This is a genomic window from Sorangium sp. So ce367, from assembly GCF_051520455.1.
Lineage (GTDB): Bacteria > Myxococcota_A > Polyangia > Polyangiales > Polyangiaceae > Sorangium > Sorangium cellulosum_B.
In genome coordinates, this window is the sequence record NZ_CP150334.1 from 1,898,655 (window position 1) to 2,129,340 (window position 230,686).

The following is a 230,686-nucleotide window of genomic DNA, read 5'->3' on the forward strand; positions in this document are numbered from 1 at the left end:
CTTGCGCACGCGCAGGCCCACGTGCTGGAACGCCGCGCCGTAGTTGGTCTCGACGAGCTCGGGGTAGAGGTCATAGCCCGCGGAGAGCACGTGCTTGGCCGCGCCCGCGCCGCTCACCGGGGGCGCGTAGCTCTTGATGCCGTCGGCGAAGGCGAGCAGGCCCACGCGGTCGCCGCCGCGCGCGGCGACGTGCGAGAGCATCAAGCTCGCGTTGAGCGCGTGATCGAAGAGCGAGAGCCCCTGCGTCTGCGCGGTCATCAGGCGGCCCGCGTCGAGGAGGAAGAGGAGGTTCTGGTTGCTCTCGAGCTGGTACTCGCGGCTGATGATCTTCTTCTGCCGCGCGGTCGCCTTCCAGTCGATGGAGCGGAACTCGTCGCCGCGGCGGTACTCGCGCAGGCGCTCGAACTCGCTCTCGCCGCCGCGCTTGCGCGAGGCGCGCAGCGCCGACGGATCGCGATCCTGGCGCGCCATGAGCTCGAAGGCGCGCACGGCCTGCACGTCGGGGTACACCTTGACCGGCGTCTCGGCCGGCACCGTGACCTGCCGGATCCAGAGGCCGAACGGCGAGAGGTAGCGCACGTGGTGATCGCCGATCGTGTGCGCGCCGCGGCGGGTGGGGCGCACGTGGTAGCGGGCCGTCGCGCGCTCCCTGGGCGGGAGCTCGAGCTTCACGGGCAGGTCGTCGCTCTCGGCGTGATCGAAGAGATCGTCGGCGACCTCGATCGACAGCTTGCGGCGCGAGAGCGAGCGGATCTCGAGCGTGATCAGGTTCGGGCGCCCGATGGAGAGCACCGCGGGGGCGTGGCGCTTCACCGTCACGAGCGGCCTCCGCGCGAGGAGCGCGTCGATCGCGGCCCAGAGCGCGATGCCCGCGTCCGCGGCGAGCATGGGCAGGAGCAGCGTGCGATCGACGAGCGTCGCCACCGCGAGCCCGAGGGGCACGATCGCGAGCAGCACGAGGGCGCGCGAGGGGATCATCGCGCTCAGGCCGCCGTCTTCGGCACCTTGGCCTCGCGGAGGATGTCGTCGACGCAGTCGTCGGCGCTCACGCCCTCGATCTCGGCGTCGGGGTGCAGGATGAGCCGGTGGCGCAGGATCGCGGGCGCGAGCGCCTTCACGTCGTCGGGGATGACGTACTCGCGGCCCTCGCTCGCGGCCATGGCGCGCGCGACCGCGAGCAGGCCGATCGACGCGCGCGGCGAGGCGCCGAGGTAGACCGAGCGGTGCACGCGGCTCCGGCCGACGATGTCGGCGATGTACTCGATGATGCCGTCGTCCACGCGGATCTGCGCGAGCCCCTCGCGCATCTCCACGAGCTCTGCGGCGGTGGCGATGCGCTGGATCTCGAAGCGATCGAGGCGCGCCGCGTGGAAGCCGTTGACGTGGTTCTTGAGGATCAGCCGCTCGACCGCCTGCGAGGGGTGCTTGACGTTGACCTGGATCAAGAAGCGGTCGAGCTGCGCTTCGGGCAGCGGGTAGGTGCCCTGCGACTCGATGGGGTTCTGCGTGGCGATGACGAAGAACGGATCCGGCAGCGCGCGCGTGATGCCGTCGGAGGTGACCGCGAGATCTTGCATCGCCTCGAGCAGCGCGCTCTGCGTCTTGGCGGGCGCGCGGTTGATCTCGTCGGCGAGGAGGAGCTGCGTGAAGATCGGCCCCTCGTGGAAGACGAAGCGGTCCTCCTTCTGGTTGAAGACGTTGCCGCCGGTGACGTCGCTCGGCATCAGATCGGGCGTGAACTGGATGCGCTTGAACGTGGCGCCGAGCACGTGCCCGAGGGTGCGGACGAGCAGCGTCTTGCCGAGGCCGGGCACGCCCTCGATGAGCACGTGACCGCCGGCGAGGACGGCGACGAGCGTGTGCAGGATGAGATCGTCCTGGCCGAGGAGCACCTTGCCGGCCTCGCGGCGGAGGAGATCGAAGCGATCGCGGAATTCAATCGGGTTCATGTCGTCTTTCGATCGGAGGTTCGCTGACCGGTCGCGTCGAGGAAGCCCTGGAGCTCGCGCACGAGCTCGAGATCGGCGGCGGCGCCGTCGCGCGCGCGAGGCGAGGGCCGCGCGCCGCGCGCGCTCTGCGGCGCGCGGAGCGACGAGGCGGGCGCGGCGTCCTCGCGGGCGCCGGAGGCCTCGACCAGCACGCGCATCACCTCGGCCTCGGGGCGGCCGGTGCGCGCGGCGATCGCCTCGGCGAGCGGGATGAGGCCCCGCCGGCCGGACTTGTGCACGCGCTCGCGCAGGCGATCGAGCGCCCAGCTCGCGTAGAGGCCCGCGGCGTGGCGCGAGGCGCGCGCGCGCCGGTAGGCGAGGCCGAGCGCGCGCGCGTGATCGGCGAAGGCGCGGCGGCCCGCGGCGGGCGGATCGCGGAGGCGCGCGAAGGCGCTGCCCTTCCAGAGGTAGAGCAGCGCGAGGAGCAGGAAGAGCTGCGCGATCACGGGCCAGAGGTTCGCCTCGCGCACGGCCTCGAAGGGCGTCTCGGCGCCGACGCCGGTCCACTCGTCGACGATCTCGACCTCGGTCGCGTACGGCGCGAACCGGAGCAGATCAAGGAAGAGCTGCGCGTTGTCGGGGGCCGCGAGCGAGACGTTCGACACGAGGCGATCGTCCGCGACGACGACGACCTTGCCCTCGCCGATGCGGCGGACGACGCCCGCGGTCGAGGACGACTCGCCCCGGAGGATCATGTAGAGGTCCTCGGGCTCGTCGCCGTTCGCCTCGACGAGGCGCTTGCCGGGCGGGAGCGAGGCGCGGAGCCCGCGCGACCAGTCCGCGGCGAGCGCCGTCGACGTCTCGGCGTCCTGGGCCACGCGCAGGCCGAGCTCGACCTCGTCGGGAAGGCGCGGGAGCCCGGCGAGGAAGAGCGTGCCGCCCTTGTCGCTCACCCACGCGAACAGGTCCTTCCACGTCGCGTCGTCGATCGCCGCGCCCGGCAGCACCACCAGCGCGAGCGCGCGATCGGGCGCCGCGAGCGCCTCGCCGCGGCGCCGCGCCTTGAAGCCCTGCTCCTTGAGCACCTCGAGCACCGCCTGGGTGCCCGAGGGCGACCGATCGCCGCCGCCCTCGTCGCCGCCGCCGTGCGGCGTGCAGGAGAGCGCGGCGGAGAGGCCGAAGGCGGCGAGCGCGAGCGCGAGCGCGCGGCTCACGAGCGGGACGACGCGGTCCATCACCGCGCGGAAGATCGGCTCGGAGGGCGGCGTGACGCCGAACTGCACGCCCTCCACGTCGCGCACGATCGATCGCATCGCGCCCTTGAGATCGGGCCGCTCGCGCAGGCTTCGCACGTAGTCGCCGTTGGTGCGAGAGGGGTGGATCTCGATGAGACCATCCCCGTCGAGGCGGCGCAGGAGCGCGGCGTACGCGTCGTCGATCGCGCGCGCGTGGTCGCCGCGGGCCGCGTGGCTGCGCGCGCGCGCGAGCAGGCGCTGCACGTCGGTCTCGACCTCGCGCCGCGCCGTCTCCTCGGGCGTGGGGCCGCGCGCGGGCGCCCTCTCCCCCTTGGCCTCGTCGGCGGGCGCGCGATCGCGGAGCAGGTTCTTCAGCAGCGCGTGGATCACCCCCCCGAAGAAGACAACGAGCAGGCCGATGAAGAGCACCGACGCGAAGAAGCTCATCCCCGAGAGATCGACGCGCATCTCGGGCCAGGGGCGGCGGCGCTCGTCCTCGCTCGGGCCGCGATCGGTCGGCGCGCCGCCCGCGGGGTGTTTGCCGGACGCGTCCCGGCCGCCGCGGCCGCCGCGGCCGGACCCGGCCGATCGCGAGACCTCGACCGGGGGCAGCTTGCACGCGGCGGGGAGCTCCGGGCACACGTCGCTCGATCCGGCGATGATCGGGCACCACGCGTGCTCCTCGGGCGTGAGCGGGTAGTCGTCCTCGTGGCAGAAGCGGTAGCGATCGTCCTCGAGGACGTCGCGCACGCTCCAGTGAACATTCTCTTCCACGTCCTCCGCCCGGGCGTCCCGCGCGAGCGGCGCGCCGGCGGAGAGCGCGACGAGGGCGGCGAAGAGGCGCGCGCGGCGGCTCACGCGGCGGCCCTCTTCTCGCCTTCGCGCGCGGCGATCGCGAGGAAGCGGAGCTGGATGTCCCAGCCGTCGGCGCGCGTGCGCGCGTCGATGTAGTGGAGGAAGCGCGCGGTCGCGACGTACGGGATGCCCGCGAAGAAGCCCGCGAGCGCGAAGGGCGAGCCGCCGTCGTCGACGAGCGCGCCGAACGGCTTGCCGAGCTGGAGGATCCCGCCGACGAGCGACTGGCCGAGCAGCTCCGCCGTGAGCGCGACGCCGGCCTGCGCGAGGAGCAGCGCGATCAGCGCGCCCAGGACCGCGGCGACGCGGCCGGTGACGAAGCGGCTGCTGCGCTGGATGGCGTCGCCGGCGTCCGCGGCCTCGAGCAAGCTGGCCTCGTGCACGAAGACGAGGCGCGGCCAGGCGAGGGGGAGGCCGAGGAACATCGGGAGCGCGGCCGCTGCGAGCAGGAGGCGGCTCAAGAAGAGCATCCACAGGTACGACCAGAGGCGCGCCCTGAACAGGCGGAGCACCTGGCCCGCGCCGAGCTCCTCCGAGAAGAGCAGGCGCCCCACCGCGACCGTGAACACGCCCTGCGCGACGCCGCCGAGCGCGATCGCGACGCCCCACACCGCGAGCCACGACCAGCCCGCCGCATACCGCAGCGCGAGGCAGCCGGCAAGCATCGGGAGGAAGAGGATCGCCGAGAGCCGCGCGTAGAGGCCGAGCGCGAGCGACATGGAGAGGCGGCAGGCGAGATCGAGGATCTCGGAGAGCGGGCGCGGGCGCAGCACGATCGCGGAGGCGCCGAGGTTCATCGCGAGGCCTCCTTCGCGGGGCGACCCGCGAGCGCGAGGTAGAGGACGATGAGCAGCGAGAAGACGCCCGAGGCCGCCCACTTCACCGGCGGGGGGAGCCCCGAGGGGGACCAGAAGCCCTCGATCCCCGCGGCGATCAGCAGCATCGCCGCCGCGCCGAGGATCTGGCGCACGATCGACGGCGCCGCGCGGCGCAGCGAGCCGACGCGCGTGCGGCCGCGCGTCTCGACGAGCGCGTAGCCCATCTCGAGCCCCGCGCCGCCGGCGATCACGATCGCGGTGAGCTCGAAGGGCGCGTGGCTGCACATGAACGTCCAGATGTTGCCGCCGTGGCCCACGCTCATCACGTGGCCGACGACGGTGCCGGTGAAGAGGCCGTTGTAGATGAGGAAGAAGATGCTGCCCGCGCCGAAGAGCACGCCGGTGGCGAAGCAGCGGAAGGCGATGCCGACGTTGTTGAAGACGTAGAACCCCGCCATGCCCGTGTCGGTGCCCGCGTCGCGCCCATTGAGGCCCTCGCTGTACATCTGGGCCATGGCCTGGAGCACCGGGCTCGGGAGCACGTGGGTGGCGAACTCGTCGGAGGCGAGCGCGCCCGCGATGCCGACGAGCGAGGGGAGGAAGAAGAGCGCGCAGGCGATCGCGAAGAAGCGGCCGTTCGCGCGCAATGCGCGCGGGAAATCGCGGGTGAAGAAGGAGACGATGTCGGGGAGGCGGAAGGGCTCCGCGCCGTAGAGCGCCGCGTGCGCGCGCGCGGCGAGCGCGTCGAGGTACGCGGTGAGATCGGGCGTGTAGCGCGCCGCGCGCGCGCGCATCAGATCGGTGCAGAGCGAGCGGTAGAGCGCGGCGAGGCGCGAGATGGCGGCGCCGTCCTTCTTCGCGAGCGAACCGCTGTCGTGGAGCAGGAGGCCATCGAGCTCCTGCCAGTCCGGCCTGCGGGCCGCGACGAACTCGTCCTGGGAGCGGGCGCCGATCACGCGCTCACCTCCTTCTTGCGCTTGCGGCGGGGCTTGGGGGCGCTCGCGGCCTCCTCCTGGCCGCCGCGGTGCGCGTGCGCGCGGTGGTGGAGGACGCCGAGGAAGCGCGCGGCGTCCTTGTAGCGGACGCCCATGCGCCGCGCGAACACGGGCGCGGTCATCTCCGCGAGCTCGCTCGCGCGCGCGGGCGAGAGGCGATCGAGGCGGCGGAGGAAGAGCTCGATGGCGTCGAGCTCCTCGCCGGAGAGCGGGAGGCGCGCGGGCAGGCTCGAGAGCTCCGCGGGGCTCGGCGGCGGCCGGAGGACGAGCGGGCCGGCGACCGTGTGGCGCGCCTCGACGATCACGAGGGTGCCGCCCACGAGATCGCCGAGGCGGCGGAAGCGCGGATCACGGCCCATGACGGCGAGGCCGACCGCGTACGTGCCGAGGAACGAGAGCGGATCGATGAACGGGGGGAGGAGATCCGCGGCGCGCAGCAGGTTGCGCAGCAGGCTGTCCCCGAAGCGGAGCGGCTGGCCGCCGTCGGTGACGACGCGCAGCGAGAGGGCGCGCTTGCCGGGCGTGCAGCCGCCCCAGAGGGTCTCGAAGAAGACATAATACCCCCACTCGATCGCGAAGAGGACCAGCAGCACGAAGCCCGTCGACGCGCCGCGCAGCGCTGGCCCCACGGCGACGCCGCCGACCGCGGCGAGCATCCCGACCGCGAAGACGATGACGCCGCGCACCACCAGGTCGATGAGGTACGCGAGCGCGCGCCGCGCCGGGCCCGCGATCTGGTGGCGGAACCGCACGTGCTCCGGCGTCTCGATCTCGGCGCTCGTGTCGAGCGGCTCGCGGAGCGTCTCGCGGTGGATCATGCGGCGAGGAGGGCGATCAGGAGCCCGCCCTGGGCGGGGCGACGACGACCTTGGTGCCGGCGATGCGATCGTGCAGGCAGCGGCGGTCATCGCTGAAGATCATGAGGCCGTCGACCAGGTTGACGATCGAGCTGAGCGCCTGGCCGACGGCGGGGATGAGGCCGGGGAGCGCGAGGACCCAGTTGCGGACGATGACGCCGGACACGAAGTCGACGCGCGAGCCGTCCGACTTGATGATCTTGATCTTCGTCCACGTCTTCCCGAGCGTCTGCCCGCGCGTGACGATGAGGTACCACTGGTAGATGACGAGCGGGAGCGGGCCGAGGAGCGCGCCGACGCCGATCATCAGGTAGAGCTTTCCTTCGGGGTGGAGCGTCCCCTCGTCGGTCGCGATGCCCTCGATAGCGCCGGTGGCGACGAGGAGGATCACGGCGGGGATCATGGAGCCGATGAGCAGCAGGTTGTCGAGGATCCGCGCGCCGAGCCGCGTGCCGCGCTCGGCGAGGACGTGCTCGTCCGGCTCGTCCTCGCGATAGGAGCGCGCGTCGTCGGTCGTCGGTGCGGCGTACGGGTTGTACTCGTGCCTGGGATCGTCGAGCTGCATGCCCCCTCCTCCTCGTCGGAATTGCATCACCCGAGCGGCAGCGCGTCAATTGGCCGAGCCGCTCGGCCCCGCACGGCGCGCGCGGGATCGCGGAGCGCGCCCGGCCACGGCCTCCCTGAGAGACGAGCACCGTCGGGGAGCCGAGAGCCGTCGCCCCCGCCGGGCGCCGTGGACGACCTCCTGACGCCACCGCGTGTGGCCACGTGTCGAGATCGTCGACGAGTACAAAGGTCGTCGCTCGGCCCCGCCGGCTGGGGGGAAATCGACTGTTCATGCAACCACGGAGTCCTTCGCGTGGACTCCGTGCCATGGCATCAGCGGCCCACGCAGGTCGCAGCGCGTGATTGGCGCTCTGCGCCTGCTAGGGCGGATATCGGTCGGGCGCCCGGGGGAGCGAGAAGGTCCCGCGGATCCGCTCGGCCGGGCGGTTCAGGCGCGCGCTCATGGTCGCCTCGAAGGTGCCCTTCACCGGCGCTCCGACGCTCGTGAACTCGGTGACCCTGAGCTTCGCGGTGTCCGAGGTCCACTCCGACCCTGTCTTCGGATCCAGGAAGCGCACCCGGATCACCTCGAGCTCTCCCGGCAGCTTGAGGCCGGTGGCGACGATATCGAAGTACGTGCCCCCTGCGCCGCACGAATCGAGGATGAGCCGCGGCGCCTTCGCGTCGGGATCGAGGACCTCGGCGTAGGGCCCGGGCATGGGATCCGCCACCTCGTAGGTGGACTGGCACGGACCCTCGAGTCGGCGCACGCTCCCGCCCTGCTCGATCTCGATGCGGCCGTCGCCGCCGATGCGCGATCCGCGCCTCGGCGGAGCGGCGCCCGGCTCGGCGCTCGGGGCGGAAGTCGCTTCGACCTTCGGCAGCGCCGAGGCGAGGGGCTCGGGCGGCGCGGGGGGGCGCGCGGGCGAGGCGAGCGGCGCGGCCGCCGGGGCGGGCGGCGCCTGTTCTACGGTGATGCGATCCCGCTCGGGCGACGACGGACAGGCGAGGAGCTGCGATGCCACGAGGCCGGCCGCCCCGACCTGGCTTGCCACCCGCCTGCGCGCGCCGCTCAGGGCCGCCTCTCCTGTCCGCTCACCCCTTGTTCCGCCCACCCCGCGACCTCCGGTATTCGTCGAGCTCCTCGCGGCCCGCCTTCCCGTTCCGCTCGAGCGTCTTCAGCCAGCCGTCGCGGTATTCCCGCATCGTCTCCGCCACGGTCTCGGCGACGACGAGGTTGCGGTACCACTTCGCGTCGGCCGGCACGACGCACCAGGGCGCGTGCTTGGACGAGCAGCGCCGGAAGACCTCGTCGTAAGCCTCGGTGTACTCGTCCCAGTGCTCCCGCTCTTTCCAGTCGTTCACGTTGAGCTTCCACGCGGTCGACGGGTTCTCCTCGCGCTCCAAGAGCCGCTTCTCCTGCTCCTTCTTGCTGATGTGCAGGAAGAACTTGATCACGATGGTCCCGTGCTCGGCGAGCAGCTCCTCGAAGTCGTTGATGTGACCGTAGCGCTCCCCCCAAAGCGACTTGGGCTCGAGGTCGTGCACGCGTACGACGAGCACATCCTCGTAGTGAGAGCGGTTGAAGATGGCGAACTCCCCCGCGCGCGGCGCCTGCCGGTGGATACGCCACAAGAAGTCGTGCTCCCGCTCCTCCTTCGTGGGCACGCCGAACGAGCTCACCGTGACGCCGCGCGGGTTCAGCGCGCCGACGACGTTCTTGATCGCCCCGTCCTTGCCGGCCGCGTCGCGGCCCTGAAGGACGATGAGGATGCTGTGTGTCCTCGCTCCCCACATCAGCTCCTGCAGCTCGAGCAGCTCTTCGCCCAGCTCCTTGAGCCGCTCCGTTGCCTCCTGCTTCGTCGCGTCCCGAGGCGGATCGGTCGAGACGTCGTCGAGGCGAAACTTCGAATCAGGCTTCGTGAGTCGCGTGATGGGCATGCCCGCGAGCCTACACGATCCCGCAGCGTCCCCATCGCCGGAGTGACGCGCGACGTCAAGGCGCCGTTGCGGATGACGCGACGAGCGGACAGTCACATCGGCGGTGCCTAAGGAAAATCCTGTTGCAGAAATGAAATGAACTACGTACCGTCGAGGTCGGAAGGGCATCGCCATGCGCCTGTCCTCGTCCCTCGGGTGCTTCCGATGGTGCGCCTGGCGAAGCTTCTGCCGTGGAGGGGGGCGCGGATGACGCACGCTCTTGGATTCGACCATTCCTTGGCTCGGATACGGCCTGCCGCCCCGAGCGCGTGATGCTGGTCTCTGCCCCTGTCTCCCGGCCCCCGGCGGCTCACCGGCGCTCCGGTGTTCACCTCGGCATCGGCGTCAAGCTCGCCGCAGCGACTGTGGTGGTCCTCACCAGCGTCACCGTGCTGGTGGCCAATCAGGTGATCCAGAAGACACGAGATGACCTCGTGTCGGCGAAGGCGAACGCCGCATCGATGATGGCGGATCTGCTGTCGGGTTCCCTGACCGCGTCGCTAGATTTCGGCGATCGGGACACGGCGCAGGGCGACCTCGACCAGCTCCGGTCGAACCGCGCGCTCATCGCCGCGGTCGCGTGGGGCAGCGACGCCGAGCCCGTCGCCAAGATCGGTCAGCCGGAAGGCGGCCTGTCTGTGTTCACCGCGCGCGGCGCCGAGAACCAGGTCCTGGAGCGCGAGATACGCGTCGCCCGCCCGGTCGTGCGCGACGACGGGCGGCGCCTCGGGACGCTCGTCCTCGTCTTCTCCCTCGAGCCCGAGAACGCCGCGTTCGCCGCGGCCCGCCGCAACATCCTCGAGTTCGCGGGCATCGTCGGCGCGATGACGGCCTTCCTGCTCCTCGCGTTCGCAAGGTGGCAGATCGTGCGTCCGCTCTCGCGGCTCGTCGACGCCGCGCGGCGCGTCGGGGAAGGGGACCGCGCCGTCCGCGTGAACGTCCGCACGAACGACGAGCTCGGCCGGCTCGCCGACGTCTTCAACGCGATGAGCTCCGCCATCATCGAGCGCGAGGGCAAGCTCGAGATGGCCACCGAGAGCCTCCGCGAGCTCTTCGACAACATGCGCGAGGCCATCGTGGCCTTCGGCCCCGACGGCCGGCTGGGCAGCGAGGCCTCGAAAGAAGCCAGGCAGCTCTTCGGCGATCGCGCCGCGGAGGGCAACCACGTCGCGGAGCTCCTCTACCGCGGCGGGCCGCTCTGCGTCGAGAGCCAGGCGCTCCGGCAATGGGTCGACGCGGCGTTCGACGCCGAGGTCGACGCCTTCCAGGAGGTCGCCGAGCTCGCCCCGCGCGAGGTGTGGTTCGAGCGCGCGCCGGGCGACCGGAGGTTCTTGCGGATCGAGCTCTGCCCCATCGTCTCCGGCCAGAAGATCGCGCGCATCATGCTGCTCGCGACCGACCAGACCGAGCTCAGGCGCCTCACGGAGAGCGTCAAGACCAAGGACGAGGAGCACGCGCGCCAGATCGCCGCCATGCGCCGCCTCATCGCCGGCGGCGGCCAGGTCTTCGTCCGCTTCATCGAGATCTCGCGCGAGCGCGTGGCCCGGTGCAGCGAGATCCTGAGGCCCGGCGGGGAGCTCTGCCCCGCGGACATCGACGAGCTCTTGCAGCAGCTGCACACCATGAAGGGCGAGGCCCGGTCGTTCGACCTGGAGCGCCTCGCGGACGAGATCATGGCGCTCGAGGACGAGCTCTCCAGGGTCCAGGCGCGCGCGCGCTCGGAGGACAGGCCCTCGGTCGAGGGGCACGCGGCGTCGTGGCGCTCGCGGCTCACCCGCGTCGCGGACGAGCTCACGCGCGCGCAGGAGACGTTCGTCGACGCCTCGCCCGTGGGCAGCGCGATCCTCGACCAGATCACGGTCCGCCGCACGGACGTCACCCGGCTCGGCGAGCTCGTCGGCCCGCAGGGCGGCGAGGCCGCCGAGATCGTCCGCCGCCTCGCGGCCCGGCCGTTCGGCGAGGTGCTCGCGCCGCTCCTCGAGCGCGTCCCCCGCTGGGCCGAGCGGGAGGGCAAGCGCGCCCGCCTCGAGATCGACGGCCGCGAGGCCTCCATTCCTTCGGATCTCGCCCGCTTGCTCCCGGGCGTGTTCCTCCACCTCGTGCGGAACGCGATCGCCCATGGAATCGAATCCCCCGACGCGCGCGCCCGGGTGGGCAAGCCCGAGGTGGGCGTGATCCGCGCCAGCTGCGTCGAGGACAGGCCGCTGCCCACCCTCCTCGTCGAGGACGACGGTCAGGGCATCGACTTCGACGCCCTCGCGACGAGCGCCGGCGTCGATCCGAAGGATCTGGGCCGGACGCGCGAGCTCCTGTTCACCCCCGGCGTGAGCACGAAGGGCGACGTGAGCGACCTCGCGGGCCGCGGCATCGGCCTCTCCGCGGTCCGCGCCGATCTCCTCTCGGTCGGCTGGCTCATCGAGGTGGACGCGTCGCGCCAGACCGGCGCGGCGTTCGTGATCCGCCCCCAGGCTGTCCCTCTCAGCAACGGAGAATGACTCGATGTCACACGGCGGACGCATCCTGGTGATCGATGACAGCGAGATCGTGCTGATGCGGATCCGCGTCGAGCTGTCGAGCGCCGGCTACGAGGTGGTCACGACGACGCAGCTCGTGGGCACGGCCCGCCACCTGCGCGGCTGCGATCTCGTCATCGTCGACTTCTTCATGCCGGGCCTCGACGGCGCCGCCGTCCTCCGCTCGCTCAAGGCCGCGGTGCCCGAGGGCGAGAGGCCGCCGCTCTTCTACCTCTACACGACGGACGCCGAGGCCGGATCGCGGTACGCGGAGCTCGGCTTCGACGGGGTCTTCAGCAGGAAAGGCGATCTGCTCGCCCTCACCCCGCAGGTGCAAGCGGCGCTCCGCATACGCAAGCTCGCCGGCCTGTCGCGCGGCAAGGAACGCAAGACATGACGCCTCGCCGGCGCGCCCTCGTGCTCGGCCTCTTCGTCGCGGCCGCCCTCGCCCCATTCCATGTCATGGCGGAGCCGGCGACGGCGCCCTTCGCCGTGCAAGCGGAGATCGTCACGCGCATCCTGCCGTATGACAGGGGCTTTCCAGAGCGGGTGAAGGGACAGGTCTCTTTCCTTTTGCTCTCCCGGGCCGGCGACGCGGACTCGGCGAGCGCCGCGCTCCAGATGAGGAGGGCCTTGAACGACATCGGCAAGGTGCGTGACAAGCCGATCCGCGTGGAGAGCGCCGAGTACTCGAGCGCGTCCGAGCTCGCCGCGACGTGCCGCGCGCGCGACATCAACGTCGTGTACATCTCCTCGGGGCTCGGCAGGGAGGTCGCCGCGATACGCGGCGCGCTCACGGACACGGGCATCCTGAGCTTTGCGGCCGTGGAGCCCTATGTCTCGCAGGGGGCCGTGCTCGGCGTCGACGTCGCGGACGGCAAGCCGCGCATGAGCATCAACCTCGCGCAGGCCCGGGCCCAGCACATCGACTTCCCCGCTCCCATCCTCAAACTGGCAAGGATCTATTGACGTGAGCTCGACCCGTATCGCACTGCTCTGCGCCGCGTCGCTCGCGTTGTCGACCGCCGCCCCGCGCGAGGCGCGGGCCGAGGACGTCAGCTCGCTCCTCGAGATCCTCGAAGAGAACGTCGTGTCCGGCGCCTCGCGCTCCGCGGAGCGCGAGAGCGACGCGCCCGCCATGTCGTCGGTGATCACGGGCGCGCAGCTCAAGCTCTTCGGCATACGGCGCCTCGCCGACGCGCTCACCTTCCTCGCGAGCGGCGTCTTCGCGCACGACCGCATGTCGGTCCCGGAGGTCGGCGCGCGCGGGGTCGCCCTGACCCGGGACGCGAACAGCCACGTGCTGATCGTGCTCGACGGCATGGTCGTGAACGAGCAGGGCGGCGGCGCCGTCTTCCTGCACGATATCCCGATCGAGATCGTCGACCATATCGAGGTGGTCCTCGGCCCTGGGTCCGTGCTCTACGGCGCGCAGGCCATGCTGGGGGTCATCAACGTCGTCACGAAGAAGGCCGCCGATCACCAGGGCATCCGCGCCTCCCTGACGATCGGGGCGTCGCCGCCGCTCGACGAATCGGGCGACATCAGGGCGCCGGACCTCGAGGGCCTCGGGGGCGAGGGCACGGCGGCGATCGGCTTCGGGCGCCGCTTCACGCTGCTCGGGCAGCCCGCGGGCGTGGTGGCGGCGGTCGACATGCACCGCTTCGAGGGGCCCGAGGTGAGCTTCCCGAAGCAGCGGCTCCCGGTCCTGGCGGACGGCGTGTCCGTCATGGATCTCGGCTCGCACGTCGAGCCCGGCTTCTGGGGCGGCACGGTGGAAGAGCAGTGGTTTCGCCGCAAGGCAGGCGCCTTCGTGCGCCTCGACGTCGGCGACCTGAGCGCGGTCGCGCAGGCGACGCGCTCGTCGTGGGCCGCGCCCTTCATGGATCTCCACGAGAACCGCGTCGGGGCCTTTGACGACGCGCGCAACGACAACACGCAGTCGCTCGTCCTGACCAGCGTGCGTTATCGCGACCGCCTGAGCGAGCGGCTCGAGGGCGTGGCGCGCGGGTACTTCGGGTACAGCCGGATCGAGCGCTCGCGCTACGTGGTGGGCCACGATCCGCTCGTGCCGCACGTCCCGCTCGACGTGCTCGATCCGGAGCAGTGCCCGCGCGGCCCGTCCGGGCCTTGCCGGAAGGAGGCGCTGTTCCTCTCCCGCTGGTTCGGGCTGGAGCTCCAGGCGCGGTACGACTGGACAGGCGACGGCGCCTTCACGACCATGGCGGGCCTCGATGGGCGCCTCCGCACGTCGGCCTACGAGTTCGTCGCGTTCGACGAGCTCACGGGGAAGAGTTATGGCTCCGACCCGGCGCGCACGCGCTGGCATGGCGGCGGACACCGTCTCGAGGACGAGGGCGCGCTCGGGGCCTATGTGCAGCAGACGCTCCGCCTGTTCCGGCCCCTCTCGCTCAACGCCGGGATCCGGGTCGACCTCGACTCGCGTATCCCCCTCGAGTACGTGGCGAACGCGATCTCGCCGCGCGCCGCGCTGATCCTCACGCCGGACGAGCGCGTGTCGCTCAAGCTCATCTATTCGAGCGCGTTCCGCGCCCCCAGCTTCGTCGAGCTCTACACCGTGAGCGGCAGGCTGCTGCCGAACCCGGACGGCCTCAAGCCGGAGAAGGTCTCCTCCCTGGAGGCGGTCTCGTCGTTCCGGAGCGGCGCGTACTCCTTCACGGCCGGCGGCTTCTACTCGGAATGGCGGGACGTCATCGAGCTCCAGCTCCTCCGGGCGAAGGCGCCCAGCGTCTCGAGGTACAACAACGTGCCAGGCATCGAGAACTACGGCGCGAACCTCGGCTTCGAGACGAGCTTCCTCGAGCGGAAGCTGCGCGTCGGCGTCAACTCCACGTTCGCCGCGACGCGGCGCCGCATGTCCGCCGAGCAGATCCATCGGAACGCGCCGTTCGGCACCGGCGACGACGTCCCCATCACGGTCGCGCCGCAGGTGTACGGCAACGCCCGCGTATCGTACGAGGTCGGCTCTGGCGCCGTGTCCCTGGCGGCCGCCTACATGGGCCGGCGGATCGCCGACCAGGCCTACTATGGCGGTGATCCGTCGAACATCGCCCCTCGCCCCGAGGTGCCGCCGCAGGTCGAGCTCCGCGTGGCGGTGACGGGCGCGATACCCGGGGTGAAGGGCGCCGGGTACCTGCTCGGCGGGCAGTACGCGTTCTCGGCCCATGAGCCCTACGTCGTCGGCCCCAACCAGGGGCAGCCGCGCTACCTCGTCGAGAGCGGCCCCACCGCGGATTTCGCGTTTAAGAACCGCCTTACGCTCTTCGCCGGGATCGAGCTTCACCTCGATGACGACGCCGCCGCGGGCAGCCCGGCCGCGGCGGCCAGGCCCTCCTCCATCGCGACCGTCGGGCGCGCGAGCCACGGAGCTTCACCGTGAAGAGCACATGTTTTCCCGCGCTCCTCCTCCGCTTGTCGGCCACGACAGGCCTCCTGGCGGGGGGCTGCGTCGAGGTGGGCCACCCCATCGAGGTGGGCTGCTTCGTCGAGGACGACAACCCGAACTGCTTCGACACGGGCGTCTCCGCGAGCTCTTCTCAGGCGAGCGGGACGACCGGGGCCGGCGCGGCCGGCGGAGGCGGCGCGAGCGCCGAGGGCGGAGGCGGCGCGGGCGCGAGCGCCGATGACGGGGGCGGTGACGGCGGCTCAGGCGGCGCGGGCGGCGCGGGCGGCTCAGGCGGCGCCGGGCTGTGATCGCGCTGGCCATCTCCTCATTACGGTGGATTGCGTCAACCTATCGCCCATGAGGGGGCGAATCGTCCACCGTGGAGTCATCTCCGACGGCACCCTACTGTCGATTGGCATGCTCTCCGGCTGGAACTCGCATTGTCGGCATCATTGGGAACGAGGGAACGAGGACGTAAAAGGCGTTGACAGTCGATTCTGTTTCCCATAGTCGTAATGATGCAACTCGGCTGGACCGCCGTGTCCCTGTCGTGAAGGGGGAGCGTGCACGACCGAAATTTCTCTGGCGGTCTCCTCCTGGCGACGCGCGTCAGGGAGCCATCGACATGAAGGCGAGCGCCATCGTCATCGATGTACCACGAGGAACGAAGTGTGATCTCCTGCCCTGACCGGGCAGGGAGCTCTCGAGAGAAGTCCCCGCGATGCCCGCGATGAACGAGACCGAGGCCAGCCGGATGCAGGGCGCGACGATCTCGCGAGCCCAGCGGATACTCGACGCCTTGCCGGCGATCGTGTGTGTCCTGGACCTCGCGGGACCGCGGCTCACGGGGCACAACGCCGCGCTCGTCCGGGCGCTCGGCTGCACGGAAGAAGAGCTCCTTTCGCGGGGCGTCGAGGCGCTCTCGGCGCGCATTCACCCCGACGGTCTCGCCGGCCTCGCCGCGCGCGCGGCCGAGCTCGCCGCGGCGCGCGACGGCGGGGTCGTCGAAGGCGAGCTGCGGGCGCGGAGCGTCGAGGGAGGGCGGTACGAGCGCGTCTTCGCCGTGCGCGCGGAGGTCTTCACGCGGGGGGACGACGGCGCCGTGCGCGAGGTCGTCCTCTTCGCCGAGGACGTGACCGCGCGAAAGCGCCGCGAGCAGGGCGGCCGCAGGGGAGACGCGGTGCTCGCGGCGCTCTGCGACCGCGCCCCTGTCTTCATGTACGCGAAAGACCGTGACGGCGCCTTCCTCCTGGCGAGCCGCTCGACGGAGGAGCTCGTCGGGGCGACCCCGGGCAACATGCTCGGAAAGACCGACAGCGACTTCTGTCCGGCGGAAGTTGCGTCTATTTACAAAGACGTCGATGACCTGGTGCGTAGGACCGGCGCCCCGTTCGAGGCCGAGGAGATCGTCCCGCAGGCCCAGGGCGATCGGACCCTGTACACCATCAAGTTCCCCCTCCGCGGCGAGGGCGTCCCGGAGGGCGCGGTCGCCGGTATCTCTGTCGACATCACGCGGGTCAAGGTTGCAGAGCGCGAGCGGGAGGCGGCGCGGGACGAGCTGATCGCGGCGCAGCAGGACACGATACGTGAGCTGGTAACGCCGCTGCTGCCGATCGCCGAGGGGGTGCTCGTGATGCCGCTCATCGGCTTCTTCGACGGCGCGCGGGCGAGCCGTATCATCGAGACGCTGCTGCAGGGGGTGGAGAGGCACGCGGCCCGCATCGCGATCATCGATATCACCGGGGTCAAGGCGGTGGACGTCCAGGTGGCGGAGATGCTCGTGCACGCCGCGCGCGCGGTGGGGCTGCTCGGCGCGCAGGTGGTGCTCACCGGCATCCAGCCGGCGATCGCGCAGACGCTCATCGAGCTCGACGTCGACCTGCGGGGCCTTGTCACGGCGGGGACGCTGCGGGGTGGCATCGCGTATGCGGTTCCGGTCGGGCAAGCTCGCGGCGGACAGGAGCCGCGCCACTTGCGCCGTGAATGAGGGCGAGGCGCGCTGAGCGCGCGCCATCGCGGGGGTCCCGGATGTCGGCGCGCGCACAGCCGCGCTGAACCGTCAGGGGACCGTGAAACGGGTCGAGCAATATCGAGAAGAGGAGGGGATTCATGGTCGATCGCGCCATCATCGGGGGCATCCTTCTGGCGACCAGCGCGCTTGCCTGCAGCTCGAGCGAGAGCACGGCAGAAGCGCCGCTGACCATCGCTTACATCACCCACAACAAGTGCAATCGGTTCCACGATCTGGGTCGCGCGGGCGCCGCGCAGGCGCAGAGCGAGCTGTCGACGACGAGCGCGCGGCCGGTCAACGTGATGATCCTGGACCCTGAATGTCCGGAGCTCACGGACGACGGCAAGCCGCTGGACCCCGACGACGCCTGCTACCTCTCCCGGCCGCAGATGGAGGTGCTGCAGGAGGTCATCGACATGAAGGTGGACGCGATATCCATCGATGTCTTCAGCGGGGAATGCGAGAACGACCTCATCAACAAGGCGGTGGACGCCGGCATCAAGGTCGTCACGTACGGCGGCGACGCCCCGGCCAGCAAGCGCCACACCTACTACGGCATGGACAACAAGGCCGCCGCCGCCTTCCTCATGGATGCGCTCGCGACCATCAACGGGAAGACCGGCAAGATCGCCTTGCAGACGATGATGGATGACGACGGTAACGGGGTCTACACCCCCACCCCCGCGGGGACCTTCATCGACCGGCTCGCCGGCTTCTCCGAGACGCTGAAGAAGTACCCGGACATGACGAACGCCGTGAGCCTCCCTTGCGTGTGCTGCGACTACGCGAACCCCTTCTGCGCGCAGACCGCGGAGGAGGCTTTGAAGAGCGACCCGGAGATCATGGGCTTCTTCTTCTCCTACAGCAAGCTCCTCGGCGAGCCCGACCTCGAGGCGAACGCGCCGCTGCTCACCGCGAGAGCGAAGGAGAAGACCATTCACTCGGTGGCGTTCGATACGCTGCCGGAGTACATGGATCGCATGCGCGCGGGGTACGTGGACGTGCTCCTCGGTCAGAAGCTGTTCGGCTGGGGCTACGATACCGTCATGCTCGCGTACGATCTGGCCACCACCGATCGGCAAGTGAGCGCCTTCACCGACGCTGGCTGGTACGTCGTCTGTCCGAACAACCTGGAGGAGTTCGAGCGCAACACCCAGGCGATGGATTACCGGACGCCCCTGTCGAAGTGCAGCTTGCTCCCCTGAGCCCGCTGTTGCTCAGCACGGTAGGCTGCATTGCGTGACGCGCGCCGCCGCTGTCGCTTGCGCGGGTAGGCCAGGCTACTGCGCTGCGGTGCGCCAGCCGGCCATCCGCGACAGCGAGGCGGCGCAGCGTCTTCGGTTTCGCCGCGCGCGCGCCGTGGCTATCATGGGTCGAGCTCTGGTCCGCGCGTCCGCCGCCGGGCCTGGAAGGAGCCGCCATGAGGAGAGGCCTGCCGCGATGAACGAGACCAGGGCCAGGGAGCAGCAGGACGCGCTCAGCGCGCGAGCCCGGAGGATGCTCGACGCGGCGCCGACGATCCTGTGTGTCGTGGGCCTCGACCAGCGGCGGCTCGTCGCGCACAACGCCGCCCTCGCCCGCTCGCTCGGCTGTACGGGCGAAGAGCTCTCGACACGCGGCGTCGAGGCGCTCTCGGATCGGATCCACCCGGACGACATGGCCGGCCTCGCCGCGAGCGCGGAGCGGCTGAAGGGGGCGCGGGACGGCGAGGTGATCGAGGGCGAGCTCCGGGCGCGAGGCCGAGAGGGAGACGAGCGCATCTTCGCGGTGCGCGCGGAGGTCTTCGGGCGGAGCGAGGATGGCGCCGCGCGCGAGATCTTCCTGTCGGCCGAGGACGTGACGGAGCGAAAGCGCCGCGAGCAGCGCCTCCACAGGAGCGAGGCGCTGCTCGCGACGTTCTGTGATCACGCGCCGGTCCTCATGTATGCAAAGGACCGGGAAGGCGCCTTTCTCCTGGTGAGCCGCTCGGTGGAGGAGCTCGTCGGGGCGACCCCGGGCAGCATGCTTGGAAAGACCGATAGAGACTTCTTTCCATCGGAGGTTGCGTCTATTTACAATGACGTCGATGAGCTGGTGCGCAGGAACGGCGCCCCGTTCGAGGCCGAGGATCCCGTCCCTCACGCCCGAGGTGAGAAGACGTTCTACTCGATCAAGTTCCCTGTCTGGGGTGAGGGCATCCCGGAGGGCGCGGTCGCCGGTATCTCTGTCGACATCACGCGGGTCAAGGCGGCGGAGCGCGAGCGGGAGGCTGCGCGGGACGAGCTGATCGCGGCGCAGCAGGACACGATACGTGAGCTGGTAACGCCGCTGCTGCCGATCGCCGAGGGGGTGCTCGTGATGCCGCTCATCGGCTTCTTCGACGGCGCGCGGGCGAGCCGTATCATCGAGACGCTGCTGCAGGGGGTGGAGAGGCACGCGGCCCGCATCGCGATCATCGATATCACCGGGGTCAAGGCGGTGGACGTCCAGGTGGCGGAGATGCTCGTGCACGCCGCGCGCGCGGTGGGGCTGCTCGGCGCGCAGGTGGTGCTCACCGGCATCCAGCCGGCGATCGCGCGGACGCTCATCGAGCTCGACGTCGACCTGCGGGGCCTGGTCACGGCGGGGACGCTGCGGGGCGGCATCGCGTACGCGCTGAAGCGAACGTGACAGCACGGCGCCCCGCGCCTGGAGCGACAAACGGGTTGAAGCCGCACGCAAACAGCGAGAAGTTGAGACGCCAGAGGACGCCAGAAGACGCCAAGAGGCGCCAGAAGACGCCAAGATTTATTGTTTTCTTGGCGTCTTCTGGCGCTTTCTGGCGTCTTCTGGCGTCCTCTGGCGTCTCATTTCTCGGGTTTCCAAGCTGATCGGTCGGCGGGTCATTGCAGCGTGCAGATGAGCCGCTGGCCGCGCACGGAGTAGGCGCCGTCGCGCTGCTCGATCCAGGCGACGAGCAGCTTGACGCCGAGCTGCGCGACGGTCGAGCCGAGGATCTGCGCGCTGCTGCCGTCCGGGAGGGAGAAGATGAGCTGGTTGGGGAGCACGTTCTCACCTGTTCGCGTGAACCAGCCCAGGCTCACGCTCTTTCCAGGCGGCGGCACCAACGTCAGATACACGTTCTCGCCGTCGCTCGCGACGGGGCCCGGGGGGTTGTACTGGTTTACGTTCTGGAGCTTGAAGACAGGGGTGAAGCCGGGCGGGGGAACCTGTCCGAGCGACAGGAAGTCCCTTACGACGCCAACCTCCGCCGAGAGCGTGAGCCTCGGCGGAGGGACGAGGTGCACCATCAAGAGCGTGACGCCATCGCCGTCGGGCAGCGGGAACGCCCCGAAGAAGGACTCCACCTCGTCAGGAGATGGGCTGAACTGGATCTGGTGCGCCACGCCGAGATCGGCGCGAGAGGCGCCCGTTCTGAAGAACGCCTCTCCGGTCGCGCTGTCATCCAACAACAGGAGGTGCTGGCCGTTCGTGACGGTGTAGTAGCGAACGTTGAGCGAGGCATCGGTACGTGCGCCCTGGGCCACCAGGGTCGGCGCAGGCTCGGCCGATCCACCGACGACGAGCGCTCGCGTCGAGCCGCCCGGCGCCGCGCAGGTCGCGGCGTAAAGGGTGTTATCGCCCGACGGGACGAACGCCATCGACGTCGCCACGCTGGGGCTCGAGCACTCCGGTGCGAGCGCGGGAAACCGCTGGAACGTCCCCTCGGACGAGACGCCGTCGGCGGTCGTGGGGAAGACGAGCTGCCCGATCTCGTACCCCACCCTGCCCTGAAGGATCACCCGCCCTCCGGATTCGCGGCCGGTGACGAAAGCCGCGCCGTCGGTGAACGGGAACTCCGCCTTCGACCCGGCTGGCTCCCCGATCTCGTGCACCGTCCCGATCACGAGCCGGCTGGCAGTCTTGTCGATGATCGAGGCAAATACGCCATCGGGTCCGCTTGCCAGCACGAGCGAGGAGGTGTCGACCTCGTGGCCGCCGAGGTCTTCGGACGTGAGGATATCGAACGGCTCGAGGTCGAGCGCGCACTTCGCCTCGGCCGGCTTGCAGACGCCGTCCTGACAGACGCCGCTCGGGCACCCGGGAGAGACGCTGCACGCTCCGCCGCCTCCTTGGCTCAGCTCCGCGTCGGTGCGCACGCCCGCGATGATCTGGCAGCCGGCGACGAGCAATGCGCCCCCGACCACGACGAGCCCCCATGGTCGCATCTGGCGCATCTCAAAAGCTACCTCGCAACGACAGCCCCGCTGTTCCCAGCTCGGCCGGAGGCCCCAGGCGCACCTCCAGCGCCGTCGACGGCGCGGCCTCGCTCGACGGCGCGGTCAGGAACACGACAAGGCCTGTGATGAGCGCCGCGCCTCCCGCCGCGAACGCCACGTTGGAGATGTTGGCGGTCGTGTTGGCGTCCTGATGGAGCTTGACCCCCCCGGCGCCACAACGGGGAGGGTCGTCGTTGGTACACCCGTGCTGGTTGCGCGCTTCGCTCATCTTCGAGAGCGTCTCGACACCGAACACCGCGCCTACCGCGATCCCGGCCAGGCTCACCCCGCCCAGCACGAGCCCGACCGTCCGCTGCGCGCTCCACGAGCTCGCCGCGGGCGCGGCGCTCGTGGCCGCAGGCACGCGCGCTTCCCGCCGTGGCGCGGGCGCGTCTTCGAGCAGAGGGACGTGTACCGTTCTCTTCCCTGGCTTCGGCTCGACGACCACCTCCGTGCTCCATGCCTTCTTGCCAGGCGCCACCACCTCAATCGTATGCTCGCCCGGATCGACCGGGATCGCCGAGCCGAACATCGCCGCATCGAGCGGCTTCGCGTTGCGCCGCACCTCGAGCCCCTCGATCCGGGCCTCCGGCGCCACCTCGATGACGAGCCTCGAGAGCCGCGGCTCGAGGAGGCCCGCCCGCCGCCCCGCTTCCTTCGAGCGCGGCCGATCGCCCGCTCTGCGCGCCATTGCCTCGGCGTCGTTGAAGGTCGCCCAGGCGCTCGCCGTCTCCCCGTTGAGCTCGTAGCAATCCGCCAGGGCGAGCAGCGTTCCGGCCATTGGATCCAGCTTCTGGCTTGCGACGAGCTTCGAGCACCCCAGGGCGTGGCTGCCCTGCTTGACGAGCGCGCGTCCCTCGCGGAAGAGCACATCGGCGGCCGCCCGGTCCTCGGCGGTCGGGTCCGCGAGGGCGCGCGGCGCGAGCGATAACGATAGGATCAGCGCGCTCGCGGCGATTACACTGCGCCTGACACGCATCGGTCCTGGGCCACGCACCGATCCCACTATATCGACACCGGTCGCCGTTGTCCCAAAGTTAGCGCCGCTCGTCGTACGAGAACGTCGGCTCATGCCTCGGGGTGGGAGCGGTCTTGGCCGGGGGCTTCGCCCGCAGGGGGGGCTTTGTCGTCTTCGGCTTCAGCGTGGCGGTAGTTGCCGGCGCCGTCGCCGTCGCCGTCGCCGGCGACGGCGAGGTGGGCTCCGGCTGCGCTTTCGCGCTCGCGTCGTGAGAGGCGGGCGCGGAGGGGGGAGCCTGGGGTTCAATGGGCGCGGAGGGGGCCGCGTTCGGCGCGCCGAACGCGGCCGCCGGCGGCTCTGTCGGCGCCGGGGATCGCGCCCCGTCCTGCCCCCCCGAGGCGATCACCGCCAGCGCAGCGCCCGCGACGAACGCACCGCCGAGGAGAAGGGGAGCCCAATAGCGCGGCTTCGACAGCAGCGCCCCGAAGGGCGGTAGGGCGCCGCTGGGCCAGGACGTGGTGAGCGCTGTCTTCGCCACGGAATCCCGCGGGCGCGGTTCGAGCGACCGTTCCGCCCCGGCGCTGGGCGACGGCGGGGAGGCGTCCGCGCGGCGCGACCCCGGCGCGTCCGGGGCTCCCGACAGAGACGACCGCCGCATGTTGAGCACCCGAGAGACCCGCTCCGGATAACCCCGCGCTCGCAGGGGCGCGTGAGGCGCAAGGGCGCCGGCGAACGCTGCCACGTCGCTCCAGCGCTGCTCGCGATCGTGCATCAAACACCGCTGGATCACCGCGTCGAGCGCCGGCGGCACGCCGCTCCGGCGCTGGTGGAGCGGCGTGGGCTTCGCCGCGAGCATGCGCCCGTAGAACTCCGCCAAGGTCTCCGCGTGAAACGGCGTCTGCCCGGCGATGAGCTCATACAAGAGGACGCCGAGCGCCCAGAGGTCGCTGCGCGCGTCGACATCCTTCGGCGAGCTCATCTGCTCCGGCGACATGTAGTAGGGGGTGCCGAGCTGCTGGTCGTCTTCGGTGAGGGCGAGCTCCGCGCCGCTGATCTTCGAGATCCCGAAGTCGAGGACCTTGATGCACGCCGCGCCGCTGACGTCCTGGGTGACGAAGAGGTTCGCCGGCTTCAGATCGCGGTGAACGATCCCGACGGCGTGGGCCTCGCCGACCGCTTCACACGTCTGGAGAACGTACTCCACGGCGTCGTCGAGAGAGAGCGACCCGCTCTGCCTGAGCAACGCGGCGAGATCACGCCCCTCGAGGAATTCCATGACGATGTATGGCGCGCCGCTTTCGAGGGTGCCGACGTCGAACACGCGGGCGACGTGCTGGCTGCGCAGCCGCACCGCCGCGCGCGCCTCGCGCAAGAAGCGCGCGCGCACGTCGGCGGTGACGTGGTGGGCCGAGCGCATGAACTTCACGGCGACGCGCTGGTCGAGCTCGAGGTGGAGCGCCGCGACGACGATCCCCACGGCCCCCGTGCCGAGCAGACGCTCCACGCGGTACTTGCCCGCCAAGACGTCGCCGGGCCGGACCGGGGCGTTGATCATGGCTTCCCATGTGGTCTCAGCGGCTCCGGGAGGTCAAGCGTACCGATACGCCCGGCGCGCTCCCGTCCTGTCACGCGTCAGCGGATGCTGGTGCTGAACTCGACGCTCGGACCCGGCGCGGAGATGTCGTGGAGCTCCAGCCCCGACGGCGTCCCGTCCCACCAGACGCTTTTCGGGACGGTGTCGGGCCCGAATCGGGGCGCGGACGGACCGCCGAACAGGTCGCCAGCGTCGCCCAGGTGGAACTGGCGCCGCTCGAGATCGAAGCGACCGTCCGCCTGGACCAGCGCGCACTCGTAGTGGTTCCGGGGCGTCATCTGCTCATCGCTGTTGTCGCCCCTCTCGTCGATGCGCCAGATCGCCAGACCCGAGTCCGGCAGCGACCTGTCGCGCCGGGTCTGGAGCCGATTCTCGACGAGGTAGTACTCGGTCTGGCTCCGCGCGTGGATCAGGAACTCGTTGACGCCGGCCCGCAGGGCGCCGCGCATGTTCGGCTCGGCGACCATGACCCGATCGGCCCAGCCCGCGCGGTACTTGAGGTACGCGCCCATGTGCGGCGGGTTCTTCGGATCCGCGTTGGCGCCCAGGCCCATCATGCAATAGGCGCCCACGCCGCTCGACTCGTTGCCGTGGTCGTAGAGGTCCGGGAAATCGCAGAGCATGTGTCCATTCTCGTGGCAGTAGGTGCCGAGCGTGAGCTCGGGGCCCATGTTCGTGAACTGGTAGTCATAGGCGAAGACGCCCGGCGCGAGCTCGACCCGCGTCTGGAGGTGGTACGCGTGCGGCCAGAGGCCCATGCCGTGCCTGTTCACGATGTCGCCCGCGTAGAAGACGTTGAGCGCATAGACGCAGCGCTCGTCGTCGACGGTGAGCTGGCTGAAGTCGAAGCCCCTGGACCGGAGCGCGGCGAGCGCCTCCTTGATCAGCTCCCGCGCCCGGCTCGGCAGCGCGACCCGCTCGTTCGTGTAATAAGACCGCGGGTGCCGGGCCGTGTAGTACTCGGTGACGACGGTGTTGTACCGGAGCTTCCCGTGCGAGCTCTCATGGAAATAGTCGTACACCGAACCGTTGTTGTCGAACCCGCGGTACCCGGGGTCGTTGCAGAAGGCCTCGACCTCCTCGCGCGGGATGGTGTGCGGGACGTCGGGGAACTGAACGAGGAGGCAGAGGCCGACGAAGTCGCCCGTGGTCGCGCGCTGCGGCGGCGCCGTGAGGACGCCGCGGGCCAGCGGGGCCGATCGCTCGCGGAGGGCGCGCCGGCGGCGCTGCCGCCACCGCGTGTTGCCCACCGGGAGCCCCGGGATCGTGCGGGCCTTCGCCCGGGCGGCGTCGGGGGTGATGCGGAGCCCCGGCGCGACGCCGAGCGCGAGCGGCGCGATCCTGCCGGGCAGCACGCCCGTCGGGACGAGGTCCACGCCGTCGGCGGACAACGTCGCGTACTCATAGAAGCCGGACGCCGGATCCTCGACGAGGGTATACCCGTCGAGCGTCTCGAAGGTAGCAAAGTGCTGATCGCCGAAGCCGCGAACCCGCAACGTGGTCCCGTCGGGTTGGCTGAACGTGAACTCCTTGCCCTGGAAAGGAATGGCCATCTCCTGCCTTGCTCGTCGCCGGCGGGGCAAGAGCGAACGTTCGGCGTCGCCGTGCCCATCACGGCGCCCTCGCTGATCGTCCGCCCCCAGCCCGGGCCGGCGTTGCCGCGGCGCGCTTGCAGCGCCCGTGCCGCGCGGGAACCCGCGCCGAGAGCGCGATGACGCCCGTGGGCGGCGGCGAGGCGACCGCGCGGGCTTGCGTCAACGAGCAACGGTTTGCCTGACACCCCGGTGAGGCTCGATGAGAGCGGACGCGGGGAGGAAGAAAGAATGAATTTCTTTCTCTTGCCGTCTCTCGCTCCCCGCCTCCCCGTCTCCCTGTGAAATTCCTGCTTTTTCTCGTGGTTTCAACCCGTTTGTCCCTCTAGACAGCGCGCGCGTAGCGACCCGGGGGCTGGCCCACGTGACGGCTGAACGCGGTGCTGAAGGTGCTCGCCGAGCCGTAGCCGACGCGCTCGGCCACGTCGGCGATCCCGAGATCGTGGCGGCGGAGCAGATCCCTCGCGACGGCCATGCGCCAGGCGAGCAGGTATTCCATGGGCGGCAGGCCCACGGTGCGGGTGAACCGCTCGAAGAACGCCGAGCGGGAGAGGGCCGCGGTCCTGGCGAGCTGGGCGACCGTCCACGAGCGCGCGAGCTGGGCGTGCATCTGCCGTATCGCCGGCGCGAGCCGCGGATCGGCCAGCCCGCGCAGGAGCCCCGGTGGCGCGTCTCCAGCCGAGGTCGACCGCAGCGCTTCGATGAGCAGCACCTCAACGAGCCGCGTGAGCACGAGGTCGCGCCCCGATCGCTGCTCGTTGGATTCGTCGCCCACGAGCCGCACGAGCACCGAGAGGCGCTCGACGCCGCGCACGTGCAGCACCGCTGGCAGCAGCGACACGAGCAGCGCCGCGTCGGGCGAGTCGAAGAGGAAGTAGCCGCCGAGCAGCCGCACGTCCGGGCGTCCACCGCGCGTGCCGTGGCGGACCTCGCCCGTCGGCGCGGGCGTCACCTTCGGGTCGACGCGCTCTGGCCTCACCGGCTCGAAGCCCGACAGGGTGAACCCCGGCGTCGCCGGCAGGAGCACGAAGTCGCCCGCCTCGAGCGTCAGGGCGCGCTCGCCGTCGACGGCGAGACGACAGCTGCCCTCCAGCACGGCGCAGAAGCTCGGCTGGCCGAAGTCCGCGTAGCGGACCCCCCAGCGACCGGCGCCGCTGATCCGCTTCGAGAACACGGCGCGCGGCTGGAGCAGCGCGATGACCTCCGAGAGAGGGTCGTTCATGTCTGGACTCTAGCAAACGAAACGTGGACTACCAATGGTAGATAGTCCAGCGCGCCGTCGCTATCTTCCCTTCATGAACACTGTGCTCATCACCGGTTGCTCCTCGGGATATGGACTCGAAACCGCGCGCCGCTTCCACGCGCAGGGCTGGAACGTCGTCGCCACCATGCGAACGCCTCGAGAGGACGTGCTGCCTCGGTCGGACCGGATGCGCGTCATCGCGCTCGACGTGACGAAGCCCGAGAGCATCGCGGCTGCGCTCGAGGCGAGCGGGCCCATCGACGTTCTCGTCAACAACGCCGGCATCGGGCTCCTGGGCGCCTTCGAGGCCACGCCGATGACCACGGTGCGCGAGGTGTTCGAGACCAACACGTTTGGGGTGATGGCGATGACGCAGGCCGTGCTGCCCCAGCTCCGCGCGCGGCGATCGGGCGTGGTGGTGAACGTGACGTCGAGCGCGACGCTCGCGCCGATGCCGCTGGTCGCCGTGTACACCGCGAGCAAGATGGCCATCGAAGGGTTCACCGCGTCGCTCGCGCTCGAGCTCGAGGCCTTCGGCGTGCGCGTGAAGCTCGTCGAGCCGGGCTACGGCCCGACGACGCGCTTCACGAGCAACGGGGGACCCCGCATGGAAGGCCTGATCCCCGACGCCTACGCGCCTCTCGCGCAGCGCATCTTCGCCTCCTTCGGGCAGCCGGCGCTGGTGACGAGCGAGTCCGACGTGGCCGAAGGGGTGTGGCGCGCGGCGAACGACGCGTCGGGGCAGCTCCGTTTCCCTGCCGGTCCCGACGCGGTGGCGCTGGCTGCGGCCAGATGAGCGACGACGCGGTGTCGGGGGTGCGATCGATGAGAATGATGGAGATTCATTCCTCCGGGAACTCGCCGCAGCGGCCGCTCCCGCGGCAGACGCCGCTCGCGCAGCTCTCGTGTCGATGACACCGCCGGCCGGGCGCCAGCTTGCAAGCGCCCGCGCCATTGCAGACCTTGTCGTCCAGCACGCAGTCCGGATCGTCCTCGACTCCGGGGCCGAGGGGCGAGCACGCGCCGACCGACGGCTCGACGTTGCAGGCCATGCAGGTCTCGTCACAAGCGGTGTCGCAGCAGACGCCGTCGACGCATTTCCCGCTCGCGCAATCCCTCGGCCCGCCGCACGCCTGGCCGTTCGCGCCCCTGCACGCGCCCGCTGTGTCGCAGACGCGGCCCTGGCCGCACGGCGAGCCTGCAGCCACGACGTGCGTGGCGACCCCCCGCTTGCACCCGTCGCTCGTGCATGGGTCGCCGTCGTCTTCGGCGTCGGCGTCGTCCGGCGCAGGATACGGCTGCCCCGCAGCGCAGGTGAGGATCTGGCAGTCGCCCGCGATCTGCCCGGACGGCAGGGCCGGCACGCCGTCGAGCGGGACGTTGACGCACGCGCCCGCGGTGCACGCGTCCGCGGTGCATGGATTGTCATCGTCGCAGTCGGTCGCCTGCGTCTCGGCCGCGCACGCAGGAGCCTCTCCGTCCCAGCCGGCGCCGGGGTCACCGGCCCCGACCCCGTGATCCCCGCCGCTGCCGGCGCCTGCGCCGCCGGAGCCCTGGAAGCTGCGGGCCTTGGGCGAACAGCCCGCCAGCGCGACGACGAGGCACAGCGGCACCGATGTCGCCTGCACGCGGCCCGTGCGGCGGAGCGGACGTGCTGAGATGTGAAATGTCCACATGCGCCGAACTCTACTGTCGGTCCAGCTCACCCGCTAATCAGACTTCTTCTTTCGAGCGGCCATGGACGAACGGCGCGCGCGGTTTGCCGGCGGCGGAGCGCGCAGGTGGGCTCGCGCTCCGTTCGAGGCGCGTCACCGCCGTCCGGCGCGCCACCCCACCGCATCTGCCCGCCGTACACCCGTGCTCCGCGCGCGGCGCGCGCAACACCGCTTCTCCTGATCTTCTCTCCGACGTGCAAGAACGGAGAACTTGAGTACGGCCCTCAGAAGAGGCGCGGCGCCTCGCCGATCGAGCCGCCGCGCCTCGCCGCGAGCGCCGCGAGGAACGCTATCCACGCCGCGGGGCCATCGAGCGTCAGGTCGGGCTCGACCGCGGGGTCAGGCCGCTCGGACGAGGCGATGTAGACGCCCACGCCGCCGATCGCCCGGGCATGGGCGATCGCCGGCTCGTCGGTCGTGTCGTCGCCCGCATAGACCACCAGCGTCCCCGGCGGCAGCCGCGCCAGCAGGAACGCGAGGGCGCGGCCCTTGTCGTGCGCGGCGTCCCGGGCCTCGTGGATGCTGCGCCCCCGCATGACCACGAACCCCCGCCGCGCCGCCGCGTCCGCCCACGCCCCGAGCGCGTCGAACGCCGCCGGCCGGGCCTCCGCCGGGACGAGCCGCCAGTGGAGCGCGATCGAGCAGCGCTTGCGCTCGACCCACAGCGAAGGGATCCGCCGCACCGCCGCGTCCGCCTCGCGCTCCAGCGCGTCGAGCGCCTCGGTCGGCGACTCCGCCAGGTACACGAGCTCCCCGGCCGGCGTCGCGATCTCCGCCCCGTGCTCGCCCACGCGCCACGCCGCGCCGACCGCCGCGGTGCGCGCCGCGACGTCCTGGATCGTCCTCCCCGTGACGATCGCCACGGTCGTGCCCGGCGCCCGCGAGAGCGCCCCGAGCGCCCCGAGGGCGCCCGGCGCCGCCACCGCCCCGCCCGAGACCGCGGTGATCTCGGAGATGGTCCCGTCGAAGTCTGTCGCGAGCAGCAATGACGGCGCGGCCGCCGCACGTTCGACCAATTCAAGAACGTCCATGCTGCACCAGATCTACCACTGGGCAGGCCAGGAGCACGATGGCAAAGCCGGCGCGACCGGGAGCGACCGGTGGCTGGCTTTGCTGCTTCACGACGGACAGGTCGCCGCCGCGCGCGTCAGAACCGGATGATCACCTCGTGGACGCGGCGCCCCTCGGTCTTGCCCTCGGTGGCCTCCGCGGGCGCGGCGTCGCCCGCGGGCGCCCCCTCCGCGGCGGCCGCCGGCTCGTCCGGCTTGCACTCGTACTTCACGCGCCACTCGGTCTTCTGCACCGTGTGCGTGCTCTCCTGCTTCCGCTTCTTCGGCCCGAAGAAATCCTTCTCGCGGCGCTCGCTGGACTCCGCCACGGACTCTTCCCCGATCACGGTCTCGCCCTCTTCGACGATCTCGTAGCTCTCGGGTCCGCCGCAGGTCGTGGCCATCGTCTGGCTCGCCTTCTGCATGGCCACCTCGCGATCGCCCAGGATCGCGAGCTCGCCCCCGACCTTCGTCCGCCTCACGACGCGGACCTCGCCATACGGCTGCCACGAGCACGCGGCCGTGGAACAGAGCGTACACGCGGCGATCAATGCATGAATCGCAGAGAATTTCATGCCGTGCACCAGTACCACCCTCGAAATGACGAGGGCAACAACAAAGCGCGGGCGGCTCTGCGCAAAACCTGCTACCGGCGGCGCGCGCGCGCCTGGTCGGTTGGTCGTTTGCTTGCTCGCTTGCTCGCTCGGTCGATTGATCGCGTCGCGCCGCCGTGGCGGTCCAACGTTGCGCGGTCGCTCGAGCGCGCGCCTGCTCGCGCCGGGGCACCGGATCACCACCCGCTGCTGCCACGGCAGCAGCGAGGAGGCTCTCGGCCCCGCGTTCCGGCCCGCTCCGGCGCGGCATGGGGGTTGCTGACCGCGGGTGTTCGCCGGCGCGGATCAACAGGCTTGATCCGCGCCGTGCACCGAGGTCCAACTGCGCTCCTTCATCGACAAGAACCGCTTCCTGCTGGTGTTCGCGGCGCTGTCCTCGGTCATGGGCCTCAGCGTCGGCGTGGCCAAGGTGAGCACGACGCTGTATGCGCTGGAGCTCGGGGCGAACGAGGCGCTGCTCGGGCTGATCTCCGGATCGCAGAGCGTCGGCGTGCTCCTGATGAGCATCCCCATCGGGCTCCTCGTGGATCACCTCGGGCCCTCGCGGCTGTTCGTGCTGGGGAGCCTCGTGGCCGGGTCCCTCTACATGGCCTTGCCGGCGGTCCCGTCTCCGGTGTTCCTGCTGGCCTTCACGACGGCGATCAGCTTCTTCATGCCGATGCGCTTCGTCTCGCTGAGCACCGTGTTCATGCAGCAGCTCGAGACGGTGGGCGAGGGCAAGGCCGGCTGGTACCGCGGCACCCATATGGTCGGCATGTTCCTGCTCGGCCCCATGCTCGCGGCCAGCCTCACGAAGGCGCTCGGCTTCTCGGGCACGTACCGGCTCATCGGGCTCTCGTTCCTGATCACCGTGCTCATGTCGCCGATCGTCTTCGGCCCTTACACGGCGCGGTCCGCGCACCCTCGATCGCTCCGCCTCTCCGGCGTCCGCGCCGACCTCGCCCTGCTCGCGCAGGACGTCGAGCTGCGCAGCGTGTGCCTGATCGAGTTTGCGGCCCAGTCGATCAACTCGTTCTTCATGTTCTTCATCATCCCCATCGGCGTCACCGTCGCCCACCTGACGGCGGCCGAGGCGTCGGGGCTCCTGGCCTGGCAGGGCGTGACGTTCATCTTCGCGCTGTTCGCGCTGGGGGGCCTCGTGGGCCGGGTGGGGCACGAGCGGGTCTACCTCGCGAGCCTGGTCCTCGTCCCGTGCGCGCTCCTCCTGCTCGGCCTCTCGCGCGATCTCCTGCCGCTGCGGGCCGGCGGCCTGCTGCTCGGCCTCGGGCTCGGCATCCTCCAGATCGCGAACCTCACCCGCATCGCCCGGATCGGCGCGCGGGCGGGGCGGGGCAAGGTGGCCGGCTTGCAGGCGCTCGTGGGGCCGTCCGGCGGCCTGTTCGGCAGCGCCGTGGGCGGCCTCCTGGGCCGGAGCCTGGGGCTCCAGACGATGTTCCTGCTCCTGTCCGTGTTCTTCGGCGTGCTCCTCGCCGTGGCGCGCAGGACGTCCCTCGCGGCGGCGGCGAGCCCCGCGCCCGCCGAGCCCGCCGCCGCCGAGTAACGGCCGAGGAGAGACAGACACCATGCGAGAGCTCGACAAGCCATCTTCGAACGCCACGACGCGCCGCAGGCTCGCGGCGGCCCTCTGCGCCGCGCTCGCGCTCGCGGCCTGCTCGAAGGGAGACCACGGCAGCGGCGACGGCGCCGCCGGCGACTACGAGGTGCAGGAGCTGCGCTATCAGGGGTTCTCGGGCATGGTCTCGGTGCCCGAGCTGGCGGAGGATCTGGGGTACCTCGCCCCGCTCAAGCTGAGCTACGTCGGCAACACGATCAGCGGGCCGCAGGACATCCAGACCGTGGTCACCGGAGACACCAATCTCGGGCAGGCGTTCAACGGCGCGGTGATCAAGCTGATCGCCGCCGGCGCGCCGCTCCGGGCGGTGGTGGGCGGCTACGGGATCGACGCGAAGCGGTGGAGCGGCTTCTACGTGACCGAGGACAGCCCCATCACGTCGGCGCGGGACCTGATCGGCAAGAAGGTCGCGATGAACACGCTGGGCGCGCACCACGAGCTGATGCTGAAAGAGTACCTGTCGCGGCAGGGGCTCACGAGCGCCGAGATCGCGCAGGTCACGCTGGTGGTGCTGCCGCCGGTGAGCGCGGAGCAGGCGCTTCGACAGGGGCAGGTGGAGGTCGCCGTCCTCGGCGACATCCTGCGCGACAAGGCGCTGGAGCGCGGCGGCGTCCGTGCCTTGTTCTCGGATCACGAGCTGTTCGGCGAGCTCACCGCCGGCAGCTACGTGCTGAGCAAGCGATTCCTGAAGGAGAGCCCGAACAGCGCCCGCAAGTTCGTGGAGGCCGCGGCGCGCGCCATCGAGTGGGCCCGGAGCACGCCGCGCGAGGAGGTGGTGGCCCGCTTGCAGCGCATCATCGAGCGGCGGGGCCGCAACGAGGACGCGTCGCTCGTGAAGTACTGGACCAGCCTGGGCGTCGCCGGCAAAGGCGGGCTCCTGTCGGCCGGGGAATACCAGATCTGGATCGACTGGCTCGTGAAGGACGGCGAGCTCAAGGCGGGGCAGATCAAGGCCGAGGACCTGTTCACGAACGAGCTCAACCCGTTCGCGGCGACACAGGGGCAGTGACGGCGCCGGCCGCGGCGCGTCCCGCTCGCCGCCGCTTGCGGTAGAGGAGGAATTTGCCGTGGTTCACGGCCCGCGCGTCATGGCGCTGGCCTCTCCTACGATCGCCGCCGGAGGATGTGCTGGAGCAGCTGGCGCGAGACGTTCAGGAGCTTTGCTGCCTTCCGGCGGTTTCCCCCGGCGCGCGCGAGCGCCTCGTCGACCATGACGGTGCGCACCTGCTCCTCGACGTCCTGGATCGACGCCCGCCCCACCGCGGCGCGCACCTGAGGCCGGAGATCGGGCGGCCGGGCCAGCGCGTCGTCGATCGTGCGCTCCAGCTCCTCGAGGCGCAGCGGCTTCTCCAGGAACGAGCGCACCCCTATCTGGGCGAGCCGGAACGAGACGGCCGGGCTCGCCGAGCCGCTGATGGCCACGATCGTCGGCGCGACAGCGCAGGTCATCGCTCGCTCCACGACGTCGACGGCGTTCCCGTCCGGGAGCATCACGTCGGCGATGATCCCTTGAAATATCCCGTCTGCGAGCGCGCGGTGCGCCTCGGCCACCGACGCGCACGCGACGACCTCGGCGCCGCGCGCCTCGAGCGCCTCGTGCAGCGCGCGCCTGAGCCTCGCGTCATCCTCCACGACCAGCCAGCGTAACATCGTATGGTAGAATGCCCCCGGTTCATGGGGGCGCATAGTCTCAAGAGGGCGGAGCTGGCCAGCCTCCCGGCGGTGTCGGCCGTGTCGGCGCTGTCAGCCGTGTCGGCTGGCGCGCAGCTCGACGCCCTCATCACGCGCGAGGCGCTGCGGGGTGAGCGCACCGCCTCGATCGCGCGGAGCGTCTTCTGCGCGGCCCTCCTTGCGCGGTTCCTCGCCGTCGGCGGTTTGACGCCGTCAGGCTCTCACGCGCGCTCGCTCATCGAGGTTCCGCTGCTCCTCGGCGCGGTTGCCGCCTCGCTGTACGTGTGGTGGCGGAGCCGGAAGACCGATGCCCCTCCTCACCTGATCCTCGTCTCGGTCGGCCTCGACGCGCTCCTGTGTTTTCTGGCGCTGCTGCCGAACGTGCTCTGGCCCTGGGACGGCTACCCGGGAATCTTGCACCTGCCCGATATGGCCGCGCTCCTGATCACGGTCTCCGTGAGCGCGTTCCGGCTGGTCCGCCGGGCGGTGCTCCTCGCGACGGCGGCGAACGCGCTCTCCGCGCTCGTGCTCATCGCGCTCGACCGCGCGCTGAACGGCGGCCACCACGGCGACTTCTGGGCGCCGGCGTCGCTCTTCTTCCTCCTGCTCCTGACGGCGGCCAGCGCGGCGCTCCTCGCCACGATGCGCACGGTGCGCGTCGTCGAGCTCGGGGCGCGCTCCACGCTGCGCGCCGAGCGCGCGCAGCGGAACCTGAGCGTCATGCTGCACGAGCACCACGACGTGAAGACCTCGCTCTCGGCCGCCCTCATCGACACCGATCTCCTCCGGCGCGAGCTCCTTCGGGTCGAGTCCGCGAGCGCCGAGCGCATGTTGCGAAAGCTGGAGCAGCTCCGCGAGAGCATCGAGGATGTCGCCTCGACCATGGGGCATATCCGCGATCGGACGATGCGCGAGCTCGACGCGCTGCGCGCGACGGCCCCCGCCGAGATCGGCGAGGCGACCCGCGGCGCGCTCCGGGTCGTCCGGCGGCGCTACCAGGCGGTGAAGGTCGACGTCACGGATCGCGCGGAGCGCACCGCGGTCCTGTTCGCGGGGGGGCACGACGTGCTGGAGCGCGTGCTCCTCAACGTCCTCGTCAACGCGTGCGAGGGGACGGGCGAGCGCGGGGCGTCCAGCGTGACGCTGGACGCGCGCCCGCTGGGCGGCGGGCGGGTGGCCATCGAGGTGAAGGACGACGGCCCCGGGTTCCACGACACGCCGAGCCCGAAGCCGGGCGGGTCGGGACAGGGGCTCGGCTTCGTGGCCGGCATGGTGGAATCGAGCGGTGGGCTCGTCCTGCGCGCCAACCTCCCGGAAGGCGGCGCCAAGGTCACCATCGAGCTGCTCGAAGCGCCGGTGTGACGGCGGAGCGCACGGCGCGCGGACAGGGCGGCAAGAAGATTTGCCCTCATCGCGCCGCTGGCCGCGCGGTACGCCTCGGTGGCGAAGTGGGGACTCGCGTGGGCTCTCTCGCTCGCACACCTCGGAAGGATGACCCGGCATGAAGAAAACCAGCCCAATGACAGGTCCTGCGTTGGCTCCGACCTGGATTGCGATCGCCGCGGCCGCGGTGACGTTCGCGGCCTCCGGCCCCGTGAGCGCGCAGGCGCGGCGCTCGCCGATCTTCGATTCGGCGCTCAACGCTCCCGGCCGGCCGCTGCGCGGGTTCGTCGATCTCCACACCCACCCGATGGCGCACCTCGGCTTCGGCGGGCACGTGCTCCACGGCGCTCCCGACGTCGACGTGCTCATGGCGCCGGGGACCATCTACGACCCCAGCGGTCAAGGCGTGTCAGGCGCCACGTGCAATGCGTCGGCGCGGCGCGCCGCCAGCATCGCGGAGGCGCTGGGGACCAGCTACAGCACCCACCGGGGTCACGATTTTCTCACGAACAAGTGCGGCAATCACGTCCGCCAGCTCGTGCTCGGGGAAATGGCGAAATCCCACGGCATCCGCTCGTTCGAGGTCGAGCGCCCCGTGGGGTATCCGACGTTCGCGCACTTCCCGGCGCACAACGATATCTTGCACCAGCAGATGTGGGTCGACTGGATCCGCCGCGCGAAGGACGGTGGCCTCCGGGTGATGGTCGCGCTGGCCGTGAACAGCCGCACGCTCGCCCACGGCGTCGAGGCAAACCCGCCCATCGACGACAGGGCGTCGGGCAATCTCCAGATCGAAGAGCTCGTCCGCTTCGTCGGCAAGCACGATACGTGGATGGAGATCGCGCGTTCATCCGCCGATCTCCGGCGCATCGTGGAGAAGAACAAGCTCGCGGTGATCGTCGGTGTCGAGCTGGACGACATCGGCAACTTCGTGTGGAACAGAGCGTCGCCCACGGAGGCCCAGATGCGCGCCGAGATCAAGCGCCTCCACGTCCTCGGCGTGCGCTACGTGTTCCCGGTCCACCTCACGGACAACCTCTTCGGCGGCACCGCCGCTTACGAGGACGAGGTAGCGCGCGCCAACCGCTTCCAGACGGGGAAATGGTGGGACCTCGAGTGCTCCCGTGGAGAGGGCATCACGAAGCAGATCCAGTCGGGGAACGACCTCTTCAAGCTGATGAAGCTCGGCGACGCCGGCGGTCACATCCCGCTCCCGAGCTGCCAGCCGGGGGAAGGCCACAAGAACCGGCTGGGGCTCCTGCCCATGGGCCGCGTCGCCCTCAACGAGATGATGAGGCTCGGGATGGTCATCGACATCGATCACATGTCGCAGCGGATGGTGAGCGACGTGCTCGCATTCACCCGGACGACGCCCGGCGGCGCGTATCCGCTCGTCTCGGGGCACAACGGGCTCCGCGGCTCGAGCGGCAACGAGAACGGCCGGACCAGCGCCCAGTACACGGAGCTCGCCGCGCGCGGCGGGCTCGCGGGCGTCGGCTTCGGCGACTCCGACGCGCGGGCCTTCCTGCGGAGCGCGGCCGCCGTGGCGGCGATCACGTCAGGCGGCAAGGCGCTTCAGATCACCCTCGGCTCGGACATCAACGGGATGGTCGTCATGCCGCGCTCTCCCGAGTGCCAGGCGCCCCGGGATCAGGTGGTGACGGTGCCAGGCGACGCCTGGAACCACCCGCCCGCGCAGCTCCGGTGCACAGGGGCCGAGATCGCCGTGCGCTCCGCGCGCATCGGCTGCCTCGACATCCAGACCAGCGGAAACCTGACGGGCCTCGTCGGCCGTGCCTGCAATGACAGGACGTCCTGCTCTTACAAGGCGCCGACTCCCGACGAATACAGCCGCGCCGGCGTCCAGGCCGCGACGCGCGCGTTCTGTACGCAGGCCATGGAGATCGTGTACCGATGCGTCGATCCGGCGGCCACGGCGTGCGTCGATTACGGTAGCTTCCCCAGGGCCCGGACGGGGAGCCGCTCGTGGGATTACAACGAGGAGGGGGTCGTTCACATCGGGCTCTTCCCGGATTTCCTCAAGCACGTCGAGGCGCTTCCGGCCGGAGAGCAGCTCATCGACCGGCTCTACGGCGGAGCCGAAGGCTTCGCGCAGATGTGGGCGAAGGCCGAGACGGTCGGCCGCTCCGTCCCCTGATCCGTGAGCGTCCGTCCCGGGGTCGGGGGACCCGACCCGGGTTGGCCCTGCGCGGCAAAGCCGTGCCGCGCCGCCGGCCTGGGTCGGGTCCTCGGCCCGCGGCTACTGGCGCATCCACGCCACGAGGAACTTGGTCGTGTTCGCCCCCGGGTTGAACGCGTCGCCCTCGCGGATGCTCGCGGAGAACTCGATGGTCTTGGGCCCGGTCTGGGACGCGCTGAACCCGACAGCGCCGTTGTGGCCATCGACCTGCACGGTGATCGTGCCGGCGACGATGTTCGTCGCGCTCGTGATCTTCTTGAAGCAGCCCCGCGTACCAGGCCAGCCGCTGTTGCAGGTCACCGACGTGAGGCCGATCTGGAGCGCCTGCTCCGCCTCTTCCACGGTCTCCTCGCTCAGGTCCTCGTCGCTCAGGGCCTCATCGCCCTCCTGCGCGATGCAGCCCGCGAGCGCCATGGAAGCGAGGACCGCGATCATCCCGCTGAGCTTCGCGAGAAACCTCCGGCCCTTCCCGCCCGACCGAGCTCGCCGGTCATCTTCGGGTCGGGCCGCGGTGCAGTCGTCCTGGCCTTCGGGGAGTGTGCCTTGTGCGCTCTTGATGTCGTGTGTCATGTTCCGCCTCCATTCATGCTCTCGGTGTCCGTCGCTCCGGCGGGGTGGTTGCCTTGCGGAGCTCGTACGACGACCGTGACCTGATACGGAGGTGGTACCCCACGGTCAGAGACGCGATAAGGGCAAACGTTCTTGCCCCACCCGCGTCGTCTCCGCGGGCCGGGTCACCAGGTGAGGGACCCGTGGACCTTGGTCATGACCTCGTTGGCCCGGATGTCATTGAGCATCCAGTCGAAGTCCTCCCAGGAGATCTTGCCCGTGTCCGGGTCGATGGTGAAATGGTCGAACTTCGGCAGCCCGTGGTTCGTGAGCAGGATCGCGAACATCCCGCGGCTCGGCTCAGGATCGAGCACCATGAGCGTCCCTGCGGCGCCTGTCTTGCTGTAGGCGACGGTCGATACCGACTCCCCGCCGGGCCACATGCCTGCGTCCCACATCTCCCAGCCGTACCCCTTGCGCGAGTAGAGCAGGTTCTCGGAGTACGTCCAGGCCGACCTGTTGAGATGGAGCGAGCCCGTCTGGTTCGTGGTCATGTCGAGCACGGCCTGGGCGGGGAGCATGGTGTTTACGCAGATGTTGAGAGGCCAGTGGTTGCAGCTGTAGACGTGCTTGCCCCGGTTCAACATCATCTGGGCAAACTTCGCCAGATCGCTCGCCGTCGAGAACAGGCCGTCGCACCCGGTGAGGTGCTCGGCCGGATCCGGGCCGTCCCCTTCGAGGAAGTAGTCGGTCTCGTCCTGCACCTCGCCCCGGAGATAACGCTGGCGCGCCTCGGACCACGCCGTGCCGACGAAGCGGGCCTCCTTCTCCGGCATGTTGATCCACGGCTGATAGCTGGTGTCCGTCATGTTCAGCGGGGTGAAGATGTACGTCTGCATCAGGTTCTGGAGCGAGTCGCCGCCGACCGTCTCCAGCACGTGGCCCAGGATCCGAAAGCCGAGATCGCTGTAGACGACCTTCGTCCCCCGCGGGCGGGCGAGCGGCGCCTCGAGCATCGAGTGCCAGGGGTCGGCGTCGTCGAAGAGGCCGTTCGGGTTGCTTTCGTCGAAGTAGTCGACATCCTCCCCCGATACATAGCTCATCAGATCCCTGATCGTGACAGAGCTCTTGTTGTTGACCGAGGAGACGGCGAACTCCGAGAAATACGTCGCGACCGTGTTGTTGATGTTGAAGCCCGGGAAATTCCCGGACTCTTGCATCCTCATCGCGAGGAAGACGGTGAACGGCTTCGTCATGGACTGGAGATCGAAGATCCCATCGAGCGGCATCGGCACCGATGGCATGCCCGGATCGTCCTCGTTCAGCCCGTCTCTCGTCCCCACGGCGGTGTGGAGCACGATCCGGCCCCGGCGGGCGACCAGGAGGACCGCGCCGTTGATATCCCCGTCGTCGACCGCGTCCTCCAGCTCGTTGACCGCCTGGTCGATGAGGGCGCTGGACAGACCCGCCGATGCCGGTGTGCCCGGCTGGAGGGAGTAGATTACCCCCGACAGAGGGTACGTGTCCTGGGCGTGAGCCGACGGCGCCATGCCGACGAGGGCGGCGGCCGCGGCTCCACAGAAGATCAAGCTACTGGCTCTCATGTTCGCGATTCCTTCCTTGAATGGTGTTGCGGCCTCCGCGCGGCGCGGGGCGGGGCGGGGCGAAGGGCCGTCGGGATCATCGGCTGCGTCTCGGAGCGCCTCTTCGCCCGCGCCCCGTCAGGGGCTTATCCACCCTTCGTGCCAGCGGGCCGCACGGCGCTCCGGCGAGCGGCGCACGCCGCGCGGCGCGCGCGCCGTGGTCGCCGCGACGACGGCCGGGCGCCCCTCAGGGACGGCTGTGACGCCGCCTGGAGCCCGCGGAAGTGCATTGCATATCAGCCACTTGCGCGCTCATGACGCCCCCCGGTAGCGCCGCGCCGGGCGTCGCCTCCGCCTGGCGCCGCGCTGGTCGCGAGGAGGAGGGGAGAGGCTTGGCGCGCTGCTGCGCCGCACGAGGGCACGCTCGCGGAGGTGTGACATCGTGACATTGTCACAGCGTGACATCGTGACATCCGGCGGGAGACCGCTCCAGAGCTGCCCCGCTTCGCCCACGGCTGGGAAGTTCACAGGGAGGCGGGGAGGCGGGGAGCGAGAGACGGCAAGAGGGAGAAATTCATTTTCTTCTTCCTCCCCGCCTCCCCGCCTCCCTGTGAAAATTCTCCGGGTTTCAACGTGATCGGTGCTTTAGCTCGCGCCCATCGCCGCGGCGATGCCGGACTGCAAGGTGCTGTACGTGGTGATGCCCCGCAGGTCGACGCCGAGCTGCACCAGGACCTGAGCCATGGACGGCTGAATCCCGGTGACCAGGACGCGGGCCCCGAGGAGCCGCACTGCCCGAGCCGCCCGCACCACCGCGTCCGCGGCCTGCGTATCGATCGTCTCCACGCCGGTGACGTCCAGGATCACCATCGAGGCGCTCTCCTTCATGACCCCCTGGAGCAGCCCCTCCATGATCTGCTCGCAGCGCCGGGCGTCGAGCGGCCCGATCAGCGGCATCGCCAGCACCCCTTTCGCAAGAGGAAGGACCGGCGTGCCGAGGACCCGGATGGTCTCCTGCTGCGCCGCGATCAGCTCGGCGCTCTGCTGCAGCTCCTCGGCCCTGGCCTCTGCCGCCCGCCGCGCCTGCACCTGGTCGGTGATCTCGACGCCGTAGTGGCACACGCCGACGATCTCCCCCGCGCCGCCGCGGACGGGCGCGTACACGATGTTGAACCACCGCAGATCGTCGCCGCCTTTCTCCGCGTCGTGCAGCTTCACGGGCACCTCGCTGCCGAGGAACGGATCGCCGGTACGATAGACACCGTTCACGAGATCCCAGAACCCTCGCGCTGCCTCCTCACCGAGCACCTCGCGGAGCACATCGCGGAGCGACCTGCCCAGGAGCTGACGGCCGGGGAAGGAGGCGGCGTAGGCCGGGTTCACGAGCGAGTATACGAGGTCTTCGCCCCGCCACATGCAGATCGGCGTGCGCGCGTGCATGAGCATGTCGTGCAGGCTCTGATGCGTTGCGCGCAGCTCCGCCAGCGCCGCCTGCGACTCCGCCAGCGCTCTCTCCAGCGCGGCTATCCGCCGCTCCGCGCCCTCGGGTGTGGCGACGTCCGCAGGCGCCGTCTCTAGAGCCCTGTCTTCCCCCGTGACGCCGATGCGATCTCTCATCCCGCGATCCGTCGGTGCTCGCTTCTCGTTCGTGGAGCGTGAGCCAAGGTGAACTCCGGCCACGCCAGCGATGGTGCTGCGTTGTAGCGATGGTATGCGAGCGCTCGCCAGGTGTAAATTCTGGGGCGCAGCGTCCCGTGTGGGACATTCTGCTCCTCAACGGGGCCGGCAGCGCGACCGGTGCCGTCTCCTGCTCTCGTGATGACGCGACGCGACCCTCCGCGCTCGATCCGTGAGCCGCGCGAGAATGTCGCGGCGGGGCGAGCGTCGGGGCAAACGTCGAGGCAAACGCCGGGCAAGATGCTGTCGGTTTTCCGCTCGACGGGGAACTGCGGAGTTTGCTAGCCTGCTTCAGTTGGCCCGCGAGCGCCCAGAGCGCTCGCGAGCACGAGAGCCCTTGGGGACTGGACAGCGCGCGTGACGCCCTGGAACCGGCGCCGACGAGCGAACGCCATCTCCGCAGTCTTCTACCGAGAGGAGCTTGCAATGAGAGCCACCACCAGCCTATCGACCGTCCTCGCGAGCTGCATGGCCGCGCTGCTCTGGACAGGCCACGCGGCCGCAAAAGACCGCGCGCCGGGCGCCGCTGACAACGCGGCGCGCAAGGTCGTGTGCCACGACGACACAGAGAGTGTGTTCGTGCTCACAAGCGTCGGAGAGGACCAGTATCTGAGCTACCAGCGGGTGCTGATCGACGCTCCGATCGGCGAGGTCTGGCCGGTGCTCCGCGACGTGGAGTGGTTCGTCGAGGCCGTCCTCCCCGACGTGGCGCCGACGTTCATGTGGCTGGACGGCGGGGGCCCGGAGACGATCCCTTCGCGCTTCCAGTTCTCCGCGGCGGGCAACACGCTCCTCGAGGAGATCATCTACCGCTCCGAGGCGGAGCACCAGATCCTCGTGCGCCTCATCGAGCCGGTGCTCGGCATGCAGGAGTATTACGCGTTCGGGGACCTGACCCGGGCCTGCGGCAACAAGACCGTGCTGGAGTACACCCGGTATCTCGATCTGGAGCCCGGCACCGATATCGAATTCTTCAGAGCGCTGTTCACGCAGGAGTTCATCGACATCCCGGCGTACTTCGCCGAGTAGCGCCGCCGGGCAGGGCGATCCGGATCGAACGATCGCGAGGACGCCAGGGGAATCGAGGATCGTCTCCTTTCGTCCTCGCGGCGGACTCCCTTGCCGTCACGCCGCCCGCGGCGGGCGGCGCCGGCTCGTCACGGGACGACCTCGACCGCCATCCCCTCGCTCAGCTCCGCGTTCGCGAGCTTCACGACCCGCTCGCTCCCGTCGAGCCCGGTCGACACCTGGATCGTCGCGCCCGTGTCACGCTCGACGACGATCGGCGCGAAGCGGATCCTGCTCCCGGGGTCGATGACGGCCACGCGGAGCCCCCTGGCGTCGTTGTAGAGCGCCGTCGCCGGGATCTCGAGCACGCGGTGCGGCGTGGGCAAGGTCAGAGCGACCTCCGCGTACATGCCCGTGAGGAGGCGGCCGTCGGGGTTCGGCACCCGCACCTCCGTGTTCATCGTCCGGGTCGCCGCGTCGAGCGCGCCGGCCGTGCGCGCGATCGTGCCCTGGAACGGCTGCCCCGCGAACTCGCGCACCGTGACCTTCGCCGGCGCGTCGACCCGCACGCTGGGCGCCACGTCCTGCGGGACGCCCACGAAGACGCGCACGGGGTCGGTCGCCGCGATGGTGAAGAGCGGCGTCCCGTTGCCCGCCGTGACCAGCGCCCCGCGCTCGGTCGTGCGCGAGGTGACCGTCCCCGCGAACGGCGCGGCGACCTTCGCGAACTTCTTCTGATCCAGGATGCGCTGGACGTTCGCCTGCTGCGCGGTGATCGCCGCGCGCGCCACGGTGACGCTCGCCTCGGCCACGTGCGCCTGCCCCTGCCGTTGCTCGAGCTCCTCCTGCGGCGCGACGCCCGCGGGGACGAGCTGCTCGTAGCGCTTCACGCTCGACCTCGACAGGTCGCGGTTGGCCTCGGCCTGCACGAGGCCGGCGCTCGCCTGCACGAGCTGCGCGCGGGCCTGCGCGAGCTCCTGATCGAGCTCGGGCGTGTCGATCTCGGCGAGGATCTGCCCCTCCTCGACCTTGTCGCCGATGTCCGCCGTCCATCTCCGCACGTAGCCGCTCACGCGCGGGTAGACGACCGTCTCCGCGAGGGGCTGGATGCTGCCGGGCAGGACGAGCGCCCGGTCGCTCGACACCGGCTGCGGCGCGACGACCCCCACCCGCGGGGCCGCGCCCTCGGCGGCCCGGGCGCCCTGCTCGAGCGCGGCGCGGGCGCTGCGGCGGGGCAGGTAGGCCGCGGCGAACGCCGCCCCGAGCACGACGACGAGGCCCACGCCGAGGGCGAGGCCGCGGGTCCTCGTCAGCACGGCGGGCGGCGGCAGATCGAACCCGAGGTCGTCGGCGGGGCTGCCCTGAGGCGGGGGAGCGGTGGTCGGAGGGGCAGCGGAGCGGCGGGCGGGGGAGCTCATAGGTCCTCTGCGAGCAGGTCTCTGGCCGGGGCCTTGTTCCGGAGGAGGCTGTACATCACGGGCACGAAGAAGAGCGTGCTCAGCGTCGCGACGAGGAGACCGCCGATGACCGCGCGCCCCAGCGGGGCGTTCTGCTCGCCGCCCTCGCCCAGGCCGAGCGACATGGGCAGCATGCCGAAGATCATCGCGAGCGCCGTCATGAGCACCGGCCTGAGGCGCGTCATGCCCGCGGCGAGGGCCGCGGTGCCCGCGTCGCGGCCCAGCTTCCGCTGGTCGTTCGCGAACGTCACGACGAGGATGCTGTTCGCCGTGGCGACGCCGACGCACATGATCGAGCCCATGAGCGCGGGCACGCTCAGCGTCGTGTGCGTCACGAACAGCACCCACGCGATGCCCGCCACCGCGCCCGGGAGCGCCATCAGGATGATGAGCGGGTCGAGCCACGACTGGAAGTTCACGACCATCAGCAGGTAGACGAGCACGACAGCGAAGAGGAGCCCGTAGCCGAGCCCCGTGAACGAGGTGTCCATGCTCTCGGCCTGCCCCTTGAGGGTCACCTTCGTCCCGCGCGGCAGCTCGGGCCTGAGCTCGTCCACGACACGCGCGACGGCGCCCGCGACCGAGCCGAGGTCGGTGCCGTCGACGTTCGCCCGGACGTCGAACGTCCTCGCGACGTTGTAATGGGTGATGTTCGCCGGCCCGGTCGCGCGCGACATCGACGCGACGTTGGACAGGAGCTGGGGGCGGCCGTCGCCTGTCGACAGCGGCGTGGCGTTCACGTCGTCGATGGACCCCATCGCGTACTGGGGCGTCTGCACCGCGACGAGGTACTGCACGCCGCGCTTGTCCAGCCAGTAGGTCGGCGACGTCTGCCCGCTCGACGAGAGCGAGACGAGCACGTCGCTCGCCACGTCGCGCTGGCTGAGCCCCAGCTGGTCGGCCATGGTGCGGTCGACGTCGATGCGGAGCTGCGGCCTCGCCGGCACCTGCGCGAGGTGGACGTCGACGGCGCCGGGGATCTTCTCCATGCGATCGGCGATCTTCAGCGCGACGGCGTAGGTCTCGTCCTCCTTGCCGATCGGGCCGACCACCTGGACGTTGATGGGCGCCGCGAGGCCGAAGTTCAGCACCTGCGTCGAGATGTCGGGGGCGAGGAAGAAGAACGTCGTGTCGGGGTACGCCGCGTTGAGCCTCGCGCGCAGCGTCCGGACGTGGTCCGCGGTGGGCCGGTGGTGCTCCGCGAGCGCGATGAAGATCTGCCCGTCGGCCGACGAGATCTGCGCGCCCTCGCTGAGCGACAGGTTGATGCCGCTCGCCGGGATGCCGATGCTGTCGAGCATCGTGCGGATCTCGCCCGGCGGGAGCGCCCCGCGGATGGTCTCCTGGATGCGGGCGAAGCGCCGCTCGCTCTCCTCGAGGCGGGTGCCCGGCGGGCCGCGCACGTGGAGCTTGATGAGCCCCGCGTCGACGGTCGGGAAGAAGTCGCGGCCGAGGAGCGGGATCAGCGCGACCGAGGCGGCCACGAGCGCAAGGAACGCCCCGACGAACAGGGCGCGGTGCGCGAGCGCCCACGCGAGCCACCCGCCGTAAGCCGCCCGCAGCCGGTCGAAGGCGCGGTTGAACGCGGCGAAGACGCGCCCGAAGAGGCCCTTTGGAGCGGCGTGGCCGTGCGCGTGCTCCGCCGCCTCGCGCTCGAGCAGGAGGCGCACGAGCGTCGGGACGAGCGTCCGCGACAGGAAGTACGACGTGAGCATGGCGAAGACGACCGCCATGGCCATCGGCACGAAGAGCGACCGCGCGGCGCCGGTGATGAACGCGACCGGCACGAAGACGATGCAGATGCAGAGCGTGGAGACGAGCGCCGGGACGGCGATCTCCTGCGCCCCGTCGACGATGGCGCGGAGGAACGGCTTCCGCTGCCCGAGGTTCCTGTGGATGTTCTCGATGGCCACGGTCGCGTCGTCGACGAGGATGCCGACCGCGAGCGCCATCCCGCCGAGCGTCATCACGTTGAGCGTGTGGCCGAGGGCGTTCAGCGCGATGATCGAGACGAGGATCGAGAGCGGGATGCTGATGACGACGATGAGCGTGCTGCGCCAGCTCCCGAGGAACAGCACGATCATGAGCGCCGTGAGCCCCGCGGCGATCAGCGCCTCGTGCACGACCCCGGAGACCGCGGCGCGGACGAACACCGACTGATCGAAGAGCAGCGAGACCTTGAGCTCCTTCGGGAGCTTCTCCAGCGTGGCCGGCAGCATCGCGTGGATGCGCGAGGCGACGTCGAGCGTGCTCGCGCTCCCGTTCTTGAGGATGCTCAGGAGCACGCTGCGCTTGCCCTCCACGTGCACCATGTTCGTCTGCGGCGCGCTCCCGTCGCGCACGCTCGCGACGTCGCGGAGGGTGATGGTCCTGCCGTTCACCGTCCTGAGCGGCAGCTTCCCGAGCTCCTCGAAGGCCGCGGGGCTGCTGTTCATGATGACGGGGTACTCGTTCTCCCCCATCTTCGCCGTGCCGGAGGGCAGGGTGATGTTCTGCAGCCCGAGCGCCGCGTTCACGTCGCGCGGCGACAGCCCCCAGGCGAAGAGGCGCTGCGGGTCGATGTCGACCATGATCTGGCGCTGCTTGCCGCCGTAAGGGAACGGGATCTGCGTGCCCCGGATCGTGGCGATGTCGGCGCGGATGAAGTTGACCGCGTAGTCGAAGAGCTGCTGCTCGCTCAGCGACTCGCTCTCCAGCGCGGCCTGGAGGATCGGCACGTTCGAGGCGCTGTAACGGATGATGAGCGGCGGGCTGATCCCGGGCGGCATCTGGCGGATCGCGGTCTGCGAGATCGCCGTGACCTGCGCCGTCGCGGCCTCGATGCTGGCGCCGGGCTGAAGGAAGATCTTGATGATCGAGATGCCGGTGAGCGACTGGCTCTCGATATGATCGATGTCGTTGACGGTGGTTGTGAGGAAGCGCTCGTAGTTGTTGACGATGCGCTTCTCCATCTCCTCGGGTGGGAGGCCGCCGTAGTTGAAAATGACGGACAGGACCGGGATGTCGATGTCCGGGAAGATGTCCGTCGGCATCCGGGCGACGGTGAACACGCCCAGGATGACGATCAGCATCGACATCACGATGAACGTGTACGTGCGTTGAAGCGCGATCCGGACGAGCCACATGGGCCAATTCCCGTCCCCCTCCGGAGCGCCCCGGCCGGGGGTGGCGCCTGAGGGCAGGCTCCGCATTTAGGGTGCCCTAGACGTTCGTCCAATCTATTCTTTCGTATCACACGATACCTTCAAGGTATGGATCTACGCCACCTCCGGTACTTCACGGCCGTCGCCGAGGAGCGGCACTTCGGCCGCGCGGCGCAGCGGCTCGGCATCGCCCAGCCGCCGCTGAGCCGGCAGATCCAGGATCTCGAGTCCGAGCTCGGGTTCTCGCTCTTCGATCGCTCGCGGCGGCGCGTCGAGCTGACGCCCGCGGGCGCGGTGCTCCTCGCCCATGTCCGGCGGGTCTTCGACGCGCTCGAGCTCGCGGTGCACGAGGCCCGGCGCGCGAGCGTTGGCGAGACCGGGCGCCTCGTCGTCGGGTACCTCTCGTCGCTCGCTTACAGCGGCATCACCGAGCTGGTCCGCACCTTTCGCGGGGAGCTCCCCGCGGTGGAGCTCGCGCTCCGCGAGATGCCGCCGCAGGAGCAGATCGAGGCGCTGAAGGACGGGCGCATCGACGTCGGCTTCGTGAGGGCGCCGCTCGACGACGCCCGGCTCGCGTCCGAGTGCGTCCGGCGCGAGCCGCTCCTCGTCGCCCTGCCGGCCGATCACCCGCTCGCCGCGCGGAAGCGCATCCCGCTCGAGCTCCTGTCGCGCGAGCCGTTCGTCGTGTTCCCGCGCCAGCGCGGGTCGGCCTTCTTCGACCTGGTGATGGGGCTCTGCCGCGCGGCGGGCTTCTCCCCGCGCATCGCGCAGGAGGCGCTGCACCTGGACATCCTGAGCCTTGTGGCGGCGGGCTTCGGCGTCTCTATCTTGCCGGAATCCATCAAGAATGTCGGTCGCAAGGGGCTCGCGCTGCGGCCGATCGTGGGGGCGCCGTCGACCGACCTGCTCGTCGCGTGGCGCGCCGACGACGCCTCCCCCACGCTCCGGCAGTTCCTGTCGTTCGTGCGGCGGGTCGGCGTCAGCAAGGGCAAGCCGCGCGCGGCGCGCGGCGCGCCGGGGGAACCTGGGGTAGGCAAGCGCGGCCGCCGTCCCCGCGGCGCCGCCGCGGCGAGGCCAGACGCCGCGGAATAGCGGAGCCGAGGCGCGGCGCGCGCCGGGGGCTCAGGCCCGGGGGCCCGGCGGCGCGTCGAGCGGCTGCCGCCTGCGGCGCAGCGCCGAGAGCGCGCTGCCGAGGGTCTGGTGGAGCGTCATCCCCTGGAGGTCGATGCCGAGGCGGATGAACCCCTGTGCGACCTGCGGCCGCATCCCCACGACGATGACCTCGGCGCCGAGCAGGAGGGCGGCGCGGGTCGTCTTCATCAGCGACGCCGCGACCTGCATGTCGGCGAAGGGCACGCCGGTGATATCCATCAGCAGCACCTCGGCTTCCTTCTGGCTGAGCTCCGCGAGCACCACCTCGAGCACGTGGCGCGCGCGCTCCAGATCGATGGCGCCGACGAGCGGCACGAGCAGCACCCCCTGGTCGAGCGGGATGACCGGGCACCCGAGCCGGCGCACGTCCTCCGCGAGGGCGCGCTCGCGCTCGTAGGCGGCGCGCGCCTGCTGCTCCTGCTCGATCAGCGACTCGATCAGCGACGCGCGCTCGAACGCCGCGGTGAGCATCGCCACCCACATCTCCATGTCCCGGTGATCCAGCCCGAGCGGGCTGCTCACCGGGGCGCAGACGGCGAGGATGCCGCGATCCGCGCCCTCGCTGCGGAGCGGGATGAGCCGGAGGACGTGGTCGTCGCGCCGGGCGGCGGCAGGCAGCCAGTCGCCGCGCGGGAACGCCTCGGCCGCGACGCGCGCGCCCGCTTCCGGCGTGGCGGCCGCCGCTCCGGGGGAGCAGCTCTCGACGACCCGGAGCAGGGGACCCGTGTCCCCGGCCGCCTCCCACACGGCGAGGCAGCCCCAGCTCATCTGCACCGCGGAGAGCCAGCTCAGCTTGCTCCCGCCGCTGCCCCCGTCCGCCAGGAGCGTCTCCCGGATGACGAGGTTGATGTCGAGCAGGCCGTTCAGGTAGTCGGCGCGGGCCGCCTCGATCGCGACCCGGCCCTCCATCATGGCGCGCCGGGCCGCCCGGATGTACGCCGCGACGCGCCGCTCGGCGGCGGCGTCCCCCGCGCCGCGGAGCATTTTCTGGCCGGCCCGCTCCAGCCGGTCGATCATCTCGAGGAGCTGGTCGATGTCGGGCATCTGCTCCGCGGCCTCTCGCCAGGCCCTCTCCAGCGCGGCGGCAGCGGGGCCGGGCCTGCCCCAGACGGCCGCCTCGAGCCCGAGGACCACCTCCGTCGCCCCGGGCCAGGCCTCTTCCGGCGGCGAGCTCGGATCGAGGGCGGTCGAGGCGCTCGCGAGCGCGGCGAGCTCCCGCGCGAGCGCGCCGGCCGGCGCGGCGGCGCTGCGGGCCGACGCGGGCGCGCTGGCCGGCGCCGCCGCGCTGCGGGACGACGGGGGCGCGTCGCGCTGCGCCGGGGCGGGTGAGCAGCCGCAGGAGCGGCGCAGGACCAGGGTCGTCGGCGCGATGTGCCCCGCGCAGGGGAGCTCCCGTCCGGCGAGGAGGTCGAGGAGCAGCTCGGCGGCCGTCCCGCCGAGCCGGTCGAACCGCTGGCGGACCGTCGTCAGCGGCGGCGAGGCGTACCGGGCCGCCTCGATGTCGTCGAACCCGACGAGCGCGATGTCCTCGGGGACGCGGATGCCTGCCTCGGCGAACGCGTCGAGGACCCCGAGCGCCTCCTTGTCGGCCGACAGGAACATCGCGGTGCAGGTGACGCCCTCTTCCAGCAGGCGCCGCACGGCGAGCCGGCCGCTCGCCCGCTCGTTGTTCGGGAGATCGAAGACGAGGTCGGGGTCGAACGAGATGCCGCGCTCCTCGAGCGCGTCCCGGTAGGCCTGGAAGCGCTGCCGGATGTCCTCGTGCGCCATGTGGCCCGCGAAGACGATCCGCTCGTGGCCGTGGTCGAGCAGGTGGCGTACGGCCGAGAGGGCGCCACCGTGGTTGTCGGGCAGGACGTAGGGACAGCGCGCGTCCTCGTTGGCGCGCGCGCTGAGGGTCACGACGGGCCGGCCTTCGTCGAGGAAGGGCTCGAGTTCCGCCGCGTCGATGAGCGCGATCCACCCGTCGACCTGGTCTCGCGCGAGCCGCAGCCTGTGGACGTCTCGCGGGGACGCCCTGATGGCGATCACCCGGTATCCGGCGCGCGCGGCGGCCGACTGGATACCGCCGAGAAGCTCGCAAACATAGCTGCCCCAGATGTCGGGGCACATGATGCCGATGGCTCTATCGAGCGACATGGTGGCAGCATCCTCGGTGGTCCTCAGCGCCCGCGTTCCGTCGTGACGCGATCACAAACGGAGACTGGTAGCACGCGACACCCGTGTGGCCATGCGGCTCTGCGGCGCGCTCGCGGCGGGAGCGAGCGCTCGTCGTCTCGCGCTCCCGCGTCCCCGCGTCCTCACGTCCGGCTCCCGGTCGCCTGCTGATGGCCGTGCTGTGCGGCAAGCGGCGCGAGTATCGGATGGACGGCGATGCTTGTCAGCTCCGATTGTCGCGCGCCGAAGGGCGCCGCGGCGGGCGGCCTCATGGGGCCCGCGCCCGCCGGCCCATGTCATGGTCTGCCCTGCCCGGACTCCGAACCGCACGTGTCGTCCTCGGACGAGCACACCTTGCCTGTGCGCAGGTCCACGAAGTACCACGCGAGCGTCATCAGCATCGGGGAGGTGTTGCACGGCGGGGCGAGGTGCATCCGGACGTGCACGCTCGCCCTGTCGACGCTCTCGGGCCGGAAGGCGATGCAGGAGGCGCCGGCGGGCCCTCGTTGCTTCAGCGCCCAGGCCCTGGCCAGGAGGACGGCCCTTTGCCCCTTCTGCTCCAGGTCCTGAAGAAATCGCTCGATGGGGACGTAGGCCTTGCCGTCGTGCCACATCGCCGCGCCGCGCCGCATATCGACGCGGAATCGCTCCGTGGCGCAGATGCCGCTCGCCGGGGAGCACCTCTCGCCGGCCCGGGCGACGAGATCGAAGACGTGGCCGCGGGATGCCTCCAGCGCGAGCGAATCGACGCCGGACCACTTCCATTCGAGCAGCTGGCCGAGCGCGGTGACCGCCGGGTGATGGTCCCGGTACCAGCTCGCCTTGAACGCCCCGTAGCCGCGGAGCTCGCCGTTGTCGTCCCACGAGAGCTCGCGCGTACGCCTGTCGACGCGGAAGCGCGCGAGCCGTTTGCGGCCGTCGGACGAGAGCACGGACACGTGGAGGTGCGTTGCCGTCTCGTCCTCGACGTGCAGCGCGGTCGTGCCTCCCCAGGCGATGGCGTCGTCGATGAAGCGCTTCTCCAGCGCCGAGACGGCTGCTCTCAGGGACTCCTCGCGCGCGGCGAAGAACTCGCGCATCGGCCGGGGCGCCGCCTCGTCCCACCAGCGCACGGTGCCAGCGCGCCTGTCGACGGCGAACGTGGCGAACGGCGCGAGGCGCGCGCTGAACGGAGCGCACTGGACGGGGCCGCGCTCGCGCCGGTGCAGCGCGACGATCGCCAGCCCGGCTGCGTCCTGCTCCGGCCCGAGCTCCCAGCACTCCGCCGGCCGCTTCTCCACGCTCACCCGCGGCGCCAGCCACGTGTCTTGATCGTCGGCCGCGCCCGATCTCGGGGAGGCGAAGAACGGGGCGAGCGCCTCTCTCACGAGGTCCGCGGCGTCGTCCGTTGGGGCTGTTGGTGGGGCTGGTGAGAGGGCTAGTGAGAGGGCTGTGGCGGGGGCTGTAGGAGCGCCGTGCGTCACGGGCCGCGCTGCCGGCCGAGGTACCAGAGGTCCTCTCGCCTCGGGCGCGGGTGCCGCGCACGCCGTGAGCGCGAGCGACAGGCACGCCGCGCAAGAGAGGGCCAGTCCGCGCAGGCGCCGCCTCGCCGGCCGCGCGATCGCCGCCGCGAGCATGCTGCTTTCGACCGAGCCGCTGCCCGGACCTCTCATGGCTTCACCCTCGAGAACACGCGCTCGACGCAGCGGTCCGCGCCCTGCTTCGCCAGGAGGACGTGGGTGGTCGCGGTGGACCGGGCGAGGCCCGGGCGCGTCAGCCACAGCTCCACGTCCTCGCACTTCGTGGCATCCTCCCCGTCGGGGCCCCCGCACGCGCCGAGCTGCGGTGTCGACGCGAGCCCTGGCAGCGCCGCGCGCAGCTCCCGGTGCCAGCGCTCGCCCGCGGACGGCGACGCCGCTGGGCAGAGCCAGCGCTCGGCCTCTGCCCACTCGAGCCCGAGCCAGGCGTACACGAACGACTCGGCGTCAGGGGCGAGGGGCGGCGCTCGACGCACGCTGTCGCCTTCCACCGTGTAGCGCGCGGCGAGGGCGTCCCAGCGCGGGTACCATGGGAGGAAGGTCGGGTCGCCTGTCCAGCGCAGCGTGAAGCCCCCGGCGGACACCGCGAGGGTGTAGCCGGCCGGCATGTGGAATCGGAGGCTGTTCGCGAAGGCCGCGCGCGGGTGCAGCGGGTCAGTTCCCTCCAGCAGCACCCTCGTGGTCAGCGTCCTCCAGAGCGAGACACAGGACGACTCCGCGCTCGAGACGGCCAGCGCCCAGCGCCCCTTCGGTTGGCCCGTGAGCAAGCCATAAGACAGCCGGTTTCCCTCGGACGTCCACTCCGACAAATCGCTCTCGTGAGCGAGCGCGAGGCGAAAGCCCGCCGGGCCCCGCTCGAAGACGTAGAGAGACGCGTCCTCGCCGCACGGGACCGCGAGCGTGAGGAGCGCGACCCGGAGCTCGGGGTGCGCCGCGGGCTGCTCGATGCGGAGGTCGAGCAGGCTGCCCCACCGCCGTTCCTCGCCGGCGGGGTGGACGCCGAGCCGCCCGAGCTCCGCCATCGCGCGCGTGCGTGCGGCGGCCGGCGCGCCCTCGGCCGCGTCGAGCGCGCGCCCGACGACGCCTCGGAGCTCGGCCTTCAAGGCGCGGAGCAGCGCGGGAGCGCCCGCGGGGGGCGCGCTCAGCCCGATGCCGTCCGCGCTTGTGTCGAGCGCGGCGAGCGCCTTCATCGTGGCCACGATATCGGGGGGAAGCGGCGCTTCGCCCGGAGCTGGCCCTGGCGGCGGCGCCGGCGTCGTCTGGCGTTCGGCGGGCAGCGGGCGCGGTGGTGTCGAGTCTTCCTGCCGAGGCGGCGCCGGTGACCGGCGCGCTCCGGTCACGGGCAGAGTTCCCGGTGGAGCTCCTCCCGTGCAGGCGAGTTGCCAGAGCAGCGCGGCGGCCAGAACGCCGCCTCCGGCGCGCAAGCGAGGAGCTCGGGACGGGCTCGGGGACATCGGCGCAGCCTAACGCCGATCCCGGGTCTCCGATTCCTTCGGCAGCGCCTTGGTCGCGGCTCAGGTCCCGTGCGGCGAGTGTTGCTCGGAATCGCTCGAAAAGAGAAACGCCTGCTGCTCGAGGGCCACCCGCCCCTTGCGCTTTGGCCGGCGAGGCGGCGCCCCGGACTCCGCCGGCTCGCCCTCGGTCTGCTCGGCGCAGCGCGGGCAGACGGCGGGCGGCTCCGGCGCCGCGATCTCGAGTCGGGGCGGCGAGGGGGGCTCTGGCTCCGCCTCGGGCTGCGGTTCGACCGGATCCGCCCGCTCGATCTCGGCGCGACCGCGCGCGTGCTCGGCGGTGACCAGGGCGCGGAGGGCGCGGGCGGCGGCGCGGTGCTCGGCGGCGGCTCGGCGCAGGCGTGCGACGAGCTCGAGCGCTGCCCGCGGCGGCGCGTGGAAGCGGGCGCGCTCGCGGTGCGCGCAGCCGTCATGACCGCCGCCGCTGCTGCCGCAGTCGATGCAGATGAGAGCGAGCGCGAGCGGCTCCCGGACGGCGGAGCTCGGCTCGTCCGCCGCTGTGTCGTCGGGCGGGAATGCGTCGATGGGTTCCTCGGCGGGCGGCAGCTCTTCGACGACGGCGGCGGCGGCCTTGCGGGGGCGCATGCCGATCGGCTAGCAGATCATTGAACGGATGTACAGGTGTGCCTGGTGCTCGCGGCGTGGTGGGCCGTCCGGGCTGGCGGATGCCCGGGGAAGGCGGACCACGTCACGAACCGGACGAGGAGGCGCGCCATCTCCTCCGCTTCCTCCACCTGGCAGAGACGCTCGTGATGAGGCGGGGTGGAGGGCTCTATCTTGCGAGCGGAGAGAGATTCAACGCAAAGACGCAAAGGCGCAAAGACGCAAGAAGGCATGGAACTTGTTGTTTTCTTTGTTGCGCCTTTGCGCCTTTGCGTCTTTGCGTTGAAATTTCTCCTCGGAGCCCTGGCTGGACTCCTGATGGGTGCAACTACGCGCGCTTCGCCGGGCTCGAGCCCGATCTCTCCCCGACGAACTCTTACGCCTGCTATCAGGGCTACTTCAACACCAAGCGGTTCTATCCGGGGGCGGTTGAGACGTACGGCAGGCTCGGGAACCTGTACCGCGCAATCTCTCCGAGCGCGTGACTCCGACGCCGTCGCGGCGCTGCGTCCGGCGGGGAGCCGACGTGGTAGCCTGCCGGCATGATCCTCCCGCTCGCGCCGCTCGCACAGAGGAGCGCGCCACCCCCGCCAGCCCGCGGCGTCCGGTTCGCGCGCGGGGCCTTCCTGGCCGGGGCGGCCGCGGCCTGTCTCGCGCTCGGCTGCCAGGGCATCCTCGGCATTCACGAAGTCTCGCGCGACGGGGCCGGCGGTGACGGCGGCGCCGGCGCCGGTGGCGCCGCCGCGTCGGGCGGAGGCGGAGGCGGCGACCTGTCCGCGCATGGCAGCGGCGGCGGGGCGCCGCAGGCGGGCTTCTCGATCGCGCTCGACCCGGCGGCGTCGCGCGTGGTGCGCGGCGGCTCGACGTCGCTCCCCGTCGCCGTCACCCGCTCGGACGACTTCGTGGGCGACGTCGCGCTCTCGCTGTCGGGCCTGCCGAGCGGCGTCACGGCGAGCCCGGTCGTGGTCTTGGATGGCGAGGCCACCGGCGTGCTCACGCTGACCGCGGAGCCGCTCGCGGCGGTCGGCGGCGCCGCGCCCTCGCTCGTGGCCAGCGCGCCCGGGCTGGAGGATCGGGAACTGCCGGTCTCGCTGCTCGTCGCCGATCCGCCGGGGACGCTCGATGCATCGTTCGACGGCGAGGGTATCGCCACCAGCGGCACGCCCCACGAGGCGCGCGCCATCGTCGTCCAGGAGGACGACAGGATCCTCGTCGCCGGGGTCGATGGGGACACCTGGGGGCTCGCGCGCTTCCTGCCGAGCGGCGTGCTCGATCCGGAGTTCGGCACAGGGGGCCTCGTCGTCGGCCAGAAGGGGACGTTCGAGTCGCTGGCCCTGCAGCCGGACGGGCGCATCCTGGCGGTGGGGAAGCGCGATCATCAGCTCTCGATCGTCCGGTTCCACGCGAACGGCGGGATCGATCAGGCCTTCGGGGCGAGCGGGGTCGCGACGCTCGATCCGGCTTCGATCAGCGATTCGGGCGGCTTCGACGTCGCCGTCCAGAGCGATGGCGGGATCATCGCCGCCGGCGTCGGCCCCGGCAACAGGGGCATCGTCGTGCGGTTCTCCTCCGCGGGCGACCTCGATCGCGATTTCGGCGGTTCGGGCATCTTCTCGATGGATGAGCGGCCGCTGCACTCCGTCGCGATCGATGGAGACGACCACATCCTCGCCGGGGGGACCGAGCGGGACGCGGGCCCCTCCTTCCTTGCGGCGCGGCTCGATCGCGACGGGGTCCTCGATCCTGGCTTTGGAATGGGTGGCGTCGCCTATCTCTCGCAGACGCCCTACAACGATTCCGACCTCGCCCTCGGAAGCGACGGTAAGCCGGTCCTCGTGGGATATGCGCTCGACGGCGTGAATCACTATGCCTTCGCGCGCTTCAACGCGGACGGCTCGGCAGACACGACGTTTGGCGGGAGCGGCATGGTGAACGCGAGCGGCGCAGAGAAGCCCTATGTGCGGGGCTACGGTGTCGCCCTCCAGGCCGACGGCAAGATCCTCGGCGCGGTCGCGGGCGGCACCGTGAACTCGGGCATCACGGCCTCGATCCTCCGGCTCCTGCCGGACGGATCCAGGGACGCCGGGTTCGGCGCCTCGGGCGCCGTCGTGCTCGACGACCATCCGGACCAGAACTACCTCTACGCCGTCACCGTCCAGCGCGACGGTCGCATCGTGGCCGCGGGGAAGCGATCGAACCTCGGGCTCATGGTCGTGCGTATCTGGGATTAGCCCCCTCGCTCGGTGGGGAGCGGCTGGTCGCGGGCGCCCTGTTCACGCTGGCCTGACCCTCACTCCTTCCGCAAGAGCCCGTAGCGGGCGAGCTTCCGGTACAGCGTCATCCTCGGGATCCCGAGGCTCCTCGACACCTCGCTCACGTTCCAGCGGGAGAGCTCGAGCGCGGCGCGGATCCGCTCCTCCTCGGCGCCCTGGTGCTCGGCGCGCGACCGGCCCCGCGGCGCGGGCGCCGCCGCCGGCAGCTGGATGTCGGCGGCGCCGATCTCCGGGCCCGGCGAGAGCACGCACGCGCGCGAGAGCACGTTCTCCAGCTGCCTCACGTTGCCGGGCCAGCCGTACGACGAGAGCCGCCGGAGCGCGCCCCGGGACAGCCGGAACGCCGGGCGGCCCTGGCGCGCCGCGAGCTTCTCGACGATCGCCTGCGCGATCGCCGGGATGTCGTCCGGCCGGTCCCGCAGCGGCGGCAGGCGGATCTCGATGACGCTGACCCGGTAGTAGAGATCCTCGCGAAAGCGCCCCCGGGCGACCTCCTCCCGCAGATCCCGGTTCGTCGCGCAGACGACCCGCACGTCGGCCACCGAGACGCTCCGGTCCGACCCCACCGGGCGGATCGATCGCTCCTGGAGCGCGCGGAGCAGCTTCGCCTGCACGCCGAGCGGCACCTCCCCGAGCTCGTCGAGGAACAGCGTCCCGCCCCGCGCCGAGACGAACAGCCCGCCGTGATCGCGGACCGCGCCGGTGAACGCGCCCTTCACGTGGCCGAAGAGCTCCGACTCGAGCAGCGCCTCGGGCAGCGCGGCGCAGTTGACCGCCACGAACGGCCCGTCCCGCCGGGGCCCGCCCGCGTGGATCGCGCGCGCGACGAGCTCCTTGCCCGTGCCGCTCTCGCCGGTCACCGTCACGGTCACGTCGCTCTCCGCGACGCGCTCGCAGAGCGCGAGCACCGCGCGCATCGGCGCGCTCCTCCCGGCGATCTCCGGGAAGTCGCGGCGCGCGTCCGCCCGGGTCCGCTCGAGCTCGTGCGAGAGCCGCTCGATCTCGTCGGCCTGCGAGCGCATGAGCTCCGCGACGCGCCGCTGCTCCTCCTCCAGGGCCCGCGTGCGGTCCCGGAGCTCGGCCATCAGCCTGCCGTTGTGCAGCGCGACCGCGATCTGGTCCGCGAACGCGCCGAGCAGATCCGCGTCGCCCTCCGCGAACTTGCCGCGCTGGAACCGGTTGTCGAGGTAGACGGCGCCGATCACCGCGCCGTGCGCGCGGATCGGCACGCACACGATCGACCGGAGCCGCAGGCCGTGCACGGACGCGTTCCCGTGGAACCGCTCGTCGGCCAGCGCGTCGACCGTGAGCACCGCCTCCCCGCGCTCGACCACCCGCTTCGCGATCCCGTGGCTGAACTTGAGCTGGCTCTTGCCGACGCGCTCGCGGTCGAGGTTCCGCGCGACCGCGACCTCGAGCCTGCCCTTCGCGTGGCCTCCCGGTTCCGGCGACGGCGATGGCGACGCGAGGATCACGAAGCCCCGCTCCGCGCCGGTCAGCTCGATGGCCGCGTCCATGGCGAGGCGGAGCACCTCCTCCGCGTCGAGCGTCGAGCTCAGGCGCCGGTTCACCTCGAGCAGCTTCAGCACGAGCTCCATGCGGGCCCCCGGCGGAGCAGGCCCGCCGCGGAGCGCGGCCCGCCGGGGGTGCCGCCAGAAGACCTCGGCGAGCTCGGCGGGGAGCGTGCTCCCGATGCGTTCCCAGCACTCGATCGCGGCCGTGCGGTGCCGCTCCGCCAGCGCCGTCGCCGACCGGAGGCGGAGCACCGCGGCGGACACCTCCTCGTGCTTCGCGTGGAGCTCGAGCTGCGAGACCCTCGCCACGAGGCCCGCGCCCCGCTGCACCTCGGCGAGGGCCGCGCCCGTGTCGCCGCGGGCCAGCGCGAGCTCCGCGCCCGCGGTCGCGTGGCGCAGCGCGAGGTCCGCCGCGTCGGCCTCCCGGAGCAGCGCCGCGGCCTCGGCCAGCCGCGCGCCCGCCGCGGCCCTGTCCCGCGCCGCGAGCGCGACCTCCGCGGCGTGGATCACCGCCTCGCACGCCTCGCGCTTCGATCCGCGCGCCGCGTGGCCGGCGCGGGCCTCCTCGAGCAGCCGCGCCGCCTCGCCGAGCGCCCCGCGCGCGGCGGCGAGCTCCGCGGCGAGCCCGAGCGCCGCCACGGCGATCTCCTCGGGGGCCCTCGGGCCCTCGGGCGCTCGCATCCGCGCGACGGCGAGCTCGGCGCGATCGAGCAGGCCGACGTCCGCGTGGATCTTGGCGAGGTTGAAGCGCAGCGTCGCCTCGGTCCGCTCCTTGGCGAAGGCGATCGCCGCCCGGAGCCCGCGCTCGTAGCAGCGCAGCGCCGCGCCCCAGTCGCCGAGCTGGTGCCTCGCCGTCCCCAGGTTGAGCGCGGCCGTCGCGAGCAGGTCGCCGAGGCCCTCGGCCTCGGCCAGGTCGAGCGCCTCCTGGAACCCGCGCGCCGCCAGGGCCGCGTCGCCGGCGCGGTAGGCGTAAAGCGCGTGGTAGCTGAGCGTCCGGGCGCGGGCGCGGGGCGAGCCCGACGCCGGCCGCAGCGCGACGGCGCGCGCCAGGCTCTGGAGCGCCCCGGCCTGGTCGCTCAGGTACCCGAGCGCGAGGCCCAGCGTCTCGGCCAGCTCCGCGGCGGCCTCGCGCGCCTCGCCGCTCGCGGGCGCGCCGTCCGTCTCGCGCGCCTCGCCGTTCGCGGGCGCGCCGTCGACCTCGCGTGATCCGAGCGCCGCGAGCGCCCCCTCCGCCTCGCGCCGGGCCTCGTCGTAGCGGCCGAGGCGCAGCAGGCAGCGCGCCGAGAGGCTCGCGAGCCGCCCGCCCCAGGGCCCGGGCGAGAGGGCCCGCGCGCGCCCGAGCTGCCAGAGCGCCCGCTCGACCTTGCCGAGCTTCTCGTAGCAGCGCGCCGCCCGGTACGAGAGCTCCGCGCCGACGTCGGAGGGCGGCCGCGCGCGCCTCGCCCGCGCGAGCAGCGCGAGCGCGCGCCGCGGGTCGCCGGCCGCCTCGATCGCGGACGCCGCGGCCACGAGCGTCCGCGGCGCCGGCAGGACCTCGCAGGCGGCGTCCGCCGCGCGCACCCAGGCGCGCGGCGCCCACTCGAGCATCGGCCCGGACGCGGCGAGCGCCCGCCGCGCCGCCTCGTGGTCGCCCGCGAGCACGAGCGCCCTCGCCCGGTCCGCCGCGCGCTGGCTGCGGAGCGCCGGGGCGAGGGCCGCCTCGTCGGCGCCGGCGAGGTGGGCCGCCATCGCGGCCGCGATCTCGCGCGCGACGCCCGCGTCGAGCCAGGGCAGGATCGCCCTGGTTTGCCCGGGCTGACCGAGGCGGAACCCCTCGCCGTCGAGCCGCGCGAGCCCCGCGGCCTCGAGCGCGTCGAGCGCCGCGCGCCCCACGCCGAGCGCGGCGGCGGCCTCGGGCCCGAGCGGGTCCGCGACCGCGAGCGCCGCGAGGGCGCGCGCCTCGCCGCGGTCGAGCGCCGCCACGCGCCGTCGCCAGAGCTCCGGGGTGCCCGTCGTGTGGACGAACCTGTCGAGCTCCGCCTCGCTCAGGCGGCGCTGCGCCAGCGCGGCGCAGAGCTCCTTGAGCGCGCGCGGCCGGCCGCCGCTCGCGCGCAGGAGGTCCGACGTGCGCGCCGCCGTGGCGAGGGGCGCGGTCCAGACCCGGACCGCGTCCTCGCCGAGCGGGCCCAGCGGGAGCTCGACGACCGCGCCGCCGCCCACGTCGAGCGGCTCCGCGGAGGCGATCAGCCAGAGGACGGCGTCCGTCGGCCCGGTCGATCGCACGAGCGCCTCGAGCAGCGCCCGGTCGTGCGCGCCCAGCCTGTGGGCGTCGTCGAGCGCGAGCACGCGCGGCCGGTGCGGCGCGGGCGATCCGTACGGATCCCGCACATCGCGCGAATCCCGCAGATCGCGCGGATCCCGCGGGGCGCGCGCCGCCTCGCCCTCGCGCCCGCGCGCCCCCGCGAGCTCGCCGCGGGCCCCGAGCAGCGCGTCGACGCCGGCCGGGAGCGCCGCGCCGCCGAGCGCCCGGACCAGCAGCGCGCGCAGCGGATCGTCGCCGCGGGGCGCGCCCTCGACGACCTGCGCGCGGAGCTGCGCGCGCCACTTGAGCTCGCGGAAGAGCCGCGATTTGCCCGCGCCTTCCTCGCCCGTGACGATCACGGCGCGCGGCCCGCGCTCGCCGCGGAGCAGCGCCTCGAGCGCCGCGCCGAACGCCTCGACCTCGCGCTCCCGGCCGACGATCTCGCCCGGCTCGCTCACGACGGCGGGCGCGCGCCGCGGCAGGTCGCCGGCGGAGAGGGCCTCGAGGACCTCCTCGACCCCGGAGGGGCGGCTCGCCGGATCCTCGGCGGTGAGCCGCTCGGCGAGGCGGCGAACGGCGGCGCTCGGCGCCCCGGAGAGGAGCGGGAACAGGGCCTCGAGCGTCCGCCCCACCGCGAAGAGATCGGAGCGCGCGCTCGGCGGGGCCCCTCGGAGGAGCTCCGGCGCGAAGAACCGCGCCGTCCCCGAGAGGTCCCCCGCGTCCGCGCGCATCCTACGCGCCGCGCTGAGGTCGATGAGCACGCCCGCGCCGTCGTCCCGCACGAGGACGTTCTCGGGCTTGAAGTCGCCGTGGACGATGCCGGCGCCGTGGAGCCACCCGAGCGCGTCGAGCGCGTCGAGCAGGACGGGCAGGGCCGCGCGGAAGGCGCGCCCCCGCGCGTGCTCGGCCAGCGTCCGGCCGCGGATGAGCTCCGTCGTGGCGTACGTGAGCGGCTGGCTCGGCGCGCCGCCGCTCGTCGTCCGGGCGAAGTCGTACGCGCGCGGGAGGCGCGGGTGAGCGCAGGCCGAGAGCAGCGAGAACTCCCGCCGGAACGCCTCGAGCGCGCCCGCGGAGCCGAAGCTCAGCGACTTCATCGCGACGTCGCGATCGAAGAGCCGGTCGCGCGCCTCGTAGACCGAGGCGAGCCCGCCGCGCCCGAGCGCGCGCACCACCTCGTAACGGCCATCGACCACGGCCCCTGGCGCAATGCCGTGGCGTACCATCGGTACAATATGGTACAGAATGGTACAAAAGGGGCCCACGATCTCCGCGGAAAGCAGCGGATCGCACTGGCGCGACTCTTGAACAGAGGGGCGGCGTGATGCGCTGGCTTGCGGTCCTTCTCGTCGCTTGCGCCGCCGGGTGCGGGGTGAACCCCATCCCGGAGCCGCCCTTCGAGCGGCCGCCGGCGCTCGCCGGCGACGTCGTCGGCGCGGTGTGCGACGAGTGCGACGGCGCCCCGCTGGAGCTCACCGGCGCGCCCGGGAGCGTGACCGACGCCGACGTGGTCTGGGCGGTGAACCTCGATGGGACCGCGCCCCCGGTCGTCGCGCCGGTCGCTGGCGACGGCAGCTTCGCGCTCGACATCGACGGCCTCCGCGGGAACGAGCTGCGCCTCCAGGCGCGGCGCGGCGCGCTGCGCTCCGAGCCGGTGGACCTCATCGCCGGGGTCGGCGCCCTCGATCCGTCGCCTCGCCCGCTCGCGGACTGCTTCGAGGTCGAGCGGGAGCTCGCCCTGCCCGACGCGGCCTCCGGCGCGACGTCCAGCAGCGCCGTCGCGCTCGCGCACGCCTGCGGCGCGCCGCTCGCGATCGACACGATCGCGCTGCGCGCCCCGGCGCCCGAGTACAGCCTCGAGGGAACGGCGGCTCCCGTGGTCCTCGAGGCGGGGAGCGCCGGAGAGCTCCGCGTTGTGTACCGGCCGACCGGCGCCGCCGCGCGCGAGGAAGTGGCGCTGATCGAGGTGTCTTCACCGGAGGTCTTCCGGCGGGCGGTGACGCTCTTCGTGCCCGGCGATCCCTGAGTCGATTCCAGCTCTCCGCTCCTCCGGGAGGCTCGAGACGGGCCTCGAGGGGGAGCTCGCATCTCCCAACCCACACGAGAAAGATACGGAGATCACCATGCGAACCTGTGCCTTGTTGCTTCTTGCGGCCTCTTCGATCGTAGGGCTGTTCGGCTGTAAACCTCCCACGGGCGGCGGGGGCGGGGCGTGCCCGGATCCGAGCGATCCTGGCGTCCACTACGTCTCTCAAGATCCGGACGAGTGCGCGCTCATCGACTTCGTCTGCGCGGAGGGACAGACGCTGATGAACGCGCCGGGGTGCGGCTGCGGCTGCATCGACGAGGAGCCGCCCCCCGCGTGCCCGGATCCCAGCGATCCTGGCGTCCACTACGTCTCTCAAGATCCGGACGAATGCGCGCTCATCGACTTCGTCTGCGCGGAGGGACAGCGGTTGATGACCCAACCAGGGTGCGGCTGCGGCTGCATCGACGAGGCGTCTCCCCCCGCGTGCCCGGACCCGGGTGATCCTGGCGTCCGTTACGTCTCTCACGATCCGAACGAGTGCGCGCTCATCGACTTCGATTGCTCGCCGCCAGAGAAGCTCTTCGGCGGCGAGTGCGGCTGTGGCTGCGTCGGCCCCGCGCCGGAGGCCTGCCCTGACGCCGCGGATCCGGACGTCCGCTACGTCTCTCACGATCCGGAGTACTGCCACCTCGTCGACTTCATCTGCGCGCCGGGAGAGGAGCAATTCTCCGACGCGTGCGGCTGTGGCTGCGTCGGCCCGGCGCTCCCCGTCGGGCGCGCTCAAGGCAAGTGACCGCGCCCGCGGCTACTCGCCCTGCCGGACGCGCTCGCCCGGCCGGCCGGCGCGCTCCGCCGGGCGAGCCCGCCGCGCCCTGAAGCGCCCCCCATCTCCGCCCTCGCCTCTCGCCTCCTGCGTAGGGCTCCCCACAACATCGATTCACGGCTGGCCCGCTCGGCCCGCGCCGCGCGGAAGCTGCTGTAGAAGCGAGCGCTGCGGCGCGGCCGTGTAGAATTGATTACATGCGCGCACCCGAAGCGCGCTCCGGATCGATGTCCAGCCGGTCGCTCGGAAGTTCTCCAGTTGTTTCGTCGAGGACGGTGATAGGCTCGCCTGTGCGACGTGGGGGGAGGACGCGACCGGGATGAAGAGTGGGCCTGTCGAACAGCGCACGTCGAAGGTGATCGGCGTCGCGGCGGTCTTCCTGGACAACTCCTTCAACGCCGCGGCCTTCGCCGGCATGCACCGCGCCGCGCGCGCGCGCGGCTACGAGCTCCTCCTGATCCGCGCGACGCCTCGGGACGTCCTCGCGCGCGGGATGGCGCTTCACCACGTGGCCGGCTGGATAACGATGTACACCATCGACGGCCTGGAGGAGCTGCTCTCCGATGGGAAGCCTGGCGTGATCTTCTGCGCGCCCGCGCTCGGCTCGCGCTGCCCGGTCGTTCGGGCGGAGAACCACGGTACGATTCACCAGCTCGTCGACCACCTCGCCCGCCGCGGTCATCGTCGTATCGCCTACATCGGCAAGGCGACGTCGGACGACTTCATCGAGCGGGCCGGCGCGTTCGATGAGGCGCTGCGCGCGCGCGGCCTCGAGACCGGCCTCAACCTGCTCTCCGAGTTCCAGGAGTGCAACATCCTGTACACCGAGCAGCGCGTGCGGGCGCTCATCGAGCGCGACGGCAAGTTCTGCACCGCGCTCGTGGCAGGCAACGACGAGATGGCGATAGGCGCCATCAACGCGTTTCGGGCGCGTGGATACCGCGTGCCCGAGGACATCGCCGTGGTGGGGTTCGACGACATCAGCGCCGCCCAGCACTGCCAGCCGCCGCTCACCACGATACGGCAGGACCCGGTGCTCCTCGGGAGCACGGCTGTCGAGCGCCTCATCGATCTCCTCGACGGCCGCCCTCCTCCGCAGCTCGTGACCCGCGTCCCCGCCGAGCTCGTGGTGCGGCGCTCGTGCGGCAGCGCTGCGTGGGAGGCCGCGCCGCTCGCGCCGGAGCTCGACGCGCCGCTCTGCGACTGGGAGCGCGAGCTGCCCCGGCAGCTGAGCGGCTTGATCGAGGGGCCGACGTGCTCGCAGCCCGCCGAGGCGCCCCTCGCCTGGCCCGAGGCCGAGGTGATCGTGCGGGGTCTCGGCGCGGCGCTCACCGGGGCGGAGCTGCCGGACGTGGAGACGCTCGATCGCGCCTTCGGCGCGGCGGTCGCGCGCAACAGCAGGATCGACGTCCTCCTCGCGGTGGTGAGGCATATCGAGGCGACCGCCGCGCGGCAGCTCGCCGGCGCCTCGGATCCGGACGCCGCGCGCCGGCTGGAGAGGTTCCTCGACCGCGTGCGCCTCTCGCAGCAGCGGGCCCTCGTGGCGGCGGAGCGGTACAGCGTGAGGAGCCTCGAGCGGCTGGTTCGCGCCAACGTGAGCATGAGCAGGCTCCTTATCTCGAAGCAGGTATGGACCGACGAGCGCCTGGCGTGGCTGGCGCACACCACCGTGCGCGTCGCGTGCGTCGCGCGCTGGGCGGACGATCCGGGCGCGGACGGCCCGGAGGCCGTCATCGAGAGCGTGCATACCTGCGATCCGGACGTGGCCGCGCTCGTGGGGCGACGGTATCCGGCCGGCCTCTTTCCGCCGCCCGCCCTGCGCGCGGCCGCGTTGCCGGACGAGCCGAGCGGTTTTCTCGTGATTGTCCCGATCGTGAGCCAGCAGCGCGACTGGGGGACCCTGGTCATGGGAGGGCTGCACACGGAGAGCTTCGCGGACAACCTCCACCCGCTGTCCATGTGGGTGTCGCTCCTGATCGCCGCGTTCGAGCAGCACGAGATGGCGGTCGCGCTGCAGGCGGAGCGCGACATGCTGGCCGCCGCCTACGAGCGCGAGCGCGCGCTGGCGAGCACGGTGCGGGAGCTCGGCTGTCCCGTCATCCCGCTGCTGCCCGGGGTGCTGCTCATCTCGCTGATAGGCGCGATCGACGCCGCGAGGGCGCAGCAGATCATGGAGGCCGCGCTCTCGGGCGTCGCGCGGGAGGGGGCCCGCTGGGTGCTGCTCGACGTGACCGGCGTGCCGTTCGTCGACGAGGCGATCGCGGCGGCGCTGGTGCAGACGGCGCAGGCGACCCGGCTGCTCGGCGCGCGCGTGAGCCTCGTCGGCGTCGGGCCCACGATGGCGCAGGGCATGGTCGGCCTCGGGATCGAGCTGCACGGCATATCCATCTTCCAGTCGCTGGCGGCCGCCATCAGCGAGCTGACCAGGCCAGAAAAGAAGACGAAGGCGAGGCGAGCAGAGTAGCGCCGCCTCGCGCGATCCTCGGGCGCTCGTCCGCGCGCTGCGGCCTCGCCCGTTCGATTGCTTGGTTGCGCGATCGCTCGAATCACTTCATCAGGAGCTTCACCGCCGCGCGCCCGGCGGCCTCGGTCAGCCGCCGCATGTAGTCCCAGTTGAGCTGATCGACCCGGTCGCAGCGCTGGTGGTAACAGGGGTTGCCGTCGTCGCCGAAGAAGTCCTGCGATATGGCCACGGCCGGCGTCCCGTAGCGCCAGAACGCCGCGTGATCGCTGCGGTTCGTGCAGGCGTCCACCCGGGTCAGGCCGAGCTCGCCGTGCGACGCGGCCTCCTCGACCAGCGCGGCCAGATCGGACGACGTGTTCTCGTTGCAGTGGATGACGTGATAGTGCCCGTCGTCGTTGGAGTCGTAGCCTGTCATCTCCAGATCCAGGACGCCGACCACCTGATCCATCTGCCCGTTCCGGTAGAGCTTGCTCGCGTAGGCCCGTGAGCCGAGGAGGCCGTCCTCCTCTTGATCGAAGGCGACGACGCGGAGCCCGATGCTCAGCTTCGCGTCCTTCAGCGCGTGGGCGATGGCGAGCGACGACACGATGCCTGAGCCGTCGTCGTCGGCGCCCGCGTTGCTCATGGAGTCGTAGTGCGCCGAGAGGATGAGGACGCGCGACGGGTCGGCGCCGGGCCTGTCCGCCGTCAGGTTGACGCCCCGGCTCCAGCCGCTTTGATAAGCGTGCTCCTCGACGGTGAACCCGATCGCCTCGAATTGCTGGCGCATCCAGGCGCGGGCCAGCGCGCGCCCGTCCTCGGAGCCGCGCTCGCGGATGACCGCCGAGCGGCCGCCGACGGTCACGGGCGCGGCGCCGGAGAGCTCCTTGAGCCGCGTTTCGAGGAACGCGGCGTCGATGTGGAGCTCGGGGAACTCGGCGGCGTCGCCGTCGAGCCGCGCGCGGGTCCCGGCCGGAGCGCGGGTCCTCTGTGCTCCCGGAGCGCGCGACAGGACCACATCCTGCTCCCCCAGCGGCTCCGCGTGAAGGCGGTGCGAGCCGAGCCAGTCATGGGGATCGCGGCCTGTCGGGACGGCGACGGCGGCGATCCCGCCGACGCGCGCGCGCTCGCCCGGGAGCGCCGCGCTGGGCAGCGGCCCCTCCACGAGGTAGAGCGAGGCCCCGCGCTCTTCTCTCAGAGTGACGCTCTGCCAGGCGTCATCGACGCTGGCGCGGGTCACGACGACCTGGCCAGTCTCCGTCGCGAGCCGGTTCAGGAACGTGCTGACCGTATCCTTGCCCACGTGCGAAACGTGGATTTCCCCGGCCGCCGGCGCGCCCGGATCTCCGGACGCGCACGACGTCGAGACGAGCGCAAAGGCGGCACCCAGCGCGGCGACGGCGCTCGAACGATTGCGGCAGGTTGTCATGGCGTCTTCCCCTTTCGGCGACACCGTACGGATCTCAAACGAATTATCCAAGCACTATCTCGCGATGAGTCGAGCTCTGGATCGAATCGCGTCAAATGCAATGAGGGACACATGAGCGCTCCACCGGAGCTCTGGAGTCATGGTCCAGCTCGTCAGTCCGTGAGTGATGACGAGGCCGCTCGGCCTGTTCGCGCAGCCGCGCGGCCCGCCGTCCGGCGCCCCGGGTCGCCTGGACCAGGAGCGCGGGAGTGGTGGAGCGGTAGGCGTTAACCAACCTTCGCACCGCGTTCTCCCACATCCGAACGTTGACGTGGACGTGGACGTGAACGTGGTCGTAAACGTGGTCGTGGTCGTCAACGATAGGCCGTGAACGACCACGACCACGTTTACGTTGACGTGAACGTTGGTTCGGTCACGGTTCGGGCGGGGTTCCGTCTCGCAGCGCGAGCTGCCCTCGCCGGCAGGTATCGATGGCGGACGCGAGGATGCGCATCGCCTCCTGCGGCGCGTGGAAGCCGGACGAGTTCTCCGCCTCGGCGAAGTCGACGAAGAACTGACATTTCCGCTGCGCCGCGCGCGGCCCCGCGAGCGCCTCTTCGGCCATCCCGGCCTCCTTCGCCCGGCGGATGTCGCTGATGAGCGCGGTCACGGCGTCCATCGCCCGGTTGCGCGCCTCGAAATGGCGCGACTGGATCGTCTCCACGCGCTGCCGGAGCTCGTCCTCGGGCCACTTGTGGCACGTCTGGCACGCGCGGTTCACGTTGAGGAGCGGGCTCTGCACGTGGTGATCGCTGATCTTCGTCGCGCCGACCCGCTGGTAGGGCATGTGGCAGTCGGCGCAGGCCACGCCGGAGCGCGCGTGGATGCCCTGATTCCACATCTCGAACTCCGGGTGCTGCGCCTTCAGCACCTTCGCGCCCGACTCCGCGTGCGTCCAGTCCGAGTGGCCGCTCTCCTCGTAATAGGCGTAGATCTCGTCGATCTTGAGGCCCTTCGCCCACGGGTACACGAGCCGCTTCTCCGGGCCCTTGAAGTAATACTCCACGTGGCACTGCCCGCAGACGTACGAGCGCATCTCCTGGCGCGTGGCCATCGTGTTGACGTCGTAATTGGCCTCACCCGTCGACGCCTTGAGCGCGCGGATCCCCTCGATGAACCCGGGCCGGGTCACCCGGAGCTGCATCGACTCGGGGTCGTGGCAATCGATGCACGAGACCGGGTGCGTCACCAGCTTGCGCGCCTCGGGGAAGGGCATCTGGTTCATCGCCTCCCACCCGCGCATCAGGTCGCCGCCGCCGAGCTTCTTGTACGGCACGTACACGGACGCATGGCAGTGAATGCAGGTGCCCGGCTGCTTCGCCGCGACCTGCCGCTCGGTGTACACCTGATCCTCGAGCATGTGGGCGTGCCCGCGCTCTTCCCGGAAGTCGCGCGCGAAGGCGTAGCCGGCCCACATCGTCTTCAGCCGACCGTCCTCCTCGAGCTTCGATTGCGCGACCACGCTGCGCGGATCGGCGTCCGTCGGCGTGCGCGGCACCGCCTCGCTCCCGCCGAAGCGCGTGCGCTTCTGGTCGACCGTGCGCCGGTAGCCGTCGTACTGGAGGGGGAAGTTCTTCCCCCAGACGGCCGGGTCGTCCATCGTGTCGTCAAGCTCGACGACCCGATAGAACGGGCTCTTCGCCTCCTGCTTGTGCTCGAAGATGTTCACAAGCAGCGCGGCGATCCCGGCGGTCGCCGCCGCCGCGGCGAGCGCCGCGAGCGGCAGGTAGCGCCAGCGCGCCGGCGGCTTGCCGGTGCGCTCGCTCTTCTGCGTGGATCCTTCGTCCTTCGGCTCCGTCATCGATTCCATCCCTCGTGCAGCGGGCGCCCCTCAGTGCAGGTGGCCCACCGATTCATGGCAGCGCACGCACGAGAGCCCCGCGGCGCCGTGGTGCTCGCTGTCGATCGCATCCACGACGTCGCCGTGACACCCGCGACAGGTCTCCTCCGTGATGCGTAAATTGCTGGGCTTGATCCGGATCGGGTCCGGGAAGCGGCCCGAGGTGAAGGCGAAGGAGTGCCAGAACCCGTTCGACGCCTTCGTGGCATATTTCCCCAGGAACGTGTGCGGCGCGTGACAGTCGTTGCACCCTGCCACCGCCCGGTGGCTGGAGCGCTGCCACCCGGCGAACTGCTCGTTCATGATGTGGCAGTTGGCGCACGCCGACGGATCGCTCCCCAGGTACGAGGCGCCCTTCGCATAAACGAAGGTGTACCCGCCGAGCCCGGCGGCCACGCCGAGCGCGGCGCAGAGCGCGAGGAGCAAGGCTCCTTTGGAGCCACGCCCGCCGCGCGCTCGCTCGCGCGCCGGCGGCTCCGGCGGTTCATCTCGCCGTTGCTCTTCCGTCATGGGATCTTGCTCGTGCGTCATCTATCGCCGGACCGGTTCATCGATTCTCGATCCTCGACCCGCCGCTTTGCAAGGCAGGTGCCGCTGCGTCTCGGCCGGAGCGGCGATCGACGGCCCGGCGGCGGGACCAGCCGACTCGGCGCGAAGGGCGACCGCGGGACGCCGCGGCGGGCCGGCGCACGCGGCCGCAAGGCGTGCGCAGCGGCGCAGATTCCGCGCTGGCGGGCGCTCCCTGCGGCCGCTGTTCCCGCCGCCGCCCGTCTGCGCTAGGGAGCTGGCCAGGAGACGTCACGTGACCCTCGACGAGCACGGGTTCCACCAGAAGACGCCGTTCACGCCGTACCAGCGGCGGCTGTTCTGGTTCCTGAGCGTGGCCTCGTTCTTCGAGGGCTACGACTTCCTCGCGCTCACGCAGATATTGCCCAACTTCGGCGCGCAGATGGGCCTCTTGCCCCGCCACGAGGGGCTGCTCGTCGGGGTCATCAACTCGGGCACGATGATCGCGTATCTCCTCGTGCGCAAGGCCGACCAGTGGGGCCGGCGGCGGGTGCTCTCGGTCACCATCGCGGGGTATACGATCTTCTCCGTGCTGACGGCGTTCGCGCCGAACGTCTATGTCTTTGCCGTCTTGCAGCTCCTCGCGCGCATCTTCCTCCTCGGGGAGTGGGCGGTCAGCATGGTGTACGCGGCCGAGGAGTACCCGAGCGATCGGCGCGGGATGGTGATCGGCGTCATCCAGGCGTTCTCGAGCCTGGGATCCATCGTGTGCGCGGGCGTCGTTCCGCTGCTCCTCGCGACGCCGTACGGGTGGCGCAGCGTGTACCTCGTCGGCGGCATCCCGCTCGTGCTCATCGCGGTCGCGCGGCGCGGCCTGCGCGAGACGGCGCGGTTCGAGCAGGTGGCGGCCGAGCGAAAGGGGGAGGGGACGCCGCCGTTCACGCGCATCCTGCGCACGCCGTACCGCAAGCGGATGCTGCAGCTCGCCTTGATCTGGGGGCTCACGTACGTTTGCACCCAGAACGCGGTGACGTTCTGGAAGACGTTCGCGCTCCGGGAGCGCGGGCTCAGCGACGGCGAGGTGGGCGGCAGCATCACGTTCGCCGCGCTCGTCTCGATGCCGCTCATCTTCGCCTCGGGCAAGCTGCTCGACGTGGTGGGCCGCCGCAAGGGCGCGGTGATCATCTATGCGCTGGCGGCGGCCGGCGTGCTCGGCGCTTACTCGCTGGGCTCGCGGGGCGCGCTCACGGCCGCGCTGGTCTTCGCCATCTTCGGCGCGAGCGGGGTGCTCCCCGTGCTGAACGCCTACATGACCGAGCTCTTCCCCACGCACCTCCGGAGCGACGCGATCGCCTGGTCGAACAACCTGCTCGGCCGGATCGGCTACATGCTCTCTCCGATCGCCGTCGGCTTCGCCGCGGAGGAGATCGGCTGGGGACCGGCGGTGTCCGCGACGGCGCTCTTCCCGCTGGTCGCGCTCGCGCTCATCTTGTGGCTCCTCCCGGAGACGCGCGGCAAGGAGCTCGAGGAGACGGCGCGGGTATAGCCCAGCTTCGTGCGTCAGAAATCCGGCCAAGGTTCGCCGAGACGCCACAAGACGCCAAGAAGAACACAACAATCCTGGCGTCTCGTGGCGCCCTGGCGGTTCCGGCATTCTGGCAGGGCGGGGCAGGTACCACACCACCGGGCGGTCGGGGCAAACGGGCGGGCCGACTGAAACGTGCTTGCTGTCGCGGGCTCACAGACTGCGGGCCAGCCCGGCTGGTGAGCGTGTCATGACGGAGCCCGCCCGCGGGGCTCGAGCGGTCGCCGCGGCGCCCGAGCGGTTCCGCACCAAGCAGCAGTTTTGGAGTTCCTGCGGTCTGGAGTTCGTCCTCAGTTAATTTGGTGGGAGCGCTGGGCTGGTCTAGATCCGCCCCGTCCGAACGATCCCGATCGGCCTGTACGGAAGAGCCCCACCAACGCGTCGTCGCGCGTCTGTGTGCGAGCTGCCGAGGTGCGTCCGGAATACAGACCGCCAAGACATTCAGGTCGCCCGCGTCGCCCCTATCGACGTCGCGCGCGAGAAGTCAGCGAACATGCAACCTTTCACGCTGCCCGACTTCTACATGCCGCATCCGGCGCGCCTCAATCCGCACCTCGAAGGCGCGCGCGCGCATACCAAGGCCTGGTCCTACGAGATGGGTATCCTGGAGGAGAACCCGCAGGAGAAGCCCATCTGGACCGAGCGCGACCTCGACGCGCACGACTACGCGCTGCTCTGCGCGTACACCCACCCCGACGCGCCCGCGCCCGAGCTCAATCTGATCACGGATTGGTATGTCTGGGTGTTCTTCTTCGACGACCATTTCCTCGAGATTTACAAGCGCACCAAGGACATGCGCGGCGCCAAGGCGTACCTCGACCGCCTGCCGCTCTTCATGCCCGTCGTGCCCACGGGGACGCCGCCGGAGCCGACGAACGTGGTCGAGCGCGCGCTCGCGGACCTCTGGGCGCGGACCGTCCCGCTCACATCGGTGCACTGGCGCGAGCGCTTCCTCGAGGCGACGAAGAACCTGATGCTCGAATGCATGTGGGAGCTCGCCAATATCCAGGAGAACCGCGTCGCGAACCCGGTCGAATACATCGAGATGCGCCGCAAGGTCGGCGGCGCGCCCTGGTCCGCGGGCCTCGTCGAGATCGCCGTGGGCGCCGAGGTCCCGGCCGCCGTCGCCGCGACGCGCCCCCTCGAGGTCCTGCGCGACACGTTCTCCGACGGCGTCCACCTGCGCAACGACCTGTTCTCGTACCAGCGCGAGGTCGAGGTCGAAGGGGAAAACGCCAACTGCGTGCTCGTCCTCGAGCGTTTCCTCGGCGTCCCCACGCAAAAGGCGGCCGATCTCACGAACGAGATCCTGACGTCGCGGCTCCAGCAATTCGAGAACACGGCGCTCGTCGAGGTGCCGGCGCTCTGCGTCGAGCACGGGCTGACGCCGGCTCAAGCCCTCGACGTCGCCAGGTACGTGAAGGGGCTGCAGGATTGGCAGTCTGGCGGCCACGAATGGCACATGCGGTCGAGCCGCTACATGAACGAAAACGCGGACAGATCCGCGGGCGTCCCCGATTTCCCCGGGGCGCCGACGGGGCTCGGCACCTCGGCGTTCCGGATCAGGCTCACGCCCGCCGCCCTGGGTTTGCAGCGGATCAAGACCCTCACCCACGCCCCGTTCCAGCCCGTGGGCAGGACGCCGCTCCCCAAGATTCACATGCCGTTCAAGCTCCGCTTGAGCCCGCATCTGGCCGCAGCGCGCCGGAACACCCTCGAGTGGGCCCGCAAGTTCGCGATGCTCGACGTGGTGCCGGGCGTCTTCGGGTCCGGGATCTGGGACGAGCGCAGCTTCATCGGCTTCGATTTCCCCATCTGCGCCGCGGGCATTCACCCGGACGCGTCCCCGCACGAGCTCGACCTGAGCTCGGCTTGGCTGACGTGGGGGACGTACGGCGACGACTATTTCCCGCGCGTGTTCGGCGCGACGCGGGACATGGCGGGCGCGAAGCGGTTCAACGCCCGGCTCTCGATGTTCATGCCCCTCGACTGCGCGGGCGCCCCGGTGCCCGAGAACCCGGTGGAGAGCAGCCTGCTGGATCTCTGGATCCGCACGGCCTCCCCCATGTCGATGAATTCGCGGCAATCGCTCCGCCGCAGCGTCGAGACCATGACCGGGAGCTGGCTCTGGGAGCTCCTGAACCAGACCCAGAACCGGATCCCGGATCCGGTCGATTACGTCGAGATGCGCCGCAAGACGTTCGGCGCCGATCTCACGATGAGCCTGTCCAAGCTCACGCTGGGCGATGTGGTCCCGGCCGCGGTCTTCCGCACGCGGACGATGCGAGGGCTCGACAACACAACGGCCGACGTGGGCGGGTGGATCAACGATCTCTATTCGTACCGCAAGGAGATCGAGTTCGAGGGCGAGCTCAGCAATTTCGTGCTGGTCGCCGAGCGGTTCCTCGAATGCGACGCGCAGCGGGCCAAGGAGGTCGTCAATGACCTGCTCACGGCGCGGGTGCTGGAGTTCGAGCACATCGTCGCGACCGAGCTGCCCCGCATCCTCGACGAGTTCGACCTCGACAAGGCGGCCCGCGAGGCCGTGCTCGGATACGTCGAGAAGCAGCGATCGTACATGGCTGGCGTCCTCCACTGGCACGTCGTGACGAGCCGGTACGTGGACGCGGAGCTCGAGCGCCGCCCGATCGAACGGGCGATCGAGGGCGCGCGTGGGTTTGGCGCCTCTGCGGCGCGTATCAGCAGCTTCTTCGGCGCCGGAAGAGCCGGCGCCGCGGCTCCTGCTGCGAAGGCGGATCTTTCGATGGGTACGGCGCGGTCCGTGCCGGTGAAGCAGGGGCGGCCCTAGCCGTCCGGGAAAGAGGGACTCATGTCTATCACAGGTAATCTGGGTTCGATCGATCAGCACCAGACCAGCCTCGCGACGGCGGCCGCGAGGCAGCTCGCGACGACGACCAAGTCGGCGCCGCAGATGCAGGGCATCTCGTCGCGGTGGCTGGTCAAGCTCCTGCCGTGGGTGCACGTCAACGGCGTGTACCGCGTGAACCGCCGCCTGAGCTATGCGGTGGGCGACGGGCGGGTGACGTTCACGAACACCGGCGCGAAGATCCAGGTCATCCCGCAGGAGCTCTGCGAGCTGCCGCTCCTCCGCGGTTACGAGGACCTCGAGGTCCTCACCGCGCTGGCGAACCGCTTCGTGCAGCGTGAATACAAGCCCGGCGACGTCATCACCGAGCGCGGCAAGGAGGCCGATCACATCTGCCTCATCGCGCACGGCAAGGTCAACAAGATCGGCGCGGGCAAGTACGGCGATGAGACGGTGCTCGCGGTCCTCGCGGACGGCGACCATTACAGCTACCAGGCGCTCCTGGAGGCGCAGGATTACTGGACGTTCACGGCCAAGGCCGTCACGACGGTCACGGTGCTGACGCTCCAGCAGAACGCCTTCGAGGAGCTCGTCGCCCAGCACCCATCGCTGAAGAAGCACCTCGACAACTTCAAGGCGCTCGCCGCGAAGAAGCAGGACAACACGGGCGAGGCGGCGATCGAGATCGCGGCGGGCCACTCCGGCGAGCCCGTCCTTCCCGGCACGTTCGTCGATTACGAGACCTCGCCCCGCGAGTACGAGCTCAGCGTGGCGCAGACCGTGCTCCACATCCACACGCGCGTCGCGGATCTGTTCAACGAGCCGATGAACCAGACGGAGCAGCAGCTGCGCCTGACCATCGAGGCTTTGAAGGAGACCCAGGAGCACGAGCTCATCAACAACCGCGAGTTCGGCCTCCTGCACAACGCCGACCTGAAGCAGCGCATCCACACCCACAGCGGGCCCCCGACGCCGGACGACATGGACGAGCTCCTCGCCACGGTCTGGAGGGAGCCGTCGTTCTTCCTCGCGCCCCCGCGCGCCATCGCGGCGTTCGGCCAGGAGTGCAGCCGGGTCGGCGTCTATCCGCAGAGCATCGAGGTGAACGGCCACCGCGTCCCGGCGTGGCGCGGCGTACCGATCTTCCCGTGCAACAAGATCCCGGTCTCGGAGACGCGGACGACCTCGATCCTGCTCGTGCGCGCGGGCGAGAAGAACCAGGGCGTCATCGGCCTGCACCACGCCGGCATTCCGGACGAGGTCGAGCCGAGCCTCAACGTGCGCTTCATGGGGATCAACGACAAGGCCATCATGTCGTACCTCGTCAGCCTCTATTACTCGACGGCCGTGCTGGTCCCCGACGCGCTCGGCGTCCTGGAGAGCGTCGAGATCGGACGCGCCCACGAATGAGCCCCGAGCGGTAGGCGCTCCGCGTGTGCCCCGTGCAAACGCCGGGGATACGCGGAGCGCTCTGCTCTCCGAAGCCCGCAGAAGGAAAGGTACATCATGGCAAACGCCGAACACCCTGGGATCGGGAACGATGGTGAGCGTTCGAGCCTCGGGACGCTGGGGGCGCGAAGGCTCGCGACGACGACCAAGTCGCATCCGCAGATGCAGGGGATCACGTCCCGGTGGCTCCTGCGGGTCTTGCCCTGGATCGAGGTCACGGGCGGCACGTATCGCGTGAACCGCCGCCTGAGTTATGCCGTCGGCGACGGGCGGTTGAGCTTCGGCAACGTCGGGGCGAAGGTGCAGGTGATCCCGCAGGAGCTCTGCGAATTGCCGCTCTTGCAAGGCTTCTCGGACGACGCCGTGCTCGACACCCTGGCGAGCCGGTTCGTCCAGCGAGAGTACAAGCCCGGCGCGCTGATCGCCGAGCGCGGAAGGCCAGCGGAGACGATCTTCCTGCTCGCGCACGGAAAGGCCCAGAAGCTCGGCGCAGGCAAGTACGGCGCCGACACGATCCTCGACGTCCTCGCGGATGGGGACCATTTCGGGGATCAGTCCGTCATCGAATCGAACGACGTGTGGACCTATTCGGTCAGGGCCGTCACGCCGTGCATCGTGCTCGAGCTCCCGCAGCGCGCCTTCGAGGAGCTGATCTCGCGATCCCCTGCGCTGCACGCGCACGTCGAGTCGCTCAAGGAGCGGCTGAAGAAGCCGCAGGACAAGCTCGGACAGGCGGCGATCGCCCTCGCCGCCGGTCACAAGGGCGAGCGCGCGCTCCCGAGGACGTTCGTCGATTATGAGACCGCGCCGCGTGAATACGAGCTCAGCGTCGCGCAGACGGTCCTCCGGCTCCACACGCGCGTCTCGGATCTCTTCAATGATCCGATGGATCAGCTCCAGGAGCAGCTCCGCCTGACCGTCCAGGCCCTGCGCGAGCGGCAGGAGCACGAGCTCATCAACAACCGTGACTTCGGCCTCCTGCACAACGCCGACCTGAAGCAGCGCCTCCATCCCCGGAGCGGCCCCCCGACGCCCGACGACATGGACGAGATCCTCTGCCGGCGCCGCAAGTCGCAGTTTTTCCTGGCGCACCCACGCACGATCGCCGCCTTCCACCGGGAGTGCAGTCGCCGGGGCATCTACCCGACCACCGTCGAGCTCTCCGGCACGCAGGTCGCGGCGTGGCGCGGCGTCCCGATCCTGCCTTGCGACAAGATCCCGATCAACGAGGACAAAACGAGCTCCATTCTCGTCATGCGCACGGGGCAGGAGCATCAGGGCGTCATTGGCCTCCACCGCACGGGCCTCCCCGAGGAGATCGAGCCCGGCGTCTCGGCCCGCAGGATGGAGACCGACGGGAAGGCCATTACCTCGTACCTCGTGAGCACCTATTACTCCGCCGCGGTGCTGGTGCCGGACGCTCTCGGCGTCCTTGAGAACGTCCAGATCGGGCGGTAGCCTCGGCGGCCTCGATGACGCTGCATCTCGACCTGCTCCTCCACAACCTCGTCGCGCTGTGCATCGCGATCGTGGTGCTCCTGCTCCTCTCGGAGCTCGTGGTCAGGCTGATCCATCGGGGCTACGCCTTCGTCTTGCGCTCGCCGACGCTGGAGCACGTCACGGCCGACGAGCGTAAGTCGTTCCGGCGTCGCGTCCGTCGCCGCGCGCTCGTCTGGGTCGCGCTCGTCGGGGTCGTGCTCATGGGCGGCGCGGCGTTCGCCATGGTTCGCGGAATTCGCGCCCTCGACGTGGTGAAGAGCGCGCTCGTCGGGCTCGCCGGAGATGATCCCGCGATCGCCAGGATGCGGTTGCTCACCGCGCTCGGGATCGCCGTCGGCGCGCTCTTCGTCGACGCCCTCGCCCGGGGGCTCGCCGACGCGCTGGGAAAGGCGGTCGCGCGCTCGGACTGGCTGGAGAAGCGGCGCGTGCCGGTCGCAGAGGTCACGAACCGCCTGCGCAAGGCGCTCCGCGTGGTTGTCCTCGGCGCCGGCGCGGTCCTCCTCGCCGAGAAGCTCGCGCTCGCGCCGGGGACCCAGCGCGCCGTATTGCTCGCCAGCTACACGCTGGGCGCGTTTTACGTGAGCCGCCTCGCGACGGGGATCGGATACCTCCTCCTCGACGTCCTCTTCGACAACTCCACGAGGCTCGCCCGCCTCGAGAGCCCGCTCAGGTACCTCGGGAACCTGTCGCACCTGCTCGGGATCACGAAGCGCGTCGTCGATTATTGCGTGTACATCACGGCGGCGACGTGGGTCGCCGACGCGCTCACGCCCGACACGTGGCTCTCGCAGGCGGGGCGGGTCGGGCTCCGGATCATCGCGATCGTTTATGCGAGCAGGGTCCTCGTCGAGATCTGCGTGCTCCTCATCAACGACCTTTTCCTCGGGAAGGTGGCTGAGGAGAACCCCCAGACGCTCCAGCAACGAAAGACCCTGGTCCCTGTGGCCATGGGCTTCGTGCGGTACGCGATTTACTTCTCGGCTCTCGTGATGGGTCTGCGCGAGGCTTCCATCGATCCCACGCCGCTGCTTGCCGGCGCCGGCGTCATCGGCGTGGCCATCGGCTTCGGCGCGCAGACGTTCGTGGGAGACATCGTGGCCGGCTTCTTCATCCTCTTCGAGAACCTGCTCCTCGTCGGGGATCTCGTGGAGATCGGCGGCATCCAGGGGCGCGTGGAGGAGATCGGCGTTCGTATCACGAAGATCCGCGACGACATCGGCGTGCTCCATTCGATCCCGAATGGCGAGGTGCGCAAGGTCGCGAACCATTCGCGATCCTACGTGAACGCGGTGGTCGACGTGCACGTGCCTTACGAGGAGGACGTGCAGCGGGTGCGTGAGCTCCTCGCGAGGGTCGCCGAAAAGGAGGTCGAGCTGCAGACGGGCGCTCCGGGGCAGGTGGACGTCGGCGTGGAGGAGCTCAACGAGGGATCGATCGTCCTGCGGATCAGCGCGCGCGTGCCACCCGGCAAGAACAAGGAAGTGAACGATGCGCTGCGCGGCCGCGTCGTCGAGGAGCTTTGCAAAGCTCAGGTCAGCGCGCCGCGCCCGCGTCGAGCCGTCCTCATCGACAGCCAGCTCTCCGTCAAGAACCCGCCCAGGCGAGAGATCGAGGAATCCGCGCCCGTCATGCCTTTCTCGCCCACGAACGACGACTGACGAGCGGTTCGTCTCGCGGCCGTGCTCAGGCCCCGACAGCGCGGGGTGCGCCGCGCCCTCGATCTGCTCCCGCCGTGCGAGGAGCACGAAATCGGCGGGAACAGGAGCCAATCAACGGAGGTCGAGGGCGTCCCTTCGTCCATCGAGGAGCTCGAATGGACCTTGCCAGATCTCTTGTCCGCCCGGGAACGTGGCTCGTTGCCGCCTTCCTGGCGTCGTCCGTGGCCGCGTGCTCGGGCGCCGATCCCACCGCTCCAGGGCAATCGCCGCCCGACGACACGGAGCTTTCGCCCGAGCTTCCGTCCGAGCCCGAGCCGCCGCCAGGCGCGCCGATCGACGTCCAGCGCTACGAGGTGACGGGAGAGTTCGACTGGAGCCGAGGGCGGCTTGTCGCGACGGTCGCGATGACGCTCCTGCCAGGCGACGACGGCCTGCGCTCGCTGCGCCTCGACAGCGCGGTCGCCGAGGTCAAGGCGGTCCGGCTGGCCGGGGGCGCGGACCTGCCTTTTGCCGTAGACGCCGAGCTCCGGGCGCTCCGCGTCGACGTCTCGCGCGTGCCTGGCATGGCGGCGGACCAGGCGATCACGCTGGAGATCGACTACGAGGCCGCCGAGAGCGGCGCGCTCCACGCGATCCCCGCCCGCCGGGGGGACCCTGCCGCGTCGCGCGCTGTCTACACGCTCTCGGAGCCGCTCGACGCCGCGCTCTGGATGCCGTGCCACAACACGCCCGAGGACCGCGCCGTCTTCTCCATCGACCTCGGGATGGGCGCACAGGAGACGATGATCGCGAACGGCACGCTCGTCTCCGACGAGCAGGGCGCGTCCGGCCGCCGCATGAAGTACGCGACGGACTACACGGTGCCCATCTACCTCATGGCCTTCGCGATCGGCGACTTCGAGGTCGAGGGCACGATGAAGGGGAGCCTCCCCGTCTCCGTCTGGCACCGGCGCGGCGTCCCGGGCGATTACGACCGTCTGCTCGACGAGGTGGTCCGCTCGATCGGCCTCTTCGAGGAGCTGCTCGTGCCGTATCCCTTCGAGAAGTACGCGCTGGTGCTCGTACCGGAGTACGGCGGCGGCCTCGAGAACCTCGGCATCACCTTCCAGGGGGAGTCCCGGAGCACCGCTCCGACCAGCTCCGGCGACCTGAGGCTCACGATCCACGAGCTCGGCCACCAGTGGTTTGGAGATCTCGTGACCGTCAAGACCTGGGACGATCTGTGGATCAAGGAGGGCATGGCGACGTTGCTCGCAGAGGAGGGCGCGCGCCTCTACCTGGATGAGAGCGGCGAGGGGACGCTGAACGGCGACTCCTTCGCGGCCGTCGTGGACTCCCTCATCGTGGATCCGGACCGCGGTCCCGACGAGAAGTACACGAGCGGACCTTACGGCCGCGCCGCGTGGCTGCTCACCCAGATCCGGAGCCTCATCGGGGAGGAGCCTTTCTGGGGCACGCTGCGCGACGTCCTCAACGACCACCGCTTCGGCGCCATCGGCACGGACGAGTTCCTCGGCGCCTTCGCGCGGCACCTCGGCCCCGACGCGACCGCCCGCGCGCGGCGGGCGCTCCGGGCCAGCGCGCTCCCGTACCTCCATGTCGGGCGGTCGCCCACCGGCGGCATGCTCGTGACGCTGCGCGATCCGGACGGCGCGCTCGTCGCGCCGCTCGAGCTCCTCTGGATCGCGGACGACGGCGCGACGCGCTCGCAGGTGCTCGAGCTCGATCAGGCCGTGGACGTCGCCCCGCAGCGGGAGGGCGAGCTGCTGATCTTCGATCCGCTCGACCGCCACATCCCCTGGTTCTACCTTGTCGACTCCGACCTGGATCCGGAGGGCCACGCGGCGCGCTTCTCCTCGTTTCGCCTTCCCACGAGCCCCTCGCAGGTCGCGAACTTCCTCGAGGCCGGCGGCGTCCACCAGACGGCCGCGCTCCATGTCGGCTTGCCGGAGACCCTGGCCCCGGGCGCGTTCGCGGCCTTCCTCGACGGTCTCGACGCCGAGGACGCCAAGGGCACGGCGGTCGCGGCGGCGTGCGCCAGGGCCGCGGATCCGGCGCTGGATCCAGCGCTGCGCGCGGCGTGGTCGAGCGCGCTCGCGCCGCTGCTCGCGGGGCCGCCCTTCGCGCGCTGGATCGAGTTCACGCCGTGGCTGGAGTACGGGGCGTGCGGCGAGGTCGTCGACGCGCTGGCGCTCTACGCGGACGAGTGGTCGGCGCTCGCGGCGGGGCCACCGGCCGGCGACCTCTCCGACGCGCAGCTGCTGTTCCTGTACAACTTCGAGCTGCCGCTCGAGACGGTGGTATCGGCGTGGGGGAACGTCGCCCGGCAGTCCAGCTCGCTGCGCGCGCGCTCGCTCGCCATGACGAGGATCCGCCTCGACATCGATCGCGCTCGGCCGGAGCACGTCCCGGCCCTCCGCGCCTTCTTCGCCGAGGTCGTCGCGTCCACGGAGGTGGTTGATCCCCTGTTCCAGGCGCTCGACGGGCTGAGTCGCACGAAGGCGCCCACCGCGACGGAGAACGCGGAGGCCCTGGCCGCCCTGAGCCAGCAGCTGCGCGCGGCGTCGACGACGCCGCTCGACGGTTTTGCGGTGTGCGTCGCCCGCGAGCTGACCCAGGGCGACGCCGCGGCGTGGAGCGAGTTTGTCGGGGGCCTCGACGGCGTGGAGCTCTCCGCCGAGGCCGCCGCGATGCTCGCGGACCCGTCCAGCTGCTGAGGACGACGCCGCGCCTCGACCCATCCGACACGTCACCTGCAGGCGCCGGGGCCCGCCGGCGCCGCGCGGCCGTGCGTCCCGCGATGGCCGTGGCCACATGGCGCGGCTCCTCGGGGCCATGGACAATGAGCGCATGCCTCCCGGCGCTCCCGCGTCCGCCTCCCCGCGCCCCGGCGCGATCACCGACGTCGCCGGCATCGAGGTCGGCCATTTCACCGACAGCCGTCGCCCCACGGGCTGCACCGTGGTGCTCACGCGCGAGGGCGCCGTCGCCGGCGCGGACGTGCGCGGCGCCGCGCCGGGCACGCGCGAGACCGACGTGCTCTCGCCGTCCAACGTGGTCGAGCGCGTGCACGGCGTCTTGCTGGCCGGCGGCAGCGCCTGGGGCCTGGACGCGGCCGGCGGCGTGATGCGCTGGCTGGACGAGCGCGGCGTGGGCATGACCGTCGGCCCCGCCCGGGTGCCCATCGTGCCCGGCGCCGTGCTGTTCGACCTGGCGCTGGGCGACCAGCGTATCCGCCCCGACGCCGCCGCTGGCTACGCCGCCTGCGAGGCCGCGTCGAACACGCCGCCCGCCGAAGGCAACGTGGGGGCCGGGGCCGGCGCCGTGGTCGGCAAGATCTTCGGCTTCCACCGCGCGATGAAGGGCGGCATCGGCGGCGCCTCCGTCACCGTCGGCGGCGTGACCGTGGGCGCCATCGTCGCCTGCAACGCGCTGGGCGACGTCGTCGATCCGGAGACGGGCCAGGTGCTCGCCGGCGCGCGCACGGAGCGCGGCACGCGCCTGCTGGACACGCGGCGCGCGCTGCTGCGGGGCGACATGCCCAGGCCCATGCTCGCGGGCAGCAACACGACCATCGGCGTGATCGCCACCGACGCCGTGCTCACCAAGAGCCAGGCCTGCCGCCTCGCCACCGTGGGGCACGACGGCCTGGCGCGCGCGATCAACCCGCTGCACACGCTCTCCGACGGAGATGCCCTCTTCGCGCTGGGCACGGGTGCATCCGGCGCGACGCTCGGCATGATGACTCTGTGCGTCATGGCGGCCGAGGTCTGCACGCTGGCCGTGGTGCGCGCCATCCGCGCGGCGCAGGGCGTGACGCTCGGCGCTGCGTACCTGCCGGCGGCGGGGGACCTGGGATGACGCCTGTCGCCGTGGGCGATCCTCTCATCACCCGAGGCGACCGCGAGCTTCATCGCGAGCCACGCCTGACGATCAGCTGAAGCGCGCCCGGATCGGCGCCGGGCTCTCGCAGATCGGGCACGCGTCCGCGCGCTCGGCGATCTTGCCGCAGTCCTTGCAGTCGACGCGATAGCCGTGGAAGCCGGGGTCGTGCAGCTCGACGCTCGTCTGTGCCCTGTCCGCGCGCTTTCCCTCGTATTTCACGCGCATGGGCACGAACGCGATATAACGCACCTCGATGTGCTCGCACCGCGAGCACCGCTCCGGCACCGCGTACGCGTTGGTCGTCGTGAGCCCGCGCGCGAGGCCGCCTTCGGCGTGGCACCTCGGGCAGCGGTCGTCGGTGAACACGAGGTGCTGGCACGCGCCGCACGTGATCTCGTACAGCCCGTCGACGAACATCTCGCCCTTGTAGACCCACTTGACCGGCCCGACGGGCTCGCCCTCCATGAGCGGCACGAGCCCGTCGACATACGAGCGCAGGTTGAGCTTCTGTCCCCCGCACGCGGGACACCCCGCCTCGACCATCTCGGCAAACGCACGTTCGGAGAGCCTGCTCATGGTCGTCGCCTTCTACCACGCCTCGGCGGCGGGAGGACCGAAATGGCGGGGCCGCGCCGGGGCGGCGCCCTTATGGGCCCTGGCGCGTCGCGCTGGAGGGGACAGCCTCCACACCTGGAGGCCGCGGCCTCCAGGGCATGACATCCGAGCGGGGCCCGGACCCTTCCTGCAGGCACCCGGGATCACGCGAAGCCGGCGCTCGCTCCACACACAAGCGCTGCGAACTCGGGGGTATGCCGCCCAGCGTGTGGCCTCCGGCGGCGCCGCGCTGGGCCGCCCAGCCGCGCCTTCAGCGCGTGGCCTGACGATTGCAATCGCATTGAGCCGTCGGTCGCACGGTCGGTCAGGCGATTCCCACCATGACGTCGAGGGATGGGAAGAGCGCCTGCCCAGCATCGATATCGCGCTCGCGTGAGACGAGCGCGCAGGCCTGCCGGCGCGGAGGCGCGGAGGCCGCGCGCGCCGTCGAGGGGGCGAGGGCGCCCCGACACGAACCGAACCCGAGGTGAACCATGTCGTCGGTCTCCATCAAAACAACGATGATCTTCATTCTCATCGGCGCGGCCGCGGGCTGCGCCGTGCCCGCCGAGAAGGACGCGCCGGAGGAAACGGCTGTCGAGTCGCAGGCCATCGAGTGCAGCAAGGAGTGCATCCTGGCGATGGTGAACAGGCAGCTCTCGCTGATGGGCGAGTTCGGGAACGAGGAGGAGTTCACGCGGGCGCTCCGGGAGCTCGTGGCCATCGGCCCGGCGGCCGTCCCCGTGGTCGCCGAGGTCTACAAGGCGTGGTCGGTGTCGTTCCCGCCGGACAAGGCCGAATCGGCGAGGCCTGGCGAGATGCGCTGGCGGGCGGCTCACCTCCTTGGCCTGCTCGGCTCGCGCGACGGCATCAAGCCGCTGAACGAGATCGCCACGACGAAGCTCCCCGACCCCGAGGCCGACGAGCAGCTCTTCGCGGATGAATACCGCGTTCGCCTGCGCGCGATCGCCGGGCTCGAGGCGCTCGGCGCCGCGGAGGAGCTGAAGGCCATCTACTCCGCGGGCGATCTCCTGCGCAACCCGGCGGCGGCGAGCCTCTACGCCCTCGGGATCGACGTCGGTGGGATCCAGCTGATCGACGCGCGCAAGGCGCTCGCGGAGGACGTCGCCGACGTCAAGGATTACAACCCGAACAACGGTCGACCGGCGCAGCCGGAGAAGCCCGGATCGCGGGTATTCAAGGTGGCTCCTCGGACCGACACGCCTGTCATCACTCGTTGAGGGATCGAACATGAAAAGCACGATCAGCGCCGTTCTTGCGTCTTGTTTGCTCCTCGGCGTCGCCTCCGAGGCCCGCGCCGACACCTGCGACACCGTGCGGGGGACCGATCCCGGGGTCATGACGAGCTTCTGGTGCACGCAGCCGTGGATCGACTTCTACTGGGATGCGTACGACTTCGACAAGGGGGACTGGGACAACGGCTTCGGCTGGGAGGCCGCGTGCGACCGGAGGCGGCCGCTGGCGCGCACGTTCCAGGCGATCCAGCTGCTCAACTATGCGTCGCCGAACGAGGCGCTCAAGACGAACGACTTCAACGGCAACATCCTGCGCTGGGGCGGCAACTACACCATTCGTGAGTTCGACGAGCTCGACGCGCGGTGCGGGGACGGGTCGAAGCGGGCGTACACGACCTGGGGCGGGTTCGACGACTATACGGAGCTCTACATCCCGTTCTTCTACAACGAGAACGTCGTGGAGCGCGCCGGGACGCTGATCCACGAGGCGCGCCACGCGGACTGGTGCGGCCACAGCGGCAACGACGGCAGCAACAAGTGCCCTGCGAAGAGCGAGTCGTGCGACGAGAAGTACCTGGATGGGTGCTCCGGGATCGGGTCGCCCAGCGGGCGGGGCGCGGCCGGCTACCAGGTCCTGTGGCTGTGGTGGTACGCTTTCGAGGCCGACGCGCAGCACAGCTCGTCGACGATGAAGGCCTTCGCGAGGGACGAGGCGAACCGGATCCTGAACACGATGTTCGACGTCAACCCCTGCTTCAACATCACGAGCAATGGCAGCAAGATCATCACGTGTTAGGCGGCTTGTGCTCGGCAGCCTCCTGTGGGGCGCGCTGTGCCTCGCGGGGTGCGCGGGGCACCCCGGCTCGGACATCCCGCCGGCGCCCTGGGCGCAGCTCGAGGTGAACCGCGGCGCAGGCGAGGAGACCGTCGTCTGGATCGAGCTGAGCGGCACGTTCGAGGGGCACAAGGGGACGACGGCGCTCCGCGGAGAGCTCAGCGCCGAGCAGATCTCGGGTCTTCGAGGGCTGTTCCGGGACGAGCGGCTCGCGATCTACCGGAGCGACGCGCTGCCCGCCGACGGCAGCGTCGACCTCGCGGGCACCGCCGAGCGGCCGATCTTCCGCGTCGTGGTGCGTGAGGAGAGCGACGCGATCCGGGCGGGCTCGGAGAAGCTTTCGGCGTATTTCGCCGAGGGGGCGCAGCGCGCCGAGACGACCGAGATGCTGCGGGAGGTCAAGGCGATCATCGCCGCAGCGGCGCCGGTCCCCTAGCTCCACCCACCAGGCGTCCTGCCGGGGATCTGTCCCGCGAGCGAAGTGAGATTTGACGCAAAGACGCCAAGGGCGCAAAGGCGCAAAAACGAACGAAATATTTCTCTTTTGCGACTTTGCGACTTTGCGTCTTTGCGTTGAACTCTCTCTCCGGATCCCAGGCAGGATTGCCGGCACGCGGAGCTACAGCGTGCCGGGCCTGCGTCACTCCTCCCGGATCAGCGCCTCGATCGCCTCGAACACGCGCGGCACGACAGGCAGGCTCGGATCGGTGTACGCCTCGGTCTGCGACGCGTTCGACAGCGTCGCCTCCTTGAGCGTGTGGCTCATTCCCTCGACGATGACGAGCGTCGCGTCCGGCCGCGCGCCGGCGAGCCGCTCCGCGTCCTCGACCTTGGTCTGGAGATCGGTGGTCCCTTGCAGGAGGAGGATCGGCGCCGTCACGGCCGCGAGCTCCACCGCGGGGTCGTGCTTCATCCAGGAGATGACGAACGGCTGCACGCTCGGCCGAAACAGGCTCACGAACACCTGACTTTGCGGGATGTCCGTGACGAGCTCCCCGGCCTCGAGCTGGTCGAGGATCGCGTTTGCCCTCTCGCGATCCTCGTCCGGGAGGCCTTCGAGCTGATCGCGCAGGACATCGCCGATGGGCCGGCCCGCGCCGGCGATCGAGACGAACCCGTCGATCTCGGTCTCCCGGGCGACCAGCATACCGAGCAGCGAGCCCTCGCTGTGCCCCACCACCGTGATCGTCGCGAAGCGCCCGTCCGCCCGGAGCTTCTTCACCCACAGGCCGGCGTCGTCGGCGCCCATCTCGAAGAGCAGCTCCTGCTCCGTCCGGGGGGCCGCGGAGACGCTCGCGCCGATGCCGGCCTTGTCGTAGCGAACCGACGCGATGCCCCTGTCCCGGAGCCCTTCCGCGAGGAGCCTGTACGTGTCCGGCTCGATGCCCGCGGCGAACTGATTGCCGTCCCGGTCGGTCGGCCCCGAGCCGGGGATGATCACGACCGCAGGGAACGGCCCGCACCCGGCCGGCACCACCAGCGTGCCAACCAGCGTGCCTCGCGCGTTCTCGACCGTGGTCCTGGCGCTGACCGCCGCCGGACACCCCGGCGCGTCCGGCGTTGTCGGCGTCTCCGTGTCAGGCACGTCCGTGTCGTCAGGGAGCGCGCCGCTCCCGCCAGCGGACGACGCGCGCTCTCCGGCGCCGCAGCCCGCGCAGAGGGGCGACAACGCGAGCGCGGCGGCGCACGAGACGGCGAGCGCGGCGCGGCGCGCCGGGACCACGAGAACCGATCGCAATGACATGACGAGCCCTCCGAGGATGAGAGAGAGGTGCAGGGCCGCCCGGGGCGCACCGGTGCGCCCTCGCGGTCGCGCGAGCACCGCAGCGCGCGCCGCGCGAGCGGGGCGGCGCGCCGGGGAGATCGATGGCTCAGCCGAGGTGCGCGAGCGCGACCTTCGAGAGGATCTCCGACAGGAGCACGAGGCCGATGAACCCCGCGATCAGAGGCGCGCCCCGCAGGCCAGAGGCGTTCCTGAAGCCCCGAACGAGGAGCGTCAAGGACCACACGAGACACACCGTCCCGAGGACGGCGATGACGGCCAGCTCGATGGTGAACGCGGGCGCGCCCGCCGGCAGCCGCGGGGCGAGCAGGCCGAGCGCGACGGCGGCGAGCGCGAGCGGCGCGCGCGACAGCCCGATCACACCGAGAAAGTCGATGAGCCGCACACGGCGCCGCAGGAGCCGCGCATACGTCCAGAAGAGCAGGGCGGGCAAAGGCCACGCGACGACCTGCTCGAGGAGCGCCGTCCGGTACGGGATGACGGCAGGCGCCGCGTGCAGGTCGAGGAAGCCGTCGAAGCGAACGCCGAGCCTCGTGACGGCGACGCTCAGCGCGGCGACGGCGAGCCCCGCCGCGGCGGCGAGCCCCCCGCCGAAGCGCTCGAATGGATCCAGCGCGAGCCGCCATCCGCACAGGGGAGGCCGCGGCGACATCGTGGCGAGCAGCCGCTCGCCTTCCGCGGGCTTGATGACGTTGTCGCGCACGAGCGCGCGCACTCTCTCGTCGGGCGTGGTCATCATCATAATCCCACCTTGCGCAGAGCCTCCTCGGCCTCCTTCGCGGAGAGCCTCCCCTTCTCGAGCGCATCCAGGATCTCGTGCCGGCGCCGCGCGACGCCCTGCTCCAGCGCGTCGAGCCGGCCAATGATCTCGTCGAGGCGATTTCGCACCGTCGGATAGCTGATCTGAAGGACCTGAGCCATCGCCTTCAGGCTGCCTGAAGAGCGCACGAACGCGGTCACGAAGGCGAGATCGTCCGGCGACAGCTGGAGCAGCGCGGGGATCTCGAACTGACCGTCCAGGTGGGTTCCGCAGCTCTGGCAGCCGAGCCGCGTCGCGCGCAGCTCCCCATCACAGCTAGGGCATCGGACGACAAATCTTGCCACGGGATGAGTGGATTATCCTCACCGAGGTCAATATTGTCAATGTCGAGATGATGAAAATTGATCCGAAAATCAATTTTGTTTAAGAGCCGCCCTCGTCATGCGTTCGGCGCGGCTTCGGCCCGCCCGGGGCGCTGCGGCTCGCGCCGCTCGCGACGGCTCAGCGCCGCTCGCGACGCCGCGCGGACGCGAGTGCCGCGATGAGGCCGAGGCCGGCGAGGGCCATGGGCGCGGGGGCCGCGGGCGAGCCGGCGGCGCGGCAGCTGCAGCCGCCGTCGTCGCCCTCGGCCGCCTCCACCTCGTCCGTGCCGCCGGTCCCCGCGCCGGTGGAGCCGGCGCCGGAAGCGGCGGAGGAGGAGCTCGAGGCGCTGGGGCCGGGCGCCACGTCGCCGCCCGCGCCGTCGCTGCCGCCTGTGGCGTCGCCGCCGGCGGTCCCGGTGCCCCCGCTCCCGCCGGAGCCGTCCGCGCCGCCGGCGCCGCCTTCACCGCCGGAGCCGCCCGCGCCACCGGCGCCGCCTTCCCCGGAGGAGGGCAGCGCGGGGCGGACGTCCTCGAGGGTGTCCCCCTCCACGGCGTCATCGAGGACGATGACGGGGCTGTCCGTGAACTCGGACGGGTTGCGCAGCAGGCCGATCTGCGTGAAGTGCGCGTTGTTGTCGGCGAGCGTCTGCGCCTTCCCGCCGGTGACGACCTGCTTGCCGTCGAACCACACGTCGACGGAGCCCTGGTTCGGGTTCGTCGACCAGCGGATGTGCAGGGCGATGCGGTGCCACACGCCGGGCGTCACCGCGCCGTTCGCCTCCCAGTGCACCTTGTTGTCGGGCTTGCGGGTGGCGAAGCTGATGCGCTGTCCGACGACCTCGAACGACATCATCTGGTTATAGCTATTTTCGGACTCCCAGTATCCGATCTGCGTCGGCGGGTCGGCCGCGAGCGCCTCGGGGAGATAGAAGCTCCAGGCGAAGTAGGTCTGGGCGCCCTCGGCCGTGCGCCCGGCGGCCGGCTTGTGGTTCAGCTCGACGCGCTTGATGCCGTTCGACCACCTCGCGTCGTTGGTGAGCTGGACCTTCCCGGCCCTCGTGCCCTGGAGGACAGGCGACGTCACCACGGAGATGTGCTCGCCGTTCAGGGTCGTGTTCCACTGGTTCAGATTGCCCGTCTCGAAGTCTCCGGTCCAGACCGGCGCCGCGGAGGCGCCCGCGGTGAGCGTCGTCGCCAGCGCGGCCGCGGCCAGGGTGGAGAGCGCGCGGCCAGGTCGCCGCGCGAGGAGCGCTCGGGAGGGGGCGAGCAGGGATCGATGTGCGGTAAGGAGATCGGTAGAAGTCATGGCGGGATTCGACGCGTTTTCCGGCCGGCAGTCAACCGAGAAGCCGCGCGTCGCCGCCGACGCGGCGCGGCTCCTCGGTCTCTCCAGCGCGTCCTCCAGCGCGTCGCGCGCGCCCTCCAGCGCGTCGCGCGCGCGGCCGTCATCGCTTCAGGCGGAGAGCTCGATCCAGAGCGCCCGAGTCTCGCGCGACCGGAGGTGGATGAGGCGCTCTCCGGTGTTGAGGGCGTCGCCGGGGCAGGTCCAGGGCTCGAGGCAGACGAAGTCCTTGCCCTCCAAGGTCCACACGACCCAGTGGGTGAACTCGGGCGAGCCGCGGACGGCGATGCGCACCCCCGCGGCGCCCTCGATCGAGAGCGCGCTCTCGGTGGAGCCGTGGTCGAGCAGGTGGAGGTCGACCTCGGGCCGGGTCAGGTCGAAGCCGGAGAACGGCGCTTCCCGCTTCGTTGTGTTGTCGAACGCGCGCGTCGCCCGCGTCTCGATCGAGGCGCGGGCCTTGTCCGCCTGGGAGACGGCGAAGTAGGGGTGAAACCCGGCGCCGAACGGCATCGGCGGCGCGCCGTCGCCGGTCTCGTTGGTGATGCGCAGATCGATGCGGAGCGCCCTGCCGCGCAGCGTGTACGTGAACTCGGCGCGGAAATCCCAGGGGTACTGCGCGCGCGTCGCCTCGCTCGACCGGAGGACGAGGCGCGCGTACGCGCCGCCCGACTCGAGGGTGCCATGGTCGTCGAGCGACCACGGCAGGGTGCGGGCGAAGCCGTGCTGGCGCATCTGGCCCGCCGCGCCGGCGGCGGACCAGGCGTCGCCGGCGAGCTTGCCGGGCGAGGGGAAGAGCACCGGGTTTCCGCCGCGCACGTTGGCGGTGCGATCGTCGAACGTGCCGCGATCGAGGTAGAGCAGCGCGCGGCCGCCGACGGTCAGCTCGGTCAGGATGCCGCCGCGGGCCGGGGCCAGCACCGCGCGGCTCGCGGCGTCGCTGTCGGCGAGCTCGATGGTGGGAATCGCGCCTTCGACTTCCTTCACGCTGAACATGACTCCTCCGGTCTCTTCAGTTGCTTTGCAGCCACGCGAGCAGCCCGACGACCAGCGCGAGCGCCGCGATGGGCAGCGCGATCCACCCGAGGACGGTCGCCCAGCCGCGGCGGAGGGAGCGGCCGCCGCGATCCTCGCACGCGAGGCAGATCGCCCAGACGCGCGCGCCGCCCTCGGTGAGCACGCAGCAGTCGCCGCACACGGGCGCGCCGCAGCGCGCGCACGGCCCCGCCGCCTCGGCGCCGCAGCGCGTGCAGCGCGCGACGGCCCCGCCGCCGCCGTCGTGGAAGATCAGGCCGCCGGACATGGGGCCGCGCCCTCCGGCGGCGGAGACGAGCGCGTCGATGACCGCGGGCGCGCGCGAACGGGGGGCTCCTCGTGGACGGGCACGGACGTCTCCTCCGCCGCGATTCTGCAAGCTTTGTGGGCTCGAGACAACGCTCGCGGCCTGCGGCCTACCGGGAACCTGGTAAGATCGCGCCGAGGAAGCCCATGCCGTACGCCAGCGAGACCTCGCTCGTCCCGCTCCCGCCGCCCGGAGAGGACGAACTCCCCCACGACGACGGTGAGCCCATGGAGAGCGATCGCCACCGCAAACAAATGCTGCTGCTGATCGAGTCGCTGGACCTCTCCTGGAAGGATCGCGACGACGTTTACGTCAGCGGCAACATGGCGATCTATTTCAGCGAGCTCCAGACCAGGAAGAACGACTTCCGTGGGCCGGACGTCTTCGTGGTGCTCGACACGGTACGCCGAGACAGGAAGTCCTGGGTCGTATGGCAAGAGAACGGCAAGACGCCGGATGTGGTGATCGAGCTCCTCTCGGAGAGCACGGAGTCGATCGGCCGCGGCGAGAAGATGCGCATCTATGCGAAGGCGCTGCGCGTGCCGGAGTACTTTCTGTTCGATCCGATGAAGAACACCCTGGAAGGATATCTGCTCGACATCGCCTCTCGCGCGTACGAGCCGATGGCCTTGAACGCGGAGGGTGAGCTGGCAAGCCAGCAGCTCGGTCTGCGCCTCGGCGTGCGGGATGGCTTGTACCTGGGCAGCAAAGGGAGATGGCTCCGGTGGCTCGACGCCGAGGGACGCGTGCTTCCGACGGCGGAGGAGCAGGCCCGAGCGGCGGAGGAGCGGTCCCTGGCGCTCGCGGAGAAGCTTGCAGCTTACGAGAAGCGCTTCGGACCGCTCACGTGAGGTCCACTCACGCGACGTCGCTCCGATCGGGCGGCTTCGGCGATCACGCGGGGCCTCGCTGAGGGCAGCCCGCTGCCGCCCTCAGCGCAGGCCGGGGAGGGGCAGGCCCGGGAGCGAGTTGCCGATCGCCGTGACGAGCTGCTCGTGCGTGATCGTCCCCGCCAGGCGGAACGGCACATCCACGTTGAGCGTCTCTCCGCCGATCGCGACGGTGCCGCTCACCTGGTACGGGATACCGCGGCTCTGCGCCGCCAGCGCCGCGATGCTCGTGAGGTCCTGCCACTTCACCGAGATCGGCGCCTCGATCCGGGTCCACTTCTTCGCGGGCAGCTCGAGCGGCGTGAGCGCGGTGACCGTGCCGACGTCGTACTTGCCGTCGAGCAGCACGCTCGCCTTCATCGAGCGCGTCGAGAGATCGATGCTGTTCGGGTTGTACGCCTGGATCTGGACCCGCAGATCGATGCCCTGAACGGTGACGGCGGTCACCGTCGCGAGCTCGGGCTTGAGCGTCGGCGGCTCGGGGCGCGAGCACGCGACAAGGGCGACGGCGGCGGCGAGGAGAGGCGATCGCACGGCGGGAGATGTGGCGCGGATCTCCATGGAGCTCAACGGAAATCGGGCGCGCCGCCGGGCCTCGTCCGCGTCCCGCCGATCGCTCGACGGCCCCCGCGCGCGCCAGCGCTTCCGCCCCCGCAGGAACCCTTTCGATCTGCTATGCCCGGTACATGGGCATCCTCCCGCTCGCCGAACGCCTCGCCAAGAAGGCGCTGAACAGGTCCGGGGTGCAGAGCCGCTGGGTCGACACGTCGGTCTGCCGGCTGCACCTCTACGATGCTCCGGGCACGGGCCCGCTCCCGACGGTGGTCCTGCTCCACGGCATCGGCTCCTCGGCGCTCCCGTACGCGCCGGTGCTGCAGCGACTCCGGGGGCGCGCCCGCCGCGTCATCGCCGCGGAGTCGCCGGGGCACGGGTGGAGCGCGGCGCCGGCGTCGGCGTTCACGCCGGAGTGCCTCGCCACCGCCATGCACGAGCTGCTCGACCGCGAGCTCGACGAGCCGGCGATCGTCGTCGGAAACTCCCTCGGCGGCGCGGTCGCGGTGAGCTACGCGCTGAGCTCGCCGGACCGCGTGCGCGCGCTGGTGCTCGCGTCGCCGGCCGGCGCCGGCATGCAGCAGGCCGAGCTCGCCGAGCTGCTCGCCGTGTTCAACCTGCGGTCGCGGGCCGACGCCCATGCGTTCTTCGCGCGCCTCTACCACCGCGTCCCGTGGTTCACCCCGCTGATCGCCGGCGACGTCGTGCGGACGTTCTCGCGCGAGACCATCCTCTCCTTCAGGCGCTCGGCCCGGTGCGACCACGCGTTCACGCCCGAGCAGCTGGCCGCGCTCTCGATGCCGATCCTGCTGATCTGGGGCCGCTCGGACCGCCTGATGCCGAGCGCCAACCTCGAGTACTACCGGCGGCACCTCCCTCCGCACGCGGAGATCGAGGAGCCCGAGGGCATCGGGCACTGCCCGCAGGTCGACGACCCGCGCCGCTTCGCCGAGCGGATCGCCGCGTTCGCGTGGGCGGCGCGCTCGACGGCGTCGCCGGGCGCGGCGCCGTCGCCCTCGAGCGCGGCGCCGTCGCCCTCGAGCGCGGCGCCGGCGGCGTAGGGGGCGGCGCCGGCGGCGCCGGCGCCGGGAGAGGCGCCTGCGTCAGGCGTCTTCGGGGAGCGCGCCGTGCCGCTTCAGCAGGGCGCGGGTCAGGCTGCGGCGTAGCGGCATGATGCGCTCGCCGTCGCTGCCTGCGCCGAGGAGCACGGTCGCGAAGAAGTAGGTGTCTGCCCCGCGCTCGACGTAGCCGACCAGCCAGCCGGTGCTCGATCGCTCGTCCATCTCCATCCCCGTCTTGCCGCGCAGCGTGTAGGCCGGCGTCTGCTCCAGCACGAGGATCCGCTTCACGATGTCCACGCTCCGCGCGGAGCAGGGCAGCGCGCCGGCGTGGAGCCGCCGCAGGAAATCGATCTGCTCGTGCGGGGAGATGCGGAGCCCCCCGGTCAGCCAGAACTGGTCGATGCCCCCCGAGATGTCGCGGTTGCCGTAGCCGAGCGCGTCGAGGTGCGCCTGCATGCGCTCGGGCCCGATCCGGCGCGCGACCTCCTGGTAGAACCAGACGACCGAGTGCTTCATCGCCGACGCGAGATCGTGATCGCGGTTCCAGTCGGGCACGCGGCGCTGCACCCCGTCCCACCGCAGCGTGAAGCGCTCGTCCGGGATGACCCCGGTCTCCAGGCCGATGATCGTGTTCGGGATCTTGAAGGTCGAGGCGGGCACGTACCGCGACGCCGCGCGGTCGGGGTTCACGACGCGGGTGACGCCCCGCGCGGCGTCGAACAGGACGAACGCGCCGTCCACGCCCTCCGCGCGGAGGAGCGCCGCCCCGCCCTCGTCGATCTCGGTCCGCGCCGCGGCCGGCGCGCTCGCGGCCGGCGCGCTTGCGGCCGGCGGGGCCGCCCCGCCGCTCGCCGCCGGGGGAGCTGACGGCGGCGGCGGCGCCGTGGCGCAGGCGCTCGCTGTCGTGACGATCGCGAGGAGCGCGCCGGAGAGCAGGGGACGCGCCGAGGCGAGGGCGCGGCGCGAGAGGCACCCGGGGAGCGGAGAAAGCATGGCGCCGTCAACGCGGCCGGGGGCCGCGCGCATTCCCGCGCCGCCTCCGCGGTCGTCACCGCCGTCGCCGCCGCTCATTCCCGCGCCGCCTCCGCGGTCGTCACCGCCGTCGCCGCCGCTCATTCCCGCGCCGCCTCCGCGGTCGTTGCTGCCATCGCCGCCGCGGTCGCCGCCGGCGCCGTCCGCTCGCCCTCCGCGAAGTCGACGTCGATCCCGACGATCTTCATGAGCCGCAGCGCGTTCGCGCTCGTCACCACGCCGGGCTTCAGCTTGTAGTCGAAGGTCATCCTGTCCTCGACCACGAGCTCCTCGAAGTGCATGTTGCGCACCCGCCCCGCGGTCTCCTGCTCCAGCACGGCGAGCCCCATGTCGTGCGACGAGACCGCGCCGATGGCCCCCTGCGCGACGAGGTGCCGCACGACAGCCCTCGCCCCGATCTGGCGCTCCCGCGCGTTCGTGCCGTGGAGGATCTCGTCGAGCAGGAACAGCACCCGCTCGCCGCCGTTCGCGCCGTCGACGACGCGCTTCAGGCGGGTCAGCTCGGCGTAGAAGTGCGAGACGCCGTGCTCGAGCGAGTCCTTGATCCGCATGCTCGTCCGCACGCGGACCGGCGAGAGCGCCAGCGACGACGCGCAGACCGGCGCGCCCGCGAGGGCGAGGGCGGCGTTCACCCCGACGGCGCGCAGCAGCGTGCTCTTGCCCGACATGTTGGACCCCGTCACGAGCAGCGCGGCGCCCGCGCCCTCGAGCGAGACGTCGTTCGTCACCCGCCGGTCGCGCGGGAGGAGCGGGTGGCCGAGCCCCGACGCCGTGAAGCGCGGCTCGCCGTCCTTCACGTCGGGGTACGCGTAGTCGGGGTTCTCGTGCGCGAACGTCGCGAGGCTCGCGAGCGCCTCCATGTGCCCGAGCGTCCGCATCCACGCCTTCACGTGCCGGCCCGCGCGCAGCTTCCACCGCTCCAGCGCGAGCGCGCACCACACGTCCCAGAGCAGGAAGAGGTTGGCGACGATGTGGACGAGCCCGCTGTGGCGCAGGTCCGAGTAGCCGACCCGGCTCTCGAGCGCCGTCATCTCCCGCGAGGCGAGCACGCCCGAGGGCCCCGCGAGCTCGGCCTTGAGCTCGCCGAGCAGCGCCGACGAGAACGCCTGCTCCTCGACGCGGGCGAGGATCGGCCGGTACCGGGCGAACGGCGCCTCGCGCGACGAGGCCGCGGCGACGATCGGCTCGACCGCGGGCCGCAGCAGGACCAGCACGAGGATCTGGGCGGCCAGCGGCAGGAGGTAGGCGTGGCGGAGCAGCCCGAGCTGCTCCGCGGGGATGAACCGCGGCGCCGCGAGCAGCGCCAGCGTCAGCGGCACGAGCACCTTCGCCGCGGTCAGGAGCGCGCTCACCGGCAGGCCGCCCGCGCGGGCCTCCGGGCCGAGCAGCGCCGGCGGCGCCTCGGCCCACGCGATGAGCGGGCCGGCCTCGCGCCCGCGCGCCCCCGCCTGCATGCCCACCACCGCGAGATCCTCCCGGAACGCCCCGAGGCCGGCGAGCTCGCGCACCGCCTCCTGCCGCGCCGCCACGGCGGTCGCCGGGGCGGGCTCCGCGAGGAAGGCCGCGAGCGTGGCCTCGCCCTCGCCCGTCTGCGCCAGGTTGAGCAGCTGGAACAGCGACGCCTGCCCGAACACGTCGAGATCGCCCGCGTAATCGTGGTCCGGCGCGGCGAACCGATCGCCACGCTCCGGGAAATCGGCGAAATCGCCGGCGACCCGCCGCTTGCCGCGCACGTAGAGGCCGATGCGCTGCTCGAGCTCCGTCATCCGGGTGACGAGGCGCGCGTGCGCGACGAGCAGCCCGAGGAACACCGCGGTCACCGCCCCGGCGGCGTACGTGACCCACCGCGGCACGTCGCCGAAGAGCGCGTACCCCCCGGCCACGGCCGCCGCCAGGAACGAGACCCCGCGCAGCAGCGAGAAGGTCTTCGAGCGGCGATCGAGCGCGCCGGCCTCGGCGCGCAGGACCGAGAGGCGATCTTCGTAGGCGGACAGGACGCGCTGCGCGACGGCGTTGGGGGGCGGCTCCACGGGGCCCTCTCCATAGGCCACCGCCGGCCGTGCATCCAGCCGGAGGGGGGTCCTCCCACGAAGGACACGAAAGCTTTGAAGCGTCCTGGCTGGCTGCTCGTACAATGCCGCCCATGGACCAGAACCTGCTGGAGCGCCTCAAGGCGTACACCGTCGTCGTCGCGGACACCGGCGACATCAACTCGATCGAGAAATTCCGCCCCCAGGACGCGACGACGAACCCGTCGCTCATCACGGCGGCGGCCCAGATGCCCGAGTACGCCGACATCGTGAGCGGCGCGCTCGCCTGGGGCCAGAAGGAGGCGGGCCGGGGCAAGGGGCCGGACGACGTCGTGGGCCTCGCGTTCGAGCGGCTCGCCGTCGACTTCGGCCTGCGCATCCTGAAGATCATCCCCGGCCGCGTCTCGACCGAGGTCGACGCGCGCCTCTCCTTCGACACCCAGGCGACCATCGAGAAGGGCCGGAGCATCGTGCGCCTTTACGAGGAGGCCGGCGTCTCGCGCAAGCGCGTCCTCATCAAGATCGCCTCGACGTGGGAGGGCATCCGCGCGGCGGAGGTCCTCGAGAAGGAGGGCATCCACTGCAACCTCACGCTGCTCTTCGGGCTGCACCAGGCGATCGCGTGCGCCGAGGCGGGCGTGACGCTCATCTCGCCGTTCGTCGGGCGCATCCTCGACTGGTACCTGAAGGACACCGGCCGCACGAGCTACGCGCCGGCCGAGGACCCCGGCGTCGTCTCGGTCACGAAGATCTACAACTACTACAAGAAGCACGGCTACAAGACCGAGGTGATGGGCGCGAGCTTCCGCAACATCGACGAGATCAAGGAGCTCGCCGGCTGCGACCTCCTGACGATCTCGCCGAAGCTGCTCTCGGAGCTCGCCTCCGCGCGCGGCGACCTGCCGAGGAAGCTCGACCCCGACGCGGCGCGCGCCCTGCAGATCGCGAAGATCCCGATGGATGAGGCGGCGTTCGGCGCGATGCACGCCGCCGACCGGATGGCGAGCGACAAGCTGAGCGAGGGCATCGACGGCTTCGCGAAGGCGCTCGCCTCGCTCGAGGTCCTGCTCCGCGAGCGCCTCCAGCAGGGGGCCGCCTCCTAGCGCTGACGACGCGCGACGCGCGATCGCGGCGCGCGGCGGAGCTCCGGGGAGCGGGCCCGGGCGCCGCTGGGGCACCTACGCGGCGACCCCGCGCCGCGTAGGTGCCCCAGCGCGCGCCTGCGTGCGCCTGCGTTGAGGAACGGAGGCGCGGGAAGAAGGCGGAGGGCCGGCTTGCATGTGAGCCTCCCCGTCCTCTAGGATTCGTCAAAACTGGACGAATTTCGGACAGCATTCGATCGCCCGCGCCGCGCGTGGTCGACTGCGGTTCTCCGGGAGGCTCCTCATGAGCCGCCCTTTTCGCGATGGCATCGAGGAGGCGACGTTGAAGCTCACGTCACAGGAGTACTGGGAGAACCACTGGAAGGGCTACGTCGGCACCGACGATCTGGGTGGCGGCTGCGAGATCTACGACGACGTCGCTCCGTTCCTGCCGCGCGGGGAGGGGTTGTCGTTCTTCGAGATCGGCTGCGCACCAGGCCGTATCCTTGTCGACTTCTGTGGGCGCCTGGGGTTCACGGCGTATGGCCTGGATTACGCCTGCGACCCGGAGGTCGTCGAGCAGGAGATCCGGAAGCGCGGCATCAAGGTCGGCAAGATCGAGAAGGGGGATTTCTTCAGCTGGAAGCCCCAGCAGAAGTTCGATATCGTCGCTTCCTTCGGGTTCATCGAGCACTTCGATGACGCCGGGGCGGTGATGGATCGGCACTTCGAGCTGGTGAAGCCGGGGGGCACCGTGGTCGTGGGCATGCCGAACTTCGCCGGCGGGCAGAAGGCGCTCCACTGGCTGTTCGATCGCAAGAACCTGAAGGGCCACAACACCCGCATCATGAACCTGCCGTTCCTGGAGGCCGCCGCCCGCCGCAACGGCGCCGAGATCGTCCAGGCCCGCTACACGGGCGGCCATTTCGATTTCTGGCTGGACGACGAGGCGCCGCTCCTGGCGCGGCGTGTCGTCTGGAAGGTCGTCCCGCCCCTCAAGGCGATCGCGCGCCGGGTGGTCCCCGGCGAGACGAACCCCTGGTTCTCGCCCTTCCTGTTCGCCATCTACCGGGCGCCCCTGCTGCCCGCAGGGACAGCCGACGCTTGATCCTCTCCCCGATGAGCGAACCGAGCCAGAACGTCGCCACCCCGCCGGCTGTCCGCGACGCAGACGCCGATCACCGCTTCCGCGAGAGCGCGCGGCGCCACGGCTGGGATCCCGACGATCCGTGGGTCGGGGGGTATGCCATGTTGGAGTGGCGCCGCAGCCGCCACGCCTACGACGACCTCTTCACGTCGGTCCGCGGCAAGAAGGTGCTCGAGTTCGGCTGCCACTTCGGCGGGACGTCGATCGTGCTCGCGACCCTGGGCGCCGAGGTGACCGCGCTCGACGTCGACCCCATGTACGTCGAGCTGGCGCAGCTGAACGTCGAGCGCCACGGGCTGTCGGACCGGATCCGCATTCATCACGTCCCCGACACGACCGCGATGCCGTTCGCCGACGGGGAGTTCGAGCTCGTCTCCTGCAACAGCGTGCTCGAGTACGTCCCGCCTGAGCGCCTGCCGGCCGTCCAGCGCGAGATCGATCGGGTGCTCGGGCCGTGGGGGTTCATCGTCATCCTGGGCACGAGCAACCGCCTCTGGCCGGTCGAGTGCCACAGCCGCCGCCCCCTGATGAACTACGTGCCTCGGCTGCTGCGCCCGCTGTTCCCGGGCAGGTCGATCTACAGCGTATTTCCCTGGCAGCTCCGGCGCGGGTTCGGCGATTATGTCGACATATCGCAGCAGGATCGCGGCCGGCTGATCGTCGACCTGAAGGCCAAGATGGGGCTGTCCGGGCCGCGGCTCATGGCCCTGTCGGCGGCGAACCGGCTGCTCGGCCCGCTCGGGATGCACGTGGGCTGCGTGTCCCCGACGATCACGATGGTTCTTCAGAAGCGCGGTGAGGGAGGAGCTGGCGATGGCTGACGGGAGGACGCGGGTATACATCACCGTGGACGTGGAGTGCGCCGAGGAGCGCATCCTGGGCGATACCAAGTCTCCCGCGATGGGCTACGACCTCCGGATCTGGGGCCGCTTCGTCAACCAGCGCGAGCCCCTCGGCATCGAGCTCATCATGCGCGAGCTCGAGGCGTACGGCCAGCGCGGGACGTTCTTCGTCGAGGCCATCGGCTCGTACAGCTTCGGGATGGACGGGCTGACGAGCGTGTGCCAGGCGCTCCACAGCCGCGGCCACGACGTGCAGCTGCACGTGCACCCGGTGCAGCGGCGCGCGGACTGGCACACCCGGGGCGAGCCCCGCGTCTCCGACGACATCGCCGACTACCCGGTCGAGGAGCAGACGCGGCTCCTCCTCGAGGGGCGCGACCTGCTCGTGCGCGCGGGCGTCCCGGCGAGCGAGCTGCTCGGCTACCGCGCTGGCAACTTCGGCGCGAGCAACGACACATGGCGGGCGATGAAGCGGGCGGGGCTCGTGCTGAGCAGCAACTACAACCCCTGCTACTTCAGCAAGAACTGCAAGATGCAGTATCCGGGCGCGCGGCTCGGCCTCTTCGAGACGCCCGAGCCGGGGGTGTACGAGCTGCCGGTCACGAACTTCATCGAGCCCACGAAGCGCTTCAGGCACCTTCAGATCACGGCGGTGACCCTCGACGAGATCAAGCACTGTCTCCTCCGCTACCGCGCCCTCGGGGTGAAGGAGGTCACGCTGGTGACCCACTCGTTCGAGTTCTATTTCCTCGACTCGGCGGAGGCGCGCCGCGGCTTCCCGAACCGGCTCAACGTCGAGCGGCTCCGCGGGCTCTGCCGCTTCCTCGACGAGAACTCGAAGGACTTCGAGGTCGACACCGTGGGCGCCCTCGCGCGCCGGCTCTCGGACGCGACGTCTTCCACGCACGGTTCCACGCACGGGGCGCGCGGTGTCGATGAGGGCGCGCCGCCCTCGCTGCAGTTCCCCCACTCCAACGCGATCCACCACGCCCGCCGCGTCGTCGAGCAGGCGTACAAGCGCGTGGCGCAGCGGTTCACGTTCGGCTGACCGGGTCGGCCAGACTCCTGCGCGGTGCTAAGTAGCGCGTATGCGGCTCATCGGACAGATCCACGTTTCGCTCAAGGGCAGCATCATCCAGCGCAACCCCACCGTCTGGGAGAAGCTGAAGCGCAGCTTCGGCGCCACGGTGGATCTCGACACCGATCGCGTGCGCGTCGAGCTCGAGGCCACCGCCGTGGTCGATCAGGTGCGGGGGGCGCTCGTCCAGCTCGGGGTCACGAACGCCCTCTCGCTCGTGATCGACGACACGGTCATCTTCCAGGACACGGACGGGAAGCCGGACGATCTTCCCGACCTCGTGCTCGCGCTGTCCGAGCATTCCGCCGTGTTCGGGCGCGGGTTCAGCGAGCTCAGGTTCGCCGCCGAGCACGAGGAGGCGGGGCTGCACCTGGTCATCGAGACGCGGGCGCGCACCGAGCACGCCGACGACGAGCCGGCGGGGCTCGTCTCCATCGGCGGGCGCTTGCGGGATCTCGAGCCGCGAGCCGGCGAGTCCGCGGAGGACTACCGCCGCCGCGTCGAGCCCCTGGCGAAGGATCCGGCGCTGTTCGAGGCGGCGCGGCTGCAGTTCGAGTCCTTCGTCGGGCGGGTCGAGGGCGCCCTCAAGGCCACGATGCCGGAGGCGCGCGTGGAGCATCACCACGCCGACGCGCGCGTCGTGCACGCGCCAGCGGGCGACGGCGCGGGCGCCGAGCGGCCTCCCGTGGGCCCCACGCACCCCGGCTATGACCCGTTCGTCGTCTATTACCCACCCAGCCCGCTGGGGATGATGCTGGACGTGATGCTCATCTCCTCGTTCATGCACATGCTCACGCCGCCACACGTCCTCTTCGTGAACCCGGCGGGCACGATGCTCGGCACAGCGCAGGAGGCCGCCGAGAATCCTGACCTCTTGAGCGGCGCGGATCGCGGCGGCGACGACCTCTCCGCGGGCGACGAGGGGGACGGGGCGGATGACGGCGATCCGTGGGGTGATGACGGCGGCGGGGTCGATGACGGCGGCGGGGTCGATGACGGCGGCGGGTTCGACGGCGATTTCGGCGATTGAGCCGCTCGCGCCGGGCCGCGGCGAGGCGCCGCGGCAGGGCCTCGCGCGTCTGTCGCGCGCAGGTTCCGGCGCGCAGCACGCGAGCGCGCCCGCGACGCGCTGACCTCGCGGTCGAGCGGGCTCGTCCGGCCATGGACGACGACTGGCGATCATGGTACGCCGCGCTACGGCCGTGACCGGCGCTGGCATGAGCATCTATCGCGCCGGCGTGCTGATGGTCGCGCGCGCCGAACCCTGGACTGGAGAGCGCGATGAACAAGAGCGAGGCGGCGCTTCGGAAGCAGCCGCAGGTGGCGGGCGGTGGAGATCCGGAGATCGCCAGAGAGGTCCGTACCATCATTGCAGAGCGATGTGGGATGAGCGTCGACGCCGTGACTCCCGACCTGTCGCTCGAGAGCGGCCTCGGCGTGGATTCACTGGCGCTCATCGAGGTCAACGTCGCGCTCGAGGAGCGATTCCAGATCGTGGCGCCCGATTTCGCGGCGCCCGATCAGGCGCAGATCAGCACGGTCGGCGACGTGATCGCCTTCGTCGAGGCGCAGATCGCGGCGCGGGGCGGCCGGGGAGGGGCGCCTTGACCGCCCCGCGCACGCGCGCCGAGCGCGAGGCCGCCGTCCGGACGCCCGAGGAGCAGCGGGAGCACGAGCGGCGGGAGGTCGCCGCTCATTACCAGAACGACCCGGAGATATTCTCCATGGTCCTCGACAGCCGCCTGGCCTACGCGACGGGCATCTTCCTCGATCCCGCCGAGAGCCTCGAGACGGCGCAAGAGCGGAAGTACGACTGGGTCCGCCGCGAGCTCGACATCCACCCCGGAGAGCGCGTCCTCGACGTGGGGTGCGGCTGGGGCTCGAACCTCATCTATCTCGCCGAGCGCACCGGCGGGAGCTTTCAGGGCGTCACGCTGAGCGACAAGCAGCGGCAGGAGGCGCTCCGCCGCGCGGACCGGGCGGGCGTCGCCTCGCGGGTCCGCATCGACCTCGCTCATATCGAGGACATCGACCTCGCGCCCGAGTCGCTCGACGCCGTGCTCTTCGTGGGCAGCATCGTGCACATGCACAACCGCGAGCGGATCCACCAGAAGATCGCCGCCGCGCTGCGCCCGGGCGGCAGGCTGCTCATCTCCGACTGCTATTTCCCGGCGCGCGCCCGCGGGGACCGGGAGAGCTCTGCGACGCAGTACATCTTCGTCGAGGCGCTCGGCTATTGCCGCCTGATCTCGCTGGCCGAGGAGCTCGGGATGATCGAGCAGGCCGGCCTCGATGTCCGGCGCGTCGAGGATCTCACGAGCTCGTACGTGCACACGGTCGCCCGGTGGATCGACAACGTGCGCGCGAACCGCGCCCGGATCGACGCCCGCGCGCCCGGCTTCTCGCGGCTGCTCCAGACGTACATGACCGTGGGCCGGCTCTCCTTCGCGCGCCGCACCGCGCTCGAGTACATGATCGTGGCGACGAAGGGCGGCGGCCGCGAGCGCCTCGGCGTCGCGCCCTCGCCCGAGCCAGGGCGCGCGCCGTGAGCCGCGGGCTCTCTGCGCGGACGGTCGCGGGCCTGCTCAGGGCGCGGGCCGAGGCGACGCCGGATCGATTCGGGTTCTATCACAAGCAGCAGGGCGAGTTCGTCGGGTGGTCGTGGGCGGAGTACTGGCGCCGCGCGTGCGCGGCGGCGTCGGGCCTGCTCGCGGCGGGGGTGCGCCCGGGTGATCGCGTGCTCCTGCTCGTGACGGACGTGGAGGTGGCGGTGCCGTGCCTCTTCGGCGTCTGGGTGCTCGGCGCGGTGCCGATCCAGGTCGGGGTGCCCTACCGGCTCACCGACGTGGCGGCGTTCCTCGGCGAGCTCCGGCGGACGGCCGACCGCGTCGGCGCGCGCGCGCTCGTCGTCTCGTCCGCGCTGCTCGGCTTCGCGCAGGGTGAAGAGGGGGCGGACGGCCTCCTCCAGCTCGCCGCCGAGCCGCTGCTCGACGCGCCCCTCGCGGGTTCGCTGCCCGATCCGGAGCGCGCGCCCGGGCCCGCGCTCATCCAGCTCACGAGCGGCAGCACCGGGCACCCGCGCGGCGTGGTGATCCCGCACGAGCGGCTGATGCTGCACCTCGACGCGATGAGCCAGCGGCTCCCGGTGCGCGGCGAGGGCGCGGGGGGCGTCTCGTGGCTGCCGCTCCACCACGACATGGGCCTCGTCGGCGGGTTGCTCTTCCCGCTCTTCAACGATTTCCCCGTTCACATGCTCTCGCCGCTCGAGTTCCGGACGCGGCCGTTCTCGTGGCTCGCGGAGATGTCGAGCATCCGGGGCGTCATCTCGCTCGGGCCGCCGAGCGCCTATGCCATCTGCATCGGCCTCGCCCGCCGCGCCGCCGAGGCGGGCCTCGATCTCGGCGCGTGGCGGTGCGCGATGATCGGCGCCGAGCCGATCTCCCCCGCCTTGCTCCGCCGCTTCGCCGAGGCGTTCGCGCCCTGCGGCTTCCGCGTCGAGGCGTTCTTCCCCGTCTACGGGCTGGCCGAGGCGACGGTCGCCGTGACCTTCCCCGACCTCTACGCCGAGCCGCGCGCCCTCACGGTGGATCGCGGCCTCTTGGAGCGCGAGGGCCGCGTCGAGGAGGCCGCGCCTGGCCCCCTCTCGCTGGAGCTCACCGGCGTCGGCAGGCCGATCCCGCACACGGAGATCCGGATCGTGGACGCCCAGCGCATCCCCGTCCCGGAGCGCACGGTTGGGGAGATCGAGGTGCGCTCGGAGACGGTGATGGAGGGCTATTTCAACGAGCCCGAGGCGACCGCCGAGGCGCTCGTGGGCGGGTGGCTGCGCACGGGCGATCTCGGGTTCATCGACCGCGGGACGCTGTTCGTCACCGGCCGGAAGAAGGAGGTGATCATCAAGGGTGGTCACACGATGATCCCCGCCGTGATCGAGGAGATCGCCTCCCGGGTCGACGGGATCCGGGCCGGGTGCGTCGTCGCGGTCGGGCTGTTCGTCGAGGAGCGCCAGACCGAGTCGGTCTACGTGGTGGCCGAGACGCGCGCCGAGGCGTCCGAGCAAGCCGGCCTCGTGGAGCGCGTGCGGGAGGCGCTGCGGGCGAACGGCGTCACGGTGGACCAGGTTGTCCTGGTTCCGCCGGGCGAGCTGCCCAAGACGACGAGCGGCAAGCTGCGACGCCGGGAGGTCGCCGAGCGGCTGCGCGCGGGTGCGCTCCGCTGAAGAGCGCTCCGGCCCCTTCTCCCCATCATCCGTCACCAACGTGAGTATGAACGTGAACGTGAACGTTTACGTGGTCGTGGTCGTTCACGGCCTATCGTTGACGACCACGACCACGACCACGTAAACGTTCGGATGTAGGAGGACGCGGCGGGGAACGGCCGATTTCGCGGGCGCTGCAGGGCGGTGCGCGATAGATCCCGGAATCGCTCTCCGGAGCACAACCGAACGGGACCGTCCATGTTGAGCAGCCTGCGAGACCACGAGTCCACCTGTCCCTCCCCGCTTTCGCCCGAGGCGCGCGCGTGGGAGCTGGAGCAGCTCCGGGCGCTCGGCCTCGAGGATGACGACTGGTGCTCGGACGACCAATGCCCCTTCTGTGCGGGGCGGCCCCTGTCCGTGGAGAGCAAACGAGCGCACGGGTGAGCGGCGCCCTCGGTCGGGGCCGGGTCACCGGCGCGAGCGGCCGGTGACCCGCGCGGGGATCACTCTGCGATCTTCCCCTTCACCCACTTGCCCGACTCGGTGAGGTCGTTGTCGTTCCAGTTGCCCATCTGGTTTGCGTTGGGCCTGAGCGCGGAGCACGCCTCGGCCTTGTCGCCAAGCGACCAGTTGGCCCAGCTGATGTTGTGCGAGTCCAGGAAGTCGAGCCAGGTCTGCGACTCGCCGAGGTTGAGCTGACCGTTGCCGTCGGCGGAGCAGGTCCCCCACTCGGTCACGAAGAGCGCCAGCTTCTTGTTGATGGCCTTCTGGGCCTTGTCGCGCAGCGACGCCTTGTGCGTGTTGGCATAGAAGTGGAGGGTGTACGCCACGTTCTGATCGCTGAGGGGATTGTCCGCGGCGATGTCGACGTCCTGCGACCAGTTCGGCGAGCCGACGATGACCAGGTTGTTCGCGCCCTGGCCGCGGATCTCGGAGATCACCGCCTCGGCGTAGGACTTCACCGCGGGCCAGGTGTTCGTGTTGAGGGGCTCGTTGAACACCTCGAAGATGACGTTGGGCGTGTTCTTGTAGGCCTGCGCCACCTCGCGGAAGTAGTTCTTCGCCAGGTCCAGGTGCTGGTGCGCGTTGTGATCGTGCCAGTCGAGGATGACGTAGATGCCCTTCGCGATCGCCGCGTCGGCGATGGTCTTCGCCTTGGCCTTCTGGGCGCCCGCGTCCTGGAGGTACCCGTCTTCGCCCTCGATGCCCATGGCGGCGCGGACGACGGTCGACTCCCAGTTGTCCGCGAGCGAATTGACGACATTGCCGTTGTAGTAGTTGCTCCACTGGCTCCAGAACAGGCTCATGCCTTTGAGCTGGACCGGGGACCCGTGCTCGCCGACGATGTTGCCGTTCATGACCCGCAGCCGGCCATGACGCTCGACCGGCGTGCCGTCCGTGGGGATCCCCCCGGTGCTCGCGCTCGTCGTGGACGAGGCCGATGTCGTCGCGCTCGCGGAGGTCGTCGAGGCGCTCGAGGTCGTCGCGCTCGCGGAGGTCGTCGAGGCGCTCGAGGTCGTCGCGGAGGTCGTCGAGGCGCTCGAGGTCGTCGCGCTCGCGGAGGTCGCCCCGCCGCCGCCCGAGCCGCCCGCGCCGCCCGCGCCGTCCTCCGTCCCCGCGTCACCGCAGCCGATCAGCACGGTGGCTTGCAGCGCAACCACCGCAAGGCCGAATGACCACTTCGACCTGCCAAGCACACCGCGAAGCAAAACAGTTTTCATCATGTCCTCCAAGAGAAGTAGCCGGATGGCGCGGCATTAAAAGGGCAGTTCAGCGCCATGGCAAGCCCTCTGCGTGCCTCTGAATCAAGGGATAAAATCCACGCTGTTGTATGGCAAAATACAGTGTTGGTGCACGCAGGTGACAGCTGCGGCCGGTGGTCTCCAGCGAGACCGTGAGGCGAAGCCTTCACGGGCGCCGATCTGAGGGAGCTGTGGTGTGCAGGCAACAGAAATTTCGCAAAAAATATGCCAGTTGGCGGAGCCCGTGGAACGGACGCTGCTGCGCTGCGTCTCCGGTCTGGGCGCGAGGGCTGTCCCGCGCCGGTCCACGCAGGCTACAGTGCTCCCCTTGGTGGTCGGGTGACCACCCTGGGCAACCGCCTATCCATGCGCAGGGCGTCAATATCGCTCAGGAAATTGCGAGCGAGCGCCCCCGGGATGTCAAGCGTCGGGCGCCGCGCCCGGTTCGTCTCGCCGCGCCGTCGAGGCGCTCGTCACGTCGGCACCGGCACTGGCGGCGGCTGGTCGTCCGGCGCGATGCAGGCGGACAGGTCGAACAGCATGAAGAGCAGCGCCTTCTCCTGGGCGGTCAGCTCATGCATCGCCCCGTCGCGGTCTTCACAGCCGCTCGGGAACGGCGCCCCGGCGACGTCGCTCGCCGCAACGTGGATGTCCGTGTACACGAACCTGCCGCACTGCTCTTCTTCCGGCGCGCCGATGGGCGTGTTGAACGTGAAGTATTTGACCCCCGCGGGCGCGTCGAAATCGGTGTTGGCCTCGTTGTAGAGCCACCGCGTCGCGATCTCCTCGTTCACCGAGTCGACCCAGTGCTGCGGATCGTCGATCTCGATCTGCCCGGGCACGGTCGACGCGCCCACGTTGGCGAGCCAGTCCCGGAGCGCCAAGCCCTTCGGGAACGTGGTGTCGACGAGCACGGGGAGCCCATCGTCGGGATCGCTCTCCTCGTCCCATTGCGCCGTCTCCGGGAACCGCTCCGGCCCGAGCCGGATCCAGGTGTTGTGCCAGTGCGACGCGAACACGCGGCCTCCCGCGGAGGCGTAGTCGAACATCGCTCGCAGCGCGGCCTCCGGCTTGTCGTCCCTGAACTCGGAGCCTTCGCACGACAGGATCACCATGTCGTACCGACGCAGGTCGTCGAGAGAGCCCCAGAACTCCCGCGCGAGGGAGAAGGGGGCGCCGTCGTTCAGGCCGTCTCGATACCTGCTCGTCGCGCTGTCGCCCTCGATGGCGCGCCCGGCGAACAGGTTCACCCGCCCGTCGCCCGCCTCCGGCGTGAACTCCGACGCGTCGATTCCCATCTTGTACAGCAGGCACTCCAGCACGTCCGAGCCGCCGGTCGTCAGCGCGATCTTCGGGAGGTGGCCCTCTGCCCTGCTGCGCGGCAGGCGGACCGTCGTGTCCACGGTCGGGTTGTCGACGCACCCCTCGACCTTCGGCAGCGTGATCTGGCGCCGCCATTTGCCGAGCTGGACGACCAGCGGGATATCCACCCCGACGGGCACGTTCTCCAGCACGAATCGCCCGTTCGTGTCCGTCAGCGCGGTCGCGATCGGATCGCCGGAGAGCGTCACATTGCACCGATCGCAGCTCGCCCCGTCGGTGATGGGCTCAAGCTCCCTGTTCGGGACGTACACCGTGACGTTGTACAGCGGGAGCTTGCCCGCGGGCTCGTACGCGGTGCCGCTCACGGTGGTCGTGCCGCCGCCTGGACAGGCGATCTGCTGGCACTCGAGCCCTTCGCACCCGCCGCTCGTGACCCCCGACCCGCCGCTCCCCGCCAGGAAGGGGATTCCCCCGGAGCCGCCACCCCCCGCGCTCTGGTCGGCTCCGCCGCCGGACGTGGCGCCGATCGTCCCGCCGGAATCGCCGCAGGAGCATCCGCCAGCGACAGCCGGCGCCATGGCCGCCGCGGCCAGGAGCCATCGGGCGCTGCCGTGCACTATCCCCATTTGATCCTCCAGGCGCAGAGAGGCGAGTGTGCCCTGCTCCGCCCATTCCCAGAGTAATCGAACCGCGGGGATACGGGAAGGGACAACCCTGCAAGGATGCGAGCGAGAACACGCTCTTGCGTGTGTTGACGGAAGCTTTCCTCTCCGTCTGCGCCGCCGGGGGCGGCGCGGGGCAGTCGGTGTCATTCGCTCGGTTTCGCTCTGCCTCGCTAGGTTTCCGTGCGATCGAGCGGACCGTGAGGAGATAGGCGACAGCGGCACCAACCTTCGTTCCGCGTACCACCGCGCCCGAGACCGCGAGACCGCGAGACCGTGAGACCGCGAGACCGCGGCCGTGTTCCGTCATGGCGAGGTGCCCCTCGGCAGAGTAGGATGCGGCGCTTTGCAATCGGTCCTACCTGCACCCGCTCTCCCTCGCCCTCGTTTGCTGGAGATCACCTGGCCCATCTTCAGCGAGAACCTGCTGCACATGCTCGTCGGCGTGTTCGGCGTATGGCTGGTCAGCCGCCTGTCGGACGAGGCCGCCGCCGCGTACGGGCTGTCCAACCAGATCATGTTGACCTTCATGATCACCTTTCGCTTCGTCAGCGTCGGCGCGAGCGTGGTGGTCACCCAGTATCTCGGCGCGCGGGACCGCGCCGGGGCGGAGCATGTCGCGCGGGCGTCGCTCGCGGCCAATCTCTGGCTCGGCGTCTTCAGCTTCGTCGTCATCGCGATCGGCGCGAGGCCGCTGCTCGAGCTGATGCGCCTGCCGCCTTCCCTGTTCCCGATCGCGGAGCCTTATCTGATTGCCGTCGGCGTGATGCTGGCGTTCGACGCGGTGAATTTCTCGATGGGCTCGGTGCTGCGCGCGCACACCTACACCCGCGACACGCTGCGCCTCATCGTCGTCATGTACGTCGTGCAGCTCGCGCTCAGCCTGCCGCTCATGTTCGGTGTCGCCGGGGCTCCGGGGCTCGGCATGATGGGGCTCGCGGTCGCCGCGGTGGTCGGGCGCGCTCTCTCGTTCTGGATGCACCGGCAGCTGTGGATCTCGCGCCTCGGCATCCGCCCGACCTTCGAGGATTTCTGGCGCATTCGCCCCGATCGCCTCCGCGAGATGCTGCACATCGGCCTGCCGGGGGCGGGCGAGAACGTGGTCTATCGCATCAGCTTCATGATCATCCTCGCGATGGTCGCCAACATGGGGCAGACGGCGCTCACCACCCATACGTACACGATGCAGATCATGCACTTCCTGCTGCTGTTCGGCATGGCGATCGGCTTCGGGACCGAGATCGTTGTCGGGCACCACATCGGCGCCGGCGATCTGCAGGGCGCGGATCGCCTGGTGCGCAGCGGCCTGGCGATCGGGTTCTGCGTGTGCGTGAGCCTGGTGGTCGCCACCGCGCTGCTCGGCCCCCACCTGCTCGGCCTCTTCTCGCGCGATCCCGAGGTGATCGCCACCGGCTCCCGGCTGCTCTGGCTGACCCTCCTCGTCGAGCCGGGCCGCACGCTCAACCTGGTCGTCATCAACGGGCTCCGCGCCACCGGCGATGCCCGCTTCCCTGTCGGGTTCGGCGTCTTCTCGATGTTCGCCGTGGCCGTCGGGCTGTCCTGGCTGCTCGGCGTCCACCTCGGCTGGGGGCTCGCCGGCGTCTGGGTCGCCTACGCCGCCGACGAGTGGGTCCGTGGGCTGGTCATGGCCGCGCGCTGGCACTTCCAGGGCTGGGTGCCCCACGCGCGGCGCACCTTCCGCCGGGTGCGGCTGAGCAGCCGCCCCGCGTGAGCGCTCGCGCTTGCGCTCGCCGAACAACCGCCCCGAGCAAGGGTGAGGCGCCGCCCGGCGGAAGCCGGCCGGGGAGGCCGGGCGCCGCTCATCCCGCGGGCGCGCCCACCTTCTCGGTGACGGCCATGCACAGCGCGGCCACGCCGCGCCGCGGGACGGTCACGAGCTTCTCGCGGAAGCTGGCGCGCTGATCGGTGTAGAGCTTCGACACCTTGTGGGAGAGGATCGTCGAGCTCCAGACCGCGACCACGTCCGCCCAGCGGAGATCGGCGTCGGCCTTCGCCGCATTGCGGTGACCCTCTCCGTCCACGATGCGGATCTCGACCTCGCCCGCGAGCAGCTGCCGCAGGTCCTCGGACGTGCCTGGCCCGCCGCCGACCACGAGCAGCCTCCGCAGCCCGCGCGCGTGGAACGCGCCGATCATCGCGAGCGCTGCCCGCTTGTTCGCCGAGCTGCCGCACAGGTCGCAGACGGCGTCGGCGCCGACCTCCACCACGCGGAGCCCGGCCTTCGGCGGCAGCTTCGCGCACTCGGCGCAGCGGCGCTCGACCCGCTCCTCCGCCGGCGCCGACGGCGGGGAGCGACCGAGCGCCTGCTGCGCCCGGCCCGCGAGCTCCGCCGGGAGGAAGTCCGCGGGGTGGCGGAGCTCCGTCGCTGGCGCATGCTCCGCGAGCCAGAGGAGCAGATCGGTTTCTGAAATATTCAGAGATTTTGCGAGGTTGCGCACACGGACGGATCGCGCCATTGCGACGCGACTGTGACATGTGCAGCACCGCTGCGCCCTTTTCTATCGCAGGGTGGCGGCTTCGGGCTGGCCCCGATGTGACCCGGCATGCCCGGCTCGCTCAGTCGAGGGCGGCGGCGCGGCGCAGCCCGTGGCGCTGGAGGAGGCGGTGGAGGTACATCCGGTCGAGCCCTGCTTTGCGCGCGGCGCGGCTCACGTTGCCGTTCGACCACTCCAGCAGGGCGGCGAGGTAGCGCCGCTCGAACTGGTCGATGATCGCGTCCTTCGCCTCCTTGAAGGGCATCTCGATGTTCGCGGCGGGCTCCTCGGGCGCGGCGCCCGGCGGCGCGGCGCCCGGCGGCGCGGGGCTGCGCTCGGGCGGCGCCGCCCCCATGGCGGCGCCCTCGCCGAGCACGACGCGGCGCTCGACGTAGTTCCTCAGCTCTCGCACGTTGCCGGGCCAGTCGTAACGCTTCATGTCCTCGATGACCTCGGGGGAGAAGAGGTGCACCTTGTCGACGGCGCCGAGCTCGTTCAGGAAGCAGTGGACGAGGAGGCCGATGTCCTCCTTGCGCTCCCGCAGCGGCGGGACGCGCACGGTGAGCACCGAGAGGCGGTAATAGAGGTCCTCGCGGAACCTGCCGCTGTTCACCTCGCGCTCCAGGCGCCGGTTCGTGGCGGCGATCACCCGGATATCGACCTTGCGCACCCGGCTCTCGCCGAGCCTGCGCACCTCGCGCGAGGCGAGGGCGCGGAGGAGCTTCGGCTGCATCTCCAGCGGCAGCTCGCCGATCTCGTCGAGGAAGACGGTGCCGCCGTCGGCCTCCTCGAAGGCGCCGGCGCGGTCGCGCGTGGCGCCCGTGAAGGAGCCGCGCACGTGGCCGAACAGCTCGCTCTCGATGAGGCTCGGCGAGATAGCGCCGCAGTCGACGATGACGAGCGGCTTGTCGGCGCGGGCGCCGCGCTGGACGAGCTCGGTGGCGATGACCTCCTTGCCCGTGCCGTTCTCGCCCTCGATCAGCACGTCGGGCGCGCTCTTCGCCACGCGATCGAGGACGGCGAAGAGGCGCCGCATGGGGACCGACACGCCCTGGAGCGCTCCGAAGCTGACCGCGCGCGCGAGCTCGGTCTCGGCGACGGCGTCGGCGTCGCGGATGCGCACGACCGACTCGCCGAGCTCGATGCGGCACTCCGGCAGGATGGCGTCGGCGTCCCGCACGCGGACGCCGGCGATGGTCGTCCCGTTGAGCGAGCCGACGTCCGTCAGCCGGAACGTGGACTTCACGCGCTCGAGGATGCAGTGGAAGCGGGAGACGGCGCGGTCGGCGAGCACCAGGTCGTTGCTCTGGTGGGAGCCGATGCGGATGAAATCGCCGTCGAGCACCATGACCCGGCTCGCGGGCTTGCCCGCCTCGCGCTCGACGCACAGCTCGATCCGGGGCACCGCGAGCACCTCGCCCTTCGCCATGCGGGGCTCCGTGGAGGCCGCGAGGCTCGGCGGGCCGGGGTCGTCGGGCGTGGCGGGGGAGCGCGGCATGCGCGCCATCTTACGCGTGGGCCTGTGCTCGTCCAGAGGCGGCCCTGCCGGCGGCTCAGGGCGAGAGATCGCCGCCCGCCGGCTTGAGCCACACGACGGTGGCCCCCCACCCGCCGCGGGAGGCCGGGGCGTCGCGGAAGCCGTCCACGGCCGGGTGGCGCGAGAGGACGGCCCGGACGACGCGGCGCTGCACGCCCTTGCCGCGGCCGTGGATGATGCGCACCTCGCGGAACCCGCGCAGCTGCGCCTCGTGCAGGTACTCCTCGACCACGGAGGCGACGTCGCGCGGGGCGAACGTGTGCAGGTCGATCGCGTCCTCGATCGGCATGACCACGACGTCGTCGCCGCCGGGCGGCTCGGGCGCTCCGTCGGGGGGCCCGGCCCCGGGCGCGTCGAGCCCCGCGAGATCGGGGGGCGCGGGCGCGCGGGGCGAGAGCGCGCGGTCGAGCCATTCGCGGAGCCGGCGGAGCATCCGCGCGGTGTAGCCGAGCCGGCGGCGCCCGCCACCGCGGCCGGAGCGCCGCGCTCGCAGGCGCGAGGGGCGTTTGCGCCGCACCCGCAGCGGGATCACAGGTCGTCCCCGCGAGCGGGCGGTCCGCTCGCAGGCAAGCTCAGTCGGAACGTCGCGCCGCTCCCGGGAGGGGAGCTCACGGCCAACGTGGCCCCGTGGGCGGCGGCGATCCTGCTCGCCAGGTACAGCCCGAGGCCCATCCCGGACGCATATCCGTCCGTGACGAAGCGGTCGAAGATGCGGGGAAGGATCTCCGGCGGCACGCCGGATCCGCGGTCGACGACGTCGACGTGGGCGTGCTCCGTCCCCTTGATCAGCTCGCTGGTGAGCGTGATGAGGACCCCCTTTCCCGGGGGCGAGTGCTTGATCGCGTTGCTGACGAGGTTCTCCAGGGCCTGGCGGAGGCGATCCCTGTCCGCCACGACGACGAGCTCCCGCGGGCCCTCGACGCGGATCTCGACGCTGGGTGTCCCGAGCGCAACGGCGATGTCCCGCGCCAGCGAGACCAGGTCCATGGGCGCAGGCGCGATCTCGAAGAGACCCTGCTCGATGCGCCCCACGTCGAGCAGATCCGAGATGAGCTGGCCGAGCCGGGCGACCGACTCGGTCGCCCGGTCGGCGTCGCGCACGTCGTCGACCCGGCCGTCGAGCTCCGCGCGCCGGTGGAGCAGACCAAGGCGGCCCATGAGCGGGGTCAGGTAGTTTCGCAGATCGTGCGCCAGCACGGTGATGAGCTCCTCCGCGGCCTGGCGCCTGCCTTGCGCGAGCGCGGCGGAGGTGACCTGCTCGACGAGCTCCGCCCGGTGCGTCAGGGCGCCGATCCAGTGCGCGACCGCGCTGAGGAAGCGGAGATCCTCGTCGGAGAAGAAATCCGGCGCGGCGGAGTGAGCAGAGACGACGCCGCGCCGCTCGCCGTCGACGACGAGCCGGACCGCGATGTGCGACCGCACGCCGAGCTCGTGGACCAGGCCGGGCAGCTCGCCGGGCTCCTGCTCCGAGTGCCCGGTGATGTGGGGATCGCCGGTCGTGAAGACACGGGCGATCGATCCGCCGTTCGCGACCGGGTGGATGTCGAGCCCGAGCGATCGCTGCAGCCGGCCCATGGGCGTCTTGCTCGTCCCCAGGGCACGCAGCGTGCTCCTGCTGGGGTCGAAGAGGAAGATGTCGATCTTGTCGGCGCAGAGCGCGCCGGCGAGGAGGTCGCTCGCCTGGTTGAGCGACTGCCTCAGGTCGGCCGCCGGCAGCTCGAGCAAGCGCTGGAGTGTCGATATCAGCCTACCTTCCTTCGAGCAGGCTTCCTTTCCAGACATGCTGCTTTCTCGCTCCATGATCCGCTCGACGCCGTTCGCTCGGCGGCGGAAGCGCGAGCCGGCGGTAAACGGTGGATTGGGTCGTTATGACGACGCTGTCGCCCGATCGGTAGATGTGCGCGGCGCTGGCCGCCGCTCCGGCGCAAATCCACGCGAGCGACCGGCGACAGGGACGAGCTCGGGCGGACGCGCGCGGCATGTCGGATGGAACGACGCGCGCGGCCCGATGCGCGCACGCCGTGAGCTCGCCGGCGCCGTGGCACCCGCAGCTCTCACGGACACGGCGTGCCAGCGCGGAGGCGGGGCCCTGGCCGGCCACGATTGACTCGCATGTACGGGCCTGCGATCGTCCCGCGCGGGGACATCGCCATGCTCGCTCGCTTGTTTTCGCTGCCCCTCGCCGCGCTCGCCCTCGCGTGTGCCTCCCCGGAGCCTGCGCCCGCGGCCCTGCCGGCGGCGCCCGCCGCGCCTGCGCCGCCTCCGGAAAGCGCCGCTCTCCTGTCGAGCGGCGACCCGGGCTTCGACCACGATGTGTCGGGCGTCGTCGGGGCGCCGCCGCCTGCGTGGGACGTGGGACCTTGGTACAACTCGCCGCCGCTCACGCCGGCGGCCCTTCGAGGCAAGGTCGTGCTGGTCCGGTGGTTCATGTCGCCGAGCTGCCCGTTCTGCAGCGCCACCGCCCCGGCGCTCAGGGCGCTGGACGAGCGCTATCGGGAACGAGGGCTGGTCGTCGTCGGGATGTATCACCACAAGGATCCCGAGCCCCTCGATCCCGAGGCGGTCAAAGGCTACCTCGCGCACTTCGGGTACAGCTTCCCGGTCGCGATCGACCCGGACTGGCGCACGCTCAAGCGCTGGTGGATAGATGGCCATCCCAAGCGACAATACACGAGCGTCAGCTTCCTCCTCGATCGAGCGGGGCTCGTGCGGCACGTGCACCTCGGGGGCAAGCTGGAGCCCGCTACCCCCGAGTTCGCAGCGGTCGAGGGGCGCGTCCGCGCATTGCTCGACGAGCCTGCGCGCTGACAGGCCACGTCCAGCATCGTTTGGACCCCCCTTGCACCCGCCCGTGGTCCGCGCGTAGGCGGGCTGGCTCGCCATCCAGGTGACGACGTTCTCGTTCGCCGTCCCCGCGTCCGGGCCGCCGTTCGCGAACGAGAGATAGGCGAGCGTGGTGTCCCAGTCGACGTGAAGGAGGTCCCTTTGAATAAGTTGTTGAACTAGCGTCGCTCTTCCAGGCAGCGGCGCCGAGGCGGGTGAGGGGTGCCGAGCAGCTCAGCGCTCGCTCGCGTGCGCAATGGTCTCGATCATGCGCGGGATGGCGACGGAGATGAGGATCCCCAGGTTCGCCCGCTTGTTGTCCACCAGCATGCCCTGGAGCAGCTTCCCGTGGTTGACCACCACCACGGTGTGGTTGCCCGCCATGTCGAGCAGGTAATACCGCCCCAGCGGAGGGAAGTTCGAGTCGCGCAGCGAGCTGTCCAGCTCCTCGGTGATGCGCGTGAAGAGGGCCACCGCCACCGGTTGCTGGTTGAAGCCGGCGAGCGACAGGCCCGCCGAACGTTCCCAGATGTCGGTGGCCAGCAGCCCGTCGCGGAGGATGTTGCGGAGATCATGGACTGCGGCGTCGAGGACTTTGGTATCGATCATCGTGCTTCCGTCGCTCCTGGGCGCGCGCGCCCGCATTGAAAAACCGGATGTACTACAGCCCGCGCAAGGTCGTCTCGAGCGCCTCCTTCAGCTGCTCGAACGACCGCGTGGAGAGAGCCTCGTTGCCCACGGTGCCGAGGCAGAAGCCGCCGCGCGCCGTGCGCGCCTCGACCCAGGACATCATCTGCGCGCCCAGCCAGAGCGCGCCCGCCGTGGCGTCGACGCCGGGGATGGAGCGGACGCCGACCAGCGCCGAGAGCAGCGGGCCCACGAGGGACACGTGCGCCTCGGAGATGCCGTGCGCCGCCAGCGTGAGGCCGTTGTCGTCGGCCACGAAGGCGCCCACGCACGGGTGGTGATCGAGCGTCCAGGCGACGAGCACGTCGAGCCGATCGGCCGGGTTGTCGGAGGTCTGAACGAGGCGCGGCACCTCCTTCACCTCCTTCACCTCCTTGGGCGCGGCCTTCGCCGGCACGGGCGCGGCCTTCGCTGGCGCGCCGGCGCGCGCTGCCCCCATGGCGGTCACGAGCGTCGCGGGCTCCCGCGACCGCGTCGTGGTCACCCGCGCGAGGAGCGAGGTCACCCGCTGCGCGTCAGTCCACGAGACGGATCGGACCGTCATCCTCGCCTCCTGCATTGGAGCCCAGGCGCTCCTCGATCTCGGCCACCAGCTTGTCGAACACCGCGGAGACCGCCGGAGGGCGGCGGCTGAGCAGACCGAGCGGCACGCCCGCGCGGCTCGCCTGGAGGAACGTGCTGTCGCGCGGGACCGCGGTGTCGAAGACCTGATCGCGGTAGAGGGACCACAGCTCCTCCAGCGAGGCCAAGAGCACCGGATCGCGGAACGAGCTCATGGTGCCGACCACGCCGAGCAGGGAGCAGGCGGATCCGATGTCGCGGAGCCGCGCCAGGAGCTCGAGCAGCCGGGGCATGGCCCGCAGCGCGAGCGGCTCGCACTGCGCGACGGCGATGACGCTGTCCACCTCTTCCAGCGCGATGCGCGACATCCCGCCGAGCCCGGCCGGCGTGTCGAAGAGGACGAGGTCGAAGTCGCGCTGGCTGTGCTCCAGGATGCGCCCCACGATGTTGGCCTCGCGCGCGTTGATGGCGAAGCGATCCTCATCGAGCGCGTCGACGGGGCCCATGGGCAAGAGGCAGAGCTCCGGGAGCCGGGTCTTCACCAGACCCTCGAGCGGGGGGCCGCCTCGCGCGAGGTTCGCGGCGAGGCCGGGCCGGTCGCTGACGCCGTCGAGCGACATGCCGATGGCGCCCTGCAGATCCGTGTCGACGAGCAGGGTCCGCGCGCCTCGGCGCGCGAAGGCGAAGGCGCAGTTGAGCGCCACGGTGGTCTTTCCGACTCCGCCCTTGAGGCTGGCGAATGCGATGGATCGGGTCATCTTGGGTATCCGAGCTTGCGTAGCTGTTCCAGGTTAGCGCGCACGAGGCTGGATGCGGGGTCGAGCGTCGAGAGGTCGATGAGGACGCAGGCCGCCTCGCTGTAGCTGCGTTCCATCAAGAGGCGCCGCGCGTCGGCGTTGAGCTGCTTGATGCGGGCCGCGCGCTGCTCCGGCGAGATGAGCGCGATCTCGATCCGCCTCGACGAGATCGGCGGCGGCACCTCCACGCTGCCCTCGTCGATCCGGCGCAGCGAGTCGAGCACCAGCTCCGCCAGGTCCTTGAAGATGGTGCGCTCCTTCGTCGAGCCGACGGCCGGGGTGACGCGCACCCGCATCTCGGGGCGGATGAGCCGCGCGAACGCCTCCTCGCCCACGCCGAGACCGTCGAACGCTGTCCACACCTGGCCGCGCCGCACCTCGATCAGACCCACGTCGGCGCTGGCGTTGCTGACCACGAGGACGTGCGACTCGCCGGACATGCAGATCATCTGCAAGAAGTCGACGGGCACGAAGTTCATCCCGATCGGCGCCGACTGGGCGCCCGCGGCGTGCGCCATGAGGATGAGCGTCTCCTCGGCGATGGGCCACGTCACCCGCGTGGTGCTCGCCGCTCCCGGGACCTCCACGCCATCGTTGACGGCGAGCACCAGCCGCGCCGTGCGGCGGAGGAGCTGCGCGACGGCGTCCTCCGGCCCACCCGGGAGCGACGGCGCATAGATGATGAGCTCCGCGCTCTGCACGCCGTCGAGGGCTTGATCGAGCTCCTCCCAGGTCGCGGCGCCGAGGGCGCTCACCGGCGCCTGCCCGGCGATGACGCGGATGCACCGCATGCGCTCGCGCAGATCGGGAACAGCGACCACGACGATGGCCATCAGCCTCCGGTGTCGCGCCGCACTCGGCGCAGCATGACCGACGACGCCGTATCGCCCGGGCGCATGCGCGCGCACGCCTCGAACGCCTCGATGGCAGCGTCGTAGCGGCGCTGCACGAACGCGGCGGTGCCGCGGGCGAACGCCTCGCGGTAGAGCCGATCCTCCTCGGTTTCGTATACCCGTGGCGTGAACGGCGCGCTCGCGGGCGGAGCTGGCGCGCTCGCGGGGGGAGCGCCCGGCGGTCGCCGCTCCAGACCGCGCTCCGGCATGGTCGGCGGCCCCGGATCGGCGCCGGCCTCGGACGGCAGCGTGTCCAGCGGCGGCCGGAAGGAGATCGACGGCCGGTCGCTGAACGGCGACGCCATCTCCCTGCCCGTGTAGAGGCCGACCAGCACCTGCAGCGTGCGGAGCCGCCCGAGTGGGCACATCTGAATGATGTCGTCGAACGTCGAGGAGCCGTCGATGTACCGCGCCACCAGGAGCGCGTCGGGCGAGCGACCCGCCGACACCGGGATGGGCCCCGCCACCTGATCGAGGCCGCCGAGCCGCTTGGCGTAGGCGCCGGCGAGGAACTCTTTGATCCGCTCGATGCTCGCCTGCAGCTCGCGATCGCCGGGCGACTCCGCGCGTGCCCGGTACAGCACCGCCAGCGCCTCCTCGTAGCGCTTCTCACGGACCAGCCGCACGATCTCCGCCCGCATGGGCGCGCTCTTCGGGACCGCGCGGCTCTCGGGTTCCACCATCAGAGCTGAGTCGAGTTGGTCTTTCACGGCACAGCCAGCAAGTTACATGCCTCGGCCGCCGGCATTCAAGCTGTTTGGCTGCACCTTTGCGGCGGCCGTCCTCGGTCGGCGCCGTCGATACCGGCGCGCCATCGTTCAGGTACGCGCGTGTGGGACCAGCCAGCATCCCACCAGAACACGGGGAGCCGCGACATGCGCTCCATGTGAAGGCGGGGGAGACATGGGACGAGGCAATGACCGCGGCCCGCTTCCACATTCGGTCCATTGAGTCGCCACGTATTCTCGGGCGTCCCGCAGGATCAATCGTCAGCCAATCGCGAACGTCGCAAGCCGTATCGCACCCTAGCGCCGGTTCGCCCACCGGCCGCCGTTTCAAATTTGAATGGTGATCCCAAGATTGTGGGTGCAACTTACACCGGGCGTGCGCTACAGTGGATGCACCGGCTGGACGCACCCCACAGCGTTGCAGAAACGTCTGAGGTGGTTCGTGGAAAATTCCAGTGATCGCGCTCGGAATGCAGCGCGCGGGGGGCGCAGGATTTCAACCGAGGTGAGGTCCAGCAGCAACGTCCATGCTCGGTGCGCCGTGATCTTGTCTTGAGGCCTCAGGCACTCACGGCGCTTGGTTCACGCAAACAGAGGGATTGTTCAACCAACTGACACCCCACAGCCGAAAAGGAGATCGCTCATGCGGCAGGTCTTGCGGCACATCTTCGAGAAGAAGCAGGCATACGCTCGTCTACCCCTGTTCGAGCACATGCGTAACGAACTGCTCGATCCGAGCGAGCGGCTCGCGTTCTATCCATGCATGGCGTACTTCATCCTGAGCTTCGGTGATCTGAACAAATTCGTATTACGGGAGGAGCACGCCGCGGACAAATACCAAGAGATGGTCAACGCCCACACTCGCGAGGACGACCATCACTGGCCGTGGTACCTGGAGGATCTGTCCAAGCTCGGCTACGACGTCGAGGGCCGGAGCACGGACCTGCTGAACTTCCTCTGGGGTGAGGAGACGATACAGAATCGGATCCTCACCGCGCGGCTCACCGCGCTCATCAAGGGCACGACGGGCCTCGAGCGGCTCGTCATCATCGAAGCGATCGAAGAGACCGGCAACGTGCTCTTCGGGGCGATGCTTCCCCTGGCGGAGGCCCTGGAGAAGCGCCTCGACACGCAGCTGCGCTACTGCGGCTCGTTCCATTTCGAGCGCGAGTCGGGCCACGCGGTGAACGCCGACCACGCCGAGCTCGCGCGGATCCCGCTCGACGCCGAGACGCGCGCGCGGTACATCGCGCTCGCGGACGAGGTGTTCACGATATTCGAGCCGTGGACACACGAGCTCTTGCGCTACGCCCTCGCGCACCCCGTGAGCGCCCCCGTGGCCGACCCCGAGACGGACGGCGTGAGCCAGGTGATGACTCGGTCGTCGGTGCTCGCCGCGTGAAGCAGCGCGGCTGAAGCCTGTCGGGTCGCACCGCCCCCTCTACGGGACCCACCCCCGGGCGCTCGTCATGCGACGAGCTCTCTGCACAAGACGTTGACGCACATCTTGCCCCGACAGCGGTCGCCGACCGCTGTCCCGCGCAGCGCGCAGCTCGTCGCCCAGCTGGACCAGCAGCCCGACGCGCGGCGCGGCGTCCCGCTTGCCGCGCCGGCTCATCCACACCACATCCACCACCTGCATGGCTCCAGAACGCAAGACCCACCGCGCCCTCACCGTCGCCGGGCTGATCCTGGCCCTCGCCATGGCCGCCCTCGAATCGACCGTCGTCGCCACCGCCATGCCCACCGTGATCGGCGATCTCGGCGGGATTCACCAGTACGCCTGGGTCACCACCGCCTACCTGCTCACCTCGTCGGTGCTGGTGCCCATCTGCGGCAAGCTGTCGGACATCTATGGCCGCAAGCCGATCATGCTCTTCGGCATCGCCGTCTTCCTGCTCGGCTCGATCGCGAGCGGCGCGGCGCAAACGATGCCGCAGCTCATCGCCTTCCGCGCCCTCCAGGGGGCCGGCGCCGGGGCGATGCAGCCGATGGCGATGACCATCTCGGGCGACATCTTCGATCTCAAGGAGCGCGCGCGGATCCAGGGCGTCTTCGGGGCCGCCTGGGGGCTGTTCGGCATCATCGGCCCGATGGTGGGCGGGCTCATCGTGCACTACTTCTCGTGGCGCTGGGTCTTCTACATCAACATCCCGTTCGGCGTTGCGTCCGCCGCGCTCGTGGCCACGTCGTTCCACGAGCGCATCGAAAAGCGGCCTCACGAGCTCGATTTCCTCGGGGCGGCGCTCCTGTCCGCCGGCGTTGTCGCGCTGCTGCTCGCCACGGGGAGGCTCGGCGGGGAGACGACGCTGCTCGCGGCGGTCGCGTCGGCGGCGCTGTTCGCCGCGTTCTTCGCGGTCGAGCGCCGGGCCCCCGAGCCGATGATCCCGCTGCCGCTCTTCCGGCGCCCGGTGATGCTCATCTCCAACGTGGCCGGCGCGATCCTCGGCGGCGCGATGATGGGCACGATCACGTTCGTGCCGCTCTTCGTGCAGGGCGTGCTCCGCGGCACCCCGACGGACGCCGGCAGCGCCATCGCGCCGATGCTCATCGGCTGGCCGGTCGCGAGCGCCATCGGCGGGCGGCTCATCCCACGGGTCGGGTTCCGCCCGCTCATCTGGATCGGCCTCGGCGTCACGGCGACGGCGGGGCTCGCGCTCGCGCTCGGCGGGGCGCACGACACGCCGCTGATGCTCCGCGCGACGACGCTGGTCTTCGGCGTGGGCATGGGGCTGTCCAACGTCGCGCTGCTCATCGCGGTGCAGAGCAGCGTCGCGTGGGATCAGCGGGGGATCGCCACCGCGAGCACGATGTTCTCCCGGCTGCTCGGCGGCGTCGTGGCGGTGGGCATCATGGGCGGCGTCCTGACGGCCCAGCTCGCGAAGGACCCGTCGATCCCCGCGGACGCCGCGAGCCGGCTCCTGACGGCGGAGGGGGCGCGCGGCCTCGATCCGTCGATCCTCCAGCACCTCGGGGAGGCGCTCACGGCCGGCCTGGCCACGGTGTTCTGGATCATCGCGGCCATGGGCGTCACGGGCTTCATCGCGGCGCTGTGGTTCCCCCGCGTGCCGCTCCAGGCCGATGGGGGAGACGCGGCCGTCGCGCCGCCGAGCGGGGCCGGCGTCGGGTGAGGCGCCCCGCCCTCGTCGGCAGGGACGGGGGCTCGATCCAGCGTGTTCGACGAGGGCCGCCAGATCCTGCTCGGATCGAGCCGCGAGGGCGGAGGAGACGGGGCCGTCCTGTTCTTCGCATCGACGCGGAGCGGGGTGGCCGACGTCCACGAAGCTCGGCGCGTCGCACGATGATTCGTGGCATCGCCGTCGCGGTGTAAAATTTCTTCGAAGACGGTTTTTGGCGCTCCACGAGAAGCTCGAGCAACCCACGATGGATCGTGGGCGCTCCGGCCCACGTGGAAGAGCGGGACGACTCGTCCCGGAGGACATCGAGCCGACCTCATGGCCAGCACCTCGACGGATGATCCGCCCGTGGATCCTCAGGAGTTCAAGATGCGTCTCACGCTTTGCCGGTCGCGGCGACGACAGGTGTCCTCGCCCACGTTGAGCCTCCTGATCGGCGTCGTCGCGACGCTCGCGGGCTGCGGCACGGAGCCCTCGGCGCAGGGCTCCGGCTCAGGCGGCCAGGACAGCGGCGCCGCCGGCGCCGGCGGCGCGACTGCCGCTTCCGCCACCACGGCGAGCAGCGGCGCGGGAGGCCATCCGAGCGCGACGGCCGGGGTGGGTGGCGCCGGGGGCGCGGGCGGCAGCGGCGGCAGCGGCGGCGCGGGCGGCAGCGGCGGTGCGGGAGGGGCCGAGGACAGGTGCGCCGATGCGCTCTACGACCCGGCGAGCCCGCCAGAGGCGCTGCCCCTGTCCGGGAACCTGGGGACCCACGACCCGGCCGTCATCCAGGCCGGCGACCGTTACTACCTGTTCCAGACGGGGGACAGGCTCCCGATGAAGACCTCGTCGAACCTCACCGCGTGGCAGGCCGCCGGTCGGGTGTTCGACGCGAAGCCCGCCTGGCTGGCAGAGAAGATCCCGGGTGTGACCGACCTGTGGGCGCCCGATATCTCGCGCTTCGGGGACACCTACCATCTCTACTACTCCGCCTCCACGTTCGGCAGCAACCGGTCGTGCATCGGGCACGCGACGAAGGCATCGCTCGACTCGCCAGGTCCCTGGACGGACCGCGGCGCCGCCATCTGCTCCAACGACGGCGGGGCGCGGGACGACTGGAACGCGATCGATCCCAACGTCGCGATGGATGAGGAGGGGACGCCGTGGCTCGTGTTCGGGAGCTTCTGGGGCGGTATCAAGATGGTGAAGCTCGCCCCGTCGGGGGAGCGGGCCGACAAGGAGCTCCACGCCCTCGCCGCCCGCCCTGACGCCCGCGGCGCGCTCGAGGCGCCCTTCATCGTCCGGCGCTGCGGCTTCTATTACCTGTTCGTCTCGTTCGACGCCTGCTGCCGTGGGACGGACAGCACGTACAAGATCGCCGTCGGTCGTTCGACGAGCATCACAGGCCCGTACGTCGACGAGAAGGGGACTCCGATGATGTCCGGCGGCGGCAGCATCGTCGTGGAAGGAGGCTCCCGCTGGCGAGGGCCCGGGCACAACGCCGTGCTGTTCGCCGGCGATCGCTCTTACAACATCTACCACGCTTACGACGCGCAATCGAACGGCGCCCCCACGCTGCGGATCTCCGATCTGGCGTGGGACACCGACGGTTGGCCACGCTCCGGAGGTCCCTAGTCGCGCCACCGCCGCCGGGCTCCGCGCTGCGCGCCCTGATCGGGACTCATGGACTCCACCCTCGTCGCCAGAATGCGAAAGCCCGTGACTGACCTCCACGCGCCGCCGGAGGGAGCGCCTCCGCGGGCGGACGAGCTGCTCGGGCTCGCGCGCGCCGCCGCGGGGCGCGATCCGGCGGCGATCCGCACGCTCATCACCGAGCTCGGCGGCGCCATGTTGCGGAGCGTGCGGAAGGTGCTCGGCCCGCATCACCCCGACGTCGAGGACGTGACCCAGGAGGCCGTGCTCGCGCTGCTCCAGGCGCTGCCGTCCTTTCGCGCGGAGTGCACCGTGCTCCACTTCGCCAACCGGATCGCCGTGATGACCGCGCTCGGCGCGCGCCGGCGCCTCAGCGTGCGCGCGCGCTTCGACGAGCCGGGCGCGCCGATCGACGTGGCCCCGGACGAGAGCGGCGCGTCGCCGTTCGCCGAGGCGGTCTCGAGCCGGCGGCGTAAGATGGTGCTCGAGGTGCTCGACAGGATGCCCGAGGCGACGGCGGAGGCGCTGGCCCTCCATTTCGTGCTCGGCTACACGGTCGACGAGATCGCGGCGCTCGCCCGCGTCTCTCCGAACACGGTGTGGAGCCGGCTCCGGCTCGGCAAGGAGGCGCTGCGGCGCGCGCTCGCCAACAACGCGAAGCTGGCCGAGCTCTTCCGGGGGAGGGAGACATGACCGCCGGCTGTCGGAGCGAGCTCCTCACGCGGGTGCGCCGCGGCGTCGCGACCGCGCCGGACCGGCTCGCCCTCGACGCCCACCTCGGCGCCTGCGCGTCGTGCCGGATCAGCTGGGTGCTCGCGCTGGACTTCGACGCCGCGGGCGCGGCGGAGCCCGGGGACGCAGAGCTCCTCGCGCGCATCGCGAACGCCGCGATCGGCGGGGCCGTGATCGACCTGCCGTGCGAGGGAGCGCCGGCGCCGCGGCGGCGCGAAGGAGCGCCCGTGTGGCTCGCGAGCGCGCCCGTGCGGCCCGACAACGACGTCCGGCGCGGGCCCGAGGCCACGCTCTCCCTCGTGTCGCTGGGCGGCCTGCTCCTCCACAACGGCTCGCCTGCCGCGGCGCTCGCGCAGTTCGACCGGTACCTCGGCGTCGCCGGCCCGCGCCCGCTCGCGGTCGAGGCGCTCTACGGCCGCGGGCGCGCCCTGCGGGCGCTCGGGCGCGCCGGCGACGAGGCGCAGACCTGGCGGCGCCTGCTCCGGGAGCACCCGGGCTCGCCGTACGTCGAGCACGCCCGCCGCCGCCTCGCCGAGCTCGGAGGGTGATCCGCGGTGCTTTGTCATCGCGTCGCGCTCTCTTCACCCCCGCTGGCCACGTACGTCCCTCCGGGCACGCACCCGACGCGTGCTCGTCGTGCACTGTTTTCCTGCAGGAGCTCGTCATGCGAATTCGGCCTATCTTCATGACCATCGTGCTTCATTCTTTCGTCGCCGGTATCGGCCTCGCGTCTGGGGGTTGCAGCTCGGGAGACCCCGACGATCACCCCGCCGCGCAGACCACGGGCAGCGGCGGCGGCAGCAGCACCAGCGCCGGCGCAAGCACAAGCGCCAGCAGCGGTGCGGGCGGTGCGAGCAGCGCTTCCGGCTCCAGCGCCGCGGGGGTGGGCGGCGCGGGAGAGGGGGGCGGTGGCGGCGCGGCCGGAGGGACGACGAGCGCTGCAGGCGGCTCGGAAGGCGGCGGTGGGAGCGCCGAGCTGCCGGACGTCACGGTGTACATCGCCGGCGACTCGACCGTTCAGACCTACGTGAACAGCGCCCTTCACCAGGCGGGCTGGGGCCAGATGCTGGGGGAGTTCTTCGACGAGCGGGTGCGCGTCGACAACCGGGCCATCGGCGGCCGGACCGCGCGCCGGTACATCGACGAGGGCCGCCTCGACGACGTCCTCGAGGACATCCAGAGCGGAGACTACTTCCTCGTGCAGTTCGGCACGAACGACAGCAACAAGACCGCGACGTACGAGCTCGACGGCAAGACCATTCCCTATTACCTGGACCCCGCGACGGACTTCAAATCGTACCTCGAGCAGTACATCACGGGCGCGCAGGCGCGCGCCGCGACGCCGGTGCTGGTCACCCCGCCCCCGCGGCGATCGTGCTCCGGGGACAGCCACGAATTCGGCAACGGCCTGGCCGCCCATTCGCAGGCGATGCGCGAGCTCGGAGACGAGCTGGACGTGGCCGTCATCGATCTCAACGCGAAGACGCTCGCCCACCTGAACTCGATCGGGTGCGTGGCGGCGGGCGAGGACTTCTTCCTCGTCCGGGCGGACGGCTCGGTCGACGGCACCCATTTCAACGAGACCGGCGCCCGGGTCATGGCGGGCCTGGTGGCCGACGGCACCGAGGACGCCGGCCTGACGCTCGCGCAGTACCGGAAGTGACGGGACCGGCGCGCCTGTCGGGCTCGCGGCATCGACCTGAAGCATCCTCTCCAATCTCGGAAATATTCACGGGGAGGCGGGGAGAGGGGGAGTAAAATCCCATGAACCTCCCCGTCTCCCCGCCTCCCTGTTCAATCTCTTCTTTTGATAAAAATGGTGATCGTTCCGCGGGGGCCTGGTGCAGGCGGTATCCGCGAAACCTACCTTGCCAGCGAGGCTACAGGCATTCGGCGTTGCACGACTGCGCGCACTGGCTCGGCGTGAGTCGGCCGTCCTCGTGGCACAGATCCATGCACGAGTCGTAACACGCATCCGAGTTGTTCCGTACGAAGTTCACGGTCACGGTCTTCGCCGCCGACATCGTCACGAAGCAGCCGTTGCCCAGGACGCTGTCGCACCCGGTGAACACCACGTCGTGCCCCGTCGACGAGGCCAGGAGCATCACCTCGCTGCGCGTCGGGAACGCAGCAGAGCAGCTCGAGGTGCAATCGAGGTTCAGCGGCGTGCTCACCACGCGGCCCGCGCCGCTGCCCGCCGCGCGGACCACGCTGAGCGTCGATGTGCCCAGCTGCGGAGGGGTGACCTCCAGGAACGACACCGCGCTCGCCAGGCCGGCCCCGAGGTCGAACGTGGTGCGCGTGTGGCTCTGGCACGCGCCCGCGCCGGTGTTGCCGCTGCCGGCGTCGCTGCACACGCGCGCCGTGAGGGTCGGAGGCACGACGAGCGACACGATCCGGTTGTCGCCGATCGCGTTGAGCGCCGCGCCGGCCCAGCGGCCGGCCCCGAAGCTCGCGCGGGTGCCATAGAGATCCTTCTCCGTGAAGGCCGTCACCACGCGCACGACCTCCGCGTACGAGGTGCTCGCGAGCACGGTCGTGGGCGTCGGCTCATCGTAGAACCGACAGGTCCCGACGCCGTGCCCGCTCGTCCCGCCCTCGTCGGTGCACACGCGCACGCGCGCGCCCGGCGGGACGTAGATGGAGCGCGTCTGGTCGTTGCCGACCCCGGAAAAACTCCCGGTGTTGGCGCGGTGCTCCCCGTAGCCGAAGGCCGACACGCTGCCCCGGTAATCCTGCTGGCTGAAGAGCAGCACCATCGGCTCGATCTCGACGAACGAGATCGCGTTCCTGTAGGCGGCAGGCACGCTGTGCGCGGCCCCGTACTCGATGGTCGGGTTCTCGATCGTCGCGCAGCTCCCGCCTGTCCCGCTCACGCCCTCGTCGATGCAGTAGCGCATCCGGCTCGCGGGCGGCAGGCGCACGCGCGTGATGCTGTTGTCGCCCACGCCGCCGAGGTGACCGAAGCTCGCTCGATGGCGGCCGATCCCGAGCTCCTGGGCGCGGTCGTCCTCCGTGAAGACGATCGCCCGGCCGAGGATGCCGGCCGAAAGCATGCAGCGATTGGCCATGTGGGGGACGCTGTGGAGCCCTTGGTCGTACTCGCCTTCAGGATAACCGCAGCTGTCATGTCGATAGTCCTGCTGGTGCATCGCCTCGTGCCAGATGACGCCCGCGACGCCGGCGCGCTCGAAGTCGCTCATCCCGGCGGCGGCGACTCCGTCGAGGTAACCCCTGTCGATCTCCATCCGCTCATGGGAGTCGCCGTACCCGTCGTACTGCGCGTGGCCGAGGGCGTCGGTCAGGTCGGCGCACGTGGCGGTCACGTCGGCCATGTTGCCGCTGCGCATGACGTTGCGGACCTTGGTGTGCTGGGTGCTCCTCGGCTCGTTCGCGAACGGGTCGTCGCTGCCCTGGTAACAGGGCTTGTACCACTCCATCATCCGGTACCGCAGGCAGGCGTCGAACTCCTTGGTCATCGCGATCTGCCGGCCGGCCTGGTGGGCCTCCACGAGCACGTCGCGCTGCGCGAGCGTGCACGAGCTCGTGTTCAGGTCTCCGTACAGCGCCTCTTGCGCCTCGGCGATCTCCGGGCCCGCGGGCTCCTCGATCGCGTCGGCCCTGCACCCGGCCAGCACGGCGGCGATACAAAGAAAAAGCGACTTCGTCTCTACCCTGTTCATGGTCGTTCCCTCGAGTTGGCCCTGCCCGAGCCGTCCCCGGGGCGGGGCGTTCGGGCGAGCGTGCCGGGCTCATCGCAATCGATGTGCCCGGCCCCTCGGGGGGCGGTGCACCGGGGAAAAGGGCGGGAGATCGAGGCTCGCGCTGCGCGGCCTGCGGGCGTCCGCGGGCGCGTTGCGCGAGGGCTTGCTCAAGCTGGGCAGGGCTCGCTCAAGGGATCGGGCTCGGGTGCAGCCCCGCGGCGGCGAGCAGCGCGACGGCCCGGTTCATCGCCTCGATGAGGCGACCCATCTGGCCGCGGTCACGCCGCGAGCCGGTGCTCTATCTCGATCGGCGTGAGCCGCGGCGGCTGCTCGTCGATGACGAGCGTGCTCCCCGGGTGCCGGCGGACGAGGTCCTCTGTGGACTCGATCGCTTCCTGCACCGTGCCGTACGGGAGCGAGCGGGTGACGTAGCCCTCGGCCGCGACCACCCAGCCCCAGCCGTCGGGGTCCGGCATGACGTGGTAGGCGAGTCTCTGTGTCATGGCGTGTCCTCCCTCCGGCAGGGTGAGCCCGGCGCGCGCGAGCCGCAACCGATCGGCGCCCGCGGAGGCCCTACCGCTGGCGGCGCTGCACCTCCTTGAGCGCGAGCTTCGAGATCGCCCTCAGGGTATCGAACACGCCGCGCCCGCTCGCCGCGGCGGCCTCGAACTCGGGCGCTCCGCCCGGGTTGAGGAGCTCCCGGAGCTCCGCGACGTCGGCGATCCCCTCGAGATCCCGCTTGTTGTACTGGACGACGAACGGCAGCCGCCCGGGCGAGCGGCCCTCCTCGGCGAGGTTGTCCCACAGATCGGCCATCGACTCGACGTTCGCGTCGACCCGGGCGCGCTGAGAGTCCGCCACGAACACGACGCCATCCAGCCCCTTCAGGATGAGCTTCCGGCTCGCCCTGTAGAAGATCTGGCCCGGCACCGTGTAGAGCTGAAGGCGCGTCCGGAAGCCCGACAGGCCCCCGAGATCGAGCGGAAGGAAGTCGAAGAACAGCGTGCGATCGCTCTCGGTCTTGAGCGAGATGAGCCGCCCCTTGGCGGCCGGCACCGTCCGGTCGTACACGTATTGAAGGTTCGTCGTCTTGCCGCAGAGGCCTGGTCCGTAATAGACGATCTTGCAGTAGATCTCCCGGCTCGCATAGTTGATGAACGCCATCGGCGTGCTCCTCCAGAGTCGACGTTCGAGGGGGAGGCAAGGCCGGTCCCCGCATTGAAATTGAAATCGGCCGGAGGCCATCGCATTGGAAGCGATGGCTGCGGTCGTCCAGCGCAATGGAAACGAAGGCGGCCACCGGTGCCCGCGCTGGAAGCGGCGTCCGTGGTCGATCCCGCGCCGGGAGGCGAGGCGCTGGCCGCTCCCCCACGCGTCCCGGCGTCCTGCGCCGCGCGCCCAGCACGTCGCGCGGCGCCGCGCTGTCTGCTCCCCGGCGCTACGTCACGCGCGGCCGGCGGCGAGCGGACGCGCCGCCGCTGCCGCCGCGCGCGGCGCCGCGCCGGCGGCGGTCACGAAGACGCGTCGGCGATCGCGTGGAGGGCCGCCACGAAGCCCTCCAGGGAGGCGTCGCGCGCGTCGCTGTGCTTCACCAGCCGCTCGTTCACGGCGATGAGCTCCACCACGTCCGGGCTCGCGCCCGGGACCCGCCGGAGCTCGTGCACAGCGCGGCTCACCCGCGACGGCGGGTCGAGGCACGCGAGCGCCGACAGCGCCGCCGTCGCGCCCGCCTCGCGGCCCGCCGCGAGCGCCTCCCGCGCCATCCCGAGCAGCACCAGCGCGAAGGCGACCTGGATCGCCTCCAGGAAGCCGCGAGAGACCTCCTTGCCGCCGTGGCTGGCCTCGCTCCACGCGAGGGTCACGAGCTCGCCTATCTCGGAGAAGGCGCGCGCCGACATCAGCGTGGAGAGCGTCTCCAGGCCGTGTCTGTCCCACGCCGCCCGCGTCGTCAGCTGGCGCGCGAGCCAGGAGAGCACGGCATACGCGTCGTCCCCCGCCCGGATCGCGCCGAGCGCGATGTCCATCAGCGCGGCCCGCGCCACGCCGTGCGCCTCGAGCCAGCCGAGCAGGTTCGCCCGCTCCGCGCCCCGCGGCGTCCGGCGCGCCTTCTCGAGGATCGCGTCCCGGAGCGCCGGGGGAAAATGGAGGATATCGACGCTCCAGTCCTCGTCCGAGCCGCGCGCGCGCTCCATCGCCAGCGCGGCCAGCGCGTCGTCGTCGAGCGAGAGCGCCCCGGCCCGCCTCGCCGCGAGGATCTTCGGGACCGGCAGATCGCGCAGCGCGGGGCGCTCGCCGTTCAGGCCGTCGAGCTCGTCCCCGTCGAGCAGCGGCGGCAGCCCCTTGTGGACCTTGGGCGCGAGGATGTACTCCGAGGGCCACTGGACAGGCTCGCGCCGGCAACGCTCGAGCACGCGCTCGTAGATCCCCGCCGGGACCTTGCCGCGCACGAGATCCGAGAGCTCGATCCACTCCTCCTCGTCGAGCACGAGGCGCGGCACGCCCAGCACCTCGTGCTGGAAGTGCGCGGGATCCTGGATCGCGAGCCGCGCGAGCTGCCGGATCACCGGCCCGCTGAAGCCGCTCTCGCAGCGCGCCCGCCAGCGCAGGAGATCGGATGTCCCGAGCTCGTCGATGTGCTCGGACAGGAAGGCATGATCGTCTGGCTCCAGCGACGGCTGACGGAGCACATGAAAGAACGCGACGGGACGGGCACGGCCCCGGTGCGCGCGCACCAGGGCCTCAATCTCCGCCTTTCGCATGGCGCGACCTCATCACCCGAGACCCCATGTGGGATCAGGGACTCTCTCAGGTCCATCGTCGCCAGGCGCGAGCGCGGCCCGTCATGACTCGTCGGTCGGTGGAATGACGGATCCTGTTCCTGACCGGTATGCCCAGGGTAGCGCCGGCGCGCTCGCTGTCAACGCGCTCGTCGCTACTCCATCCGCTGCCGCCGCCGCCGCCGCGGCTCCCGGGCGCTCGCGGGCGGGTTGACGTCGCGCGAGAGCGGCAGCTCGACGGAGAAGGTAGAGCCCTCGCCGATCTCGCTCGCGACGCTCACCCGCCCTCCGTGCGCCTCGACGATGGTGCGTGTGATGTAGAGGCCCAGCCCGAGCCCGCCGTAATGGCGCGACGAGACGCCCCGGCGATACCGCTCGAAGACCTGCTCTCGGACGTCGGCGGGGATGCCGATGCCATGATCGGTGACCGAGAGCCGGGCGGTCTCTCCGTCCGACGCGATGGTGAGCTCTAGCGGCTTGCCCCCGCCGAACTTGATCGCGTTGCTCAGCAGGTTGGTCACGACCTGCTCGATGCGCTGCGCGTCCCAGCGGCCGACGACCGGCCCGGCGGCGCGCACGTCGAGCGCGCAGCCCGCCCGCGCGAGCTGGTCGTCCAGGTACGTCGTGACCTCTCCCACGATCGCGCGGAGATCGATCTCGATCGGGTCGAGCTCCAGGCGCCCCGCGTGGATGCGGGAGACGTCGAGGAGCATGTCGACGAGTGCGACGAGGCGCTTGATCTGCCGCAGCGAGAGATCGACCGACGCGCGCGCCCGCTCGATGCCCTCCGCGCCGCGCGAGAGCTTCTTCTCCATCGAGTGGACGGCGAGCTGCAGGCTGGTCAGCGGCGTCCGGAGCTCGTGCGAGGCGACGGAGAGGAACTCGTCCCGCGCGCGGACGGCCTCCTCAGCGCGGGCGCGCGCCCGCTGCTCGTCCGCGAGCAGGCGGTCCCGCTGCTGCTCGGCCTGCACGCGCGTTGTCACGTCGCGGAAGCTCCAGACCCGCCCGACGATGCGCCCGCTCACGCGCTGAGGCTGGGAGTAGCGCTCGAAGACCCTTCCGTCGTCGAACATCAGGGTGTCGACGCCGCTCGCCTCGCGGGGGTCGTCGACGCTCCTCGTCCTCCTCGCTTGCTGGAGGAGCTGCTCGGAGTCCGCGAGCTGATCGAGGCAGAGCGCCAGGCGGTCGTCCTGCGAGAGGAGCACCTGCTCGGGGATCCCCCACATCTCCCTGAACCTGCGGTTGTGCCGCACGGGGCGGCCCGCGTCGTCGACGACCAGGATGCCGTCCGCCGTCGAGTCGAGCGTGGCCTCGAGCAGCGCGTGCGAGTGGCGCAGCATCTCCTCGGCGCGCTTGCGCTCGGTGACGTCCGTCGCGATCCCGCACACCGCGTACGACGTCCCGTCCGGATGGCGCAGCGGGAACTTGAGCGAGAGGAACGTGTGGATGCCGTCGGGGGCCGCGACGTACTCGTCCCTCTCGATGGGGTGGTCCTCCCGCAGCGCGGCGAGATCGTTGGCGCGCACCGCGTCGGCGATCTCGGTCGGGAACAGCTCGTGGTCGGTCTTGCCGAGGATGTCCTCGCGGGTCACGTGCACGACGTCCTCGTAACGGCGGTTGATGAGCAGGTATCGCCCGTCCGGGGCCTTGACGAACACGACGGCGGGCGTGTTGTCGAGGATGCCCTGCAGGAGCGAGCTGCTGTCGTGCAGGGACGCCTCCGCGCGCCGGCGCTGCGCGTTCTCCTGCTGGAGCTCGCCGTAGAGGCGCGCGTTCTCGAGCGAGATGGCCGCCTGCGACGCGAGGACATCGAGGACGCCCAGCTCCGCCGTGGAGAAGGCGCCCGGGACCAGGTTGTTCTCCAGATAGAGCAGGCCCACCGCCTCGTCCTGGCGCACGATGGGCACGCCGAGGGCCGAGCGCCGGCGGCACGACGCCTCGCCGAAATAGGGATCCATGGCGAACCGGTGGGGCGCGGCCGCGTCGGCGATCGCGATGGGCTTGCGGCTGCGGACGACGGCCGTGCAGAGCGACAGGGGCACCTGCGACGGCGCCGCGAGGTGGCCGGTGGGGCCGAAGGCCCGCTCTCCGTCGCCGCTCGCCTCCGCCAGGACGAGGCCCTCCGGCGACGAGAGGAGCAGGCAGCCGCGCTGCGCGCCCGCGTGCTCCATGGCCACGAGCAGGAGCCGGGCGTGCAGCTGGGGCAGGACCAGCGCGCTCGAGATCTCCTGCGAGGCCTTCAGAATGCCGAGCATATCCAGGTATTTGACGTCGCCACCCCCGGACGCGGGCCGCCGCGCGAGCTCGGGGTGCTGCTGGAGCAGGGCGCAGACCTTCGCCCGCGCGCCCCAGGCCTCGTAGCTGTCGCGGGCGCGCGCGAGGTAGGCGCTCGCCGCCGTGTCGAGCCCGCGCTGCTCGTAGAAGCGCGCGCAGAGCTCGCTGGCGAGCCCCTCGACCTCGACGAACCCGCCCGCGCGGGCGCCCTTGAGGGCCTGCTCGTACGCGCGCTCCGCGGCGAGCTCATCGCCCGAGAGGCGCGCGAGCTCGGCCGAGACCAGGGCCGCCTGGTGTGCGAAGTTCTCCGGGGACGCGTCCGCCAGCGCCGCCAGGTGGGCGAGGTGCGCGCGCACGGCCTCGAGGCAGCCCGGCGGGGGCGCGCGAGCGTGGCCGGCGGAGCGCGCGAGCGCGGCGTAGAAGTGATGCTGGGCGGCCCCGAGGAAGCGGCGCGCGGCGCGCAGCAAGGCGCCCGCGCGCTCCGCCGCTCCGGCGGCCTCGCCCAGATCGCCGAGGAGCACGCGCGCCTGCAGGTCGAGGAGATGGCCATAGAAGGCCCTGATCGGCGCCCTCCGCGCGAGCTCCTCCGCGGAGCGCTCCGGAGGGCGGCCGCGCGCGGATGGGTCGCGCAGCCGCGCGAGCAGCCGCAGCTGATCGCGGAAGATGTCCTGGTCCACCGGCCCGCAGGTGCGCTCGGCGAGCGCGAGGCGCCGCGAAGCCTCCTCGGCGACGTCGTCGAGGGAGTCGCCGACGAACAGCTGAAACGCGATGATCTGGTGGCCGAAGTAGCACGAGAAGGGGTAGTTGCCGGCGGAGAGCGCCGCGTCCAGCTCGCGCCGCGCGAGCTCCAGACAGCGTCGGACAGGCATCTGCAGGTACCCGAGCAAGACGATGAACGTGAAGCTCGCCCTGGGCCTGTAGGGCGAGTGCTCCTCGCGCTGGGCGAGCCGATAGCCCGCCTCGCCGAAGGCGAACGCGTCCGCGGGGCGCCCGCGCCGCTCGGCGAGGACGAGCCCGAAGGTCGCGTAGGCGGCCGCGGAGCTGCTCGTGTTCCCGTGCGTCAGCGAGAGCTCCACCGCGGCGCTGGCGGCGGCCGCCATGACGTCCCAGCTCGCGTGGTAAGCGGGCTGGTACAGCGTGGCGGCGAGATCGCAGACGGCCCGGGCGCGCGGGTCGGTCATGGGCGGCAGGTCCGCGAGGGCGGCGATGGCGAGGGCGCCGCCCTCGAGGCGACCCAGGACCGCCGCGACGGCGGCGTCCACCGCGGCGGCCTCCGGGTGGCGCGGCAGGGGGAGCCCGCAGTTGCCGAAGCCCGCGACGCAGCTCTCGACGGCGGCGTCCATCGCGCCTTGCGCGACCTGGATCTCGGCGAGCAGGGCGTACACGGTCGCGGCCACGCACCGCCCGGGGGCGCGCTCGCACAGCGACGCGCAGAGGCGCTCCGCGGCCGCGAGCTCGCCGGTCGCGAACCGGCACTGGGCCAGCGCGAAGTCGAGCTCGAACGCGAGCCCGTCGCGCGCGGGGAGGCGGCGCGCGCCCGCGAGCAGCTCGGCGCCCAGCAGGAAGAACCCGATGGCCGCGGCGTGGTGGGTCGCGGCCTGGGCCTTCCGGCCCGCGCGCAGGTTGAGCTCGGCGGCCCGCGTCCGCTCCTCCGGGGACGTGATCCGCGGCGCGGCGCGGGTGATCTGGCGCACGATCTCGAAGAGCTGGGCCTCGAGGCGCTCGGGCGGGAGGCCGTCGAGCAGGGCGCGCGCGGCGGCGAGGTGCGCCTCGGGCCGCTGCTCGGCGGGGGTGAGCTCGTACGCGACCTGATGGATGCGGTCGTGCAGGAAGCGGATCTCGCGGTCGATCCGGACGATGAGCCGCAGCGCGAAGGCCGCCTGCAGGCGCTCGATGACGGCGTCTTCCGGGCAGCCGAGGAGGAGCGCCAGGGTCGTCAGATCCGCGGCGTCGCCGAACACGGCGAACCGCCGCAAAGCGTCCTGCGTGCCCGCGTCGAGGCTGCGGAGGTTCGCGGCGATGATCTCGGCGACATCGTCCGAGCACCGCTTCGCCCGGATCTTCTCGAGATCCCACCGGAACGCTCGGGCGGTGGTCGAGAAGCGGATCAGCCCTTCCTGGTGCAGCGTGCCCGCGAGCTGCGCGATGAACAGCGGATTTCCCCCTGTCTTCTCGTGGAGGCTCGCCGCGAGCGGGGCGACCTCCTCCCGGGGGGCGCGCAGCGAGTCGGCCACCCACGAGGTCACGGCGTCGGCGGACAGGGGCGCGATCGCGATCTCGGTCACGGCGACGCCCTGCTCGCGGAGCCGGCGGATCATCCGGCGCACCGCGTGGGCATCGGGGACCTCGTTGCTCCGGTACGCGCCGAGGATCAGCGTGTCGCGGACGCCGGGGTCGGTCGCCCAGCGCTCGACGACCTTCAGCGTCTCGGCGTCTGTCCACTGGAGGTCGTCGAGGAAGACGATGAGCGGCTTCCCCGGCCGCGCGAGCGCGCCGAGGAGCTGGCTGAGCGCCAGCTGGAACCGCGCCTCGGCCTCGGGGGGCGGGATCTCGGGCGGCGGGCTCCGCTGGCCGAGGATCCGGGCGAGCGCCGGGAGCATGCCGGCCAGCAGCGGCGCGTTCGCGCCCAGCGTCGCCGCGAGGCCGCGCTGCAGCTCCGCGTGCGACGCCTCGCCCTCTTCGAGGGCCTGGACGAGCGCGCCGTCCAGCGCCGCGAGGAGCGCCTCGCACGGGGCGTGGCGCGGGGCCGCCTCGCACCTGCTGCCGGTGAAGCGCGCCGCGGGCGCGCGGACGGACTCGCCCAGGTGATGGACCAGGCGCGTCTTGCCCACGCCCGGCGGGCCCGAGATCAGGACGAGCTCCGTCCGGCCATCGCGCCCGACGCGCGCCGCCGCGCTCTCCAGCCGCGCGACCTCGCCGGCGCGGCCGTAGAGCCCGGGGGCCAGCCGGAGAGGCGGCGGCACGTCGGCGAGGCCCGGCTGGAACGGCGCGATCCGCCCCTCTGTCCGGAGCGCCTCCCGGCACCGGACGAGATCGTGCTGGAGGCCGGCGGCGCTCTGGTACCTGTCCTCGGGGAGCTTCGCGAGCAGCTTCAGGACGAGCTCGCCGACGGTCGAGGGCAGCCCGGGCACGGACACGAGCGGCGACGGGGGGACGACCGCGGCGTGGCAGTAGAGCCATCCCAGCAGATCGTTCGCGGAGAACGGCAGCCGTCCGGTGAGGAGCTCGAACAGGATCACCCCGAGGGAGTAGAGGTCCGACCGGTGATCGATCGCCACGCCGAGGCGCCCGCCCTGCTCGAGCGACAGGTACGGCCAGGTGCAGGGGGACGGACGGGCCGATCGGGGGCTACACCGGCCCGGCGAGAGCGACCAGGGGCTGAACCCGGTCAGCTTGATGTCGTCGCCGGGCAGGAGCATCACGCGGTGCGGGGTGAGGCCGAGGTGGACGATCTGCCGCCCGTGGATCGTCGCCAGCGCCCCGGCGATGCCGATGGAGAGCCCCAGGAACCGGCCGAGATCCATGGGGGTGCCCATGAGGCGGGCGAGCGGCGTCGCTCCGTCGTCGTGGAGCACGAGCGCGGGCTGACCATGGAACGTGCAGATCCGCGCCGCCTCCATGGCCACGTCGCAGCCGACCAGCCGGGTCGCCTCCAGCTCGCGCCGCAGCGCCTCGTACTCGGCCGTCGAGGGGTGAGCGACCTTCAGGGCCTTGACGAGGACGCTCCGCCCCGCCGGCTCGCGCGCCCGGTAGAGCGCGAAATCTGGTCCTTCGTCCAGCACGGCCTCCGCGAGGTATTCGGTCGCTGTCTGCATGGCTCTGGCGTGCTGGGCGTTACACACCTCTCCGGGGCGCGGCTGCGCTCGAAAGCGCCTGCGCTGCGCTGTCGATCGACAGGCAGGATCGATACCAGCGGTGAGCGGTCGGTGTCGCAACGGTCCAGGCGTCCGATGATCGGCTCGACGCGCCGGCTGCAGCGTGACGGCCGATCAGGGCGAGCCGCGTCGACCGCAGCGCCGTCGGACGCTGTCCGCCGAGCTCGGCCTTGAGCGGGACCCTCACGGTATCGTCCGCTGGCGCGCGAGAGCGCGAGTGATGGGGGGAGAGACGACGGGAGAGGCAGCGGGGGAGACGTCAGGCCACGAGGGCCCGTGGCCCCTCGGGAACTCGGGAACTCGGGAACTCGGGAGCAGCGCGTTCATTCGTCCGCGGTCGTCCGCGGTCGTCCAGGATGTCATCTGCTTGCGTCATCCCGCAATCGATTGCGCTTCCATTCCAGTCGTGCCAACTCCATTGAAGGGGACGCGCCGGACCTCTCGGCTGAAACCAGCGGCCAGGTAGCAGCTCTTTTTGGCGGTGCAGCTCGAAGGGGAGACGGCAGGTCACGCTGGCGTACAAATTGCGAGCCTTCACGCCAGACGCCCACGCTGAATGCGCCTCCGGCCCTCCGGGGGGGCAAACGCCGTGGAAGGATTCGTTCTTGATGAAAGCAAGGTTGGGAAGAGCCATGATCGATCAACGACGAGCGGTCAACCGCAGGATGTTCTTGCAAGGGATGACCCAGATCGCCTCGGTGGCCGCCGCGGCGCCTGCGCTCGGTTCGGACCCATGGAGAGGCGCCTGCTCGACGACGCTCACGACGGGGCGGCCCGAGGACGTGAGCATGAGCTCGGAGCGGCTGGAGGACGTCTTCGCGCGGATCCAGCGCCGCGTGAACGACGCCCTGTTTCCCGGCGCCACGGCGCTGGTCGCGCGGCGCGGGGTCATCGTGGGTCACCGGGCCTTCGGCAGCAAGGTCGCCGGCGCCGACGAGCCGGTGACGCTCGACACGATCTTCGACGTCCAGTCGATGAGCAAGGTGCTCTCGACGGCGGCGGCGGCCCTCGCGCTCGTGCACGAGCGCGTGATTCGGCTGGACGCGCCGGTCGCCAGGTACCTGCCGGACTTCGCCGCCAACGGAAAGGGCGCCGTCACCGTCTACGACATGCTCCGTTACTCGTCCGGTCTGCCGCTGGACAACCAGTGCTTGGATGAGGACGTCGAGACGGCCTGGTGCATCATGGCCGAGACGCCGCTCGAATACGCGACGGGCAGATCGGCCCTGTACAGCGATCTCACCTACCGCCTCCTCGGCCGCATGATGGAGGCCGCCGCGGGGGAAGATCTCGACGCCATCGCGAGAGAGTGCGTCTGGCGTCCTCTCGGCATGAGCGACACGATGTACAACCCGCCCCCGGAGCTCGTCGAGCGCGTCGCGGCCACGGGGTACTCCGCCCGCCGGGGCTGCCTAGTGCGGGGGCAGGTGCAGGACGAGCAGGACTTCGCGCTGGGCGGCATCGCCGGCTGTGACGGCGTGTTCACCACCGCGCTCGATGTCGCCGTCTTCTGCCAGATGATCTTGAACGGCGGCGCCTACGGCGGCGCCGAGGTCCTGCGGCCCGATCTGGTCCGGCAGATGAAGAAGAACAACACGCCTTACGTGACGGAGGCGGAGACCGATACATCGCCCATCAACAACCTGCTCCTCGCCCCGAAGGGCCTCGGGTGGGAGATGCGGACGCGGCGCTTCTCGAACGGCGGCATGCGCCTGTCGCCGCGCGCCTTCGGCAAGGCGGGCGGCGCCGGCACGTTCATGTGGGTCGATCCGGATCTCGAGATCATCGGCGTCCTCCTGACCAACCACGGGCTGCCGCAGCCCTTCGACGAGCTCGGCTGGAACCGCATGCTCGACAACGTCGGTTGCACCGAGTTCTTCGACGGCATCATCAACGCCGTGCACCGCTGAGCGCCGTCGCGGGCGAGCGGCGCCGCGACAGGCGAGGATCTCGGGAGAACGCCGCTTCTCCAGGTCGTTCAGGCGGCTTCCACGGGGAGCGGCTCCTCCGGCTCGACGGCGGCGGCGGCGAGCGTCCGGCGCAGCAAGGGGCCGATGGTCAGGCCCTGCACCACGATGGAGACGACCACCACGACATAGGTGATGGTCAGCACCATCTCGCGCTCCGGAACGAGCGTGCCGTCCGCGAGCTTTCCGGGGATGGAGAGCGCGAGGGCCACCGAGACGCCGCCGCGCAGGCCGCCCCAGGTGAGGATGCGGATCGCCCCCGGGGTGAAGACCCTGCGCCTCTTCATGAGGCTCACCGGCAGCGCGACCGCGATGAACCGCGCGAGCAGCACGACCGGAAACGCGAGGAGCCCTGCGAGCAGCGACTGGGCGTCGAAGGCGACGATCAGGAGCTCGAGGCCGATCAAGACGAACAGCACAGCGTTCAGGATCTCGTCCATCAGCTCCCAGAAGTCGTCCAGGTGCTCGCGGGTCTTCTCGCTCATGGCGCCGGCGCGCGCCTCGTTCCCGATGAAGAGCCCGGCCACCACCATGGCGATGGGGCCGGAGACATGGATCGCGTACGCCAGGGCATAGCCGCCCGCCGCGGCCGCCAGCGAGAGCAAGACCTCTACCTTGTAGTCGTCGACCTGCCGGAGCATGGCGAGCGTCACGAAGCCGAGCGCGAGGCCGTACAGCACGCCGCCGATCGCCTCCTGGACGAACAGCAGCGAGAGCCGCTGCAGATCGAGGCCCGACGTCCCCGACGCGATCTCCAGGAGCCCGATGAACGCCACGACCGCCACGCCGTCGTTGAAGAGCGACTCTCCGGCTATCTTCATCTCGAGCTCCTTGGGCGCCCCCACGTGCTTGAGGACCCCGAGCACCGCGATGGGATCGGTGGGGGAGATGAGCGCGCCGAAGAGCAAGCAGTAGACAGGCCGGATGTGCACGCCCATCAGCGTCATCAGGGCGTAGGTCATGCCGCCCACCAGCACGGTGGACATGAGCACACCCCCGGTGGCCAGGACGCCGATGACGACCCGCTGCTTCTTCAGATCGGCCAGGTTGACGTGCAACGCGGCGGCAAACAGGAGAAAACCGAGCATCCCCTGCATCAACGTCTTGTTGAAGTCGATGCCATGGAGGTGCTCCTTCGCCTCGGCTTCCACCTCCGGAAACAGCTCTCCGATGGCCACCATGACGAGGGACGTCGCCATCGCGATCAGCATCAACCCGATCGTGGTCGGCAGCTTGAGGAGCCGATGGTTGAAGAAGCTGAAGATCGCAGCGAGCGAGAGCAGCGCTGCCGAGACTTGGAATAGATCCATGCTTCCAGGCTTACAGACGGACGCGCGCCGGCGCGGGCGAGGCGCGGCGACGTCCGGATAAAAAGTTGCACGTCAAAGTTTTCCCGAGGGAAGAAAATCCAAGCCGACTCAAAATGTCAAGCCTCGATTGCGGGGCCTGGGCCGTGCTGCTCCTTCGCGCGGCGATCCGGCTTGGTTTACCGACGCGCAGGGCGCTCACCACGTGTTCGTCCGTCGGTGACCGCGCCTCGTCCTTCCCGGACGTCTGACGACGTGTGTGGACCTCGCGTGGACGCTGTACACCGTCCTACCGAGCGGCGAGATGTGCGTGTGTCTGCGGCAGCTTCGCCTCCAGCCTGGTGATGCGACGTGCGCCTCGTCGGCGCCTGCGGCGCCCTTCGCGCTTCCGGTCGAATCTGTGGTCGGCGCCGCAACCGCGCGCGGTGAGCGCCGTAGATGGGGATGGGCCGTGGGCCGCGGGGCGACGGCGGCCCCTTCGCTATTGCCGGTATCCTGCTGTGCGATAGCTCGGTTCCTGTAAAGGAATCATCTAGACCTGAAGAATCGTGGTGTGCGTCTCGCGGGCAGTGCGACACTGGCTCACGACGCTCCCGTGGGGAGGAGAGCATGAGCGAATCAGCAAACGTCAATGACCCGGGCGCTGCCGCGCAACCAGGGGAGATCTCGCGCCGCTTCTTCTTGCGGGCGTTCGCCGGCGGTGTGGCGGCCCTGTCGGGCGCGTGCGATGGGATGACGCCGGTCGATGCGCCTACAGCGGAGGCGCGGTCGGAGCTCACGCGGGCGACGGGGGGGCAGCTCGCGGATCTCATCCGCCGGAAGCGGGTGTCGTCGCTCGAGGTCGTGGAGGCGCACCTGGCGCGCATCGCGAAGATCAATCCGCGCCTGAACGCTGCTCTTCAGCGTCCTGGCGGGGCCCGACTGGCGCGACGCGGCGCTGATCCCGGCGCCGCTCGGCGATCCGAAGCACGTGCAGCTCAGGGAGCTGCGGATCGCGATGCACACGGACAACGGGATCGCGGCGCCGGACGCGGCGGTGCGCCAGGCGGTGGTGGACGCGGCGGCGGCGCTGGAGGCGGGCGGCGCGCGGGTGGAGTCGAAGAAGCCCGACGCGCTGAGCGACGTGCTCACGATCGACGCGGATATCTTCCGGGCGGACGGCGGCGCCTGGTTAAGGCGGCTCCTGGACCTGGCCGGGACCACGGATCCCGGCGCCGAGGTGGCGGCCTCGCTCGTGAGCGAGCCGCTGTCGAGCGGTGAGCTGACCGCGGCGGTCGAGCGCCTGGACGCCTGGAGGGGGCGGATGCTCGGCTTCATGAAGGATGTCGACGCCATCGTCTGCCCGCCGTGTGTCCTCGAGGCGCTGCCCCACGATGCGTGGGTCGAGCACGGGGTCTACGCAGGGTTCAGCTACTCGTTCGCTTACAACATGACAGGGTGGCCGGCGGTCGTCGTGCGCGCGGGCACCTCGTCGCGAGGAACGCCGGTCGGCGTCCAGATCATCGGCCGCCCCTTCCGCGAGGATGTCGTCCTCGCCCTGGCCGGCCACATCGAGCGGGAGCTCGGCGGCTACAGAGCGCCGGCGATCTGACGGGAGCGCGGTCCACGCTGCCGTGGCGGGCCGGGGTGGCCTTCGCGGGCTCTGGCCCAACCCGTGTCGGGCTTCCGCAGGCTTGTCTGGACGACGCTCCGGACGAGGGGGACGCGGCTATCGGGGGACCAGCACCGACACGCTGTGGGCCGGCATCGCGTAGATGAAGGCGTTCGTGGCGCGCGGCGCGATCGGATCGGCACGCACGAGATCGGCCTTGGTGGACGTGAGTTGCCACGCGTCGATGGCCGTGTAGCTCTCGTGGGCGGCGAGGGTCACCGCGGCCGTGAGCGGGGCCGCGGTCTTGTTGATGGCGACGAGGACCATTCGGCTCGGATCGGCCTCGTCGATGCTCGCGTACACGGTGGCCTTGGCGACGTCGCTCGTCTCGGCGCGGACGGACGTATCGCCGAAGCGCGCGCCCTGCCCGTCGTAGCTCGTGAAGGCGCGCACGCCGGCCCGGAGCATCGAGACCTCTTCGCCGGGATCCCAGATCGTCGCGAGGAACACGCCCTCGCGGCCGAAGACGCCGAGGGCGTCGGCCTGCGCGATCGCGCCGGAGATGTGGTTGCCGCCGCCGTAATTGTACTCGGTGATGCCGAGGGCGGTGCCCGGGTAATGGGCGTCGATGAGGCCCTGGAGCCAGGGGATGAGCTTGATCGGTCCCTGCACGACGTCGTTCGCGATCCAGCTGTCCTCGACGAAGGTCGGGTCCCAGAGCGAGCGCGGCGCCTGGACGCGGGCCTCGACCGACGCGGGGGAGGCGTCTGAGCCCGTGAGGCGCTCGCCGTTCGCGTAGATCTCCGTGTACCAGTGCAGGTCGAGCACGTCGACCAGGCGGCGCCCCTCGCTCATCTCGGCGGCCTTCATGGCGTCGAGCCAGTGCTCGATGAAGTTGCCGTCCGCGTCGGGCGCGTCCTGGAGGCTGACATAGCCCGAATACCCGTAGGAGACGAAGCCGGTGACGAGCGCATTGGGCGCGACGTCCTTGATCGCGGAAGCGAACTCGATGTTCTTGTCGACGAGCTCGGCGTAGCGCACCGGCTCGGGGTGGATGCGCTCGTGGGTGTGATTCCAGAGGTCGGGCTCGTTGTCGAGCGAGAACAGCACGCTCGCGACGTCGCCTTCGAAGGCGTCGGGGAAGGCCTGCTTCATCCAGGCGACGAACTCGTCCTGGTACACGGCGTTGTCGTTGAGATCGGGCGACGAGGAGAAGGGAGAACCCTTGCGCGCGATCGTCGGGTGAAAGCGGGTCTCGAGGTAATTCCGGGTCTGATTGACGTCGCCGCCGCCGTCCTTGTCCGCCGCGACATACCCGCAGATGGGGATGGTCGCGATGAAGGCGGCGCCGTGCGCCAGCGCGCCCTCGGCGTGCATGCGCACCGCCGCCCCGGGGACATCGCCGTTCGGGCTGTTCCCGGCGAGGTACCCGTCGTTCTGGTACATGTAGTCCGAGCCGGCGTTGGAGGCGTTGTTCTCCCAGTTGTACGCCGTCATGCGGTTGCCGCCCATGCGCACGACGGTGGTGCCGCGCTGCTCGCCGTCCAGGTCTTCGGCCCAGTTGGCGCCGTAGATGAGCCGGCTGATGGGGCGCACATCCCGATCGGCGCGCACGGTGAAAGTGACATCACCCGGCCCGGGATCGCCGGGCTCGACGAGGTCCGCGGGAGGATGGCCGCCGGACCCGCCCTGACCGCTGCTGGCCGTGCCGGTGCCGCCGCCAGCAGCGCCGGCGCCGCTGCTGGCCGTGCTGGTGCCGCCTCCCGAAGCGCCGGCGCCGCCGCCCGAAGCGCCCGCGCCGCCGCTGCCAGCAGAGGAGGTGTCGGCGTCGTCGCCGCAGGCGAGGAAGGCGGCAGATGCGAGGAGGACCAGCGTGGCGTTCAACAAGGGAGCATGTCGAGAAAGCATGCGGTGCATGGTATTTCATCCCTCCGCGGGATCGCGGCGCGTGCTGGCGCGGTCAGACCTGGACGCCCGCGAGCGGCGACGTGACCCGCCCCGCGTCGATGCCGAACTCCGTCACGTTCAAGCCCATGATCTGGGCGACCGTCAGGAGCGCCTTGCTCAGGTTGTCGCCGGGGAAGTTGCGGTGCTCGTCGCCGCGCAGCCGCCCTCCGGCCTTCCCGGCGAAGAGCACCGGCCATTCCGTCCTCGTGTGCACCTTGCCCCACGCGGTGTCGGACGTGACGTACACGAGCGAGCTGTCGAGCAGGTTCGAGCTGCCGTGCGGCGTGTTCTTGAGCTTCGTCAAGAACTCGTTCAGGCAGCGCATCGTGTACATCACGCCCTTGTCGACGCGAGGCTGGCTCGATTGATCCCCGGCATCTCCGTGGCAGATGGTGTCGTGGAAGTCGTCGTTCATGTCCTGCGCGAGGTGCCGATAGTAGACGTGCGCGGCGGGCAGCGAGAACATGAACGAGAGCACGCGGGTCCTCTCGCAGGCGAGCGCGAGCGCCGAGAGCTCGACCATGGCGGAGTTCACCGCAGGGGGCGCCTCGCTCTGCGCATCCTTGCCGGCGGTGGGGGCCGTCGGGCTCTTGCACGCTGACGTCGTGCCGCCGCCGGACGGCATGGTATCGAGGCGCTGCTCGATGGCCCGGATCGACTCGAGGTGCTCCTCGATACGATGCCTGTCGGCCGCCCCGAGCCGCTGCTTCAGGCTCGCGCCGTCCTGCTGGACGGAGTCGAGCACGCTCTTCCGGACGTTCGCGAGCTTCGCGGCCCGATCCGCGCCGTCATCGCTGGGCTCGGGCAAGCCGCCCATGAACAATCGATTGAACACGGCCTTCGGATCGAACTCCGCATTGTTGCGCGAGTTTGGCCCCCTGTGGGAGACGGTGTGCAGCGAGTCCTGAGGGCCGTTCGGCGTCGCCGGCGTCACCCCCACCTCGAGGGAGCGGTACGGCGCCCCTTCCGAGATGGCGTTCGCGACGACCTGATCGATGGACGGGGCCCGCACGGCGTTCCCGCTGAGCGGCGCGCCCGTCGTGGCGCCCGCCGACCCGGTGGGGTGCTCGACGCCGGAGACCACGAGCTTGTTCTCGAGGCCGCTGATCACCGTGAGGTACGACTTGAGGTCCGCGAGGGGCTCCAGCTGGGGGCTGAGCTCCCAGGCCTGACCGGAGCCCGTGCGCGTCGGCTTCCAGCGACCGGGAAGACTGCCGTTGCCGAAGAACCACGTGACGTAGAGCGGCGACACCGGCGTCTTCGTCTGAGCGTGCGCCGTGCCGCTCTCGTTCAGCATGATCTCCAGCAAGGGGAGCGGGATGGTGACGGCGGCGCCCGTCGCCAGCATGCCCCGGAGAACAGTTCGTCGGCTCAAACCTTTGTTCGTCATGGGGGGTACCTGCGATCAGGGTTGGGGGGCGACGGACGAGAAAGCGTCGTTGGTCACGACGTCGAGGACCAGCTCGCGCAGCCTGTACCCCGCCCCTTCGAACGAGGCGGTCAGCGCGTTCAGCACGCGCTTGTCCACCTTTCTCTCCTCGTGACCCGCTGCATACGTGTAGTACTTGCGGACGAGGCACTCCGCGACCGAGGCGTCCGAGCTGAGGGTCACGCCGAGCGCGCGCGCGTCGGCGACCGGCACCCCGTCGAACTCGCCGCTCGGGTCGATCGGCAGGCCGTGGTCGGTCGTGCGGAAGCGGCCGATCGCGTCGAACGTCTCGAGCGGCAGGCCCAGCGGGTCCATGTACGAGTGGCAGCCGGCGCAGGCGGGCTCGGTCCGGTGGATCTCGAGCCGCTGACGCTTCGTGAGGGGCTTGTCCGCGGGCGGCTCCGGGAGCTCGAGGGCGACGTCGCCGGGGGGCGGCGGGATGGGCGTGCACATGAGGGCGTCACGCATGAACTTGCCGCGCAACGTGGGAGAGCCCTCCTTCTGGTTCGCGAACTGCGAGAGGAAGCCCGCCTTGCTGAGGATGCCGACGCGCGGGCCGTCCGCGGGCAACGAGCGGACCTCGAAGGCGCCCGAGCCGAGGCCGGCCGTGTCGATACCGTAGAGCTCGGCGAGCTCGCTGTTGACGACGACCTTCGTTGTCGAGAACAGGTCGAGCGCGCTCGCTCGATCGTCGAACGCGAGGACCTCCCAGGTGCCTCGCATGTCGCGGACCATCGCCTCCTGCAGCGCGGGGCTATACTCCGGAAAGAGCCCCGTGTCTTTTGCCTGCGTGCTGAGCCGATCGAGCCGCATGTACTCCTCGGCGAAGGCGCCGACCGCCTCGCGCCCGGCAGGCGCCTCGAGCAGCCGCGTCGCCGCGGCGCGGATCCCCTCCACGGTTCCGAGCGCCCCGCTCGCGGCCTGGTCGAGCAGCTCCTGGTCTGGCAGGCTGTTCCACACAAGGAACGCGAGCCGGGACGCCATCTCGTAGCCCGTCAAGCGGAGCGAGCCGTCGGCGCTCGGAGCGCCGAGCTCCGGGCGATACAGGAAGTTCGGAGACGTGAAGAGGGCCACCGTCGCCCAGCGGGCCCCCTCGACGGCGCTCTCGAGCTCGGTCGCGGCCTTCGTCGCGACGGCCGCGAGCCTGTCGACCTCGGCGGCCTCGAGCGGGCGGCGCCACGCACGACGCCCCAGCGCCTCGATGAAGCCGCGCACGCAAGCGTCGTTCTCCGCGCCGCTGGGCGTGCAGCCGATGAACTCGCCTCGCCTCGCGGGATCCGCGAACACCGCGTCGACGGCGCCCTCGATGGCCGCGTGGTACTGCTCGACGCCTCGCTCCGAGGTCACGACGGTCGCGGCGCCGATGACCGCAAAGTTCCCGTTCCAGCTGTCGGCGTCGAGGTCATTGAGATTGACCTCCACGCCGAAGACGTCGCGCACGGCATTGCGAAATTGCGTTCTCGTCAAACGGCGCAGCATCCCGGCCGCGGGCTGGAACTGCGGCGGGTCCGAGCCCGTCGGTGAGCCGCCGCCGCCGACACCCGAGTCCGTCGGTGTTCCGTCGCCGCCGACAGAGGATGACCCAGCGCCCTCCGTCGTGTTGTCACCCAGCGCGCCCGTGCACGCGGCCACGAAGGCGAGCGCGCAAACGGCGGCGACTTCTCTCGAGAAATGGAGCTCGTGCCAGGACGGCTTCTTCATCTTGCTCTCCGATGAGGCGACGGGGTGACCCGGCGGACCGTACCGAGGATTTATCGATCCCCGTCGAGCCGACGAGGTCTGTGGTGTCCTCCGGTGGTTCACCCTCGGTAAGAACACCAAGCACCATCGCTCGGCCATCGCTCTCGCGGCGGTCGGGCGAACGGAGCTCTGGAATCGACAAGAACTCGATTGGATGACGAAGGGGGCGGCGCACAGGGCGACCCGCTCATGCGCGAAGCAAAAGGATACCCCTTGAGCCAAATGTGAACGATCACATGGCCGAGGTCAACGCCAATCGACCGGTCCGCGCAACTCCGCGAGGCCGGGGGAGGGCAGGGCTGGCGAGCTCCTCCGGATCGCTGCGTCAAGAGCACGGGCGCCGGCCGCCGCGGTCGCCTCTGCGAGGGACGTGGCCGCCGGCTCGGAGATCTCCTGGGGCGTGTCCTCCCTCGGGCTGGTCGATCGGAGCTGACGCTGGATTTGTGATCGTTCACAAATTGGCGAAGCGGTATCTTTTTGCTGCGGCGAGAATGGGATGTGCACGTCGTTCAAGTCTGGGCGAGCGACATCCCCTCCGCTGGTGCGCTCGAAGGAGGGGGCATCGGCGTCAACCAAGCGCGTGCAGGGCCCCGAGCGCGACCGAACGAGCTCGGTTAACACCGATGGTGTGGGTACTTTGGCTGAAGGCGGGGCTTTTTTGAGCCGTCAAGACGTCATAAGACACCCACCGAAATCTCGGCGTTCTGAAACACCAATCATGTTGAAACCCGGAGAATTTTCACAGGGAGGCGGGGAGGCGGGGAGGAGAAAAAAAGAATCTCTCCTTCTTGCCGTCTCTCGCTCCCCGCCTCCTCGCCTCCCTGTGAAACTCCCGATTTTTCTCGGGGTTTCAACCGTTTGTCGCTGTAGGGCGCCTCGGCGGGGCCATCCTTCGGCAGGGCGGGGGAACTCACCACCACGCGTTGATCGGCGCGCGCGCGGGCGCGCTGTGCGCGCTTCAGTCCGGATCGAGCGCGTACACGGCCGTGGTCGTCTTTCGCCCCGTGAGGTTGCGCTCGCCCAGCGCGCGCAGCGGGAAGGCGTCGCCGGCGAGGTCCCTCGTCGCCGCGGAGACCAGCACCTGGTTCGGCGCCGCGATCGCCTCGAGCCGCGAGGCCACGTTCACCACGTCGCCTATCACCGTGTACTCCATCCGCTTGTCAGATCCGATGTTGCCGACGATGGCCTCTCCGGAGTTCACGCCCACGCCGAGGCGGACCTCGACGTCGTACCGCTCGCGCCACTCCTCGTTCGCCGTCTCGAGGAAGCGCATCATGTCCTCCGCGGCCGCGAGCGCGCGCCGCGCGTGATCCTCCTGCGCGATCGGGGCGCCCCAGACGGCCATGACGCAATCGCCGATGAACTTGTCGACCGTGCCCCCGTGCCGGAACACGATCTCGGTGAGCATCGAGAAGAGCTCGTTGAGGAGGGCGACCATCCGCTCGGCGTCGCGCGACTCGGCGAGCGGCGTGAAACCGACGACGTCGGCGAAGAGCACCGACACGGCCGCCCGCTTGCCGCCGAGGGCGAGCGGGTGCTCGCCCCGCACGATCGCGTCGACGACCGCCTTGTCCATGAACCGGCCGAGATCGCCGCGGAGCTTCGCCTCCCGGGCGATGTCCGCCTCGCCCTGCTCGAGGTCCTGGGCCATGCGGCCGAGGGAGGTCGTGAGCTCGCCGATCTCGTCGCGCCGCCCCCGGAGCGCGTCGCCGAGCGCGATCTCGCGCCAGCGCCGGGCGCCGATGAGCCGCGCCTGCGCGACGAGGTGGAGGATGGGGCGCGTCACGTGGCGGGCGGTGACGAGCGCGAGGGCGAGCGCGAGGACGAGCGCGCCCGCGGCGACGGCGACGCCGCGGCGCCGCATCTCGTCGAGCGCGGCGAAGGCCTCCGGCTCGGGGCGCCAGATCGCGACCGCCCAGCCGAGGTCGGGCACCGTCTCGATGGCGCCGATCATCCGCTGGCCGCCCTCGTCGTGCGGGGCGAGCACGCCGATCCTGTCGTTCAACCCCGCGCCCGAGGGGAGGTTGCGCCAGATCGGCAAGGACGAGACGTCGCTGCCCGGCGCGACGCCCGGCACCCCGAGCGCCGCGATCGCCTGGCGGTCGTGGCCCGCGATGAGCAGGCGCACCGCGCGGCTCCCGAGGCGGCGCCCGGCGATCACCTCGAGGTCGAGCCCGAGCATGTCGAGCGGCACCTCGGCGACCACGTAGCCGGCCGGGCCGCCCGGAGGAGGCGGCGCCGCGGCCCCGGCGCCCGCGTCGACGGCGGGCCGCACGCGGGCGACGAGGAGGCCGCGGGCCGGCCCGATCACGCCGAAGCCGACGCCGCGCTCGTCCGCGAGCTGGCGCAGCGCTGCCGGCGCGGCGGGGACGTCGGCGTCGGACGACGCCTTGCGGATCACGGTGCTGATCCCCGCGTCGGGCACCTCGAGCCGCACCGCGTCGACGAGCCCGCGCGTCGCGACGAGGGCGCGCACCGACGCGACCGCGTCCTCGTCCCGGATGGCGCCGCCCGCGGCGTGGCCGAAGATGGCCGCCGCCGCGACGGCATCGCTCTCGACGTCGCGGACGAGCTGGATCGAGGCCGAGGCCACCTCGGAGAGGATCGCCGTCTGCAGTCTCTCCTCGGAGGTCCGCACGGCGCGCCGGTTCACGTCGATGAGGAGCGTCACGGCGACAGCGACCGGGACGAGACCCATCGCCGTGAAGAGCGCGATCGCCTTCGTCTTGAGCGAGAATTCCCTCACGTGGAGGCCTCCGCGGGCGATGCGTCACTCAAGAGGGCCGTCCTTCCAGCCGGCCGCGCCCTCGTCGGTGCGCTTGCGGATCTGGAACTCCACCCTGCGGTTCCTGGCCCGGCCGTCCCGGGTGCGGTTCTCGGCGAGGGGGCGGCGCGCGCCGAAGCCGCGCGCTTCGAGGCGGCGGGCGTCGATGCCGTGCGCGGTCAGCCACGCGACGACGGCGAGCGCGCGGCGCTGCGAGAGGCTCAGGTTCGCCTGGGCGGCGCCCTGGTTGTCCGTGTGGCCGTCGACCGCGACCCGGGCGATCTCGGGGTGCTCCTCGAGGACGGCCGCGACCTCGGAGAGCAACTCGAAGCTCTCCGGCTCGATCTCGGCCCGGCCCGTCCGGAACTGGACCTGCTGGAGGATCACGATCTGCGAGCCCTCGATGCGCACAGCGAACGGGCAGCCGTGCGTCGCGCGATCCTCGCTCGGCTTGCCGCGCTCGTAGGGGCAGGCGTCCGCGGCGTTGGGGATGCCGTCGCCGTCCGTGTCCGCGGGGCACCCGTGCTTCGACGCAGGCTGGGACCCGGCGTTTGCGGCGGCCTCGGCCGTGACCCCGGACTCCGCGCCGCCCGGTCCCGCGTCGGCGGCCGCGCTGCTGACCCCCGGCACGTCCGGGCAGCGATCGTCGAGATCGTAGATCCCGTCGTCGTCCCGGTCCGGCGGGCAACCGCGGCGGAACGCCGGTCGGGCGCCCGCCGCCGCGGCGGGCGGGCGCGCCTCGCCGATGACCCGGGGGCAGGCGTCCTCCGCGTCGGGGACCGAATCCCCGTCGAAGTCGGCGGCCGGAGGCGCGGCCGGCGTCGCGCCGCGAGCGCCCTTCGTCCCGGCGGGCGCGCCGGCGACGGCCGAGGGGGCGGCGGCAGGGGGCGCCGACGGAACGACGTCCGCGGCGATGCCTATCCCCGCGAAGAAGCGCGCCTTCGGTGTGCCGGGCAGCCGCCCGAAGCCAGGGCCCGCGCCCGCGTCGAGCGTGAGGGGGCCGAGCGACCAGCGCGCGGTGAGCAGGAGCTCGCCGCCCGCGCGGCCCGGGACCTCGAGCGCAGACCCCTCGCCGGCGGCGGCCCAGACGGAGAGCTCCGACCCGAGCTGCAGCGGGCCTTTGCGGACGCCCGCGCCCGCCGTGAAGAGGACCTCGCTGCCCGTCAGGCTGTCCGCAGAGGCCCTCTGGAACCGGCCCCCCGCCGAGGCCGACCAGCGGAAGCCCGGGTGCTCGGCCCCGACGATCACCCGCGGCGCGTAGCGCACGGCGCCCGCGCCGGCGAACGCCGCCTCGTCTCCCGTCGGCAGCCAGACGGAGAGCCCGAGCGCCGCCGCCGGCCGGAGGCCCTCCTGGGGCAGGAGCGTCACCCTCCCGCCCGCCTGGAGATCGCCGAGCGTGGCGCCGCCGGCGGGCGCCGTGACGCGGAGGGTCCCGAGCGCGCCGGACGCGCCGCCCTGGTCCAGCACGAGCGGCGCGTCGAGATCGAGCTTGATCCGGCGCAGGAGCTCGACGCTCGCGAGCGCGTGGAGGATCGCCTGCCGGCCCACCCACGTTACCGACCCGGCAGGCGCAGTCCCGCGCAGGCTGAGGGGTTGATGAGAATAGGAGAACAGAAGTCCGACCGCGGGCCGGAGCTCCCCCGATACGCCGGCAGAAGGGACAGTGGATAGCCCGTCGCCCGCGGGCGCGGGAGCGAGCCTGTCGAGCGCTGTGGCCTCCTGCGCTGCGGCCGGCATGGAAGCCGTGGCCGCCGCGAAGAGCAGCGGGGAGGCCAGGAGGGGCGCGATGACGCGCGCCGACCAATACGCCATCGGTCTGCTCGTATCCTATTGCCTGGTCCCTTGCAACGCCGATCTCGATCCGGTAGCGTGCCGCTGCCGTGGCACCGTCAAATGGCCAGTCCGTCGCTATCTCGGTGCTCCTCGGCTGCGCCACCCACGCTGCGATCCACGCTGGATACGTCGGCTCGGCGAGCGCCGGAGAGCCGACGCCCGGATATCCGGAGGCGGTCATTCAATGGGGCGTGCAGGCGGGAGAGACCTGCGACGACATCGCGGCGGTCCTCTACGGCTCGTCCAGGCATGCAGCGCTGATCCAGCGGTACAACCGCGTCGCGTGCGGCCCGGGCACGACGCTCGCCGAGGGGCTCACGCTGGTCCTCCCGGCCGAGGTGACGTCGATCCCCGACGCGAAGCTCCGGTCGATGCACCCGGACGTGCGCGCGCGCCCGGCCGGCGGCGCCTGGTCGCCCGCGGCTCAGGGGATGCCCCTGCTCACGAACTCGAGCGTCAACACGCTGGATGAGGGGAGGGCAGATATCGAGTTTGTGGATCGGACTCGGGTGCTCCTCGCGCCGAATACGCTCGTCGTCATCTACGGCACGGCGAGCCGAGCGCGGGTATCGAAGACGCCGCCCGCGGCCGTCGAGCTCGCGGACGGCGAGGTGAAGGCGGCGCTCGCCGCGCTGCGGGGCCAGTCGGTCGAGGTCGCCGCGAGCGGGGGCGGCCGCGTGAGCGCGTCGTCGCGGGACACGGTGGTGCAGCGGCGCGGGGAGCGGACGACGGTCGCGGTGTTCGACGGCAAGGCGGGCGTCACGTCGGGCGGCCTCTCCGTCGTGGTCCCGAAGGACCACGGCACCCGGTTCGTGGGCAGAGCGCCGCCTGCGCGCCCGCGCCCGCTGCCGGCGCCGGTCGAATGGACGACCGCGGACGCCGCGCAGATCGCGCTCGCCCCGGAGGGGCTCGGCGTCCTGTCGGCGTCGTGGAAGCCGGCGCCGGCCGCGGCCGGCTACCGCGTCGAGATCGCGCGCGACCCGGAGTTCAACGATCTCATCGCCCGCGAGGAGGTGAAGCCGGACGTGCTGTCGTTCCGCGCGGAGAAGATGCCGGCGGGCGCCTATTTCCTCCGGGTCCGGGTCGTCGATCGCGAGGAGTACCTGGGGGTGGGCGCGGTGCGCAGGTTCCACCTCGTCGCCGCGCGGGCCGCCGGGGGCGTCGTCCCGGCGGCGCAGGAGATCACCGCGAACCCGTACGGGATCATCGAGCTCACGCCGTCTCCCGCGCTCGAGCTCTCGCTCGACGACGGCCCGTTCGGCCCCGTCCCCGAGCGCATCGATCTGCTCCAGCGCGCGCCGCGCGCGCTCCGGCTGCGCGAGCGCGGCAGCGCGGCTCCCGGCGCGGCGACGTCGCTCCCGGTCCGGTACACGAAGGTGGGCGCGGTGGTCTCGGCCGCGCGCGCGGTGACGCCGGCGCCGGGCGGGCCGGGCGGGCCTGCGCTCGAGGCCCGGGTCGAGCTCGAGGGGCTCGCCGGGGTCGACGTCGCGCGGCGGGTGGCGCCGCGGCTCTTCGCCCACCTGCCGGGGGGGGTGCGCTCCGTCGCGCTCGCCGGCGGCGATCGCGGCGGCGCCCTGACGGCGCGGATCCTGCTGCCCCGGGAGGCGCTGCGCCCCGGCGAGCCGCTGCGCGTGCGGCTCGACGTCGCCGACGGCCGCGGCGGCGTGATCGGGACGAGCGACGCCGAGCTGCCCGCCGCGCCCGAGGCGCCGCGCGCCGCGCCTCCGCCCGCGCCCCCGGCCGCGCCCGTGCTGGGCGCGTACCTCCCGCTCCTGCCGATGTCCGGGGTGGCCGACGGGCTCTGGCTCGCGCCGACGCCGCCCTCGGTCGCCGCCGTCGGTGCGGCCGCGGCGCGCTCGGGGGGCGGCTGGGTCGCCGCGGGGCAGGTGCGCGCGAGCGGCGCGATCGGCCCGCTGGGCCTCGACGTCGCGCTCCGCTCGAACCCGGCCGGCGAGGGCGATGGCGCGGGCGCGGGCAGCACCGGCTGGTTCGGCGCGCGCGCGCGCGTCCTGCGCCTCGGGCGCTCGGAGCTCGAGCTCGGCCCCACGCTCCGCCTGGGCGTGCCCATGGCCGACGGGAGCCCGCCGCTCCGCATCGAGCCCGGGATCGCGCTCGGCGGCGCCGCGGGCCGGTTCACGTGGGTGGCCGATGCCGGGGCCCGCATCCGCGCCTCGGGCGACGGCGCGGCCGTCGGCGCGGGCGGCGGCGCGGCGGGCGGCGAGGGCGGCGGCGCGGCGGGCGGCGAGGGCGCGGTGGCTGGCGGCGAGCCGGCCACGCCGGCCGTGCAGGGCTTCCTGCTGGCGGGGGCGACGGCGGATCCGGCGCCGTGGCTGCGGCTGCACGGCGCGCTGGATCTGCACCTCGTCGACCGGGAGGTCAGGGCGGACGACGTGCTCGGCGGGCTGTCGGCGGGCGTGGAGGCGGGCGGCGCGCTCTTCGGGGCGCTGTCGGTGCGGGTGAGCCCGTGGCGCGACGAGGGCGAGGGCCCGGTGACGGCGCAGATCGCGGTGGGCTTCCGCGAGGCGTCGCCGTGAGCGCGGGCGACGGCGAGCGCCCGCCGCCGGGCGGGGATCCCGACCGCACCGTGCTGAAGGGCCAGCGGGCGCCGGACGGGCGGGCGCCCGCGCCTCGACCGCCTGCCGACCGCTTCGCGGCCGCGGAGACGCTCCTCTCGGACGAGCCCGGCGCGGGCTCGCCGCAGCGGACGCGCGCCGGGCGGGTCCTCGGCGGGAAGTACAACCTCGTGCGGCTGCTCGGCGCGGGCGGGATGGGGGAGGTCTACGAGGCGGAGCACGTGCTCCTCGGCGTTCCGGTCGCGGTGAAGACGATGCACCCGCACGTCGCGATCCTCCCGGAGAGCCGGCGGAGGTTCTTCCGCGAGGCGCGCGCCGCGTCGCGGCTCGTGCACCGGAACGTGGTCAAGGTGCTCGACCTCGGGGGCGACGAGGACGGCGGCGACGGCTCGATCTACCTCGTGATGGAGCTGCTCAAGGGGCAGTCGCTCGGCGCGCTGCTCCGGGCGTCGCGCGAGCTGCTGCCGCTCGAGGAGGTCGCGGCCCTGTTCGCGGACATCCTCGAAGGCGTGGGCGCCGCGCACGCGAGCGGCATCGTCCACCGCGACCTCAAGCCGGAGAACGTGCTGCTCGCCGAGCAGGACGGCGAGCGCGTCGCCAAGGTCGTCGACTTCGGCCTGGCGCACCTCGACGACCCGCTCGACGCCGGGCCGACGCTCACCTCGAAGGACATGGTCGCGGGCACGCCGGAGTACATGAGCCCGGAGCAGTGCCGCTCGCTCGCGGTGGGCCCGAGCACCGATCTGTACGCGTGCGGCTGCATCCTGACGGCGCTGTTGCAGGGAACGCCGCCGTTCGTCGGCCTCCCCGCGGTGGAGCTCATGGCGATGCACATGTTCTCGATCCCGCCGCCGCTGCGCCGGCCGCCGGGGGCTCCGCCGGTCCCGCCGCTCCTGGAGCGGCTCCGGCTGGATCTCCTGGCGAAGCTGCCGGAGAAGCGGCCGGAGAGCGCCGCGGCCGCGCGGTCGCGGCTCGACGAGGCGATGTCGCGGGAGGCCGAGGCGCGGCGGCTGCCCGCGCGCAAGGCGGACGCGCCGAGCGGCGACCGGACGGAGCGGGCGCAGGCCTGGCCGGACGGCGAGACGGCGGAGCTCGCGCCCGTGCCGGAGCGCACCGTCGCGCTTCTCCGGCTCGCGCCGGCGGGGCAGGGGCTCAGCGAGGCGTGCGAGATCGGGCTCGACGCGCAGGGCATCCACCTCGCCGAGGTGCCGGACGCCGCAGCGCTGATCGAGGCGGGGCTGGGCGTGGCGGTGATCGACGCCGGCGCCGACGTGGAGGGCGCGTGCGCGCTGCTGGAGGCGCTCGGCCGCGCGGCGCCCGGCGTGCGCGCCGTCGTGTGCGCGTCCGGGCTCTCCTCGGACCGGATGAACGCGCTCGTGGCGGCGGGCGCCGCGGACGTGGCGCGTTATCCGGTCGCGCCGGACGCGCTGTCTCGCAAGATCGCGCGGGTGGTGCGCCGGGGGCGCTAGCACCGGCTCCGTTCCCTCCGGCTGTGACAAAGTGGTGATGGTCCGCTTGCTCTCGTGGCTGCGGTTACGTGGCACAGGCAAAGTTGACGTCACCAGTCGAAAAGACCGGCGAGGGTATGCCCGTTGCGCCAGCCCATGGCGCGCAGCCGCATCGATCCTGAGGGATCATGGGACAAATCGAAATCGTTGGTTGTCGCCGCCGTTGCATCCCCACTGCTGGATGGTTGCCCCGAAGCTCGTGCTGAAGCCCGGGACATCCAGGCACAGACCGCTGTGCGTGGCGACAATATTGTAATTGCCGCCGCCGGCGCGTACTCGCGAGAACCGCTGGTTGCGGCCGCCATTGCACCCCACTGCTGAAGAGTGGTACCAGGATTCGTGTTAAAACCCGGGACATCCAGTCACAGGCTGCTGCTCACGGAGATCGCCTGGGCTGGCCTGCGCGGCACAGATTGGGCCAGGCCGTGAGACGCGAACAAGAAGGCGATACTGGCAGCGGCTATGCCCACCGAGCGGTACACGAGGAACTGCATGGGACCCCCTCAGAGAGAGCTGGTGAACAGGTGCAGGCAGAGCTCTCTTCGCGGTCTCACAAAGCGGACTTCAGACTTCCGGAAGAGGCGCCACACGACTCATCTGCAGGTATGGCCGCGTAGCTGCAGTTGGATTGGTAGTGGCAGGCCGTGCTTTCTCGGCGCCAATAACCATAAGGATGGGAACTGGGGGACCCGCAGGAACCCCTCGCCTCTGTAAAATATTTCCAAGAACGACGCGCCGAAAACTCGACGAGGTAGCGTGCCCTCTCCTGCCAGGACAGCCTCACTCCGACACGAGCTGGCCCTGTCCAGGGCCTCGAGGACGGGCGAGCGCGCGACGCGGGCCGATGAGCGCGTCGAAGCCCGGCATCCACGCGTGCAGCGCGCTCCCGCCTGCGGGCACGAGGCGCGGATCCAGCTCGATGCGCTCCGCCGGGAAGCGCAGGAGCGTGCCGCCGCGCGCGAGGTGACGCGCGGCGACGCGGAGCGCGAGGCCGGCACGTATTGCAATGGTAGGGCGCTCATGGCTATCGTTGGAGGCATGATGCCGAAGCGTCGAACCCTCGCACTCTGGACCGCACTGACCATCGGTCTCATCGTCAACGCCTGTAGCTCGACCAACGGCGGAAGCAGCGCCGGCGGAGGGCAGGGGAACGGTGGCCCGGGTGGCGGAGGGGACCATGGCGGCTCGGGTGGAGGAGGGGAAAACGGCGGCTCGGGTGCCGGAGGGATGAACGACGATGCCGGTGTCCCCTTCGACGAAGGCACCAACCCTTGTTCATCGCAGGACAACCCGGCCGGCGAGGTGAAGGAGCTCGCCTGGCCGGCTGCATCGAACACCGGGCACATGATCGAGCCGGGTCAGACGCTGCGCTTCAAGTGGAGCGGCACGCACAGCGTCGTCCAGGTCGCCGGCTGGGACGGCACGCCGATAGATGCGAGCCTCGGTCGGAGGATCGACAGCGGCGCGCCGACGAACGACGGGACGTTCGACTGGAACGTCGGCGGATTCGCTTGTGGCTATCGCCCCGGCCTCTACTACTTCAAGGACGGCGCGGGTGGCGGTGGCGTCACGGCGGTGTCCCTCACCGAGCCCGAGTTTGGACAGAACCACTTCGATCCAAAGCCTTGCAGTACGCTCTCCGACGTCACTGCCTACGGTGGGCGGTACGCCTCGTACGCGGGCCGCGAGGACTGCACCATCCACGAGGTCAACAACTTCCAGACCGAGCCGCACTACGACTGGGTCGATCCGACCTTCGCGGCGCAGCAAGGCGATCTCGTCCTCTTCCGCTGGACCGGATACCACAGCGTCGTCCAGGTTCACGACGTCACTCAGGACACGCTCTTCGGTCCGGGCGGTATCACGAGCGGAGCGAAGCGCAATTGCACCGGAGGTCCGAACTATCTGTGCTCGAACGGCTCGTCGTCGCTCGGCGAGCACATGATCGACACGACCGACTGGCGCCCTGGCATGATCCACATTTCGGACGAGTGCGCGTACAACCATGCCGACTGCCCGAGCAAGACCGGAAACCCGAGCCCCACCGGGGTCAACATGCAGTACTTGCTCCGCACGCGAAGCTCTCCGATCGTCGGTGCGAAGGGGAGTTGCTGCGCGATCGACAAGAGCAAGGGCCAGGCATGCCGCGTCGTCGACTTCTACAACGACCGCGACGGCTTCCAGTACGAATACAACGTCGGGGTCAACCGAGGTGACATCGTTCGCCTTCGCTGGTCCGGCAAGGTGCGTATGGTCCAGGTGCAGGCGGCGCCCGGGAGCGACGAACCCAGCACGACGCCGCTTGCGGGCGGACTGTCGGCGCCCGAATACGACTGCGTACCTGGGCCGAAGGGCTCGTGCATCGGCGGCGACGCCAGCAGGGCGGAGCTGATCCTCGACGTCGACGCGGCCATCGAGAGCGGGAAAGTGCACAACGGAGGCGGTGAGACGTTTTTTCTCTTCCACGCCTTCGGAGAGAACATGGACGGCTATTCGTCGGCTGACGCCAACGTCAGCCTCTATCTCGCGCAGGAGACGCCCTACTCGGACAACGACGCGTGTCCTTGAGCGGCGCCGGGCCGGCGAGCAGCGACGCGCGAATAACGCCCGCGCCGTCGCGCTGCTCCGGCTCGCGCCGGCGGGGCAGGGGCTCAGCGAGGCGTGCGAGATCGGGCTCGACGCGCCTGTCGGAGACGCGGCGACCCAGGAACTCAGCTCGTTCACACGAACGAGCGCGAACCGCTCGAGCGCGGTGCGCGAAGGGCAGAGGCCAGGCCGCTCGTCAGTCTGCCCCTTTTTCTGTTCTCTTCTCGTCGGCCGCTTCGAAGAGACGAATCTGGTCGTCCTGGGCTTTCTTGAATGAGGGGCGATCTGTCACACGGGTTACGTAGGCCTCGGTCGCCGGCCGATCGCCGAAAGCGCGGACGTCCGGGACCCGTAGCACATCCGCCATCAGCAGGTCTGCGACGGTGAAGCGGCCGGCCGCGAGCCACTCTCGCTCGCTCAGCACCTTTTCGAGCTGGTCGAGGCGCTTGCCCATCCATCCGGCAAGCTGATTGTCCTCATCGCCGCACATTTTCAGGAACCACCACGGTACGGTGACCATCTCGATCGAGTTGAGCGCGGCGATCGTCCATTGCAATGTTTCCGCCTCTCCGGCCGGATCAGGCGGCAACAGCTTGTCGCTTTTCCGGGCCAGATGCAGCAGCCCCGCGCCGCTTTCGAATATCTCCAGCTCTCCGTCGCTCAGGAACGGAGCCTGGCCAAACGGCTGGCGCGCGAGATGATTGGTCTCGCGACCATCGAACGGGATCGTCTTGACCACGTAGATGAGGTCGGCTTCCTCACACGCCCATCTCAGCCTCAGATCACGCACAAAACCACGAGGGCCTTCAGGCACCCAATCGTACGTCCAGATGATCAGTTCGCTCATCGCAGCAAGCCTTTCCTGGTTCGGTCGGCGGAGAAGAATCCTTAGCGTGATGTGAGCAAGTTTACACGGCCGGCTGAGCTCGTTGGAGCTGTTGGTCTTTTTTGAAGGCGGATCCGTGGATCGTACTTTTTGTACGTCGTGTCAACTGCCGGTCGTCGGCGGAAGAAAGCGACCTCCTTCCCGGACGCGCCGAGGTCGCCGCTGATCTGAGCGGCGACGTACGCTGCTCCGCCGGAGCCGCTTGCCCGGCGGGCGTTCAGTTCACGAGATCCGATCTGGAGATGATCTCCGAAGCCCTCTCCATCTTGCCCTGCAGCTCGTTGACGGCTCCGTCACCGGGGGCCGCATGGGCGACGCGACTCTGTAGAGTCTCAATCTCCTGCAACGCCGCCGACGCGGCGGGGATGTTGCTGTCGGCCGGTCGGACCGCGGTCAGGGCGGCGAGGTAGGAGCGGAGATTGCTGCGGACCTCGGTGGCCTCACTCAATGTCTCGATGCGAGATCTCTCGAGCGCGGCGGCCTGGGCGGTGAGGGTTCGGGCCTGGTACTCGGCTATCACCCGGGACGCCTCAAGCCGGCAGGAGGAGCACCCGGTGTCGAGCTGCGTCTGCAGGGTTTTCATCCACGCGTCGGCGGCGCTGGACCGCCGACGCGACGATTTCAGCTGCTCGATCGGGCCGCCGAAGAAGCGCCCGTAGAGCACCTTCTCTATGCCTTCGCGGCGCACCGCCGCGCGCGCGAACAGCCCCGTGTTTGCGAGGAATTTCAGGTCCGGGTGGTCGGAGGCGCCGAGGAACGTCTTGAGCCGAGAGAGGAGCTCTTCGAGCGCCTGGCGCGAGTCGGCGTCGAGGTTGACCTGCTCCGAGACCAGCTTGGCGATGTTCCGCACCTGATCGTTGCCGGGGACCGACTCCAGCTTCGCCGTCGCACACCGGGTCATCGCGTCGGTGGCTGGCTTGAAGTACGACCTGTAGAGGGCGCTGTCGGACTCCGGCAGCGCGCTGTACTGGGCGAAGTGGTCCACCGCTTCCGCGTACGCTTTCTTGTTCACGGCGTCGGACAGGAGGCGGATCGACGCTGCGCGGTCGATCTGGTTGCGCTCTTCCTCGAGCTGGGCGGCGGAGAAGACGCCGGGCGTGGCGACGCGGCCGCGCGCGGCGGTGAGCGTCGCGTCGGTGAGCTCCGCGCAAGATGCGGAGATCCGCTTGGGTATCACCTGCGGGTCGTCGACGAACGCAGTCAGGCGGGTGTCGAGGACCAGATAGGGCAGCTTCGCGTAGTCGCCGCTGCCCTCGCGCAGCCGGACGTCGGACGCGGTCGCCTGGATGGTGGCCGCCGTCCTGGCACGCCTGACCTCGGCGTCGACGAACGGCAACGTCGACGCGGCGTCGTCGGTGGGCACGATGAAGTAGATCTGGGTCAGGCGAGCTCCCTCGAACGCCCTCGGGACGGCGAGCTGCGCCGCGAACTTGAACTCGTGCGACTCGAACCTGGAGAGCAGGCCAGCGGCGGAGTTCAGGGCGTTCAGCATCTGCTGGCCGCCCGAGGCGGCGCCCGCGGCCATGGCGATGACGCTCTGCGAGTTGCGCCAGATGTCCATCACGAGATCGAACTCGTTCGTCTGGAGCGCGCGGGTCTCGATCTTCAAGAAGCGGGCTCCCCGGGTGTCCGGCGAGAGAGGGAGCTTGCTGATGAGCTCCGCGCCTCGCGTGGTGTTGAGCGAGTTGGTCTGGAAATCGACGAGGTAGAGCGGTATCTGCGTCTCGCCGAGCGTGGGGTGGGTGAACGCGGCGTAGATGTAGAGGTGGCTGAGGCTGCTGTCCTTCTCCGCCCTGTAGGCCGGGGCGGTGAGCAGGTTCGTGTTCTGCAGGTACACGGTGGTCGTGATGTAGGCGAGGCCATCGACGGCGGCGTCCGAGATCGCCTGCGCGTCCGGGCTGTCGGCGATCTTGTAAAAGCCGCCGGAGCACGAGAGGCACGCGGCGACGAGCGACATGCAGAGGGTTCTCATGAGGTTCTTCGACATCGGTGTTCTCCGTGATGCGGGGCGGCCACCCACGATGGTCAGGCGATCGGCGCGCCGTGGCGTCGTGGGGTGGGCCGCCGTCAAGGAACGTGGAGGGGTTCTCGGCGCGCTGGCAGCTCGGGGCCGTGCCCGTCCCTTGCGGGGGTGGGCCAGCGCGCCGCGCGATCAGCCGTGGAACGAGCCGTACAGCGAGCTCATGCTCCGCGCATACGGGTCGGCGTGCGCGGTGTAGTAGCGCAGCCGGGAGAGCTCGAAGGCGGCGCCCGCGGGGTCGCCCGCGTCGAAGAGCGCGAGGGCCGGCTGGTAGCGGTCGCCCATGAGACGCCAATAGTCGACAGCGCCGTCGAGCGCTTCAGGGTGGGCGCGAAAGCGCATGTCGATGTCCTTCCACACGTCGGGGTTGCGCTGCACCCGCTCGGATACGCGGATCACGTAATACGACCCGGGCCACCGGCCGAACGCGGTGATGTTGCCCAGGTTGTGGTTCCACACCTTGCGTCCGCGCGCGTTCTCGATCGCGACGTGCGCCCAGGCGCAGGCGAGGCGCGCGCGGCTCGGGGTCTCCTGGAAGACGAGCTCGTGGCCATGCTCCAGCGCCGCCGCGAGCTCGGCCTCGGAGAGCGGCGTGGTCACCCGAGGCACCTCGCGCGCGGGCGAGCGCTCGCCGCTGCTCGCCTGGACGGCGCCCCAGGTGAGGGGACCGACGATGCCGTCCGGCCCGAGGCCGTGCCGCTTCTGCCATTCGCGCGTGATCCGCTCGGTCTCGCGGCCGAAGATCCCGTCCGGCTCGACGCCGACGACGCGCTGCCAGGCCGCGACGTCCTCGCCCCGCGAACCGAACCGCAGGATCTGGCGCACGACCGGCACCGCGTCCGGCTGTCCGCTCGCCGCGGCGTGCTCGGCCTGCTCGAGCGCGTCGGCGCCGACGGGCGGCTCGGCCGGCCTCGCCTGGGCCGCCCCGGCGCCTGCCAGCCAGGGGCGGACGTGCTGGTTGAGCACCCAAGGAAACACCCTGCGCTGCTGGGCGATGTGCGCCTCCGCGTCGATGGGCTTGCTGGCGTACGAGTAGATGAAGAGCTGCCCGTCACGGCGCACCACCGGCGCGTCGATCGGCCCCGCGGCGTCGAGGGGCCACTCGGTCGCTTGCCGGAGCACCGTCGCGGTGGAGAGGAAAGGCGTCTCCGGCGGCTCGAGGCGCTCGACGTAGCTCTGCTGCGTGTGGGTGGCCACGACGAGCAGCTCGCCCCGGCGGGCCCGCGCGAACGCGTCGCGCCACACGTCGATCTGCCACGCAACCGGCGGCTTGCTCGCGTGGGTCCCGTCGACGAGCACCAGCGCGGCGATGGCGCTGGTCGCCTGCGCCTGCTCGAGCAAGCGGGCCCGCACGCCGCTGCAGCCGAGCGAGTAGCCGGCGAGGACGACCCGGCCGATCCGGGAGATGTGGAGTCGGTCGCGCGCCGCGGCGATCACCGCGTCGAGGCCCTCGGCGGGCTTGCCGGTGCCATAGGCGATCACGCACGGGGCGGGGCCGAGGGCCTCGCGCACCGCGGCGTCCACGTGGGGGCCGACGAGGTAGCAGACGACGAGATCGCGGGGCTCGCCCGAGCCAATCTGAACGATGCGCATGATGGATTCCTTTCCTCGATGAGGTGTCGGCTCAGGGCGCGAGCTCCGGGGGGCGCAGGCGCAACCAGGCCCGATGGAATCGCCAGCGCTGGCGACCCTGGGCGCGGGGTGTCGATGCGGTACCCGGCAAGGAAAGCTCGTGCTCTGAACGGCTCGATTCGGGTGTATCGAGCAGAGTGCAACCGGCACGCCAGCGTGGCGGACCGCCACGGGGAGCGGCCACGCCGGGGCTTGCTCGCCTCTCGCTGGCGTCGAGGGGGGGAGTAGAGGGGAGGCGGATCGGCCGCGGACAGCCGATGACGTCCGGCAGCGCAGACTCGGTCCGCTGGAGCGGACCCGGTCCGCTGCCGCGAAGTCCGGCGGAGCGGACGCCGGGCTCACGCGAGGGGCGATCGCGCCTGCTCGAATGCGCGCACTCGATCGGGCGTGCGTCGATGACCGCGCTGGCACTCCGGTTGCTCTTCGGCACCGGCCAGCGCGGCGCGGCGCACCCGTCAGCCCCCCTCTTTTCCGGAAGGCGCGGACGAGGAGCGACGAAGCGCCCTGAGGCGCTCCCTGCCGGCACAGGTCCTGATCCTGCGCGCCCGATGCGCCTCGTCACGAGAGCGGCAGGGGGCAGCGAGGCGCACGACCGTCATGAGGAGATGCCATGAACACACCTTTTTTATGCTCCACGAACGCCTTCGATCGGCTGCACCTCCCCTGGCCTTCTCGACGGCACTCCGGGGCGGAGCGCTACCGGCGCGCGTCCCGCGACGCGCTGATCGGCGTCGGACTGCTCGGCGGAGAGGCCAAGGAGCGCGCGATGAAGCGCTTCGAGGGCATCATCGTCCTCGATCCCTACGTTTACCCTTACGCCATCGGCCACCGGCGCCTCCTCGCGGCCGGCACCTTCAGCCAGTGGCTCTTCTTTCTGGATGACCAGTACGACGACGACCCACGGGTGGGGCGGGACGTCTGCGCGGTGCGGACGATCATGGAGCGGTACCTGGGTATCCTGAGGACCGGGGACCTCCCCGCGAGGCCCTCTCCGTTCGCGCGTTTCACCGTGCACTTGCGTGAGTGCCTCGAGGCCCTTGCCCCTGAGGGGTGGATGCGCCGCTTCCTCGCGCACGTCGAGCAGTACCTCTTCGAGGGCTCGCTTCGCGCGACCAGCGCATGGGCGCGAGGCCAGGTGCCGCTCTTGGACGACTACCTGCACCTCCGGATGCACGACTCAGCGGTGTTTCCGGCGATCGACATCATCGAGATAGCGGCCGGGCTCGAGCTGCCGCACGCGACGCGCGAGCACCCCGCCGTGGCCGAGATGGCGCGGTTGACCGTGCGACATACGGCGTATGTGAACGACCTGTTCTCGTATCAGAAGGAAGTGTTATGGAACGACACGCCTTGCAACCTGGTGCGCGTCATGATGGCCAACAAGGACATCGGCTTCGAGGAGGCCGTGCACGCCGTCGTGTCGATGGTCAACCGTGACGTCGATCGGTTCCTCGAGGTCGAGCGGGCCATCCCTTCGTGGGGACCATCGCTCGACCGCCAGGTCGAGGCCTACATCGGCGGCATGAAGGCCTGGATGGTGGGTAACGTCGATTTTTCGCTCTCGAGCTCTCGTTACCGTTCCGAGGATTCGCCGTTCCTGGAGCTGCGCAGCGCGCCCAGCCTCGCCGGAGGGGTGGCCGTCTCGAGCGGTTGATGAGGGCTCACGACGCCTCGGCCTCACCCCACAGCTGGCGCGCCAGCGCCAGCGCGCGCGCGTTCGCGGGCACCCGGCGCAGGAACTGCTCCCGGACGACCCCCTCCGGAATGGCCCCGGCGCGCGCGCGCACGCACTGGAGCGCGCGGCGCACGGCTTGCTCGCCGGAGGCCGTGTCGCCCTTGGCGAAGCACGCGTCCGCCAGGACCACGAGCAGCCCCACCTTGGCGATGCCGCCCTCGCCCACCGCAGCGAGCTCGCGCAGCGCGAGCTCCGCCGCCGCGCGGGCCTCGGCTGCGCGCCCCTGCGCCAGCAGCAGGGCCCCCACCGTCTCGCGCGCCTCGGACAGGAAGGGCGCGAATGGCGCCATCACCTCGCAGGCCTTGCGCGCCTGTGATTCGGCCTCTGCGAGCGCTCCGCTGGCCGCCGCGACCTGCGCCAGGATCAGGCTCGCGTAGCCTAGGTGCTCCCGGTTGCCGGTCCGGGCGTCCACCCACTCGCGCGCCATGAGCTGCGCCTCCTGTCGATCGGCCGGCTCGGGGCTCACCGCGAGGATCCTGGCCAGGTTCCGCTGGGCGAAGGTGACCCCGAAGCGCGGCGACACCCGCAGCGCCAGCGCCACCCCGTGGCGCACCCGCTCCAGCGCTCCCCCCGGATCGCCGAGCGCCAGCAGCGCCTGGGCCTCCCACGCGATCGCCGCCACCTCGCCGCGCTCGGCCCCCACCTCGCGGAACGCCTGCACGGCCTGCCTCGCCCAGGTGAGCGCCTGCCACGGCCCTTCCGTCAGGTAAAGAGACCGGAAGGCCAGCACGATACCCCGCCAGCCGCGCACGACGCCATTCCGGGCAATCACGTCCTGTCCGGTGCGCTCCAGCCGTTCCAGGCACGCTCCCGTCGCTGCCATGGCGCCCAGGTACTCGTTCATGAGGGCCATGAAGCAGAGGGACAGGTAATAAGCATCCCGCGCCTCCGGCTCTGGCTCCGTGTCGAGCAGCAGGCGCCATAACCTCTCCAGGTACTCGGTCTGCGCGCTCAACCCGCATCCCAGGGACAGGCCGTCGATCAGCTTGCACCACCGGGCGCCGCCGGCCTTCATCTGCGGCTGCACGGCGCTGCCCACCTCGTACATCGTCGCGAAATCATCCCTCCAGAAGGCCGTGGCCGCCTGGAGCGCGCGGAGCGCTACCAGGGCGTCTCCTCGCGGGCCGAGGGCCAGCGCCGCCTGGATGCACCGCTCCGCCCCCTGCATGTCGTCGTGATCGAACAGCCGCTCGGCGGCCCGGGTGTAAAAGTGGATCGCGCGCTCCGGCTGCTCGCCGCGTCGGCAGTGCTCGGCGAGCACCTGCGGGTCGCCCTCGCCCTGCCGCTCCAGCCAGTCGGCCACCCGGCGGTGGCCGGCGGCCTTGAGCTGCTCCGGTACGAGCGCGTAGGCCGCGTCCCGCACGAGCGCGTGGTGGAAGCGGTACTCGTCCTCGGCGGGGAAGCGGCTCGTGCGCTGCGGCTCGATCCACTCCAGCGCCACCAGCTGCTCTAGCCAGCGCCGCAGCTCCGGGCCGCTGATCTCCTCGCCGAGGAGCGCCGACACCCCGCCGGACCAGAACGCGCTGCCGATGAAGCTGGCGGCCAGCAGCACGCGCCGAGCCTCGGGCGTGAGCCGCCCGATCCGCGCGTGGAGCATGGCGAGCACCGTCTCCGGCGCCGAGTCGCCCCGGCCCTCCGCGGTCGCGCGGATGAGCTCCTCCAGGAACAGCGCATTGCCGGCGGCGTGCGCCACGAGCCGCTCGACGACGGGGCGGGGGACCTCGGGGCCCAGCACCTCGCGGACGATGCGCTCGCTCGCCTTGCGGCTCAGCCCGCGCAGGGGCACCTGCTGCATGCGCTGCGACCACGAGGTGGGCAGCAGCGCCTCGACCTCGGGCCTGGCCAGGGCGAGAATCATGAACGGCTGCTCGGCGAGCGCCCGGCGCGCATCGCCGAGGAGCTTGATGCTCAGCGGATCCCCCCAGTGCAGATCCTCCAGCACGAGGAGCACCGGGCAGCGCGCGCACTCGGCGCGCAGGAACGCCGCCAGCGCTCGCTCCACCTGGGTGCCCATGAGCCGCGGATCGCCGCGCGCGGCGCGCAGCGGCGGGCTGTGCTCCTCGGAGAAGGGGACACCGCAGAGCTCGCCGAGGAACTCCACGACCCCCTGCGCCTGCGCCGGCGGCAGATGCAGGGAGAGGCGCCGGGAGAGCCGCGCCGTGCGCTCCTCGGGCGGCTCGCCGGCCGAGAGCCCGCACAGCCGGCGCAGGGCCTGACCCAGGAGGCCGTCCGCCGAGCCCGCGCTCATCGGGTCCCCGCGCCCGAGCAGGACCAGGGCGGCTTGCGGGTGGCGCTCCAGGCGGCGGAGGAACTCGTGTCGAAGCCGGGACTTGCCGGTCCCCGCCGGGGCCGTCACCAGCACCGCTTGGGCGGCGGGCTCCTCGACGCAGGTCGTGAAGACCATGTCGAGCAAGGCCAGCTCGTGCTCGCGGCCCACGCAGGGCGTCGGCTTGCCGAGCAGCGGGCGGGACTCGTCCGCGCCGAGGTGCTCGCCGCGCAGCAGGCAAAAGCCGCTCGGATCGAGCCGGGTGAGCTGGAAGCCGGGGCCGAGCAGCCCCGCCGTCACCTCGTCGAGCAGCACGGCGGCCGACGCTTCGGTCGCGGGGAGGCGCTCCACCTCGATCAGCATCTGGCCGGCGCGGTCCATGGCCTCGCCCGCGGGCAGGTGCGCGTCGAGCGTGCCGCGGCCGGTGGCGAGCACCACCGCGGCCTCGGGCCAGCGCTCCAGGACGGCGAGGGCGCAGCGCGCCGCGAGGACGGCCGGGTCGGTGGCGGAGCCGGAAGAGGCCACCAGCGTGGCGACCAGGGTCCCGTCGGCCACGAGCTCCACCCCGGCGCCCTGGGACGCCAGCAGGGCGCGGAGCGTGTCGCGCAGCGCGAGGCGCGCGTCGGGCGGCGTGGACGTGCTATCCGCCGCCCAGGCGCGAGGCGCGGCCAGCAGCACGGTGACGAGCTGCTGGCCGGTCAGGCGGAGGAGAGGGGCGTCGTCGGGCTCCGGCGGGCGATGCGCGGGCGCGGCGCGGGCGTCGAGCGCCGCCAGCGCGTCGAGGAGGTCCTGCGCGTGCGGGAGCCGGCGCGAAGGCTCCTTGGCCAGCATGCGCTTCACGAGCTGCTCGAAGGCGTCGGGCAGATCCGGGCGAAGCTTTCGCAGGGGCGTCGGCTCGGTGAAGAGGATCTTGGCGAGGGCGGCCACGAGGTGGGGCGCGCGGAACGGAGGCTCTCCGGTGAGGCACTCGTAGAAGACGCAGCCCAGAGAGAAGATATCGGCGCCGGGGGTGAGCTGCAGCTCCCGAGAGACTTGCTCGGGCGCCATATAGCCGGGCGTGCCGAGCATCGTCTGGCTGCCCGTCATCACCACGGAGGGCGCCGCGAGGCGGGCCAGGCCGAAGTCGAGGACCACCACGCCGTCGGAGCGGCCATGGCGGAGGAAGAGGTTCGAGGGCTTGAGGTCGCGGTGGACGACGCCGCGGGCGTGGGCGACGGAGAGCGCCTCGGCGGCGCGGCGCAAGAGGCAGAGTGTCTCGTCCAGATCGAGGCGCTGGCGCGCGAGGCGCCGGGCGAGATCCTCACCCTCCAGCCACTCCATGGCCAGGAATGGCAGCCCGTGCTCCGAGTGACCATGAGCGACATACGAGACGATGCCGGGGTGGTGAAGGGTCGAGAGCAGCTCGGCCTCGCGGGCGAAGCGACGAGGAGAGTCGGCGTCGGTGGAAGGGCGCATCAGCTTGAGGGCGACCCGCTGCCCGCCGAGGGCGTCCATCGCGCGATACACGGTGCCCATGCCGCCGCGGCCCGCGACGGCTTCCACGGTGAAGCGGCCGGCAACGACGGTCCCTGCCGGCACCGAGGGATCCAGCCACGGAGACGGATCCGTCGGTGCCCGACCGAGGAGGTGGCTGCTCATGGAGCGAAGTATAGGGCAGGCTCTCCCGCGCGAGGGGTCGGCTCGAGAGGCCCCGAGCCATTGCTCCTTCGGAGCTTCACGCCGCGCTGCGTTCCTGTATAGCCAAGAACCATGCCTCCTTCTCGGGATGACGAAGCCCTCCCGGCCCCACCCGCTCATCCTGCGGACGCCGCGCTTCGCGTAGAGCAGGAGCGCGACTTCTATCGCAAGCTCCTCGAGCTGGGGCAGACAGAAGAGATCGAGCCGTTCCTCGCCGAGGCGCTCGCCCTGATCGTCCGGATCACCGGCGCCCGCAGGGGTTATGTCGAGATCGTCTCCGACCCGGACGCGCGCGGCGAGCCGCCCTTCTGGGTCGCCCACGGCTGCCAGGACAAGGACGTCGCCGAGATCCGCGCCGCCTTCTCGCGCGGCGTCATCGCCGAGGCGCTGGCCACCGGCCGCACCATCATCACCGTCTCCGCCCTCCGGGACCCGCGCTTCCGCGCCAACGAGAGCGTCGAGCGCAACCGCATCGAGGCCGTGATCTGCGCCCCGATCAGCGTCCGTTCCCCCGCCGACGCTCCCCCGCTCGGCGTCGTTTACCTGCAGAACCGCATCGAGGAGGACCGCTTCACCGAAGAGGATCGCCGCCGCGTCGAGGCCTTCGCCCGCCACCTCGCCCCCTTCGCCGATCGCCTCATGATGCGCTTCCGCCGCCGCGACGAGGCCGATCCGACGCGACCTTTCCGGCACGTCCTGCGCGCCGACGCGATCGTCGGCAAGAGCCCCGCGCTCGCGCTCGTCCTCTCCCAAGCCGCCGTCGCCGCGCCGCTCGACGTCACCGTCCTGTTGACAGGCCCCTCGGGCACCGGCAAGACCCAGCTCGCTCGAGTCCTGCACGAGAGCGGCCCGCGCGCGCGCGGCCCCTTCGTCGAGCTCAACTGCGCGGCGCTCCCCGAGGCGCTGCTCGAGAGCGAGCTGTTCGGGGCGCTGCCCGGCGCGCACTCCGCCGCCAACCGCAAGATGGAGGGCAAGGTCGCCGCCGCCGACAAGGGCACCCTCTTTCTCGACGAGATCGGCGAGCTCAAGCCCTCGGCGCAGGCGAAGCTGCTGCAGCTGCTGCAATCGAGGGAGTACTACCCCCTCGGCGCGACCCGCCCCGTCCGCGCCGACGTGCGCGTCATCGCCGCGACCAACGTGGACCTCAAGGCCGCCGCGCAGCGCAAGGAGTTCCGTGAGGATCTCTTCTACCGCCTCCAGGTGCTCCCGATCCGCCTCCCCGCGCTCGCGGAGCGCCGCGAGGACATCGCCCTCCTGGCCGAGTATTTTTGCGCGGCGGCCTGCAAGACCCACGGGCTGCCCGGCGTACACCTCAGCGTCGACGCGCGCTGCGCCGTCGAGGCGGCGGAGTGGAGCGGCAACGCGCGCGAGCTCGCTCACGCCATCGAGGCGGCCGCCATCCGCGCCGCGGCGCAGGGGGTCTCCCAGGTCGAGCGGCGCCACCTCTTCCCCGGCGACGTCGCCGCGCCCGAGGGCGCCGCCGCGGCCCCCGCCGTCTCGATCGTGTCCTACAAGGATCTGACCTTCCAGGAGGCCACCCGCCGCTTCCAGGCGGAGCTGCTCCGCGCAGCGCTCGAGGAGAACGGCTGGAACGTGGGCGAGGCGGCGGCGAAGCTCGACCTCGCCCGCTCCCATGCCTACAAGCTCGTCCGTGCCTTCGGCCTGACGCGGCGCCGCGGAAGCCCCGACGAGGCCCGGCCGGGCTCGAAGCCTCCGTGAACGACGAGGAACGACGCCTGCTGCCTCGGCGACGCGGAATGGACCCCGCCACGCAGGCAGACGTCGGCACCGCCCGCACCGGACGAGGCGTCCCGGTTCATCGAGCACCGGGCGCGCGCGGTGCCGGCTGGGCGGCCAGGTTCCTGCTCTGGCTGTAGCCGCCGCGGAGCGCCCGGCTGTTCAAGGCTCCGCTCATCCGGAAGCGAGTCGAATGACGCGACGCTGATCCACGCTGACCTTGCCCGGGAGCTTCCGGAGCGCGGTGAGGCCCACGGACGTCTTTCCGCCATCCGTCGTGAAGTCGCCGGACGTGTTCTCGTTCATGGTCGTCGCGGCGCTCGCCGTCACATCGATGAACGCGTCCTGCGGGTCGCCACCCGTGAAGACGCCATGCCCGCCGTTTCTCGAGACGTCGTGCTGCCCGAGCAGCAGGAGCGACGCGCCGTATCCGTGCAAGCTGATCCCGTGAGAGCCGTTGCTCCGGACGGCCCCTCCGTCGTCGAGCACGCCGCGCGCTCGCTCCTGGAGCACGACGCCGCGGCCGGCACACTCGCGGATCTCGCCGCGCAGCGTGAACGTGGCGCCGGCGCTCGCCACGACGCCGGCGCGGCAGTGGCGTATCACGCCGCCCATGAAGGAGACGCTGGACTCGCCGGCGCTGCAGCCGTGGCCGAGAGTTGCCTTGGAGAAGCCCTGCACGACACAATCCGTGAGGGCGCCCGTGCCATGTTCCACACCGACACCGATCCTGCTCGACGCGCCGTTGCCGTCGAAGAGGCACCGGGTCGCGGAGAGATCGGCTCCGGCCGCCTGCGCCCCCTGAAAGTCAGTCCTGGCATTGGCGAAGACAACGCAATCCGTCAGCTCGCACCGCGCGGGACCGCCTCCATTGTCCACCCTGATGCCGGTGAAGTCGGAGCTGGTGCCGTTGCCGGAGATCTTCACGTTGTCGAGGTAGACGTCGACGCCGCCCGCCGCCCATACGCCGTTCTTCTGCTGTCCGAGGACGTCGATGCTCAGGTTGACGAGCGACACGCTCGAGAGCCCCTTGCCTGACCCGCGCCCGACGCCGGCGATGGATGCGACCGGAGCCTCTGCGTCCTCGAAGGCACCGGTGATCATCGCGGCGGGGGTCACCAGCTCGAACTGCGCGCCGCTCAGCGGATTGGCCGCCGTGCACAGCTCGATTGTGTCCGCCGTGTTGGACACGATGACGAGGCACTTCCCCGCGTGTCCGCCGGTCAGGATCCTGACGAAGCGCCCCTTCAGCTCGTCCGCTGCCCATGTCGCCCCCTCCACCGTCGCGTGGCGACCGGCGGTCGAGGCGAACCTCCCCGCGGGCGGCCCCGTGCGCGGCGTGACCTGCGTCCAGTCGGTGCCCTCGATTTTGATCGCGCGCTGGCGCCCGAAGAGAACCATGATGCTGAAGCTCTCCGGGTACACCCCCGGCCTCACCTTGACGTGGACATCGTGATCGATGACGAGCGGGATGCGCGAGACCGCTCCCGAGACGGTCCTGAGCGGCGCGGACTCCGTGCCGTCGTTCTCATCGTCGCCGCTCGCGGCGTCCACCCAGAGTGTCACATCCTGAACCGTCACATCGGCCCTGACTGTAGCCATAAAATCGCTCCGTTCCGCTTGGATACCACTGGACTCCGGTGTTCACTCCTAGACGCGCTTGAGCTCGAATCCAGTCACTCTCTTGTAGGTGATCTTCGTGGTCAACTTCTGGTTGGCGCCGATGCTGCCCCGGACCTCGACGCGGGGGTTCAGCACCACCTCCCCGCTCGCCCCCACCTTCGCCACCAGTTCGTTGAGCTCCGCCTGCACACCGGCCTTGATCTGAGCCTCGTACGCGGCCGCGACCTGGCCATCGGCCGTCAGCTGGAACTCGTTGTCCACCTGATCGTCCAAGATCGTGGGCGTGCACCGGAGGTTCAGGAAGCTGTCCGTGGGTTTGACCTCGTATTCTCCGATGAGGGTGAACGGCATCGGTCGCGGTAGGAGCGTCCCCCCGAGCTGCACCTTCAAGGAGCCGAGCACCGGTACGGACACCGGCACCTCGCTCGGGGCGAACATGGCGGGCAGCGCGGTGATCTTAGCTTGCATGGTCACCATCCACAGGCCGCTCGGGAGCGTGACCACCTTGCTCCTCGGCTGTCTGTCCTTGAACGGGATCTCAAAGCCGAATTGCTCCCTGAGCTTGGCATTGCCCTCTTGCCCGGCCATGACCAGATCGCAGGTGTAGGTGCCGTCGACCGCCACGTTCGAGCCGGGCCAGACGGGGCTCACGATGATTTGACGCTTCTTCGCGCCGGTCGGCTTCGGGCGTGGGGCCGGGGGCTGCGGTGGCGTGGGGGGACACGTGCCTAGCACCTGGTCCACGCGGGTCGGCGCCGGCGCCGCCGGCGTCTCCGCGGCCGGGGCGGCCCCGCCCGCGTCGCCAGCTGCCGGGAGCGCGGGCCTGGGCGAGCGACCGTCCATCTCGCTCGCGGCGTTCAACGCGGCGCCGAGGTTGGAGACGTTCGAGCTCGTGGGGCTGTTCTTCCTGTCCGCCTGCGCCTGCGCCTGCGCGAGCGCCGGCGCCATCGCCTCGACGAATCTGAACGCCGAGTCCATGTTGGTACCTGCCTGTTCGGCCGCGTCGCTCGCGCCCTGGCTCGAGGCGGCCACCGCCGCCTGCGCCAGCGTCATGAGGGAGGCGAGGCCGCTCATGTCGCGGAACATGTTGCCGTTCGCGACGGCCGAGAGGGCCGCGCCGAGCCCCTGGGGATTGGGCAGCGGCGTGGGGTTGACGATGTTGACGAGCGGCTGGCTGAGCTGACCGGGCTTGTCGGTGTCGGGCTGGGCCCGCGACGCGATCTGGACGGGCGCGATCTCGGGAGCCTGGACCGGGATCGGCGAGTCCTGCCAGTTCCAGAACCGGGTGATGTCGAGCTTCTCCGCGCAGTTGAACCGCCCGAGCACGGCCTCGGCGAACACGCCCCCGCTGGGCAGCGGCACGATGTCCTCGGTCACCTTCAGCGTGTCGATCCCGTGGTCTTCGAGCCACTGCTTCCATTGGCCGTCGGTCGCCTTGTCGGCGTGCATCCGGAACACGAGGAAGTTCCCTGTCGCCGCCACGGGCGTCGAGTCCACGAGCTGGAGGATCGGCTTGCCTTCGTAGGTGTACGGCGCGAGCAGGACCGTGATCGCGGCCGTGTCGAGCGAGCGCCAGATCTGCTGGCTGTAGTAGACGGCGTTGTCCTGCAGGTGCTTCTGCACGTCGGCGCGTGACGCGGTCCGGGCGATATCAAAGACGGCCACCTCGTGCACGCCGGCAGGGATACGTACGGTCGCCGAGATGGCGCCGACGGCAGAGAGATCCGTGGACGGGAGCACGAACCACAAAGTCACGACGACCGTCACCTCACGCGCGTCGTGCTCCGACTTCTTTCTCACCCGGACGGTCCGGACGTCATGCATGTCCAGGTTGATCTCCGCTCCATAGCCGCCGCCGCGAGTGAAAATCACCTCCTCGATAGGATGGGCGACCGTCTCGCCGGTAGCTTTCTCCACGACAATGGCGTCGATGGGGGGGGCGCCGTCCGCAGGATTGCGGACGGTGACGTAGCTCAGCGGCAATGAGACACTGTTGCCCTCCACCGTCACGTGACGAGGAAAAGTCAGGAAGCGCTGCGAGGCGTCCATGATCGTCAGGTTGAGGGCGCGCTCCGTGCTCTGGATCGTGGACAGGGTCCACTGCGACCCGGAGGCCCCCGCCGGGAACGAGATCATGATCTTGTCCGGAGCGGCGTACTGCAGCGTGGTGATTTCGGGGATCAGCGCGGCCGCGGCGATGGTGTACCGAAACCGCTCGATGAGCTGCGGGTCCGAGAAGTCTATCAGCTTCAGGGGCACGAACAGGCACTTCTGCACCTCCCTCAGCTGCACCGCCACGCGGTAGATCTGCACTACCTCGTAGTAGTTGATCGACAGCGCGTGCATGTGATTGTAATTCGTGACGGTCCTGGTCGTGGCCTTCTCGCTCTCCGTCTGCGTGACCTCGCGCACGAGCGACGCGCGGCGGTTGCGCGCAGAGCTCGCGGCCTGATGGGTCGTGTCCACGATGTGCTGCGCCATCGACGCGCTGAGCTCCCGGCGTCCCTGGGAGCTGGAGAAGCTCGTCGCGCTCGTCGTATTGCTCGCCCTGCCTTGCGAGTACCCCCCGCCGATGCCGCCGATGATCCCCTGGGCGGCCCCCGCGACGGCGCCTCCCGCGCTCCAGCCGCTCTGCTCCGATGTGCTGTTGGCGTTCAGCTTCGAGAACCCTGACTGGGACTCGCTCGCGACGGCGCTGGTGACCTCGCCGATCGCCCGGTTGTGCGTCATGGTGTTCGCCAGGGCCTCCGATTCGGAGATCGACTCGGTGACGCCCGATCGCGTCTGGCGGGTCCAGTCGAGGATGGTGATCTTCGTGCTCTCCCCCGGCGCGAGCGCCACGCTGTGCAGGAGATGTCCGAGCGCGACCCCCTTCGTGTACCAGGATTGCGCGTAGGTCAGGAGCGCGCCCAAGGCCGGCTTCGTGAAGCCGGCGCTCCCCGTGACGGCGGACAGGATGTCGAGCTGCCCCTGCTCCTCCAGCGACTTGAGGCCCCGGTCTTCCCCGACGGTGTCGATGACTATCGTGGTATAGAAGACGCGATCCGTCGGGTACTCGCCCGTCTTCGGGATGAGATCGTCTGGCGCGGAGGGATCGAAGCCGGGCACGCCCTCGGGGTTGTAAACGGCGTCGAAGATCGCCCGCGCCGCCCGGTACGGCGGCCAGAGCGAGAGATCCCGGACGGTCACGACATCCAGCGCCTGGGAGAGCGTCGGGCCGTTCTCTTCGTCGATACCGGACAGGACCTGGATCGGCGCGGCCTCGAGGGAATCCCAGTCGGTGAGGTCGACGTTCCGGTCCACGACGTCCGCGGGCACGCGGTCGTACTGCCCGAACACGCTCGTCCCTGTCTCGCTGGCCCGGACAAGCTTGCACGCGTTGGAGAAGACGCTGGAGAGCGCGAGGTCGAAGACAGCGTGGATGCCCAGGGACTCCAGCGCTGTCGCTGCTCCGGCGCTGGCGCCGAGGAGCGCCTCGACGGGCAGCGAGAGGATCTCCTTCGGCTCGCGGTTCGCGTACGTGCTCTTTACATGCTCCTTGACGCCGTTCATCTGTGTTCCTCTCTGCAAGAATGGTTGTCGCACCCAAGCGATGCTTCGTGAGCGGCACATGAGCATGCGTTGTGCCACCGGCCCGGCAGGGCTGTTCTTCAGCCGAGCGCGGGGGATGGACTGCGCCGGCTGGTGCGGGCGCCGCTGATGGCCCGGCGCTGGGCAGGACTGGCTGACCTAGCGCAGCGCGCTGGCGCGGAAGGGGTGGCCGATGCACGAGCAACACGCGAGGCGCAGGGAAACCGTCACGCCGTGCGCCGGCTCATCTCCTGCGGCGCGCGATCGGCTGAGAAGGCCATGCCCCCGCAGTTGCGGCCCGCGCCGCGGCGCTGCGTCCACGCGCCGCTGGGCTGTCCGCTGCAGCGGACACAGTCCGCCGCGCCGGATTCTCGTTCAGCGGACCTGCCGAGGTCCGTGGCTCCCCCCGAGATTCTTGGCAGAAGCGACGAGCCCTCGCGTGCGCTGCCCCCTCTCGGACCTGGTCCGCCTGTTGCTCTTGAGACGTCGCGACCCACGCCGATATGGGTCGCGTTCGCCTTCGCTCCGTGATCTCGGGGCTGCCCGATCGTCGAGCGACGCGGCGCTCTAGGTCTCGACCCACCGTCCCGCGAGCGCCAGCGTCCGGCGGTTCTCGGGCACGTTCTCGAGGAAGCTCGCCCGGTCTCCCGCGTTCGTGATCTTGTCTGCGTTCGCGAGGACACATCGCCTCGCCTCCGCGATGGCCGCGCGCGCTGCGTCTCGCTCGCCCGCGGCGTCCAGGCACTCGGCGTGGACGAGGCGCAGGAAGGCGGCCCGGAAGAAGAGGCTGCAGCCGCCCATGGCCCGGTATTTCGCGAGCCCCTCCTCGGCGGCGGCCGCGCCCTCGCCCGCCCGTCCCTGCGCGAGGCGCACCGCCGCGAGCGTTGCCAGGACGCCGGGCACCTCGAGCGGGCACGCCATGCTCAGCATCGAGAGCGCGGCCTGGGCCTCGGCGTCGGCCGCGGCGAGCTCCCCCGCGCGGCGGAGGACCTCGGCCAGCGCCCAGCGACCCCGGCCCTCGTCCTGCGGGAGGCGCTTTGCTTGACCCGACGCGACGAGGCCTGCCGCCCAGGCGCGCGCCTCGCCGAGCGCGCCGCGATCCGCGAGGAGCCACGCGAGGACGAACGGACGCATTGACGAGATGCTGCCCAGCTCCTCATCGCGCAGGCCCAGGAGGTCGCGCTCGGCGCGCTCCGTGGCCCCGATGAGCCACCGGTTCATGGCCGCGATCGCGCTGAACACCGTGTAGTATTTCCCGTGGCCGATCGCCTTGGCGATCGCCATCGCCTCCTTCGTGTGAACGAGCGCGGCCGCCGGGTCCTCCCGCGCGCAGGCCCACCGCAGGGCGCGGATGGCGTGCCAGCTGCAGACGACCACGGGCTCGCGATCACCGAGCGCGTCCCGGAACGTCGTCAGCCGCTCGAGCAGGACGTCGGCCTCCTTGAGCAGGCCGAGGAGATCGAGCGTATGCACCCCGATGCTGATGGCGAGCATGAACGGGTCCGCGGCCTCGGGCGAGGGCTCGATATCGTGGAGGAGGCCGATCATGCTCATGAACTCGTCGAGCCGACCCTCCAGGAGCGCGCCGTAGATCACGAGGTTCAGGCCGTGGACCCACGGCACGCTCCCTGGGGGCGCCATCCGCATGAGCTCTCTCGCCACGGGCAGCGTGGCGGTCACGGAGGCCATCTGCCATACGATCGACTGACAAAGCGCTCCCATGAGACGGACCCGCAGGTCGTCCGGCACATGCGCCGCGAGCCCTCGCCGCGCGTACGCGACCGCGGCCGCCGACTCGGCCGCGTAATGGGCCACGAGCGCTGCGCGATGGTAATGGCGCGCGGCCCGCTCCTCGTCGCCCCCCTTCTCGAAATGCTCCGCCAGGAGCGGCGCGTCCTGCTCTCCGTGGGCTTCCAGCCACTCTCCCGCGAGCCTGTGGCCGAGCGACCGGTCCGCGTCCGTCAGCATCGCATAGGCCCCCTCGCGCACGAGCGCGTGGCGGAACGTGTACTCGTGCTCGTCGGAGAAGCGGCTGTCCGTGCGCCTCACGATGATCTCCTGCTCCGCGAGCGCCTCGAGCCGGCCGTCGACGCACGAGGTCCCCGGCGCGCCGCCGCAGAGCGCCCCGACGGCCCCCGACCAGAACGTCTCGCCGAAGACGCTCGCGGCCCGCAGGGCGCGCCGGTCCTCGTCACCCAGCGCGCCGAGGCGCGACTGCACCATGGCGACCACCGTCTCGGGCAGGCCCTCACCGATTCCCTCGGCCGTCGCGCGGATGAGCTCCTCCAGGTAGAACGCGTTGCCCTCCGAGAGCCGTACGATCCGCTCGATCGTCGGCGGCCCCGCGCGGCCGCCGAGCACGTGCGTCGCGAGGCGCTCGGCGGCCTTCGCCGGCAGCTCCCGCAGGCGGATCTCCTGGAACCGTCGGCCCGACCAGAGCTCCGGGAGCCGGTCGTTGACCTCGGGGCGGGCCAGGGCGAGCACGAAGAGCGGCCTGTCTCTCATCTCGCGCAGGGCCACGTCGAGGATCCGCGCCGTGGCGCTGTCGCCCCAGTGCAGGTCCTCGAGCAAGATCAAGAGCGGGCGCGCCGCGCACTCGGCCGAGATGAAATCGAGGAACGCCGCGCGCACCTGCTCGCTCATGACCTGGGCGTCCCGGCGCGCGGTCCTGAGCGGCGGGCTGCGGTCGTCCGGGAAGGGCGCATCGATGAGCTCGCCCAGGAACTCCGTCACACGCGCGCGGTCGCCCTCGCTGAGACGCGCGGCCACGTGCGCCGCGAGCCTGTCCTGCCGCGTCGAGAGCGGCTCTCCGCCGCGGATGCCGCACGCGCTCTGGATGAGCCCCGCGAGCATGCCGAACGCCGACCCGGCCCGAAGCGGCTCGCCCCGCGCGATCCATACGGACGTGGGCTCGCCGCGCGCGCGTACGCTCTCGAGGCATTCCCGCCCGAGCCGCGACTTGCCCACGCCGGGCGGCGCCGTGACCAGCACGGCCCGCGCCTCGCCGCCCTCGACAGAGTCGCGGAAGAGCGCCTCGATGATGCGGAGCTCCCGCTCTCTGCCCACGAACGGCGTCGGGCCCCCGAGCAGCGTCCGCGCATCGGTCACGTCGCGCTCGCCGATGAGCGTGAGCACGCCGCCCTCGTCGCGAACGTCGAAGCGCGCGTCGAGCAGCCCGACGGTGGCCCCGTCCAGCGCGATCCACGCCCGTGGCCGCTCCTCCGCGGCCGACCTCGCCTGGCCGAGGAGCCGCGCGGCCCTGTCGATCGCGGGCCCCACGGGCGAGCGCGTGGAGCCCTGCCCCTGGCCAATCGCGAGCGCGATGCGCCGGCCCGGCGCGCGCACGCCCAGGCTGAGCGCGCAGCGCGCCGCCTGCGCGGCCAGATCCGTCGCCACCAGCGCGGTCGACAGGAGCACAGCCGCCGTCCCGTCGAGCAGCCGCTCGAGCGTGCCGCCGTGCGCCGCCGCCTCCCCCTCGATCACCGCGTCCGCGATCTGAGCCATCCCCCTGGCCTCGAAGGGGGAGCCGATCAGGATCACCGCCACGGCCCGCTGCTCGCTGTCCGTGAGCGCGGGCAGCGGGGGCAACGCGGGCGCTCGCGCGGCCACCATCGTCGCCGCGAGCGGGTCCGGCGCCTCCTCCGTGTTCCGGGGCCCGGCGTCCGGATCCCGCGCCTCGGCGCCGCGGAGCCCGGCGTCCGGTGCCTTCACAGCGCCGAGCGCCCGCAGCATGCCGGCGGCCGAGAGCCCGTCTCGCGGCCGCTCGCCCGGGTGCTTCGCGAGCATGCGGGAGAGCAGCGCGTCGAGCGGCGGCGGCGCGCCGGGCATTCGGTCGCAGAGGCGCGGCGTATCCTCGAACAGGATCTTCGTGAGGACGGCCTCCACGGAGGCCGCCCCGAACGGGGGATGGCCCGTCAAGCACTCGAAGAGCACGCAGCCGAGCGCGAACACGTCAGCGCGCGCGTCCACCTCCCTGGCACCCCGGGCCTGCTCGGGCGCCATGTACGCGACCGTCCCGAGCAGCGTCCCCGTGGCGGTGATGGGCGTCATCGCCTTGACGCGGACGAGCCCGAAATCGACGATTTTGACGCGATCGATGCGGCCCCCGACGAGGAAAATGTTGCTCGGCTTGAGATCGCGGTGGACGACGCCATTGGCGTGCAGCGCGCCGAGCGCTTCGGCGACGGACGCGGCGAGCGCCACGCCGTCCTCCGCGCTGAGCCGGCCTCGCGCGAGCCTCGACGCGAGGTCCTCGCCCTCGATCCATTCCACGACGAGGTAGGGCTCGCCCGAAGGCAGGACCCCTTCGGCCACGTGGCGCACGACGAGCGGGTGGTCGAGCCTCGCGAGGACCCGCGCCTCGCGGGTGAACCGTGCGACACCGCTGTCCCGGTGCTCCTGCAGGACCTTGATCGCGACGGGTTGCCCCGTGCTCCGGTCCAGGCCGCGGTAGACCTCGCCCATTCCTCCGCGGCCGGCGAGCTGCTCGACGACAAAGCGATCCTCGAGGCAAGAGCCGAGATGCATGACGAAGGCGCCCTCTGGCGATGCGGAAGCAGGACCTTGCTGCCGAGCAGACAGCGGCGGCGGTTCGCTGTCAAGGAGCAGGCCCTCCGGGGCGAGCGACGCAGGCATTGCCGCTCGCGGACGCCGGCGTTGCCGCTTGCCTGGACGACCTTGCTGCACCTCACGGGACGCTCGGCCGCCATTGCTGCTACCAGCGGCGCGGCCGGGCGACCCGCTCCGCAACTCGGTCTGCGCCGCTGCCACGGCTCCTGTGGATCAAGCGGCACTCCGCGATGCTGAGAAGGACGTCGTTCGGCATGACTCCTCAGCCTCTCACCACAGATTTCAGGGGAGCCCGTCTCACGGACATTGGCGCAGAGGGCCTGCGCTTCTGAAAGAGAGGGTATCGCAAGGACGTCGCCGGCGCGACCCCGCCGGTGCGCTGATCCTGAGCCGCTGCTCAGGGCAGATTGGCGGAAGAGACCTTCCAGGTCCTGTCGGTGCAGAAGCGGCAGCTCGCGCCGACGAGCATGCCCTTGCCGGTGGCCGATTCGTCGCCCTTGAGCCACCAGTTGAGCCACGCCAGGTTGACCTGAGTGAACTCGCCGCCGTTGCGAGCCCACAGACCTTCCCATCATTGTCGCCTGCGCGGTCACGCCCGCGAATCGGCCCGAAGAAGAGGGAGCCTCGCCGATCGCCAAGGACATTCAGCGTCAGCGGCTGCGCATCGTCGAACTCCACATCGATCGCGCCTACGTGAACAGTCCCGTCGTTGATGACGTGCTCCGCGCGAAGGGTCGGGTGTTCTCGAAGCCTTGGGGGCAGCGGGCTCGCAGCCCCGACTTGTTCAGCAAGCGCGACTTCAAGATTGACCTGCGTACCAAGACGATTACGTGTCCGGCAGGGCAGGTCGAAGTGTTCGAACCGGGCGACACGGTCGAGTTCGATCCTGAGGAGTGCGGCGCGTGCCCTCTCCGAGCCAAATGCACTCAAGCCGCGTCGGGACGAGGCCGAACCGTGTCCATCGCCGAGGACGAGGCGCTGCAGCGCAAGTTCCGGAAGCTGCAGCAGACCGGGCCAGGACGCGCCGTGCTCCGGCAGCGCACGGCTGTGGAGCATGCGCTCGCCCATATCGCGGCGCGGAAAGGACACAGCGCGCGCTACATCGGCGCCAGGAGAAACCTATTCGACCTCCGGCGCGCAGCCGCCATCCAGAATCTCGAGGCCGCCCAGCGGCTCATCCAGGAGGCGGCATAACCTATCGAAACTAGACGATCTTCAACATGTTTGTCGTCCTAGGTTGCGACATCCTCGAAGAACAGGGCGCGCCAGACGCAGCCAGCCGGGCTCATGTCACGAGCCCGTCCTGAAACGTGATGCTGCCGAGCACGAAGGTCTGCTCGGTGTACCGCCTGTCACTCGTTCCAGTTCTTCCACTCGTTCCAATTCTTGGACTGAGTCTGCCACACGCCCTTGTTGTTGTAGTCGCCACCGTCTTTGAGGAACGCGTCCTTGCGGGAGTTCTCCCCGCCGAGGTGCCAACGCATCCAAGCAACGTTCGCTCCGGCGCCGTCCCAAGGCCCCGAGCCGTGACCACCGCCCTTCATCTTGCCGAGCCAGACTGGCCCCTTGTTGCCGGCGTTGTTGAAGTCACCCTCGGCGTTGGGCGCCTCTTGACCCGTTTCACCGTAGATGATGCCGACAGGGATCTTGAGATTGACGAGGGCGTTGTGCTCGAAGGAGCCGCTGTTGTTGAGCAACGCGGTGGAGACGCGCTTATCGGTTTGAGCAGCCGCTTCCGACGACAGCCCGCCCATCGAGTGCCCGAACACACCAACGCGGTCGAGGATCAAGCGGCCGTACATGGGGCTGTTCTGATCGGCGTCCTGAGCCTCCAGCCAATCGATCGCCGCCGACATGAGCACGGCGTTGCCCGTCGACTCTCGAATACCGACGAGGACGAAGCCGTGCGAGGCCATGCGCGTCAGCAGCTGTAGGTAGTCGCGAGGAGGGGTACCTCCGCCCGGACCCCAAATGGCCACCGGGTGCTTCTTGTTGGGCTCGGTGGTGAGCGTCGTCGGCCTGACGAGAATGTGGCCACCGCCGCTGAACGAGAGGTCCTGAACCGTCGTCTCGAGCGGTCCGTTAGCGTTCACATTGTCACCCGCCAGCACCACTTCGGGCCGATTGACCTGGCCGCCGCCGCCGCCGTCGCCGCCCGAGCCTCCGTTCCCGCCAGACGTCTCCCCGCCGCCGCCGGCAGGCGCTCCTCCGCTCGTGGCCGAGCCGGAGGCGTCAGACCCTCCGGCCGTGCTCTGCGAGCTACTCGAGCCCGAAGGCAGAGGCCCTCCGGTGGTGCTCGCCTGCGCGCCGCCCGAGCCGCTCACGCTCCCTCCAGCGCCCGCAGGGGCTCCGCCGCTCCCCCCAACGTCGCCGTCGTCATTCGAGCCGCCGCAAGCGCCGACGATCATGCCCAGCGCGGCCAAGGTGAAAGCCAAACTCGATCTATTTTTCATAACAACACCGTATTCCCTCGAGCGATCGAAGAAATGGACTCCATTCGCGTCTCTCCGCGGTTCGAGTCGCTGGTAGCCTGGTGTGCCCCCGAGGCGTCGCCCTCGACTCGACCCACGCTATAAATCTTTATCGCAGCCCGGATGCGGCAGCGCCCGGCCCGGCGCCGGCCCGGCGCCGGCCCGGCGCCGGCCCGGCGCCGGCCGGGCGAGGTTGCGAGATGCAATCACGACGCGGGGCGAGCGCAGGGCTGCCTGAGCCGACGGCAGAATACCCAGCTTGAAGTCGAAATGGTCCAGGTTGAACAGCCGATGGGACCGGTTCCCCGCGAACCGCAGGCAAAGGTCGTGCACGCCATCGGCCGGTGTCATGGAACAATTCGATGTTTATCTGACCTTGCGATCCTCCCGCGGTGCTGACGGGGCACGTGTACACGGGTCTTCAGGCGCCCACGGACCCAGGCGGCACGCCGTCGATCGTCGAAGCAAAAGGATGCCCCTCAAGGAGGAAAGTGAACGTTCACATTCCCGATGTCAATTCCAATCGACCGGCCGCGGCTGTGCTCGATGCCGAGGGAGGACGAGGCGGGCGGGCCTCCCTCGAGGCGCCGCGCCGGGTCAGGGCTCGTTCGGAGCGCCGCGTTCGGAGGGCGTGCGGCGCAGCTGGCGCGCGGGGACATCTCGACGGTAGCTCACGGTGGTGATTTCGCTCACAGCAAGTCAGCTGACATGTTAATTTTATTGGATTATTACACGGGCGAGATTCACAGGGCAGATCATGTCCACTCGACTGACCCGGAGGCGGGAGAGGCTAAAATTTCTTGACATCCGCAAAGGCGCTTGGAGTTCCTGCCCGCCGGAGGTCTCGAGGTCGACCGCGCCCGGCCAACGAGGCGACGCGACGAGGCGGAGGCTCTGCTGCCCGCTGCGCGCGGAGCCACGAAGGAGACGCACGTTGCTCGTGCGGGCCTCGATGATCAGCGAAGGGTCGAGGTGCGCTGCCCGCCGATGATCAACATCCCAGGTTCACCATGTGACGCGGTAGGTACAGGAGTCGGCGCCGCGCTTCCGCGACGGGCGGGACTCGTCGAGCACGACATCGACGCGCGGCCTGACCCCGCGCGACGCCGCTCGCCGCGCCGTGCCGAGCAGGACCCCACGATCGAGCTCCGAGGGATAAGGCGTATCGCAGACCACGATGATCTGGTGCTTCTCCGGATGACAGCGATAGTGGCCGATCCCCTCCCGCATGACGCCGGTCGCCGGATCGAACATCACCTCTCCGTCGAGCCTGTGATTCATGTGGTATGCCACGTCGATCATCTGGAGGGCGTCCACCATGGTCGGCGGCATGGCCGGCCACACGGCGTGATCCACGAGCGCCTTCCCGATGGCGAGCAGCGTATGGTCCCCGGTCGCCCGGGCCACGCCCTTCAGCAGGTCGAGGAGCATCTGGAGAGGGTACCACTCGCCCGCGACCAGCTCAGCCGCTCCCAGCGTCGAGAGCACCTTCTTCCCGATGTCTCCGTGCGCCCCGAGAGCTGCGGCGACCGACGCGAAGGCGCTCCCGGAGCCCTCGAGCCCGGGATGTGGAGAAAGGTATTGAGCCATATCCGATGGTGGTTGAGGCGCTCCTTTCGCCGACGACCGACGATATCGAACCTCGCGCGACACCGCAAGACGCCCTGCTCCCGAGAGCCGGAGCCCTGGCTGCCTCGACGGCGAGCCACGCGATGTTCGTGAGCCACAGGCTGGGACTCGTCAGGCCGTCAGTTTCCCAGGTCGTTCGCCCGCTTGTCCGCACGCGCGTTCGCGCTCCTGTCGTCGGCGTGGACGTGGAGGTCGATGTAGGAGGACGACCTCATGCGACCAGGGGCCGGGAGATCTCGCCGGCCTGCTTCGCCTGGACGATGGCCTGAGCGAACCAGAGGTACTCGTCGAGGAACCTGTCGGCCGCCTTCGCGACCTGCTCGCTCCTGAGCTGGAGCGACTCGTCGAAGACGCTCTGGACCTCCGGGACGAGCAGCTTGAGGGGCAGGGGGAATGCTCCGAGGCTCAGGATCACGTGCTGGAGCTGCGTCGAGGCGTTGATGCCCCCGAGCTTCCCCGCGGAGACCGCGACCACGCCGATCGGCTTCTTGTTGAACTCCTCCCAGAAATAATCGAGGGCGTTCTTCAGCACGCCCGAGAAGCTCCCGTGGTATTCCGGCGTCACGAACACGAGCGCGTCCGCCCCGCGGAGGCGCGCGCTCAGCCCCTGAACCGTCGCCTGGAGCTGCGGGGGACGACCCGACCGGTCCTCCAGGATCGGCAACGGCGTCTCCGCCAGATCGATCCGATCGGCCTCGGCGCCCCGCTCCCGGAGCTTCCGCTCCAGGTGATGGGCGATCTTGTGCGACTGTCTCCCGCTCCTCACGCTGCCGGTCAAGATGGCTACCTTCATTGTGGCGCTCCCCAGGAGGACGTTCTCCCGATGCGACGAGGGTAAGCCCGGGATGTCCGCCTGCTGGAGGCGGCGCCAATCCATTGGACAATGGTCAATCCGTCGTCAGGGGCGCGCCCCCGCGGGCGCTCGCGCCCCGGGCCGCGCCGGCTCGATGCAGCGTGTGCATGAGGTCCATGGCGCATATGAATTGGTGCGCGCCTCGCGAGGAAGTAGATCCCCCTCGCTGAGAACGGGAAGAGCGTGCCACTCGGGGGTCCTTGCCTGTCGGGCGTCAGATCCTTGCTCGACGCCGGCCAGGCATCGACACGTCGTCATCGGGCCCGCGCGGTGATCCTCGCTCTGCCTCGAACACTTGGGAGCTTGTCATGAGAGCGAACCACTTCATCATTGCTGCTGGCTTGTTGTCCGTGGGGGCCGCCGCGGGGTGCGCGGCGCCCGCGCCCGCCGGGGAGGAGGCCGCCGGCGAGGCCCGCTCCGAGGTCATCTATGGCCAGGATGACCGCGAGGAGCCCTTCACGTACGCGGATCCCGTCTGGGCCGCGCGGGCGCTCGACTTCACCGTGGCGCTCGTCCCCGCGTCGGCCGTCGACGACTCGGACCCGAACGACATCCAGATCGCCGGGCCCACGTGGGCGGGGCGCGACGGCGTGTGCCTCGACGAGCGCTTCGCGTCCCAGCCGGCGCTCGCCGACTGCAGCGGGACGCTGATCGACGACGACCTGGTGCTCACGGCCGCGCACTGCATCAACAACTGCAATAGCAGCCGCTTCGTCTTCGATTACGCGATGACGCCGTCCGGCCAGCTCGGCCAGATCACGAGCGATGACGTCTACAGCTGCGTGAATTTCGTCAGCTATTACCAGGACCGGCGGGGCGCGGACTACACGGTCGTGCGGCTCGATCGGCCGGTCGTGGGGCGGACGCCCGCCGCGGTGCGCGTGTCGAGCGATCCCCTGGCGATCGGCACGCCGCTCGTCGTGCACGGCTTCCCCCGCGGGTTGCCGCTCAAGCTGGCCGACGGGGCGGCGATCCGGAGCAACGCGCCGAGCCTCGACTTCTTCGTCGGCAACCTGGACACGTTCGTGGGCAACTCCGGGTCCGGGGTGTTCGATCTGAATACGAAGGAGCTCGTGGGCATCCTGGTGCGCGGCGAGCGCGACTTCGTGCAGGACGGCGACTGCGTGCGTCCGTTCACCTGCGCCGACGACGCGTGCCGCGGCGAGGACGTGACCTATGCCTTCCGGGCCATCCAGGCCATGTGCGAGCGCACGGCCTCGGACCTGTGCTCCTGCGGCGACGGCGCCTGCGGCCCGCTCGAGAGCCCGGCGTCGTGCGCGAGCGACTGCTCCTGCGGCGACGGCATCTGCAGCAGCGGCGAGAGCACCACGTCGTGCCCGGCGGACTGCCAGCTGGAGGTGCTGTACGACTCCCACGCGCCGCAGCCGAGCTGGGTGACGCCCGGGATCCAGGTGCGCAACACGGGGAGCGAGAGCGTGTACCTCGCGGGCTCGACCGTGCGGTACTACTTCAGCCAGGAGCCGCCCGGCTCGCTCGAGGCGACGTGCTGGGGTTGCTCGAGCGAGCTCGAGATGAGCTTCCACGAGGTGCCCGGGGGCGGCTGCGCGGGCGCGACGCATTACCTCGACGTGCGCTTGCCGTTCCTCTCGGTCGATCCCTCGTCCACCACCGACCGGTTCAACATCGCGTTCCACGCGTCGAACTGGCAGGCGTTCAACCAGTCGAACGATTACTCCCACGCCGGGGGCAGCTGGAACTGGGCGCCGAACCCGAAGATCACGATGTACCGGCTCGGCTCCAGGGTCTTCGGGGACGAGCCCTGCCCGGGCCTCTTCATCCCGCCCGCCAACTGACCGCCTCGGCCAAGGTTCGCGGCGTTCGAGCTCTGCGAGCGCGAGGTCCTGGCCGAGGGACTCCGGCGCCAGCGGCGGACGCGCGGGGGACCGGGCGGCGAGGATGGGCAGCCGGCCGAGGTGCGGAGGAGGGAACAGGAACACGTCCTCGCCGGTGGCCGCGGCGCTTGACGACGGGGGGCCGGTCTCGATGTTGCGCGCATGGGGCGACCATCCACCGGGCGACGTCCGCAGTTCCCTTCCACCGTGCCGCGACCGGTCCGGGCGCGCGCCGGGCGCACACCGACGGAGCGGACGCCGTTGGCGGTGCGGACCTTCGGCGTCGGCGTCGACGAGGCGACGAGGGCGCACGTGCGCCAGACCCTCGGGGCGAAGCTCGGGCGGTTCGCGCCCGACATCGAGCGGCTCACGGTGCGCTTCACGGATGTGAACGGGCCGCGCGGCGGCGTCGACGTCGCGTGTGACGTGAAGGTCGTCCTGAGCGGGCACCCGAGCGTCGTCTACCAGATGCGAGGTCACGAGCCGCGCGAGACGATCGACAGAGCCGTCCCGGGGATCGTGCGGGCCGTGCAGAGCGCCCTCGAGCGCGCGCCGCGCGCCGCATCACGCGCGGCGGCGCGCAGCCCGAAGCCCACGGCGCGAGCGGCGAAGCGCAGCGCGGCGGCTCCGGCGCGGCCCGGTCATCCATCGCCCGAGGGCAGCTTCATCGGGCGGCGCGTGGGGCGCGGCAAGGAGAACCTCGAGCGCGCGCTGGAGCGGCCCGAGAAGTCGCGGCGTGACGTTCCCGTCGACACGGCCGCTCCGGGGCGGAGCGCGACCGACCGGAAGGCGGGCGGCGGCTCGACGGCGCGGCGCAACACGATGCGGAGGACACGGAAGGCCACGGCGACGCTCGAAGACTCGGCGAAGGACCGCCCGTCTCGCAAGTCGACGCGCAAGAGCGCCAATCGCGCAAAGCAGGGCTCGAAGCTCCAGCGGCGCGCGGTCCGGCAGGCGGCCAGTCCGAGCACCAGGGCCGCGAAGGCCGCCGCCCGCTGATCAGGCGGTGTGCTTTGGGCCGTCCTCGGCCGCGACGCCTCCGGCGAGCGCCAGGCACAATGTTCCCGCCGGCGTACTGGCACGGACGATGCTCGAAGCCGACGCGGTCCCGGCCACCTCGCCCTCGCGCGGCGGGTGACCGACGGGACACGCGTGCTCCACGAATTAGAGAGGTCTCCCATGGTTGCTCCGCTCGGAGAGTCCCCGAGGTCGCTTCGCTTTGCGCAGGTCGACTTTCACACCGTGCGGGAGAACCGCGGTTGGTTCCTCGCGCTCGGCGTGGCCTCGATGGTGCTCGGGGTGCTCGCGTTCGTGATGCCCTTCGTCGCCTCCCGGGTCACCGCCATCGCCCTCGGCTGGTTGATCGTGCTCGCCGGCGTGGCCGAGGGCTGTCACGCCATCCAGAGCCGCGGCTGGGCCGGCTCCGGCTGGGAGCTCGTGAGCGCCCTGGTGCAGGTGGCGTTCGGGCTCCTCCTTGTGGTCGCCCCGATGACCGGCAAGGTCGCGCTGATGGTGATCGCCGCGGCGTACTTCGTCTCCGAGGGCGCGCTCAAGCTCATCCGCGCCTATCAGCACCGCGGGCTGCGGGGCTCGGGATGGCTCGTGTTCGACGGCATCCTGGCGTTTGGGCTCGGGATGCTGATCCTCACGGGCGGCGTCACAACGGCCGTGAGGGTGCTCGGCTTGCTCGTCGGAATCAGCCTCCTGACCGGCGGTATGTCGATGGTCCTGATCGCGCTGGGCGGCGCTCGCGTGCTCCACACGCGACCGTGAAGAGGCGATCTCCGCGCCGTGCAGAAGGGCACACGCCTTGCTCGGGGTCAAGAGCGCGGCGAGCGCGAAGGCCAGGTTGGCAAACCGGACACACTTCATGTCGCAAGCAAGAAAGCTCATCCAGGATCTCGCGGCAGGACGCTACGACGCCCGGCTGCGAGGAACACGGAAGGTGTGCGCCGTGCAGCTCAGCGACGACGAGCGCGTCGTCGTGGAGATCGCCGACGGGTCCTTCGGAATCGCGCCCGAAGGCGCGAGCGAGGACTGCCAGCTCTCGTGCTCGCTCGACGATTTCATGCGGATCTTTCGCGGTGAACAGAACCTGATCACGGCGATCATGCAGGGCCGCGTCGGCGTGCGAGGAGACCTGGGCGTCGCCCAGATGTTTCAGAGCGTCTTCTCCCCGGGAGATCAACAGGCTCCGGAAGCGACGCGCTGAGCCACCGTATTCGGAGGGGGCCCATGGAACGGCAAGTGAGCATTCTGGACGGCGGCACGTTCGTCGTCAGCGATCTGCGCGGCAACATCGAGCACTCCGTCAGCCGGCCGCTCGGCCTCTTTCACCTCGATACGCGCTTTCTCTCCGAGTGGATCCTGACGATCGACGGCGTCGTTCCGGCCGCGCTGTCCACCGACGACGTGCAGTACTTCCAGGCCCAGTTCTTCCTCGTCCCGAGGCCCGCCGCGATGTACGTCGAATCGACGCTCTCGATCGTCCGGAGCCGGTTCGCGGGCGACGGCTTCCACGAGGATCTCCTGCTCATGAACCACGGCAAGCTCCCCGTCGAGCTCGAGGTCCGCATCCAGGCCGGCGCCGATTTCGCCGACCTGTTCGAGGTCAAGGACATGCTCCCGAAGAAAGGGGAGCGCTATCACCGCATCGAGGACAATCGGCTCGTCCTCGGCTATCGACGCGAGCGCTTCGTGCGCGAGACGTGGATCTCCGCCTCGCAGCCCGCGCAGATCGATCCGAGCGGCTTGACCTTCCGGGCGAGCATCGCGCCGCACGGCCGCTGGAGCACGTGCCTCGACGTCGTGGCGGCGATCGACGGCCTCGAGGAGCGGCACACCCGGGTGAAGTACGCCCACGGCGAGAGCCACGCGCGCCCGAACATCGGCATCAGCCTCGAGAGCTGGATCGACCACGCGCCGCGGCTCCTCACCGCGAACGAGACGCTCGCCCGGACGTACGAGCGGAGCCTCATCGACCTGGCCGCGCTGCGCTTCTTCTCCAAGCTGATGCCGGACGCCGCCATTCCGGCCGCCGGCCTGCCGTGGTTCATGGCGGCCTTCGGCCGGGACAGCATCATCACGAGCCTGCAAGCGTTGCCGTTCGTCCCCGAGCTCTCGCGCTCCACGCTCCGCTACCTCGCGCGCCGCCAGGGCAGCCGCCGGGACGACTTCCGCGACGAGGAGCCGGGAAAGATCCTCCACGAGGTTCGCTGGGGCGAGCTGACCGCCTTCGAGGAGCGGCCGCACTCTCCCTACTTCGGCTCTGCCGACGCGACGCCGCTCTTCCTGATCCTGCTGGACGAGTACGAGCGCTGGACCGGCGACGCGGAGCTCGTCCTGTCGATGGAGCACACAGCGCGCGCCGCGCTTCGATGGATCGATGAGTGGGGCGACCGCGACGGGGACGGGTATGTCGAGTACGACACGCGCAACCCCGAGACCGGCCTGGAGAACCAGTGCTGGAAAGACTCGTGGGACTCCATCGTCTTTCATGACGGATCGCTCGCGCGGCGGCCCCTCGCGTGCTGCGAGATCCAGGGCTACGTCTACGACGCGAAGGTGCGCGGCGCCCGGCTCGCGCGCGAGTTCTGGCGGGACCCCGAGCTGGCGGCGCGCCTGGAGCGAGACGCGGCCGAGCTGAAACGTCGGTTCAATCAGGACTTCTGGCTCGACGATCGCGGGTTCTTCGCGCTCGCGCTGGATGGCCAGAAGCGCCGGGTCGACTCGTTGACCTCGAACATCGGCCACCTGCTCTGGAGCGGTATCGTCGAGACCTCCAAGGCCGAACGCGTGGTGGAGCACCTCCTCGGGCCGCATCTGTTCAGCGGCTGGGGGGTGCGCACCATGGCCGACGACGAGGGCGGGTACAACCCCATCGGGTATCACGTGGGCACGGTCTGGCCGCACGAGAACTCGCTGATCGCGCTCGGGCTCCGGCGGTACGGCTTCAGCGTGGAGGCAGGGCGCGTCGCGACGGGCAACCTGGCCGCGGCGCCCTTCTTCCACTACCGCTTGCCGGAGGCGTTCGCCGGGTATCCACGAGAGCTCACCAGTTTCCCTGTCGAGTATCCGACCGCGTGCAGCCCCCAGGCCTGGGCCACCGCGGCTCCCTTGCTCTTCCTGCGCGTGGTGCTCGGGCTGGAGCCGATGGGCAATCGCCTGTTCGTCGATCCGGCGGTCCCCGCCGAGCTCGGGGAGATCCGGCTGCTCGACATCCCGGGGCGCTGGGGCAGGTGCGACGCCTTCGGTCGAGCGCGCCCGGAGTCGGGGCTCAGGGCGGCGTGAGTCGCCATGGCGACGGCCAGCTCGTGGCCGCCGGCGCTGGCGAGGCGGCGGGCTCAAGCGGCCATGAGGTTCACGGGCGACATCGGCTCCTGTCCGGACAGGACGCGAACGACCTCGCTCGCCGCGAATCGTCGGACGAACTCGATCGACTCTTCCGAGTAATAGGCAGCGTGGGGCGAGATGACGACATTCTCGAGCGAGAAGAGCGGGCTCGTCGGCCTCCAGTCCCGGCGCTTCGCCGGCTCCTCGGCGAGGTCGTCGAGCCCGGCCCCCGCGATCCATCCCTCCTCGAGCGCCCGGTACAGAGCGTCGTCGTCGATGATCGGGCCACGGGCGGTGTTGACGAGGATCGCTGTCGGCTTCATGCGCCGGAGCTCGCGTTCCCCGAAGAGACCATGGGTCCCCTGGGTCAACGGCGCCTGGATGACGAGGTAGTCGGAGCGCTCCAGGAGCTCGTCGAAGGACACGGGGTCAGCGCCGGCGGCGCGGATCTCGTCCGCGTCGAGAAAGGGGTCGTGCGCCGTGACGCGCACACCGAAGCTCGCCATCCTCGCGGCGACGTTTCGGGCGATCGCGCCGAACGACAGGAGCCCCAGGGTCGCGCCCCGCATCCGGTGGATCGGCCGGCCATCCTGCCAGGACCAGGATCCGCCGCGCGTGGCACGATCGTATGCGGGCAGCTTGCGGGCGAGCGTGAGCAAGAGCGCCACGGCGTGGTCGGCGACCTCGTCGGCGCACCAGTCGTTTGGCGCGTTGGTGACGCGGATGCCACGGCCAGTCGCTGCCGCGACGTCGACGGTGTCGACCCCGGTGCCGTACCGAGCGATCACCCGGCAGCGCCGGAGCCCCGAGATGGCTCGCCCCTTGACCTCGGCGTACTGCGTGAGCACGCCGACGGCGTCGCGCGCGACGGCCACGACGTCCTCTTCGGTCTTGCACTGCGCGGCGACCAGCTCGAAGCCGGCCGGCTCCACGAGAGAGCGCTCGATGTCGACGTCGCCGAAATCGTAGTCCAGCACGACGACCTTCCCCGTCCGTTCCATGCTCATGGTCCTTACCTCCGTTCCCGTGCCGTTCAGTGTGAGTGGCGAGGCAGCCCGCGAAGCTGAACGAGGTGCTGGTACCGAACGGCCGGCTCGAAGCACGCGCCCGTGGACAGGGGACCGACCGCGTTCCGGTAGATCTCCTGCCATGGCGTCTGGTTCTCGAGCTCCGGCAGCTTCAGGGACCTGCGGCGCTGCTCGATCTCGTCGTCGGAGAGCAACACGTCCACGCGACGCCGGCGCAGATCGACCTGGATGCGATCCCCCGTCCGGATCAGCGCGAGGCCGCCGCCCACCGCGGACTCGGGCGACGCGTTCAGGATCGAGGGGCTGTCCGAGGTGCCGCTCTGGCGGCCATCGCCGAGCGTCGGCAGGGATATCCCCTCTCGAACCAGCGCGTCGGGCGGATCCATGTTCACGACCTCCGCGGAGCCCGGATAGGCGATGGGCCCCGCGTTGCGCATGACGAGGATGCAGCGCTCGTCGATCCCGAGCGACGGATCGTTGATGCGAGCGTGGTAGTCCTCCGGCCCCTCGAAGACGATGGCCCGCGCCACGAAGACATCGGGATTCGCGGGGTCCGACAGGTAGCGGTTGCGGAAGATCTCTCCGATGACGCTGCTCTTCATGACGGCCGAGTCGAAGAGGTTCCCGCTCATGACGAGCAGGCCGGCGGCGCGGAGCAGAGGATCTTCGTACGACCGGATCACGTCGCGGTCGGCGACGGCGGCGCTCGCCACGTTCTCACCCAGGGTTCGTCCGGACACCGTGAGCGCATCCCCGTGGAGGCGGCCTGCGCGGAGCAGCTCGTTCATGACGGCGGGCGCTCCCCCCGCGCGGTAGAAGTCCTCTCCCAGGAAGCGCCCGGCGGGCTGGCAGTCGACGAGCAAGTGGACGTCTTGCCCGACCCGCTGCCAATCGTCGTTCGTCAAGTCGACCCCGACGTGGCGCGCGATGGCGTTCATGTGGATGGGGCAGTTGGTCGACGCGCCGATCGCTGAAGCGACGGCGATCGCGTTCTCGAACGCGGCCTTGGTCATGATCGCGCTCGGCGTCAGGTCCTCGTGCACCATCTCCACGATCCGGCGCCCGGTCGCGTAGGCCATCTGCGCCCGCTCCCGGTAGGGCGCCGGGATCGCCGCGCATCCGGGCAGCGACATCCCGACGGCCTCGGCGAGGACGTTCATCGACAGGGCCGTCCCCATCGTGTTGCAGTGTCCGACGCTGGGCGCCGCCGCGGCGACCATGTCCATGAACTCCGCGTAGTCGATGCTGCCGGCAGCAAGGAGCCGGCGCGCCTCCCAGATGACGAGCCCCGAGCCGGCGAGCCTCCCGCGGTAATATCCGTTCAACATCGGCCCGCCCGAGAGCACGATCGCGGGCAGGTCGACAGTCGCCGCCGCCATCAGGCAGGACGGCGTTGTCTTGTCGCAGCCCGTCGTGAGGACGACGCCGTCGAGCGGGTATCCGTGGAGCACCTCGACCAACCCGAGGTACGCGAGGTTCCGGTCGAGGGCTGCAGTGGGCCTCTTGCCTGTCTCCTGGAGGGGGTGCGCCGGGAATTCCAGCGGGATCCCGCCGGCGTCACGCACGCCCTCCTTGACCCGGACGGCGAGGCTCAGATGATGGCGATTGCATGGCACGAGGTCGCTCCCCGTCTGGGCGATCCCGATGACGGGGCGGCCGGACTGGAGTTCTTCACGGGTCAGCCCGAAGTTCAGGTAGCGCTCGAGGTACAGCGCCGTCATCTCCGGATTGGTCGCGTCGTCCCACCACGCCTGGCTCCTCAGCTTTCGCTTCTGGTTCATCGCTCTCCTTCCCGGTTCCTGGACGAGGGGGCGCCACGGCCTACCCAGCGGCCCGAAGCCCTTCATCGCGCGTCGCCATTCCGGCCTCTGCGATGTGGATCACCGTCTTCGCTCCACCACCCCCTGCGCGCAGCAAGGCCGGCGCCTCGTCGAGCGAGATCCGCCGCGCGATCACCCGGCGCGCGGCGTCGGGAAACAGGATCAGGAACTGCTCGAGCATCCGGACGGCTGCCTCGTAGGACTTGCGGCCGGCGTTCACGGTCCCGAACATCAGCTGGTTCTGGAGGACGAGATCGCGCATCAGGCCGGATGCGTCGAAGTCGATCGCGGGCCCCGGCGCAGGGATGCCGGTGAGGATGAACGCGCCGTTCGCCGCCAGCGCGGGGAGGGTCTTGAACGCGAACGCCGGCACGCCGACCGCTTCGACGATCACGTCGAACCGCCCGTGGCGCCTCACCAGCCCCGCGACGTCGGTGGACTCGCTCGATACGTAGTCGGCGCCGATGCTGCGCACGAAGCGCGCCTGATCGCCGTCCGTCGGCTCCCTCGAATACACGACCGTCCGATAACCGTTCGCGACCAGCCCCATCGCCGTGAGCACGCCGATCGGTCCGGCGCCGAGGACCAGGCCCCGGGGTGTGTCGTTCTCCCAGGGCAGGCGCGTCAGGGCGGCGTCGAGCTGGGCGAACGCTTTGGCCACGACGCTCAGCGGCTCGACGAGGACGCCGAGCTCGCCTACCCCCGGAGGGACGGGGACGAGGTAGCGCTCCTCCTCGACGAAGAGCTCGGTCATGAAGCCGCCCGCCCCGGAGATACCGCGCTCGATGAACTCGCCCGTCGCGCAGAAGTCCTGGTGCCCGACGCGGCAGGCCGGGCACTCGATTCTGGCACAGGGCCGACGCACGGTCGGCACCACGAGATCTCCGGGACGAAGGCGAACCATGCCCTCACCCGTCTGCATGACCTCGGCGAGCGCCTCGTGTCCCAGCACGAGCCGGTCCGTCCCTGCCGGGGCGGACCCGTACGTGAACGAGGCAATCTCTCGGTCGGTCCCGCACAGTCCGACCGCGAGGGTGCGGAGCAGCGCGTGCCCGTTCGCCAGCCGCCGAGCCTCCGGTAGGTCTTCCTCCTCGACGAGACACACCACCCTCTCGGCCATCAAGGCAGCGACCGACTTCACGCGTCCCCTCTTCCTGCGAGCACCTGCTCGCTCGTCGTCGTGCGTGCCAGGCAGGGCACGCCGGCGCCAGGTCCCATGGGTCGTTCGTCCGGATGCGGCAAGCCCGTGGCGAGCACTCGCCGGTGACCCACCGCTCTGGAGAGGGCGGCCGCGTCCCGGCGGGCGCGGGGGCGGTGAGCTATCCCGTGTGATCGCGTTTGACCGGATTGGACCTGACTCGACTGGCCGCTTGCTGCCGGCTCTCCACGAGATGCGTCAGTGGACGGGCAGCAACGGGGCCACGCCCCGGTTCTTCACGAGCACGACCAGGAACTTCGCGGGCTTCTTGGTGCTCGCGTTCCGGCCGACGGTATGGATGTCGTTGGGCCCCTCGTAGAAGGTCTGGCCAGGGGTGAGCGTCACCTCCTTGCCGCCTTTCACGCCCATCACGATCGAGCCCTCGAGGACATAGATGAAGCCGTGGGCGTCGTGACGGTGCACCGGATCGGCGCCGCCGGGGGGGTAGTCGACGAGGAGCATCATCACCTCCTTTCCGGGGATGTTCGCGAGCTCCTTCGTCAGGAGCGTCGTGACGACCGGCTCGGGCGCGGCGACAGCGGGGCGGGCGAGCAGGCTCACCGCGACGATCGCCAAGGTGGCGGCGCTCTTCACGAACCGCGAAGTGCGAGAGGCGCAACGGAGATTCTGGAGCATGGGATCCTCGTGGTCGGTCAGGGAGACGCGTCGAGCGCGAGCGCCTTCTGCGCGGCCCGGTCGGCGCGCATGCGTTCGCTGAAGCGGAGAAGCTTGAGGGCAGCGAGGAACCGACGCGGCGTGAAGATCGGCTTGAAGGCCCTGTGCATACCGGCGTTGAGGAACGCTGCCCAGCGCATCACCTCGGGGCGAGCACGCGGCGTGCCGTCGCCGAGGAGCCACGTGTCGGGGAACGATCAGCGCGTGAGCACGCGCCGCGCATGTGAAAGAGCTTCACCTGCACTGCCAGGCACCGGAGAACGATGCCGTCGATTCATGACGGGCTCGTCGCGCGCCCGAGCCATGAATGCGCCGCGGGGGCCCGGTGCTCCGGCGCTGCGGGCTCATGGCACATTTACGTCAATGGCGGCGCAACCTTCGGCGCGCGTGACGGTGTGGACTCGATCCGCGCGGCTTCGCCGGGCGCCACCCCTCACCCCAGGGCATCGCCTGAGCATATACTGGGTGGCGGAGGTTCGGTCATGCCGGTGCGAAGCAGGTGGGTTTGGTGCTGGGCGCCGATCGCGGCGGCAGGGCTCGTCGCAGCAGGAGGCCCATTGGCTTGCGGTAGGGTGCTCCTTGACGATCCAGGCGCCGCGGGCGACAGGGAAGGGGGAAGCTCCTCCGAGGTCGACGGCTCCGGGGAGGCCGGGAACACGGCTTCAGGAGGAGGTGTTGGAGGAAGTGGCGCGGGCGGAGCCACGGGCAACGGCTCCGGCACGGGTGGCCTCTTCGGATCGGCTGGGTCGAGCGATGGCGGCGCGTCCGCGAGCTCGGGCAGCATGGGCGCGGGCAGCACGAGCGGCGGGGTTCCTGATGGAACCGGCGGGAGCGCGGGGGCACCCGCGGAGCTGGACTGCGCCACGGCGCGGCCCATCTCGAGCTCGCTCGACGTGAAGCACCAGGTCGATATCGACGATTTGCCGCTCATCTCGGAGGTCCAGGGAGACCTGACGCTCAGCGAAGGGGTGAACCGGCTGCACCGCCTTGGCTGTCTGCGGCACGTCACGGGCACGATCACCATCCGGTACACGCGTAACCTGCCCACGCTCGAGGGGCTCGAGCGGCTCGAGTCCATCGCGGCGGGGTTGACGATCGTGAACAACGATACGCTCGCGAGCATGACGGGGCTTCATGGCCTGAAGGTCGTGGAGGGCTCATTGAACATCCATTCGAACCTCCGCCTCGCTGACCTGGGCGGACTCGAGAGTCTGACGACGGTGCGCCATGGCATCCAGATCGAGAACAACCCTGTCCTGGCGAGCCTCGCCGGGCTGCGCAACCTGACCGGCACGGGCGCGGTGGCGCTCAAGTCCAACGCGGCTCTCAGGAACTTGCAGGGCCTCGACGGCGTGAGTCAGCTCGCCAACCTGCTCGTCATCGGCAACGCGAAGCTCGAGAGCCTCGGGGGGCTCTCGGCGCTCGAGACTGTCTACCAAGATCTCACCATCGCGAGCAACGACGTGCTCACTTCCATCGATGGACTCTCTGCGCTCCGGGCGATCGAGCAAAACCTCACCATTTCAAACAACCCGGAGCTCACCAGCATCGATGGACTCTCTTCGCTCGAGCGGATCCACTACGGTCTCGAGATCACGACGAACCCGAAGCTCCCCACCTGTGAAGCGGAAGAGCTCCGTGAGCGGACAGGCGTTCCAGAAGCGTATGTGAGCAACAACGACGACTCGGCGACGTGCCCCTGACGACGGGGCGTGGCGCGCCGTTGCGCGCGGGGCTGCGCAACGGCGCGGGCGTTCGCTCGACGCGCCTGGTGAGCGAAGGGCACCGCCGCGCCGTCTACCTGCGCAGGAGGCGTCCCTGCCGGGTCTTGCTCGTCAGCGCGCCGTCCTGCGCCACCACCGTGTCGCCCGAGCTGGCTGACCGGCATCGCTTTAAGATCTGTTCAAGGAGCGCCCCCGCCGCCCGCTCCCATAGTTCCTCCGTACGGCGAAAGCGCCCGCCGAACGGAGGACCTCATGCCCCGCTCCATTGTCGCTCCTTTCCTCTATGTCGTTGCTCTCCCCGCCGCCCTTGCCGCCTGCGGCTACGTCGAGATCGCCCCGCACGGCACCTCGGGGGGCAGCGGCGGCGGTGCTGCCGTCACGGGGACCGGCGGCGGTGCTGCCGTCGCGGGGAGCGGCGGCGGTGCTGCCGTCGCGGCGCCTCGCCTCGGAGCAGCGCCCGGCGTACCTGGTCGCGGCCGTCATCGCTCGCCGGCACCCTGAGCCGCGCCGTGTTGAGGGGCACGATGGTTCGCGCCACGCTCGAGCCCAGGCGAGGTCTGAGGTAGGCTTCCCCGCCCATGAGCCTGCTGCTCTCGATGACCTCTTGCCCCAACTGCGGCGCGCCGCTCTCCGTCGAGCCGGGGCTGCGCAACGTCATCTGCATCTTCTGCAACACGAGTCTCTTCGTCGAGCGGCCCGCCACCGGCGCCGCCGTCGCGCAAATCAGGGCGCAGAGCGTCTCGAAGGACGACATCGAGCGCGTCAAGCAGCTGCTCGTCGACGGCAAGCGCGACGAGGCCATTGCCCACTATGCGCGGGCAGCGTCCGTGTCCAGAGACGAAGCCGAGCGGGCCGTGGAGAGCGTGTTACTCTCGGCCTACTGGACGCTCGTCCGTCACTTGCCGATCAACGGCTTCGGCTTCTTCCTCCACGCGGTCTTCGTCTTCGGGGGCGCCGGGATCGCCGCCTGGGCCGCAACACAGGCCGTCGAGTCGCCGGCGTACCTGGCGCTCGTCGCGGCGGGGGGCCTCTTCGCGATTCTACAGCTCGCGCGGTTCCTGCGGCACCTCGCCTCCACCCTGGTCGCATCGTTCGGCTCCCTCGGCCGCGGGCGCGTCCTCCGTTGCTCGGTGCTGCGGGAGTTCGTGAAGCAAAATGGCTTCCTCGTCGTGGTCGTCTTCGAGGTCGTCCCCGACGACGGCAGTCCGGCCTTCGTCGACCAGGAGACCCTCCTCGCCGGCGAGGAGTCTCTCCGGAAGCTCTCGCCGGGCAACGTCGTCCGCGTGCGCTTCGATGGCGCTCGCAAGCGCGTCTTCCCGACCACCCCCGTCACCGTGCTGGCGACGGGGGTCTGACGCGGGGCGGGGGGTCTGCGGCTCGGCGTCCGGAGGGCTCACGGCATCGCCGATGCGGCTCGGGACGCGCACGTGCCACGTGTCCCCCACGGGCAACGGCGCTAGCGAGGAGCCGCTTGAGATGAGCTCGCTCTCCGCATCACCTTTCCGCCGGGAGCCGATGCGAGCTCGCATTTTCGCCGTGCGCGCGGCTCGCGACCCCGCACGTGCTCGCAGCTTGCCGCGCCGCCCCCCCGCTGATAGCTCGCTGGACGCAATCAGGAAGCGAGGGGACGTATGAGCGAATACCGAACAATCGCGGCGGCGCCGGTGCTGGTGGCGGCGTTCCAGGATCAGATCTTCGGCGTCGACCCGGCCACCGGGCGCGTGCTCTGGGAGTACAAGCAGGCCGGGGTCGGTTTCTCTTCCACAGCGCTCCTGATCACGCCTGCGGCGATCTACGCGGCGAGCTTCAGCAGCGTCGCCTGTCTGCATTACCCGACGGGCGAGCTGCTCTGGGAGGTGAAGGCCGCCACGCAGGGCCGCGCCACGCTCCTCCTGGAGGGAGACCGGCTCTTCGTCGCCAAGCAGGGCGAGGTGGAGTGTTTCTCGCTCACCGGCAAGAGCCTCTGGCACAACCAGTTCAAGAGCAAGGGGATGGGCCCGGTCGCCCTGGGCGTGCCGGACAATGTGGCGCAGCCGGACGACAAGGACTGACGCCCTCCCGGCGCTACGCCGCCCGCGCCTCCCAGTCGATCCGGTACGCGTGCACGCGCGCCTGCACCGCCGCGCCGAGCCGCAGGAACAGCGGCAGCGCCCGGTCGCGGGACCACTCGGCCACCGGACCGGCGACCGCCTTGCGGCTGCCGTGCCGCCGCGCCTGGCGGACGATCGCCTCGACGCTGGGCCGCCGCAGACGCTCGAAGGCCGCGAACGCCTGCTCCGGCTCGGCCGCGTCCCGGAGGCACCGCGCGAGGAGCCGTCGTCCCGAGAAGACGACGCTCCACGAGATCGTGCGCGACAACGTGGAGACGCTGTACGGGGCGATCGACGACGGCGCCATCGCCGTCCGGACACCCGAGCACGCGAAGAAGGAGCTCGAAGCCTACCTCGACGGCGGGCTGCTCTGCCTCGGGTTCGCGCGGCTCCGGTGCGACCGCTGCGAAGACAGTCGGCTGGTCGAGGTTACTTCACGGCTATTTCAGGGAGCGTCAGCGCCCCTGGACCTCGAAGTTGGCCACGCCCCAGCCCTCATCGAAGAGGCCGGTCAGCCCAGCCGCGGACAGGTCGAGCGCGAGGTCGGGCGCGGAGTGCGGGAAGACCAGCTTCATGCGGTACACGGAGTCGCCGTACGGATAGGCGAGGGTGTTCACCTCGCGCGCTCCCGACCCGGCCAGGCTCCCGTCCAGCGGATAGCTCTGGGAGCTCAGGGTGTTGGAGAAGGTCCCGCTGAGCAGCTCGACGCCCTCCGCGGAGGCGGTCCAGACGCTGGGGCCAAGGGGGCCATCGCCGTCCCAAGCGTTGGCGAGGTAGAGGTCGAAGCTGACGGTCAGCTCGGTGTGGGGGGCGAGATCGTTGAGCGTCAGGTTCACCGTCTCGTTGCCGAACTGCCCCAGGAAGGTGCGGTCTCCGAGCGGGGTGACGCTGGTGACGATGGACTCCCACTCCGGGCCGATGGATCCGGTGAAGTTGTTGAAGTAGACGCTGCGGGGGCTGTTGATGACCAGCCCGCCCTGCCCGTGGTTCGCGAGATCCGTGGCGGCGTCCTGGGCCGAGTCCGCGAAGCTCGGGTCGCCGGTGAGGCCCACGTCGAGGATGCACGTCTGCTTGACGGCCTCGTCGGTGATGCCGGCGCAGGCCAGCTCGCCCGCGGCCCTCTGCGCAGGGGTCAGGTTGTTGAGCCACGCCGGCTGCCCGGGACCGGCCGGACCGCCGCACGGCGTGCCCTGCTGGATGAGCGCGACGTCGCCCGGGGCAGCGCCCACCCGCCAGACGTCCGCGTAGCTGTTCGTGTCCTGGTACATCTCGAAGAACGTCAGCGCGCTGCTCAGCGCGCTGCCGTCCCGGGCCATCATGAACTCGTTGGTGGGGTCGTTATCGGCGTTCCCGAAGAGGCCGAGCATCTTGCCCACGCTGGCCTGCGGGACGAGGAAGAGCATGTCCAAGTACAAGCCGAGGACATAGCTCCTTGGATGCAGCGCCAGCCGCTCTCCCGTCGGCCAGGCCAGCACGGTCCTGCCGCTCGCGGACTGGTAGACGCTCCCGCCCCCGGCGAGCGCGAGCGCGCCGCTCGACGGCACCGTCGTCTGTTGCCCGTTCAAGTAGAGCGCGCCGTTCACGTGGAACTCCACGAGATCACCCGCGATGCGCGCGCCCACGGCCCGGCCGGTCGAGACGCCCGGCGACACGGGGCACTGCCGGATCTGGATCTCCAGATCGGGAGTGGCCGCGCTGGTCGCCATCACGAAGTCGCCCTCCCCCTGGAAGTCGAAGGCGACATTATCGAAGCTGACGTAATGGGGGTCTCCCCAGCACACGGCGGGCTTGCAGGACTGATCCGGGGTGTCCACGCGGCACCCCTTCATGACCTTGACGAGGAGGGCGTCGCTACCACCGCCGCCGAAGGAGTGACCGCAGAACGGCGCGTCCGTCCTGCCCGTCAGGAAGACGTTGCCCCTCGGATCGACGGCGAGCCCTTGTCCCGTCTCCGTCGCGTTCGTGCCGATGTACTCGGTCCGCAGGTGTGCCCCCGCCGTGCTGTACTCGCGCAGGTACATGTCCTCGCTCCCGAGGGGCGCGTCGGAGTCGAGGTCGCGCGAGGTCTGGCCGGTCAACACGACAGATCCACCGACGACGGCCACCGACGTAGCGGAGACGTTCTCGCTCGCCGCTGTCTGCCGGATCCATTGCGTCGTGAGGCTCGCGTCCAGCTTGGCGAGGAAGGCGTCATACTTCGTCGAAGAGGCATAAGAGGGAAAGTTCCCGTTCGTCGTGCCGGAGACGTAGACGACGGTCTGACCCGACTCCACCGAAGTGGTCAGGCTGAACGCCTGGTCCTGGAGGTTCGTGCCGAGGAGAGCCAGCCCGCCCAGAGCACCGCTGTCGCTGTAGCGGGCGACAAAGGCATCAGCGCTGCCGCCCGCGTACGGTTGGCCTGCCAGCGCGCTGGTGGTGTAACCGGCGACGTAGACCTGCCCATCGGCTCCGACGGACACGCCTCGCGCGATGGTCGTCTTGTTGTTCACTCCGAGCTGCCTGGTCCAGACATGATCGCCGCTCGCCGAATACTTCGCCACGAACAGCGACGTGGTACCGTTCGTCGGCGGCGGGTTCACCCCGGCGAGATTCCCGGCTGTGGAGCCCACCACGTAGACGCTGCCATCAGGTGCGTGGGCCACAGACCACGCTTGATCCACCCCAGCCGTACCGAACTGGCGCCGCCACGCCTCGGTCCCGTTTGCGTTCAGCTTGACGAGGAAGACGTCCGAAGATCCCTTGTTCTGGCCGGCTACGATCGCGCCGCTCGTGTGGCCGACCACGTACAGCGACTCGTTGCCGCTCGTGGGGCACTGGGCGGAGGAGACGGCGACGCTCGTCGCCTGGTCGATCGCCGATGTGCCGATCTGCGCGCCCCACAATAGGTTCCCGTCATGCCCGACCTTGCGGATGAAAGCGTCACTCGCGCCGCTGTTCACCTCGCCCAAGATGGCCCCGGTGGTGGACCCGACCTGGTAGACGGCGTCGCAGGACGCGGCGACCGCATTCCCGAGGTCCGCGCCGGTCGTGGGAGTCTCGTCATGCCACGTGAACCCCTCGAAGCTGGGGCAGGTCACGTTCTGCAAGGGGAGCGGGAGGCCCTTCGGGCGATCCCCCCCCGTGGGGTCGAACGGGAGCGTGGACAGGGGGGAGTCGTCCTCCTTGGGCCTCAGCTCCTCCTCGGTCGCGCTGGTATCTTCGTTCAGCTCTCCGGCGGGCGCGAGATCATCCCCCTCCGCTCCGGAGCCGTCGTCCCCGGAGGAGATCGGCGCAGCCTGGTCGGGCTGGGCGCCTCTCGTCGAGCCCACCGGCAGAGGATCGCCGGTCGAGCCGCTGCAAGCGGCGACGCCTGCTGCTAGGATGCACACGGAGAGCGTCTCACAATGAAATCGTTTCATGCTTGAACCTCGCAGTAAATGATGTCAATTCGACATGGCCCTGAGGCTGGGAAAAACCGATGCTTCATTCTCTTTGTTGGTTGCCCCGTACACTCCAGCCTGTGTGAGGCCGCGAGTCCGGCGTTGACTCCGCCTGCCCTCGACGAGCGCGCGTTCCTCGCCGCCGAAAGCTCAGAGCTTCCGGATAGCCCCTCATCGCGCTCCGATTCTCGCGGGGGTCGCTGGCGCCATGGGCAACGAGCGTGCCTGACCTTTCAGGCTTCAGATCTGCACCACCTGGCCGCAGGCTAGCTCCTCGGCTGAGCCCGTACCGCGCGCAGGTGAGCGCCGCTCCAGGGACGGGATTGTTCCGCCTCCGTGCAGGGGGCACATGCGGCAGCGTGCTCGTCACCCAGGGACGCAGCGCTTCATCCAGGGACGCGGGCTCTATCGCCCCCAGTCCGGCCCGCGCCCGCCGGACTTCTTGCGAGGACCCGGTAGTGTCTTGTGCGGCGCCGCTGGGTACGGAGATTGCTGAAGTGGCTTCGTACGAGCCCGATCGAGGGTACGATTTCACTCAAGGGAGAAGGAAGTGACGCAGGCACAGATGAAGTGGGGCAAGGTCATCGTCATCGCGGACGCGAAGAGCACGAGCGCGCAGGCCTACGAGCGGACGACCTCCATGACCGAGACCTTCGTGACCAATGTCTTGACCTGGTTCAAAGGGGGCAGGGCGGCTCGTTCGTCAACATCGACGAAGACAACACGTTCCTGCCGGCCGCCTTCGCGGACACGGTGGCGAAGAATGGCGGCACGCTCGAGTGGGTGGCGTCTGTCCCGGGAGACCTGCCGGACTTTCTCGCGAAGTACGACGCCGTCTTCCTGTCGCGGACGCCGGTGGACAACGCCGCGCTGCTCGATTACGTCAATGGAGGAGGCTGCGTCTACATCGGGGCGGGAGCGAGCGCGGGCGAGCCCTCGATCTGGAACACCTTCCTGAGTCACTTCGGCATCGTCTTGAACGACGGGAGCTCGCAAACCACGGATATCTTGAAGCTCGAGCCGAGCGTTCATCCGCTCATGCAAGGGGTCGCCGCCCTCTACTTCGACAAGCCCTCGAACATCGGCCTGACCAAGGGCGCCGACCCGTCCCGGATCGTCGGCGCGTGGACGCCCAGCGACCAGCCGATGATCATCGCCGCGGACGCGGGCATGAAGACCCAGACGTGGACGGACGGCGTGATCGAGGTCACCCACCATTACAGGAATGCAATCCAGAAGAACTACATCATCAGCGGCGAGTCTGTCACGATCAAGAATGTCACGACGACGCTCGATCTCACCGACGTGAAGCTCTCGCTGGACGTCGTCATCGCGAACGACGACTCGGATTGGGCCGCGTGGACGTGCGACGCAGGCGGCAACGGCAAGAGGTACAGGAACATCCTCCTCTCGAACACGCTCGCGCCCGGGCAATCCGTCTCCGAAGCGTACTTCTACACCACGACGCCGACGGGCGATTACGTGGCCGGACCGCTGAGCGTGGACATCCATGTCATGCCCGAATACATGATCAAGTACGACAAGGATAAGTCCGTGGGAGCGATCCCGGTCCAGGCCAGCGCGACCGCCGCGTCGGACGACAAACCCCAGATCTATGGCGAGCCCATCGTGGACGTGGACAAGACCGTCCAGATCACCGACTTCTCGTACGTCCCCACGCTGGCCGAGACGAGCGACACGCGCATGATCAGCGGATCCTTCACGGTCACTGCGCTCTTCGGGGCCAAGCAGATGTCCATCAGCGTGGGCGTGGAACCTACGGCGGACGATGCCTACTGGGACGCGAGCAGCTGCGACCCGTCAGGGAATGACGCGCACCCGCCCCCCTGGTACCCGCCCTCGTCGAACCTCACCATGACGGAGAAATCGACGACGTTCCCGTATCAATACAACCTGGAGGCCAACATCGATCCCCTCGTCAAGGAGGGCTTCACCATCAACCTCCACATCCTCCCCAAGATCGTCGTCAATTACCTCGGGGAGTACGCGTTCACGAGCTCGGTTCAGGCGAACGATTGATTTGGCGCGCTGGGAGAGCATGAGATGAGTTCTTTGATCATTGCTTCAGGGCAGCACGCGCCGTACGGTATCGCGGTAGACGCGTCGAACGTCTATTGGACGAACACCGACATGTCCGCCGGCTGCATCATGAAGATGGGGCTCGACGGCGGCAAGCCCGTTCCGATCGCTTCGAATCAGGTAACCCCGCAAGGCATTGCTGTGGACGCGACGAACGTCTACTGGGGGTGCAACTACCAACCGGCAGCGATCATGAAGATGGGGCTCGACGGCGGCACCCCCACCCCGCTTCCCTTCGGGGCGGTCGGGGGGCTCGAGGAGTTCGCGGCGTGGGGCATCGTGGTGGTCGGGACGACCATGTACTGGGCGGCCGGCAATCGAGTATGGATGGCGGAACTCGATAGCAAGACGCACAGCCAAGTCGGCAATGGCTGGGTGGCCGTCGGGTACTCCTGCGGTCCTGCAGTGGACGCGACGAGCATCTACTTCGGGGACAACTTTCGCGGGATTTGGAAGGCGCCGCTTGGCGGCGGCGATCCCGTCCAGATCGGCCCCGAAGGTATGGGTCCGTCTGCTATCGCGGTGGACGCGACGAACATCTACTGGATCGATGGCGCGTACGTGATCATGAAGATGGGGCTCGACGGCAGCAATCTCATCTTCGTTGCCGTCGGGCTAGGTCTCCTGAAAGGCATCGCGGTGGACGCGACGAGCATCTATTGGACGTGCTACGAGAGCGGCACGATTATGAGGCTGAAGAAGGAGCTCTGTCTCGTTGCCTGCAACCAGCACCAGCCGGCCAATGTCGTGGTGGACGCGAAGAACACCTACTGGACGAACACCGACGACGGCACGGTGATGTTTGCGCCGCGCGAAGGCGGCTACGGTCCCTCCCCCCTCGCCTCCGGGCAGGATCAACCGTTCGGCATCGCGATCGACGCGACGAACGTCTACTGGACGAACCGAGCGGGAGGCACGGTGATGAAGGCGCCGATCGCGGGAGGCACGCCCGTCACGCTCGCCTCCGGGCAGGAATATCCGAACGACATTGTGGTCGATGCCATTGGCGTCTACTGGACGAATAAGGACGGCGGCACGGTGATGACCGTGGGGCTCGACGGAGGCATGCCCGTCCCGCTGATCTCCGGCCAGCTTCAGCCGTACGGCATTGCCATCGACGAGACCAGCATCTACTGGACCAACCGCGGCGACAACACGGTCTGGAAGATGGGGCGCGACGGCAGTAACCCCATCCCGCTCGCCACCGGGAGCGATCCGCAGGGCATCGTGGTGGACGAGACGAACGTCTACTGGACGAACACAAAAGGCGGCACGGTGATGAAGGTGGGTAAATCGGGCGGTACGCCCGTCCCGCTCGCCTCCGACCAGAACTCTCCCATGTGCCTCGCGGTGGACGCGACGAATGTTTACTGGACCGACTGGTACGACGGCGGCAAGGTGCTGAAGGTTGGCAAGGGCGGCGGCACGCCCACCACACTCACCACCGACTCCGGCCGGTGCGCTCCCTTCGGTATCGCGGTGGATGCGTCGAGCGTCTACTGGTCGAACATCGACGACGGCACGGTGCTGAAGGTCGCGAAGTGACCGTCGGCACACCGTGAACCCGGTGAGTGCAGCAACGCCGGGGGCCCCCGAGCGGGACACGGCACGCGGCGAAGCATGTGGGGGGCTGGGGGCGCCGGGGGGGCTGTTGACGCTCACGCTGGCTGATGGTCCGTCGAGCAGGCCGGTTGATGGCCATTGCGGGCGCGCGCGGTAGCGGTCAAGGCGCGCGATGGCCATCGCTGGGTGTTGACGCTCACGATGGTTGATGCTCGATCGCGCAGGCTGTTCGATGGCCATCGCGGGGGTGAGCGCTCCCGGTCACGGCCGTGATGGTCGGTCTCCGCAGGGAGCAAGCGGAGCCGGAACTGCCGCCCGAGATAAAGGACCGGCTCTCAGCTCACGAACTCTCGCGCGCTGCTGGCGGGGGGCGGGAGCTGCTAAAGAAATCTACGCAGCGTCCGTCGACCTCAAGAGCTGTCCGTAACGAAGCGAGCGGTGGGAAACGAACCTCGTCCAAGCGCAGCGGAATTTTCGAACGTCTCGCGTCCGCCTGCTTTTACTTGAACGGTTAGTCGCAGCAGCTCCACACTTGCAGGTATGCGTATCGCTTCCTTCAGCGTGCTCGCGTTCGCGTTCGCCTGCTCCAGCTCGCCAGACGAGCCCGGCGGCTCGGGAGGCGCAGGGGGCGCCCCGGGCACGAGCGGCACTGGCGGCGTCACCCAACCAAACGGAGGCGCGACGAGCGCCGGCGGCAATGCGACGAATGGCGGCGCAACGACAGGAGGAGCCGCGATGGGCGGAGCGTCGACGGGCGGCGAGTCAGCCGGCGGCTCCTCGGGAAGCGCGGGCACGGCGAGCGGCGGAGCGTCGGCAGGAGCTGGCGGAGCGAATGGCGGAGCCGGCGGGGCGAGCGACGGAGCCGGCGGAGCGAGCGGCGGAACCGGCGGCGGCGGGGCCTGCGTCAAAAACCTCGCCTGCGAGCTGGACCCACCGCCGAGCACCGGCGACCTCGCGCAAGACTGCGTCGATCGCATCAACCAGTTCCTCACGCAGTGCGCTTGCCTGCCGGCGCTCAAGCGCCGCAAAGACGGCGAAGCCTGCGCCAACGAGATGGCGAAATACGACGCCGATCACGACATGGCTCACGCCGGCATCCGAGCAAAAATCTGTGAGCCCGGCGGCACGCAAAACTCCTGCCCTGGCTACTCCTCCAACAAGAAAGTCATCGGCCTGTGCATGCAACAGATGTGGGACGAAGGCCCGCCACCCACCGCAAACTGCACCGGCGACTGCTACGAGATGCACGGCCACTTCCTCAACATGACCGACGACTCCGTCACCCAAGTCGCCTGCGGCTTCTACACGACGAGCAGCGGCAAAGTCTGGGCCGTCCAAAACTTCACGCGCTGAGAGCGCGGGTGGGCCCCGCGCTCGAGATCGAGGGCGGCGTCCTGCCCCGCGAGGGGTTGGTGGCGATCGGCGCCTTCTCCAGGGGCCTGTACTTCATGAGCCGCGCCGTCTCCCTCGGAGACGAGGTGGCGGCCCGGGTCATTCACGAGGCGATGGGTCGGCTGCTCGGCCCGCCGCCAGCACCGCCGGTGTTCGATGGATCTACGCTATGGCGCTGGACAGCATTTGGGCCTTGCGGCGCAGAGCCGATTCGTGAGATTCTCCGTGGGGGAGGTCACAAAAGGCGACGAGCTAGACAGACCTGGTCCGGCGGCTTCGGTTGACCAATCGACTGATAGTTAGCCAGATGAAAGAAGACTGAGCGAGCAGAGGAGCGCGACCGCCTCGATCCCATTGAGGCTTTCGAAGGATGCGGGAGGGGTAAACTGTGGGCCGGCGCGACCACGAACGAACCGACCAGGAGCCTACGAGCGCAGCGGACAAGAGGGCCGGGTTGCTTGCTCGGTTGTATCGCGCACCTGATCGCTGGGCGAGAATGAACCCGCAGGAGCTCCGGCATCTTTGAAAATGGAGCGCGACGTGGCTGACAACCCGTCGCAGCGGACGATGGGGTCGCTGCGCGCCGCCCTCGCCGCTGAACGCGGCGTTGGGCCAGCGGAGGTCGAGCGTCGAGCCAGGGCTTGGGGGACCACCTCGCCCAGCAGCTGTCACTCCGAACTTGCCGTCATGTACCCGGGGTCCTGTGAAGATCATCCCTGAAGAGTGAACCCGATGCACATCCCTGATCTTTCAGAGTGGACTTACAACACGCACGGCAACGACGGGTACCAGTACCGCTCGGTGGGCTGGCTCGGCGGCGCGGTCACGCACCCGGGGGACACCGACCCCACCATCGTCGCCACGCTTCGGTTCTTGTGGAACGTCAATCAACTCCCCGATGACTACCGGGGGTTGCATACCTGTGAGATCTGCGGCGAGAACCATGATAAGGGCGAGTTCTTCGTCGAAGACCAAGCCGTACGCTTCGTCCTGCCGAACATGGTGCTCCACTACATCGAAGCGCATCATTACAGGCTCCCGGATGTCGTCGAGGCCGCGGTCCGGCGCCGCTCCCAGGAACGGCACGGATCGCCACACGACTCACCACCACCTGATAGCCACGGTGGCAATTTGTGGAGACGTTTGGTGCGTCTTATGCGAAGCAGGTGACCGCGGGCGATGCGGCGGCGGAGGGCGCCCCGTTGGGCCACACCGAAGCCGCCCTCGGCGGCGAAACAGGCGGAAACTATGTCCGGTGCCGCGGACGAGAACGCCGCTCACGGCGTCGTCCTGCGCGAGCCGCTCGAAGACGTCGGTCATCTCACGGAGCAACGCCTGGTTCATGGCGTTGACCTTGGGTCGGTTCAGCGTGATCTCGGCCATGCGGTCACGGGTGAGCACCTCGACGCATTGCATCGCGAGATGCATCGCGCAGCGCCGCTCATGGCGCAAGATAGCGTGTCAGGCGGCCCCGCGGAGGCGGCCGGACGTGCTAGACACTCGTCTCATGGTACGGAAACACACAAACACGCTCGTTCGTGCACGCAGCATGCTCTCGGTGATGGCGTTGGCGCTGGCCCTCGGCGCGTCCGCGTGCGGCTCCGACCCGCCGCAGACGCCCGGCGAAACCCCCGACGCCTCCTCCGGCGGCGGCCCCCCCGGCGACGGCGGCGGCCCCTCCGGCGGCGGCCCGCCCGGCGACGGCGGCGGCCCCGACACACCCGATCCCGACCCGAGCGACGCCATGTTCGATCCCGACCACGTCATCGAGGTGGGAATCACCCTGGCGCCCGAGGACTGGGAGACGCTCCGCCGCCAGTCCCGCGACGTCTCGGAGGTGATCGGCGAGGGCTGCATGGAGGGCCCCAAGAGGAGCCCTTACACCCAGTTCCCCGCGACCGTCACCGTCGACGGCACCACGCTCGAGATGTCGTCCGTCCGCAAGAAGGGCTTCCTCGGTTCCGCCAGCCTGTCGAAGCCGTCGCTCAAGGTGAGCTTCGACGAATACGTGGACGGGCGCGAGTACGCCGGCCTCGAAGGGATGACCCTCAACAACGCCCGTCAGGATCCCTCGCTGATCAAGACGTGCCTCGCGTTCAAGGTCTTCCGCGACGCCGGCCTGCCCGCCTCGCGCTGCAACTTCGCCCACGTGACCGTCAACGGGCAGGACCTCGGCATCTACGCGCACGTGGAGCCGGTCGGGAAGCGCGTCCTCGAGCGCCATTTCACGGACGCGAGCGGCGACCTCTACGAGGGCCAGCTCAGCGACTTCCGCGACGGATGGACCGCCACGTACGAAAAGAAGACCAACGAGGACGACCCCGACCTGAGCGAGCTCGACGCGGTCTCCGCCGCGCTCCTGGCCAGCGACGCCGAGCTCGACGCGACGCTCGGCGCGGTCCTGGATATCGAGACCTTCCGGCGGTACTGGGCCACCGAGTCGCTGCTCGGCGCGTGGGACGGCTACGCGGGCAACACGAACAACCACTTCGTGTATTTCGACCCGGCGTCCGGGAAGATGTCCTTCTTGCCGTGGGGCCCCGACATGTCATTCGACGCGGACGACCCGCTCGGCCCGCCAGGGCGGCCGCAGTCGGTCTCGGCAAAGGGCGCCATCGCGAACCGGCTCTACCAGACCCCGGAGCTCCGCGCTGCCTATGCCGAGGCGATGATGGACCTCCTCGAGACGGCCTGGAATGAGGACGCGCTGCTCCTCGAGATCGACCGGATGGAGGAGCTCCTCGCGCCGTACGTGCGCGCGGACGCGGCGGCCGTGAGGGTGGCGACCGACGCGGTACGGAGCTTCGTGAGCGGGCGCCGCGCCACGATCACCGCCGAGATCGCGCCGACGCCCCCCGCGTGGACGTTCCCGCAGCCCGCCATCGCGTGCCTGACGACGGTCGGGACCGTGAAGGGCACGTTCTCGACGACGTGGGGGTCGCTCACCGAGCCGGATCCCTTCGCCGCGGGGACGGGGACGTTCGACGCCGCGTTCCCTGCGGATGACCCGCAATCGGCCGGGACCGTCGGCTCCGCGGCGGGCTATGAAGGCTCCGAGCCAGGGGTCGAGTCCATCACGAGCGGCCGCGCCCAGGTGACGGTCGTCGGGAGCTTCCCCGACGGGACGGTGCGCGCCCTCGTGTTTGTCGTGGACCCGGAGATCTTCGCCGCCGGAAAAGAGGGCCCGTACGACTGGCAATCGGTCCTGGCGTTCGCGCTTGATTTCACGCAGTCGGAGCCGGCGCTCACGGGCTTTTTCGGCGACGGCAAGATCCACTTCGACGAGGCCTCGACGGAGCCGGGAGCGCCGGTCACGGGCTCCTTCGAGGCGACCGTCCTCGGAGGCGGTCTATTCTGACGTGATGCCGATCCTGCTCCGCCCGGCAGGACGGCGCTGGTCGTCGCGCTCGGCCTCGGGGTCGTGATGCTCGGCGGGAGCCTGTTCGCGCTGTGGCCGCGGGGGTGGTGGTCTCGCGTCGCGGGAGCGCGAGGGGCCCGGTGGACGAGGCGCTGGCCGCGCGTGGCCTCACCCGCACCGTGATCGCGGTGCTGCGCCGCCAGGCCAGTCGCCGACTTCGATCGGTGATGCGGCGGGCCCTTCACCGCAGGCGACGCGACGGAGGAGGGCGCCCCGTTGGGCCACACCGGAGCCGCCCTCTGCGCGCAACAGGCGAAAACGATGAAATATCTACTGTTTCCGGTGGTCGCTCGTCATCGCCCGGCTTCTCTGGCGGGACGATTCCGTGGGGGCGAACCGTCGCGATCCGTCGCTTCCCCGGGGATTTCCGGAGGGCGTGACGACGGATCGCACCCGTTCGGAGGGCGTGGACCCAACCCGGGCCCAGCGGCCAAGCCCCGGGCTTGGGGAGCTCGCCGTGACCGATCCGTCGCGTCGGGCTGCGGTGGTCGCCTCGCTCGCCAGCACCCTATGCCGCGCCGTCGCCCTCGGGGATGAGGTGGCGGCCCGGGTCGTTCACGAGGCGATCGGACGGCTGCTCGGGCTGCCGGTGGCGCCGCGCGCCGAGGCGCGTGCGGCGCGGTCAAGAGCGGCGCGGTGACCGTCGTGCAACGCACGTCCGGCGCCATGCGGCTCAATCCGCATCTGCACGTGGTCTTCCTCGACGGGGCTTATCACGAAGACGGCACCGAGCTCGTGTGGAACGAACTCGGTCATCTTCCAACTCGCGCGGTCGGTCAGGTCCTAGAGCACGCCGTCGGGCGGATGCTCCATTACCTCCGGCGGCACGGGCATCTCGAGATCGAGCACGACGTCGAGGAGGACGACGAGCCCGAGGCAGCGCTCTGTGCCTCCGCCGTCTCGGGACGAGAGCCGCGCCACACGTCGTCGCCCCGCGCAAGTCCATGGCGCAAGCGCATCGGACCGCGCCCTGCGAAGCCACAAGAGCCTACGAAGGCGGACGATGACGCCGCTCCGAAACGCAAGCGTGGCGGCTATCGAGCGGTCGACAAACCGCGCCGAGATCTTGCGCCGCACATTTGCGATCGATGTCCTCGAGTGCCCAGCTTGCAAGGGGCGGATGAAGCTCGTCGCCATGGTGACCGAGCCAAGGAACGGTTACCTGTCGCCATCGCGAAGGAGGAAGCGATGGCGACGAGGGTGGAGTGGGCCGAGCGGGTGGAGCGATGGGAGCGGAGCAGGCTGAGCGCCGAGAAGTTCGCGCGGCGCGAGGGGTACAAGCCGGAGCAGCAGTCCTCTTGGCGCTGGAAACTGCGGGCTGACGGGCCCTCGCAGCCCTCGCCGTCGTCGTTGGCCGAGCCGCCGCGGTTCCTGCCGGTGCACGTGGTGGCCGACGCATCGCCGGTCGTGACGGAGCCGATCGAGATCGCGCTGCCTAACGGCCGGGTGGTCCGCGTTCGGCCGGGCTTCGACCCGGCCACGCTCGAGCGCGTGCTGGCGCTCGCCGCCGAGGAGACGTCGTGCTGACGCTGCCGCCGTCGGTGCGCGTCCACGTGCGACTGCTCCCCTGCCGCCAACCACGCAGCAAACGGGATTGTACCGCGAACCTCGGGCTCACGCATGGTAATCGCGCCGGCTCGCAGGGCGCGCCCGATCTCTCCGGGGCTGGTTCGGTTTCATCGAGCGCAAAGCGGGCGTGCCTGGCTCCGTGCACGGCGTCGCGGAGGCCATGCTCGCCCAAGAGCCGCGCTCTCAGGGCATCGTGCAGGTATAGCTCGCAGCGTCGCTCGCGTCGCCGCTGCCGTTGTACCGCGGATACTCCGGGTATTTGCAGAGCGGCCGCTCGAATTGCACCGCGCCCGTCGTGTCGACCTTCGAGCTGACGAGGTTCTGGGTCGACGGCGGCCTCCCTTCCTCGACCCAGGTCTCGAGGGCGCTCAGCAGATCGACCGTATCCGCGCCGACGCCGCCGAAGCAGTGCTGCACGCCCGGCTGGAGGAAGAACTCCATGTTCTCGTCCCGCGCGGCCTCGCCGCCCACGGCGTCGGCGACGCCATTCCAGTACTCGATCGACCCCTTGTAGCTGATCGCCCAGTCGTACGTCCCGTGCACGAGGATGACCTTCCCCTCGCGGGCGAAGAACTCCGTCAGGTCGAAGGGCGCGTCGACGACCTCGGCCGCCTCCTGGATCTCGGGGAGGTGAGCTTCCGGCTCGAACTGCAGCGTGTCGTAGGCCGGGTCCTTCATGATCCAGTTCCGGATGAACGACTCGGCGAAGAACATGTGCAGTGGCACTGGGAAGTCCGCCGTGTTGCCGATGAGCCAGGCCGGGAAGCCTTCGTCCTCGCCGCCGGGGCCCCAGCCGGGATAGATCGAGGTGCCGTCCTGCAGCGTGAACTCTCCATAGATCGCCTGCGCGGTCTCGAGCTGCCCCTGCGTCAAGCAGGTGTCCGCATCGCCGGCCGTGCAGAGCAAGCTCGCCGGATCGAAGGCGCACGCCTCGACGTGGCTGACCACCCCGTCGTCGACCCCGTCGAGCGCGTCGCACTCCGCGAGCACGGCGCTGGACATCGTGGCCGCCTTGGCCGTGGTGATTTGCCCCCCCGGTGTGCCCAGCTGGTCCTTCATGATGTTGTTGAAGGCCAGGGTGAGCTCGGTGAAGCTGTAGGCAGGCGCCCGCGCCACGACGCCGTCGAAATCCTCGGGCCACCGGGTCGCCTGGATCAGCGCCTCGCGCCCGCCGTTCGAGCAGCCCTCGAAGTACTTTCGCGCGGGCTGCTCGCCATAGCGCTCCTGTACCGTCGCGAGGACGGCGCCGAGGACCTTGTGGATCTGCAGGTAACCGAAATCCTGCTGCACCTCCGGGTTATTGAGGAACACCCCGCCCGTCGGATCGTCGTGCCCGCCGTTGGAGGCCACCATCACGTACTCCCCCGAGGCGTCCCGGGGCGGGCGAAAGAAGATGGGCGAGATGGCTCCGTCCCAGCCGCCTCCGCCGACATACAGGAGCTTCTTGTTCCATTCGGTTGGCAACTCCACCTCGAACCGGAGGCTCGTGCCGATGAGGCCAGCCACCTTGCAGTGCTCGCCGACCCCGTTGGCTGCCGCGACCAGCGTGGCGCTGCTGAGCGTGGCGTCGCCGAGGGTGACGCCGGAGAGCGCGTCGCAAGCCTCCTGGGGAGTCTTCGCCGGTGGCTCGGTGCCGGGCGGAGGTTGCCCGTCACCTTCGTCACCCCCGCAGGCGAGGAGCGACATCGCGAGGGCGCCGAGGAGCGCGTGGTACCCAGCGCGATGCCTGCCCTTCTTCGTGGCTGCCAGCGCAGCGCGGTGAACAGTCCTCATGGATCCTCCTGGGTGGCTCCGAGGGTGCTGAGCCAGGTGGGCGAAGGGATGGCATCTCTTGCCCACGCGAGCAAGCTGGCCCATGCCGAGATCACGGCGTCTCCACCTGGACCACCTGCGCGCGAGTCTCCGGGAGAACCCTCTGACCTACGGCGGGGTCATGCGTGAAGAATGCGTCAAGAACCGAGCCGAGCGAGCGACGCTTGACGCGCACGCCTTGGGTCGCAGTAGTACTGCGTACCCTGAATCAGGGGCCTATCGGCCCCTGCGCTCCCGATGGTCGCTACCCCTGGCTTCTTCGCACAGCGTCGCGCCAACGGCCCGGGACGAACTCGGGGGACGATGTAGTCATGCTAGCGACCGTCTCCCAGGACAGCAGCGTGCCCGCGAAGAGCCGTGTTTGCTCCAGACGCGGAGGCTGCTGACCCGCATCTTCGTCGAGAGCGTGGAGCGGTTCTACGAAGAGCGCGCCGCGCGCCGAGGCGCGTGCGGCGCGGTCAAGAGCGGCGCGGTGACCGTCGTGCAACGCACGTCCGGCGACATGCGGCTCAATCCGCATCTGCACGTGGTCTTCCTCGACGGGGCTTATCACGAAGACGGCACCGAGCTCGTGTGGAACGAACTCGGTCACCTGCGAACGGGCGAGGTCGGTCAAGTCCTAGAGCACGCCGTCGGGCGGATGCTCCGTTACCTCCGGCGGCACGGGCATCTCGAGATCGAGCACGACGTCGAGGAGGACGACGAGCCCGAGGCCGCGCTCTGTGCTTCCGCCGTCTCGGGACGAGAGCCGCGCCACACGTCGTCGCCCCGCAATGGCGCCGCGGGCTCTCGTCGTATTGTCCGAGCGCGCTCGCGTACGACAAGCCGCTGTGCGCTGCGCTCGATGGCTTCACCTTGCACGCAGCGACGCGCGCCGGTGCGCACCATGCCGCGGCGAGGGAGGCGCTGCTGCGTTACGTGCTGCGACCCCCGATCGCAAACGAGCGCGTCGAGCCGCAGCAGGACGGCCTGGTGCGGCTGTCGCTCAAGCGCGCCTTCGCTGACGGGACTGTCGCGGTGGATATGGATCCGCTCTCGCTCCTGTGCCGCCTCGCGGCCAGCGTCCCGCCGCCGCGCTTTCACACCGTCAAGTACGCTGGCGTGCTCGCCTCGGCAAGTCGCCCACGTTGGCGCGCAATCGCATCGGACCGCGCCCTGCGAAGCCAGAAGAGCCTACCACTACTGTGTCAGCGCGGCGCGGACACGAACCAATGCGCGCTGCGGCGTAACGGCGGGCGGTGGCACGCAGGGCAACGAGGCAGCCACGCGATCAAGGCGCGAGCGATCGCGCGGAGAACGGTCGCGAGCGAGTCGGCGAAGTGACGCTCAGGCCGCGAAGCGGAGCGGGTGGGCGTGACCTTCGGCGTCTGCCGAGGGAAAAAAAGACCGATCACGCTCGGCCACGATGAAGGCGTAACAGCACAGGACGACGGAAACATGGTGGTGCCAGCCTCGGAATCGCCGCCCTTCGAAGTGATCGATCCCCAGCTCGCCCTTCATCTCTTCGTAGGCCTGCTCAGTTCGGTAGCGCTCCTTGTACTGGCGTACGATCTGCTTCTTGGACATCTTGGTCCCCAGCGTCGTGACCGCGAACTTCGAGGGATCGCTTTCGCCGAACGGCCACTCGATGAGCAGCCACAGCGGTTCGTGCTCCTCGACCGGGATGCCATCGTCAATCGTCATTGGCGAGCCGAACGCGGCGCAAGGCGAACCGCGACGCGAGCTTCTTGCCCGTACCTTCGCGCCATGTGATCCGACGAAACGCCTTTTTGCCAAGCTTGCGCGCGAGCTCGTCGGCTGTCATGGGCGTCTTGTTCCAGCGCCCGCCAGGACCGAGGGCGACGACCATCGTCGTCACAGCCGGGTCGTGCTGATCACGACCGCGGTGCTGCTCGCGGTCGGGGCCGCGGGCTTCCTGGCGCTCGAGTGGTGTCGGTCGATGGACAGCCTGTCGTGGCCGGTCAAAGTGCTGGCGAGCCTCTCCCAGTCGGCGATGACGCGGACGGAGGGCTTCAACGAGGAGCGCGTGGGTATCTCGACAGCCCCTCTCGGCGACCTCTGAAGATCGGCGATGTTCGATTCATGAAACCCGTACGATCGGCAATCGGGACATCGTCGATCACCACCTGATTACGAGTGCTCCCGACGCCTCGTTCGCGGCGGGCTCCGTCGCGGTGTGCGAGCCCGGCGCGGTCGTCGCGGGCCACGCGGGCGCGGAACAGGACTGCCGGCCGGGAGCGATCGCCTCATGACGCAGCGCCGCGACCACATGCCCCTCCACGCCGAAAAAAGCCGTACGTCCCGCTTGACCTTCATTCCGCGGTTGTGTGTAATCGGCTGCGCTGCGAATAGCCTTGAATTGTGGACCGTCACCCTGCCACGGCGTCGATGGACTCGCCCATCGAAGCGTGAGTACCAGCGTGATGCAGCATGGTATCCGTGCCGACCGCGCCCCTGAAACGTCGGGGGCGCGCCCGTGTCACCGGCTGCCGCCCTGGAGCTCACTCCGGTGCTCCTGGGACGGTTCTGAACGAGATGCGTGACGCCCTCGCGTCGCTGCTCGGGCTCGCACACGGCGGCTGATGTTCTGCCCCTGAAGAGACTCCTACCACCACACACGACATGAGCTATCACGACTTCAGCTCCGAGGACGCCAGCATTCACCGCTCGTTCGAGCTCCAGGCCGGGCGCACGCCCGGCGTCGTGGCCGCATCCTTCGGCCCTGACCGGCTCACCTATCAGGAGCTGAATCGCCGCGCGAACCAGCTCGCGCATCACCTGAGGAGCCTGGGCGTCGGCCGCGACGTCCTCGTCGCGCTCTGCGCCGAACGCTCCCTGGAGGCGCTCGTCGGGCTGCTCGCGGTGCTCAAGGCCGGCGGCGCCTATGTCCCCGTCGACCCCTCGTACCCGCGGGAGAGGGTCGCCTTCATGCTCGAGGACGCCAAGGCGCCCGTCCTGCTCACCCAGGCGCGGCTGCTCCCGTCGCTGCCGCGCCACGCGGCGCGCGTGGTCCTCCTCGACGGCGATCGCGGCGTGACCGCGGGCTTCAGCGACGAGGACCCGCCGGACACCACGGGTCCCGACGACCTCGCCTACGTCATCTACACGTCGGGCTCGACGGGCAGGCCCAAGGGCGCCCAGCTCGTCCACCGGGGCCTCACCAACCTCGCCCGCGCGCTGGCCGAGCGATTCGACGTGGCGCCGGGCTGCCGCGTGCTCCAGTTCGCGTCCCTCAGCTTCGATGCGTCGGTCTGGGAGATCGCGATGACGCTCGCCCGGGGAGGCACCCTGGTGATGGGGACGAAGTTCGAGATGATCCCCGGGCGCGCGCTCCTCGATCGGATGCGCGCGGAGGAGGTGGCGATCGCGACCTTCCCCCCCTCCGCGCTCGCCGCCTTCCCCGAAGGCGCCGAGCGCTCGCTGCCCGCGCTCCGGACCCTCATCGTCGCCGGCGAATCCTGCCCGGCCGACCTCGCCGCGCGCTGGGCAGAGGGGCGCACGTTCATCAACGCCTACGGTCCCACCGAGTCCACCGTATGCGCCACGATGGCCGACGGGCTCGACCCGGATCGGGACCCCGGCGAGCCGCTCTCCATCGGCCGACCGATCAGGAACACGCGCTGCTTCGTGCTCGACGCCGCCATGCGTCCGGTCCCGGACGGCGAGTCCGGCGAGCTCTACCTCGGCGGGCCCGGCCTGGCCCGGGGTTACCTGGGTCAGCCCGAGCTCACGGCGGCCCGGTTCGTCCCCGATCCGTTCAGCGCCCTCCCGGAGGCCCGGCTCTACCGGACGGGCGACGTGGTGCGCCGCCTGCCCGGCGGCGATCTCGCCTTCCTCGGGCGCGTCGACCAGCAGGTGAAGATCCGCGGCCACCGCGTCGAGCTCGGCGAGGTCGAGGCCGCGCTTGGGCGCCACCCCGCCGTCCGCGCGGCGGTGGCCGTCGCCAGCGAGGGCCGCCTCGTCGCCTACGTCGTCGCGCGCCCGGACGCGCCGGACGCGCCCCCGGCCGCCCCCCGGGCCGTCGTGCCCGCGCTGCGCAGCTTCCTCCGCGAGAGCCTCCCCGAGGTCATGATCCCGTCGACGTTCGTGCTGCTCGACGCGCTGCCGCTCGGCCCCAGCGGGAAGGTGGACCGCGCGGCCCTGCCGCCGCCGGACGCCGCCCGGCCCGATCGCGGCGACGGCGAGCCCCTCGCGCCGCGCAACCAGATCGAGGCGGCGATCGCCGCGGCGTGGGCCGATGCGCTCGGGATCGAGCGCATCGGCGTCCACGACGACGTCTTCGACCTCGGGGCGCACTCGCTGCTCGCCGCGCGGGTGCTGTCCCGCCTGCGCCGCGCGCTCGGCGTCGATCTCTCCCTGCAGAGCCTGTGCGACGCCCCCACGGTCGCCGCGCTGGCCGACCTCGTGGCGTCGCTCCCCCGGCCGAAGCAGCGCCCGGCCGCCGCGGCCATCCCGCCTGCGCCGCGGGACCGGCCCATCCCCCTCTCGCACGGGCAGCGGCAGATCTGGCTCCATGCCGCGCTCCACCCGGGCGCGCTGTTCTACAACGAGCCGTTCTCCCTGCGCCTCCGCGGGCCCCTCGACGTCCCGGCCCTGGGGCGCGCGCTCGACGAGCTCCTCAGGCGCCACGAGATGCTCCGGAGCGTCGTCGCCGTCGTCCGCGGCGAGCCCGTGCAGCAGATCCAGCCCCCGGCGCCGCTCGACCTGCCCGTCGTCGACCTGACGGCGCTGCCGGCGCTGTCGGCCGAAACGCGGTGGGAGCGCGCCGTCGCGCTCGCCACCGACGAGGCCCGGCGCCCGTTCGATCTCGCCCGCGGCCCGCTGCTCCGGGCCACGCTGGTCCGGCTCGACGAGGCCGAACACGTGCTGTTCGTCGTGGTGCACCACATCCTGATGGATGGAGTCTCCATCTTCGATGTGCTCCCGAGGGAGCTCCACGCGCTCTACCAGGCGTTCGCCGCGGGCAGGCCGTCGCCGCTGCCCGAGCGCGCGATCCACTACGCCGATTACGCGGTCTGGCAGCGGGAACAGCAGCTGAGCGGCGCCCACCAGCCGCAGCTCGACTACTGGAGACGGCAGCTCGCCGACCTCCCCACCCTGGAGCTGCCGACCGACAGGCCACGTCCGGCCGCCCCGAACCTCGCGGGGGCGCGCCACTGCGTCGCCCTGTCCAGGGAGCTCACCCTCCGGCTGAAGGCGCTGGCCCGGGAGCAGGGCGTCACGCTCTTCGTGGTCCTGCTCTCGGCCTTCAAGGCGATGCTCTGCCGGTACGCGCGGCAGGACGAGATCGTCGTGGGCACGTCCGCGTCGTGCCGCCATCCGCCGGAGACCGAGGACCTCCTCGGCTTCTTCCTGAACACGCTCGTGCTGCGCACCGACCTGCGCGGAGACCCCACGTTCCGGCAGCTGCTCGGGCGCGTGCGGGCGGTGAGCCAGGCCGCGCTCTCGCACCAGGACGTGCCGTTCGCCAGCGTCGTGCAGGCGCTCCAGTCGAAGCGGGTCCCCGGCCAGAACCCGCTGTTCCAGGTCGCCTTCATCCTGGAGCCGCCCGTGCCGGCGATCGATCCGGGCTGGACCCTGGGTCAGCTCGACGTGGACACGGGCGCGTCCAAGTTCGATCTCACGCTGGAGCTCGACGAGCGCGAGGACGGCATCATCGGGCGCATCGAGTACAGCGCCGCGCTGTTCGACGCGCGCACCATCGAGCGGATGGCGGGCCACTACGAGACCCTGCTCGAGGGCGCGTCGCGCGACGTCGACCTGCCCCTCTCGGCGCTCCCGCTCCTCACGCCCGAGGAGCGGAGCGCGCTCCGCGCGTGGGGCACCGCCCCGGCCGGCCCCGGGTCGGACGTGTGCATTCACCGCCTCTTCGAGGCCCAGGTCGAGCGTTCTCCCGAGGCCGTCGCGGTCGTCTTCGACGACGGCGCGGGGAACGTCACGTCGCTCACCTACCGCGAGCTGAACCGGCGGGCCAACCAGCTCGCGCACACCCTGCTCGGCCTCCGCGTCCGCGAGGCGCCGGGGTCCGGGGCCGCGCCCTGCCCCGACGAGGGGGCCCTCGCGCCCGAAGCCCTCGCGCCCGAAGCCCTCGCGCCCGAAGACCGCGTGGCCGTGTGCATGTACCGGTCGATCGAGATGCTCGTCGCGCTCCTCGGCGTGCTGAAGGCGGGCCTCGCCTTCGTGCCCCTGGATCCGACCTACCCCACCGATCGCCTCGCGTTCATGATGGAGCAGGCTCGCGCCCGCGTGATGCTGACCCAGGCCCGCGTCGGCGAGGCGCTGCCGGGGTGCCGCGCGCGCGTCCTCTGCCTGGACGCGGACCGCGAGGAGATCGGCCGGGCGCGCGACGACAACCCGTCGGCGCCGGCGACGCCGGACCAGCTCGCCTACGTCATGTACACGTCGGGCTCCACCGGCCGGCCCAAGGGCGTGGCCGTGCCCCACCGGGGCGTGGCCCGGCTCGTCAAGGGCACGACCTACGCGAGCTTCGCGCCGGACGAGGTCTTCCTGCAGCTCGCGTCGATCTCGTTCGACACATCGCAGTTCGAGATCTGGGGCGCGCTCCTCAACGGAGGACGGCTGGTCGTCATGCCCCCCGTGCCCGCGTCGCTCGACGACCTGGATCGCGTTATCCGCCAGCACGGGGTGACCACGGTGTGGCTCACCGCCGGCGTCTTCCACCTCCTCGTGGACGAGCGGATCACGGCGCTGCGCGGCCTGCGCCAGATCGTCGCCGGGGGGGATGTCCTGTCCCCGCAGCACGTCAATCGGGTCCTCGCCGAGCTCCCGGGGTGCCGGATGATCAGCGGCTACGGACCCACGGAGGCCGCGACGTTCGCCTGCTGCGCCACGGTGGAACGCCCGGTCGGCCACGCGGTGCCCATCGGGCGCCCGATCTCCGGGACGAGGGTGCACGTGCTCGACCAGGAGCTCAACGAGGTCCCGGCCGGCGTCCCCGGGGAGCTGTGCATCGGCGGAGAGGGCCTCGCGCGCGGCTACCTCGATCTGCCGGAGCTGACCGCGGAGCGGTTCATCCCCGATCCCATCGGCGGCGGGCCGGAAGGGCGGCTGTACCGTACCGGCGATCGCGTCCGCCTGATGCCAGATGGGCAGCTCGAGTTCCTCGGCCGCATGGATCAGCAGGTCAAGGTCCGCGGTTACCAGATCGAGCTCGGCGAGATCGAGGTGGTCCTCGGGGAGCACCCGGGCGTGCGCGAGGCGGTCGTGGTGGCGCAGCCGGCGCGCTCGGGCGACCGGCGCCTCGTGGCGTACGTCGTCCCTCACGGCAGCAGGGCCGCGGCGCCGCCCAGGCAAGCCGGGGCCCGCGCGCGCCCATTCACGGCGGATCCGACGGGCGGGCTCGAGCGCACGATCCGCGATCACGCGCAGCGGCGGCTGCCCGATTACATGCACCCTTCGGCCATCGTGCTGCTCGACGCGCTGCCCCTCGCGGGCAACGGCGAGGTGGACCGCCGCGCCCTGCCGGCCCCCGGCGAGCTCCGCCCCGAGAGCGCGCCGATGGTGGCGCCGCGGAGCTCGCTCGAGGAGCGGCTCATCGCGATATGGCAGGACGTCCTCGGCATCGAGCGCGTGAGCGTGCACGATAACTTCTTCGATCTGGGCGGCCACTCGTTGCTCCTGGTACGCCTCCACGAGCGCGTCCGGGAGTCGTTCGGGAGCGATCTCTCCCTCGTCGACATCTTCGCGCGCCCGACGGTCACCGACCTCGCCGCGTTCCTCGCGAGCAGCAGCGGCCGTGGGAGCGAGCTCTCGGCGGCCGACGCGCGGGCGCTGAAGCAGCGAGAGATCCTGAAACGAAAGAAGCAAGCAGCCAAGAGCAGACAGAATGGATCCGCTTGATCAACCCGTCCCCGAGGACCAGATCGCGATCATCGGGATGGCGGGCCGCTTCCCGGGCGCGAGGAGCGTCGACGCCTTCTGGCAGAACCTGCGCGATGGAGTCGAGTCGATCGTCGCGCTCTCGGATCAGGACCTCGCCGCGGCGGGCGTGCCCCCGGAGGTGGCCTCGGACCCGAGCTACGTCCGCGCGCGGGCCGTGCTCGAAGACGTGGAGTGGTTCGACGCCGCCTTCTTCGGGATGACCCCGAGAGAGGCCGAGATCCTGGACCCCCAGCACCGCTTCTTCCTGGAGTGCGTCTGGGAGGCGCTGGAGCACGCCGGCTACAACCCCGAGGCGTTCAAAGGCACCATCGGCGTCTACGCGGGCGCGAGCGGCCACGACACGTATTTCCTGAGCAACCTTTACCCGAATCACGAGCTCAGGAAGGCGATGGACTACCAGATGTACATCGCCAACGACAAGGACTTCCTGGCCACGCGGACGTCCTACAAGCTGAACCTCCGGGGGCCGAGCGTCGCGGTGCAGAGCGCCTGTTCGACCTCGCTCGTCGCCGTCCACATGGCCTGTCAGGCGCTGCTCACGTACCAGTGCGACATCGCGCTGGCCGGCGGCGTGGCGATCAACGTCCCCACGCGGTCGGGTTACCTCTACCGGCACGGCATGATCCTCTCGCCCGACGGGCGCTGCCGCACATTCGACGCCGAGGCGCAGGGGACGGTCGCCGGGAACGGCGCGGGCGTTGTCGTGCTGCGCAGGCTCGAGGACGCCCTCGACAGCGGCGATCACATCGAGGCGGTGATCCGGGGCTCGGCCGTCAACAACGACGGATCGGCCAAGATCGGGTTCACCGCGCCGGGCGTGGAGGGGCAGGTGCAGGCCATCGCGCAGGCGCTGGCGATGGCGAACACGGATCCGGAGACGATCTCGTACGTGGAGGCCCACGGCACGGGCACGCGCCTCGGGGATCCCATCGAGGTCGCGGCCCTGACCAGGGCGTTCCACGCCCGCTCCCGCAGCCAGCGCAAGGGCTGGTGCGCGCTCGGCTCGGCCAAGCCGAACGTCGGACACCTCGACGTCGCGTCCGGCATCACCGGCCTGCTCAAGGTCGTCCAGGCGCTCCGCCACCGGCAGCTCCCGCCCACCTTGCACTTCAACACGCCGAACCCCGAGATCGACTTCGCGAACAGCCCCTTCTACGTCAACGCGGCGCTCGCGGACTGGGATCCCGGCGACGGGCCCCGCCGCGCCGGCGTGAGCTCGTTCGGCATCGGCGGCACCAACGCCCACGCCATCCTCGAGGAGGCGCCCCACGCGGCGGCGGCGCCCGGCGGGCGGTCCTGGCAGCTCCTCCTGCTCTCCGCCCGCACGAGGACCGCGCTCGACACGATCACCGAGAACCTCGTCGGGTATCTCAAGGCGCACCCGGACGTCAGCCTGCCCGACGTCACGTTCACGCTCCAGGTCGGCCGCAAGACGTTCCCGCACCGGCGCATGCTCGTCTGCAACGACGCGGAGGAGGCGGTGAGCCTCCTGTCGACGCTCGGGGAGCGGCGGGTCCTCGCGCACGTCGAGGAGGCCGTCGACCGCCCGGTCGTCTTCATGTTCCCGGGGCAGGGCACGCAGTACACCGGCATGGCGCGCGAGCTGTACGAGCTGGAGCCCACGTTCTGCGCCGGCGTCGATCTCTGCGCGGCCATGCTCCAGCCGGAGCTCGGGCTCGATCTCCGCGAGGTGATCTACCCGCCCCCGGGCCGGGAGGCGGCGGCGGCGGAGATGCTCAAGCAGACGCGCTTCGCCCAGCCCGCGCTTTTCGTGATCGAGTACGCGCTGGCCACGCTCTGGATGGAGTGGGGCATCCGGCCCGCGGCGATGATCGGCCACAGCCTCGGCGAGTACGTCGCGGCCTGCCTCGCGGGCGTCTTCTCGCTGGAGGACGCGCTCCGGATCGTCGCCCGGCGGGGCAAGCTGATGCAGGAGATGCCGCCGGGCGCGATGCTCGCGGTCCCGCTGCCCGAGGCCGAGGTGCAGCAGCTGCTCGACGAGGGCGGCGGCGCGCTCTCGCTCGCGGCCGTCAACGGGCCGTCCGCCTGCGTCGTGGCCGGGCCCGAGGACGCGATCGAGGCGCTCTCCGACCGGCTCTTCGCCGAGCGCGAGCTGGAGTGCACCCGACTCCAGACCTCGCACGCGTTCCACTCCCGGATGATGGAGCCGATGCTCGCCGCGTTCACCGCGATCGTGGCCCGCGCGCGCCCGAGCGCCCCGAAGATCCCGATCGCGTCGAACGTCACCGGCACCTGGCTGTCCGCGGCCGACGCGCAGGACCCCGCGTACTGGGCGAGGCACGTGCGCGAGCCGGTGCGCTTCATGGCGGGGCTCGGCGAGGTGCTCGCCGATCCGACCCGCGCCCTGCTCGAGGTCGGCCCGGGCCGGGTGCTCGCGACTCTGGCCAAACATCACCCCGCGCGGGGCGCCCGCCGGGTGATGCTCTCGTCGATCCGGCACGTCCACCACCGCCAGTCCGACATCGGGTTCCTGCTGGAGACGCTGGGCCAGCTCTGGCTCTCCGGCGTCCGCCTCGACTGGTCGGGCTTCTACACCCACGAGCCCCGCCGGCGCGTGTCCCTGCCGACCTACCCGTTCGAGCGGAAGCGGTACTGGATCGACCCGCCCGCGCCCGCCGCCACGACCGCCGCGCGCCGGCCGGCGCGCAGCGCGCCGGAGCCGGCCGGCCTGATCCACCTCCAGGCCTGGAAGCGCTCGGTGCTGTCGGGGTCGATGAAGGCGTCGGCCCGGCCGCCGAGGGCCCAGTGCTGCGTCGTCTTCGCCGACAGCTACGGGCTGGGCGCCCGGATGGAGATGCGGCTCCGCCGGGACGGCTACAAGGTCATCACCGTGCGGCCGGGCGAGGGCTTCGCCGAGACGGGCGAGGGCGAGTTCACCGTCGCCCCCGCAAGCCGCGAGGACCACGCGTCCCTCTTCCGCGCGCTCCGCGCCGCGGGCGTCTCCCCCTCGCGCATCATGTTCCTGTGGGGCGTGACGAAGCCCGCGCGCGCGCCGCTCGACGCCGCCCGCCTCGCGGACGCCCAGCGGCTCGGGTTCGCCAGCCTCGTCGCGCTGGCCCAGGGCATCAGCGACGCGGGGCTCCGCGACGACGTGCGGCTCGGGGTCGTGACGAGCCACATGCAGAAGGTGACCGACCCGGCGGTGCTCTGCCCCGAGAAGGCCACGCTGCTCGGCCCGTGCGAGGCCATCCCCAGGGCGTACCCGAACATCTCGTGCATCAGCGTCGACATCGACCTGCCGGAGCCGCGGACGCTCCAGGAGGCGAGGCTCATCGACCAGCTCCTCGCCGAGGTCACGCTGGAGCAGACCGAGCCCGTCATCGCCTACCGGAGCGGGGAGCGCTGGGTCCGGATCTTCGAGCCCGCGCGCATGGACCGCGCCGAGGGCCTGCCGCCGCGCCTGCGGGAGGGCGGCGTCTACCTGATCGCCGGCGGGCTCGGGGTCGTCGGCTCCGCCATGGCGGAGCACCTCGCGAAGGTCGCGCGCGCGAAGCTCGTGCTCACGGGCCGGACGGCGCTCCCGCCCCGGGAGGCCTGGGGCGACCTCGCCGGCGCGGGCGCCTCCGACGCGTTACGCCGCAAGATCGGCGCGGTGCTCGAGATGGAGCGGCTGGGCGCCGAGGTGCTCCTCGTGACGGCCGACGTCTCGCGGCTCGACGACATGCAGCGCGCGGTGGCCGAGGCGCTCCAGCGCTTCGGGCGGATCGACGGCGTGATCCACGCGGCGGGCGCCCGCCGCGCCGTGCCCCTCCAGCGCATGACGCGCGAGGAGGGCGAGGCGCTCCTCGCGCCGAAGGTCGACGGCGCGCTCGTCCTCGACGAGGCGCTCCGGGGGCTCCGGCCCGATTTCGTCGCGCTGTGCGCCGCGCGGACCACGGGCTCCCGCGGGCCGGGCCTCGCGGGCCAGTGCGCCGCGACCGCCTTCCTCGGCGCCTTCGCGCAGCGGCGGGCGGCCGGGGACGGCCCGCTCACGATCGCGATCGAGTGGGACCCGTGGCAGCGGCAGGACGCCTCGCGCGGCAAGGAGCTCGAACCTGCGGCCGAGTCGGGCGAGGGCGGCGCGGCCTCGGCGGAGGAGGGTCTCTCGCGCGACGAGGCGCTCGACGCCTGGATGCGCATCCTCACGAGCCCCACGCCCCACGTCCTCGTCCTGAAGCGGGAAGCGCAGGCGAGGCAGCGCGCCTCGGCCAGCTCGAGCGCGCCGAGCTCGAGCGCGCCGGCGTCGCGGGAAGCCGACTCCGAGGGCATCCCGAGGTCGGTCCACCCGCGGCCCGACCTCGGCACGGCCTACGTGGCGCCGCGCGATCCGCTGGAGCGCGCCGTCGCCGAGACCTGGGAGAAGCTGTTCGGCATCGAGCGGATCGGCGTGCACGACGACTTCTTCGCGCTCGGCGGCGACTCGCTGCTCGCCGTCCAGCTCATCTCCCGGCTGCGCAACGTCGTGAACATGGATCTCCCCGGCCACAGCCTGCTCAACGCGCCGACCGTCGCGGCCCTGGCCGAGCTCATCGCGCAGTCCGACTCGCCCTCATCCACCTCGATGTCGCGGCGCTCTCCCGCGCGCCTCTTGCCCCCCTCGCTCGTGCGGATCAAGCCCGGCACCGGGCGGCCCCTCTTCCTGATGCACCCGGTCGGAGGGCACGTTTACTTCTACCACGATCTCGCCACCTGCCTGGACCCGGCGCAGCCCGTGTACGGGCTGCAGGCGCAGGGCATCGAGGGCAAGGCGCCGCCGCTCACCCGCGTCGAGGAGATGGCCGCGCGTTACCTCGAGGCGGTGCGGCGGCACATCCAGCCGGAGGGCCCGTACGTGCTCGGCGGCTCGTCCTTCGGCGGGGTCGTCGCCTTCGAGATGGCGCACCAGCTCATCTCCGGGGGCGAGCGCGTCGCGCTGCTCATGATGATCGACACGCCCGCGCCCACGGCGGTGTTCCCCGAGGATCTCGACACCCCCGAGCGCCTCGCCTACCTGATCAGCGGCGATCCGGGCCTCCCCGTCCCCGCGGAGGAGATCCGGCACCTCTCCCCGGACGAGCAGCTGCTCCACGTGCTCCGGCGCAAGAAGGGTGTCTCCCGGATGCTCCCGACGCTGGCGCTCCAGGAGCTCGCCACGTTTCGCAAGATCGTCACCGCCAACCTGCAGGCGATGCTGCGCTACGCCCCCCGCCCCTACCCGGGTGACGTGCTCTACTTCCAGGCGAGCGAGCGCGACGCGATGACCGTGAGCAACCCGGCTCAAGGATGGCGCGATTTGATCCAGGGCCAGCTCACTGTCCACGAGGTCCCTGGCAATCACATCACCATGAATTTGCCGCCGAACGTGCAGATCATGGCCGATCATCTGCGCGCCGCGCTCGAGGCCGCTGGACATCAGGGCTGATGTTGACGGCCGGCCGCCGGTCTCTCTAGCATGGGTGTGGAGCGGCGACGGCGACGCCCCCGCGCGGTCGCGCGGAACCGAGCACGGCCAGGGCGCGCGGCGGAGGTGGAGAATGTCGAAGATCACCGCGGAGCAGGCGAGAGACGAGCACGTCGCGCTCCTCAAGGCGTGGACGAAGGCGGTGGGGGGGGCCGTCAAGGACTACGGCTTCCTCGACCGCCACCTGGCCGAGGGCTGGAGGTACGTCGATTACAGCGGAGTGCAACGCGGTAAGGACGAGTACCTGAAGCTCGTCGACAGCATGTTGACGTACACGCAGGAGCTCCGGCAGTGCGACGTGCGTATCGCCGGCGGAGACGTCGCTATCGTGACCGGAGTCTACCGCTCACGCGCCGAGATCAAGGGTGGTGTCAAATTCGATAACACCATCGCCTTCACCGCGGTCTGGGAGCTCCAGGGCGGTGAGTGGAGAGCGCTCGTGCTCCACACGACGAGGATCCCTGACGCGTCGTGATCGACGTCCGCGCGGAGCGGGTCGATGTCGAGGCGCTCCGGCGGCCGGCGTCGGGCCGGCGAGGCCGGAGGAAAGATTGACAGGGATCTTGCTTCTAGTACCGTCAACTCAGGATCGTCCTGTCGACGATCTCCAGGGCTCCCATGGATCTTCGTCCGTTCCTCGCATACGCGGTGCAGATCGCATCGGCGCTATCGAAATTTCATAAGTCAGGCACCCTTCACCTGGACATCCGCCCCGCGAACCTCTCCGTGCACCCGGAGAGCGGGGAGGTGTCGCTCGACGGCGGGCTGGCCGTGGTGCGCGGCGATCTCGGCCTCTCCGACGAGGCGAAGATCAACCCGGAGTCGCTGCCCTACATCGCGCCGGAGCGGACGGGCCGCGTCGACTGGCCGATCGACGAGCGCGCCGATCTCTACTCGCTCGGCGTCACGCTGTACGAGCTGCTCTCCGGCAAGCTGCCGCTCGACGCGGACGACGCGCCCGCGTGGGCGCACGCCCACATCGCGAGGGCCCCTGTGCCGCTCGCGGAGCTGGTGCAGGACGTGCCCCGGATCGTCTCCGACATCGTCATGAAGCTCCTCGCGAAGTCTCCGGAGGAGCGTTATCAGACCGCCCGCGGGCTCTGGTCGGATCTCCTCATGTGCCATACCGAGATGGAGGAGCTCGGGATGATCGACTCGTTCCCGCTCGGGACGGCCGACATCCCGGACCGGCTGCAGCTCCCGACGAAGATCTACGGCAGGAGGCGCGAGCGCGCGATCCTGCTCGAGGCGTTCGAGCGTGTGGTCGCCACGGGCACGGCCGAGCTCGTGCTCGTCGCCGGGTACTCGGGCGTCGGGAAGACCTCGCTCGTGAAGGAGGTGCAGGCGCCCATCGTCCGCGAGCGCGGGGCGTTCATCTCCGGGAAGTTCGAGCAGCTCCAGCGCGACATCCCCTACCGCACGATCGCCCAGGCGTTCGGGGAGCTCGTCCGGCAGTTCCTGACGGAGAGCCCGCAGTCCCTCGCGGGGTGGAAGCACCGGCTGAGCGACGCGGTCGGCGAGGAGGGGCGGGTCATCACCGACATCATCCCGCAGCTCTCGCTGATCCTCGGCGAGCAGCCGCCGGTGCCGCCGCTCGCGCCGAACGAGGCGCGCAGCCGCATCGTCCGCGTGTTCCATGCGTTCCTCGGCGTGGTCGCGCGCAAGCGGCACCCGCTCGTGCTGTTCGTGGACGACCTGCAGTGGGCGGATCCCGCCAGCTTGAGGCTCATCCGCGACATCGTCGCGGTGCCCGAGAAGCGGCACCTGCTCGTGATCGGGGCGTACCGCGACAACGAGGTGAGCCCGTCGCACCCGCTCATGGAGGTGCTCCGGCAGATCCACGCCACGGGCGCGCGCGTCTCGACGCTCAGCCTCGACCCGCTCCCGCACGAGAACGTCCTCGAGCTCGTCATGGACACCTTCCGCTGCGAGGACGAGCAGGGGGCTCAGCTCACCAGGCTCCTCGTCCAGAGGACGGGCGGCAACCCGTTCTTCGTGGGCCAGTTCCTGACGGAGCTCTATCGCCAGAAGCTGGTCTGGGTCGACCCCGTGAGCGCCGTCTGGTGCTGGAACATCGAGGCCATCGCCGCGCAAAACCTGACTGACAACGTCGTCGATCTGGTGCTGACTCGCCTCAGGCGGCTCGACGGCGAGACGCAGCGGGTCCTTTCCCTCGCCGCCTGCCTCGGCGCCCGCTTCGACGCCGAGGTCCTCTCGGCCATGTACGGCGAGTCCACGCAGGCGACGCACGCCGCCATCACCCCGGCCATCCGCGAGGGGCTCGTGGCGCGCCGGGGCGGCACGTACAAGTTCCTCCACGACCGCGTGCAGCAGGCCGCGTACCTGCTCATCCGCGAGGGCAACCACACCTCGACGCACCTGCGCATCGGGCGCCTGCTGCTCGTCCAGACGCCGGAGGAGGCGCTGGAGGACCGGCTGTTCGAGATCACGAACCAGCTGAACATCGGCGCCTCCCTCATCACCGATCCGGGCGAGCGGCGCAGGACGGCCGAGCTGAACCTCCGCGCCGGCAGGAAAGCGAGGGCGTCCGGCGCCCACGGCTCCGCGGTGGCCTACTTCGCCGCGGGCTGCGCGCTGATCGGGGAGGACGACTGGGCGGGAGCCGACGATCTGCTCGCCTTCGCGCTGCACCTCGATCTCGCCGAGAGCGCGAGCGTGAACGGGGAGTTCGATCGGTCCGTCGGCCTCTGCTCGGTGCTCCTCGAGCGCGCGCGCACGCAGCTCGACAAGGCGGCCGCCTACCGCGTCCTGATGCAGAACCACATGGCCCGGTCGGAGCACGACGCGTGCATCGGCGTCGGGCTGGAGTGCCTCGCGCTGCTCGGCATCAAGCTCCGGAGGCAGCCGGCCGACGAGGAGGTGACCGCGGAGATCACGGCGCTGCGCGACGCGCTGCGCGATCGCACGGCCGACGAGATCCTGGGCCAGCCGAGGATGACGGCGCCGCCGATGGTCGCGGCGATGGGCGTGATGGCGGTGATGTACGCCTCGTCGTTCTACACCGATCCGAACCTCAACGACCTCCTGGTCTGTCAGATGGTCCGGCTCAGCCTGCTCCACGGCAACGCGGAGTCGACCGGCATCGGGTACACGAGCCTCGGCAAGGCGCTGTGCGTGAGGCTCAACGCGTACCAGGACGGCGACCGGATCGGCAGGGTGGGATACGAGCTGACCGAGAAGATGAACGCGCTCGTCTACAAGCCCGAGGTGGCCAACCTCTATGGCTGCCTGATCTCGGTCTGGACGCGCCACATCGACACCGGGATCGCCTGCCAGCTCGCGAGCATCCAGGCCGCGAACGAGGTCGGGAACCTGACGTGGGGGAGCTTCAGCAACATCCAGCTCACCTTGAACGTGCTCGTGCGGGGCGACCCGATCGAGGAGACGTACAAGGTCGCGGTGAGCG

164 protein-coding genes and 1 pseudogene (2 of these 165 only partly in view) are annotated in these 230,686 nt (G+C 70.7%); 79 read left to right on the plus strand and 86 right to left on the minus strand.

Translation table 11 applies throughout. From position 1 onward, the window contains the following. The 9 genes from WME97_RS07355 to WME97_RS07395 form a co-directional block, all read right to left on the minus strand. Positions 1–978 carry the 5' portion of a DUF58 domain-containing protein gene (locus WME97_RS07355; RefSeq protein ID WP_437550604.1) on the minus strand. 318 nt of this gene lie to the left of the window's left edge, so only the first 978 of its 1,296 coding nucleotides appear in the window; it begins with the start codon at positions 976–978; the stop codon falls past the left edge of the window. Between the two features lie 5 nt (positions 979–983). Next, the gene (locus WME97_RS07360; protein WP_437550606.1) at positions 984–1,949 is read right to left on the minus strand and encodes an AAA family ATPase; all 966 of its coding nucleotides are present in this window, start codon (positions 1,947–1,949) and stop codon (positions 984–986) included. Continuing rightward, complete coding sequence (locus WME97_RS07365; RefSeq protein WP_437550607.1) at positions 1,946–4,021, minus strand: DUF4350 domain-containing protein; 2,076 nt, start codon at positions 4,019–4,021, stop codon at positions 1,946–1,948. The genes WME97_RS07360 and WME97_RS07365 overlap by 4 nt, the downstream gene beginning before the upstream one ends. Next, the gene (locus tag WME97_RS07370) at positions 4,018–4,815 is read right to left on the minus strand and encodes a hypothetical protein (protein WP_437550609.1); all 798 of its coding nucleotides are present in this window, start codon (positions 4,813–4,815) and stop codon (positions 4,018–4,020) included. Before WME97_RS07370 ends, WME97_RS07365 begins: the two co-directional genes overlap by 4 nt. Next, the gene (locus WME97_RS07375; RefSeq protein ID WP_437550611.1) at positions 4,812–5,792 is read right to left on the minus strand and encodes a stage II sporulation protein M; all 981 of its coding nucleotides are present in this window, start codon (positions 5,790–5,792) and stop codon (positions 4,812–4,814) included. Before WME97_RS07375 ends, WME97_RS07370 begins: the two co-directional genes overlap by 4 nt. Next, positions 5,789–6,649, minus strand: a complete 861-nt coding sequence (locus WME97_RS07380; RefSeq protein WP_437550613.1) for an RDD family protein — start codon at positions 6,647–6,649, stop codon at positions 5,789–5,791. The genes WME97_RS07375 and WME97_RS07380 overlap by 4 nt, the downstream gene beginning before the upstream one ends. A gap of 16 nt (positions 6,650–6,665) precedes the next feature. Next, a complete protein-coding gene (locus WME97_RS07385) occupies positions 6,666–7,253 on the minus strand; it encodes an RDD family protein (protein ID WP_437550615.1) in 588 nt (195 codons plus the stop codon). A 361-nt stretch (positions 7,254–7,614) separates the two neighbouring features. Then, complete coding sequence (locus WME97_RS07390) at positions 7,615–8,349, minus strand: hypothetical protein (protein WP_437550616.1); 735 nt, start codon at positions 8,347–8,349, stop codon at positions 7,615–7,617. Further along, on the minus strand, positions 8,330–9,175 hold the full coding sequence (locus WME97_RS07395) for a PPK2 family polyphosphate kinase (protein ID WP_437550618.1): 846 nt from the start codon (positions 9,173–9,175) through the stop codon (positions 8,330–8,332). Before WME97_RS07395 ends, WME97_RS07390 begins: the two co-directional genes overlap by 20 nt. A gap of 311 nt (positions 9,176–9,486) precedes the next feature. On the opposite strand from WME97_RS07395, the gene WME97_RS07400 reads away from it, so the two are divergent. The 8 genes from WME97_RS07400 (at position 9,487) to WME97_RS07435 (ending at position 19,793) form a co-directional block, all read left to right on the plus strand. Next, a complete protein-coding gene (locus WME97_RS07400; protein ID WP_437550620.1) occupies positions 9,487–11,709 on the plus strand; it encodes a HAMP domain-containing protein in 2,223 nt (740 codons plus the stop codon). 4 nt (positions 11,710–11,713) lie between these two features. After that, positions 11,714–12,124, plus strand: coding sequence for a response regulator (locus WME97_RS07405; RefSeq protein WP_012234032.1), 411 nt, complete (start codon positions 11,714–11,716; stop codon positions 12,122–12,124). Beyond that, complete coding sequence (locus WME97_RS07410) at positions 12,121–12,696, plus strand: YfiR family protein (protein WP_437550623.1); 576 nt, start codon at positions 12,121–12,123, stop codon at positions 12,694–12,696. The genes WME97_RS07405 and WME97_RS07410 overlap by 4 nt, the downstream gene beginning before the upstream one ends. Before the next feature lies 1 nt (position 12,697). Beyond that, positions 12,698–15,127: a TonB-dependent receptor plug domain-containing protein gene (locus tag WME97_RS07415; protein WP_437550625.1), complete on the plus strand. Its 2,430-nt coding sequence runs from the start codon at positions 12,698–12,700 to the stop codon at positions 15,125–15,127. Beyond that, the gene (locus WME97_RS07420; RefSeq protein WP_437550627.1) at positions 15,124–15,441 is read left to right on the plus strand and encodes a hypothetical protein; all 318 of its coding nucleotides are present in this window, start codon (positions 15,124–15,126) and stop codon (positions 15,439–15,441) included. Before WME97_RS07415 ends, WME97_RS07420 begins: the two co-directional genes overlap by 4 nt. 413 nt (positions 15,442–15,854) lie before the next feature. After that, positions 15,855–17,120 (plus strand): PAS domain-containing protein, encoded by a 1,266-nt coding sequence (locus tag WME97_RS07425; RefSeq protein WP_437550629.1) that lies wholly within the window; start codon positions 15,855–15,857, stop codon positions 17,118–17,120. Between the two features lie 122 nt (positions 17,121–17,242). After that, complete coding sequence (locus tag WME97_RS07430; RefSeq protein WP_437550631.1) at positions 17,243–18,349, plus strand: substrate-binding domain-containing protein; 1,107 nt, start codon at positions 17,243–17,245, stop codon at positions 18,347–18,349. 235 nt (positions 18,350–18,584) lie between these two features. Continuing rightward, positions 18,585–19,793: a PAS domain S-box protein gene (locus WME97_RS07435; protein WP_437550633.1), complete on the plus strand. Its 1,209-nt coding sequence runs from the start codon at positions 18,585–18,587 to the stop codon at positions 19,791–19,793. 212 nt (positions 19,794–20,005) lie between these two features. Here the strand turns inward: WME97_RS07435 and WME97_RS07440 are convergent, their stop codons facing one another. The 5 genes from WME97_RS07440 to WME97_RS07460 all read right to left on the minus strand — a co-directional run bounded on the left by WME97_RS07440 (position 20,006) and on the right by WME97_RS07460 (position 26,748). Further along, entirely contained in the window at positions 20,006–21,340 is a 1,335-nt protein-coding gene (locus tag WME97_RS07440) for a hypothetical protein (RefSeq protein WP_437550635.1), read from the minus strand. A 1-nt stretch (position 21,341) separates the two neighbouring features. Beyond that, entirely contained in the window at positions 21,342–22,361 is a 1,020-nt protein-coding gene (locus WME97_RS07445) for a hypothetical protein (RefSeq protein ID WP_437550637.1), read from the minus strand. Between the two features lie 58 nt (positions 22,362–22,419). Beyond that, complete coding sequence (locus WME97_RS07450) at positions 22,420–23,895, minus strand: serine/threonine-protein kinase (protein ID WP_437550638.1); 1,476 nt, start codon at positions 23,893–23,895, stop codon at positions 22,420–22,422. A 77-nt stretch (positions 23,896–23,972) separates the two neighbouring features. Further along, positions 23,973–25,487 carry a M6 family metalloprotease domain-containing protein gene (locus tag WME97_RS07455; protein ID WP_437550640.1) on the minus strand — a complete coding sequence of 505 codons (1,515 nt, stop codon included), beginning with the start codon at positions 25,485–25,487 and terminating at the stop codon, positions 23,973–23,975. Positions 25,488–25,851: 364 nt separating this feature from the next. After that, a complete protein-coding gene (locus tag WME97_RS07460; protein WP_437550642.1) occupies positions 25,852–26,748 on the minus strand; it encodes a cupin domain-containing protein in 897 nt (298 codons plus the stop codon). Between the two features lie 73 nt (positions 26,749–26,821). Between WME97_RS07460 and WME97_RS07465 the strand changes: the two genes are divergently transcribed. After that, the gene (locus WME97_RS07465) at positions 26,822–27,565 is read left to right on the plus strand and encodes an SDR family oxidoreductase (RefSeq protein WP_437550644.1); all 744 of its coding nucleotides are present in this window, start codon (positions 26,822–26,824) and stop codon (positions 27,563–27,565) included. A 46-nt stretch (positions 27,566–27,611) separates the two neighbouring features. Here WME97_RS07465 and WME97_RS07470 read toward each other — a convergent pair whose 3' ends face one another. The 3 genes from WME97_RS07470 to WME97_RS07480 all read right to left on the minus strand — a co-directional run bounded on the left by WME97_RS07470 (position 27,612) and on the right by WME97_RS07480 (position 30,108). After that, positions 27,612–28,445 (minus strand): hypothetical protein, encoded by an 834-nt coding sequence (locus WME97_RS07470; protein WP_437550646.1) that lies wholly within the window; start codon positions 28,443–28,445, stop codon positions 27,612–27,614. Between the two features lie 263 nt (positions 28,446–28,708). After that, the gene (otsB, locus tag WME97_RS07475; RefSeq protein ID WP_437550648.1) at positions 28,709–29,515 is read right to left on the minus strand and encodes a trehalose-phosphatase; all 807 of its coding nucleotides are present in this window, start codon (positions 29,513–29,515) and stop codon (positions 28,709–28,711) included. Positions 29,516–29,631: 116 nt separating this feature from the next. Then, positions 29,632–30,108 carry a hypothetical protein gene (locus WME97_RS07480; protein ID WP_437550650.1) on the minus strand — a complete coding sequence of 159 codons (477 nt, stop codon included), beginning with the start codon at positions 30,106–30,108 and terminating at the stop codon, positions 29,632–29,634. A gap of 397 nt (positions 30,109–30,505) precedes the next feature. On the opposite strand from WME97_RS07480, the gene WME97_RS07485 reads away from it, so the two are divergent. Further along, a complete protein-coding gene (locus WME97_RS07485) occupies positions 30,506–31,687 on the plus strand; it encodes an MFS transporter (RefSeq protein WP_437550652.1) in 1,182 nt (393 codons plus the stop codon). A 22-nt stretch (positions 31,688–31,709) separates the two neighbouring features. After that, entirely contained in the window at positions 31,710–32,768 is a 1,059-nt protein-coding gene (locus WME97_RS07490; RefSeq protein WP_437550654.1) for an ABC transporter substrate-binding protein, read from the plus strand. 95 nt (positions 32,769–32,863) lie between these two features. Here WME97_RS07490 and WME97_RS07495 read toward each other — a convergent pair whose 3' ends face one another. After that, complete coding sequence (locus WME97_RS07495) at positions 32,864–33,409, minus strand: response regulator (protein ID WP_437550656.1); 546 nt, start codon at positions 33,407–33,409, stop codon at positions 32,864–32,866. A 24-nt stretch (positions 33,410–33,433) separates the two neighbouring features. On the opposite strand from WME97_RS07495, the gene WME97_RS07500 reads away from it, so the two are divergent. Beyond that, complete coding sequence (locus tag WME97_RS07500; protein ID WP_437550658.1) at positions 33,434–34,792, plus strand: ATP-binding protein; 1,359 nt, start codon at positions 33,434–33,436, stop codon at positions 34,790–34,792. 139 nt (positions 34,793–34,931) lie between these two features. Next, positions 34,932–36,971: a membrane dipeptidase gene (locus WME97_RS07505; protein WP_437550660.1), complete on the plus strand. Its 2,040-nt coding sequence runs from the start codon at positions 34,932–34,934 to the stop codon at positions 36,969–36,971. Positions 36,972–37,073: 102 nt separating this feature from the next. On the opposite strand, the gene WME97_RS07510 is transcribed toward WME97_RS07505, so the two are convergent. The 3 genes from WME97_RS07510 to WME97_RS07520 all read right to left on the minus strand — a co-directional run bounded on the left by WME97_RS07510 (position 37,074) and on the right by WME97_RS07520 (position 40,762). After that, positions 37,074–37,583, minus strand: coding sequence for a hypothetical protein (locus WME97_RS07510; RefSeq protein ID WP_437550662.1), 510 nt, complete (start codon positions 37,581–37,583; stop codon positions 37,074–37,076). Between the two features lie 164 nt (positions 37,584–37,747). Then, a complete protein-coding gene (locus tag WME97_RS07515; protein WP_437550664.1) occupies positions 37,748–39,166 on the minus strand; it encodes a serine hydrolase domain-containing protein in 1,419 nt (472 codons plus the stop codon). A 624-nt stretch (positions 39,167–39,790) separates the two neighbouring features. Then, positions 39,791–40,762, minus strand: a complete 972-nt coding sequence (locus WME97_RS07520) for an STAS domain-containing protein (RefSeq protein ID WP_437550666.1) — start codon at positions 40,760–40,762, stop codon at positions 39,791–39,793. Between the two features lie 486 nt (positions 40,763–41,248). Between WME97_RS07520 and WME97_RS07525 the strand changes: the two genes are divergently transcribed. Beyond that, a complete protein-coding gene (locus tag WME97_RS07525; protein ID WP_437550668.1) occupies positions 41,249–41,851 on the plus strand; it encodes a hypothetical protein in 603 nt (200 codons plus the stop codon). Positions 41,852–41,979: 128 nt separating this feature from the next. Here WME97_RS07525 and WME97_RS07530 read toward each other — a convergent pair whose 3' ends face one another. Beyond that, positions 41,980–43,248: an efflux RND transporter periplasmic adaptor subunit gene (locus tag WME97_RS07530; protein WP_437550669.1), complete on the minus strand. Its 1,269-nt coding sequence runs from the start codon at positions 43,246–43,248 to the stop codon at positions 41,980–41,982. Next, a complete protein-coding gene (locus tag WME97_RS07535; RefSeq protein ID WP_437550671.1) occupies positions 43,245–46,412 on the minus strand; it encodes an efflux RND transporter permease subunit in 3,168 nt (1,055 codons plus the stop codon). The genes WME97_RS07530 and WME97_RS07535 overlap by 4 nt, the downstream gene beginning before the upstream one ends. 126 nt (positions 46,413–46,538) lie before the next feature. On the opposite strand from WME97_RS07535, the gene WME97_RS07540 reads away from it, so the two are divergent. Continuing rightward, on the plus strand, positions 46,539–47,522 hold the full coding sequence (locus WME97_RS07540) for a LysR substrate-binding domain-containing protein (protein WP_437550673.1): 984 nt from the start codon (positions 46,539–46,541) through the stop codon (positions 47,520–47,522). A gap of 30 nt (positions 47,523–47,552) precedes the next feature. On the opposite strand, the gene WME97_RS07545 is transcribed toward WME97_RS07540, so the two are convergent. The 4 genes from WME97_RS07545 to WME97_RS07560 form a co-directional block, all read right to left on the minus strand. Further along, positions 47,553–49,721 (minus strand): substrate-binding domain-containing protein, encoded by a 2,169-nt coding sequence (locus tag WME97_RS07545; RefSeq protein WP_437550674.1) that lies wholly within the window; start codon positions 49,719–49,721, stop codon positions 47,553–47,555. A 314-nt stretch (positions 49,722–50,035) separates the two neighbouring features. After that, complete coding sequence (locus tag WME97_RS07550; RefSeq protein WP_437550676.1) at positions 50,036–51,106, minus strand: hypothetical protein; 1,071 nt, start codon at positions 51,104–51,106, stop codon at positions 50,036–50,038. A gap of 281 nt (positions 51,107–51,387) precedes the next feature. Next, positions 51,388–52,455 carry a hypothetical protein gene (locus tag WME97_RS07555; protein WP_437550678.1) on the minus strand — a complete coding sequence of 356 codons (1,068 nt, stop codon included), beginning with the start codon at positions 52,453–52,455 and terminating at the stop codon, positions 51,388–51,390. Between the two features lie 315 nt (positions 52,456–52,770). Further along, positions 52,771–53,352 (minus strand): hypothetical protein, encoded by a 582-nt coding sequence (locus WME97_RS07560; RefSeq protein ID WP_437550680.1) that lies wholly within the window; start codon positions 53,350–53,352, stop codon positions 52,771–52,773. A 560-nt stretch (positions 53,353–53,912) separates the two neighbouring features. On the opposite strand from WME97_RS07560, the gene WME97_RS07565 reads away from it, so the two are divergent. Next, positions 53,913–55,601: a hypothetical protein gene (locus WME97_RS07565; protein ID WP_437550682.1), complete on the plus strand. Its 1,689-nt coding sequence runs from the start codon at positions 53,913–53,915 to the stop codon at positions 55,599–55,601. Positions 55,602–55,660: 59 nt separating this feature from the next. On the opposite strand, the gene WME97_RS07570 is transcribed toward WME97_RS07565, so the two are convergent. Continuing rightward, positions 55,661–60,661 (minus strand): sigma 54-interacting transcriptional regulator, encoded by a 5,001-nt coding sequence (locus tag WME97_RS07570; RefSeq protein ID WP_437550684.1) that lies wholly within the window; start codon positions 60,659–60,661, stop codon positions 55,661–55,663. Between the two features lie 98 nt (positions 60,662–60,759). Between WME97_RS07570 and WME97_RS07575 the strand changes: the two genes are divergently transcribed. The 3 genes from WME97_RS07575 (at position 60,760) to WME97_RS07585 (ending at position 64,751) form a co-directional block, all read left to right on the plus strand. Continuing rightward, positions 60,760–61,461, plus strand: a complete 702-nt coding sequence (locus WME97_RS07575; RefSeq protein ID WP_437555336.1) for a hypothetical protein — start codon at positions 60,760–60,762, stop codon at positions 61,459–61,461. A 97-nt stretch (positions 61,462–61,558) separates the two neighbouring features. Beyond that, positions 61,559–62,257 carry a hypothetical protein gene (locus WME97_RS07580; RefSeq protein ID WP_437550686.1) on the plus strand — a complete coding sequence of 233 codons (699 nt, stop codon included), beginning with the start codon at positions 61,559–61,561 and terminating at the stop codon, positions 62,255–62,257. Positions 62,258–62,606: 349 nt separating this feature from the next. Beyond that, the gene (locus WME97_RS07585) at positions 62,607–64,751 is read left to right on the plus strand and encodes a substrate-binding domain-containing protein (RefSeq protein WP_437550688.1); all 2,145 of its coding nucleotides are present in this window, start codon (positions 62,607–62,609) and stop codon (positions 64,749–64,751) included. An 82-nt stretch (positions 64,752–64,833) separates the two neighbouring features. Here WME97_RS07585 and WME97_RS07590 read toward each other — a convergent pair whose 3' ends face one another. The 3 genes from WME97_RS07590 to nrfH form a co-directional block, all read right to left on the minus strand. Further along, positions 64,834–66,159: a M28 family metallopeptidase gene (locus WME97_RS07590; RefSeq protein ID WP_437550690.1), complete on the minus strand. Its 1,326-nt coding sequence runs from the start codon at positions 66,157–66,159 to the stop codon at positions 64,834–64,836. Between the two features lie 412 nt (positions 66,160–66,571). Continuing rightward, positions 66,572–67,999: an ammonia-forming cytochrome c nitrite reductase subunit c552 gene (locus WME97_RS07595; protein WP_437550691.1), complete on the minus strand. Its 1,428-nt coding sequence runs from the start codon at positions 67,997–67,999 to the stop codon at positions 66,572–66,574. Between the two features lie 30 nt (positions 68,000–68,029). Next, complete coding sequence (nrfH, locus tag WME97_RS07600; RefSeq protein ID WP_437550693.1) at positions 68,030–68,548, minus strand: cytochrome c nitrite reductase small subunit; 519 nt, start codon at positions 68,546–68,548, stop codon at positions 68,030–68,032. A gap of 292 nt (positions 68,549–68,840) precedes the next feature. Between nrfH and WME97_RS07605 the strand changes: the two genes are divergently transcribed. The 7 genes from WME97_RS07605 to WME97_RS07635 all read left to right on the plus strand — a co-directional run bounded on the left by WME97_RS07605 (position 68,841) and on the right by WME97_RS07635 (position 81,425). Next, complete coding sequence (locus tag WME97_RS07605) at positions 68,841–70,091, plus strand: MFS transporter (protein WP_437550695.1); 1,251 nt, start codon at positions 68,841–68,843, stop codon at positions 70,089–70,091. A gap of 532 nt (positions 70,092–70,623) precedes the next feature. After that, entirely contained in the window at positions 70,624–72,939 is a 2,316-nt protein-coding gene (locus WME97_RS07610; RefSeq protein ID WP_437550696.1) for a family 2 encapsulin nanocompartment cargo protein terpene cyclase, read from the plus strand. 21 nt (positions 72,940–72,960) lie between these two features. Beyond that, positions 72,961–74,367 (plus strand): family 2B encapsulin nanocompartment shell protein, encoded by a 1,407-nt coding sequence (locus tag WME97_RS07615; protein ID WP_437550698.1) that lies wholly within the window; start codon positions 72,961–72,963, stop codon positions 74,365–74,367. A 96-nt stretch (positions 74,368–74,463) separates the two neighbouring features. Continuing rightward, positions 74,464–75,864, plus strand: coding sequence for a family 2B encapsulin nanocompartment shell protein (locus WME97_RS07620; RefSeq protein WP_437550700.1), 1,401 nt, complete (start codon positions 74,464–74,466; stop codon positions 75,862–75,864). Between the two features lie 14 nt (positions 75,865–75,878). Further along, complete coding sequence (locus WME97_RS07625; protein ID WP_437550702.1) at positions 75,879–77,564, plus strand: mechanosensitive ion channel family protein; 1,686 nt, start codon at positions 75,879–75,881, stop codon at positions 77,562–77,564. A 155-nt stretch (positions 77,565–77,719) separates the two neighbouring features. After that, a complete protein-coding gene (locus tag WME97_RS07630; protein ID WP_437550704.1) occupies positions 77,720–80,281 on the plus strand; it encodes a M1 family metallopeptidase in 2,562 nt (853 codons plus the stop codon). A 133-nt stretch (positions 80,282–80,414) separates the two neighbouring features. After that, on the plus strand, positions 80,415–81,425 hold the full coding sequence (locus tag WME97_RS07635; RefSeq protein ID WP_437550706.1) for a P1 family peptidase: 1,011 nt from the start codon (positions 80,415–80,417) through the stop codon (positions 81,423–81,425). A 72-nt stretch (positions 81,426–81,497) separates the two neighbouring features. Here the strand turns inward: WME97_RS07635 and WME97_RS07640 are convergent, their stop codons facing one another. Further along, complete coding sequence (locus WME97_RS07640; RefSeq protein ID WP_012234081.1) at positions 81,498–82,025, minus strand: hypothetical protein; 528 nt, start codon at positions 82,023–82,025, stop codon at positions 81,498–81,500. A gap of 512 nt (positions 82,026–82,537) precedes the next feature. On the opposite strand from WME97_RS07640, the gene WME97_RS07645 reads away from it, so the two are divergent. From WME97_RS07645 to WME97_RS07655, 3 genes are read left to right on the plus strand one after another with little or no spacing between them, the layout of a single operon-like run. Further along, positions 82,538–83,284 (plus strand): hypothetical protein, encoded by a 747-nt coding sequence (locus WME97_RS07645; RefSeq protein WP_437550708.1) that lies wholly within the window; start codon positions 82,538–82,540, stop codon positions 83,282–83,284. 10 nt (positions 83,285–83,294) lie between these two features. Continuing rightward, a complete protein-coding gene (locus tag WME97_RS07650) occupies positions 83,295–84,095 on the plus strand; it encodes a hypothetical protein (protein ID WP_437550710.1) in 801 nt (266 codons plus the stop codon). A 7-nt stretch (positions 84,096–84,102) separates the two neighbouring features. Continuing rightward, positions 84,103–84,570 (plus strand): hypothetical protein, encoded by a 468-nt coding sequence (locus tag WME97_RS07655; protein ID WP_437550712.1) that lies wholly within the window; start codon positions 84,103–84,105, stop codon positions 84,568–84,570. Positions 84,571–84,774: 204 nt separating this feature from the next. On the opposite strand, the gene WME97_RS07660 is transcribed toward WME97_RS07655, so the two are convergent. The 6 genes from WME97_RS07660 to WME97_RS07685 all read right to left on the minus strand — a co-directional run bounded on the left by WME97_RS07660 (position 84,775) and on the right by WME97_RS07685 (position 89,681). Next, positions 84,775–85,878 carry an alpha/beta hydrolase gene (locus WME97_RS07660; RefSeq protein ID WP_437550714.1) on the minus strand — a complete coding sequence of 368 codons (1,104 nt, stop codon included), beginning with the start codon at positions 85,876–85,878 and terminating at the stop codon, positions 84,775–84,777. Positions 85,879–86,005: 127 nt separating this feature from the next. Further along, on the minus strand, positions 86,006–86,659 hold the full coding sequence (locus WME97_RS07665) for a YIP1 family protein (RefSeq protein WP_437550716.1): 654 nt from the start codon (positions 86,657–86,659) through the stop codon (positions 86,006–86,008). Continuing rightward, positions 86,656–87,021, minus strand: coding sequence for a DUF2089 domain-containing protein (locus WME97_RS07670; RefSeq protein WP_437550717.1), 366 nt, complete (start codon positions 87,019–87,021; stop codon positions 86,656–86,658). Before WME97_RS07670 ends, WME97_RS07665 begins: the two co-directional genes overlap by 4 nt. 157 nt (positions 87,022–87,178) lie before the next feature. Next, positions 87,179–88,345 (minus strand): polysaccharide lyase, encoded by a 1,167-nt coding sequence (locus WME97_RS07675; protein ID WP_437550719.1) that lies wholly within the window; start codon positions 88,343–88,345, stop codon positions 87,179–87,181. A 147-nt stretch (positions 88,346–88,492) separates the two neighbouring features. After that, positions 88,493–89,374: a galactose mutarotase gene (locus WME97_RS07680; protein WP_437550721.1), complete on the minus strand. Its 882-nt coding sequence runs from the start codon at positions 89,372–89,374 to the stop codon at positions 88,493–88,495. Positions 89,375–89,390: 16 nt separating this feature from the next. Next, positions 89,391–89,681: a hypothetical protein gene (locus WME97_RS07685; protein WP_437550722.1), complete on the minus strand. Its 291-nt coding sequence runs from the start codon at positions 89,679–89,681 to the stop codon at positions 89,391–89,393. A 185-nt stretch (positions 89,682–89,866) separates the two neighbouring features. On the opposite strand from WME97_RS07685, the gene WME97_RS07690 reads away from it, so the two are divergent. Beyond that, a complete protein-coding gene (locus tag WME97_RS07690; RefSeq protein ID WP_437550724.1) occupies positions 89,867–90,571 on the plus strand; it encodes a Uma2 family endonuclease in 705 nt (234 codons plus the stop codon). An 81-nt stretch (positions 90,572–90,652) separates the two neighbouring features. On the opposite strand, the gene WME97_RS07695 is transcribed toward WME97_RS07690, so the two are convergent. After that, positions 90,653–91,144, minus strand: coding sequence for an LEA type 2 family protein (locus WME97_RS07695; protein WP_437550726.1), 492 nt, complete (start codon positions 91,142–91,144; stop codon positions 90,653–90,655). A gap of 152 nt (positions 91,145–91,296) precedes the next feature. On the opposite strand from WME97_RS07695, the gene WME97_RS07700 reads away from it, so the two are divergent. After that, positions 91,297–92,223, plus strand: coding sequence for an alpha/beta fold hydrolase (locus WME97_RS07700; protein WP_437550728.1), 927 nt, complete (start codon positions 91,297–91,299; stop codon positions 92,221–92,223). Between the two features lie 42 nt (positions 92,224–92,265). On the opposite strand, the gene blaOXA is transcribed toward WME97_RS07700, so the two are convergent. Both blaOXA and WME97_RS07710 read right to left on the minus strand, forming a co-directional pair. Continuing rightward, positions 92,266–93,216, minus strand: a complete 951-nt coding sequence (gene blaOXA, locus WME97_RS07705) for a class D beta-lactamase (RefSeq protein WP_437550730.1) — start codon at positions 93,214–93,216, stop codon at positions 92,266–92,268. A gap of 119 nt (positions 93,217–93,335) precedes the next feature. Beyond that, complete coding sequence (locus WME97_RS07710; protein WP_437550732.1) at positions 93,336–95,285, minus strand: MutS family DNA mismatch repair protein; 1,950 nt, start codon at positions 95,283–95,285, stop codon at positions 93,336–93,338. A gap of 113 nt (positions 95,286–95,398) precedes the next feature. Here WME97_RS07710 and WME97_RS07715 point away from each other — a divergent pair, with 113 nt between their 5' ends. The 8 genes from WME97_RS07715 to WME97_RS07750 all read left to right on the plus strand — a co-directional run bounded on the left by WME97_RS07715 (position 95,399) and on the right by WME97_RS07750 (position 103,653). Next, the gene (locus WME97_RS07715) at positions 95,399–96,388 is read left to right on the plus strand and encodes a transaldolase (RefSeq protein WP_437550734.1); all 990 of its coding nucleotides are present in this window, start codon (positions 95,399–95,401) and stop codon (positions 96,386–96,388) included. Positions 96,389–96,671: 283 nt separating this feature from the next. Beyond that, the gene (locus tag WME97_RS07720) at positions 96,672–97,475 is read left to right on the plus strand and encodes a class I SAM-dependent methyltransferase (protein ID WP_437550736.1); all 804 of its coding nucleotides are present in this window, start codon (positions 96,672–96,674) and stop codon (positions 97,473–97,475) included. Between the two features lie 11 nt (positions 97,476–97,486). Further along, complete coding sequence (locus tag WME97_RS07725; RefSeq protein ID WP_437550738.1) at positions 97,487–98,335, plus strand: methyltransferase domain-containing protein; 849 nt, start codon at positions 97,487–97,489, stop codon at positions 98,333–98,335. Then, positions 98,328–99,404 (plus strand): polysaccharide deacetylase family protein, encoded by a 1,077-nt coding sequence (locus tag WME97_RS07730; RefSeq protein WP_437550740.1) that lies wholly within the window; start codon positions 98,328–98,330, stop codon positions 99,402–99,404. The genes WME97_RS07725 and WME97_RS07730 overlap by 8 nt, the downstream gene beginning before the upstream one ends. Positions 99,405–99,444: 40 nt before the next feature. Next, entirely contained in the window at positions 99,445–100,464 is a 1,020-nt protein-coding gene (locus WME97_RS07735) for a hypothetical protein (RefSeq protein WP_437550742.1), read from the plus strand. Between the two features lie 251 nt (positions 100,465–100,715). Then, positions 100,716–101,042, plus strand: a complete 327-nt coding sequence (locus tag WME97_RS07740; RefSeq protein WP_049876196.1) for an acyl carrier protein — start codon at positions 100,716–100,718, stop codon at positions 101,040–101,042. Continuing rightward, a complete protein-coding gene (locus tag WME97_RS07745) occupies positions 101,039–101,983 on the plus strand; it encodes an SAM-dependent methyltransferase (protein ID WP_437550744.1) in 945 nt (314 codons plus the stop codon). The genes WME97_RS07740 and WME97_RS07745 overlap by 4 nt, the downstream gene beginning before the upstream one ends. Next, positions 101,980–103,653, plus strand: coding sequence for an AMP-binding protein (locus WME97_RS07750; RefSeq protein ID WP_437550746.1), 1,674 nt, complete (start codon positions 101,980–101,982; stop codon positions 103,651–103,653). The genes WME97_RS07745 and WME97_RS07750 overlap by 4 nt, the downstream gene beginning before the upstream one ends. A gap of 482 nt (positions 103,654–104,135) precedes the next feature. On the opposite strand, the gene WME97_RS07755 is transcribed toward WME97_RS07750, so the two are convergent. Further along, positions 104,136–104,990 carry a glycoside hydrolase family 5 protein gene (locus WME97_RS07755; protein WP_437550748.1) on the minus strand — a complete coding sequence of 285 codons (855 nt, stop codon included), beginning with the start codon at positions 104,988–104,990 and terminating at the stop codon, positions 104,136–104,138. Positions 104,991–105,030: 40 nt separating this feature from the next. On the opposite strand from WME97_RS07755, the gene WME97_RS07760 reads away from it, so the two are divergent. Further along, entirely contained in the window at positions 105,031–105,393 is a 363-nt protein-coding gene (locus WME97_RS07760) for a hypothetical protein (protein WP_437550750.1), read from the plus strand. A gap of 454 nt (positions 105,394–105,847) precedes the next feature. On the opposite strand, the gene WME97_RS07765 is transcribed toward WME97_RS07760, so the two are convergent. Next, positions 105,848–107,323 (minus strand): carboxypeptidase regulatory-like domain-containing protein, encoded by a 1,476-nt coding sequence (locus tag WME97_RS07765; protein WP_437550752.1) that lies wholly within the window; start codon positions 107,321–107,323, stop codon positions 105,848–105,850. A 424-nt stretch (positions 107,324–107,747) separates the two neighbouring features. Here WME97_RS07765 and WME97_RS07770 point away from each other — a divergent pair, with 424 nt between their 5' ends. Continuing rightward, a complete protein-coding gene (locus WME97_RS07770) occupies positions 107,748–109,091 on the plus strand; it encodes an MATE family efflux transporter (RefSeq protein ID WP_437550753.1) in 1,344 nt (447 codons plus the stop codon). An 88-nt stretch (positions 109,092–109,179) separates the two neighbouring features. Here the strand turns inward: WME97_RS07770 and WME97_RS07775 are convergent, their stop codons facing one another. The 4 genes from WME97_RS07775 to WME97_RS07790 all read right to left on the minus strand — a co-directional run bounded on the left by WME97_RS07775 (position 109,180) and on the right by WME97_RS07790 (position 113,173). Beyond that, complete coding sequence (locus WME97_RS07775; protein WP_437550755.1) at positions 109,180–109,818, minus strand: hypothetical protein; 639 nt, start codon at positions 109,816–109,818, stop codon at positions 109,180–109,182. Between the two features lie 118 nt (positions 109,819–109,936). After that, positions 109,937–111,352: a sigma 54-interacting transcriptional regulator gene (locus WME97_RS07780; protein ID WP_437550756.1), complete on the minus strand. Its 1,416-nt coding sequence runs from the start codon at positions 111,350–111,352 to the stop codon at positions 109,937–109,939. Between the two features lie 55 nt (positions 111,353–111,407). Then, a complete protein-coding gene (locus tag WME97_RS07785; RefSeq protein ID WP_437550758.1) occupies positions 111,408–111,824 on the minus strand; it encodes a Smr/MutS family protein in 417 nt (138 codons plus the stop codon). Positions 111,825–111,919: 95 nt separating this feature from the next. Then, positions 111,920–113,173: a GAF domain-containing sensor histidine kinase gene (locus tag WME97_RS07790; protein ID WP_437550760.1), complete on the minus strand. Its 1,254-nt coding sequence runs from the start codon at positions 113,171–113,173 to the stop codon at positions 111,920–111,922. Between the two features lie 369 nt (positions 113,174–113,542). On the opposite strand from WME97_RS07790, the gene WME97_RS07795 reads away from it, so the two are divergent. Further along, the gene (locus WME97_RS07795; RefSeq protein ID WP_437550762.1) at positions 113,543–114,199 is read left to right on the plus strand and encodes a TlpA family protein disulfide reductase; all 657 of its coding nucleotides are present in this window, start codon (positions 113,543–113,545) and stop codon (positions 114,197–114,199) included. A gap of 249 nt (positions 114,200–114,448) precedes the next feature. On the opposite strand, the gene WME97_RS07800 is transcribed toward WME97_RS07795, so the two are convergent. From WME97_RS07800 to WME97_RS07820, 5 genes are read right to left on the minus strand one after another with little or no spacing between them, the layout of a single operon-like run. Continuing rightward, positions 114,449–114,823, minus strand: a complete 375-nt coding sequence (locus WME97_RS07800; RefSeq protein ID WP_437550764.1) for a hypothetical protein — start codon at positions 114,821–114,823, stop codon at positions 114,449–114,451. Between the two features lie 52 nt (positions 114,824–114,875). Continuing rightward, entirely contained in the window at positions 114,876–115,445 is a 570-nt protein-coding gene (locus WME97_RS07805) for a hypothetical protein (protein ID WP_437550766.1), read from the minus strand. Beyond that, positions 115,417–116,220, minus strand: coding sequence for a ParA family protein (locus WME97_RS07810; RefSeq protein WP_437550767.1), 804 nt, complete (start codon positions 116,218–116,220; stop codon positions 115,417–115,419). Before WME97_RS07810 ends, WME97_RS07805 begins: the two co-directional genes overlap by 29 nt. Beyond that, positions 116,217–117,092 carry a DUF4388 domain-containing protein gene (locus WME97_RS07815; protein WP_437550769.1) on the minus strand — a complete coding sequence of 292 codons (876 nt, stop codon included), beginning with the start codon at positions 117,090–117,092 and terminating at the stop codon, positions 116,217–116,219. Before WME97_RS07815 ends, WME97_RS07810 begins: the two co-directional genes overlap by 4 nt. Next, entirely contained in the window at positions 117,092–117,835 is a 744-nt protein-coding gene (locus tag WME97_RS07820) for a TRP-like protein (protein WP_437550771.1), read from the minus strand. The genes WME97_RS07815 and WME97_RS07820 overlap by 1 nt, the downstream gene beginning before the upstream one ends. A gap of 688 nt (positions 117,836–118,523) precedes the next feature. Between WME97_RS07820 and WME97_RS07825 the strand changes: the two genes are divergently transcribed. From WME97_RS07825 to WME97_RS07850, 6 genes are all read left to right on the plus strand, one after another. Further along, entirely contained in the window at positions 118,524–119,282 is a 759-nt protein-coding gene (locus tag WME97_RS07825; RefSeq protein WP_437550773.1) for a hypothetical protein, read from the plus strand. 238 nt (positions 119,283–119,520) lie between these two features. Further along, positions 119,521–121,011 carry an MDR family MFS transporter gene (locus WME97_RS07830; protein ID WP_437550775.1) on the plus strand — a complete coding sequence of 497 codons (1,491 nt, stop codon included), beginning with the start codon at positions 119,521–119,523 and terminating at the stop codon, positions 121,009–121,011. A 375-nt stretch (positions 121,012–121,386) separates the two neighbouring features. Beyond that, the gene (locus tag WME97_RS07835) at positions 121,387–122,631 is read left to right on the plus strand and encodes an arabinan endo-1,5-alpha-L-arabinosidase (protein ID WP_437550777.1); all 1,245 of its coding nucleotides are present in this window, start codon (positions 121,387–121,389) and stop codon (positions 122,629–122,631) included. Positions 122,632–122,715: 84 nt separating this feature from the next. Then, the gene (locus WME97_RS07840; protein ID WP_437550779.1) at positions 122,716–123,342 is read left to right on the plus strand and encodes an RNA polymerase sigma factor; all 627 of its coding nucleotides are present in this window, start codon (positions 122,716–122,718) and stop codon (positions 123,340–123,342) included. Continuing rightward, positions 123,339–123,929, plus strand: a complete 591-nt coding sequence (locus WME97_RS07845; protein WP_437550781.1) for a tetratricopeptide repeat protein — start codon at positions 123,339–123,341, stop codon at positions 123,927–123,929. The genes WME97_RS07840 and WME97_RS07845 overlap by 4 nt, the downstream gene beginning before the upstream one ends. A 116-nt stretch (positions 123,930–124,045) precedes the next feature. Further along, entirely contained in the window at positions 124,046–125,044 is a 999-nt protein-coding gene (locus WME97_RS07850; RefSeq protein ID WP_437550783.1) for a rhamnogalacturonan acetylesterase, read from the plus strand. A gap of 217 nt (positions 125,045–125,261) precedes the next feature. Here the strand turns inward: WME97_RS07850 and WME97_RS07855 are convergent, their stop codons facing one another. The 5 genes from WME97_RS07855 to WME97_RS07875 form a co-directional block, all read right to left on the minus strand. Next, positions 125,262–127,064 (minus strand): hypothetical protein, encoded by a 1,803-nt coding sequence (locus tag WME97_RS07855; RefSeq protein WP_437550785.1) that lies wholly within the window; start codon positions 127,062–127,064, stop codon positions 125,262–125,264. A gap of 299 nt (positions 127,065–127,363) precedes the next feature. After that, positions 127,364–127,588 (minus strand): DUF2188 domain-containing protein, encoded by a 225-nt coding sequence (locus WME97_RS07860; protein ID WP_437550787.1) that lies wholly within the window; start codon positions 127,586–127,588, stop codon positions 127,364–127,366. A 70-nt stretch (positions 127,589–127,658) separates the two neighbouring features. Beyond that, complete coding sequence (locus tag WME97_RS07865) at positions 127,659–128,249, minus strand: GTP-binding protein (protein ID WP_437550789.1); 591 nt, start codon at positions 128,247–128,249, stop codon at positions 127,659–127,661. A 347-nt stretch (positions 128,250–128,596) separates the two neighbouring features. Beyond that, the gene (locus tag WME97_RS07870; RefSeq protein WP_437550791.1) at positions 128,597–129,844 is read right to left on the minus strand and encodes a hypothetical protein; all 1,248 of its coding nucleotides are present in this window, start codon (positions 129,842–129,844) and stop codon (positions 128,597–128,599) included. A 173-nt stretch (positions 129,845–130,017) separates the two neighbouring features. After that, a complete protein-coding gene (locus tag WME97_RS07875) occupies positions 130,018–135,951 on the minus strand; it encodes an ATP-binding protein (RefSeq protein ID WP_437550793.1) in 5,934 nt (1,977 codons plus the stop codon). Between the two features lie 692 nt (positions 135,952–136,643). Here WME97_RS07875 and WME97_RS07880 point away from each other — a divergent pair. Continuing rightward, the gene (locus tag WME97_RS07880) at positions 136,644–137,921 is read left to right on the plus strand and encodes a serine hydrolase domain-containing protein (RefSeq protein ID WP_437550795.1); all 1,278 of its coding nucleotides are present in this window, start codon (positions 136,644–136,646) and stop codon (positions 137,919–137,921) included. Between the two features lie 68 nt (positions 137,922–137,989). On the opposite strand, the gene WME97_RS07885 is transcribed toward WME97_RS07880, so the two are convergent. After that, positions 137,990–139,288: a cation:proton antiporter gene (locus WME97_RS07885; protein ID WP_437550797.1), complete on the minus strand. Its 1,299-nt coding sequence runs from the start codon at positions 139,286–139,288 to the stop codon at positions 137,990–137,992. An 889-nt stretch (positions 139,289–140,177) separates the two neighbouring features. Between WME97_RS07885 and WME97_RS07890 the strand changes: the two genes are divergently transcribed. Then, positions 140,178–140,876, plus strand: a complete 699-nt coding sequence (locus tag WME97_RS07890; RefSeq protein WP_437555338.1) for an amidase family protein — start codon at positions 140,178–140,180, stop codon at positions 140,874–140,876. A gap of 117 nt (positions 140,877–140,993) precedes the next feature. Here WME97_RS07890 and WME97_RS07895 read toward each other — a convergent pair whose 3' ends face one another. The 5 genes from WME97_RS07895 to WME97_RS07915 form a co-directional block, all read right to left on the minus strand. Beyond that, the gene (locus WME97_RS07895; RefSeq protein WP_437550799.1) at positions 140,994–142,784 is read right to left on the minus strand and encodes a glycoside hydrolase family 44 protein; all 1,791 of its coding nucleotides are present in this window, start codon (positions 142,782–142,784) and stop codon (positions 140,994–140,996) included. Between the two features lie 52 nt (positions 142,785–142,836). Further along, a complete protein-coding gene (locus WME97_RS07900) occupies positions 142,837–144,213 on the minus strand; it encodes a DUF1552 domain-containing protein (protein WP_437550801.1) in 1,377 nt (458 codons plus the stop codon). A 15-nt stretch (positions 144,214–144,228) separates the two neighbouring features. Then, positions 144,229–145,953, minus strand: coding sequence for a DUF1592 domain-containing protein (locus WME97_RS07905; RefSeq protein ID WP_437550803.1), 1,725 nt, complete (start codon positions 145,951–145,953; stop codon positions 144,229–144,231). Between the two features lie 997 nt (positions 145,954–146,950). Further along, on the minus strand, positions 146,951–148,738 hold the full coding sequence (locus WME97_RS07910) for an adenylate/guanylate cyclase domain-containing protein (RefSeq protein ID WP_437550805.1): 1,788 nt from the start codon (positions 148,736–148,738) through the stop codon (positions 146,951–146,953). Positions 148,739–148,762: 24 nt separating this feature from the next. Then, positions 148,763–150,568: an OmpA family protein gene (locus WME97_RS07915; RefSeq protein ID WP_437550807.1), complete on the minus strand. Its 1,806-nt coding sequence runs from the start codon at positions 150,566–150,568 to the stop codon at positions 148,763–148,765. Positions 150,569–150,636: 68 nt separating this feature from the next. Here WME97_RS07915 and WME97_RS07920 point away from each other — a divergent pair, with 68 nt between their 5' ends. Then, on the plus strand, positions 150,637–153,123 hold the full coding sequence (locus WME97_RS07920) for a FecR domain-containing protein (RefSeq protein ID WP_437550809.1): 2,487 nt from the start codon (positions 150,637–150,639) through the stop codon (positions 153,121–153,123). Continuing rightward, positions 153,120–154,631, plus strand: coding sequence for a serine/threonine-protein kinase (locus WME97_RS07925; protein WP_437550811.1), 1,512 nt, complete (start codon positions 153,120–153,122; stop codon positions 154,629–154,631). Before WME97_RS07920 ends, WME97_RS07925 begins: the two co-directional genes overlap by 4 nt. A 165-nt stretch (positions 154,632–154,796) precedes the next feature. Here WME97_RS07925 and WME97_RS07930 read toward each other — a convergent pair whose 3' ends face one another. Further along, positions 154,797–154,985 carry an RICIN domain-containing protein gene (locus WME97_RS07930; RefSeq protein ID WP_437550812.1) on the minus strand — a complete coding sequence of 63 codons (189 nt, stop codon included), beginning with the start codon at positions 154,983–154,985 and terminating at the stop codon, positions 154,797–154,799. Between the two features lie 912 nt (positions 154,986–155,897). Between WME97_RS07930 and WME97_RS07935 the strand changes: the two genes are divergently transcribed. Continuing rightward, on the plus strand, positions 155,898–157,238 hold the full coding sequence (locus WME97_RS07935; protein ID WP_437550814.1) for a hypothetical protein: 1,341 nt from the start codon (positions 155,898–155,900) through the stop codon (positions 157,236–157,238). A 214-nt stretch (positions 157,239–157,452) separates the two neighbouring features. Here the strand turns inward: WME97_RS07935 and WME97_RS07940 are convergent, their stop codons facing one another. From WME97_RS07940 to WME97_RS07950, 3 genes are all read right to left on the minus strand, one after another. Further along, positions 157,453–158,103, minus strand: coding sequence for a glutathione S-transferase family protein (locus tag WME97_RS07940; protein ID WP_437550816.1), 651 nt, complete (start codon positions 158,101–158,103; stop codon positions 157,453–157,455). A 256-nt stretch (positions 158,104–158,359) separates the two neighbouring features. After that, a complete protein-coding gene (locus tag WME97_RS07945; RefSeq protein ID WP_437550818.1) occupies positions 158,360–160,129 on the minus strand; it encodes a hypothetical protein in 1,770 nt (589 codons plus the stop codon). Between the two features lie 165 nt (positions 160,130–160,294). Beyond that, on the minus strand, positions 160,295–161,755 hold the full coding sequence (locus WME97_RS07950) for a peptidoglycan-binding protein (RefSeq protein WP_437550819.1): 1,461 nt from the start codon (positions 161,753–161,755) through the stop codon (positions 160,295–160,297). Between the two features lie 649 nt (positions 161,756–162,404). Between WME97_RS07950 and WME97_RS07955 the strand changes: the two genes are divergently transcribed. Then, the gene (locus tag WME97_RS07955) at positions 162,405–163,448 is read left to right on the plus strand and encodes a terpene synthase family protein (protein ID WP_437550821.1); all 1,044 of its coding nucleotides are present in this window, start codon (positions 162,405–162,407) and stop codon (positions 163,446–163,448) included. Between the two features lie 7 nt (positions 163,449–163,455). Here the strand turns inward: WME97_RS07955 and WME97_RS07960 are convergent, their stop codons facing one another. Continuing rightward, on the minus strand, positions 163,456–167,433 hold the full coding sequence (locus tag WME97_RS07960; protein WP_437550823.1) for a protein kinase domain-containing protein: 3,978 nt from the start codon (positions 167,431–167,433) through the stop codon (positions 163,456–163,458). Positions 167,434–167,544: 111 nt separating this feature from the next. Here WME97_RS07960 and WME97_RS07965 point away from each other — a divergent pair, with 111 nt between their 5' ends. Continuing rightward, positions 167,545–169,191, plus strand: coding sequence for a sigma 54-interacting transcriptional regulator (locus WME97_RS07965; RefSeq protein ID WP_437550825.1), 1,647 nt, complete (start codon positions 167,545–167,547; stop codon positions 169,189–169,191). Between the two features lie 192 nt (positions 169,192–169,383). On the opposite strand, the gene WME97_RS07970 is transcribed toward WME97_RS07965, so the two are convergent. From WME97_RS07970 to WME97_RS07980, 3 genes are all read right to left on the minus strand, one after another. Next, entirely contained in the window at positions 169,384–170,775 is a 1,392-nt protein-coding gene (locus WME97_RS07970; protein WP_437550827.1) for a right-handed parallel beta-helix repeat-containing protein, read from the minus strand. Between the two features lie 84 nt (positions 170,776–170,859). Continuing rightward, positions 170,860–174,384, minus strand: coding sequence for a hypothetical protein (locus WME97_RS07975; RefSeq protein WP_437550829.1), 3,525 nt, complete (start codon positions 174,382–174,384; stop codon positions 170,860–170,862). Between the two features lie 585 nt (positions 174,385–174,969). Next, a complete protein-coding gene (locus WME97_RS07980; RefSeq protein ID WP_437550830.1) occupies positions 174,970–178,929 on the minus strand; it encodes a protein kinase domain-containing protein in 3,960 nt (1,319 codons plus the stop codon). Between the two features lie 735 nt (positions 178,930–179,664). On the opposite strand from WME97_RS07980, the gene WME97_RS07985 reads away from it, so the two are divergent. Further along, entirely contained in the window at positions 179,665–180,165 is a 501-nt protein-coding gene (locus tag WME97_RS07985; RefSeq protein ID WP_437550832.1) for a transposase, read from the plus strand. A 158-nt stretch (positions 180,166–180,323) separates the two neighbouring features. Here the strand turns inward: WME97_RS07985 and WME97_RS07990 are convergent, their stop codons facing one another. The 4 genes from WME97_RS07990 to WME97_RS08005 form a co-directional block, all read right to left on the minus strand. Beyond that, the gene (locus WME97_RS07990; RefSeq protein ID WP_437550834.1) at positions 180,324–181,424 is read right to left on the minus strand and encodes a poly(ethylene terephthalate) hydrolase family protein; all 1,101 of its coding nucleotides are present in this window, start codon (positions 181,422–181,424) and stop codon (positions 180,324–180,326) included. A 117-nt stretch (positions 181,425–181,541) separates the two neighbouring features. Beyond that, positions 181,542–181,793: a hypothetical protein gene (locus tag WME97_RS07995; RefSeq protein ID WP_437550836.1), complete on the minus strand. Its 252-nt coding sequence runs from the start codon at positions 181,791–181,793 to the stop codon at positions 181,542–181,544. A 654-nt stretch (positions 181,794–182,447) separates the two neighbouring features. Continuing rightward, positions 182,448–183,032 (minus strand): hypothetical protein, encoded by a 585-nt coding sequence (locus tag WME97_RS08000; RefSeq protein ID WP_437550838.1) that lies wholly within the window; start codon positions 183,030–183,032, stop codon positions 182,448–182,450. 250 nt (positions 183,033–183,282) lie between these two features. Further along, positions 183,283–183,864, minus strand: coding sequence for an NADPH-dependent FMN reductase (locus WME97_RS08005; protein WP_437550840.1), 582 nt, complete (start codon positions 183,862–183,864; stop codon positions 183,283–183,285). 368 nt (positions 183,865–184,232) lie between these two features. On the opposite strand from WME97_RS08005, the gene WME97_RS08010 reads away from it, so the two are divergent. From WME97_RS08010 to WME97_RS08030, 5 genes are all read left to right on the plus strand, one after another. Next, positions 184,233–185,738, plus strand: a complete 1,506-nt coding sequence (locus WME97_RS08010) for a trypsin-like peptidase domain-containing protein (RefSeq protein ID WP_437550842.1) — start codon at positions 184,233–184,235, stop codon at positions 185,736–185,738. Positions 185,739–186,038: 300 nt separating this feature from the next. After that, a complete protein-coding gene (locus WME97_RS08015) occupies positions 186,039–186,776 on the plus strand; it encodes a hypothetical protein (protein WP_437550844.1) in 738 nt (245 codons plus the stop codon). Between the two features lie 180 nt (positions 186,777–186,956). Further along, positions 186,957–187,550, plus strand: coding sequence for an HdeD family acid-resistance protein (locus WME97_RS08020; RefSeq protein ID WP_437550846.1), 594 nt, complete (start codon positions 186,957–186,959; stop codon positions 187,548–187,550). A gap of 97 nt (positions 187,551–187,647) precedes the next feature. Beyond that, a complete protein-coding gene (locus tag WME97_RS08025; protein ID WP_437550848.1) occupies positions 187,648–187,989 on the plus strand; it encodes an SCP2 sterol-binding domain-containing protein in 342 nt (113 codons plus the stop codon). Positions 187,990–188,012: 23 nt separating this feature from the next. After that, positions 188,013–190,067, plus strand: coding sequence for an amylo-alpha-1,6-glucosidase (locus WME97_RS08030; RefSeq protein ID WP_437550850.1), 2,055 nt, complete (start codon positions 188,013–188,015; stop codon positions 190,065–190,067). 53 nt (positions 190,068–190,120) lie between these two features. Here WME97_RS08030 and WME97_RS08035 read toward each other — a convergent pair whose 3' ends face one another. The 5 genes from WME97_RS08035 to WME97_RS08055 form a co-directional block, all read right to left on the minus strand. After that, positions 190,121–191,116, minus strand: a complete 996-nt coding sequence (locus WME97_RS08035) for a C-terminal binding protein (protein ID WP_437550852.1) — start codon at positions 191,114–191,116, stop codon at positions 190,121–190,123. Between the two features lie 26 nt (positions 191,117–191,142). Further along, positions 191,143–192,918 (minus strand): IlvD/Edd family dehydratase, encoded by a 1,776-nt coding sequence (locus WME97_RS08040; RefSeq protein WP_437550854.1) that lies wholly within the window; start codon positions 192,916–192,918, stop codon positions 191,143–191,145. 40 nt (positions 192,919–192,958) lie between these two features. Next, positions 192,959–194,098 (minus strand): glucose 1-dehydrogenase, encoded by a 1,140-nt coding sequence (locus WME97_RS08045; RefSeq protein WP_437550857.1) that lies wholly within the window; start codon positions 194,096–194,098, stop codon positions 192,959–192,961. A gap of 255 nt (positions 194,099–194,353) precedes the next feature. After that, on the minus strand, positions 194,354–194,791 hold the full coding sequence (locus WME97_RS08050; RefSeq protein ID WP_437550859.1) for a cupin domain-containing protein: 438 nt from the start codon (positions 194,789–194,791) through the stop codon (positions 194,354–194,356). A 17-nt stretch (positions 194,792–194,808) separates the two neighbouring features. Further along, positions 194,809–194,973, minus strand: a complete 165-nt coding sequence (locus WME97_RS08055; protein WP_437550861.1) for a hypothetical protein — start codon at positions 194,971–194,973, stop codon at positions 194,809–194,811. 414 nt (positions 194,974–195,387) lie between these two features. Here WME97_RS08055 and WME97_RS08060 point away from each other — a divergent pair, with 414 nt between their 5' ends. The 4 genes from WME97_RS08060 (at position 195,388) to WME97_RS08075 (ending at position 198,605) form a co-directional block, all read left to right on the plus strand. After that, complete coding sequence (locus tag WME97_RS08060; RefSeq protein ID WP_437550862.1) at positions 195,388–196,533, plus strand: hypothetical protein; 1,146 nt, start codon at positions 195,388–195,390, stop codon at positions 196,531–196,533. Positions 196,534–196,806: 273 nt separating this feature from the next. After that, positions 196,807–197,055, plus strand: a complete 249-nt coding sequence (locus WME97_RS08065) for a hypothetical protein (protein WP_437550864.1) — start codon at positions 196,807–196,809, stop codon at positions 197,053–197,055. Between the two features lie 77 nt (positions 197,056–197,132). Then, complete coding sequence (locus tag WME97_RS08070) at positions 197,133–197,909, plus strand: hypothetical protein (protein WP_437550866.1); 777 nt, start codon at positions 197,133–197,135, stop codon at positions 197,907–197,909. Positions 197,910–198,185: 276 nt separating this feature from the next. After that, complete coding sequence (locus tag WME97_RS08075; RefSeq protein WP_437550867.1) at positions 198,186–198,605, plus strand: outer membrane protein assembly factor BamB family protein; 420 nt, start codon at positions 198,186–198,188, stop codon at positions 198,603–198,605. 13 nt (positions 198,606–198,618) lie between these two features. Here WME97_RS08075 and WME97_RS08080 read toward each other — a convergent pair whose 3' ends face one another. Then, positions 198,619–198,951, minus strand: coding sequence for a hypothetical protein (locus tag WME97_RS08080; RefSeq protein ID WP_437550869.1), 333 nt, complete (start codon positions 198,949–198,951; stop codon positions 198,619–198,621). Positions 198,952–199,099: 148 nt separating this feature from the next. Continuing rightward, entirely contained in the window at positions 199,100–202,042 is a 2,943-nt protein-coding gene (locus WME97_RS08085) for an SBBP repeat-containing protein (RefSeq protein WP_437550871.1), read from the minus strand. Positions 202,043–202,816: 774 nt separating this feature from the next. Here WME97_RS08085 and WME97_RS08090 point away from each other — a divergent pair. The 4 genes from WME97_RS08090 (at position 202,817) to WME97_RS08105 (ending at position 208,288) form a co-directional block, all read left to right on the plus strand. Then, complete coding sequence (locus WME97_RS08090; protein ID WP_437550873.1) at positions 202,817–204,103, plus strand: hypothetical protein; 1,287 nt, start codon at positions 202,817–202,819, stop codon at positions 204,101–204,103. Between the two features lie 24 nt (positions 204,104–204,127). Continuing rightward, positions 204,128–205,708, plus strand: coding sequence for a hypothetical protein (locus WME97_RS08095; protein WP_437550875.1), 1,581 nt, complete (start codon positions 204,128–204,130; stop codon positions 205,706–205,708). 753 nt (positions 205,709–206,461) lie between these two features. Beyond that, a complete protein-coding gene (locus tag WME97_RS08100; protein ID WP_437550877.1) occupies positions 206,462–207,079 on the plus strand; it encodes a CAP domain-containing protein in 618 nt (205 codons plus the stop codon). Between the two features lie 771 nt (positions 207,080–207,850). Next, a complete protein-coding gene (locus WME97_RS08105) occupies positions 207,851–208,288 on the plus strand; it encodes a hypothetical protein (RefSeq protein WP_437555701.1) in 438 nt (145 codons plus the stop codon). On the opposite strand, the gene WME97_RS08110 is transcribed toward WME97_RS08105, so the two are convergent. After that, positions 208,220–208,546 (minus strand): enoyl-CoA hydratase/isomerase family protein, encoded by a 327-nt coding sequence (locus WME97_RS08110; protein WP_437550879.1) that lies wholly within the window; start codon positions 208,544–208,546, stop codon positions 208,220–208,222. The genes WME97_RS08105 and WME97_RS08110 overlap by 69 nt on opposite strands. A 79-nt stretch (positions 208,547–208,625) precedes the next feature. Here WME97_RS08110 and WME97_RS08115 point away from each other — a divergent pair, with 79 nt between their 5' ends. The 3 genes from WME97_RS08115 (at position 208,626) to tnpA (ending at position 212,063) form a co-directional block, all read left to right on the plus strand. After that, on the plus strand, positions 208,626–210,476 hold the full coding sequence (locus tag WME97_RS08115; protein ID WP_437550880.1) for a CotH kinase family protein: 1,851 nt from the start codon (positions 208,626–208,628) through the stop codon (positions 210,474–210,476). Positions 210,477–210,993: 517 nt separating this feature from the next. Then, positions 210,994–211,176, plus strand: a complete 183-nt coding sequence (locus tag WME97_RS08120) for a hypothetical protein (protein ID WP_437275208.1) — start codon at positions 210,994–210,996, stop codon at positions 211,174–211,176. Then, entirely contained in the window at positions 211,173–212,063 is an 891-nt protein-coding gene (tnpA, locus tag WME97_RS08125) for an IS66 family insertion sequence element accessory protein TnpA (RefSeq protein ID WP_437550882.1), read from the plus strand. Before WME97_RS08120 ends, tnpA begins: the two co-directional genes overlap by 4 nt. Before the next feature lie 225 nt (positions 212,064–212,288). Here tnpA and WME97_RS08130 read toward each other — a convergent pair whose 3' ends face one another. After that, positions 212,289–213,878 carry a tannase/feruloyl esterase family alpha/beta hydrolase gene (locus tag WME97_RS08130; protein ID WP_437550884.1) on the minus strand — a complete coding sequence of 530 codons (1,590 nt, stop codon included), beginning with the start codon at positions 213,876–213,878 and terminating at the stop codon, positions 212,289–212,291. A gap of 160 nt (positions 213,879–214,038) precedes the next feature. Here WME97_RS08130 and WME97_RS08135 point away from each other — a divergent pair. Both WME97_RS08135 and WME97_RS08140 read left to right on the plus strand, forming a co-directional pair. Further along, positions 214,039–214,578: pseudogene (locus WME97_RS08135) on the plus strand (transposase); the annotation flags it as partial. Continuing rightward, entirely contained in the window at positions 214,491–215,240 is a 750-nt protein-coding gene (locus WME97_RS08140; protein ID WP_437550885.1) for a transposase, read from the plus strand. The pseudogene WME97_RS08135 and the gene WME97_RS08140, both read left to right, overlap by 88 nt. A gap of 3 nt (positions 215,241–215,243) precedes the next feature. On the opposite strand, the gene WME97_RS08145 is transcribed toward WME97_RS08140, so the two are convergent. Both WME97_RS08145 and WME97_RS08150 read right to left on the minus strand, forming a co-directional pair. Next, positions 215,244–215,600 (minus strand): hypothetical protein, encoded by a 357-nt coding sequence (locus tag WME97_RS08145; RefSeq protein ID WP_437550887.1) that lies wholly within the window; start codon positions 215,598–215,600, stop codon positions 215,244–215,246. Next, a complete protein-coding gene (locus WME97_RS08150) occupies positions 215,590–215,766 on the minus strand; it encodes a hypothetical protein (RefSeq protein WP_272100912.1) in 177 nt (58 codons plus the stop codon). Before WME97_RS08150 ends, WME97_RS08145 begins: the two co-directional genes overlap by 11 nt. An 18-nt stretch (positions 215,767–215,784) precedes the next feature. Between WME97_RS08150 and WME97_RS08155 the strand changes: the two genes are divergently transcribed. The 5 genes from WME97_RS08155 to WME97_RS08175 all read left to right on the plus strand — a co-directional run. Beyond that, on the plus strand, positions 215,785–215,979 hold the full coding sequence (locus tag WME97_RS08155) for a hypothetical protein (RefSeq protein ID WP_437550888.1): 195 nt from the start codon (positions 215,785–215,787) through the stop codon (positions 215,977–215,979). A 560-nt stretch (positions 215,980–216,539) separates the two neighbouring features. Then, the gene (locus tag WME97_RS08160; protein ID WP_437550890.1) at positions 216,540–221,777 is read left to right on the plus strand and encodes an amino acid adenylation domain-containing protein; all 5,238 of its coding nucleotides are present in this window, start codon (positions 216,540–216,542) and stop codon (positions 221,775–221,777) included. After that, positions 221,764–227,220 carry an SDR family NAD(P)-dependent oxidoreductase gene (locus WME97_RS08165; RefSeq protein ID WP_437550892.1) on the plus strand — a complete coding sequence of 1,819 codons (5,457 nt, stop codon included), beginning with the start codon at positions 221,764–221,766 and terminating at the stop codon, positions 227,218–227,220. The genes WME97_RS08160 and WME97_RS08165 overlap by 14 nt, the downstream gene beginning before the upstream one ends. Before the next feature lie 112 nt (positions 227,221–227,332). Beyond that, the gene (locus tag WME97_RS08170) at positions 227,333–227,734 is read left to right on the plus strand and encodes a nuclear transport factor 2 family protein (protein ID WP_437520054.1); all 402 of its coding nucleotides are present in this window, start codon (positions 227,333–227,335) and stop codon (positions 227,732–227,734) included. A 143-nt stretch (positions 227,735–227,877) separates the two neighbouring features. After that, positions 227,878–230,686 carry the 5' portion of an ATP-binding protein gene (locus WME97_RS08175; RefSeq protein WP_437550894.1) on the plus strand. 1,382 nt of this gene lie beyond the right edge of the window, so 2,809 of the gene's 4,191 nt are visible here — the first part of the coding sequence; the start codon lies at positions 227,878–227,880; the stop codon falls past the right edge of the window.

Coding starts and splice junctions, on each gene's coding strand:
- WME97_RS07360 (WP_437550606.1), bottom strand. CDS start 1,949: ATGAACCCGATTGAATTCCGCGATCGCTTCGATCTCCTCCGCCGCGAG.
- WME97_RS07370 (WP_437550609.1), bottom strand. CDS start 4,815: ATGAACCTCGGCGCCTCCGCGATCGTGCTGCGCCCGCGCCCGCTCTCC.
- WME97_RS07380 (WP_437550613.1), bottom strand. CDS start 6,649: ATGATCCACCGCGAGACGCTCCGCGAGCCGCTCGACACGAGCGCCGAG.
- WME97_RS07385 (WP_437550615.1), bottom strand. CDS start 7,253: ATGCAGCTCGACGATCCCAGGCACGAGTACAACCCGTACGCCGCACCG.
- WME97_RS07395 (WP_437550618.1), bottom strand. CDS start 9,175: ATGCCCATCACGCGACTCACGAAGCCTGATTCGAAGTTTCGCCTCGAC.
- WME97_RS07400 (WP_437550620.1), top strand. CDS start 9,487: ATGCTGGTCTCTGCCCCTGTCTCCCGGCCCCCGGCGGCTCACCGGCGC.
- WME97_RS07405 (WP_012234032.1), top strand. CDS start 11,714: ATGTCACACGGCGGACGCATCCTGGTGATCGATGACAGCGAGATCGTG.
- WME97_RS07410 (WP_437550623.1), top strand. CDS start 12,121: ATGACGCCTCGCCGGCGCGCCCTCGTGCTCGGCCTCTTCGTCGCGGCC.
- WME97_RS07425 (WP_437550629.1), top strand. CDS start 15,855: ATGCCCGCGATGAACGAGACCGAGGCCAGCCGGATGCAGGGCGCGACG.
- WME97_RS07430 (WP_437550631.1), top strand. CDS start 17,243: ATGGTCGATCGCGCCATCATCGGGGGCATCCTTCTGGCGACCAGCGCG.
- WME97_RS07435 (WP_437550633.1), top strand. CDS start 18,585: ATGAACGAGACCAGGGCCAGGGAGCAGCAGGACGCGCTCAGCGCGCGA.
- WME97_RS07440 (WP_437550635.1), bottom strand. CDS start 21,340: ATGCGCCAGATGCGACCATGGGGGCTCGTCGTGGTCGGGGGCGCATTG.
- WME97_RS07445 (WP_437550637.1), bottom strand. CDS start 22,361: ATGCGTGTCAGGCGCAGTGTAATCGCCGCGAGCGCGCTGATCCTATCG.
- WME97_RS07450 (WP_437550638.1), bottom strand. CDS start 23,895: ATGATCAACGCCCCGGTCCGGCCCGGCGACGTCTTGGCGGGCAAGTAC.
- WME97_RS07455 (WP_437550640.1), bottom strand. CDS start 25,487: ATGGCCATTCCTTTCCAGGGCAAGGAGTTCACGTTCAGCCAACCCGAC.
- WME97_RS07460 (WP_437550642.1), bottom strand. CDS start 26,748: ATGAACGACCCTCTCTCGGAGGTCATCGCGCTGCTCCAGCCGCGCGCC.
- WME97_RS07465 (WP_437550644.1), top strand. CDS start 26,822: ATGAACACTGTGCTCATCACCGGTTGCTCCTCGGGATATGGACTCGAA.
- WME97_RS07470 (WP_437550646.1), bottom strand. CDS start 28,445: ATGTGGACATTTCACATCTCAGCACGTCCGCTCCGCCGCACGGGCCGC.
- otsB (WP_437550648.1), bottom strand. CDS start 29,515: ATGGACGTTCTTGAATTGGTCGAACGTGCGGCGGCCGCGCCGTCATTG.
- WME97_RS07480 (WP_437550650.1), bottom strand. CDS start 30,108: ATGAAATTCTCTGCGATTCATGCATTGATCGCCGCGTGTACGCTCTGT.
- WME97_RS07490 (WP_437550654.1), top strand. CDS start 31,710: ATGCGAGAGCTCGACAAGCCATCTTCGAACGCCACGACGCGCCGCAGG.
- WME97_RS07495 (WP_437550656.1), bottom strand. CDS start 33,409: ATGTTACGCTGGCTGGTCGTGGAGGATGACGCGAGGCTCAGGCGCGCG.
- WME97_RS07500 (WP_437550658.1), top strand. CDS start 33,434: ATGGGGGCGCATAGTCTCAAGAGGGCGGAGCTGGCCAGCCTCCCGGCG.
- WME97_RS07505 (WP_437550660.1), top strand. CDS start 34,932: ATGAAGAAAACCAGCCCAATGACAGGTCCTGCGTTGGCTCCGACCTGG.
- WME97_RS07510 (WP_437550662.1), bottom strand. CDS start 37,583: ATGACACACGACATCAAGAGCGCACAAGGCACACTCCCCGAAGGCCAG.
- WME97_RS07515 (WP_437550664.1), bottom strand. CDS start 39,166: ATGAGAGCCAGTAGCTTGATCTTCTGTGGAGCCGCGGCCGCCGCCCTC.
- WME97_RS07520 (WP_437550666.1), bottom strand. CDS start 40,762: ATGAGAGATCGCATCGGCGTCACGGGGGAAGACAGGGCTCTAGAGACG.
- WME97_RS07525 (WP_437550668.1), top strand. CDS start 41,249: ATGAGAGCCACCACCAGCCTATCGACCGTCCTCGCGAGCTGCATGGCC.
- WME97_RS07530 (WP_437550669.1), bottom strand. CDS start 43,248: ATGAGCTCCCCCGCCCGCCGCTCCGCTGCCCCTCCGACCACCGCTCCC.
- WME97_RS07535 (WP_437550671.1), bottom strand. CDS start 46,412: ATGTGGCTCGTCCGGATCGCGCTTCAACGCACGTACACGTTCATCGTG.
- WME97_RS07540 (WP_437550673.1), top strand. CDS start 46,539: ATGGATCTACGCCACCTCCGGTACTTCACGGCCGTCGCCGAGGAGCGG.
- WME97_RS07545 (WP_437550674.1), bottom strand. CDS start 49,721: ATGTCGCTCGATAGAGCCATCGGCATCATGTGCCCCGACATCTGGGGC.
- WME97_RS07560 (WP_437550680.1), bottom strand. CDS start 53,352: ATGCGCCCCCGCAAGGCCGCCGCCGCCGTCGTCGAAGAGCTGCCGCCC.
- WME97_RS07565 (WP_437550682.1), top strand. CDS start 53,913: ATGATCCTCCCGCTCGCGCCGCTCGCACAGAGGAGCGCGCCACCCCCG.
- WME97_RS07570 (WP_437550684.1), bottom strand. CDS start 60,661: ATGGTACGCCACGGCATTGCGCCAGGGGCCGTGGTCGATGGCCGTTAC.
- WME97_RS07575 (WP_437555336.1), top strand. CDS start 60,760: ATGCGCTGGCTTGCGGTCCTTCTCGTCGCTTGCGCCGCCGGGTGCGGG.
- WME97_RS07580 (WP_437550686.1), top strand. CDS start 61,559: ATGCGAACCTGTGCCTTGTTGCTTCTTGCGGCCTCTTCGATCGTAGGG.
- WME97_RS07585 (WP_437550688.1), top strand. CDS start 62,607: ATGAAGAGTGGGCCTGTCGAACAGCGCACGTCGAAGGTGATCGGCGTC.
- WME97_RS07590 (WP_437550690.1), bottom strand. CDS start 66,159: ATGACAACCTGCCGCAATCGTTCGAGCGCCGTCGCCGCGCTGGGTGCC.
- WME97_RS07595 (WP_437550691.1), bottom strand. CDS start 67,999: ATGACGGAGCCGAAGGACGAAGGATCCACGCAGAAGAGCGAGCGCACC.
- nrfH (WP_437550693.1), bottom strand. CDS start 68,548: ATGACGGAAGAGCAACGGCGAGATGAACCGCCGGAGCCGCCGGCGCGC.
- WME97_RS07610 (WP_437550696.1), top strand. CDS start 70,624: ATGCAACCTTTCACGCTGCCCGACTTCTACATGCCGCATCCGGCGCGC.
- WME97_RS07615 (WP_437550698.1), top strand. CDS start 72,961: ATGTCTATCACAGGTAATCTGGGTTCGATCGATCAGCACCAGACCAGC.
- WME97_RS07620 (WP_437550700.1), top strand. CDS start 74,464: ATGGCAAACGCCGAACACCCTGGGATCGGGAACGATGGTGAGCGTTCG.
- WME97_RS07625 (WP_437550702.1), top strand. CDS start 75,879: ATGACGCTGCATCTCGACCTGCTCCTCCACAACCTCGTCGCGCTGTGC.
- WME97_RS07630 (WP_437550704.1), top strand. CDS start 77,720: ATGGACCTTGCCAGATCTCTTGTCCGCCCGGGAACGTGGCTCGTTGCC.
- WME97_RS07635 (WP_437550706.1), top strand. CDS start 80,415: ATGCCTCCCGGCGCTCCCGCGTCCGCCTCCCCGCGCCCCGGCGCGATC.
- WME97_RS07640 (WP_012234081.1), bottom strand. CDS start 82,025: ATGAGCAGGCTCTCCGAACGTGCGTTTGCCGAGATGGTCGAGGCGGGG.
- WME97_RS07645 (WP_437550708.1), top strand. CDS start 82,538: ATGTCGTCGGTCTCCATCAAAACAACGATGATCTTCATTCTCATCGGC.
- WME97_RS07650 (WP_437550710.1), top strand. CDS start 83,295: ATGAAAAGCACGATCAGCGCCGTTCTTGCGTCTTGTTTGCTCCTCGGC.
- WME97_RS07660 (WP_437550714.1), bottom strand. CDS start 85,878: ATGTCATTGCGATCGGTTCTCGTGGTCCCGGCGCGCCGCGCCGCGCTC.
- WME97_RS07665 (WP_437550716.1), bottom strand. CDS start 86,659: ATGATGATGACCACGCCCGACGAGAGAGTGCGCGCGCTCGTGCGCGAC.
- WME97_RS07675 (WP_437550719.1), bottom strand. CDS start 88,345: ATGACTTCTACCGATCTCCTTACCGCACATCGATCCCTGCTCGCCCCC.
- WME97_RS07680 (WP_437550721.1), bottom strand. CDS start 89,374: ATGTTCAGCGTGAAGGAAGTCGAAGGCGCGATTCCCACCATCGAGCTC.
- WME97_RS07685 (WP_437550722.1), bottom strand. CDS start 89,681: ATGTCCGGCGGCCTGATCTTCCACGACGGCGGCGGCGGGGCCGTCGCG.
- WME97_RS07690 (WP_437550724.1), top strand. CDS start 89,867: ATGCCGTACGCCAGCGAGACCTCGCTCGTCCCGCTCCCGCCGCCCGGA.
- WME97_RS07700 (WP_437550728.1), top strand. CDS start 91,297: ATGGGCATCCTCCCGCTCGCCGAACGCCTCGCCAAGAAGGCGCTGAAC.
- blaOXA (WP_437550730.1), bottom strand. CDS start 93,216: ATGCTTTCTCCGCTCCCCGGGTGCCTCTCGCGCCGCGCCCTCGCCTCG.
- WME97_RS07715 (WP_437550734.1), top strand. CDS start 95,399: ATGGACCAGAACCTGCTGGAGCGCCTCAAGGCGTACACCGTCGTCGTC.
- WME97_RS07720 (WP_437550736.1), top strand. CDS start 96,672: ATGAGCCGCCCTTTTCGCGATGGCATCGAGGAGGCGACGTTGAAGCTC.
- WME97_RS07725 (WP_437550738.1), top strand. CDS start 97,487: ATGAGCGAACCGAGCCAGAACGTCGCCACCCCGCCGGCTGTCCGCGAC.
- WME97_RS07730 (WP_437550740.1), top strand. CDS start 98,328: ATGGCTGACGGGAGGACGCGGGTATACATCACCGTGGACGTGGAGTGC.
- WME97_RS07735 (WP_437550742.1), top strand. CDS start 99,445: ATGCGGCTCATCGGACAGATCCACGTTTCGCTCAAGGGCAGCATCATC.
- WME97_RS07740 (WP_049876196.1), top strand. CDS start 100,716: ATGAACAAGAGCGAGGCGGCGCTTCGGAAGCAGCCGCAGGTGGCGGGC.
- WME97_RS07755 (WP_437550748.1), bottom strand. CDS start 104,990: ATGAACGGCAACATCGTCGGCGAGCACGGGTCCCCGGTCCAGCTCAAA.
- WME97_RS07765 (WP_437550752.1), bottom strand. CDS start 107,323: ATGGGGATAGTGCACGGCAGCGCCCGATGGCTCCTGGCCGCGGCGGCC.
- WME97_RS07780 (WP_437550756.1), bottom strand. CDS start 111,352: ATGCCGCGCTCCCCCGCCACGCCCGACGACCCCGGCCCGCCGAGCCTC.
- WME97_RS07785 (WP_437550758.1), bottom strand. CDS start 111,824: ATGCTCCGCCGGCTCCGCGAATGGCTCGACCGCGCGCTCTCGCCCCGC.
- WME97_RS07790 (WP_437550760.1), bottom strand. CDS start 113,173: ATGTCTGGAAAGGAAGCCTGCTCGAAGGAAGGTAGGCTGATATCGACA.
- WME97_RS07795 (WP_437550762.1), top strand. CDS start 113,543: ATGCTCGCTCGCTTGTTTTCGCTGCCCCTCGCCGCGCTCGCCCTCGCG.
- WME97_RS07800 (WP_437550764.1), bottom strand. CDS start 114,823: ATGATCGATACCAAAGTCCTCGACGCCGCAGTCCATGATCTCCGCAAC.
- WME97_RS07805 (WP_437550766.1), bottom strand. CDS start 115,445: ATGACGGTCCGATCCGTCTCGTGGACTGACGCGCAGCGGGTGACCTCG.
- WME97_RS07810 (WP_437550767.1), bottom strand. CDS start 116,220: ATGACCCGATCCATCGCATTCGCCAGCCTCAAGGGCGGAGTCGGAAAG.
- WME97_RS07815 (WP_437550769.1), bottom strand. CDS start 117,092: ATGGCCATCGTCGTGGTCGCTGTTCCCGATCTGCGCGAGCGCATGCGG.
- WME97_RS07820 (WP_437550771.1), bottom strand. CDS start 117,835: ATGGTGGAACCCGAGAGCCGCGCGGTCCCGAAGAGCGCGCCCATGCGG.
- WME97_RS07825 (WP_437550773.1), top strand. CDS start 118,524: ATGCGGCAGGTCTTGCGGCACATCTTCGAGAAGAAGCAGGCATACGCT.
- WME97_RS07830 (WP_437550775.1), top strand. CDS start 119,521: ATGGCTCCAGAACGCAAGACCCACCGCGCCCTCACCGTCGCCGGGCTG.
- WME97_RS07835 (WP_437550777.1), top strand. CDS start 121,387: ATGCGTCTCACGCTTTGCCGGTCGCGGCGACGACAGGTGTCCTCGCCC.
- WME97_RS07845 (WP_437550781.1), top strand. CDS start 123,339: ATGACCGCCGGCTGTCGGAGCGAGCTCCTCACGCGGGTGCGCCGCGGC.
- WME97_RS07850 (WP_437550783.1), top strand. CDS start 124,046: ATGCGAATTCGGCCTATCTTCATGACCATCGTGCTTCATTCTTTCGTC.
- WME97_RS07855 (WP_437550785.1), bottom strand. CDS start 127,064: ATGAACAGGGTAGAGACGAAGTCGCTTTTTCTTTGTATCGCCGCCGTG.
- WME97_RS07860 (WP_437550787.1), bottom strand. CDS start 127,588: ATGACACAGAGACTCGCCTACCACGTCATGCCGGACCCCGACGGCTGG.
- WME97_RS07865 (WP_437550789.1), bottom strand. CDS start 128,249: ATGGCGTTCATCAACTATGCGAGCCGGGAGATCTACTGCAAGATCGTC.
- WME97_RS07870 (WP_437550791.1), bottom strand. CDS start 129,844: ATGCGAAAGGCGGAGATTGAGGCCCTGGTGCGCGCGCACCGGGGCCGT.
- WME97_RS07875 (WP_437550793.1), bottom strand. CDS start 135,951: ATGCAGACAGCGACCGAATACCTCGCGGAGGCCGTGCTGGACGAAGGA.
- WME97_RS07880 (WP_437550795.1), top strand. CDS start 136,644: ATGATCGATCAACGACGAGCGGTCAACCGCAGGATGTTCTTGCAAGGG.
- WME97_RS07885 (WP_437550797.1), bottom strand. CDS start 139,288: ATGGATCTATTCCAAGTCTCGGCAGCGCTGCTCTCGCTCGCTGCGATC.
- WME97_RS07895 (WP_437550799.1), bottom strand. CDS start 142,784: ATGCTTTCTCGACATGCTCCCTTGTTGAACGCCACGCTGGTCCTCCTC.
- WME97_RS07900 (WP_437550801.1), bottom strand. CDS start 144,213: ATGACGAACAAAGGTTTGAGCCGACGAACTGTTCTCCGGGGCATGCTG.
- WME97_RS07905 (WP_437550803.1), bottom strand. CDS start 145,953: ATGAAGAAGCCGTCCTGGCACGAGCTCCATTTCTCGAGAGAAGTCGCC.
- WME97_RS07915 (WP_437550807.1), bottom strand. CDS start 150,568: ATGGCGTATTGGTCGGCGCGCGTCATCGCGCCCCTCCTGGCCTCCCCG.
- WME97_RS07935 (WP_437550814.1), top strand. CDS start 155,898: ATGAACGACGATGCCGGTGTCCCCTTCGACGAAGGCACCAACCCTTGT.
- WME97_RS07940 (WP_437550816.1), bottom strand. CDS start 158,103: ATGAGCGAACTGATCATCTGGACGTACGATTGGGTGCCTGAAGGCCCT.
- WME97_RS07945 (WP_437550818.1), bottom strand. CDS start 160,129: ATGTCGAAGAACCTCATGAGAACCCTCTGCATGTCGCTCGTCGCCGCG.
- WME97_RS07950 (WP_437550819.1), bottom strand. CDS start 161,755: ATGCGCATCGTTCAGATTGGCTCGGGCGAGCCCCGCGATCTCGTCGTC.
- WME97_RS07955 (WP_437550821.1), top strand. CDS start 162,405: ATGAACACACCTTTTTTATGCTCCACGAACGCCTTCGATCGGCTGCAC.
- WME97_RS07960 (WP_437550823.1), bottom strand. CDS start 167,433: ATGAGCAGCCACCTCCTCGGTCGGGCACCGACGGATCCGTCTCCGTGG.
- WME97_RS07965 (WP_437550825.1), top strand. CDS start 167,545: ATGCCTCCTTCTCGGGATGACGAAGCCCTCCCGGCCCCACCCGCTCAT.
- WME97_RS07975 (WP_437550829.1), bottom strand. CDS start 174,384: ATGAACGGCGTCAAGGAGCATGTAAAGAGCACGTACGCGAACCGCGAG.
- WME97_RS07980 (WP_437550830.1), bottom strand. CDS start 178,929: ATGCATCTCGGCTCTTGCCTCGAGGATCGCTTTGTCGTCGAGCAGCTC.
- WME97_RS07990 (WP_437550834.1), bottom strand. CDS start 181,424: ATGAAAAATAGATCGAGTTTGGCTTTCACCTTGGCCGCGCTGGGCATG.
- WME97_RS07995 (WP_437550836.1), bottom strand. CDS start 181,793: ATGACACCGGCCGATGGCGTGCACGACCTTTGCCTGCGGTTCGCGGGG.
- WME97_RS08000 (WP_437550838.1), bottom strand. CDS start 183,032: ATGGCTCAATACCTTTCTCCACATCCCGGGCTCGAGGGCTCCGGGAGC.
- WME97_RS08005 (WP_437550840.1), bottom strand. CDS start 183,864: ATGAAGGTAGCCATCTTGACCGGCAGCGTGAGGAGCGGGAGACAGTCG.
- WME97_RS08010 (WP_437550842.1), top strand. CDS start 184,233: ATGAGAGCGAACCACTTCATCATTGCTGCTGGCTTGTTGTCCGTGGGG.
- WME97_RS08020 (WP_437550846.1), top strand. CDS start 186,957: ATGGTTGCTCCGCTCGGAGAGTCCCCGAGGTCGCTTCGCTTTGCGCAG.
- WME97_RS08025 (WP_437550848.1), top strand. CDS start 187,648: ATGTCGCAAGCAAGAAAGCTCATCCAGGATCTCGCGGCAGGACGCTAC.
- WME97_RS08030 (WP_437550850.1), top strand. CDS start 188,013: ATGGAACGGCAAGTGAGCATTCTGGACGGCGGCACGTTCGTCGTCAGC.
- WME97_RS08035 (WP_437550852.1), bottom strand. CDS start 191,116: ATGAGCATGGAACGGACGGGGAAGGTCGTCGTGCTGGACTACGATTTC.
- WME97_RS08040 (WP_437550854.1), bottom strand. CDS start 192,918: ATGAACCAGAAGCGAAAGCTGAGGAGCCAGGCGTGGTGGGACGACGCG.
- WME97_RS08050 (WP_437550859.1), bottom strand. CDS start 194,791: ATGCTCCAGAATCTCCGTTGCGCCTCTCGCACTTCGCGGTTCGTGAAG.
- WME97_RS08065 (WP_437550864.1), top strand. CDS start 196,807: ATGCCCCGCTCCATTGTCGCTCCTTTCCTCTATGTCGTTGCTCTCCCC.
- WME97_RS08070 (WP_437550866.1), top strand. CDS start 197,133: ATGAGCCTGCTGCTCTCGATGACCTCTTGCCCCAACTGCGGCGCGCCG.
- WME97_RS08075 (WP_437550867.1), top strand. CDS start 198,186: ATGAGCGAATACCGAACAATCGCGGCGGCGCCGGTGCTGGTGGCGGCG.
- WME97_RS08080 (WP_437550869.1), bottom strand. CDS start 198,951: ATGGCGCCGTCGTCGATCGCCCCGTACAGCGTCTCCACGTTGTCGCGC.
- WME97_RS08085 (WP_437550871.1), bottom strand. CDS start 202,042: ATGAAACGATTTCATTGTGAGACGCTCTCCGTGTGCATCCTAGCAGCA.
- WME97_RS08095 (WP_437550875.1), top strand. CDS start 204,128: ATGAGTTCTTTGATCATTGCTTCAGGGCAGCACGCGCCGTACGGTATC.
- WME97_RS08100 (WP_437550877.1), top strand. CDS start 206,462: ATGGGCGGAGCGTCGACGGGCGGCGAGTCAGCCGGCGGCTCCTCGGGA.
- WME97_RS08105 (WP_437555701.1), top strand. CDS start 207,851: ATGCACATCCCTGATCTTTCAGAGTGGACTTACAACACGCACGGCAAC.
- WME97_RS08110 (WP_437550879.1), bottom strand. CDS start 208,546: ATGCATCTCGCGATGCAATGCGTCGAGGTGCTCACCCGTGACCGCATG.
- WME97_RS08115 (WP_437550880.1), top strand. CDS start 208,626: ATGGTACGGAAACACACAAACACGCTCGTTCGTGCACGCAGCATGCTC.
- WME97_RS08130 (WP_437550884.1), bottom strand. CDS start 213,878: ATGAGGACTGTTCACCGCGCTGCGCTGGCAGCCACGAAGAAGGGCAGG.
- WME97_RS08145 (WP_437550887.1), bottom strand. CDS start 215,600: ATGACGATTGACGATGGCATCCCGGTCGAGGAGCACGAACCGCTGTGG.
- WME97_RS08150 (WP_272100912.1), bottom strand. CDS start 215,766: ATGGTCGTCGCCCTCGGTCCTGGCGGGCGCTGGAACAAGACGCCCATG.
- WME97_RS08160 (WP_437550890.1), top strand. CDS start 216,540: ATGAGCTATCACGACTTCAGCTCCGAGGACGCCAGCATTCACCGCTCG.
- WME97_RS08165 (WP_437550892.1), top strand. CDS start 221,764: ATGGATCCGCTTGATCAACCCGTCCCCGAGGACCAGATCGCGATCATC.
- WME97_RS08170 (WP_437520054.1), top strand. CDS start 227,333: ATGTCGAAGATCACCGCGGAGCAGGCGAGAGACGAGCACGTCGCGCTC.